This window comes from Shewanella sp. SG41-3 (genome assembly GCF_014164545.1).
GTDB lineage: Bacteria > Pseudomonadota > Gammaproteobacteria > Enterobacterales > Shewanellaceae > Shewanella > Shewanella vesiculosa.
In genome coordinates this window covers 1-230,686 of the sequence record NZ_JACJFJ010000002.1, presented here as the reverse complement: position 1 = coordinate 230,686, position 230,686 = coordinate 1, and the positions used below count along the sequence as shown (strand labels likewise).

Annotated in this window: 181 protein-coding genes, 8 tRNA genes and 1 other RNA gene (1 of these 190 cut by a window edge); 138 read left to right on the top strand and 52 right to left on the bottom strand. The window is 41.9% G+C overall.

Annotated features, from left to right (window positions below):
* Positions 1–1,205, bottom strand: partial view of an aminoacyl-histidine dipeptidase gene (locus tag H5164_RS04260; RefSeq protein WP_182697849.1) — the 5' portion only. 259 nt of this gene lie to the left of the window's left edge; the window shows 1,205 of its 1,464 coding nt (coding positions 1–1,205); the start codon lies at positions 1,203–1,205; its stop codon lies off the left edge, out of view.
* Positions 1,206–1,387: 182 nt separating this feature from the next.
* Here H5164_RS04260 and H5164_RS04255 point away from each other — a divergent pair, with 182 nt between their 5' ends.
* From H5164_RS04255 to H5164_RS04240, 4 genes are all read left to right on the top strand, one after another.
* On the top strand, positions 1,388–2,929 hold the full coding sequence (locus H5164_RS04255; protein WP_182754921.1) for a leucyl aminopeptidase family protein: 1,542 nt from the start codon (positions 1,388–1,390) through the stop codon (positions 2,927–2,929).
* Positions 2,930–3,774: 845 nt separating this feature from the next.
* Positions 3,775–5,064 (top strand): NCS2 family permease, encoded by a 1,290-nt coding sequence (locus H5164_RS04250; RefSeq protein WP_182754919.1) that lies wholly within the window; start codon positions 3,775–3,777, stop codon positions 5,062–5,064.
* 283 nt (positions 5,065–5,347) lie between these two features.
* Entirely contained in the window at positions 5,348–6,457 is a 1,110-nt protein-coding gene (gene proB, locus H5164_RS04245) for a glutamate 5-kinase (RefSeq protein ID WP_124017659.1), read from the top strand.
* Between the two features lie 10 nt (positions 6,458–6,467).
* Positions 6,468–7,742 carry a glutamate-5-semialdehyde dehydrogenase gene (locus tag H5164_RS04240; RefSeq protein ID WP_182754917.1) on the top strand — a complete coding sequence of 425 codons (1,275 nt, stop codon included), beginning with the start codon at positions 6,468–6,470 and terminating at the stop codon, positions 7,740–7,742.
* Between the two features lie 102 nt (positions 7,743–7,844).
* Here H5164_RS04240 and H5164_RS04235 read toward each other — a convergent pair whose 3' ends face one another.
* On the bottom strand, positions 7,845–8,180 hold the full coding sequence (locus tag H5164_RS04235; RefSeq protein WP_124017657.1) for a hypothetical protein: 336 nt from the start codon (positions 8,178–8,180) through the stop codon (positions 7,845–7,847).
* A gap of 700 nt (positions 8,181–8,880) precedes the next feature.
* Here H5164_RS04235 and dnaK point away from each other — a divergent pair.
* From dnaK to secF, 12 genes are all read left to right on the top strand, one after another.
* Entirely contained in the window at positions 8,881–10,797 is a 1,917-nt protein-coding gene (gene dnaK, locus H5164_RS04230; protein WP_124017656.1) for a molecular chaperone DnaK, read from the top strand.
* A 111-nt stretch (positions 10,798–10,908) separates the two neighbouring features.
* Entirely contained in the window at positions 10,909–12,036 is a 1,128-nt protein-coding gene (gene dnaJ, locus H5164_RS04225) for a molecular chaperone DnaJ (protein WP_124017655.1), read from the top strand.
* A 222-nt stretch (positions 12,037–12,258) separates the two neighbouring features.
* Positions 12,259–13,491 (top strand): DEAD/DEAH box helicase, encoded by a 1,233-nt coding sequence (locus tag H5164_RS04220; RefSeq protein WP_182754915.1) that lies wholly within the window; start codon positions 12,259–12,261, stop codon positions 13,489–13,491.
* 110 nt (positions 13,492–13,601) lie between these two features.
* A complete protein-coding gene (locus tag H5164_RS04215; protein WP_182754913.1) occupies positions 13,602–14,408 on the top strand; it encodes a M48 family metallopeptidase in 807 nt (268 codons plus the stop codon).
* Between the two features lie 79 nt (positions 14,409–14,487).
* A complete protein-coding gene (locus H5164_RS04210; RefSeq protein ID WP_124017652.1) occupies positions 14,488–15,105 on the top strand; it encodes an FKBP-type peptidyl-prolyl cis-trans isomerase in 618 nt (205 codons plus the stop codon).
* 83 nt (positions 15,106–15,188) lie between these two features.
* Positions 15,189–16,001, top strand: a complete 813-nt coding sequence (gene dapB, locus H5164_RS04205) for a 4-hydroxy-tetrahydrodipicolinate reductase (protein WP_124017651.1) — start codon at positions 15,189–15,191, stop codon at positions 15,999–16,001.
* A 175-nt stretch (positions 16,002–16,176) separates the two neighbouring features.
* A complete protein-coding gene (gene carA / locus H5164_RS04200; RefSeq protein ID WP_182755241.1) occupies positions 16,177–17,334 on the top strand; it encodes a glutamine-hydrolyzing carbamoyl-phosphate synthase small subunit in 1,158 nt (385 codons plus the stop codon).
* A gap of 23 nt (positions 17,335–17,357) precedes the next feature.
* Positions 17,358–20,579 (top strand): carbamoyl-phosphate synthase large subunit, encoded by a 3,222-nt coding sequence (gene carB, locus H5164_RS04195; protein WP_182754911.1) that lies wholly within the window; start codon positions 17,358–17,360, stop codon positions 20,577–20,579.
* A 230-nt stretch (positions 20,580–20,809) separates the two neighbouring features.
* On the top strand, positions 20,810–21,286 hold the full coding sequence (gene greA / locus H5164_RS04190; RefSeq protein ID WP_124017648.1) for a transcription elongation factor GreA: 477 nt from the start codon (positions 20,810–20,812) through the stop codon (positions 21,284–21,286).
* Positions 21,287–21,697: 411 nt separating this feature from the next.
* Positions 21,698–22,309, top strand: coding sequence for a hypothetical protein (locus tag H5164_RS04185; protein ID WP_182754909.1), 612 nt, complete (start codon positions 21,698–21,700; stop codon positions 22,307–22,309).
* 144 nt (positions 22,310–22,453) lie between these two features.
* On the top strand, positions 22,454–24,259 hold the full coding sequence (secD, locus tag H5164_RS04180; RefSeq protein ID WP_182754907.1) for a protein translocase subunit SecD: 1,806 nt from the start codon (positions 22,454–22,456) through the stop codon (positions 24,257–24,259).
* 4 nt (positions 24,260–24,263) lie between these two features.
* Positions 24,264–25,193 (top strand): protein translocase subunit SecF, encoded by a 930-nt coding sequence (secF, locus tag H5164_RS04175; RefSeq protein ID WP_182754905.1) that lies wholly within the window; start codon positions 24,264–24,266, stop codon positions 25,191–25,193.
* Between the two features lie 67 nt (positions 25,194–25,260).
* On the opposite strand, the gene yhbY is transcribed toward secF, so the two are convergent.
* On the bottom strand, positions 25,261–25,560 hold the full coding sequence (gene yhbY / locus H5164_RS04170; protein ID WP_182697858.1) for a ribosome assembly RNA-binding protein YhbY: 300 nt from the start codon (positions 25,558–25,560) through the stop codon (positions 25,261–25,263).
* 90 nt (positions 25,561–25,650) lie between these two features.
* On the opposite strand from yhbY, the gene rlmE reads away from it, so the two are divergent.
* The 14 genes from rlmE (at position 25,651) to rpsO (ending at position 38,802) form a co-directional block, all read left to right on the top strand.
* On the top strand, positions 25,651–26,280 hold the full coding sequence (rlmE, locus tag H5164_RS04165; RefSeq protein WP_124017643.1) for a 23S rRNA (uridine(2552)-2'-O)-methyltransferase RlmE: 630 nt from the start codon (positions 25,651–25,653) through the stop codon (positions 26,278–26,280).
* Between the two features lie 45 nt (positions 26,281–26,325).
* Complete coding sequence (gene ftsH / locus H5164_RS04160) at positions 26,326–28,299, top strand: ATP-dependent zinc metalloprotease FtsH (protein WP_124017642.1); 1,974 nt, start codon at positions 26,326–26,328, stop codon at positions 28,297–28,299.
* 123 nt (positions 28,300–28,422) lie between these two features.
* Positions 28,423–29,202 (top strand): dihydropteroate synthase, encoded by a 780-nt coding sequence (folP, locus tag H5164_RS04155; protein WP_220492658.1) that lies wholly within the window; start codon positions 28,423–28,425, stop codon positions 29,200–29,202.
* Positions 29,203–29,255: 53 nt separating this feature from the next.
* Positions 29,256–30,593: a phosphoglucosamine mutase gene (gene glmM, locus H5164_RS04150; RefSeq protein WP_182697862.1), complete on the top strand. Its 1,338-nt coding sequence runs from the start codon at positions 29,256–29,258 to the stop codon at positions 30,591–30,593.
* A 139-nt stretch (positions 30,594–30,732) separates the two neighbouring features.
* On the top strand, positions 30,733–31,515 hold the full coding sequence (gene tpiA, locus H5164_RS04145) for a triose-phosphate isomerase (protein ID WP_124017639.1): 783 nt from the start codon (positions 30,733–30,735) through the stop codon (positions 31,513–31,515).
* 4 nt (positions 31,516–31,519) lie between these two features.
* Positions 31,520–31,855, top strand: coding sequence for a preprotein translocase subunit SecG (gene secG / locus H5164_RS04140; RefSeq protein WP_124017638.1), 336 nt, complete (start codon positions 31,520–31,522; stop codon positions 31,853–31,855).
* A gap of 13 nt (positions 31,856–31,868) precedes the next feature.
* Positions 31,869–31,955 (top strand) — tRNA-Leu (locus H5164_RS04135).
* Between the two features lie 81 nt (positions 31,956–32,036).
* A tRNA-Met gene (locus H5164_RS04130) sits at positions 32,037–32,112 on the top strand.
* Positions 32,113–32,281: 169 nt separating this feature from the next.
* Positions 32,282–32,737, top strand: coding sequence for a ribosome maturation factor RimP (gene rimP / locus H5164_RS04125; RefSeq protein ID WP_124017637.1), 456 nt, complete (start codon positions 32,282–32,284; stop codon positions 32,735–32,737).
* Positions 32,738–32,768: 31 nt separating this feature from the next.
* Complete coding sequence (gene nusA, locus H5164_RS04120; protein ID WP_124017636.1) at positions 32,769–34,268, top strand: transcription termination factor NusA; 1,500 nt, start codon at positions 32,769–32,771, stop codon at positions 34,266–34,268.
* A 25-nt stretch (positions 34,269–34,293) separates the two neighbouring features.
* A complete protein-coding gene (gene infB, locus H5164_RS04115) occupies positions 34,294–36,939 on the top strand; it encodes a translation initiation factor IF-2 (RefSeq protein ID WP_124017635.1) in 2,646 nt (881 codons plus the stop codon).
* Positions 36,940–37,005: 66 nt separating this feature from the next.
* Positions 37,006–37,437 carry a 30S ribosome-binding factor RbfA gene (rbfA, locus tag H5164_RS04110; RefSeq protein ID WP_124017634.1) on the top strand — a complete coding sequence of 144 codons (432 nt, stop codon included), beginning with the start codon at positions 37,006–37,008 and terminating at the stop codon, positions 37,435–37,437.
* On the top strand, positions 37,437–38,390 hold the full coding sequence (gene truB, locus H5164_RS04105; RefSeq protein WP_182754903.1) for a tRNA pseudouridine(55) synthase TruB: 954 nt from the start codon (positions 37,437–37,439) through the stop codon (positions 38,388–38,390). The genes rbfA and truB overlap by 1 nt, the downstream gene beginning before the upstream one ends.
* A 142-nt stretch (positions 38,391–38,532) precedes the next feature.
* Positions 38,533–38,802: a 30S ribosomal protein S15 gene (gene rpsO, locus H5164_RS04100; protein ID WP_124017632.1), complete on the top strand. Its 270-nt coding sequence runs from the start codon at positions 38,533–38,535 to the stop codon at positions 38,800–38,802.
* 561 nt (positions 38,803–39,363) lie between these two features.
* Here rpsO and H5164_RS04095 read toward each other — a convergent pair.
* Positions 39,364–41,400, bottom strand: coding sequence for a bifunctional diguanylate cyclase/phosphodiesterase (locus H5164_RS04095; protein WP_124017631.1), 2,037 nt, complete (start codon positions 41,398–41,400; stop codon positions 39,364–39,366).
* Between the two features lie 397 nt (positions 41,401–41,797).
* Between H5164_RS04095 and pnp the strand changes: the two genes are divergently transcribed.
* The 10 genes from pnp (at position 41,798) to deoD (ending at position 54,941) form a co-directional block, all read left to right on the top strand.
* Positions 41,798–43,894 carry a polyribonucleotide nucleotidyltransferase gene (gene pnp, locus H5164_RS04090; protein WP_124017630.1) on the top strand — a complete coding sequence of 699 codons (2,097 nt, stop codon included), beginning with the start codon at positions 41,798–41,800 and terminating at the stop codon, positions 43,892–43,894.
* Positions 43,895–44,037: 143 nt separating this feature from the next.
* Positions 44,038–44,949 (top strand): lipoprotein NlpI, encoded by a 912-nt coding sequence (gene nlpI, locus H5164_RS04085; RefSeq protein ID WP_182754901.1) that lies wholly within the window; start codon positions 44,038–44,040, stop codon positions 44,947–44,949.
* 76 nt (positions 44,950–45,025) lie between these two features.
* Entirely contained in the window at positions 45,026–46,606 is a 1,581-nt protein-coding gene (gene prfC / locus H5164_RS04080; protein ID WP_182754899.1) for a peptide chain release factor 3, read from the top strand.
* A 288-nt stretch (positions 46,607–46,894) separates the two neighbouring features.
* The gene (locus H5164_RS04075) at positions 46,895–47,656 is read left to right on the top strand and encodes a TatD family hydrolase (RefSeq protein ID WP_182754897.1); all 762 of its coding nucleotides are present in this window, start codon (positions 46,895–46,897) and stop codon (positions 47,654–47,656) included.
* Positions 47,657–47,833: 177 nt separating this feature from the next.
* Entirely contained in the window at positions 47,834–49,096 is a 1,263-nt protein-coding gene (locus H5164_RS04070; protein ID WP_182697867.1) for a NupC/NupG family nucleoside CNT transporter, read from the top strand.
* 355 nt (positions 49,097–49,451) lie between these two features.
* Positions 49,452–50,291: an outer membrane protein OmpK gene (locus H5164_RS04065; protein ID WP_124017625.1), complete on the top strand. Its 840-nt coding sequence runs from the start codon at positions 49,452–49,454 to the stop codon at positions 50,289–50,291.
* 375 nt (positions 50,292–50,666) lie between these two features.
* Complete coding sequence (deoC, locus tag H5164_RS04060; protein ID WP_124017624.1) at positions 50,667–51,440, top strand: deoxyribose-phosphate aldolase; 774 nt, start codon at positions 50,667–50,669, stop codon at positions 51,438–51,440.
* A gap of 126 nt (positions 51,441–51,566) precedes the next feature.
* Positions 51,567–52,898, top strand: coding sequence for a thymidine phosphorylase (deoA, locus tag H5164_RS04055; protein WP_124017623.1), 1,332 nt, complete (start codon positions 51,567–51,569; stop codon positions 52,896–52,898).
* A gap of 11 nt (positions 52,899–52,909) precedes the next feature.
* The gene (locus H5164_RS04050) at positions 52,910–54,127 is read left to right on the top strand and encodes a phosphopentomutase (protein WP_182754895.1); all 1,218 of its coding nucleotides are present in this window, start codon (positions 52,910–52,912) and stop codon (positions 54,125–54,127) included.
* Positions 54,128–54,230: 103 nt separating this feature from the next.
* A complete protein-coding gene (deoD, locus tag H5164_RS04045) occupies positions 54,231–54,941 on the top strand; it encodes a purine-nucleoside phosphorylase (RefSeq protein WP_059746461.1) in 711 nt (236 codons plus the stop codon).
* A 66-nt stretch (positions 54,942–55,007) separates the two neighbouring features.
* On the opposite strand, the gene H5164_RS04040 is transcribed toward deoD, so the two are convergent.
* A complete protein-coding gene (locus H5164_RS04040) occupies positions 55,008–55,685 on the bottom strand; it encodes an AhpA/YtjB family protein (protein WP_124017621.1) in 678 nt (225 codons plus the stop codon).
* Between the two features lie 162 nt (positions 55,686–55,847).
* On the opposite strand from H5164_RS04040, the gene serB reads away from it, so the two are divergent.
* A complete protein-coding gene (gene serB, locus H5164_RS04035) occupies positions 55,848–56,834 on the top strand; it encodes a phosphoserine phosphatase SerB (RefSeq protein WP_182754893.1) in 987 nt (328 codons plus the stop codon).
* Positions 56,835–56,940: 106 nt separating this feature from the next.
* Positions 56,941–57,849: an alpha/beta hydrolase gene (locus H5164_RS04030; RefSeq protein WP_182697869.1), complete on the top strand. Its 909-nt coding sequence runs from the start codon at positions 56,941–56,943 to the stop codon at positions 57,847–57,849.
* 35 nt (positions 57,850–57,884) lie between these two features.
* Here H5164_RS04030 and H5164_RS04025 read toward each other — a convergent pair whose 3' ends face one another.
* Entirely contained in the window at positions 57,885–60,269 is a 2,385-nt protein-coding gene (locus H5164_RS04025) for a PilZ domain-containing protein (RefSeq protein WP_182754891.1), read from the bottom strand.
* 425 nt (positions 60,270–60,694) lie between these two features.
* Here H5164_RS04025 and radA point away from each other — a divergent pair, with 425 nt between their 5' ends.
* Positions 60,695–62,074 carry a DNA repair protein RadA gene (gene radA / locus H5164_RS04020; RefSeq protein WP_182697871.1) on the top strand — a complete coding sequence of 460 codons (1,380 nt, stop codon included), beginning with the start codon at positions 60,695–60,697 and terminating at the stop codon, positions 62,072–62,074.
* An 85-nt stretch (positions 62,075–62,159) separates the two neighbouring features.
* Here radA and H5164_RS04015 read toward each other — a convergent pair whose 3' ends face one another.
* The 4 genes from H5164_RS04015 to H5164_RS04000 form a co-directional block, all read right to left on the bottom strand.
* Complete coding sequence (locus H5164_RS04015) at positions 62,160–62,525, bottom strand: PilZ domain-containing protein (protein ID WP_124017616.1); 366 nt, start codon at positions 62,523–62,525, stop codon at positions 62,160–62,162.
* Positions 62,526–62,683: 158 nt separating this feature from the next.
* Positions 62,684–63,961, bottom strand: a complete 1,278-nt coding sequence (locus tag H5164_RS04010) for a YjiH family protein (RefSeq protein WP_259396747.1) — start codon at positions 63,959–63,961, stop codon at positions 62,684–62,686.
* A 436-nt stretch (positions 63,962–64,397) separates the two neighbouring features.
* Positions 64,398–65,345, bottom strand: coding sequence for a U32 family peptidase (locus tag H5164_RS04005; protein ID WP_182754887.1), 948 nt, complete (start codon positions 65,343–65,345; stop codon positions 64,398–64,400).
* A 9-nt stretch (positions 65,346–65,354) separates the two neighbouring features.
* Positions 65,355–66,356 carry a peptidase U32 family protein gene (locus H5164_RS04000; RefSeq protein ID WP_124017613.1) on the bottom strand — a complete coding sequence of 334 codons (1,002 nt, stop codon included), beginning with the start codon at positions 66,354–66,356 and terminating at the stop codon, positions 65,355–65,357.
* Positions 66,357–66,496: 140 nt separating this feature from the next.
* Here H5164_RS04000 and H5164_RS03995 point away from each other — a divergent pair, with 140 nt between their 5' ends.
* On the top strand, positions 66,497–67,006 hold the full coding sequence (locus H5164_RS03995) for an SCP2 domain-containing protein (RefSeq protein WP_182754885.1): 510 nt from the start codon (positions 66,497–66,499) through the stop codon (positions 67,004–67,006).
* A 467-nt stretch (positions 67,007–67,473) separates the two neighbouring features.
* Here H5164_RS03995 and H5164_RS03990 read toward each other — a convergent pair whose 3' ends face one another.
* Both H5164_RS03990 and H5164_RS03985 read right to left on the bottom strand, forming a co-directional pair.
* Entirely contained in the window at positions 67,474–68,922 is a 1,449-nt protein-coding gene (locus H5164_RS03990; RefSeq protein ID WP_182754883.1) for an ice-binding family protein, read from the bottom strand.
* A gap of 296 nt (positions 68,923–69,218) precedes the next feature.
* Positions 69,219–71,888 carry an Ig-like domain-containing protein gene (locus H5164_RS03985; protein ID WP_182754881.1) on the bottom strand — a complete coding sequence of 890 codons (2,670 nt, stop codon included), beginning with the start codon at positions 71,886–71,888 and terminating at the stop codon, positions 69,219–69,221.
* Positions 71,889–72,404: 516 nt separating this feature from the next.
* Between H5164_RS03985 and H5164_RS03980 the strand changes: the two genes are divergently transcribed.
* From H5164_RS03980 to H5164_RS03965, 4 genes are all read left to right on the top strand, one after another.
* A complete protein-coding gene (locus H5164_RS03980) occupies positions 72,405–75,002 on the top strand; it encodes a PAS domain S-box protein (protein WP_182754879.1) in 2,598 nt (865 codons plus the stop codon).
* Positions 75,002–76,558: a sigma-54 dependent transcriptional regulator gene (locus H5164_RS03975; RefSeq protein WP_182754877.1), complete on the top strand. Its 1,557-nt coding sequence runs from the start codon at positions 75,002–75,004 to the stop codon at positions 76,556–76,558. Before H5164_RS03980 ends, H5164_RS03975 begins: the two co-directional genes overlap by 1 nt.
* A 316-nt stretch (positions 76,559–76,874) precedes the next feature.
* The gene (locus H5164_RS03970) at positions 76,875–77,255 is read left to right on the top strand and encodes a PA2779 family protein (protein WP_124017611.1); all 381 of its coding nucleotides are present in this window, start codon (positions 76,875–76,877) and stop codon (positions 77,253–77,255) included.
* Positions 77,256–77,270: 15 nt separating this feature from the next.
* Complete coding sequence (locus H5164_RS03965; RefSeq protein ID WP_182754875.1) at positions 77,271–78,251, top strand: PA2778 family cysteine peptidase; 981 nt, start codon at positions 77,271–77,273, stop codon at positions 78,249–78,251.
* Positions 78,252–78,499: 248 nt separating this feature from the next.
* On the opposite strand, the gene H5164_RS03960 is transcribed toward H5164_RS03965, so the two are convergent.
* Positions 78,500–78,757: a YfhL family 4Fe-4S dicluster ferredoxin gene (locus tag H5164_RS03960; RefSeq protein ID WP_124017609.1), complete on the bottom strand. Its 258-nt coding sequence runs from the start codon at positions 78,755–78,757 to the stop codon at positions 78,500–78,502.
* 11 nt (positions 78,758–78,768) lie between these two features.
* Positions 78,769–80,133, bottom strand: a complete 1,365-nt coding sequence (gene yegQ, locus H5164_RS03955; protein ID WP_124017608.1) for a tRNA 5-hydroxyuridine modification protein YegQ — start codon at positions 80,131–80,133, stop codon at positions 78,769–78,771.
* Between the two features lie 250 nt (positions 80,134–80,383).
* Between yegQ and H5164_RS03950 the strand changes: the two genes are divergently transcribed.
* Both H5164_RS03950 and H5164_RS03945 read left to right on the top strand, forming a co-directional pair.
* A complete protein-coding gene (locus H5164_RS03950) occupies positions 80,384–81,226 on the top strand; it encodes an HDOD domain-containing protein (protein WP_182697881.1) in 843 nt (280 codons plus the stop codon).
* 121 nt (positions 81,227–81,347) lie between these two features.
* Positions 81,348–82,859, top strand: coding sequence for a bifunctional diguanylate cyclase/phosphodiesterase (locus tag H5164_RS03945; protein ID WP_182697882.1), 1,512 nt, complete (start codon positions 81,348–81,350; stop codon positions 82,857–82,859).
* Positions 82,860–82,883: 24 nt separating this feature from the next.
* Here the strand turns inward: H5164_RS03945 and H5164_RS03940 are convergent, their stop codons facing one another.
* The 7 genes from H5164_RS03940 to ettA all read right to left on the bottom strand — a co-directional run bounded on the left by H5164_RS03940 (position 82,884) and on the right by ettA (position 92,766).
* Positions 82,884–83,315 carry a thioesterase family protein gene (locus tag H5164_RS03940; protein WP_182754873.1) on the bottom strand — a complete coding sequence of 144 codons (432 nt, stop codon included), beginning with the start codon at positions 83,313–83,315 and terminating at the stop codon, positions 82,884–82,886.
* Positions 83,316–83,350: 35 nt separating this feature from the next.
* Complete coding sequence (locus H5164_RS03935) at positions 83,351–84,247, bottom strand: ABC transporter substrate-binding protein (protein WP_259396735.1); 897 nt, start codon at positions 84,245–84,247, stop codon at positions 83,351–83,353.
* Between the two features lie 325 nt (positions 84,248–84,572).
* Positions 84,573–85,046, bottom strand: coding sequence for an NYN domain-containing protein (locus tag H5164_RS03930; protein ID WP_124017604.1), 474 nt, complete (start codon positions 85,044–85,046; stop codon positions 84,573–84,575).
* 16 nt (positions 85,047–85,062) lie between these two features.
* Positions 85,063–88,167, bottom strand: a complete 3,105-nt coding sequence (locus H5164_RS03925; RefSeq protein ID WP_182754871.1) for a multidrug efflux RND transporter permease subunit — start codon at positions 88,165–88,167, stop codon at positions 85,063–85,065.
* Positions 88,167–89,252: an efflux RND transporter periplasmic adaptor subunit gene (locus tag H5164_RS03920; protein WP_404948305.1), complete on the bottom strand. Its 1,086-nt coding sequence runs from the start codon at positions 89,250–89,252 to the stop codon at positions 88,167–88,169. The genes H5164_RS03925 and H5164_RS03920 overlap by 1 nt, the downstream gene beginning before the upstream one ends.
* 280 nt (positions 89,253–89,532) lie before the next feature.
* Positions 89,533–90,768 carry a hypothetical protein gene (locus H5164_RS03915; protein ID WP_182754869.1) on the bottom strand — a complete coding sequence of 412 codons (1,236 nt, stop codon included), beginning with the start codon at positions 90,766–90,768 and terminating at the stop codon, positions 89,533–89,535.
* Positions 90,769–91,098: 330 nt separating this feature from the next.
* The gene (gene ettA / locus H5164_RS03910; protein ID WP_124017600.1) at positions 91,099–92,766 is read right to left on the bottom strand and encodes an energy-dependent translational throttle protein EttA; all 1,668 of its coding nucleotides are present in this window, start codon (positions 92,764–92,766) and stop codon (positions 91,099–91,101) included.
* A 261-nt stretch (positions 92,767–93,027) separates the two neighbouring features.
* Here ettA and glyA point away from each other — a divergent pair, with 261 nt between their 5' ends.
* From glyA to H5164_RS03865, 9 genes are all read left to right on the top strand, one after another.
* Positions 93,028–94,281, top strand: coding sequence for a serine hydroxymethyltransferase (gene glyA, locus H5164_RS03905; RefSeq protein WP_182697887.1), 1,254 nt, complete (start codon positions 93,028–93,030; stop codon positions 94,279–94,281).
* Between the two features lie 114 nt (positions 94,282–94,395).
* Positions 94,396–94,845, top strand: a complete 450-nt coding sequence (nrdR, locus tag H5164_RS03900) for a transcriptional regulator NrdR (protein ID WP_124017598.1) — start codon at positions 94,396–94,398, stop codon at positions 94,843–94,845.
* 56 nt (positions 94,846–94,901) lie between these two features.
* Positions 94,902–96,047 carry a bifunctional diaminohydroxyphosphoribosylaminopyrimidine deaminase/5-amino-6-(5-phosphoribosylamino)uracil reductase RibD gene (gene ribD, locus H5164_RS03895; protein ID WP_182754867.1) on the top strand — a complete coding sequence of 382 codons (1,146 nt, stop codon included), beginning with the start codon at positions 94,902–94,904 and terminating at the stop codon, positions 96,045–96,047.
* Positions 96,048–96,110: 63 nt separating this feature from the next.
* Positions 96,111–96,770: a riboflavin synthase gene (locus tag H5164_RS03890; RefSeq protein WP_124017596.1), complete on the top strand. Its 660-nt coding sequence runs from the start codon at positions 96,111–96,113 to the stop codon at positions 96,768–96,770.
* Between the two features lie 113 nt (positions 96,771–96,883).
* A complete protein-coding gene (gene ribBA, locus H5164_RS03885) occupies positions 96,884–97,987 on the top strand; it encodes a bifunctional 3,4-dihydroxy-2-butanone-4-phosphate synthase/GTP cyclohydrolase II (protein WP_124017595.1) in 1,104 nt (367 codons plus the stop codon).
* Positions 97,988–98,110: 123 nt separating this feature from the next.
* On the top strand, positions 98,111–98,587 hold the full coding sequence (gene ribE / locus H5164_RS03880; protein ID WP_011636512.1) for a 6,7-dimethyl-8-ribityllumazine synthase: 477 nt from the start codon (positions 98,111–98,113) through the stop codon (positions 98,585–98,587).
* A 13-nt stretch (positions 98,588–98,600) separates the two neighbouring features.
* Positions 98,601–99,005 carry a transcription antitermination factor NusB gene (gene nusB, locus H5164_RS03875; protein WP_101085664.1) on the top strand — a complete coding sequence of 135 codons (405 nt, stop codon included), beginning with the start codon at positions 98,601–98,603 and terminating at the stop codon, positions 99,003–99,005.
* Between the two features lie 87 nt (positions 99,006–99,092).
* On the top strand, positions 99,093–100,049 hold the full coding sequence (thiL, locus tag H5164_RS03870) for a thiamine-phosphate kinase (protein ID WP_165870152.1): 957 nt from the start codon (positions 99,093–99,095) through the stop codon (positions 100,047–100,049).
* Positions 100,050–100,059: 10 nt separating this feature from the next.
* Complete coding sequence (locus H5164_RS03865) at positions 100,060–100,551, top strand: phosphatidylglycerophosphatase A (RefSeq protein WP_182754865.1); 492 nt, start codon at positions 100,060–100,062, stop codon at positions 100,549–100,551.
* A gap of 281 nt (positions 100,552–100,832) precedes the next feature.
* Here the strand turns inward: H5164_RS03865 and H5164_RS03860 are convergent, their stop codons facing one another.
* From H5164_RS03860 to barA, 5 genes are all read right to left on the bottom strand, one after another.
* Positions 100,833–101,975 carry a hypothetical protein gene (locus H5164_RS03860; RefSeq protein ID WP_182754863.1) on the bottom strand — a complete coding sequence of 381 codons (1,143 nt, stop codon included), beginning with the start codon at positions 101,973–101,975 and terminating at the stop codon, positions 100,833–100,835.
* A 71-nt stretch (positions 101,976–102,046) separates the two neighbouring features.
* A complete protein-coding gene (recN, locus tag H5164_RS03855) occupies positions 102,047–103,705 on the bottom strand; it encodes a DNA repair protein RecN (protein WP_182697893.1) in 1,659 nt (552 codons plus the stop codon).
* A gap of 127 nt (positions 103,706–103,832) precedes the next feature.
* Positions 103,833–104,801 (bottom strand): AEC family transporter, encoded by a 969-nt coding sequence (locus H5164_RS03850; RefSeq protein WP_182697894.1) that lies wholly within the window; start codon positions 104,799–104,801, stop codon positions 103,833–103,835.
* 353 nt (positions 104,802–105,154) lie between these two features.
* Positions 105,155–105,751: a YjaG family protein gene (locus H5164_RS03845; protein WP_124017589.1), complete on the bottom strand. Its 597-nt coding sequence runs from the start codon at positions 105,749–105,751 to the stop codon at positions 105,155–105,157.
* Positions 105,741–108,599, bottom strand: coding sequence for a two-component sensor histidine kinase BarA (gene barA / locus H5164_RS03840; protein ID WP_182722030.1), 2,859 nt, complete (start codon positions 108,597–108,599; stop codon positions 105,741–105,743). The genes H5164_RS03845 and barA overlap by 11 nt, the downstream gene beginning before the upstream one ends.
* A gap of 102 nt (positions 108,600–108,701) precedes the next feature.
* Between barA and rlmD the strand changes: the two genes are divergently transcribed.
* From rlmD to rpoS, 13 genes are all read left to right on the top strand, one after another.
* Entirely contained in the window at positions 108,702–110,066 is a 1,365-nt protein-coding gene (rlmD, locus tag H5164_RS03835) for a 23S rRNA (uracil(1939)-C(5))-methyltransferase RlmD (RefSeq protein ID WP_182754861.1), read from the top strand.
* Positions 110,067–110,258: 192 nt separating this feature from the next.
* A complete protein-coding gene (gene relA / locus H5164_RS03830; RefSeq protein WP_182697896.1) occupies positions 110,259–112,466 on the top strand; it encodes a GTP diphosphokinase in 2,208 nt (735 codons plus the stop codon).
* 108 nt (positions 112,467–112,574) lie between these two features.
* On the top strand, positions 112,575–113,396 hold the full coding sequence (mazG, locus tag H5164_RS03825; protein WP_182697897.1) for a nucleoside triphosphate pyrophosphohydrolase: 822 nt from the start codon (positions 112,575–112,577) through the stop codon (positions 113,394–113,396).
* Positions 113,397–113,510: 114 nt separating this feature from the next.
* Positions 113,511–115,148, top strand: a complete 1,638-nt coding sequence (locus H5164_RS03820; RefSeq protein WP_182741475.1) for a CTP synthase — start codon at positions 113,511–113,513, stop codon at positions 115,146–115,148.
* Between the two features lie 274 nt (positions 115,149–115,422).
* A complete protein-coding gene (eno, locus tag H5164_RS03815) occupies positions 115,423–116,724 on the top strand; it encodes a phosphopyruvate hydratase (RefSeq protein WP_182754859.1) in 1,302 nt (433 codons plus the stop codon).
* A 100-nt stretch (positions 116,725–116,824) separates the two neighbouring features.
* Entirely contained in the window at positions 116,825–117,127 is a 303-nt protein-coding gene (gene ftsB, locus H5164_RS03810) for a cell division protein FtsB (protein ID WP_124017582.1), read from the top strand.
* Positions 117,128–117,189: 62 nt separating this feature from the next.
* The gene (ispD, locus tag H5164_RS03805; protein WP_182697899.1) at positions 117,190–117,888 is read left to right on the top strand and encodes a 2-C-methyl-D-erythritol 4-phosphate cytidylyltransferase; all 699 of its coding nucleotides are present in this window, start codon (positions 117,190–117,192) and stop codon (positions 117,886–117,888) included.
* 63 nt (positions 117,889–117,951) lie between these two features.
* A complete protein-coding gene (gene ispF, locus H5164_RS03800) occupies positions 117,952–118,431 on the top strand; it encodes a 2-C-methyl-D-erythritol 2,4-cyclodiphosphate synthase (protein ID WP_124017580.1) in 480 nt (159 codons plus the stop codon).
* A gap of 28 nt (positions 118,432–118,459) precedes the next feature.
* Entirely contained in the window at positions 118,460–119,533 is a 1,074-nt protein-coding gene (truD, locus tag H5164_RS03795) for a tRNA pseudouridine(13) synthase TruD (RefSeq protein ID WP_124017579.1), read from the top strand.
* A gap of 3 nt (positions 119,534–119,536) precedes the next feature.
* Positions 119,537–120,286, top strand: a complete 750-nt coding sequence (gene surE / locus H5164_RS03790) for a 5'/3'-nucleotidase SurE (RefSeq protein ID WP_182697901.1) — start codon at positions 119,537–119,539, stop codon at positions 120,284–120,286.
* The gene (locus H5164_RS03785) at positions 120,283–120,918 is read left to right on the top strand and encodes a protein-L-isoaspartate(D-aspartate) O-methyltransferase (RefSeq protein ID WP_124017670.1); all 636 of its coding nucleotides are present in this window, start codon (positions 120,283–120,285) and stop codon (positions 120,916–120,918) included. Before surE ends, H5164_RS03785 begins: the two co-directional genes overlap by 4 nt.
* 101 nt (positions 120,919–121,019) lie before the next feature.
* Positions 121,020–121,952 (top strand): peptidoglycan DD-metalloendopeptidase family protein, encoded by a 933-nt coding sequence (locus H5164_RS03780; RefSeq protein ID WP_404948415.1) that lies wholly within the window; start codon positions 121,020–121,022, stop codon positions 121,950–121,952.
* A 78-nt stretch (positions 121,953–122,030) separates the two neighbouring features.
* Positions 122,031–123,002, top strand: a complete 972-nt coding sequence (gene rpoS / locus H5164_RS03775; RefSeq protein ID WP_124017576.1) for an RNA polymerase sigma factor RpoS — start codon at positions 122,031–122,033, stop codon at positions 123,000–123,002.
* Between the two features lie 448 nt (positions 123,003–123,450).
* On the opposite strand, the gene mutS is transcribed toward rpoS, so the two are convergent.
* On the bottom strand, positions 123,451–126,033 hold the full coding sequence (gene mutS / locus H5164_RS03770) for a DNA mismatch repair protein MutS (protein WP_182754855.1): 2,583 nt from the start codon (positions 126,031–126,033) through the stop codon (positions 123,451–123,453).
* A 285-nt stretch (positions 126,034–126,318) separates the two neighbouring features.
* On the opposite strand from mutS, the gene recA reads away from it, so the two are divergent.
* The 12 genes from recA to H5164_RS03710 all read left to right on the top strand — a co-directional run bounded on the left by recA (position 126,319) and on the right by H5164_RS03710 (position 136,811).
* Positions 126,319–127,383, top strand: coding sequence for a recombinase RecA (gene recA / locus H5164_RS03765; RefSeq protein WP_182697904.1), 1,065 nt, complete (start codon positions 126,319–126,321; stop codon positions 127,381–127,383).
* A 783-nt stretch (positions 127,384–128,166) separates the two neighbouring features.
* On the top strand, positions 128,167–130,791 hold the full coding sequence (alaS, locus tag H5164_RS03760; RefSeq protein WP_182754852.1) for an alanine--tRNA ligase: 2,625 nt from the start codon (positions 128,167–128,169) through the stop codon (positions 130,789–130,791).
* 456 nt (positions 130,792–131,247) lie between these two features.
* Positions 131,248–131,445 carry a carbon storage regulator CsrA gene (gene csrA / locus H5164_RS03755; RefSeq protein WP_011636538.1) on the top strand — a complete coding sequence of 66 codons (198 nt, stop codon included), beginning with the start codon at positions 131,248–131,250 and terminating at the stop codon, positions 131,443–131,445.
* 938 nt (positions 131,446–132,383) lie between these two features.
* A tRNA-Ser gene (locus H5164_RS03750) sits at positions 132,384–132,475 on the top strand.
* Between the two features lie 22 nt (positions 132,476–132,497).
* A tRNA-Arg gene (locus tag H5164_RS03745) sits at positions 132,498–132,574 on the top strand.
* A 27-nt stretch (positions 132,575–132,601) separates the two neighbouring features.
* Positions 132,602–132,678: transfer RNA gene (locus H5164_RS03740), tRNA-Arg, on the top strand.
* A 27-nt stretch (positions 132,679–132,705) separates the two neighbouring features.
* A tRNA-Arg gene (locus H5164_RS03735) sits at positions 132,706–132,782 on the top strand.
* Between the two features lie 8 nt (positions 132,783–132,790).
* A tRNA-Ser gene (locus H5164_RS03730) sits at positions 132,791–132,882 on the top strand.
* Between the two features lie 71 nt (positions 132,883–132,953).
* Positions 132,954–133,030, top strand: a tRNA-Arg gene (locus H5164_RS03725).
* A 600-nt stretch (positions 133,031–133,630) separates the two neighbouring features.
* Positions 133,631–133,873 carry an OadG family transporter subunit gene (locus H5164_RS03720; RefSeq protein WP_182754850.1) on the top strand — a complete coding sequence of 81 codons (243 nt, stop codon included), beginning with the start codon at positions 133,631–133,633 and terminating at the stop codon, positions 133,871–133,873.
* 13 nt (positions 133,874–133,886) lie between these two features.
* A complete protein-coding gene (gene oadA, locus H5164_RS03715; RefSeq protein ID WP_182754848.1) occupies positions 133,887–135,671 on the top strand; it encodes a sodium-extruding oxaloacetate decarboxylase subunit alpha in 1,785 nt (594 codons plus the stop codon).
* A 9-nt stretch (positions 135,672–135,680) separates the two neighbouring features.
* Positions 135,681–136,811: a sodium ion-translocating decarboxylase subunit beta gene (locus H5164_RS03710; RefSeq protein WP_124017570.1), complete on the top strand. Its 1,131-nt coding sequence runs from the start codon at positions 135,681–135,683 to the stop codon at positions 136,809–136,811.
* Positions 136,812–137,099: 288 nt separating this feature from the next.
* Here the strand turns inward: H5164_RS03710 and H5164_RS03705 are convergent, their stop codons facing one another.
* Complete coding sequence (locus tag H5164_RS03705) at positions 137,100–138,347, bottom strand: dicarboxylate/amino acid:cation symporter (RefSeq protein WP_182697907.1); 1,248 nt, start codon at positions 138,345–138,347, stop codon at positions 137,100–137,102.
* Positions 138,348–138,913: 566 nt separating this feature from the next.
* Between H5164_RS03705 and H5164_RS03700 the strand changes: the two genes are divergently transcribed.
* The 6 genes from H5164_RS03700 (at position 138,914) to H5164_RS03675 (ending at position 146,673) form a co-directional block, all read left to right on the top strand.
* Positions 138,914–139,342 carry a YqaA family protein gene (locus H5164_RS03700; RefSeq protein WP_182697908.1) on the top strand — a complete coding sequence of 143 codons (429 nt, stop codon included), beginning with the start codon at positions 138,914–138,916 and terminating at the stop codon, positions 139,340–139,342.
* Between the two features lie 58 nt (positions 139,343–139,400).
* Positions 139,401–142,256, top strand: coding sequence for a pitrilysin family protein (locus H5164_RS03695; protein WP_182754846.1), 2,856 nt, complete (start codon positions 139,401–139,403; stop codon positions 142,254–142,256).
* A gap of 312 nt (positions 142,257–142,568) precedes the next feature.
* Entirely contained in the window at positions 142,569–144,212 is a 1,644-nt protein-coding gene (gene gshA, locus H5164_RS03690) for a glutamate--cysteine ligase (RefSeq protein ID WP_404716473.1), read from the top strand.
* 3 nt (positions 144,213–144,215) lie between these two features.
* Positions 144,216–144,650 carry a hypothetical protein gene (locus H5164_RS03685; RefSeq protein WP_182697911.1) on the top strand — a complete coding sequence of 145 codons (435 nt, stop codon included), beginning with the start codon at positions 144,216–144,218 and terminating at the stop codon, positions 144,648–144,650.
* Positions 144,651–144,724: 74 nt separating this feature from the next.
* Positions 144,725–145,342 (top strand): hypothetical protein, encoded by a 618-nt coding sequence (locus tag H5164_RS03680; RefSeq protein ID WP_124017565.1) that lies wholly within the window; start codon positions 144,725–144,727, stop codon positions 145,340–145,342.
* 152 nt (positions 145,343–145,494) lie between these two features.
* Positions 145,495–146,673, top strand: a complete 1,179-nt coding sequence (locus H5164_RS03675) for a methyl-accepting chemotaxis protein (protein ID WP_124017564.1) — start codon at positions 145,495–145,497, stop codon at positions 146,671–146,673.
* Between the two features lie 102 nt (positions 146,674–146,775).
* Here H5164_RS03675 and purK read toward each other — a convergent pair whose 3' ends face one another.
* Positions 146,776–147,861: a 5-(carboxyamino)imidazole ribonucleotide synthase gene (gene purK, locus H5164_RS03670; protein WP_182741756.1), complete on the bottom strand. Its 1,086-nt coding sequence runs from the start codon at positions 147,859–147,861 to the stop codon at positions 146,776–146,778.
* The gene (gene purE, locus H5164_RS03665) at positions 147,861–148,352 is read right to left on the bottom strand and encodes a 5-(carboxyamino)imidazole ribonucleotide mutase (RefSeq protein ID WP_182697914.1); all 492 of its coding nucleotides are present in this window, start codon (positions 148,350–148,352) and stop codon (positions 147,861–147,863) included. Before purE ends, purK begins: the two co-directional genes overlap by 1 nt.
* A gap of 484 nt (positions 148,353–148,836) precedes the next feature.
* On the opposite strand from purE, the gene H5164_RS03660 reads away from it, so the two are divergent.
* From H5164_RS03660 to H5164_RS03645, 4 genes are all read left to right on the top strand, one after another.
* A complete protein-coding gene (locus H5164_RS03660; RefSeq protein WP_220492656.1) occupies positions 148,837–150,618 on the top strand; it encodes a VWA domain-containing protein in 1,782 nt (593 codons plus the stop codon).
* A 90-nt stretch (positions 150,619–150,708) separates the two neighbouring features.
* Positions 150,709–151,257 carry a sigma-70 family RNA polymerase sigma factor gene (locus H5164_RS03655; RefSeq protein WP_124017668.1) on the top strand — a complete coding sequence of 183 codons (549 nt, stop codon included), beginning with the start codon at positions 150,709–150,711 and terminating at the stop codon, positions 151,255–151,257.
* A complete protein-coding gene (locus tag H5164_RS03650) occupies positions 151,254–152,036 on the top strand; it encodes a hypothetical protein (RefSeq protein ID WP_182754841.1) in 783 nt (260 codons plus the stop codon). The genes H5164_RS03655 and H5164_RS03650 overlap by 4 nt, the downstream gene beginning before the upstream one ends.
* 167 nt (positions 152,037–152,203) lie before the next feature.
* Positions 152,204–155,500, top strand: coding sequence for a S41 family peptidase (locus tag H5164_RS03645; protein WP_182754839.1), 3,297 nt, complete (start codon positions 152,204–152,206; stop codon positions 155,498–155,500).
* Positions 155,501–155,591: 91 nt separating this feature from the next.
* Here the strand turns inward: H5164_RS03645 and H5164_RS03640 are convergent, their stop codons facing one another.
* A complete protein-coding gene (locus tag H5164_RS03640) occupies positions 155,592–156,029 on the bottom strand; it encodes an OsmC family protein (RefSeq protein ID WP_124017558.1) in 438 nt (145 codons plus the stop codon).
* Positions 156,030–156,486: 457 nt separating this feature from the next.
* Here H5164_RS03640 and H5164_RS03635 point away from each other — a divergent pair, with 457 nt between their 5' ends.
* Positions 156,487–159,477 carry a TonB-dependent receptor gene (locus H5164_RS03635; protein ID WP_124017557.1) on the top strand — a complete coding sequence of 997 codons (2,991 nt, stop codon included), beginning with the start codon at positions 156,487–156,489 and terminating at the stop codon, positions 159,475–159,477.
* Positions 159,478–159,762: 285 nt separating this feature from the next.
* Positions 159,763–164,100, top strand: a complete 4,338-nt coding sequence (gene pulA / locus H5164_RS03630; RefSeq protein ID WP_182754837.1) for a pullulanase-type alpha-1,6-glucosidase — start codon at positions 159,763–159,765, stop codon at positions 164,098–164,100.
* Between the two features lie 68 nt (positions 164,101–164,168).
* Here pulA and H5164_RS03625 read toward each other — a convergent pair whose 3' ends face one another.
* A complete protein-coding gene (locus tag H5164_RS03625; RefSeq protein WP_182754835.1) occupies positions 164,169–164,819 on the bottom strand; it encodes a DsbA family oxidoreductase in 651 nt (216 codons plus the stop codon).
* A gap of 425 nt (positions 164,820–165,244) precedes the next feature.
* Between H5164_RS03625 and hpf the strand changes: the two genes are divergently transcribed.
* Positions 165,245–165,601: a ribosome hibernation-promoting factor, HPF/YfiA family gene (gene hpf / locus H5164_RS03620; protein ID WP_011636558.1), complete on the top strand. Its 357-nt coding sequence runs from the start codon at positions 165,245–165,247 to the stop codon at positions 165,599–165,601.
* 155 nt (positions 165,602–165,756) lie between these two features.
* Here hpf and H5164_RS03615 read toward each other — a convergent pair whose 3' ends face one another.
* Positions 165,757–166,479 carry a YebC/PmpR family DNA-binding transcriptional regulator gene (locus H5164_RS03615; protein WP_124017554.1) on the bottom strand — a complete coding sequence of 241 codons (723 nt, stop codon included), beginning with the start codon at positions 166,477–166,479 and terminating at the stop codon, positions 165,757–165,759.
* 401 nt (positions 166,480–166,880) lie between these two features.
* On the opposite strand from H5164_RS03615, the gene H5164_RS03610 reads away from it, so the two are divergent.
* A complete protein-coding gene (locus H5164_RS03610) occupies positions 166,881–167,126 on the top strand; it encodes a TIGR02922 family protein (RefSeq protein ID WP_182697920.1) in 246 nt (81 codons plus the stop codon).
* Between the two features lie 88 nt (positions 167,127–167,214).
* Here H5164_RS03610 and H5164_RS03605 read toward each other — a convergent pair whose 3' ends face one another.
* A complete protein-coding gene (locus H5164_RS03605; RefSeq protein WP_124017552.1) occupies positions 167,215–167,811 on the bottom strand; it encodes a TetR/AcrR family transcriptional regulator in 597 nt (198 codons plus the stop codon).
* A gap of 145 nt (positions 167,812–167,956) precedes the next feature.
* Here H5164_RS03605 and H5164_RS03600 point away from each other — a divergent pair, with 145 nt between their 5' ends.
* The 7 genes from H5164_RS03600 (at position 167,957) to H5164_RS03570 (ending at position 174,391) form a co-directional block, all read left to right on the top strand.
* Positions 167,957–169,000, top strand: coding sequence for an alkene reductase (locus H5164_RS03600; RefSeq protein WP_182754833.1), 1,044 nt, complete (start codon positions 167,957–167,959; stop codon positions 168,998–169,000).
* A gap of 247 nt (positions 169,001–169,247) precedes the next feature.
* Positions 169,248–170,570: a leucine-rich repeat-containing protein kinase family protein gene (locus H5164_RS03595; RefSeq protein WP_259396746.1), complete on the top strand. Its 1,323-nt coding sequence runs from the start codon at positions 169,248–169,250 to the stop codon at positions 170,568–170,570.
* 183 nt (positions 170,571–170,753) lie between these two features.
* Positions 170,754–170,945, top strand: coding sequence for a CopG family transcriptional regulator (locus H5164_RS03590; RefSeq protein WP_101085561.1), 192 nt, complete (start codon positions 170,754–170,756; stop codon positions 170,943–170,945).
* Positions 170,946–171,195: 250 nt separating this feature from the next.
* Positions 171,196–171,540, top strand: a complete 345-nt coding sequence (locus H5164_RS03585) for a zinc ribbon domain-containing protein YjdM (protein WP_011636566.1) — start codon at positions 171,196–171,198, stop codon at positions 171,538–171,540.
* Positions 171,541–172,099: 559 nt separating this feature from the next.
* Positions 172,100–172,354, top strand: coding sequence for a Mor transcription activator family protein (locus H5164_RS03580; protein ID WP_310736167.1), 255 nt, complete (start codon positions 172,100–172,102; stop codon positions 172,352–172,354).
* Positions 172,355–172,807: 453 nt separating this feature from the next.
* Complete coding sequence (locus H5164_RS03575; RefSeq protein WP_182754829.1) at positions 172,808–174,139, top strand: P-loop NTPase fold protein; 1,332 nt, start codon at positions 172,808–172,810, stop codon at positions 174,137–174,139.
* Positions 174,140–174,217: 78 nt separating this feature from the next.
* Positions 174,218–174,391, top strand: a complete 174-nt coding sequence (locus tag H5164_RS03570) for a glycosyl hydrolase 108 family protein (protein WP_182754827.1) — start codon at positions 174,218–174,220, stop codon at positions 174,389–174,391.
* Between the two features lie 347 nt (positions 174,392–174,738).
* On the opposite strand, the gene ssrA is transcribed toward H5164_RS03570, so the two are convergent.
* Positions 174,739–175,094: a transfer-messenger RNA gene (ssrA, locus tag H5164_RS03565) on the bottom strand.
* 145 nt (positions 175,095–175,239) lie between these two features.
* Positions 175,240–175,728, bottom strand: coding sequence for an SsrA-binding protein SmpB (smpB, locus tag H5164_RS03560; protein WP_182754824.1), 489 nt, complete (start codon positions 175,726–175,728; stop codon positions 175,240–175,242).
* Positions 175,729–175,977: 249 nt separating this feature from the next.
* On the opposite strand from smpB, the gene H5164_RS03555 reads away from it, so the two are divergent.
* Together H5164_RS03555 and H5164_RS03550 are read left to right on the top strand one after the other, a co-directional pair.
* Complete coding sequence (locus H5164_RS03555; RefSeq protein WP_182743166.1) at positions 175,978–176,415, top strand: SRPBCC family protein; 438 nt, start codon at positions 175,978–175,980, stop codon at positions 176,413–176,415.
* Positions 176,405–176,740 carry an RnfH family protein gene (locus H5164_RS03550; RefSeq protein WP_182697950.1) on the top strand — a complete coding sequence of 112 codons (336 nt, stop codon included), beginning with the start codon at positions 176,405–176,407 and terminating at the stop codon, positions 176,738–176,740. The genes H5164_RS03555 and H5164_RS03550 overlap by 11 nt, the downstream gene beginning before the upstream one ends.
* Positions 176,741–177,042: 302 nt before the next feature.
* Here the strand turns inward: H5164_RS03550 and H5164_RS03545 are convergent, their stop codons facing one another.
* Complete coding sequence (locus H5164_RS03545; RefSeq protein ID WP_124016833.1) at positions 177,043–177,546, bottom strand: outer membrane protein assembly factor BamE; 504 nt, start codon at positions 177,544–177,546, stop codon at positions 177,043–177,045.
* Between the two features lie 307 nt (positions 177,547–177,853).
* Here H5164_RS03545 and H5164_RS03540 point away from each other — a divergent pair, with 307 nt between their 5' ends.
* From H5164_RS03540 to H5164_RS03515, 6 genes are all read left to right on the top strand, one after another.
* Complete coding sequence (locus H5164_RS03540) at positions 177,854–178,690, top strand: SAM-dependent methyltransferase (RefSeq protein ID WP_182754822.1); 837 nt, start codon at positions 177,854–177,856, stop codon at positions 178,688–178,690.
* Positions 178,691–179,019: 329 nt separating this feature from the next.
* A complete protein-coding gene (locus H5164_RS03535) occupies positions 179,020–179,232 on the top strand; it encodes a hypothetical protein (RefSeq protein ID WP_124016835.1) in 213 nt (70 codons plus the stop codon).
* A gap of 6 nt (positions 179,233–179,238) precedes the next feature.
* Complete coding sequence (locus tag H5164_RS03530; protein WP_124016836.1) at positions 179,239–180,987, top strand: GGDEF domain-containing protein; 1,749 nt, start codon at positions 179,239–179,241, stop codon at positions 180,985–180,987.
* A gap of 1,688 nt (positions 180,988–182,675) precedes the next feature.
* Positions 182,676–184,328, top strand: coding sequence for a malate synthase A (gene aceB, locus H5164_RS03525; RefSeq protein ID WP_124016837.1), 1,653 nt, complete (start codon positions 182,676–182,678; stop codon positions 184,326–184,328).
* A 91-nt stretch (positions 184,329–184,419) separates the two neighbouring features.
* Positions 184,420–185,736 carry an isocitrate lyase gene (aceA, locus tag H5164_RS03520; RefSeq protein WP_182697954.1) on the top strand — a complete coding sequence of 439 codons (1,317 nt, stop codon included), beginning with the start codon at positions 184,420–184,422 and terminating at the stop codon, positions 185,734–185,736.
* 497 nt (positions 185,737–186,233) lie between these two features.
* Positions 186,234–187,688 carry an HDOD domain-containing protein gene (locus tag H5164_RS03515; protein ID WP_124017010.1) on the top strand — a complete coding sequence of 485 codons (1,455 nt, stop codon included), beginning with the start codon at positions 186,234–186,236 and terminating at the stop codon, positions 187,686–187,688.
* Between the two features lie 124 nt (positions 187,689–187,812).
* On the opposite strand, the gene H5164_RS03510 is transcribed toward H5164_RS03515, so the two are convergent.
* The 4 genes from H5164_RS03510 to H5164_RS03495 form a co-directional block, all read right to left on the bottom strand.
* Entirely contained in the window at positions 187,813–188,418 is a 606-nt protein-coding gene (locus H5164_RS03510) for a nuclear transport factor 2 family protein (RefSeq protein WP_124016839.1), read from the bottom strand.
* A gap of 45 nt (positions 188,419–188,463) precedes the next feature.
* Positions 188,464–189,288, bottom strand: a complete 825-nt coding sequence (locus H5164_RS03505; protein WP_182754820.1) for a M90 family metallopeptidase — start codon at positions 189,286–189,288, stop codon at positions 188,464–188,466.
* 343 nt (positions 189,289–189,631) lie between these two features.
* Entirely contained in the window at positions 189,632–190,045 is a 414-nt protein-coding gene (locus tag H5164_RS03500) for a CopG family transcriptional regulator (protein WP_124016841.1), read from the bottom strand.
* Entirely contained in the window at positions 190,005–190,751 is a 747-nt protein-coding gene (locus H5164_RS03495) for an AAA family ATPase (RefSeq protein ID WP_182697958.1), read from the bottom strand. The genes H5164_RS03500 and H5164_RS03495 overlap by 41 nt, the downstream gene beginning before the upstream one ends.
* A gap of 430 nt (positions 190,752–191,181) precedes the next feature.
* On the opposite strand from H5164_RS03495, the gene H5164_RS03490 reads away from it, so the two are divergent.
* Positions 191,182–191,394, top strand: coding sequence for a DUF3820 family protein (locus H5164_RS03490; protein WP_041413444.1), 213 nt, complete (start codon positions 191,182–191,184; stop codon positions 191,392–191,394).
* A 192-nt stretch (positions 191,395–191,586) separates the two neighbouring features.
* On the opposite strand, the gene H5164_RS03485 is transcribed toward H5164_RS03490, so the two are convergent.
* The 3 genes from H5164_RS03485 to H5164_RS03475 all read right to left on the bottom strand — a co-directional run bounded on the left by H5164_RS03485 (position 191,587) and on the right by H5164_RS03475 (position 194,600).
* Positions 191,587–192,084, bottom strand: coding sequence for a GNAT family N-acetyltransferase (locus H5164_RS03485; protein WP_124016843.1), 498 nt, complete (start codon positions 192,082–192,084; stop codon positions 191,587–191,589).
* Positions 192,085–192,141: 57 nt separating this feature from the next.
* Positions 192,142–192,444 carry an NrfJ gene (locus H5164_RS03480; protein WP_124016844.1) on the bottom strand — a complete coding sequence of 101 codons (303 nt, stop codon included), beginning with the start codon at positions 192,442–192,444 and terminating at the stop codon, positions 192,142–192,144.
* A gap of 419 nt (positions 192,445–192,863) precedes the next feature.
* The gene (locus H5164_RS03475) at positions 192,864–194,600 is read right to left on the bottom strand and encodes a bifunctional UDP-sugar hydrolase/5'-nucleotidase (protein WP_182754818.1); all 1,737 of its coding nucleotides are present in this window, start codon (positions 194,598–194,600) and stop codon (positions 192,864–192,866) included.
* A 177-nt stretch (positions 194,601–194,777) separates the two neighbouring features.
* Between H5164_RS03475 and H5164_RS03470 the strand changes: the two genes are divergently transcribed.
* The 9 genes from H5164_RS03470 to H5164_RS03430 all read left to right on the top strand — a co-directional run bounded on the left by H5164_RS03470 (position 194,778) and on the right by H5164_RS03430 (position 203,981).
* Positions 194,778–195,899 (top strand): bifunctional tRNA (adenosine(37)-C2)-methyltransferase TrmG/ribosomal RNA large subunit methyltransferase RlmN, encoded by a 1,122-nt coding sequence (locus H5164_RS03470; protein ID WP_124016846.1) that lies wholly within the window; start codon positions 194,778–194,780, stop codon positions 195,897–195,899.
* A 31-nt stretch (positions 195,900–195,930) separates the two neighbouring features.
* Positions 195,931–196,716: a type IV pilus biogenesis/stability protein PilW gene (pilW, locus tag H5164_RS03465; RefSeq protein WP_182697961.1), complete on the top strand. Its 786-nt coding sequence runs from the start codon at positions 195,931–195,933 to the stop codon at positions 196,714–196,716.
* The gene (locus H5164_RS03460) at positions 196,716–197,678 is read left to right on the top strand and encodes a RodZ domain-containing protein (protein WP_182722005.1); all 963 of its coding nucleotides are present in this window, start codon (positions 196,716–196,718) and stop codon (positions 197,676–197,678) included. The genes pilW and H5164_RS03460 overlap by 1 nt, the downstream gene beginning before the upstream one ends.
* A 31-nt stretch (positions 197,679–197,709) precedes the next feature.
* Positions 197,710–198,825: a flavodoxin-dependent (E)-4-hydroxy-3-methylbut-2-enyl-diphosphate synthase gene (gene ispG / locus H5164_RS03455; protein WP_124016849.1), complete on the top strand. Its 1,116-nt coding sequence runs from the start codon at positions 197,710–197,712 to the stop codon at positions 198,823–198,825.
* A 96-nt stretch (positions 198,826–198,921) separates the two neighbouring features.
* Entirely contained in the window at positions 198,922–200,196 is a 1,275-nt protein-coding gene (gene hisS, locus H5164_RS03450) for a histidine--tRNA ligase (protein WP_124016850.1), read from the top strand.
* 26 nt (positions 200,197–200,222) lie between these two features.
* Entirely contained in the window at positions 200,223–200,843 is a 621-nt protein-coding gene (locus H5164_RS03445; RefSeq protein ID WP_124016851.1) for a tetratricopeptide repeat protein, read from the top strand.
* Positions 200,844–200,855: 12 nt separating this feature from the next.
* Positions 200,856–202,091: an outer membrane protein assembly factor BamB gene (bamB, locus tag H5164_RS03440; RefSeq protein WP_124016852.1), complete on the top strand. Its 1,236-nt coding sequence runs from the start codon at positions 200,856–200,858 to the stop codon at positions 202,089–202,091.
* A gap of 103 nt (positions 202,092–202,194) precedes the next feature.
* Positions 202,195–203,661: a ribosome biogenesis GTPase Der gene (der, locus tag H5164_RS03435; protein WP_011636594.1), complete on the top strand. Its 1,467-nt coding sequence runs from the start codon at positions 202,195–202,197 to the stop codon at positions 203,659–203,661.
* Between the two features lie 110 nt (positions 203,662–203,771).
* Positions 203,772–203,981 (top strand): DUF3565 domain-containing protein, encoded by a 210-nt coding sequence (locus tag H5164_RS03430; protein WP_182754816.1) that lies wholly within the window; start codon positions 203,772–203,774, stop codon positions 203,979–203,981.
* Positions 203,982–203,997: 16 nt separating this feature from the next.
* Here the strand turns inward: H5164_RS03430 and H5164_RS03425 are convergent, their stop codons facing one another.
* Complete coding sequence (locus H5164_RS03425) at positions 203,998–204,399, bottom strand: hypothetical protein (protein WP_182754814.1); 402 nt, start codon at positions 204,397–204,399, stop codon at positions 203,998–204,000.
* A gap of 135 nt (positions 204,400–204,534) precedes the next feature.
* On the opposite strand from H5164_RS03425, the gene H5164_RS03420 reads away from it, so the two are divergent.
* The 7 genes from H5164_RS03420 (at position 204,535) to H5164_RS03390 (ending at position 210,373) form a co-directional block, all read left to right on the top strand.
* A complete protein-coding gene (locus H5164_RS03420; RefSeq protein WP_182697966.1) occupies positions 204,535–205,101 on the top strand; it encodes a cytochrome b/b6 domain-containing protein in 567 nt (188 codons plus the stop codon).
* 131 nt (positions 205,102–205,232) lie between these two features.
* On the top strand, positions 205,233–205,742 hold the full coding sequence (locus tag H5164_RS03415) for a TlpA disulfide reductase family protein (protein WP_220492655.1): 510 nt from the start codon (positions 205,233–205,235) through the stop codon (positions 205,740–205,742).
* 4 nt (positions 205,743–205,746) lie between these two features.
* The gene (locus H5164_RS03410) at positions 205,747–205,986 is read left to right on the top strand and encodes a DUF4266 domain-containing protein (RefSeq protein ID WP_124016856.1); all 240 of its coding nucleotides are present in this window, start codon (positions 205,747–205,749) and stop codon (positions 205,984–205,986) included.
* Complete coding sequence (locus tag H5164_RS03405) at positions 205,977–207,275, top strand: DUF3570 domain-containing protein (protein WP_182754812.1); 1,299 nt, start codon at positions 205,977–205,979, stop codon at positions 207,273–207,275. The genes H5164_RS03410 and H5164_RS03405 overlap by 10 nt, the downstream gene beginning before the upstream one ends.
* A 77-nt stretch (positions 207,276–207,352) precedes the next feature.
* Positions 207,353–208,231: an FAD:protein FMN transferase gene (locus H5164_RS03400; protein WP_182755237.1), complete on the top strand. Its 879-nt coding sequence runs from the start codon at positions 207,353–207,355 to the stop codon at positions 208,229–208,231.
* Between the two features lie 6 nt (positions 208,232–208,237).
* On the top strand, positions 208,238–208,897 hold the full coding sequence (locus tag H5164_RS03395) for a response regulator transcription factor (RefSeq protein ID WP_124016858.1): 660 nt from the start codon (positions 208,238–208,240) through the stop codon (positions 208,895–208,897).
* 78 nt (positions 208,898–208,975) lie between these two features.
* Positions 208,976–210,373, top strand: coding sequence for an ATP-binding protein (locus tag H5164_RS03390; protein ID WP_124016859.1), 1,398 nt, complete (start codon positions 208,976–208,978; stop codon positions 210,371–210,373).
* A 92-nt stretch (positions 210,374–210,465) separates the two neighbouring features.
* Here the strand turns inward: H5164_RS03390 and H5164_RS03385 are convergent, their stop codons facing one another.
* From H5164_RS03385 to H5164_RS03370, 4 genes are all read right to left on the bottom strand, one after another.
* A complete protein-coding gene (locus H5164_RS03385) occupies positions 210,466–211,965 on the bottom strand; it encodes a DUF3300 domain-containing protein (RefSeq protein WP_259396731.1) in 1,500 nt (499 codons plus the stop codon).
* Between the two features lie 142 nt (positions 211,966–212,107).
* Positions 212,108–213,436, bottom strand: coding sequence for an ATP-binding protein (locus H5164_RS03380; protein ID WP_182754810.1), 1,329 nt, complete (start codon positions 213,434–213,436; stop codon positions 212,108–212,110).
* Entirely contained in the window at positions 213,429–214,112 is a 684-nt protein-coding gene (locus H5164_RS03375) for a response regulator transcription factor (protein ID WP_182754808.1), read from the bottom strand. The genes H5164_RS03380 and H5164_RS03375 overlap by 8 nt, the downstream gene beginning before the upstream one ends.
* Positions 214,113–214,115: 3 nt before the next feature.
* Complete coding sequence (locus H5164_RS03370; protein ID WP_235781925.1) at positions 214,116–214,463, bottom strand: PepSY domain-containing protein; 348 nt, start codon at positions 214,461–214,463, stop codon at positions 214,116–214,118.
* A 293-nt stretch (positions 214,464–214,756) separates the two neighbouring features.
* Between H5164_RS03370 and H5164_RS03365 the strand changes: the two genes are divergently transcribed.
* Both H5164_RS03365 and H5164_RS03360 read left to right on the top strand, forming a co-directional pair.
* Positions 214,757–215,638 carry a choice-of-anchor H family protein gene (locus tag H5164_RS03365; RefSeq protein WP_259396729.1) on the top strand — a complete coding sequence of 294 codons (882 nt, stop codon included), beginning with the start codon at positions 214,757–214,759 and terminating at the stop codon, positions 215,636–215,638.
* 106 nt (positions 215,639–215,744) lie between these two features.
* On the top strand, positions 215,745–216,422 hold the full coding sequence (locus tag H5164_RS03360; RefSeq protein WP_182721998.1) for an OmpA family protein: 678 nt from the start codon (positions 215,745–215,747) through the stop codon (positions 216,420–216,422).
* A gap of 66 nt (positions 216,423–216,488) precedes the next feature.
* Here the strand turns inward: H5164_RS03360 and H5164_RS03355 are convergent, their stop codons facing one another.
* Both H5164_RS03355 and xseA read right to left on the bottom strand, forming a co-directional pair.
* On the bottom strand, positions 216,489–217,226 hold the full coding sequence (locus H5164_RS03355; protein WP_182754804.1) for a hypothetical protein: 738 nt from the start codon (positions 217,224–217,226) through the stop codon (positions 216,489–216,491).
* 42 nt (positions 217,227–217,268) lie between these two features.
* On the bottom strand, positions 217,269–218,609 hold the full coding sequence (gene xseA, locus H5164_RS03350; RefSeq protein WP_182697971.1) for an exodeoxyribonuclease VII large subunit: 1,341 nt from the start codon (positions 218,607–218,609) through the stop codon (positions 217,269–217,271).
* A 118-nt stretch (positions 218,610–218,727) separates the two neighbouring features.
* Between xseA and guaB the strand changes: the two genes are divergently transcribed.
* The 5 genes from guaB (at position 218,728) to tadA (ending at position 224,149) form a co-directional block, all read left to right on the top strand.
* Positions 218,728–220,200, top strand: a complete 1,473-nt coding sequence (guaB, locus tag H5164_RS03345) for an IMP dehydrogenase (protein ID WP_124016866.1) — start codon at positions 218,728–218,730, stop codon at positions 220,198–220,200.
* 103 nt (positions 220,201–220,303) lie between these two features.
* Positions 220,304–221,881: a glutamine-hydrolyzing GMP synthase gene (guaA, locus tag H5164_RS03340; protein ID WP_124016867.1), complete on the top strand. Its 1,578-nt coding sequence runs from the start codon at positions 220,304–220,306 to the stop codon at positions 221,879–221,881.
* A 634-nt stretch (positions 221,882–222,515) separates the two neighbouring features.
* Positions 222,516–223,055 (top strand): hypothetical protein, encoded by a 540-nt coding sequence (locus tag H5164_RS03335; RefSeq protein WP_182754802.1) that lies wholly within the window; start codon positions 222,516–222,518, stop codon positions 223,053–223,055.
* Positions 223,055–223,384, top strand: a complete 330-nt coding sequence (locus tag H5164_RS03330) for a hypothetical protein (protein WP_182754800.1) — start codon at positions 223,055–223,057, stop codon at positions 223,382–223,384. Before H5164_RS03335 ends, H5164_RS03330 begins: the two co-directional genes overlap by 1 nt.
* Before the next feature lie 213 nt (positions 223,385–223,597).
* Positions 223,598–224,149: a tRNA adenosine(34) deaminase TadA gene (gene tadA, locus H5164_RS03325; RefSeq protein ID WP_404948418.1), complete on the top strand. Its 552-nt coding sequence runs from the start codon at positions 223,598–223,600 to the stop codon at positions 224,147–224,149.
* Positions 224,150–224,454: 305 nt separating this feature from the next.
* Here tadA and mltF read toward each other — a convergent pair whose 3' ends face one another.
* Entirely contained in the window at positions 224,455–225,879 is a 1,425-nt protein-coding gene (mltF, locus tag H5164_RS03320) for a membrane-bound lytic murein transglycosylase MltF (RefSeq protein ID WP_124016870.1), read from the bottom strand.
* Between the two features lie 355 nt (positions 225,880–226,234).
* Here mltF and purL point away from each other — a divergent pair, with 355 nt between their 5' ends.
* Positions 226,235–230,116: a phosphoribosylformylglycinamidine synthase gene (gene purL, locus H5164_RS03315; RefSeq protein WP_182755231.1), complete on the top strand. Its 3,882-nt coding sequence runs from the start codon at positions 226,235–226,237 to the stop codon at positions 230,114–230,116.
* The last annotated feature ends 570 nt before the right edge of the window (positions 230,117–230,686 follow it).

Genomic DNA, 230,686 nt, shown 5'->3' with positions numbered 1-230,686 from the left:
TCTGGTTTCCACCCCGGGTAAGCACCGCTTAAATCAATGCTAGCACCCGATAGGTTTGATAGTGCGGTTAGCATACCGGTGACTTCTTCACGACCTGAATCAATTAATGAACGAATAAGGCATAATATTTCTACGCTTTCATCTTCAGTGCTGATCACGCCTATATTTAGTGATGTTTCAGTGACGCCTTCCACTTCATCACTCATGCGCATTACGCCGTTAGGGCAAGCATGTAATAAGTCGATTAAGGTATTTTGCGCTTCTTCGCCCATGACTTTGGTGGGTGCATCTATGGTGGCTAAGCTCAGTAGCATGCCTGGGTCTGCAACGGCTAATTCTTCACGTACTAGGGCTTGGAACGATTCAATGGCTTGCTTTAGTGCGTCAATATTTTCTGCTGGTAGCATAAATTGCACGTTAGCTTCACGCGGAATGGCATTACGCAGCGAGCCACCACTAAAGCTAACTAGCTCTAGGGCTAATTCGTCACTGTATTTAAACAAAAAGCGCGCTAATAACTTATTGGCATTACCACGTCCAAGGTGAATGTTAACCCCAGAGTGACCGCCTTTTAATCCTGACATGGTCAGTGAAAAGCTGGCGTTGCTTTGTTCTGGTGCTTGCCAGGACATTGGTACACTTATCTGTGCATCAACACCGCCGGCGCAACCCATGTAGATTTCACCTTCTTGCTCAGAGTCGGTGTTGATTAAGATTTCTGCATCAAGGTAACCGGCTTCTAAACCAAAAGCGCCCGTCATGCCAGCTTCTTCATCAATGGTGAGCAGCACTTCGAGTGGCCCGTGCTTAATATCTTTACTGCCTAAAACAGCCAGCGCCGAAGACATACCAATACCGTTATCAGAACCTAAGGTTGTTCCTCTAGCTTTAACCCAATCACCGTCTACATAAGCTTCAATCGGATCGGTTTCAAAGTTATGTACTTTGTCGGCATTTTTTTGCGGCACCATATCAATGTGCGCTTGTAACACCACTATTTTACAGTTTTCCATTCCTGCTGTGGCAGGCTTACGGATGATCAAGTTACCGACTTTGTCTTCAACAACCGCAAGGCCTTGAGCTTTTGCCCATTGCTGAATATGTTGTGATAACGCATGTTCATGCTTTGATGGATGTGGAATAGCGCAAATTTGTTCAAACCATTGCCATAGAGGCTGAGGATATAATTGAGTTAATGCAGTCACGAAACGCCCTCTAAGATGAAATCAAGTCGATATACGACACAGAATATAACTGCAATTATTTTAACATATTCTGCGCAGTTACTTGATATTGCGATACCGATTTGCCAAGGTTTAGTCCACAAATCTGTAAATAATTATGAACCCACTAATTTATCTGTATTCCTAAAGAGTAAGGATCTTGTATGACCCAAGTGAATAAAGCGGTTACCGCGTTCCAAGTGCCAATTATTGATGTCATAAGTGATGGGGCTATTTTTGAAGGCGAAGGTTGGGACGCTGTTGTCGTGATAGCGACGAGTTTAGCTGAGATTAAACAAGATGAAGTGAGTTTGCTTGCTGCACACGCTCGCCAAATTGATATGCGTGTCGGTAAAAGTGCCACGCTCCTTTTTGCACCGGGGTTGGCCGGTGGTCGATTGATCATCTCTCCAGTGGCTGATAGCGGCAATGAGTATAGCGATGTGAGGATTTTTGCCAAAGCTGCTCGAGAAGGGATTGCCATTGCTAAAGCCGCAGGTGCCACTAAACCTTTATTAGTTGTACCAAGTGTAACTGACAAGCGTTTTGCTAATGCTGAACAAGTTGCCGCACTAGCTTGTGGACAAGAGCTTTGGCAACCGTTAGAAGCACGAGAAGCAAAGTCTTTGCCACCGAGTTTAACCGCGATTGGATTATTGAATACCGCCACCCATAGTTTATTACTTAATGCGGCAGAGTCTGGACGAGTATTGGCGCGCGATCTTTGTGGTACAGAACCTGAGCGTATGTCGGCTATTGGGTTTGCACAATATTGTGTTGATGCTTTTGCTGATAGCGGTTTGGCTGTATCTGTGATTGATCAAGCCGAGCAGTTAAAAGCGCAATATCCATTATTAAGCGCTGTTGGCAGAAGCTCTTTTGATGTGGCTCGTCATCATCCACGAGTGGTAAAGCTTGAATATGTTGGTGACGGCACTATTACCAAAACCTTATTCTTTGCAGGTAAAGGCGTGGTTTACGACACTGGTGGCGCTGATATTAAAGTTGCCGGGTCAATGGCTGGCATGAGCCGTGATAAAGGTGGCGCAGCTGCGGTTGCCGGTTTAATGAAGGCGCTATCGATACTTAAACCTAAAGGGATCAAAGTGGTCGCCGAGCTTGGATTAGTGAGAAACAGTATTGGCAGTGATGCATTTGTTACCGATGAAATTATTGCCAGTCACGCAGGTGTGCGAGTCCGTATAGGTAATACCGATGCTGAAGGGCGTTTAGTGCTAGCCGATTTGTTATCCCATTTACGTTTACAGGCTCAAACTGCGGTGAATCCACAATTGTTTTCGGTGGCGACGTTAACCGGTCATGTTGTACGAGCCTACGGTGGTTACCCTGCATTAGTTGAAAATAGCGTGGCTAAAAAGCAAGGTGTTGCAGCAACATTAGCTGAAGTGGGGCAATTATGGGGGGAACCATTTGAGGTTTCACAATTACGTCCAGAAGACTTTGATAAAGTTGCCGATAAAAATGGCGCTGCAGATGTGATGTCATCGAATAATGCTCCGTCTTCAATTACGGCTCGTGGGCATCAATATCCTGCCGCTTTCTTGATAAAAGCTTCTGGATTAGCCGAAACACAACTGGCATTTACCCATATCGATATTGCAGGCAGTGCTGTTGAGGGCGATCCTCTCTACGGAAAGCCAACTGCAAGCCCTTTGGTTGCTTTATTACAGTTTTCTTTTTTGTAGGCGGCGCGTGATTAAGCTGTTGTAATTAATGGTATTATTTTGAAGATCACATGCCGATAACAATGAGTTAACATAGTTATAATCAGAAATTATTGTAATTAAATCACTTTTAATGAAGTTTTTGTGAATTAAAGCAAATAATACTTGTAATTAAATTACAGTTTTGTATAATTCATTTCGTCGGCAAGGAATATCATTGCCGGCTCTAGTTAATCCAGGATGGATATAGCCTCCAAGGATCTGAGTGACAAGTTGTCTCAATGGATTTGAGAAATGTACGTTCCAGGGAACCGAGCCAAGCTTTACTAGGTTTATGCAACTTAACTTTATTCAGGAGAAGACCATGTCTTATACAGGTAGCAGCAAATTTTATTGGCAAAACACTTGGTTTGCTGATGTGACAGTTTTACGTGGCGGTATATTCGCCATGAAACGTTAAGAATTGACCCTCTTTACGTCGTTTTAATATCCATCAACCTTTTGTTCGTCTCGTTTGACGGTTTAGACAAGGTGATAAACTAATAGTTTATTACCACATCACATTCAGTGGTGCTAGCTTTCCTTTCCCCATACGGAATGCTTGTAACATGTCTGCCTACTCTTTTGAGTAGGCTTTTTTTTACCTGAAATTTAGCCAATTGGTTAGTGCGTTATATAAAAAACTGAAATCTTTCAATAAAAAGGCAATTGATAGCTATCAAGGTCGTAAGTACTTATAATTTCCCGCTGATTCACACCTATCCTGCGTAAAGATGTCGGCTTAGCATGTAAGCATGCCTTATCCTCATCTGTAACGATTAAAACGATAAACTCAACGTTAACCTTTGCCCAAGGACCTTCGCTCCATGTTAGAAAAATTATTTAAACTTAAACAACACAACACGAGTCTTAAACAAGAAGCGATAGCCGGTCTTACTACTTTCTTAACCATGGCCTACATTATTTTCGTCAACCCTATGATGCTTGCTGATGCAGGAATGGATCATGGTGCGGTATTTGTTGCCACATGTTTAGCCGCTGCCATAGGGTGCTTAGTTATGGGCTTATTGGCTAATTACCCTATCGCATTAGCGCCTGGTATGGGGCTTAATGCTTTTTTCACTTACACTGTAGTTGGTGAAATGGGTTATAGCTGGGAAACGGCCCTTGGTGCGGTGTTCATGTCTGGGGTGTGCTTCTTAATTCTATCTCTAGTTAGGATTCGCGAGTGGATTGTTAACTGTATTCCTATGTCATTGCGATTTGGTATCGCGGCAGGTATTGGTTTATTTTTAGCATTAATTGGCTTAAAAAATGCCGGCATTGTTGTGGCAAGTCCTGCAACATTAGTGACTATGGGTGACATTACCTCATTTCCAGCCTTGATGGCGGCGTTAGGTTTCTTCTTAATTATTGCTATGGTGCATCGTGGCCTGAAAGCGGCAGTTATTTTTAGTATTCTGATCGTGACGGCTCTCGGCATGATTTTTGGTGACGTACAGTATCAAGGCTTAGTTGCTATGCCACCGTCTATTGCTCCGACATTCATGAAAATGGACTTGTCTAGTGTATTAGAAATTAGCATGTTATCTGTCGTCTTTGCTTTTTTGTTTGTTGATTTATTCGATACATCTGGCACCTTAGTTGCTGTTGCACAACGTGGTGGATTACTGGATGACAAAGGCCGCTTGCCGCGAGTTAAACGTGCATTAACAGCAGACAGTGTTGCCACCATTACCGGTGCTGCATTGGGTACATCAACGACGACTAGCTATATTGAAAGTATTGCAGGGGTAAGTGCTGGCGGCCGCACAGGTTTAACCGCTGTGGTGGTTGGATTGTTGTTTGTTGCGGCGTTATTTTTATCGCCGTTAGCTGCTATGGTGCCAGCTTATGCAACAACTGGTACCTTGTTTTACGTGGCTATTTTAATGATGTCGGGTCTGGTGAATGTTGATTGGGAAGATATAACGGAAGCCGCTCCAGTGGTGGTGACATGTTTATTAATGCCGTTAACTTTCTCTATTGCCAATGCTATTGGCCTTGGGTTTATTTCTTACGCTGCAATCAAATTGATGACAGGACGTTTTAAAGATTTAAATTCAGGTATTTTAGTTGTAGCAGCATTGTTTGTGGCGAAATTTATTTATAGTTAATCCTTTGCCCATCAATAGGGTAAATGGTTATAAATTGGCTAAGGCCAAAACAAAAAAGGGCTATTAGCCCTTTTTTTGTTTTTCTAATAAGGCGCCAATAGCCAAGCTATTTAAGCTTAATGAAACTGAGTTAGCAGGATTAGAGACTGTTTGATAACCATTTATTAACCTGAAAATAGTTAATCTCGATAAATATTCCACTATTAGCGGCTTTCACTATGAATTATCGAGTGAATTGGGTATAAAAATGAACTGAATATTTTTTGCAAGCTGAGTGAGATAAATGGGTTATCGCCGCGTAGTAGTTAAGTTAGGCACCAGCGTGCTGACATCTGGCAGTAAAAAGCTCGATAAAGCACATATGGTTGAATTGGCCAGGCAAATGGCCTCGCTTATGCGTTCAGGCGTTGAAGTTGTATTGTGTACATCGGGCGCAATAGCTGCTGGGCGAGAGCATTTACATTATCCGGTGTTGCCCGACACTATGGCGAATAAACAGTTACTTGCAGCTGTAGGTCAAAGTCAGTTAATTTTGGCGTGGTCACAATTGTTCAGTATTTACGGCTTACATGTTGGCCAGTTATTGTTAACTCGTGCTGATTTGCAAGATCGCGAACGTTATTTAAATGCCCGTGACACTTTAAATGCATTATTAGCTCATAATATTATCCCGATCATTAATGAAAATGATGCCGTTGCCACCAATGAAATTAAGGTGGGTGATAATGATAATTTGTCCGCCCGTGCAGCCTTACTTTGCGATGCTGATTTACTGATCTTACTGACTGACCAAAAAGGCTTATTTGATGCCGATCCGCGCACGCATCCAGAAGCACAGTTGATTAAACAAGTTGTTAATATCGACGACAGTTTGCGTTTGTTAGCTGGCGGTTCTGTGTCTGGACTTGGAACGGGTGGTATGGCAACCAAACTAGAAGCTGCCGATGTGGCTCGCCGTGCGGGGATTGAAGTGGTCATCGCTTCCGGTCATCATCCTGATGTTATCGCCAGAGTAGCGGCTAGAGAGTCTGTTGGAACTCATTTTAGTGCCATAGAAAATCCATTAGAAAGTCGCAAGCAATGGATCCTTGCCGGCCCAGCTTCGCAAGGTAAATTAGTCATTGATGCTGGAGCATCGGTTGCCGTCGTTGCTAACGGTCGTAGCTTATTGTCTAAAGGTATTATTGATGTAGAAGGTCATTTTGAGCGCGGTGCGACTTTACTGATCGTGAATCAAATCGGTAAGATTTTGGCTAAAGGCATTAGCCGTTATTGTGCCAATGATTTAATTAAAATTAGCGGTAAACACTCTGATGACATAGAAAGTTTACTCGGCTATAACTACGGTGATGCTGTTGTTCATCGCAATGATATGGTCGTACTCGATAATTAAGGATAAGCAGATGTCAGCCACAGAAACAGAATATTTAACCCTACTCGGCCAACGCGCTAAAGCTGCCAGTTTTATCTTAGCGAGTTTAACGGCAAAACAGAAAAACCTGTTGTTAGCAACTATTGCCGATCACTTAGCTCAGCGGAAAGATGATATTTTACAAGCCAATGCACAAGATATCATTGCTGCGAAGCAAAGTGGTTTAACCGAAGCCATGATCGATAGGTTGATGCTGGACGAAGGACGGCTTGGCGGGATTATCGCTGACATTGATAATGTCATCGCCCTAGCTGATCCTGTCGGTAAAGAAGCTGAAAGTCGAGTATTAGATAACGGCTTACGCTTAACTCGTCGCAGTGTCCCATTAGGGGTAGTGGGAGTGATTTATGAGGCTCGGCCAAATGTCACCGTTGATATTGCCGTGTTAGCGTTAAAGACTGGCAATGCTGTGATTTTGCGTGGCGGTAAAGAAACCCTAACTTCCAATAAAGTGCTAAGTGAAGTCATTCGAGATGCACTCGTGAGCCTAGATTTACCTAAAGATGCCGTGCAGCTTATTGATTCACCTGAGCGTAGTCTTGTTAGTGGTTTGCTCCGGCTCGACAAATATGTCGATATGATTATCCCCCGTGGTGGACAAAATCTGCAGCGGTTGTGTGCTGAACAATCGAGTATTCCAGTCATTCTTGGTGGGATTGGCATCTGTCATTTATTTGTTGATAAACAGGCCGATTTAGTCCGTGCAATAGATGTGATTGCTAACGCTAAAGTGCAACGCCCAACAGTGTGTAATGCCTTAGATACATTGCTAATACATCAACAGGTAGCCGCTGAATTTATTCCAAATATTGCCTCACATTTACATTCGCTTGGGGTACGTTTCCATGCTTGTGCCATTGCCTTACCTTATCTTGACGGTCTAGGTTTTGATGTTACTCCAGCGCATGATGAGTCGTTCTCAACCGAGTGGTTATCACTTACGTTAGGGATCAAAGTGGTCAATGATATTGACGAAGCAGTGGAGCATATTCGTCAATATTCGACAGGACATTCTGAGGCTATTTTAACGGATAACATTCACACAGCGAGCGACTTTATGAATCAAGTTGATTCCGCTGCAGTGTATGTGAATGCCAGTACTCGTTTTACAGACGGTTCACAGTTTGGTCTTGGCGCAGAAGTTGCCGTGAGTACCCAAAAATTGCATGCTCGTGGTCCCATGGCGTTAGATGCCTTGACGACGTATAAGTGGCTCGCCTGGGGCGATTATACTTGTAGACAATAACTGATTGGGTGATGGTATTCATGATAATAAGGGCGCTGTTAAGCGTCCTTATTATTGATATTTTGTGGATGTAGAGTCGGTTTTTGACAATCAAATAGCGCATTACATATTATAAATAAGATGGCTTGGCATTGCGGATTCATTCAAGCGTTCATAGGTGGTTAACAACCAAATCACAAAAAATGCTCCGGTCATTAATATGGCTACAATTCTAAATGCTTGAGCGTATTCCATTACATAGGTGAAATAGCGACGCTGTACCGCATTGGTCATAAACGTGGCTATCAGTGAAAACACGCTTAAATACATCGCTGGATATTGAGTGGAGCTCATGCCACAAAACTTTTCATAGATAAGGATTAATGCCACAACGATTAAAATAATAATGCGTATTTTACGTTCCGTGTTATCACTTAAATTCCATCTTGGCAGTCCCATTGCCTACTACCTCTTCAATTAATTGCATTTTGATTGTTTTCTAAGCATCCTTGATACTTTTATAACTTTAGTTGTGTTTTTATCAAATGAATAGCGTTATTTAATGCTTATCTATCGCTGTTTAATATCCTGACGATAAACTCTGCTGATAGGGTTAGCTAATATGGGGAGGATTAAAACATACCCGAGTGCCTATTCTCTCTGAGCTAGCTGATGTTAGCCATCGGTAAACTCGGCTGCAAAGGTCAGTCATCAGTGCCTAAGTAACGTTGGATTATTTGAGACTAATATTCGAGCAGTTCATGCTGTTATGAGACGTAAAAGGCTTAAGGGGTAATAGTAAAAGACATGGCAGAGCTTGCGCCTTGTTACAGCTAACCAAAATAAAATAAACAGGCGGTTTAGCCTCACGTTGCAGTGGTAAGCTCAACAATACAATTATTTGAGCTGTTGTTGTTAGTTGAAGAGAAAACCCCTTCGCTTCTTGATGCTGCGTCAATAATATCAGTAAAACATGATAAATTTTTAGCATTCCCCTTGTAATTCACTTTGCTGTCCCAATATAGGTATCAAGGCTGATATGAGTGGTTAATATGAATCTCAAGTTAAGCAATAAAATGCTTGAAATACTGGTTGTTCATCCCCATATCAACATCAAATAACATATTTGCGACGAATAACGTCAATTTCGGAGGACCCCATGGGCAAAATTATTGGTATCGATTTAGGCACAACAAACTCGTGTGTAGCAGTCCTTGATGGCGGCAAAGCACGCGTAATTGAAAACGCAGAGGGTGATCGCACAACCCCTTCAATCATCGCGTACACCGATGATGAAATTATTGTTGGCCAACCTGCTAAGCGTCAAGCTGTTACTAACCCTGCAAACACATTTTTTGCGATTAAGCGTTTAATCGGCCGTCGTTTTAAAGACGATGAAGTGCAACGTGATGTAAACATCATGCCATTCAAAATTATTGGCGCTGATAACGGTGATGCATGGGTTGAGTCTCGTGGTAATAAAATGGCACCACCACAAGTGTCGGCTGAAATCTTGAAAAAGATGAAAAAGACAGCTGAAGACTTTTTAGGTGAAGAAGTGACTGAAGCGGTTATTACTGTTCCTGCTTACTTTAACGATTCACAACGTCAAGCAACTAAAGATGCTGGCCGTATCGCAGGTCTTGATGTTAAGCGTATCATCAACGAACCAACGGCTGCTGCACTTGCCTATGGTATCGATAAGAAGCAAGGCGACAACGTCGTTGCCGTTTACGATTTAGGTGGTGGTACATTTGATATCTCTATCATCGAAATCGACAGTAATGATGGTGACCAAACATTTGAAGTGTTAGCAACTAATGGTGACACTCATTTAGGTGGTGAAGATTTCGATAACCGCTTAATCAACTATTTAGCTGACGAATTTAAGAAAGACCAAGGCTTAGATCTTCGTAGAGATCCTCTAGCGATGCAACGTTTGAAAGAAGCTGCTGAAAAAGCAAAAATCGAGCTTTCAAGCACTAACCATACTGAAGTTAACTTGCCTTACATCACTGCAGATGCATCAGGCCCTAAACATTTAGTGGTTAAAATTACTCGCTCTAAATTAGAGTCATTAGTTGAAGACTTAATTCAACGTACTTTAGAGCCGTTAAAAGTTGCCCTAGCTGACGCTGATTTAAAAGTATCAGACATCAATGAAGTGATTCTTGTTGGTGGTCAAACTCGTATGCCTAAAGTACAAGAAGCGGTAACTAACTTCTTCGGCAAAGAGCCACGTAAAGACGTCAACCCTGATGAAGCGGTTGCAGTTGGCGCGGCGATTCAAGCTGGCGTACTTTCAGGTGAAGTGAAAGACGTATTGCTACTTGACGTTACACCATTGTCTCTTGGTATTGAAACCATGGGCAGTGTGATGACTAAGCTTATCGATAAAAACACCACTATCCCGACTAAAGCTCAGCAAGTATTCTCAACCGCTGACGACAACCAAAGTGCCGTGACAATTCACGTACTTCAAGGTGAGCGTAAGCAAGCGAGTGCAAACAAGTCTTTAGGTCAATTTAACCTTGAAGGTATTGAGCCTGCACCACGTGGCCAGCCACAAGTTGAAGTGATGTTCGACATCGATGCTGATGGTATCTTACATGTGTCTGCAACAGACAAGAAAACAGGTAAGAAGCAAAACATTACCATTAAAGCCTCTTCTGGTTTGTCTGATGAAGAAGTAGAGCAAATGGTACGTGATGCCGAAGCTCATGCTGACGAAGATGCGAAATTTGAAGAGTTAGTTAAAGCGCGTAATCAAGCCGATGGTTTAGCTCATTCAACTAGAAAACAAGTTGAAGAAGCTGGTGATGCTTTAGCAAGCGATGAAAAAGAAAAGATTGAAGCGGCAATTGCAACTTTAGAAACGGCTATTAAAGGCAAAGACAAAGAAGCAATGGACACTGCAACTCAAGCTCTTATCGAAGCGTCTGCTAAGTTAATGGAAATTGCTCAAGCTAAAGCGCAAGGCGAAGCTGAAGGCCAAGCACAAGATGCTGGCCAATCTAAGCCTGCTGATGATGTTGTTGATGCTGAGTTCGAAGAAGTTAAAGACGACAAAAAGTAATTAACCATTTCAGTTAGTTACTTTAAAAGCGGGCGTTGAGGCTATCCTCACACGCCCGTTTGTATAAATTAAGTTTAACAACTTACTCACACCTTCGAGAAACAGAACACTATGTCAAAGCGTGATTATTACGAAGTTCTCGGTGTTGGACGTGACACCAGTGAACGCGAAATTAAAAAAGCGTACAAACGCTTAGCGATGAAATTTCACCCAGATCGTAATCCGGGTGATAAAGCCGCAGAAGCCAGCTTTAAAGAAATTAAAGAAGCGTACGAAATTTTAACCGACAGCGACAAGAAAGCTGCATATGATCAATTTGGTCATGCTGGCGTCGATCCTAATCGTGGTGGACACGGCGGTGGCCAAGGTGATTTTGGCGATATCTTTGGTGATGTTTTTGGTGATATTTTTGGTGGCGGTCGCCGCGGTGGTCAACGTCAGGCTGCACGTGGTAGTGACTTGCGCTACAACCTTGAATTATCTTTAGAAGAAGCCGTCCGTGGTTTAACCAAAGAATTACGCATTCCGACACTCGCTGCATGTGATTTGTGTGATGGTAGTGGCGCTAAAAAAGGCACCTCTGCAACCACATGTGGCACTTGTCATGGTCAAGGCCAAGTGCAAATGCGCCAAGGTTTCTTTGCTGTTCAGCAAGCGTGTCCTACTTGTCATGGTCGCGGTAAAATTATTAAAGATCCTTGTGGCAAATGTCATGGCGAAGGCCGAGTCGAGAAAAGCAAAACTCTGTCAGTTAAAATCCCAGCCGGTGTTGATACAGGCGATCGTATTCGTTTAACCGGTGAAGGTGAAGCGGGCGAGTTTGGTGCACCTCCTGGCGATTTATATGTGCAGGTTAGTGTGCGTGAACATGCCATCTTCACTCGTGATGCCAATAACTTATACTGTGAAGTGCCTATTTCATTTAGTAAAGCGGCATTAGGCGGCGAGATTGAAGTACCGACATTAGACGGTAAAGTTAGCCTTAAAATCCCAACAGAAACCCAAACTGGGCGTATGTTCCGCTTGCGTGGTAAAGGGGTTAAGTCGGTTCGTAGCCATGCTGTTGGTGACTTGTTGTGTAAAGTGGTGATGGAAACGCCGGTTAACTTGAATGACAAACAAAAAGAGTTATTGCGTGAGTTTGAAGCGACCTTAACTGGCGAGTCAAAAAAGCACAGTCCTAAAGCGGAAGGTTTTTTTGATGGCGTAAAAAAGTTTTTTCAAGACTTAAACAGTTAGTATCGTTCCATTAAACGTGACTATCATGAAAGGCTGTTTACTTTAGGTAAACAGCCTTTTTTATTGACTGGTATAATCAGGTACTAAAAGGTGACATGTCATAGCTCTGCAGATGACGTCAATGTCTGTCTAGTTCATGGCGAACACATTTTTAGCGATACAATTTCTTAGCAACTTATTTAGTAACTTATTTAGCTGTTTTTTTACCATTAGGCGTTATGTATGTCATTTTCTGTATTCCAGCTCAATCCAACATTATTAACCGCATTACCGCCAGCAGTGACTGAGCCTAGTCGCGTTCAGCAATTAGCGATCCCTGCAATATTGACTGGGCAAGATGTCTTGGCATTGGCGCAAACCGGTAGCGGTAAAACCTATGCTTATGGTTTACCACTTTTACAGCGCTTGAGTCTGTCTCCAGAGGTTGGTCTTTCTGCGGTGGTCATAGTGCCAACTCGAGAATTAGCTTCACAAGTGATGCAAGATTTAGCCCCGTTAGCGCAAGCATTAAATTTACGCGTTGATATGCTATGCGGCGGCCAAGCAATTGAATTGCAGGTAGAGCGATTGACACAACCTGCTAACCTTATTGTTGCGACCCCAGGGCGCTTATTAGCGTTAGCGCAGCAAGGTGTTATTCAGTTTGAACATCTGCAAAGCTTAGTACTTGATGAAGCAGATAGATTATTGGACATGGGTTTTATTGGCGACATTAATGCGCTAATCGCAATGATGCCAACTGGGCAGCGTTTATTGTTTTCGGCCACATTGCCTGAGCCATTAACCACATTAGCCGAGCAAGTTTTGACGACAGCACATGTGCGTATTCAGGCGCATGTGAGCAATAGTGCTGTGGCTGATATCGCTCAAACCTTATATCATGTAAATAAAGGCAGTAAAGCAAAAGCACTGATCCACTTAATTACTTTGCACCAATGGTCACAGGTGTTGGTATTTGTTAATGCTAAAGATGATGTCGATTCATTATGTAAAAAATTAGTCAAAGCGGGTATTAATGCCGCGGCACTTCATGGTGATAAAGAACAAGCTGTACGATGCCAAACTTTGGAGCAGTTTAAAAATCAACAGTTAACAGTACTAGTGGCTACCGATGTATTATCTCGTGGTATCCATATTGACGCTCTACCTGTGGTCATAAATGTTGATTTACCTAGCCAGGCCGCTGTATATGTACATCGTATAGGACGAACTGCTCGGGCAGGATTAAGTGGTGTTGCCTTGTCATTAGTGAGTCATGCTGAGTTATTAAGCTTGGATGCTATTAGGCTGTTAACAAGGCAAGCGTTACCGTTAACTGAACTCGCTGGTTTTGCCGTAACAGATAAGCCAACTAGCGAAGCCAGTAAGCGAGCGCCTCGCGATAAACAAGCTAATCGTCGTACAGCTAACAAACGCAGTATTAGTGATTTTACCAAACGCAAACCGACCCGTTAATGCGAGCTGATGTTTGATATTGTAAGTGATGTATTCGCGCTAAAGACTGGTATAAAATAAGCTAATGCTGGATTAGCTTTTTGATTCAATAATGTTTAAGGGATGACAACATGAAACCTTTCGCACTAACCCTATTTGTTGCTGCTTTATTAGTAGGCTGTGTCAATAGTCAATCGCCCACGGGGCGAGGGCAAACCTTATTGTTTTCTGATACACAGATGCAGCAAATGGGTGGTCAGTCGTTTGAGGCAATGAAACAAAGTGAAAAAATAAGTCAAAATAAAGCCCAAACTGACTATGTCAATTGTATTGCTAAGCGTATCACTGCAGTATTACCTGATCAGTCCCAACAATGGGACGTAGTGGTATTTGATTCAGACCAGGTTAATGCTTTTGCATTGCCGGGCGGTCATATTGGTGTCTATACCGGTTTATTGAAGGTTGCCGTTAATCAAGATCAACTTGCTACTGTGATGGGGCATGAAGTGGCACATGTGTTAGCGCAACATGGAAATGAGCAAGTATCTCGCGCCCAGCTTACTGGTTTGGGTATGCAAGCCGCCGATGCAGCGATAGGCGCATCTGGAATTGCTAATAAAGATCTGTACATGGCCGGACTTGGCTTAGGGGCAAAAGTCGGCATTATTTTACCCTTTGGCCGCAGTCAAGAGTCTGAAGCTGATATTGTAGGTTTAGAGCTAATGGCTAAAGCGGGATTTAATCCGGCGCAAAGCATTGCTTTGTGGCAAAATATGGCCAAGGCTGGAGGTGCACAAGGGCCTGAGCTGTTGTCGACTCATCCGTCACACAGTCATCGAATTGAAGACTTACAAGCGGCGCAAAATCAAGTGATGCCGCTTTATACACAGGCAAGAAAACAGTCTTTGACTGAGTGTAAAATTGCTCAAGTTAAATAGCGTTTTTTGCCAACATTGACGGAGTTTATTGTGATAAACTCTGGTGCGAATTTTTTATGTTTATTGAGAGAAAATTATTATGTCAGATTTGTTCAGCACTATGGAACAGCATGCTAGCTACGGTGTAGGTCGTCAAATGGGCGAGCAGCTAGCGGCAAACTCTTTTGAAGGTATTGATATCCCGGCTGTTCAAGCTGGTCTTGCTGATGCATTTGCCGGTAAAGAAAGCGCAGTATCAATGGAAGAGCTTCAAGTTGCATTTACTGAAATTAGTCGTCGTTTACAAGAAGCTCAAGAAGCTGCTGCTGAAGCCGCTGCTGCTGAAGGCGAAACATTCTTAGCTGAAAACGCTAAGCGTGACGGTATTACGATTACTGAGTCTGGTCTTCAATACGAAGTACTTGTTCAAGGTGACGGCGAAAAGCCTACCTATGATTCAACTGTACGTACTCACTACCATGGTACATTTATCAGTGGTGATGTTTTCGACAGCTCTGTTGCTCGTGGTCAGCCTGCTGAGTTCCCGGTATCAGGTGTGATAGCTGGTTGGACTGAGGCATTACAGCTAATGCCTGTTGGCACTAAGCTTAAATTATATGTCCCGCATCACTTGGCTTATGGTGAGCGTGGCGCGGGTGCTTCAATCCCGCCTTATTCAGCTTTGGTCTTCGAAGTTGAATTGTTAGAAATTATCTAGTTATTAAAAACGCCTAAGTTAACTTAGGCGTTTTTGTATATGCTGTTTTTAGGTTTATCTTTAGTTAACACTGGGAGAAATAAATGACTGCAAAAGTGAGAATTGCTGTAGTTGGTGCCAGTGGCCGTATGGGCCGTACACTGATTGAATCTGCTAGACAGCAACAAGTCATCGTACTTGGCGCAGCGATAGATCGTACAGGCTCTAGTTTAGTCGGTATTGATGCCGGTGTGCTTGCTGGTGTTGGTGCAATGGACGTTGTTATTACCGATTCACTAGATAACGTAGTGAACGATTTTGACGTTCTGATTGATTTTACCTCACCAGAGTCTTCAATCATTCATCTTGATTGGTGTGCTAAAAATCACAAAGCCATTGTCATCGGTACAACTGGGTTCAATCATGCTCAAAAAGAGCTCATTGGTGCCTATTCAGAACAAGTACCTGTGGTGTTAGCACCTAATATGTCTGTTGGTGTTAATGTGATGTGGAAGTTACTTGCACTTGCCACTGAAGTGATGGGTGATTATACCGATATCGAAATAATCGAAGCTCATCATCGTCATAAAAAAGATGCACCGTCAGGCACCGCGCTCAAAATGGGTGAGATTATTGCTCAAACATTAGGCCGTGATTTAGACCAATGTGCGGTATTTGGACGTGAAGGCATCACTGGTGAACGCGACCGTAATACCATAGGTTTTGCTACTGTTCGCGCTGGTGATATTGTTGGTGAACATACCGCTATGTTTGCTGACATAGGCGAGCGGTTAGAAATAACCCACAAAGCATCGAGCAGAATGACCTTTGCGAATGGGGCTATGAGAGCGGCTTTTTGGCTCTCAGATCAAAATGCTGGTCTATACGACATGCAGCAAGTACTAGGGTTGAATTAGCGACTAAAAACACCATTCGTTGGTGTTTTTTTTTGAAAACAATCCTGCAAAATATAGACGTAAAAACGAATTTCTTATACAATCGCTAGAATTTGCCAAAATTTCGTAATTTAACGGAAATTGGTATTTTTAGTGCAAAATAAAAAACACATAATTTAAGTGGCTTGGCTCTTTTCTGGAGGTCGCGTTGACACAGTCTGCCTTACTCGTACTCGAAGATGGAACCGTATTCTCTGGTACCGCAATTGGTGCTATCGGTATCTCTGTTGGTGAAGTGGTATTTAATACTTCAATGACAGGTTATCAAGAGATTCTTACGGATCCTTCATATTCACGCCAAATAGTAACATTAACCTATCCTCACATCGGTAACACAGGTACTAATGATGAAGACACTGAATCGGATTCGGTTCATGCATGTGGCTTAATCATTCGTGACTTACCGCTTATGGCGAGTAATTTTCGTAACCAACAATCATTAAGCGATTATTTAAAAGCAAATAATGTCGTTGGTATCGCTGATATTGATACTCGCAAACTAACTCGTATTTTGCGTGAAAAAGGCGCTCAAGCCGGTTGTATTATGGTCGGCAACCTAGATGAAGCGAAGGCACTTGCAGCTGCAAAAGCATTTCCAGGCCTAAAAGGTATGGATTTAGCTAAAGAAGTGACTACCGATAAAGCCTATACGTGGCGCAATGGTAGCTGGAAATTAGTCGGTGGTTTACCGTCTGAAACGCCAGAAGCTGAACTCAAATATAAAATTGTTGCCTACGATTACGGTGTAAAACGTAATATTTTACGTATGTTGGTTGACCGTGGTTGTGATGTCACTGTGGTACCTGCTCAAACTTCTGCTGCAGACGTACTTGCGATGAATCCTGATGGAGTATTTCTGTCAAATGGTCCTGGCGACCCTGAGCCATGTGATTACGCGATTACCGCCATCCAGCAAATTTTGAAAACAGAAATCCCTGTTTTTGGTATTTGTCTTGGCCATCAACTATTAGCATTAGCCTCAGGCGCAAAAACCTTAAAGATGAAATTTGGTCACCATGGTGCAAACCACCCAGTGAGCAATGTTGAAAAAGGCAACGTGATGATCACCAGTCAAAACCATGGTTTTGCTGCTGATGAAACCACGCTACCTGCTAATATCAAGGTGACGCATAAATCGTTATTTGATGGATCATTACAAGGTATTCATCTAACGGATAAACCCGCATTTAGCTTCCAGGGTCACCCTGAAGCGAGCCCTGGGCCAACCGATGCCGCGCCTCTGTTCGATCATTTCATCGAGCTTATAGAACAATACCGTCAGCACGCCAAGTAGTTATCTGGGAGAAGACAGAAGCAATGCCAAAACGTACAGATATAAAAAGTATTCTTATCCTAGGTGCCGGTCCAATTGTTATTGGTCAGGCGTGTGAGTTTGATTATTCAGGTGCGCAAGCTTGTAAAGCCCTTCGTGAAGAAGGCTATCGCGTTATTCTGGTCAACTCTAATCCAGCAACGATTATGACCGACCCAGAAATGGCCGATGCAACCTATGTCGAGCCAATTCATTGGGAAGTCGTACGCAACATTATTGCCAAAGAGCGTCCAGATGCCATTCTCCCGACTATGGGTGGACAAACCGCACTGAACTGCGCACTTCAGCTTGAAGCAAAAGGCGTACTAAAAGAGTTTAATGTTGAAATGATTGGTGCGACAGCAGATGCGATTGATAAAGCTGAAGACCGTAGTCGTTTCGACAAAGCGATGAAATCCATTGGTTTAGACTGCCCGCGTGCGGGTATTGCTCATAACATGGATGAAGCTTATGGCGTATTAGATATGGTGGGCTTCCCCTGTATTATTCGTCCGTCTTTCACCATGGGTGGCAGCGGCGGTGGTATTGCCTACAACAAAGAAGAGTTTGAAGAGATTTGTTCTCAAGGCTTAGATTTGTCGCCAACTAACGAATTATTGATCGATGAATCATTAATTGGTTGGAAAGAATATGAAATGGAAGTGGTTCGTGACCGCAACGATAACTGTATTATCGTCTGTACTATCGAAAACTTCGATGCGATGGGGGTTCACACCGGTGATTCAATCACTGTAGCTCCAGCACAAACGCTAACCGACAAAGAATATCAATTAATGCGTAACGCTTCGATAGCGGTACTGCGTGAAATTGGTGTTGAAACCGGTGGCTCAAACGTACAATTTGGTATTTGTCCTAATACTGGCCGCATGGTCATTATTGAGATGAATCCACGGGTATCTCGCTCATCAGCATTGGCCTCTAAAGCAACCGGTTTCCCGATTGCTAAAATCGCGGCTAAATTAGCTGTGGGTTACACTTTAGACGAGCTAAGCAACGACATTACTGGCGGTAAAACACCAGCATCGTTTGAACCTGCTATCGACTATGTTGTGACTAAAATACCGCGCTTTAACTTTGAAAAGTTTGCCGGTGCAAACGATCGTTTAACCACTCAAATGAAGTCTGTTGGTGAAGTCATGGCAATCGGCCGTACTTTCCAAGAGTCATTGCAAAAAGCGTTACGCGGACTTGAAGTGGGTCGTAACGGTTTTGATTCTGTGGTGGATTTACAATCACCAGAAGCCATGCAACGTATTCGTCATGAACTTAAAGAGCCGGGTTGTGACCGTATTTGGTACATAGCTGATGCATTTCGTGCCGGTTTAAGCCGTGACGAAATCTTCACGTTGACGAATGTCGACCATTGGTTCTTGGTTCAAATTGAAGATTTGATTACCCATGAAGCCAAAGTGGCTGAGCTTGGTATGTCAGGTTTAGAGCAAAACTATTTACGTCAATTAAAGCGTAAAGGGTTCTCTGATGCGCGTTTAGCTGCTGTGTTAGGTGTCAATGAAAACGAGATTCGTAAACTACGTTATCGACATGAAATTTACCCAGTTTATAAGCGAGTCGATACTTGTGCTGCTGAATTCTCAACTGATACAGCGTACATGTACTCAACGTACGAAGAAGAATGTGAAGCTAACCCATCGAACCGTGAAAAGATCATGATTCTGGGCGGTGGTCCAAACCGTATTGGTCAAGGTATTGAGTTTGATTACTGTTGTGTGCATGCTGCATTAGCCTTACGTGAAGACGGTTATGAAACCATCATGGTTAACTGTAACCCTGAAACCGTATCAACCGACTACGATACATCTGATCGCCTATACTTTGAACCTGTCACCTTGGAAGACGTGCTCGAAATCGTGCGTATCGAAAAGCCAAAAGGCGTTATTGTTCAATACGGTGGTCAAACTCCGCTTAAACTCGCGCGCGAGTTAGAAGCCGCAGGTGTGCCAATTATTGGTACTAGCCCTGATGCGATTGACCGTGCAGAAGACCGTGAACGTTTCCAACAAGCAATTCAACGTTTAAACATGAAGCAGCCAGAAAATGCCACTGTAACGACTGTTGAAAATGCGGTGATTGAAGCTGAAAAAATTGGTTATCCGTTAGTGGTGCGTCCATCTTATGTATTGGGCGGTCGTGCGATGGAAATCGTCTACGACAAGCAAGATTTACTGCGTTACTTCAATGAAGCCGTTAAAGTGTCTAATGCATCGCCTGTATTACTCGATCACTTCTTAGATGATGCGATTGAAGTCGATATTGATGCAGTATGTGACGGCGAAACCGTGGTTGTTGGCGCTATTATGGAGCATATTGAACAAGCAGGTGTTCACTCTGGTGACTCAGGTTGTTCATTACCGCCTTACACCTTAAGTGCTGATGTTCAGGCGAGAATGCGCGAGCAAGTGTCAAAACTGGCTTTTGAGTTAGGCGTAATCGGCTTAATGAACGTGCAATTTGCGGTAAAAGATAACGAAATCTACATGATTGAAGTTAACCCGCGCGCTGCTCGTACCGTGCCATTTGTATCTAAAGCAACAGGCGTTCCTTTAGCTAAAATTGCTGCACGTGTGATGGCTGGTCAAAGCTTAATTTCACAAAACTTTACTAAAGAAGTGATCCCACCTTATTTCTCGGTAAAAGAAGTTGTATTGCCGTTTAATAAATTCCCAGGCGTTGATCCACTCTTAGGCCCAGAAATGCGCTCAACGGGTGAAGTGATGGGCGTGGGTGATACATTTGCTGAAGCCTATGCTAAAGCACAGCTTGGTGCCACATCTGAAGTGCCTAAGTCGGGGCGTGCGTTACTCTCTGTTCGTAACAGTGATAAAAAACGTGTTGCTGACTTAGCCTCTAAGCTGATTGAGTTAGGCTATGAAATTGATGCCACTCACGGCACTGCGATTATTTTAGGTGAAGCAGGGATTAATCCTCGCTTAGTTAACAAAGTACATGAAGGTCGTCCACACATTCTTGATCGTATTAAAAATGGTGAATATACCTACATTGTTAACACTACTGAAGGTCGTCAAGCAATTGAAGATTCTCGCCAGATCCGTCGTGGAGCATTGCGCTACAAAGTGAATTACACGACGACATTAAATGCTGCCTTTGCGACCTGTTTGGCGCATTCAGCAGATGATCGTATCAAGGTGACATCTTTGCAAGAACTGCACAAACGCATAAAAAGTTAGTTTTTATTGCGAAGGAATGACTAAGGTCGCCTTTTGGCGACCTTTTTTATGACATTTTGATGATGGATGACTAGCAAGTCTGTAAAAGCTTAGGTAAGCTGTCAGACATCATCGAAAAGATGCATCCTAGATACGTACGCTAAGTCGATTGCGTACTTCCAACTGAATTTTTACTGTGTTGACTTTCGTCAGCACGGGATGCTTTTGTTTTTAAAGGAGACAAAGACATTATGAGTAAGGTCCCAATGACGGTAGTTGGCGCAGATCAATTACGTAAAGAAGTTGAATTTTTAAAGTTCGATCGCCGCCCAAAAATTACCGAAGCAATTGCTTCTGCTCGTGAATTAGGTGATTTAAAAGAAAATGCTGAATATCACGCTGCCCGTGAAGATCAGGGTATTTGTGAAGCGCGTATTCGTGACATTGAAGGTAAGTTGTCTAACGCTCAAATCATTGATGTTACCAAATTAGAAAATACTGGCCGAGTGATTTTTGGTACGACAGTGACTATTTTAAATATCGATACTGATGCTGAAGTGACTTATCGCATTGTTGGTGATGATGAAGCTGATATTAAGCAAAATTTAATTTCTGTTAATTCACCGATTGCACGTGGGTTAATTGGCAAAAGTGAAGGCGATGAAGTCTCGATTACCACTCCAGGTGGTTTGACTGACTATGAAGTCATTGCCGTTAAATATCTTTAAGTGTGGATTGTTATTGAGCATAACTAATATTTAACAGTATGTTTTATCTATTATATTAAAGCTGATGACCAAATATTAAGCATTAAATTTTTTGCACAACTTAATACCGACATTAATAACACATCACTTTAGCGAGCACTAAATAGCATCCTGTTTAGTGCTTTTTTATTGTCATGAAATACAGTACCTATGTGCTGATGACGATAAAACATGTAAAAAAATTCATTTGCACATTAAAGGTGCAATGGATATCATCCATTTAGTTTACAATGCTGTTACATTTTACCGTATGAAGTCTAATATACTTTGCAATATTACGTTTAAAATATAGGTTTAAAAATCATTTTGTGATGATGTAAAAATAGAATATGCAGATTGTGTATCTGAATTGCTTGATTAAATAAGGTCATTATGACGTTTCCGTGGGCTCGTATACTACTAATGCTGGTAATTGTGGGGTTGTGTTCAATCTTCCTCATCAATAGCCGTGTGTTGGTTTTAGCATCGTTGCCATTTACCACGACTACGGCACATTCTTGTTCTTATAATATCGACACACACTCAGATGATCGTATCTGTGATCAACCAATGAGTTCAGCTAACGTTGATATTATCCTGTCTTCAGTCAAAGGCATTGATCGCTCAATTGACCGTCATGATGCAAATAGTATTACCGCGTTAAATCACACCCTCATCGATGGTAATAGTTCACTGCTGGGCTATGTTGGTAATATCTCTTCAACCAACTCTATCTCTGCAGAATCTAATTCTAAAGACATTCATTATGTGCCCACTTATTCGTCGCGATATATCAGTATTGTTCAACACGAGTCTGATGAGTTAAAGCCCAATTATTTATTGGCTTACGAATTTATCTCTCCACCTGTTCCAAGTTTAACCATAGGGTATCAAATTAACTTTAGTCCGCAATTGGACTGGGTTTTATCCACAGCTTCAGCTCCTTCAAGACTTTCCGCCTGGAAAGAGTCTAATTTACTTTTCGTCCATTCCCATACCTGTTAGCCATATTCTGCCTTGATGATAAACGCCATTAGCTTTGCTAATGAGTTTTACTGTGGGTCGATGGGTTAGGTCAATTGCGCCTCATCACTCGCTATGCATTTTTATCGTGGCTTAAATAGCCTCGATCTAGTGAGATCAAGAGTTATGAAATCAAAAACGAAACAGCTAAATCATTATTCTCAATGGAAATACTGGTTATTAATTATCACATTAATCATCTTATTTATGAGCGCATTACCATCTTGGTATGGCGAAGATCCTGCTGTACAACTTGGTGTAAAACCAAGCCAATCTATAACAGCAGAACAAGTTGATTATGCGCTACACCAGGTAGGCATAAAGAGTAAACGTATTGAGCAACAACAAGATAGTTTACTGGTGGTGCTAGATAACCCTGATATGCAGGCCCAAGCTAAAAAGGCTTTAGCTGAGCAGTTTGAGCATCAAGCTCAAGTGACATTAGCCTTAGCGCCTGCTGCACCTCACTGGCTATTAAACCTAGGTGTTAAACCGATAAAGCTGGGTTTAGATTTACGCGGTGGAGTACAATTTTTATTGGATGTAGATCTCGATTTAGTGTTTCAAAACCAGGCGATTATGCTTGGTGATGCCGTGAAGCAATTTGCTGCTGATCAGCATATCAGTAACGTTAAGGTTCGTTCCGGTGATGGCGCTACATTGAGTATTGAGATTGCTGATGAACCGTCTCGAGCCCAGCTAAGACAATTTATTGCACAGCAGTATCCATTATGGCAAGTAAGTGGTCACCAACAAATACTCACTGTTAGTTTGTCTCAACATGAACAACTTAAATTGACCAATGTGACTGTGCAGCAAAACTTGCAAATTATGCGTAGCCGGATAGAGGAACTGGGGATAACCGAAGCGCTCGTTCAACGCCAAGGTGATCATCGTATCCGTATTGAGTTACCTGGAGTACAAGATCCTGCCACCGCTAAAAACGTTATTGGTGCAACAGCCAGTTTAGCATTTTATCCTGTACTGCCAACGGGTTCTGTAAACGCTGTGGTCATTAACGACCAACATGATAAACCCGTGTACGTATCGAGAAAGCCAGTACTGGGAGGCGATCATATTATTGATGCTCGAGCGACTACTGGTGATTTTGGCATGGCGAAAGTCAACATTAGTCTCGACGCTGCAGGCGGTAAGTTAATGTCTGATTTCTCGCGCGACAACATAGGTAAACCTATGGCGACCGCATACAGTGAATATAGCCGAGATGAAGCGGGTAAAGCTCGACAAACAACCCAAATCATTAGTGTTGCCACCATACAAAGTCAACTGGGTAATCGGTTTGAAATTACCGGTTCAGGCAGCCATCAAGAGGCACAGCAGCTTGCGTTATTGCTAAGAGCAGGCTCCATGACAGCACCGGTGACGATTGTAGAAGAACGCACAATAGGACCAAGCTTAGGTGCTGAAAACATTGTCAACGGATTTGCAGCGTTAGCATTAGGTATGTCAGTAACATTATTGTTTATGGCCTGTTGGTATCGCCGTTTAGGCTGGATTGCTAATGTGGCGTTAATTGCCAACATGACGATGTTATTTGGCTTACTAGCCCTTATTCCCGGGGCAGTATTAACCTTACCTGGTATTGCGGGGTTAGTGCTTACTGTTGGTATGGCGGTTGATACTAATGTGCTTATCTTTGAGCGAATAAAAGAAAAGCTAGCTGAAGGTCGCAGCTTTGCCAGTGCTATAGATGTGGGATTTGATAGTGCATTCTCAACCATATTTGATGCTAATTTTACCACTATGATCACCGCCGTTGTGCTGTTCTCTATTGGTAATGGCCCTATTCAAGGCTTTGCATTGACCTTAGGCTTAGGGCTATTAACCAGCATGTTTACCGGCATTTTTGCCTCGAGAGCATTAATCAATTTAGTTTATGGCCGCGACACTCGCCGCGCAATTAAGGTGTAATACTATGAACTCAACAAGTATAAATAACTCACTAGAAACAGGTAAACTAAAATACCTCACCAAATGGCGCTATATTTCAAGCATACTTTCTATTGTGTTGATGCTGGTCTCCCTAAGCGTAATTGGTGTAAAGGGGTTTAATTGGGGCTTAGATTTTACTGGCGGAGTGGTCACTGAAATTCAACTTGACCATCGTATTACGGCCAGTGAAATACAGCCACTAATGACCGCCGCCTACCAACAAGACGTGAGTGTTATTTCCGCCAGCGAACCGGGACGGTGGGTATTACGTTATGCCAACATACCCGACGAGCAGCTTCGTCCAGATCTCCGACAAGTCTTAGCGCCATTAAATACCGATATTACTGTGCTAAACAGCAGCATTGTTGGGCCTCAAGTAGGCCAAGAGTTAGTTGAGCAAGGCAGCATAGCTCTGCTAATCGCTATGCTATGTATTATGGGGTATTTAAGTTTTCGTTTTGAATGGCGCTTAGCTTCAGGTGCGTTATTGGCTTTAGTACATGATGTGGTGTTTGTGCTGGCTTTTTTTGCGTTAAGCCAAATGGAATTTAATTTAACTATCCTGGCAGCAATTTTAGCTATTCTGGGGTATTCACTCAATGACTCGATTATTATTGCTGATAGGATCCGCGAACAGTTAGTGGCTAAGTTACAATGGAAAACTTCGGATATTAATAATTTAGCGGTTAAAACAACTTTCTCTAGAACTATGATTACATCGGGGACCACCTTATTAACCGTGGTAGCATTGTGGATTATGGGAGGGGAGCCATTGGAAGGTTTTTCTATCGCGATGTTTATTGGTATTTTAACCGGCACTTGGTCTTCAATTTCAATTGGCGCAACTTTGCCTGAGTTTTTAGGCTTAAAGGCGCAGCATTATCAAGAGGTTCCATTACCTGATCACCCCTGATTAACGATAATTCATCTCCCATAAAAAAGCCGCTGAATTCAGCGGCTTTTAATAAAAGAATGTGAAACTATTTGGCTTTAGGCAAAGCAATCTTCATTTCGACCGAATGACGGAAAATGACTAAAACATGACCGATTAGTTGCACTTTCGCAGACTGGGTTTCACGTATAATGGCGTCAACGATGGCATTTTTGAGCTCTCTGTCAGCAGAGGCTACTTTTACTTTAATCAATTCATGATGTGTAAGAGCGCTATCAATTTCAGCCAGAACACCTTCAGTTAGGCCATTGCCACCAAGCAGCACCACTGGTTTTAGACTGTGAGCCAGACCTTTTAAATGCTGTTTTTGTTTGGTTGTTAAGTTCATTTGTGCCAACTTTTGCTGAGTTACTGTTGAAAAACGGGTATTCTACCCTTATATAGAGCTTATGTAACTCTGAATCGTTGCGGAATTTAAATGACAACAAAAAAACGTACGGCGAGTTCAACTCGCTGGATGCAAGAACACTTTGATGATCACTATGTGAAACTGGCCCAAAAACGTGGCTTACGTTCACGAGCAGCATTCAAGTTAGAGGAGATACAACAAAAAGATAACTTGATAAAACAAGGTATGACAGTTGTTGATTTAGGTGCAGCACCAGGTGGTTGGTCGCAAGTTGCGGTTAAACTCGTTGGTGACAGAGGTAAAGTCATTGCTTGTGATATTTTACCTATGGACCCAATTGTTGGTGTTGATTTCCTTCAAGGTGATTTTAGAGAAAACAAAGTACTCGAAGCATTGCTTGAGCGTGTAGGTCAAGATAAAGTGGATGTGGTACTATCAGATATGGCTCCGAACATGAGTGGTTCGGGTGCTGTTGATCAACCAAGAGCTATGTATTTAGTTGAATTAGCGCTAGATATGTGTCATCAAGTGTTGGCGCCTAATGGCTGTTTTGCTGTTAAAGTCTTTCAGGGGGAGGGTTTTGACGATTATATTAAAACGGTCAAGCAGGCATTCAAAGTAGTAAAAACCCGAAAACCAGACTCCTCTAGAGCGCGCTCTCGGGAAGTCTATCTAGTGGCGACTGGTTACAAGTTGTAGTAGTCTAACGTTAATAATCGCAGGACTGTTAAGAGGTCTAGTAATTTGAGTGACATGGCAAAAAATTTAATACTCTGGGTTGTCATCGCTGTTGTACTGATGTCAGTGTTTCAGGGTTATTCCCCCTCTTCTTCGAATTCGCAGAAGATGGATTATTCCGCCTTTTTGGACAATGTTCGAAATGGTCAAATTAACACGGTTGAAATAAAAAGCGACCAACGGACGATTGAAGGAACTAAACGTACCGGCGAGAAGTTCACCACAATCATGCCTATATATGACCAAGATTTAATTAATGATCTTGATCGTAAAGGCATCACCATGAAAGGCCAAGAAGCTGAAGAGTCAGGTTTCCTAACCCAAATCTTTATTTCATGGTTCCCAATGTTACTGCTAATTGGCGTATGGATATTTTTCATGCGACAAATGCAAGGCGGTGGCGGCAAGGGCGCAATGTCGTTTGGTAAAAGTAAAGCCAAACTGATGAGCGAAGACCAAATCAAAACCACTTTTGCTGACGTTGCAGGTTGTGATGAAGCAAAAGAAGAAGTCAAAGAACTTGTTGATTATTTACGAGACCCAACCAAGTTCCAAAAATTAGGCGGTCGTATTCCTACGGGCGTGCTGATGGTCGGACAACCTGGTACAGGTAAAACCTTATTAGCCAAGGCAATTGCCGGTGAATCTAAGGTGCCGTTCTTTACCATTTCGGGTTCTGACTTTGTGGAAATGTTTGTCGGTGTTGGTGCATCCCGTGTACGTGACATGTTCGAACAAGCTAAAAAATCTGCTCCTTGTATCATTTTCATTGATGAAATCGATGCCGTAGGCCGCCAACGTGGTGCCGGTGTAGGTGGTGGGCACGATGAGCGTGAGCAAACATTAAACCAGCTTTTGGTTGAAATGGACGGCTTTGAAGGTAATGAAGGCGTTATTGTTATTGCAGCAACTAACCGTCCAGACGTACTTGATTCAGCGTTATTGCGTCCAGGTCGATTTGACCGTCAAGTTGTCGTTGGCTTGCCTGATGTTCGTGGTCGTGAACAAATTCTTAAAGTACATATGCGTAAAGTACCTTTATCAGATGATGTTAAAGCCAGTGTCATTGCGCGTGGTACGCCAGGCTTCTCTGGTGCTGACTTAGCAAACCTTGTCAACGAAGCGGCGTTATTCGCTGCTCGCGGTAATCGTCGTGTTGTTGGTATGGAAGAGTTTGAGCGTGCTAAAGATAAAATCATGATGGGTGCAGAGCGCCGTTCTATGGTGATGTCTGAATCTGACAAAGAAATGACCGCTTATCATGAAGCTGGACATGCCATTATTGGTTGCTTGGTACCAGAACATGACCCAGTGCATAAAGTGACTATTATTCCGCGTGGCCGTGCATTAGGTGTGACCTTCTTTTTACCTGAAGCTGATGCCGTTAGCCAAAGCCGTCGTAAATTGGAATCACAAATTTCAGTTGCCTATGGTGGACGTTTAGCTGAAGAACTTATTTACGGAAGTGAAAAAGTGTCTACAGGGGCGTCGCAAGATATTAAGTACGCTACATCGATAGCTCGTAATATGGTTACGCAATGGGGGTTCTCTGACAAGCTAGGTCCGTTACTTTACGCAGAAGAAGAAAACGAAGTTTTCTTAGGTCGCAGTATGGGTAAAGCAAAGGCAATGTCAGGTGATACAGCAACATTGATTGACTCTGAAATTAAGATGTTTATCGATAAAAACTATCAACGTGCGCAAACGATGTTGACAGACAATATGGATATTTTACATGCGATGAAAGACGCATTGATGAAATATGAAACTATTGACTCGTTGCAAATCGATGATCTAATGAATCGCCGCGAAGTGCGCATGCCAGCTGAATGGCAAAAAGATGAATCATCAGACGATAAAGATAGTGGTAATAACACGCCTAAATCTGAAGTTGAAACGCCAGTGGATGAGGCTAAAACCGACGTTAAAGTCGATAATAAAGCCGATACCAATGACGCGGATGAATCACCCGCTAAATAAACAATTTAGCAAATAAAGAAAACCCCGAAAGGGGTTTTCTTGTTTTTAATCTTATCTAGGAAAATACCCGTGTTTCAATTAACTCATGCTAATAAAACTCTAGACTTATCAAGCCCTGTAGTGATGGGGATTGTGAATGTGACGCCAGATTCATTTTCCGATGGTGGTGAATATATTGGTTTTGAACAAGCCTGTCGTCATGTTGATAATATGGTAGAGCAAGGTGCATTAATTATTGATGTGGGTGGTGAGTCAACCCGACCTGGTGCTGCAGAAGTGACGATTGAGCAAGAACTTGCCCGAGTGATCCCTATCATCGAATACACAGCAAAAACACACAATGTATGGATTTCAATCGATACCAGCAAACCTGAAGTAATGGAACAAGCTGTCAATGCCGGAGCTAATTTAATCAACGATGTGCGCGCGTTACAAGTACCAGGTGCTTTAGCCATGGCAGCAACGTTAGATGTGCCAATTTGCTTAATGCACATGCAAGGCGATCCGCAAACTATGCAAGATCAACCTGAGTATGAGGATGTGATTGATGAAGTGGCGGCTTTTTTTGAATTACGTATCGCTTACTGTGAAGCGGCTGGAATTGAGCGGGAGCGTTTAATTCTCGATCCAGGTTTTGGTTTTGGCAAAACTTTAGCGCATAATTACCGTCTATTAGCGGCATTACCAAAGTTACATGAATTTCATTTGCCTTTATTGATAGGTCTGTCGCGAAAAAGCATGATCGGCGACCTGTTAGCGCGTGATATAGACCAACGCCTTGCCGGAAGCCTTGCTGGTGCATTAATTGCAGCTCAGCAAGGTGCACAAATTATTCGAGTTCATGATGTACCAGAAACAGTCGATGTGCTTAAAGTGATGTCAGAAACCATGGCTAATCTATAGTTGCATCACATAATAATGTTATCAGTAAAGTGAAAACACTTAAGTAGGGATCTGTGAAGCAAAGAAAATTTTTTGGAACCGATGGTATTCGCGGCAAAGTAGGGGCGGGTAAAATGACTCCTGAATTGGCATTGAAGCTCGGTTGGGCGGCTGGACGAGTATTGTCTCGAAATGGCACCCAAAAAGTGATTATTGGTAAGGATACTCGTATTTCAGGTTACCTGTTTGAATCAGCTTTAGAGGCAGGCTTATCAGCCGCGGGACTTAACGTTTTGCTGCTAGGCCCTATGCCAACTCCAGCAGTGGCTTATTTAACTCGTACCTTTCGCGCTGAGGCCGGTGTCGTGATTAGTGCATCACACAATCCTTATTATGATAACGGTATCAAGTTTTTCTCTACCGATGGCAGTAAACTGGATGATGCAATCGAGCTAGAGATAGAAGCAGAACTTGAAAAACCGTTAGTCTGTGTTGAGTCGCATCTACTGGGCAAGGCTCGGCGTATTGATGATGCAGCAGGGCGCTATATCGAGTACTGCAAAGGTAATTTTCCAGCTGATCAAACACTTAAAGGATTAAAAATAGTCGTCGATTGTGCTCATGGCGCCACTTACCATATTGCTCCTAACGTTTTTCGTGAATTAGGTGCCGATGTTATTGCTATTGGAGATAAACCTGACGGTCTCAATATCAATGATAAAGTCGGTGCAACAGCAATGGCAAAAATCTGTGAAACCGTTTTAGTTGAAAAAGCTGATTTAGGTATTGCATTAGATGGTGATGGCGATCGCATTATGATGGTTAATCGTCATGGCGCAGTGGTTGATGGTGATCAGATTTTATATATTTTAGCGGTAGATGCCCAAAAACGTGGTATTTTAAACGGCGGAGTTGTTGGCACCGTAATGTCTAATTTAGGTTTGGACTTAGCGCTGCAAGCACTTGATATTCCTTTTGTTCGTTCTAAGGTCGGTGACCGCTATGTCATGGAGATGCTGAAGAAGAATAAGTGGCGAATAGGCGGTGAAAACTCTGGCCATATTCTTAATCTTGATCATGGTACTACTGGTGATGGTATCATTGCAGGTATTTTAGTCCTCGCGGCAATGCGACGTCAAAATGCTTCACTTGAACAATTAACTGAATCGATGAAGATGTTACCGCAAGTGTTAGTTAATGTGCGTTTTGAAGGCAGCTCTAATCCACTCGATAGCGAGGCGGTTAAGTTAGCTAAAGCGGATGTTGAACAACAATTGGGTGCTCGTGGACGTGTATTATTACGTAAGTCGGGTACTGAACCGTTAATTAGAGTCATGGTCGAGGGAGATGATCATCCCCAAGTGCTTGCGCATGCAAATCGTATTGCTGACGCGGTAAAGGCAGCATGTTAATTATTTGAATATTAAGATAAGCCGTTGCTCGCTCAAAAAGTAGACGCTTCGACAGTTTATATGAAATATTCCCCTTTTAGCTCTTGTAACTTGATAAGTGGTTCGCTATTATTCACGCCGCTTTCAGAGGAGACAGTGAATGGCACTCAGACGTCCTATGGTCGCTGGTAACTGGAAAATGAATGGTAATTCGGCATTGGCCCAAGAGCTTTTCAAGAAGTTTGCTACCAAGCTCCAAAATGATTCCGCTGAAGTGGTTTTATGCCCGCCTTCAATTTATCTTGAAAGTGTTCGGCAGCTGCTTGAAGCCAATAAGCAAACCTTAGATGGTGCGCTTGTTAGAATGGGTGCACAAAATCTGAGTCAACATGATTTTGGTGCATACACAGGCGAAATATCCGGGCAGATGCTAAAAGATTCTGGATGTCGGTATGTGATTATCGGCCATTCCGAACGTCGCCGTATGTACGGAGAGACGAGTAATATTGTGGCAGAGAAGTTTGCTGCTGCTCAGAAACACGGTCTGACACCGATTTTGTGTGTAGGTGAATCAGGACCAGCTCGTGAAGCAAGACGTACCTTTGAGGTGATTGCTGAAGAGCTTGATATAGTAATTGAAAAAAACGGTACCATGGCTTTTGATAACGCAATTATCGCTTACGAACCTTTATGGGCAGTAGGGACAGGTAAAAGTGCTACACCAGAGCAGGCACAAGAAGTACATGCGTTTATTCGCAGTCGCCTCTCGGAAGTTTCTCCCTTTATTGGTGAGAATATCAGAATTCTTTACGGTGGTAGCGTCACCCCAAGCAATGCGGCAGATATATTTGCCCAGCCTGATGTTGATGGTGGTCTGATTGGCGGTGCAAGTTTGAACTCAAGTGAGTTTTTAAGTTTATGTACCATAGCAATGAGCGCGTAATTATATGTACGAAGTTCTTATAGTTGTATACTTGGTGGTAGCGTTAGGTCTTATCGGCTTAATATTAATCCAACAAGGAAAGGGTGCCGACATGGGCGCATCTTTCGGAGCCGGTGCTTCAGGCACATTATTTGGCTCAAGTGGTTCAGGTAATTTCCTGACTCGCAGTACTGCAGTATTAGCCATTGGCTTTTTTGCATTGAGTTTAGTGATTGGTAATTTAAGTGCTAATCACACAGAGCAAAATGATCAGTGGAAAGATTTAGGTCCAGCAGCAGAGCAAATCATTGATGAAGCTCCGGTGCAAACCGAAAAGTCAGAAACGAAAATTCCTGACTAGTAAACCAGGTAACGCCGAGGTGGTGGAATTGGTAGACGCGCAGCCTTGAGGTGGCTGTGTCTTAACGGACGTGCGGGTTCAAGTCCCGCTCTCGGCACCAAATTTAACTAACAAATGATAGATAGCGTTTGATTAGTTATTGCAAGATATAGTGTAAATCAATATACTTGCATACAGTTGACGCGGGGTGGAGCAGTTGGTAGCTCGTCGGGCTCATAACCCGAAGGTCGTCGGTTCAAGTCCGGCCCCCGCAACCAGCTCCTTGTAATTTAATTTCGTTAGAAAATAAATTACAATTTACAGGTTTTATAATAAAATAACCTCGTGATTACGGGGTTTTTTGTTATATGAACTTTTAAATATCCGTATTTTATGCGGGTTGCAATGGGGCTATTAGCCCTTTTTTTGTTTTTTTGGGGGTCATTTTTGGCAACAATAGAATCCAAGCTTGTTGAAATGTTAACAGTACCTGTTGAAGCATTAGGCTTTAAACTATGGGGCATTGAATATATTCAAGCTGGTCGTCATTCAATTTTACGTGTTTTTATTGATCACGAGAATGGCATCAATATTGAAGATTGTGCAGCAGCCAGTCGTCAAGTTAGCGCAGTTATGGATGTTGAAGACCCTATTTCTACAGAATACACATTAGAAGTATCTTCACCTGGCGTAGATAGACCGTTATTTACCGCCGAGCAATATGCTGCCTATAAAGGTGAGGATGCAAAAATACAACTGACTATGCCTGTTGCGGGTAGTCGTAATTTAAAAGGCGTCATCAATAGTGTTGATGGGCAAATGCTCACCATAACCGTTGATGGTAAAGACTTGATTGTTGCTTTGGATAATATCCGTAAAGGCAGCATTATCGCTAAGTTTTGATAGTTTCAGGTGAAGGACGAGGCAAGACCAAATGAATAAAGAGATCCTGCTAGTCGCAGAAGCGGTTTCCAATGAGAAAGGCCTTCCGCGCGAAAAGATTTTCGAAGCGCTAGAAATTGCACTGGCTACCGCAACAAAGAAAAAATACGAAGGCGATATTGAAGTTCGCGTTGCGATTGATCGTAAAACCGGTCATTACGATACTTTCCGTCGTTGGATGGTTGTTGACGATCATGGCGAGGCTTTGGAAAACCCATATAGCGAAATTACCTTCGAAGCCGCTCGTTATGAAGAGCCAGAGATTCAAGTTGGTGAGTATATCGAAGATCAAATCGACTCTGTCGCATTTGACCGTATTACTACACAAACTGCTAAACAAGTTATCGTGCAAAAAGTACGTGAAGCTGAACGTGCACAAATTGTTGAACAATTTATTGAACGTGAAGGTGAGATTGTTACTGGTGTTGTTAAGAAAAGCACCCGTGAAAGCGTGGTTGTTGATTTAGGTAATAATGCTGATGGCGTGTTATTTAAAGAAGATTTAATCAGCCGTGAATCTTTCCGTCCTGGTGACCGTGTGCGTGCATTATTGTACTCAGTTCGTCCAGAAGCTCGCGGTGCGCAGTTATTTTTAACTCGCAGCAAGCCAGAAATGCTGATTGAGCTATTTCGGGTTGAAGTGCCTGAAATTTACGACGAATTGATTGAAGTGATGGGTGCCGCTCGTGATCCAGGTGCTCGTGCTAAAATAGCCGTTAAATCAAATGACCGTCGTATCGATCCAATTGGTGCTTGTGTTGGTATGCGTGGTGCTCGAGTGCAAGCCGTATCAAACGAGCTAGGCGGCGAGCGTGTTGATATCGTGTTGTGGGATGATAATCCAGCGCAATATGTGATCAATGCCATGGCGCCAGCTGATGTTGCCTCTATCATTGTCGACGAAGATAATCATTCGATGGATATTGCTGTTGAAGCAGACAGTTTGGCACAAGCTATTGGTCGTAACGGCCAGAACGTTCGTTTAGCGACTCAACTGACTGGTTGGGAACTGAACGTAATGACAGTTGAAGACATGAACAAAAAACACCAAGCCGAAAGCGCTAAGGTGATTGACTTGTTTGTGGCTTATCTAGATGTAGATCAAGATTTTGCAGCCGTATTGGCTGATGAGGGATTCACTTCGTTAGAAGAGATCGCTTATGTTCCAGAATCTGAGCTATTAGCAATAGAAGGTTTCGACGAAGGAATCGTTGAAGCATTACGTGAACGTGCAAAGGCCGCTATCTCTACAAGAGCATTAGCGTCTGAAGAAGCGTTAGATGGTGCAGAGCCAAGTGATGATTTATTAGCATTGGAAGGATTAGAAAGACATTTAGCTTATGTTCTAGCGAGCAAAGGTGTAGTGACTTTAGAAGACTTGGCCGAGCAAGGTATTGACGATTTAATTGATATTGAAGAATTAACAGAAGAAAAAGCAGGTGAGCTCATCATGGCTGCCCGCAATATCTGTTGGTTTGGCGAAGAAGCATAAGTCGATCAACAGGGGGATTTAATTGATGGCAGATACAAGTGTAGAAAAATTAGCAGCGGAAGTGGGAAAATCAGTTGATCGATTAATCGAACAATTCTCAGATGCTGGTATAAGCAAAAAACAACTCGATACTGTTTCAGAAAAAGAGAAGCAACAGCTTCTTGATTTTCTAAAAAAACAGCATGGTGCAGATTCAGTACCGACTAAAATGACATTGCAACGTAAAACCGTGTCTACGTTAAGTGTTGCAAGCACTGGCGGTCAGTCGAAAGACGTTAAAGTAGAAGTACGTAAGAAACGTACTTTTGTTAAGCGTGATGATGCAGAATTAGCCAAACAAGCTGAATTAGAAGCTCAAGCAAAAGCCAAAGCAGATGCTGAAGCTCAAGTAAGAGTGGAAGCTGAAGCAAAAGCAGCGGCAGAAGCGAAAGCTAATGCTGAAGCAAAGAAAAAAGCGGAAGCAGAAGCCAAATTGAAATCAGAAAAAGTAAAGTCTGAACCTAAAGTAACTAAAGTTGCTGACCCAGAAACTGCAGCAGCAAAAGCTGAAGCCGAGCGTTTAAAAGCGACTCAAGAAGCTGTGTTAACTCAGAAGCAAAAAGATGAAGCCGCCAAAGCAGCTGAAACAGCACGTCTACTTGCTGAAGTAAACTCAAAGCGTTGGGCTGAAGAAGAGCGTCAACGTTTAGATGCAGAAAAGAACGGTGATCATCATATCACCACATCTAAAGTTGCTCGTGCAGCTGAAGACAGTTCTGATGCCGATGATGAAAAACGTGGTCGTCGTGCTCGCAACAAAAATGCCAACAAAAAACGTGGCGGAAAAGATGCGCGTGACGGTCGTGAAAAACACATGCGTAACCGCAGCACAGCACCAGAATCTATGGCGCACGGTTTTAATAAACCCGCTGCAGCAGTGAGTCGTGATGTACGCATCGGTGAAACCGTAACCGTATCTGAATTAGCGCATTTAATGGCAATCAAAGCCACTGTTATCATCAAGCAAATGATGAAAATGGGCTCTATGGTGACGATTAACCAAGTACTTGACCAAGAAACCGCTCAAATGGTTGCTGAAGAGTTAGGTCATAAGGTTGTGCTGATTCGTGAAAACGAGCTTGAGCATCAAGTACTAAAAGATCGCGATGACAACATCCAACTAGAGTCTCGTGCTCCTGTTGTGACTATCATGGGTCACGTTGACCATGGTAAGACGTCATTACTTGATTATATCCGTCGTGCGAAAGTTGCTGCTGGCGAAGCCGGTGGTATTACTCAGCATATTGGTGCATACCACGTTGAAACTGAAAACGGCATGATCACTTTCCTTGATACTCCTGGTCACGCGGCGTTTACGTCAATGCGTGCTCGTGGTGCTAAGGCGACTGATATTGTTATTTTGGTTGTTGCTGCCGATGATGGCGTAATGCCACAAACGATTGAAGCGATTCAACATGCTAAAGCGGGTAACGTACCGTTAATCGTAGCTGTTAACAAAATGGATAAGCCAGATGCTGATCCAGAGCGCGTTAAGAGTGAGCTGTCTCAACATGGCATCATGTCAGATGATTGGGGCGGAGATAACATGTTCGTTCACGTATCAGCCAAAACTGGTATGGGCGTTGACGAATTGTTAGAAGGTATCTTACTTCAATCTGAAGTATTAGAACTTAAAGCAGTACGTGATGGTATGGCTGCGGGTGTTGTTATTGAATCACAACTTGATAAAGGTCGTGGCCCTGTGGCAACTATCTTGGTTCAAGAAGGTACGTTACGCCAAGGTGATATCGTTTTATGTGGTTTAGAGTACGGTAAAATCCGTGCGATGAAAGACGAAAATGGTCATTCAATTACTGAAGCGGGTCCTTCTATTCCGGTTGAGATCTTAGGTCTTTCTGGTGTGCCTTCTGCGGGTGATGAAGCCACTGTTGTACGTGATGAACGTAAAGCTCGTGAAGTCGCTTTATATCGTCAAGGTAAATTCCGTGATGTTAAGTTAGCGCGTCAGCAGAAGTCTAAACTAGAAAACATGTTTGCCAACATGGAAGAAGGCGAAGTACAAGAGCTTAACATCGTACTTAAAGCTGATGTTCAAGGTTCTCTTGAAGCGATTTGCGAATCTTTAGCTAAACTGTCAACAGCTGAAGTTAAAGTGAACATTATTGCTCGCGGTGTTGGTGCATTAACCGAAACCGACGCAACATTAGCCGCTGCTTCAAATGCGATTCTTGTTGGTTTCAACGTCCGTGCTGATGCACAGGCTCGCAAAACCATAGATTCAGAAAGTGTCGATTTACGTTATTACAGCATCATCTACAACCTAATTGATGAAGTTCGTGCTGCAATGACAGGTATGTTAGCACCTGAGTTTAGACAAGAAATTATCGGCCTTGCAGAAGTTCGTGATGTATTTAAGTCTCCTAAAATCGGCGCTATTGCAGGTTGTATGGTTACCGAAGGTATCGTTAAACGTAGCGCACCAATTCGTGTATTACGTGACAACGTAGTTATCTTCGAAGGTGAACTTGAGTCTTTACGTCGCTTTAAAGATGATGCTCCTGAAGTGCGTAATGGCATGGAATGTGGTATCGGTGTTAAGAACTACAATGACGTCCGAGTGGGCGATCAAATTGAAGTGTTCGAAACAGTCGAAATTGCTCGCACCTTATAAGTACCAATGGAAGGGCGGCTTTAGCCGCCCTTTTTGATTGTAGACCTAACGATATGGCATATCATCATGGCAAAAGAATTTAGTCGTACACGTCGCATTGCGCAACAGCTCCAGCAAGAACTTGCTATGGTGCTGCAACGCGATATGAAAGATCCTCGCATTGGTTTCATTACCGTAAACGATGTCGACGTTTCACGTGATTTAAGTTATGCAAAAGTGTTTGTGACCTTCTTTGAAGAAGACACAGAACTTGTTCAACAAAAAATTGATGCACTCACTGTTGCTGCACCTTATGTTCGTACTTTGGTTGCTGGGCGTATGAAATTACGCGTCATGCCTGAATTACGCTTTATTTATGATAGCTCACTGGTAGAAGGCATGCGCATGTCTAACCTAGTAACCCAAGTCATTAATAAAGATAAAGCCAAGCAACAGCAATTTACTCCAGAAGTCTCTGATAACAGCGAGTCTGTTGACGGTGAAAAGGAGCAAGATTAATGGCTCGTCGCCCTAAAGGTCGCTTCATCGACGGAATAGTATTACTCGATAAAGATACTGGCATGAGCTCTAACTTTGCTCTGCAAAGAGTTAAGCGCTTTTTTAATGCCAATAAAGCGGGCCACACAGGTGCTTTGGATCCGCTAGCAACAGGAATGTTGCCTATTTGTCTTGGAGAAGCGACTAAGTTCTCTCAGCATTTATTAGACTCGGATAAACGTTATCTGGTGACGGCTAAATTGGGTGAGCGCACAGATACGAGTGATTCAGATGGCGAAGTCGTTCAGACGCGTCCTGTTAATTTTACTCAAGCACAACTCGATGAGAAACTGGCCTTTTTTCGTGGCACAACGCAACAAGTACCATCAATGTATTCGGCATTAAAATACCAAGGCCAGCCTTTGTATAAGTATGCTCGTGAAGGCATTGAAGTACCTCGTGAGTCTCGACCAATCACTGTTTTTGAGCTTAGTTTTATCAAGCTTGAAGGTGATGAGTTAACCCTAGATATTCATTGTTCTAAAGGGACTTACATACGGACCATTATTGATGATTTAGGTGAAATGTTGGGATGTGGTGCACATGTTATTATGCTGCGTCGTACTCAAGTTGCCGAATATCCGTATGAAAAAATGGTCACCTTAGCGCAATTAGAAGCGCTACTTGAGCAAGCTCATAGAGATGACGTTGCGCCTCAAACTCTGATGGACCCATTATTATTACCAATGGACACCGCGGTCGCTAATTTCCCTGAAATTAACTTGCCAGAGGCGATGCTATATTACGTCATGCAAGGCCAGGCTATTCAGGCTGCTGGACTTAAGCCTGATGAATTAGTGCGTATCACTATTGGTGATGAACGTCGGTTTGTTGGTATGGGCATCATGAATGATGATGGCTTATTAGCACCAAAGCGTTTGATTGTGATCCATGATAATGCTCCTGCAGAGTAATCAGTCGGAGTTGTTGTTTGCTTTTACTGATAAATAATCGAATTTATATTGCGGTTAACCATCAATCTGGTTAAAATGCTGCCCTCGCTCTGGCTGAGTTAGTGATCGGCTTGAGATACATTTACTTTTTTTGGAGATACACATGTCACTAAGTGCTGAAGCAAAAGCAAAAATTTTAGCTGATTTTGGTCGCGGCGAAAACGATACAGGTTCAACTGAAGTTCAAGTAGCTTTGTTAACTGCTCAAATTAACCACCTTCAAAGTCACTTTAAAGAGCACATCCATGATCACCACTCTCGTCGTGGTTTATTACGTATGGTTAGTGCACGCCGTAAGCTTTCTGCTTACTTAAAGCGTACTGACGTAGCACGTTACACTGCTATGATCCAGAAGTTAGGTTTACGTCGTTAATTCGACACTCGGCTTACTTTAGTAGGCTGATTAAACCATAAAAAAGGAGGCTAATAGCTTCCTTTTTTATTGCCTAAAAATGCTTGTTTTTAGCCCATCCTTTCACTGACCAGTTCCTATAATCATTTGTGGTTGTTTTTTTAGTCATACTTTGATTGATCACATCTGTATCGATATTGTCATATCTACCGAAATAGCCTTTAAGGCTTGGATAAATAATGGCCGTAGATCATGACTACATTCAACAAGAGTTAATGGGCACTTAACCGCACTTTGATCACTCCAGAGCAACTTCATCTATGTTTTGTCTTTAGGATATTTTACTCAGCTTTAAGTCTTGAAATTATTAAGAACTGAAAGAAAAAAGAATTGTGGGTTGTAATCACCCTAAACTAGGGTAACAAATACCTCGCAAGTAGCCCTTTGCCCTACTAACTTAGTTGATTTCACTTAATAAGGGAAAAGGGGGCCTTTAACAGGATTATTAGCCGCTAAATGATACTTTGCCGCTTATGGGTAAGCCGCTGACGAGATAGGTTTACTGTGGCTTATACAGAGTGTTTAAGCATGAATGACTTTAGCTGTATTACTGATAATATATTTCTCTTCAAACTCGGCTAACGGCAGTGGTTGGCTAAAGTAAAAGCCTTGACCAATCTCACATTGATTTTCTTTTAGCCATTCAAGTTGTTGAATATTTTCAATACCTTCAGCAACAATTGTCAAATCAAGTTGACGACCCAACATTAAAATAGTCGATGCGATTGCACTATCTTCAGGAAGATCACTTACAAAGGCACGATCAATCTTCATTGTTGTTATTGGCAAGTGACGTAGATAGGATAATGACGAGTATCCTGTGCCAAAGTCATCGACCGCAATGCCAAAACCGGCAGATTTAAGCTGTTCTAATTTAGTCACTGCTTGTTCAACATCATTCATCAGCGATGTTTCAGTAATTTCAATTTCCAGTAATTCAGGACGTATCTGGTATCGAATTGCCAGTTGCTTGATGTCGGGTACTAAACTGGCATCAGCGAATTGCTGCGATGCCACGTTCACCGCAATAGGGATCTCATAATTGTATTTACGTTGCCATTCTCGGATCACTTTGCAGCTTTGCTCGATAACCCAACGGCCAATTGGGATAATAATTCCGGTTTCTTCGGCCACAGGGATAAAAGACATCGGACTTATCAATTGACCGTCTTTTTGCCAACGAATAAGGGCTTCACATCCGACGACTTTGTTGGTTTTTAAATCAAATTTAGGCTGAAAATATAATAAGAATTCGTTGTTTTTCAATGCGTCGTGTAATGAGGCTTCTGTGCGAAGTCTTATTGCCGCACGTTCAGTCATTTGTTGCTTGAAAAATGACCACTGATTAGAGCCAGCCGCTTTAGCGCTGTACATGGCGATATCGGCATGACGAATTAGGTCTTCCGCAGTGATACCGTCTTCGGGATATATAGAAATGCCTATCGATGCCGCGGGATGAATTGCGTGCTCATTAAGCTGGATTGGAGTATTTAATTGAGCGAGTAATTTATCAACAAAGTCTGCCGCTTGTGAAGGTGTTTGGATCTCATCGGCTAAGATAACAAATTCATCACCGCCAAGACGAGCCACGCTGCCTCTGTCACCCACCACTCGTTCTAATATACGCGCAATACGCGCCAGAAACTGATCACCTATGGCATGGCCTAAGGAGTCATTAATATTTTTAAAGCGATCCAAGTCAATGAAGAGTAGAGCAAAATTTCGTTTGTGGACTCGAGATCGTTGAATGGTGACATTCAATGTCTCTAATAATAAGGTCCTGTTTGGTAAGCCCGTCAATGGATCTCGGGTTGCCATTTTGCGCAGCTTATTTTGAGTTTGACTGAACTGCAATAATATTTGATTAAACTTACTGGTCACCAGTCCTAACTCATCATCTTTATGAGCTTTTGACATAGGTAACAGGTTTTCGTCAGGATAATCAGGATCAATTTTGTCAATTGCTTCGCTAATCCGAGCTATCGGTTGAGTGAGAAAACGATGAAATACTACGGTTAATACTAATGTGAGTAATAATGCTCGAGCTAATGTTGCGATAAGTCCGAGTTGTAATTGATTAAACAGTTTCGTGGTCAGCTTTTGGGTATCGTAAAAAATCGTCAGGGTGCCAATAAGCTGTTGTTGTTTGTTTCCTTCAAAATAGAAAGGGCGATACAGTGGACGGGCGATTTCTTTTAGATCCCCAAACAGACGATTACTTAAGGAAACATAAGCTTTTGAGGACTCTCCGGTTTCATTTACCTCAGACACAAACAATGAACCATCATCGAGCTCGATGACTGCAGAGCCAACATTATCGACTTTTATAATGCCTTCTAGGGTTTGACTGGCAAGTTTATCATCTAACGACCATACCGCGTTGGTAGTGGTTTGTTCGACGGAATTGAGCAGCTCTTGTTGTGCCGCGGTAAGCTGTTGTTTAGCGGTAACAACAACCAATGCTATTTCGATGATAAAAATAGCAACAGCAAAAAACAAAGCAGTAAAAACTACTAAGTTAGTTTGTTTCCATGTGAGAGACTTAAAACGAGCCGTCATGTATTATTCCATGTCATCTAAGTGACTTTTCACGTTAAATTTGCAGTTTAACAGCCTAAAACTACAAGAATTTATACTCAATATAAATTAAATCGCCAATAGGGCGAATTAATTAGTTAACTTTCACAAAAAATAATAATACTTATTACTACGACTTTAGTTAAATTCATCTCTGTTGTCATTAATAATCAAGCCAAATAGTGAACCTCATGTCATTTAATCGGCATAAACTCGCTCATCACTGTCAAAATCGTTTGTTAATGCTGTGATCTCATCTAGGAAAATGATTATTTAAAACATTTTCACATTCTGTATCGCGCGTCTATTTAACTATTCGGTGTAATTGAAGTATACTTGTGCGCGTAATTAAAGGTCATTAAATTAAGGAATGGGTCACGTGAATCCAATTGTAAAGAGTTTTGAGTATGGTCAACATACAGTCACCTTAGAAACAGGTGTTATTGCACGTCAAGCAGATGCTGCAGTTTTAGCAAGCATGGGCGATACCACAGTATTAGTTACTGTAGTTGGTAAAAAAGTAGCGGATTTAAGCCGTGACTTCTTCCCGCTAACTGTTAACTATCAAGAAAAAACCTATGCTGCAGGTAAAATCCCTGGTGGTTTCTTCAAGCGTGAAGGTCGTCCTTCAGAAGATGAAACTCTGATTGCACGCCTTATTGACCGTCCTATTCGTCCTTTATTCCCTAACGGTTTTAAAAACGAAGTTCAAGTTATCATCACTGTGGTGTCTGTTGACCCACAAATTGAGCCAGACATTGTTTCAATGATCGGTACCTCTGCAGCATTAGCTATTTCTGGTATTCCTTTCAGCGGTCCACTAGGTGCGGCGCGTGTTGGTTATATCAACGATGAATATGTCCTTAACCCAACGGTTGATCAGCTTGCAACAAGCTCATTAAACTTAGTCGTTGCGGGTACTAAAGCTGCTGTACTGATGGTTGAATCTGAAGCGAAAGCGCTTGCAGAAGAAATTATGCTAGGTGCGGTGACTTATGGTCATGACCAACAACAAGTCGTTGTTGATGCTATTGCTGAGTTCAAAGCAGAAGCTGGCAAGCCAACATGGGATTGGACTGCACCAGTTCAAGATCAAGTGTTAGTTGCTAAAATCAAAGAGCTTGCAGAAGCTGGCATGACAGAAGCTTATCAAATTGAAGTTAAGCAAGATCGTTATGTACAAGTTGGCATCGTTAAAGCGGCTGCCAAAGCGGCATTAGTGGCTGAAAACCCAGATGTTGATACTCGCGAAGTAGACAATCTACTTGGCAGTCTAGAGAAAAATGTTGTTCGCGGACGTATTATCAGTGGCAAGCCACGTATCGATGGTCGTGAACCAGATATGATTCGCGCATTGAGTGTTTTAGCCGGTGTACTTCCACGTACTCACGGTAGTTCATTGTTTACTCGTGGTGAAACTCAAGCTTTAGTTACCTGTACTCTAGGTACTGAACGTGATGCACAAAAGATTGATAGCATCATGGGTGAGCGTACTAATCGCTTTATGCTTCATTATAACTTCCCTCCGTATTCTGTTGGTGAAACAGGTATGGTTGGCTCACCTAAGCGTCGCGAAATTGGCCATGGTAAGTTAGCATGGCGCGGTATGAATGCCGTTATGCCTTCTGCTGAAGAATTCCCATACAGCATTCGTGTTGTATCTGAAATTACTGAATCTAACGGTTCAAGCTCAATGGCTTCTGTATGTGGTACTTCATTAGCATTAATGGATGCCGGTGTACCGATTAAATCATCTGTTGCTGGTATTGCGATGGGTCTTGTTAAAGAAGGCGACGATTTTGTTGTACTTTCTGACATCTTAGGTGATGAAGATCACTTAGGTGATATGGACTTTAAAGTAGCCGGTACTCGTGATGGTATTACTGCATTGCAGATGGATATCAAAATCGAAGGTATCACTAAAGAGATCATGGATATTGCACTGCAACAAGCTTATGGCGCACGTGTTCATATTCTAAACGTAATGGATCAAGCTATTGGTTCACATCGTGACGATATTTCTGCTCACGCTCCACGTATTACCACAATCAAGATCAATCCAGAGAAGATCCGTGATGTGATTGGTAAAGGCGGCGCAGTAATTCGTGCTCTAACTGAAGAGACTGGCACAACTATTGAACTTGATGACAATGGTACTGTGAAAATTGCCTCTTCAAATGGCGAAGCTACCAAAGAAGCTATTCGTCGTATTGAAGAAATCACTGCCGAAGTTGAAGTGGGTCGTATCTATAACGGTAAAGTTATCCGTATCGTAGATTTCGGTGCATTTGTTAACATTCTACCTGGCAAAGATGGTTTAGTGCATATTTCACAAATCAGTGATGAGCGTGTTGCTAATGTATCTGATCACCTAGAGATGAACCAAGAAGTTGCTGTTAAGGTAATGGAAGTGGATCGTCAAGGTCGCGTAAGACTGTCAATTAAAGAAGCTCAAGCAAAAGAAACTGCTGAGTAATTTTTTAAAGTTTAACGACAAAAAAGGAGACCATTTGGTCTCCTTTTTTTATCTATCGAAAAATAATCGTTAATGCACATGGCTCTTAGATTGCCAGATTGCTATGATGTTGAATATTAATAGAACCTGATAAGGTAAAGCGGATGGAATGTAAGCTACGCACCACAATCGTTGCCGTTGTTGTTGGTGCAAGTATGATGTTGTCAGGTTGTGCTGCAACGTTAGGTTCAAATGATGATACTGCAGGGCAGATGATTGTTGCTCCTGTCATGCCAGACTATAAGTTAGAAGTGACGCTGGCAAAGCTAAATGAAATTTTGGCTACCATGGAATTAACTGACGAACAGCGTGCACGTTTTCATTATGATCGCGGCGTCATATATGACAGTGTAGGACTGCGTTTACTGGGTCGAATTGATTTCCATCAAGCATTAAAGTTGCAACCCGATTTAGCGGATGCATATAATTTCTTGGGTATTTATTATACTCAAGAAGGTGAGTTTGACAGTGCCTATGAAGCATTTGATGGGGTACTGGAACTGTCACCAAACTATGATTATGCCTTCTTAAATCGTGGCATCGCGTTATATTATGGCGAGCGTTACCAATTAGCTGTGAGTGACATGCAAGCGTTTTATGATCGAGACCCTAATGATGGTTATCGTGTACTTTGGCTCTATTTGATGGCTTCAGAGGTCGATAAAAGTAACGCGTTAATCGATTTAGCGACGCAACGAAAACAATTAAATAATCAACAATGGTCAAGTGTGTTGGTTGATTTTTACTTAGGTAAAATGAGTCAAGAGCAAGTATTTTCAGCGGCGAAAGTGGGCTTGTCTCAACCAAAAGAATATGCAGAGCGTTTATGTGAAGCATATTTTTACTTAGCTAAGCATGCCGCTGCAAATGGCCAATATCAGCAAGCTGCTAATTTTTATCGGTTAACCTTAGCGACCAACATTTATGATTTTGTTGAACATCGTTATGCCAGAATTGAATTAGCTAAAATGAAAAATATAATCCTACAGTCTTCCGAATTATCCTCGAAAAGCTAAAAAACACTTTGCCTAGCCAATTCTGCCGATAGGCGCTATAATTTGCGCCTTTTTTAGCGGCTAGTGCAAGGTTAACATGTCAGGCAATAAAGTTGAGGTCGACAAGCGTCGTACCTTCGCCATCATTTCGCACCCCGATGCGGGTAAAACCACCATCACCGAAAAAGTACTTTTATTCGGAAATGCCTTACAAAAGGCTGGCACGGTAAAAGGCAAAAAGTCTGGTCAACATGCTAAATCTGACTGGATGGAAATGGAAAAAGATCGTGGTATTTCTATTACCACCTCTGTTATGCAGTTTCCTTACGGTGGCGCACTAATCAATTTACTTGATACACCTGGTCACGAAGACTTTTCTGAAGATACTTATCGTACCCTGACTGCGGTCGACTCGTGTTTAATGGTGATTGACTCCGCTAAAGGTGTTGAAGAACGAACCATTAAATTAATGGAAGTGACCCGTTTACGCGATACGCCTATTGTGACGTTCATGAATAAATGTGACCGTGATATTCGCGATCCTATAGAGTTAATGGATGAAGTTGAAGCGATTTTAAAGATAGCTTGTGCCCCTATTACTTGGCCGATTGGCTCAGGTAAAGAGTTCAAAGGTGTATATCACATTTTACGTGATGAAGTTATTTTATACCAAAGTGGTATGGGTCATACCATTCAAGAAGAACGTATTATTAAAGGATTACACAATCCTGAGCTTGATAAAGTACTGGGCTCTTATGCGTCTGAAATTCGTGATGAAATGGAGCTGGTTGCTGGTGCTTCACATGAATTTGATCAACAAGCCTTTCTTAAAGGTGAGCTGACCCCTGTTTACTTCGGTACAGCCTTAGGTAACTTTGGTGTCGATCATATTCTAGACGGTATCGTCGAGTGGGCACCTAAGCCGTTACCGCGTGAAAGTGATGCACGCAACGTGACGCCTGATGAAGAAAAGTTCTCAGGATTTATCTTCAAAATTCAAGCCAACATGGACCCTAAACACCGTGACCGTGTTGCTTTTATGCGTGTTTGCTCGGGTCGGTATGAGCAAGGTATGAAAATGCACCATGTTCGCATTGGTAAAGATGTTAATGTCAGTGATGCATTAACCTTTATGGCAGGGGATCGTGCCCGTGCTGAAGCGGCATATCCTGGTGATATTATTGGATTACATAATCACGGCACCATGCGTATTGGTGATACCTTTACCCAAGGCGAAAAGTTTCGCTTTACGGGTGTACCTAACTTTGCTCCAGAAATGTTCCGCCGTATTCGTTTAAAAGATCCACTGAAACAAAAGCAGCTCCTCAAAGGACTAGTGCAATTATCTGAAGAAGGCGCTGTGCAGGTCTTTAGACCTCTAGACTCTAACGATTTAATTGTTGGAGCGGTTGGTGTGCTGCAGTTTGAAGTGGTTGTTGGACGCTTAAAAAGTGAATACAACGTCGAAGCCATTTACGAAGGTATCAGTGTGAGTACTGCTCGCTGGGTGTATTGCAACGATGAGCGTAAACTAGAAGAGTTTCGTCGTAAGTGTAGTCAGAATTTAGCCCTTGATGGTGGTGATAATCTTACCTATATTGCGCCTACTATGGTGAATTTAAACCTATCAATGGAACGTTATCCTGATATTGAGTTTGCCAAAACTCGAGAGCATTAATTGTTATAGTAAATGTTTCAGGTGTGTTAATAAAAGGTGGCTTTGCCGCCTTTTTTATTACTATTTTTAAGTAGATATTTGACTTAACAAAGCTGTTTTTAAGCTTTTATTGATAACATCTTGGCAAAATTGCATCTTATGGAACGCTGAGATGACGTTGACACAGAAAAATAAATTCAGTTGTGCACCAAGGATGAGCGATCATGGGCGTGGTATGTCAATATATGAGTCTATTGTCACTTAACATGATATCCGTAATTAATATCAGTAATAGCAGAGCGTGATCTTATGATTGATACCCATGCACATCTCGACATGGCAGAGTTTGATAATGATAGAACACAATTATTTGATGCTATGCATGAAAGTGGTATTACTTCGGTTATTTTACCGGGAGTCTCAGCAGAAAAGTGGCAGCAGCAAATTCATATTGCAGATAAATTTGATTGTTATTTTTCGCTTGGAATTCATCCTTGGTTTGTCCCAGACGACATTGATGCAGCGATATTGAAGCTTGATGCAATGTTACATCAATATAGCAATAATAAGCGTTTGGTGGCGATTGGAGAGTGTGGCCTAGATAAATTGCATCACTGGTCAGATAACCAATTGTTGTTACTTGAAAAACAATTATTACTGGCACAAAATTATCAATTGCCTGTCATTTTACATGCCGTGAAAGCGCATCAACAATTATTGACAATGTTAGCGCGTTTTAAATTGATAAAGGGTGGTGTGGTGCATGGTTTTTATGGCAACAGTGATATAGCCAAACGCTATGTTTCGCTCGGTTTTAAATTAGGTGTTGGTGCTTTAATACTCAATCCTAGTGCGAAAAAGCTCCGTGAAACAGTGGTTAATTTACCCCTAGAACACTTTTTATTAGAAACAGATTCACCTAGCATGCCTCCGTTTGATCAACCTAAATCACGAAATACTCCCCTTATATTGCCTCGAATTGTGTCCGAAATCGCATTTTTAAAGAAAAAAACCACTGTCTGTATATTAGAACAGTTGAATAAAAATGCTTTGCAACTGTTTGAGCTTTAATTGTTTTTTTATGAACACAACATTATTAATTGTTTTTAATGTCGTAAGGGTTTGAAATTAAAGTTTAAAAACTTGATCAAAACGACGCTTTTCGTTTCACGCTCAGTTATAATCGTCAGCGGAAATTAGGTGAGTTAACAACATTCAAAAAAACTGTTAACAAAAGGGTGATGATTAATGGATATAATAATGAGTTTAGTAGGGGTGGTCACCTTACTATTGATAGGTTTTGCACTATCAAATAATAGAAAAGCAATTAATGTTCGTACTGTTGGTGGTGCTTTAGCTATTCAAGCATTCTTCGCAGGTTTTGTTTTATATGTTCCAGTCGGTAAAGATATTCTGAAAGGTGTTTCAGATGCGGTATCAAGTGTGATTAGTTATGCACAAGCCGGTACTAGCTTCTTATTTGGTGATTTAGCTAACTTTAAAGTTGGTTTTATTTTTGCCATCAACGTATTACCTGTCATTATTTTCTTCTCTTCTCTAATTGCAGTGCTTTACTATTTAGGCATTATGCAGTGGGTTATCCGTATTATCGGTGGCGCTTTACAAAAAGCACTCGGTACTAGCCGCACTGAATCAATGTCAGCAACAGCGAACATTTTCGTTGGTCAAACTGAAGCACCATTAGTTGTGCGTCCGTTTATTGCGACAATGACACAATCTGAACTATTCGCCATCATGGTGGGCGGTCTAGCTTCTATTGCAGGTTCTGTATTAGCTGGTTACGCGCAAATGGGTGTTCCAATTGCATATTTAGTTGCTGCATCATTCATGGCTGCTCCTGGTGGTCTGTTAATGGCTAAATTGATGCACCCAGAAACAGAAGCTGCTATCAACGAAATGGACGATTTACCAGATGATCCTGATAAGCCAGCAAACGTGTTAGATGCTGCTGCTTCAGGTGCTGCATCAGGTATGCATTTAGCATTAAACGTTGGTGCTATGTTGATCGCATTCGTTGGTTTAATCGCCATGATCAACGGTATCATCGGTGGTGTAACGGGTTGGTTCGGTTTAGAGGGTATTACTCTTGAACTCATCCTTGGTTATATCTTTATGCCTTTAGCATTCTTAATCGGTGTACCTTGGAATGAAGCGCTTGTTGCTGGTTCTTTCATCGGTCAAAAGATTGTAGTTAACGAATTTGTTGCTTACTTAAATTTTGCTCCGTATCTACTTGATGCTTCAGCAGAAGGTTTCAAAGTTGTAGCAGAAACTGGTGTAATGATGTCTGACCGCACTAAAGCGATTATCTCTTTCGCCCTATGTGGTTTTGCTAACTTATCTTCAATTGCAATTTTACTTGGTGGTTTAGGTGCTATGGCTCCTTCACGTCGCCATGACCTTGCTAAATTAGGTATCCGTGCTGTTATCGCTGGTTCATTAGCTAACTTAATGAGCGCGACATTAGCCGGTTTATTCTTAGCTATCTAAGAGTAAGTCCAGGGGGAATACCCCAATAACTGGGTCTTTAGCTTAATCCATATTAGAGACCCAGTTTATAATAAAGTTGTTATTGATTTTGTGTTAATCCACCGTTTCCCAATACGAAGTTATGCCGTTTTATTGATTGCGAAAGAGGATGTATTAAATCCTCTAGTCAAAATTAAAATGTCAAATTGTGAATAGAGTGTAGACAAATAGTCGCGACATTGTTCACAAAAAAGAATTTTGTATTCGTTTTTTATCGATTAAATATTGAGATTAATATCAGTAACGGTAAAATGCGAATGATTAAAAAAGAAGTGCTATCCACGAAGATAGTTTAATAATATACATGGGGTTGATGATGAAAAATGTAAAAATGTTAGCTTTAGCCGGTGCAACAGTTGCTGCTATTTCTGGTAATGCTTTTGCTGCAGACCGCAGCGATCTTCACGGTACTGATTACAAGTGGATGCAGTTTAACGCTATGTACTCTATCGGTGAAAAGCCAGATAACCCAGCTTCAGGTGATCAACATAACTACCTAGAAATGGAGTTTGGTGGTCGTTCTGGTGTTGTAGATTTATACGGTTATGTTGATGTATTCAACTTAGCTAATGAAACGTCTGACAATGGTGACAAGAACCCAGGTTCTGGCACTAGCAAATTGTTTATGAAGTTTGCTCCACGTTTCTCTATCGATGCTATTACAGGTAAAGATTTATCTTTTGGCCCAATCCAAGAAGTATATTTCTCTACTTTGTTTAACTGGGATGGTCTTAACGGCGAAGGCGTTAACTCTACATTCTGGGGTGTTGGTGCTGACGTAAATGTACCTTGGTTAGGCAAAACTGGTATGAACCTTTACGGTTTCTACGACATGAATGCTAAAGAGTGGAACGGATATCAGTTCTCAGCTAACTGGTTCAAACCTTTCTACTTCTTTGATAACAAGAGCTTCTTGTCATTCCAAGGTTATGTTGATTATCAATTTGGTGCAGACGCAGTTGACGACATGTTCGTTCCTAAGACTTCAAGCGGTGGTAACATCTTCTTTGGTCTATACTGGCACTCAGATCGTTACGCTCTTGGTTATGGCTTAAAAGGCTTCAAAGACGTATACCTACTTGAAGATGAAGGCGGAATCGTTGGCCTAGAATCTACAGGTTGGTCACATTACCTAACAGCAACTTACAAGTTCTAAGATAGGTATAGTGCATGTTAGAGTCGCATTTGCGGCTCTAACTTTTCCACTATAAGACAGCCGCGAATTTTTATTTAAAACTATTAAGTTAACAATATTTTTATATAAAGGTTTGTACTCTACAAAGTTGTATCTTTACGCGCTAAAATGGATTTTTCGCGGAATTGTTGAAACAAATGTCTTTGTTTTTTCTTTTCCGGTCTTCAAGGATTCAAGTCGTGGTACTCGTTATCAGATTGAATACTTAGGTTAGTAAATATTATCTAGATTTACTGGCAACACTGAAGGCCCGGCCATAATAATAATCATATGCCCATTCTATAGTGTTGCCTGAAAAAAATTATCGACTTTGATTTTTCGTTTCGGAGAGCAATTATGACTGATTTAAAAAAAGCAGCGTTACGCGGTATTTCATTAATGGATTTAACCACATTAAATGACGATGATACCGATCAAAAAGTGATCGACTTATGCCATAAAGCGAAGTCTGCTGCTGGTAATACAGCTGCGATTTGTATTTATCCTCGCTTTATTCCTATTGCACGTAAAACCCTTAATGAGCTTGATTGTGAAGACATTAAGATTGCGACTGTGACTAACTTCCCACACGGTAATGATGATATCGCTATCGCTGTATTAGAAACTCGTGCTGCCGTTGCTTATGGTGCCGATGAGGTTGATGTTGTATTTCCATACCGTGCATTAATGGAAGGTAATGAGACTGTTGGCTTTGAACTGGTTAAAGCGTGTAAAGAAGAGTGTGGTGATGATGTATTGTTGAAAGTCATTATCGAATCTGGTGAGTTAAAAGATCCTGCTCTTATTCGTAAAGCTTCTGAATTATCAATTGATGCTGGCGCTAACTTTATTAAAACATCAACCGGTAAAGTGGCGGTTAATGCCACTCTTGAAGCGGCTGAAATTATGTTGACCGTGATCAGCGAAAAAGATCGTCAAGTTGGTTTTAAGCCTGCTGGCGGCGTGCGTGATGCGGCTCAAACAGCAGAGTTTTTAGATCTGGCTGAGCGTATTTTGGGTGCTGATTGGGTTAGTCCACAGACTTTCCGCTTTGGTGCTTCTAGCTTATTAAATAGCTTGCTGCATACATTAGAGCTAACTGAAGCACCGAAACCGACTTCAGGTTACTAATTGGCATAATGTATTAACAGCCACTTTGCATAACGAATCATCGTTATGCAAAGCGTCATCATTGAATGACATTCTTGATATTAATGGCGATCCTAAAGGTGTTGGATTGCCTCATGGGGACTCTATATGTTTCTTGCTCAAGAGATTATCCGTAAAAAACGTAACGGTGATGCATTAAGCACTGCCGAAATTCAATTTTTTGTAGATGGCATCACTCATAACACTGTTTCTGAAGGGCAAATTGCCGCATTTGGTATGGCTGTGTATTTCAAAGATATGAATATGGATGAGCGAATTGCCTTAACGATTGCAATGCGTGATTCCGGCACTGTATTAAATTGGGATTCACTCGGCCTTAATGGCCCTATTATTGATAAGCACAGCACTGGTGGTGTTGGTGATGTCATCAGCCTAATGCTTGGCCCTATGGCTGCGGCATGTGGTGGTTATGTACCAATGATTTCTGGCCGTGGCTTAGGCCATACTGGTGGAACGTTAGATAAATTTGATGCTATTCCTGGTTATCAAACTGAACCTTCAAGTGAATTATTCCGCAAAGTCGTTAAAGACGCTGGTGTGGCCATTATTGGACAAACTGGTGATCTAGTCCCTGCCGATAAACGTTTTTATTCAATTCGCGATAATACCGCAACGGTTGAGTCAATCTCACTTATTACCGCATCTATTTTGTCTAAAAAATTAGCCGCAGGACTAGACGCTCTCGCAATGGATGTCAAAGTGGGCAGCGGGGCATTTATGCCTACCTATGAAGCATCTGAAGAATTAGCCCGCAGCATTACTGCCGTTGCGAATGGCGCTGGTACCAAAACAACGGCATTGTTAACTGACATGAACCAAGTTTTGGCATCATGTGCTGGTAATGCTGTTGAGGTGCGTGAAGCGATAAACTTTTTAACGGGTCAATATCGTAATCCTCGTTTATATGCTGTCACCATGGGATTATGTGCCGAAATGCTCATTTTGGGTGGTATTGCACAGAATGAAGCGGAAGCGCGTAATAAGCTAAATGCTGTATTAGATAATGGTAAAGCAGCTGAGGCTTTTGCTAAAATGGTATCTGGTTTAGGTGGCCCAACCGATTTTGTTGAGGCATATGATAAGTATCTACCTCATGCGAAAATCATTCGCCCTGTGTATGCCAATACATCAGGTTTTGCATACCAAATGGATACCCGAGAACTTGGTTTAGCCGTCGTCACCTTAGGTGGTGGACGTCGCAAACCTGGTGATGCACTCGATTACAGTGTTGGATTAACCCAAGTATGTGCATTGGGCCAGGAAGTTAACAAAGATGTACCGTTAGCGATGATCCATGCTCAATCTGAAGATGCTTTCGCCGAAGCTGCCGCAGCTGTCCAACAAGCCATTATTATTGGCGACAGTGCGCCACAGAAGACGCCTGAAATATATCGTTATATTCGCGCTTCAGATTTATAAGGAAACACATAATGAAACGTACTTTTATTTTAATGCTCGACTCTTTTGGTGTCGGTGCCGCAACTGATGCCGATAAGTTCGGCGATCTTGGCTCTGATACCTTTGGTCACATCGCGCAAGCTTGTGCTGATGGGAAAGCGGATATCGGCCGTCAAGGTCCATTGAAGTTACCTAATCTTGCTCGCTTTGGCTTAGGCCATGCTGGTTTTGAAAGTACTGGTAAATTTGCTGCTGGATTTGCTGATAACGTCGAAATCATCGGTGCTTATGGCCATGCTGACGAATTAAGCTCGGGCAAAGACACGCCAAGCGGTCACTGGGAAATGGCAGGGGTTCCTGTTCTTTATGAGTGGGGTTATTTTAGTGATTTAACAAACTCATTTCCTAAAGAACTCACTGATAAAATTCTTCAACGCGCTGGTTTAGATGGGTTCTTAGGCAATTGCCACGCCTCGGGGACTCAAATTCTTGAAGAGTTAGGCCTAGAGCACATGAAAACAGGCAAGCCTATTTTCTATACCTCTGCAGACTCTGTATTCCAAATAGCGTGTCATGAAGAAAGTTTTGGCTTAGAAAATTTATACAACTTGTGCAAAATAGCCCGTGAAGAGTTAGAACCTTACAATATTGGCCGTGTGATCGCCCGTCCATTTATTGGTACTAGTGCTGCTGATTTTGCCCGTACCGGTAATCGTCATGATTATGCCGTATTACCTCCAGCACCGACCGTATTAGATAAGCTGAAAGATGCCGGTGGTGAAGTGGTTAGTATTGGTAAAATTTCTGATATCTATGCTCATAGTGGTATTACACAGCAATTTAAAGCGACCGGACTTGAAGAGTTATTCGATGAAACCTTAGCACAAATTAATCGTGCTGGTGATAACACTATAGTGTTTACTAACTTTGTTGATTTTGACTCTCATTATGGTCACCGTCGCGATACCGCTGGTTATGCTAAAGCTCTTGAATACTTTGATTCACGTTTACCTGAACTCTTGGCTATTCTACAACCTGAAGATTTAGTTGTGTTCACCGCTGATCATGGTTGTGATCCTACTTGGGTTGGCACTGAGCATACTCGTGAGCGTGTTCCTGTTCTTGCCTATGGCGCCGGTTTATCTGCCGGTTCACTAGGTCGTCGTCAATCTTTTGCCGATATCGGTCAATCTATTGCGAGTTATTTCAAGCTAGAACCGATGGATTATGGTAAATCTTTTATTAATTAGTCACATTTTCAAACGACGGTTCTATATAAAGGTTAATGGTTTTGCTAAACTACAAACAAGATTAAGCAACACAAAATAAAATAGAAACATAGGGGTTATAAACATGGCTACACCACATATTAATGCTGTAGAAGGTGCTTTTGCTGAAACGGTACTTTTTCCTGGCGATCCATTGCGTGCAAAATACATAGCTGAAACATTTTTAGAAAATGTTGAGCAAGTGACTGATGTGCGTAATATGCTCGGTTTTACCGGTACATATAAAGGTAAGCGTATTTCTGTTATGGGTTCAGGTATGGGTATCCCATCTTGTTCAATCTATGCGCACGAACTTATCAAAGACTACGGGGTTAAGAACTTAATCCGTGTAGGTACTTGTGGCGCAATCAGCACTGACGTAAAAGTACGCGATGTGATTATCGGTATGGGTGCATGTACTGATTCTAAAGTGAACCGTTTACGTTTCAAAGATAACGATTTTGCTGCCATTGCAGATTATAGCTTACTCAGTGCAGTTGTTGATTCAGCTAAAGCGCACGGCACTAAAATCCGTGTTGGTAACGTTTTCTCTGCCGACCTATTTTATACTCCAGATCCTCAAATGTTTGATGTTATGGAAAAAATGGGCATTCTAGGTGTCGAAATGGAAGCCGCTGGTTTATATGGTGTTGCTCATGAATTAGGTGCTAAAGCCTTGTGTGTTGTTACTGTATCTGACCACATCCGTACTGGTGAAAAAACCACATCTGATGAACGTCAAACTACATTCAGCGACATGATTATTATGACCTTAGATGCAGCATTAACGCTATAATCAAACGTTATAAATGAAAATGGGCACTCATTAGAGTGCCCATTTTTTATGTCTGTATTTTATTCTCTATGTTTTAGGTTCTTGTGGGCCACTTTTAGGCTCGTCAGCGTTTACCAAGGCGATCTTCTTAGGTTTTTTACGCAACTTAGCTTGGGTCTTACGTCGATCAAAATCGGCACGCTTAAATGATAATGCTCGCGATAATAGCAAACCAATAAAACCAGCAACAATCAACATCATCTGTTGTAATTGCATGTTTTGTTCATGCAATATTTTGATTTCGTCAAAAAAGATATCAAGGTTCAAACGTACTTCAACATAGCCTAAATTGTTTTCATCCTGGATGACATTTTCAATTAACGGAGGATATGGTTTTAATAAGCCTTTTAATATTTCTGAATCAGCTTCTAGTTTTTCATAAGAGACGCTCTGGGCGAAGGCCAATCTGACGCCTTGAGAATTATAGATATTGACCGACATAACTTTAGGGTCAGCAGCTAGCGCAGAGGCAAGCCATTGAAGCTGCTCATCATTTTGCAAATACATTGCAGGAGCTGCACCATTAGCAGCTTGTTGTGCTAATAGTCTTGCCATTACTTTTGTCTGCGAATTTAGTAATTTTTGACCATTACGTAAACTCGATTGCCACAAATAGATTAGGCCGAAGATCAGCACTATTGCCACGATAATTTGCACAATCCTGCTGATTTTTTGTCTTTTCTTAAGACCTTTAACAAAAATCACTTTAATCCTCAGGGTTTTTTCTATTTAATTGGGGGCTGTTTTGGATGCATTATTTGTCTAACAAGCACTCAGTACCAATCCAATTACAGAGAATTATCAAAAAGCTATACTAATCGAAAAATTTGTCAGTAGATAGTCGTAACATTCTAAGAGGCCGTATTGATGCTGGAAAAATGTGATAACGCTTTATTAAACTTTTTATTTTCAGATACTTGTGATACATACCAACATCTAGGCAGTGTGTTATATCGCTATCAAGAGTCAGAATATTTATTGAGCTTGCAAGCTCATTTACCTTACCGTTGCCGAGTTATTTTTAATGGCGAATGCTCAAGTGAGATTGAGTCATGGCTCTCTTCAATATCAACTGATGCTCATGTCGCTAAGCTTGTGAGACAGAATGATTTATTTGGCTTTGAACTAGCAACTCAGACCGTAGATGAGCAATGGATAGCATCATTTCCACATAACATTCCAGCTGAAATTGTGCTTATTCAACAACCGCTAGCACGTCTAAATCAACCTGGATTGCTCGTCATGGATATGGACTCCACAGCCATTGAAATTGAGTGTATTGACGAGCTGGCTGCCATGGCTGGTGTTGGCGACGAAGTGGCAAAAGTAACCGCAAGTGCAATGCGTGGAGAGTTAGATTTTGAGCAGTCTTTAAGGCTGCGAGTGAGCAAGCTTGCCGGGGCTGATGCGGCGATTATTCAGCAGTTATGTGATACCTTGCCTTTAATGCCCGGTCTTGAAACCATGCTAGCCGAGTTAAAAGCGCATCAATGGAAACTGGTGGTTGCTTCCGGTGGTTTTACACCTTTTGTTGGCCACTTAAAGCAGTTACTTAATCTTGATGCTGCCTTTGCCAATGAGCTGGTTATTGTTAATGGTAAGCTAACCGGTGAAGTCACTGGTGATGTTGTTGATGCGCAATATAAAGCTAATGTGGTGAGTCAATGTGCACAACAATGGGCTATCGCATCAGGCCAGCGAGTGGCTATTGGTGATGGTGCTAATGATATCCCAATGATTCAGGCCGCAGACTTGGGGATAGCATTTCATGCAAAGCCTAAGTTAATTGAAGCCGCAGATGCATCAATACAAAATATCGACTTACGAGCATTGGTTTTTTGTTTACAGCTTTAACGATTGGCGCTTACCGACTAAATATAGAATTATTACTCTATTCTAGTTGTGTTTCACTGCAGTAATGTTAGTTTTATAATCAATATTACTAACATAACTGCTTATTTTGACAATAGATATCCTCCAAGACTCATTATTCATTCCATATCGTGATGGCCAATTGCATTTGCGTCATATTCGCCCTCCGTCGCCGACGGCATTAGGTATCCCTATCTTGATGTTGCATGGGGCTATGTCTAACGGGAAAGTATTTTACAGTGAAAAAGGTCGTGGGTTAGGCTGTTTTTTGGCAGCTGCTGGCTTTGATGTTTATGTAATGGATACCGCGGGTCGAGGCTTGAGTGAGCCTAGAATTAATCGTGATTTCACCTTGGGCCAAGGTGAGGTTATCCGTGAGCAATTACCTTTAGTGCAACAATTTATTCTGCAACGTCATCCTTTAGTTAATAAAGTTCATTGGTGTGCTCATTCATGGGGGGGAGTATTAATGGCCAGCAGTTTGGCTCGGTATACTCATTTGCAATCAAGTGTAGCTTCGTTACTAACCTTTGGGTCTAAACGGACCATCAAGGTGAAATCACTTAAGAAATGGTTGATGGTCGATTTTTTTTGGAATCGCTTTGCGCCATTATGCATAGCTAAGCAGGGATATTTTAATGCCAGTCGACTCCGCGTTGGTATGGATAACGAGAGCAGTGCGTCCTTATTACAAACCATCGATTGGGTTAGGGGAGAGTGGATTGATCATGATGATAGTTTTCATTATGCTCAAGCTGCTGAAAAAGCCGTTTGGCCACCAGCGTGGTTTATTGCGGGGAAAAATGATCGTGTATTAGGCAATCCGTCAGATGTACGAGATATGATTGATGAATGTGGTTTTAGCCAGATAAAGTACACCTTGCTCGCCAAAGAAAAGGGTAATTTATTGGATTATGATCATGCAGGAATGTTGACGGATCGACATGCAGAGCAAGATCACTTTGTGCAAATTAAGCAGTGGTATTTGACACTGTAACGCTAGCGGTTATTTTATCCTTGCTTGAGTATTACCTAGGCTGCAGGCATTAAGCTAGGAAAACGGAGTTCAACTTCAGCAGTAATATCTAATAGTTCACCTGAACCAATCACTCTCCATAATTGCTCTTCTAGGTGCTTTGCTCTGTGGTTAGCATGAATGTGGATAAACTCTAGCTCGCGTCGAATATAGCTCATATCAGGCTTATCTGTTGCCCCTAAGTACACTCTTAATGCCACAAAGCGCCCAGCTTTTTTACTTTGGGTGATAAAATGAATTTGCTGCTCACGATCACCGATTTCAGATTTAAGTTTACATTGGATCTGTACTGTTCCTCTAGCGTGGCGAGTCAGTTGCATAAACACTTCAAAGAAAACCATATCCTGATTCGGTTTCATTAATTTGATAGGGTCAATAATCTTTTGTTTCAGTAGGTTATTTTCCAGCAGCGGCATTAAATTGTACTGCAGTACTTTGTCACTATCTTGGGCAAATAAGTGGCTAATTTCATCCGTCGTTGTACCAATACCTATGTAAGCCATTTGTGCTGATTTTACTGTTTTTTCGATAAAATATGGTACACCGGGTAACTGGCGCATGAACAGGTTTTTCATGCCATCAGCCAGCTCTTTTTGCTGACCTTCATGATCGGATAGTTGCTCAAACTTCTGTTTGTTGTGGGCAATTAATTTACTTAAAAACTCCACGCCATCATGGGGTGTATGGCCTATTAAAGCGCTTAAATGCAAAGTCTTTCCACCCATTCTGCTGCGGATTAACTGATAAGGTAAATGGGTTAAATTGGCTTTGCCTGCTGCCGCTTGTAGACGTGGAAACGATAATGTTACCGCACCAGGTTCATTAAAATCCGTCGAAGTTTCAAATGTGAGTTGTAAACCTCGACTCGAAATATCGTGAGTAATACCGGTGGCTTTTTTATCGCCTTGCTGAATTGTGATTGAGGTTTTAAAGGCGAACCGAGCTTCATGCCGTCGTTCACTAAATGGCATTGATACTTTTTTAATGCTGTGTTGTTTTGTTTTTGCTTGCGAAAATATCTTTAAACCATTTACATCGGATTTATCAAACCAACTTTGATAGTCTTCATTTGCTTCTTTATTTGTTAAGTCAATTAATTGTAACGTATGGCTAAATTGAGCTAATTGTTGTTCGGTAAGTTCGCCATATCGAGCATCATCACCCGGTAATGTAGAGTTTTTATAATTCTTACTATGATCGATAGGCTGCATGACAATTCTAAACACTCGCCAGCTCGCTTTGGTAGAGGCAAAACCTAAAAATAGATTAAGATTTTTAGTTGCTCTGAGCTCTGCTAATGTAGCAGAGTAAAAATGCACTTTCCCATGGGCGCTATGAGTAAAACTGAATAAGTAACAATGTTCATTATTGTCTGGATGTTTAATTAATTGGGTCAAGCGGCGAGTATTAATGAAACTCGGTAGCTGGCTAATTTGATTTTCATCTAGAAAATAATGTTGGATCGGTTGATTACCTCTGCCGAGCAATTCATATGCTATCAGTGGTTTTCCGTCAACAATGGAGATATATAATGGTAAATGGGTTAGTAATGGTAAGTAATGACGCTCATAACCTAAACCCGTAGCCGTAACAATGACATCGTTGACATCCACTTTATAGCGGAATTTATAGCTGCGGATCAGCTGTGATAGCAAGTTATCTAATGCTTCTCCACCACCAAGTCTTTTCAGTCTAAAAATCGCTGTATTGTCTTTATTTTGAACATCAACTATTTGATATTCAATGCCATGCTGTAGCTCTTCTACATAAAACTCATCACTGACTTCAAGCAGTTTAATTTTAACTGGTTTGTCTTGATCCAGTTGGTGTTTTAATGGCAACTTAATCCGCGCACCGCCCACAGATAAATCTAGTGTCATACCATTAACTTCGGGTATTCCTTGCTGAGAAACCAGAATTCGAATGCTATAATTCATTCGTTCTTCGCAGCGATTAAAGTAACTTCCGAGTACGACCCCAGGGATTAAAAATGGATTGTCTTCGCCAATAGCCTCAGCAGGAATATTTTCTCTTAATTTTATGCGTCGCAGCTTATGGGCTTTAATAACCTGTTCGTATACCCCTAGAGTATATTGATTGCGGTATAAAGGCAGTGCTTGCTCTAAAGCCTCCTTAGCGGGTTGGTCAAGGAAGTGCTTTTGATTAGCGATAACGACTTCTTTGCAAGGGAGTTCTGTTTTATCTCGTAAATCTATAATTCTGTTACACAATGATGAGATACGGTTGAGCTCCATTTTCAGAAGAAAACGGGTGGAATTTGATTCGTCAGCAGTTAACTGCTCAAAAACGTCCTGAAAATCAGGTTCCATGAACAGAGGTTTTAGTTGTTCGATTAATGCACTGTGGTTATCTAAACTCATTATTTTGTCGTTTTAATTGTTTATTGTGAGTCTGGCTAATAATTTTATCGGCAAGAAAGTGCTGATCTTTATAGTAATATAGATTTGAACCTTGTTCGAGAGTTATGCTGAAATGATTTTAGGGCTAATTATTTTACCGTTCAGATGAACATAGTGTCTTAACGGTATCGTGGTGTTGCTTGAAGCTTATTCATAATGGCTTAGCGTTTGTGTACATGGCGTGTGGGCAAGGTGTTAATCGTAAAGAACTCTGTAAAGCTGATTGTTATTATTGTCTTATGAGTGGTTTAAGCCGTTATAGTTGTATTGATGAGCAGCTGGTATGACTAATAGAGAATGATATGTTCACAGTGATTATCGATTGGTCCTCAGACCTAATAGTATCAATCTTATTGTATTAATTGATTTGCAACATGGGAATTAACATGGCAAAAGCTCCAAAAATGGCATTTGTTTGTGACGATTGCGGCCTAGATTATCCTCGTTGGCAGGGACAGTGTCGTTGTGGTGCGTGGAACTCTTTAGTGGAAATGAAATTATCTGCCACAAAAAGCACTACTTCTCGTACTTCGGTATTGGGATACGCCGGTGCTGCTGGTGGTGGTTCAAAAAAACTCAGTGAAGTTGAGTCACAGGATGCTGAAAAAAGACTTACTGAGATCGGTGAATTAGACCGAGTGCTTAGCGGTGGTTTGACCACGGGCTCGGTGAATATTATTTCCGGTGATCCTGGCGCAGGTAAAACGACCTTGTTATCTGATCTAGTGGCCCGAATGTCACAGTCGATGGCATCATTATACTGTACTGCAGAAGAGTCATTATCGCAGTTTAAAAACCGAGTTAATCGTTTAAAGCTTCATTACAACGAAGATAACTTGTTTTTGCTGTCTGAAACCAGTGTAGAAGCTATTATTGAGGAATTAGAAGCCAAGCAAATCAAGTTTGCGGTGATTGACTCTATTCAAGCGGTCGTCACTGATGCCGCCAATGGCAGCCCTGGATCGCCTTCACAAGTTAAAACGGCGGCGCAGGCATTTACGCAATATTGTAAAAAAAATAATGTCACCATGTTCATTATTGCTCATGTGAATAAAAATAACGAAATTGCTGGACCGCAAACCTTAGTGCATATCGTGGATTCACTGTTACATATCGACACTAATGATGGTCAAATTCGCACTTTGCGCGCCAATAAAAACCGTTTTGGTGATGTTGATACCGTGGGCATATTCCGCATGAGCGAACGCGGTATGGTGAGCGTAGATAATCCCAGTGAGATATTCTTATCGGGTTCTACTACAGAGTCACCTGGCTCGACTATTACCTGTATTCGTAAAGGTAACCGTAATTTACTATTAGAAATCCAATGCTTAACAACTGAAACTGAATCAGAATTTCCCCAGCGTGTATGTGTGGGGTTAAACATGAATCGGATTAAAATGTTAACCGGTATTTTGCGTAAACATACTAAAACCAAAATATTCCACGACACATTTTTTAATATCGTTGGTGGGTTAAAAATTGATGAGTCAGAAACCTGTATCGATTTAGCGCTAGTGACAGCATTATTGAGCAGTTTAAATGACTTTGTGGTGCCAAGAACCACTTGTATTATGGGTGAGTTGAGCTTGAATGGTGATGTGCGCCCAATTGATAGCGGAGTGCCCAGAGTGAGAGAAGCAGCGCAGCATGGTTTTACGGAGATTTTTATTCCATTTCGTAATTATCATAAAACCATGGAAGGGCTCGGCGCAAAAATCATCCCAGTTAAAACTATCCACGAGTTACTTGAGCTGATTAATTAATTTTCGAGTGATACAGCGGGCTATTGGTATAAAAAAGGTAAGTCATTGGCTTACCTTTTTTACATCTCATGGTTTATCTGCAAGCTTAAGGAACTGGTGTGATTAACGAGGTAAGCTCACGATCTAATAATTCTGCATCGCCCATATTGAGTTCGATAATACGGCGCAGATGAGTAATGCTGTCAACATCAATATGAGTGCATTTTAAGCCAAGATGTTCTGGGGTCTTATGAACAATTTCCGCCTCCATGTGCAGTTCAATATCAGAATCGGCTAACACAAACGCTAAGGTTAAAATGGTATGTAGCTGACCAGTATAACCTGCTGGCAGTTCTACTAGAGCGCCATTGAGACTTAAATCTAAAATTTTAGTGCGCCAAGTTTGTTCTGTTTGCGCAAGATGCGCACTGGCTGCAAATAAAATACGAGAAAATTTACGTCTGTTGTCCATGGTTCACCCTTAGTCATCAATATGGCTATGGTACATAGCCAATGCTTATTTGTTAAGCATACTCGATTTATCTCGGTTACGCAGAGAATATTTTGTATAAAAAAGGAGCGCAATGCGCTCCTGAGTTGATATTAAGATGTTATGTTTAGTTGCGCCTACTAAATCAGTAAATGGCCCATTAATGCAATAATAGGAAGCGTTACTAATGTCCGTAGGATAAAGATAACGAACAACTCAAAAAAGTTCACCGGAATTTTACTACCAATCAAAAGAGCACCCACTTCACTCATATAAATAAGCTGAGTGACAGATAATGCCGCAATGACAAAACGGGTTAAGTCAGACTCAATAGAGCTGGCCAATATAGATGGAATAAACATATCGGCAAATCCCACCACAATTGTTTTTGAGGCTTCAGTGGCTTCAGGAATATGCAGTAGCTCTAACAGTGGAATAAATGGCATACCTAAGTAGTTAAAAATTGGTGTATGTTCAGCGAGCACTAACGCTACGGTACCAATAGCCATAACGACTGGAATTACTCCAAAAATCATATCAACAACGTTTTTCATCCCTTCTGTTAGGACATGTTTAATGCCACCAGCAGAGGATGCTCGTTGCATTGCTTGTTCAAATCCCCACGAAAAGACACCGTGACTAGCAGGAATTGTTTCATCATCTTCATGGCGTGGGGTGTCGTCGATATACAGATCTTTTTTCCATGATAACGGCGGTAATTTCGGCACTATGATAGCGGCGACAAATCCTGCCAAACACACAGTGAGATAGAATGGTACAAACAAGTGCTCAAGTTTTACTTGCGATATAACCACTAGACTGAAAGTTATCGATACAGCTGAAAAAGTGGTACCAATAACGGCTGCTTCTCGTGCCGTGTAGAAACGGGTTTCGTATTGTTTGGTGGTCATTAAAATGCCCACACTGCCGTCACCTAACCAAGATGCCATACAGTCAATCGCACTGCGTCCGGGTAAATTGAATATTGGACGCATCACTTTGGTTAATAATGTGCCAAAAAACTCCAATAAACCAAAATTGAGCAATAGCGGCAATAACATGCCTGCAAAAATAAACACTGAAAATAGTACTGGCACTAAATCATTTAAGACTAAACCACCCGTTGCCGATGAAGTAATCGCATCAGGTCCCATCTGCAAATAAACCATGACAATAAAGACCGCACCTAATATCCGCACGGCTAACCAAAATAAATTTACTTTTAATAAGGTGCGTAAAAAAATATTTTTACGCACAAATTTAGGATTCATAAGCTGGGTGAGCAATGAGGCTATTGCCATAAATACAACGATACAGGTCACAATAAGCTGAATCGAACTGCCCATTTGGTTTTGCAATGCTTTTGAAATGATTGCAATTGGGATAGTAATCGAACCATTGACAGTGATAGGCGTCATAAACAGTAACAAACCAATCAGTGACGGAATGATAAAGGTAAGAATTGTTTTAATGTTATGTTTTTTGTGTGTCACGTTAAATACACCTTACGTATTTGCTGTAAGTTGGCCAGCTTGGCTATCCAACTGTTTCTTATGGACAGAGATTGAATGTCCATTCAGTTGTGTTTTTTGGGTAGGCAAGGTTACCCCCTTCTTTGCTGTATGTAAAATGATAACTTAATCGAATAGATATTAGTTAAATATGAGTAGATATTTACTTTACGGGAATGATGTTGTACATGATAAATAACTAATATAATCATTTGGTTAATGATTTGTTTCTGGAGTGTTTCAGCTTTGAGTGTGTGAGTTTTTAAGTCGCTTGTATGCCATTAATGAACATGAATATTATCATTGTTATGAGTGGTTGCATCAATGGCAATCGGCTGAGTTTTTATGACGGAAACACAGTTTCTTGGTTCTCTTGGCGATAGTCCATGCCCGGCAATCCGAACCAGTAACCATTGCAATGATGATGAATGATTGCAGTATGCTGCTTGTGATTAAATTGTTGATTGAATAGTTCTTCAGTATTAAATGGGTCGTTTGTTACCTGTTGTAGTGCGCTGGCAAGCTCAGAACCCAAGTCAATATCGGTTAATTTGTTGGGTGAAATCCGCCAATAGTCCACTCCCATGGTGATCATCTGGGGAATTTGGTTAATCAGATTTATTTGCGCCGCTGATTGAGTTTGAATGCCATTTAAGCGTAATAAGGGCTGCGACTCTTGAGTTTGAGCCAATAAACCTTTGCTGTGGCGTTGGCAAATCGTTTGGCATTTATCTTTCGGTAATTGGTAATGCTTAGCGGTAAAGCAGCGCGCTGAAAGAGCTAGCGGCATATAGCCGTGGCCGAGCACTTCAATTTCAAACTTGGGTTTATCACCTTGATTGATGATACGACTTAACCACTGTTGAGATAACTCACATGGCATAACAAAGCGGAACATGCCTTTTTTATGCAGTAAATCCAGACTGGCCCGATTGTAATTATTAATCATTGGTCCGCACACAAAAGGAACTTTGGCTTGCTGTGCATAATGTACTGCCGCCATATCATTAGCTTCAATACTAAAGTCACCATTCTCAATCGCTTTTTTTAATTCATTGAGCTCTGATTGTGCTTCTATTAGTGCCATGGTCGATAACACCACATGTTTACCATGAGACTTAAGCATATTCGCCAGATCAAGATAGTCGTTAAACTTGAGTTCGCGGCGACGACTGCACACGGTTTCACCTAAGTAAACAGTATCAATATGACTTAATGCCACTTGTTGATAGAAAAGCTCAACGTCAGGTTTTGACCAGCAGTAGCTAATTGGAGCAAGAGATATTTTCATTCTGTAACCTTATTGCCATTGACGCTGATAAGCGCCCAATGTGGTGATTTGTCCTTCGGATACTTTAGCCAATGCTTGCGTCCATTGTGGTTGTTCGCAAAAAGAATCGGGATTGGCCAAATAAGTGTCGATAGCACTGCGCCAAACGTGGGTCACTTGACTTACATAAGCAGGGCTGCGCTGACGTCCTTCAATTTTGAGTGATTTGATGCCCGCTTTAGCGAGTTCAGGTAATAAGCTTAAGGTGCTTAAGCTGGTGGGTGATTCGAGTAAATATTTTGCATCTTGATCGTATTCAGCAACATATCGACCCTTACAGACCACGGGATAGCCCAGTTGTTGACTCGCATCGGCTTTATCGATTAACACATTATTCAGTCTGGTTAATTTATCACTGCCACTGTCTTGCCAGCGAACATGATTCGCGGGAGAGCATGAGCCACCGGTATTCGGGGATTGACCTGTAACATATGATGATAAATGACAACGTCCTTCCGCCATGATGCACAAACTACCAAACGCAAAGACTTCCAGATCAACAGAGCTGACTTTCGCTAAATCCCGAACCTGCTTTATTGACAGCACTCGTGGTAATACAGCCCGTTCAATATTAAAAGCTTGTTGGTAAAATGACAGCGCTCCGAGGTTGGTCGCACTCGCTTGCACCGATAAATGCAACGGAAGGTGTGGATAATGCTGGTGGGCATAATCGAGTAATGATAAATCGGCAACGATAAGCGCATCCATTTCTAATTGTGCTGCTAAATCAACTGCTTGATACCAGCGATGTTCCTCACCGGGTTTAGGGAAGGTGTTTAGGGTTAAAAACACCTTTCGGCCTTGGTTATGGGCTAAGTGAGTCGCTTGAGCTAGCTGTGGGGCAGAAAAGTTTAATCCTGCAAACGAACGCGCATTGGTGTCATCTTTTAGTCCAAGGTAAACCGCATCAGCACCGGCATTGAGCGCGGCTTTGAGTGACGCTAAATTACCGGCGGGGCATAAGAGTTCCATATTGGTGTTCTCATTTTTTTCAAAGAACAGGAGTGTAAATGTGATTGAGTTAACATGATTTGATTTAAAACAGGTTTCGTTAGATAAATTACCAGTAAACTCACTTGATTATTGGCTCTATTTTCAAGTAGGTACTCTCGATGGCTCAAGCATTATCACAACAATTATCGCAACATTTAGCGCAAAAGGTATTACATTTTGCACCTCAGATTAGTCGCCGCTCGCTCAGTGTCATGCCAGAAACATTAAAAATAGCCGCGATCAATACACTGCTTAATCGAGTGTTAGCTGAACAATTGCAGTCAGATGAACTCGATTTTCTCAAACACAAGTGGGTGGGGATTTGTGTTGATGATATTGGTTTACGTTTTGAGGTGGGGATTGCTCAACAATTACAAGTACGATCGTTTACTCAGCCTGATGTGACTTTAAGTGCCAATGTGCCGGAATTGATATTAGTGGCCGCGGGGATAGAAGATCCTGATACCTTATTTTTTCAACGTAAATTACGTATAGAAGGGGATACTGAGTTAGGGTTACAAGTTAAAAATCTATTGTTATCTATTGAATTAGATAACTTACCCAAACCCGCTCAGATCGGCATCGAGCAACTGGCAAAAATGCTCCACATGTTAAGACCCAGTGAATAGTTTTGCTTGTTTGACCATGAAAAACGGCGTATTTTGCGCCGTTTTGCCGATGCTAGGAACATAAGATTAGATGCTCAATATTAGCGAATCAAGATGAGATACAAGCGCAAATCCTGACGTTATCATTTAACCGTGAGTAGAGTAGAGTACAGTAGATTCAATCAGTGATCGATCTTATCGCGCTATAGGCGTTAGTTTAAAGTAATGCGCTTAATGGCGCGAATTAACCTACAAGCTGGCGTGGATAAGTGCAGCATGCGTATAGTTCTCTATCGTGGTAGTCAGTGCTATAAACCGTTCCCGCTAGCTTGTATCCTATTAGTCTTGCGCACATCACCTATATGCTTTTTAGCTCTTTATGACATAAAAAATCCGCTAAACCAGGTTTAGCGGATTTTAATGTTATGACGCATGACGTCATGGATTGCGAGCGCTAGGCTATTGCTAGTGTTCGACTATTACGACAGTTATTCAGTAGGTTGAGTCACGATATTGTGGTCTAAAGTGACCGCTGTTTGTGACATTAATCTGCCGTTAATCGTTGCATCTGTGTTTATGCTGATGCCTTTTTCAGCTAAAATAACTCCTTCAAAATGCGCTGTGGTGTCAAGTGAGACTCCCGCACTTCCGCCAACCTGCCAGAAGATATTTTTTGCCTGAGCGCCACCTTGTAAATTAATACGACTGGCTGCTGCTTGAGTAAGGTCACCTGCTATTTGGAAAATCCACACGTCGTTGGCACTGCCAGAAACAGCAATGTCAGTCGAAATCAACACACCTGAACTCCACTTATATAAACCTGGCTCTAGTGTCATGCCACTGATATCACCAGCGCCTAGTTCGGTATAGTCAGGTAAGGTTCTGCCAGCTGCATCGTTATAGGCTGTGCCCATATCAAGTACTGCGTTGGCCACTAGGGTGTTATCTTCTGCTGCGCCAGCAAAACAAGTAATTGCACCGCTGCCCGTATAAGCAGCATCAGCACCATAAATAGTCCCGCTGATTTCATCACAAAACACGTTATCCATCGCTGCAGCTGTTATTGGGCTTGAACCTATATTGCCTGTAATAGCAGACGCTGGAATATTGGTGATTCCAGTCTTAGTCAGAATAGCAAAATCACCCGAAGTGTTTAACTTCACTGGTTCAGGCCCCATAGCGGCAACATCACTGGTGGTAAAGCTCCAGCTGAAATTAGCTGCCAATAAATTTGCCGGCATCGCTAAATCGCTAATAGCCGTGGTCAGAGTTGCGGTATAAAGTGTATTGGCCGCTAAATTATCGTCTGGATTAAACGTTGCGCTTGTGCCTTGAACGCTAATCACACCAGCGACAAGATTTGTCCCGTCACTTAGGGTAAAGCTAGTACCGTTTAGCGTATTAGGAGCAAGTGCTTCACTAAACTCAGCTGTCACATTTCTATTTAAGGCAAAGCTCTGTGCGAGATCGGCTGGGGAGTTTGATACAACCTGTGGGGCAATAACATCGGGTAATGCAGAGGTCGTAAATGACCAACTAAAACCACTGGCAAGCGCTATGCCTGCCGTATTTGTGACTTCAGTGGTGATAGATGCTTGATACAGAGTGTTATGGGTAAAATCACTGTTTGGAGCAAATACGGCAGTATGACTTGTTTCATCATAAGAAACTGTGCCTAACACGGCGGCTTGATTCGGAGCCATTAAGGTAAAGCTGACATCGTTAATCGTCTGCTCGTTCATCGCTTCGCCGAAGGTTGCGGTGATTTGTTGATTGATCGCCACATCGATAGCAAGATCACTTGGGTTACTGGCATTAATAGTCGGCACAATGGCCGAGTCAGTATTATTGTCACTATTACAACCAGCGATTAAGGTAAGCAACAATATGCTGCCAGCCCATATTGGCGGGGTAAAATTATTTTTTCGTATATGCATTGTTATATCCTTGAAAAACTTAAGATCACATTACAAAGAATGTTGCGTCATATTGTCGGTTATTAAACCGATAAATGGATTTGTCTTTGCTGCTTGGAGGGGCTATGTTTGGCCCACACATTGGTGGGCATTGTTAGCAAACATGTGAACGGTAAAATGGCTTATAAGCGAAAACCTTTCACTAATAAGTACCTAAAAACACAATAGTGAGGTGTTTTTTAGGTCATTGGGAAACAAGCTGTCTGTCTCCCTCTTTTGGTCCTAAGTGTTAATGTGAATGTCAGTAGAGAGTGGCACTATGGTGCTTTGCTTATGGCATTTGCGTCTAGCGTTACCTGATCAGTGACCGCAAACAATCGACCTGTAACGCTTGCTCCAGTCAATACATTCACTTCTGACCAAGCGAAAACATTGCCAGAGAATTTGGTATTAGTGCCGATAACTGTCTTTCCAGCGGTTCTCCAATAGACGTTCTTTGCTTGTGCGCCATTAATAAGCACAATATCGCCACCTGGAGCACCAGAAGTTAGGTTTCCGCCTATGGTGAAGATGAACACAGAGTCAGGGTCTCCTTCGCCATCAAGAGTGAGAGTACCTGTTTGCAGGGTCACATCGGCTGCGGTTTTATACACACCACGAGTCAGAGTCAGATTGCCCAATTCAATAGGGCAAATCTGGGTTGCCGCATTTGGGTTTGGATCTGCCGCGAGGAAGTTGAAGGCAATACCAAGATCCGTTCTGGACTGGTTAATAAATGCAACCATAGAGGCATAAGGCACCGGTACAACATAAGGTGGTGTGCTATCGTCGCCAGCATAAGACAAGCCATTGGTTAATTCGTCAAATTCGCCAGCATTAACGCCTGCGGTAAATCCTGCGTAATAAGAACGTGCCTGGTCAAGAATACCTAAATCACCATCGACAATGGCAGAACCACTTGTCGTCGTAATAGCTTGTGAGGCAAGCATGACAAAACGTGCCACTTCACCCAATTCAGGTGCTAATGGGTTATTGGGCAGAGCTGCAGTAACATTAAGTGTTGTATCCGCAAATACGCCAATTAGTGTTGCTTGAATCACTGATGAGCCTACTTCAATAGCTGTCGCACGCCCACTATTTAGCTGTTCATTGGGATTTAATGTAGCAACCTGTGTATCTGCTGAAGACCACATTACCGTCGATGTGATATCTGTTGTACTACCGTCTGAATAATGACCAATAGCAACAAAGTTTTGGCTTGAGTTCTTAACAATACTTGGATTAACAGGTGTTATATCAATTGAATTCAAGGTGGCATCGGTAACGGTTAAATTAGTACTGTCTGATTGTGCTCCTGAAGTTGCGGTAATAAGTGATGAGCCAGCCACCTTGCCATTGGCAAGACCATTGACATCAATTGTAGCAACCAAGGTATCTGTAGATGACCAAGTAACCGAGGTAGAAATATCTGCTACAGATCCATCAGAATAAGTTCCAGTTGCCGCAAACTGCTTGTTCATACCTTTAACAAGGCTTGGATTGGTCGGCGATACCACAATTGAACTTAATACGGCGCTAGTAATGGTCATGTTTGTACTACCGGAGACCCCTCCTGCGCTTGCGGTGATAAGTGATGAGCCAGTGTTAATTCCATTTGCAAGACCAGTATTATTTACTGTAGCCACTAAGGTATCTGCTGATGTCCAAGTTACAGCGTTCGTAATATTTGCTAGCGACCCATCTGAATAGGTGCCGGTAGCGGTGAGCTGTTTATTCGAATCTTTAGCTATAGTGGGATTACCTGGTGTTACTGCAATTGACGTCAAACTTGTATCTGTGATTGTTACGTTAGTGGTGGCTGACAGCGCAGCCGATGTCGCGGTAATAATTGTAGAACCCGAAGCAATACCACTGACAATACCATCGGCATTCACAGTGGCAATTAGGGTGTCTGAAGATGACCAAATAGCTGAGCTGGTCATATCAACCGAGATACCATCTGAGTAAATACCAGTAGCAGTCAACTGCAGTGTATTACCTTTAGGTATATGTGGGTTGGCTGGTGTTAACATGATTGACGTTAAAGTGGCGTCGGTAACTGTCAGCAATGAGGTTGCTGATTGAGCTTGAAAATCTGCCGTAATAACAGATGAACCTATACTCACTCCTTTAGCAGCCCCACCGGTATTCATTGTGGCAACCAGTGTGTCCGCAGATGACCAGCTTGCTGAAGCACTTATATCCACTGATGTACCATCAGAATAAGTACCGATAGCAGTAAACTGTTGGGTCATGCCTTTGGCAATACTTGGTTCAACGGGCGTTAACGCTATTGAGCTCAAAATAGCATCTGTGATGTTGAGCTCAGTCGTTATTTCATCAGATCCTAAAGATGCGCTAATAACTGCAGAACCAATAGCAACGCCACTAGCAAGGCCACTAGCATTTATGGTAGCAACTAGCGTATTCGTCGAGGACCACGTTACTGAAGTGGTCACATCTGGCGAAGTACCATCCGAATAAGTACCCGTAACAGCAAATTGTTTGCTCAACCCCTTAGCTACGCTGGGGTTAGTTGGTGTGATAGCCAAAGCCGTTAAGGTCGCATCCGTGATGGTTAGCGTGGCCGTTGCGGATTGCTCGTTTGATAATGAGTCGATAATGGATGCTGTGATAGTAGAGGAACCAGGGATAACTCCCATGGCTATACCACTGGTATTAATAGTGGCAACTGCTGAGTCATCAGATGACCAAGTTACCGAGTTGGTGATATCAGACGACGTGCCATCTGAATAGGTGCCTATGGCTGTAAACTGTTGCTTCAAGCCCAATGGCATGCTTGAGTCTGCAGGGGTAACAGCAATGGCTGTAAGTAACACCCCATTATTGTTGTTATCGTTGCTGCTATCGCCATTACACCCAGCTAAAAGGATAAGTCCTAATAGCATAGTGAATACGAGATAAGTCTTTTTTAGGGAACTATTCATTCTCTTCTTCCTAATGATTTTATTAAATTGCGTTAATTTACCTTTTCTACATCAGCAAAAAACGGCTGCGATTCTTGTTAGCCATGAGTGCTGATAACTCAGTGAGATTTTCTTGTTATGCGATATCCACGAATTGAAAAATCTGAGTACTGGTCCGAGTAAGATTTCGAGAACACTAATAACCTAAATTGCAAATATCGTACCGAAAGTGTTTTTTGTTAAAAAATTAATTTAGTATATTATTAACAATGAGTTAATTTTATTTTTTTTAATTATCAATATTGCTACGGCCTCAATATATGAAAGAAATGTAATATGTTGAGGGTATTTCTGTTATAGGCGGTATTATGGTGCGGTATATGTGGCGGTTGTAAGACAAGCGCTACCGATACTCAAGTAGGGCGGCAGCGATATTCCCGTCTTAAATACCAGATAACGATACCTACGCGGCAGATTTTGTCTCTGGGCCAACATGTCGACCCCGTCAAAACCATTGGATGGTTATAGAGGTTAGTAATGAAAGGTGATGATACAAAACGTGCCCAGGCTGACGAGATTACAAGCTTATCAAGCTTTATTAAAGGGGAGGGTATCAATCTGTTCGAAGCCGTGATTGAAGAGAGCAGCGAACGCAGACATGCTGAAGAGGCATTGCTAAATGCGGGTGCCTTGCAGCGAGCTATTTTTAATAGCGCTAACTTCTCTTGTATTGCTACTGATGCTAAAGGGGTTATCCAAATTTTTAATGTTGGCGCCGAGCGGATGCTAGGTTATTCAGCCATCGAAGTAGTGGACAACATTACCCCTGCCGAGATATCCGATCCCCAGGAAATCATCGCCCGCGCCAAGGCGCTTTCTATAGAACTCTGCACGCCAATAGAACCTGGTTTCGACGCGCTGGTGTTTAAGGCGTCACGCGGTATTGAAGACATTTACCAATTAACTTATATCCGTAAGGATGGTAGTCGCTTTCCAGCTGTTGTATCGGTTACAGCACTTCGCGACGACCAAGGTATCATCATAGGTTATCTTTTGATTGGCACAGATAACAGTGTTGGCAAGCAGGCAGAAGAAGCTTTGCTCAAAGCTGGTGCACTGCAGAAAGCCATTTTTAACAGTGCTAATTTTTCCAGTATTGCTACCGATGCTCATGGTGTTATTCAGATATTTAATGTGGGTGCCGAGCGAATGCTGGGTTATACCGCTGACGAGGTGATGAACAAGATCACCCCAGCAGATATTTCCGACCCCAAAGAAGTCATCGAGCGCGCTAAAGAGCTCAGTATTGAACTGGACACAGCAATTACACCTGGTTTCGATGCGCTAGTATTTAAGGCTCGGCGCGGTATTGAGGATATCTACGAGCTGACTTACATACGTAAAGATGGCAGCCGCTTCCCAGCAGTAGTGTCCGTCACGGCATTGCGTGATGAGCGCCAGGCTATCATAGGCTATTTGTTAATAGGAACCGATAATACCGCGCGTAAGCGTATCGAAGAAGAACAGAAAGAACTTAGTCGGCGCCTGCAAGATCAACATTTCTATACTCGTAACCTGATTGAATCCAACATTGATGCGCTGACGACCACTGATCCGTCCGGCATCATTACCGATGTCAATAAACAAATGGAAGAGCTTACAGGTAACCAGCGTGATTCCCTTATCGGCACCCCATTCAAAGATTACTTCACCGATCCTGAGTTTGCCGCGGCTGGTATAAAAAGGGTGTTGAGTGAAAAGATAATCTCAGATTATGAATTGACCGCCCGCACTAAAAACGGCAAAGAAACCGTAGTGTCCATTAATGCGGCCACCTTTTATCACCGAGACAATAAATTACAGGGGATTTTTTATGGCGCCCGCGATGTCACTGAGCGTAATCGCCTAAATCAAAAACTGCTGGAAAAGAACATCGAACTGGAAAATGCTAAAGCTGTGGCTGAGAAAGCCAATCTTGCCAAATCGGATTTTCTTTCCAGTATGAGCCATGAACTTCGTACCCCACTGGGGGCTATTCTAGGTTTTGCACAGCTTATGGAATCAAGTACTCCCGCGCCACTGCCCGCTCAGAAACGCAGCATTACTCAGATCCTCAAAGCCGGATGGTATTTGTTGGAGCTTATCAATGAAATTCTGGATCTAGCGCTAATCGAATCAGGCAAGCTGCCTATGTCAGTGGAAGTGGTTTCGCTGTCCGAAGTCATGCAAGAGTGTGTGTTGATGAGTGAGCCACAAGCTAAAATTCATGACATCAACGTCATCTTTAACCGATCTACGACCAAAGATTTTCTTCACGTCGATAGGACCCGGCTAAAGCAGGTGATTATTAATCTGCTTTCCAATGCAATTAAATACAACCGAAAGGGTGGAAGCGTGATATTGGAGCACAGTCAAAGCAGCGATGATATGGTGCGGTTCAGTGTTCGAGATACAGGTGAAGGATTATCAGCTGAGCAACTCGGGCAACTTTTTCAACCTTTTAACCGCCTCGGTCAAGAAGCCAATAATCAACAAGGTACAGGAATAGGCCTGGTGGTGAGTAAGCGTCTGGTTGAATCGATGGGGGGGAGCATTGGCGTGCAAAGTACCGTTGGCGTTGGGAGTGTCTTCTGGTTTGAACTACAGCGAACCGACGAACCGGTATCTAAGCTTGCTAGCACCGCAGTAATGGTCACCAAAGCGCTACAATATAAAGACCCTGAGCATTTGCAAACCTTACTGTATGTTGAAGATAATCCGGCTAATTTGATGCTTGTTGAGAACATTATTTCTCGTCGACCTAATCTGCGTTTTCTCAGTGCTGCCGATGCGATTCAAGGTATTGAAATGGCACATACCCATCAGCCGGATATTATTTTGATGGACATTAATCTACCGGGAATTAGCGGCTTAGTTGCATTGAAAATTCTCAGGGAAAGTCCGATAACAGCGTCTATACCCGTGGTCGCTCTCAGTGCAAATGCCATTCCCCGAGACATTAAGAAAGGTCTGGATGCCGGCTTCTTTCATTATCTAACTAAACCATTGCGGATCAATGAATTTCTGAAGACTGTCGACATAGCGCTTGAGCATGCCAATAAGTCTGCTGTAATCGCTGATGATGAGGCAAAATAATGAAAATTACTGCAAGCGATATACTCAACGCTAAGATTTTGATTGTCGATGATCAAGAGCCTAATGTGCTTCTGTTGGAGCAATTATTACTTGATAGCGGTTATACCCAGGTAACGACAAGCATGGATCCTTTAGTTGTTTGCGACCTCAACCGGATTAATCGCTATGATGTGATTTTGCTTGATTTACAGATGCCAAAAATGGATGGATTCGAGGTTATGGCTGCGCTTAAGGCAGACCATAGCATGGATTATTTACCAGTGCTGGTGCTCACTGCCCAACCCAATCATAAACTGCAGGCATTACAAGCGGGGGCCAAGGATTTTATTAGCAAGCCCTTTGACTTGGTCGAGGTGAAAACCCGTATTCATAATATGTTGGAAGTGAGTTTACTGTATAAAAAATTGGCAAAAAATAACCTCTCTTTGGAAGACACTGTACAAAAGCGTACGCTAGAGTTGACCAAGACTAACCTGCTACTCGGGCAGGAAATTGATGAACGTAAAAAGGCTGAAGCGTCACTGAGAGAGACTTATACACAAATAAAGCAATTAAAGGACAAGCTTCAGGCCGAAAATATTTATCTTCAAAAGGAAGTTGCGCGGCAGTTTAATTTTGACGAAATAATCGGTAATAGCAAACTGCTGTCGCAGGTCTTTCAGAACGTTGAGCAAGTTGCTCCAATGGATGCCACAGTATTGCTGCTCGGTGAGACTGGCACTGGCAAAGGGGTTGTTGCCCGTGCTATCCATAGCCGCAGTTCGCGAAAAACGCGTCCGTTGATCACAGTAGACTGCACCACTTTACCTGCGAGTCTGATAGAGAGCGAATTGTTTGGCCGTGAGCGGGGAGCTTTCACCGGTTCAGACAGCAAACAGATAGGCCGTTTTGAGTTGGCTGATGGTGGGACCTTGTTCTTAGATGAAATTGGTGAAATGCCGTTAGAGATGCAAGCTAAACTACTGAGAATTATTCAAGATGGAGAATTTGAACGGCTAGGCAGTCCGCGTACCATAAAGGTGGATGTGAGAATTATTGCCGCGACTAATCGCAACCTGATTGAGGAAGTGCGTAATGGCAAATTTCGTGAAGATCTCTATTACCGCTTGAACGTATTCCCAATCACTTTGCCGCCTTTAAGACAACGTAAAGAAGATATCCCGCTGTTGGTTAATCATTTTGTGATTAAATTTAACAAGAAAATAGGTAAGTTGATTGACACTATCAGCCAAGAAGCTCATCAAGCCTTACTGCAGCATCAATGGCCTGGCAATGTGCGAGAGTTGGAGAGTGCTATTGAACGAGCCGTTATCCTTAGCGAAGGAAATACACTGCAGATCTTAGATCGCTTTGATAGTTTTGAAAAACGAGTGCCCAGAGATGATGCTTCGATAAAGGGCTTGGTTGAGCTGGAATGTGAACATATCGCTAAAGTATTGCAGCAGACAGGTTGGCGAATTGAAGGCCATAAAGGCGCAGCACTACTTCTTGGACTTAACCCTAGCACCTTGCGCGCCAGAATGCGCAAATATGGCATCATACGCCAGTCAAATTAGCTGACTGATAACATTAAGTGAGTCATAAGCTGAACTATGACGATGCCATCAATGAGCAAATAGGAAACCATGTTGGGGTTTGTTAACCCGTCAGTATGACTTAATTAATCAGTAGCCGTGATAAAAAGCTGAGGATTACACCCCCCTCTCAATCGATAAAGAGTTGCGGCAGTTAGTGACAATTTTGCTAAAGCGGGTGCAGTGTGATTATTTAAGTGTCACCAAAGTAGGTATAATCTCGATATACCTTGTTATTACACAGCATTAACTCTACTGTTAATAAGATATTTACATTCGCTCAATCAAAGGAAATCCAATGAAAAAAGTTCTTGCAGTCGCCACAGTAATGTTAGCTTATTTGACTTGTATTTCGACCACCTACGCTGGGGTTATTTCCTCAGAGCAGGTTATCGTTCAGCAGAAAAATATTTATAATAAACAACAAGTCATTGCAATGCTCAGTAACGTTGACGTTCAAAATAAACTGGTAGCACTTGGCGTTAGTATGGAGGATGCAGAAATGCGGATCGCCAGCATGACGGATCAGGAATTAAACCAATTAAACACCCAAATGAATGATATGCCTGCGGCTGCTGGTGGCGTAGTCGGAGTTGTAGTCACTGTATTAGTGGTGTTAGTGGTACTCGATTTGGTGGGCGTTACCGATGTGTTTTCCTTTATTAGGCCCATTAACTAGATCGTATTTTCAAGTATGAGTCATATAAGCAAGTTTACAAAAGCCGTTGGTATTACTGGCTTTTGTTTATTTCTCAGTGGCTGTCTATCGGTTCCGCCCCAGACTGCCATGCTATTAGCTAATCCGCCCGATATTTCCCTTAAACATCAAATTACTGGGGTTCCTTTTTATCCTCAAGAGGATTACTTCTGTGGTCCTACAACACTCTCAGAAGTGTTCAATTTTTATGGGTTAACCAAAACACCTCAGCAAATAGCACCAGCACTGTTTATTCCTGATTTACAAGGCAGCTTGCAAATTGAAATGGTGGCCGCAGCCCGTCAACAGGGGCTGCTTGCTTATGCTGAATCAGGCAACTTGACCCAACTACTGTCTTTGGTCAGTGAAAACATTCCGGTCATAGTGCTACAAAATTTATCAACCTCATGGTATCCCATGTGGCATTACGCAGTGGTAACAGGCTATGACCTTGATAATCAGCAGATCGTGCTCCATTCTGGCAGCCATAAAAACCGTATCGCGGAACTTAAAGTATTTGAACGCACCTGGTTGCGAGGCCAATATTGGTTATTGGCTGTTGTGCCGCCGGATATCAAGAGTTCACATTTCGACCGGTTTATTTACGCCAGCGCCGCCCAAGATTTGCTCAGTGTTGGCGAAAGTACTGCCGGCATAAATGCGCTTGAAAATGCCACCAGACAATGGCCTGACTATTGGCTAAGCTATTTTTTGCTTGGAAATTATTATTTAGCAATAGATAACGCCAAGGCTACTTTTTGGTATCAACAGGGATTAAATTATAGCGCGCAACAGCCTGAGCAACAGGGCGCTTATTTAAATAATTACGCTTACAGTTTGTCTGTGTCTGGTTGTAAACAGAGGGCAATGGAGATGATCAAAAAAGCACTTCAATTACAACCCGAAGATAGCAACATACTCAACACACAAAATGACATAGAAAAAATGTCCGATAATGCAAGTTGTACCACAGATTAAGCTCGCTCAATTAGTCTGATACTATTTTAATGTAATGATTTTAGAACAGAGCAAATAAACACATAAATAAAGATAACAAAATGAAATTTATCATCTTTTTCAATTTACTCAGAAGCTGAGTAAGTCTTTATGATTGCAATGATTTTTGAGCATGACTTATGTCGCTAAATGACTCAAAGTGAATGAGCGCCAATCGGCGCTCATTCACTTTATGCTGACTACTGTATGATTAACATGCGTTGTCAGTGTTAATTGGGTGACTTACCCGTGAGCCTAGCATATTTGATTAGCAGCTCGTCTTGCGACTCTTTATGTTCTGGATCGGGATCGATGCAATCAATCGGGCAAACTGACACACAGGTCGGTTTGTCGTAATGGCCCACACATTCAGTACACAATCCGGGATCAATTTCATATACCTCTTCACCCATAGTGATGGCCTCATTAGGGCATTCAGGTTCACACATATCACAATTGATACAGCTATCGTCAATGATTAATGCCATAAAACCTCAGGTTAAACAGATTGATGAGGGTTTCGAGTATCCATCCCCTCAGGTAAATTACGCATTAGCATGGCTTTGTCGATGTTAATATCTGCTGGCAGCGCGAGAAACACAAAATGTCCTGAGCCTAAAGCGGAATCGATAGATTCACCTTTGCGATTCAGTAATGCTTCAATAGTGATAACAAAATTACCTTCAGTTGTCATTATTTCAACGCTGTCGCCGACAGAGAATTTATTTTTGACGTCTATTTCAGCTAACCCTTGTGGATTTCGTTTGCCAGTAAATTCACCAGCAAATTGCTGACTATCACTTACAGAATGACCATATTGGTAATTTTGATATTCATCATGAACGTGACGACGTAAAAAACCTTCGGTATAGCCGCGATGCGCTAAGCCTTCAAGGTTGTTCATTAAAGTGCGATCAAAGTCTTTACCCGCAGCAGCATCTTCAATGGCCTGACGATAAAGTTGGGCAGTGCGCGCAACATAATAAAAAGATTTGGTACGACCTTCAATTTTTAATGAATCAATGCCCATTCTGGTTAAACGATCCACATGTTGAATAGCGCGTAAATCTTTTGAGTTCATAATGTAAGTGCCATGTTCATCTTCAAACGCTGGCATATATTCGCCAGGGCGACCGGCTTCTTGTAATAAAACAATCTCATTACTGGGTTGACCCGAACCTAAGGTTGGGGTTTCAAACTGAACTGTGGGGGCCACAGGGATGATATCTCCGCTCTCAGTTTGTTGTGCTTGGTGTACATCATATTTCCAGCGACATGCATTAGTGCAGGTTCCCTGATTAGGATCGCGTTTATTCATATAACCAGACAATAAACAACGGCCTGAATATGCCATACACAATGCGCCATGAACAAACACTTCTAATTCTATATCTGGACACCGCTGACGAATTTCTTCAATTTCATCAAGTGACAATTCACGCGATAATATGACTCGCTTAATCCCTTGCTGTTGCCAGAATTTGACCGACGCCCAGTTAATGGCGTTTGCTTGAACTGATAAGTGAACTACTTGTTCAGGGAACGCTTCGCGTACCATCATAATAAGCCCCGGATCTGACATGATCACCGCATCGGGTTTCATTGCAATCACAGGTTCCATGTCTTTAATATAGGTTTTGAGTTTGGCATTGTGCGGCGCAATATTACTCACCACATACAATTTTTTCCCTAGGGCATGAGCTTCTTCAATACCTGAAGCAAGGTTCTCCATTTTGAAATCATTATTTCTGACTCGTAAACTGTAACGAGGTTGGCCTGCATAAACAGCATCGGCACCATAAGCAAAGGCGTAACGCATATTTTTAAGCGTACCAGCGGGAGATAATAATTCAGGTTTAAACATGGTTTTACTCGACCTAGTTAAATAGTGTATGACTCAAGGGCCGAAGCTTACTTAAGGATATTAGCGGGGACAAATATAGCCTTAGAATTTGTGAGGTCGGTTGTATTTTACAACTACTAATCTGGTTACCGAGCGACAAAGCTGAACGGAACGATATAATTAATTGGCTTCTCGATAGTTGAGTAATCGCAAATGTTATCGCTTTGGGTATATAATCCAACATCAGTGGCTATTTATTTATGGAGACCTCATGTCTACGGAACATCAACTCTTGGTTGGACTATTAAAAAAGCTTAAAGATGATGCTTTAGTTTTACCAACACTGCCCGAAGTGGCCATGCGTGTTCAAGAAGTCGTGTCTCGTCAAGATTCAAGCCTCAAGCAAGTTGCTGACATTATTGGTCAAGATGCCGCTATTTCAGCGCGCATTATCAAAGTTGCCAACAGTGCTTTATATTCTCGTGGTAACAAAGCTGAAAATATTAATGCCGCTGTGAGTCGTATTGGTTTAGTACAAATTAAATCTATTACCACATCTGTTGCCATGGAGCAGTTATTTATCTCCACTAACGAAATGGTGTGGGAGGTGATGGATGAAGTATGGAAAACCTCTATTGAAGTGACAGCTTCCTCCGGTGCCATGTTAGAGATGTACAATAAACGTCACCCGAGTAAAAAATTAGACCGTGATACGCTTACTCTAGCTGGTTTAGTGCATAATATTGGTGCATTACCAGTATTAACCGAAGCGGAAGTTCACCCTGAGTTATTTAGCCGAATTGATGATTTACGCAGTTTAGTGCGTAAAATGCAGGGCCCTATTGGTCGCGCCGTATTAAAAACATGGGATTTTGCCCCTGAGGTAATGGAAGTGGTCGAACGATGGGCTGATCTTCATTACATGCCTGAAAAAGTATCTTATCTCGACTTTATCCGTTCGGCTGCATTTTACACGGGTGAACTGCGTGCCGGTGAAGAATTAGCTGAAAGATTGGGCGTCTTTGCACAAAGAGGCTTGCCTGTTACTGCAGAAGATCTTGCCAGTGATGAGTTCATTGATATGTATCATTCAATTAAGCAAAGTTACGAATAGTCGTATGTTGTGCTTATTTCACTGATATTATCAAATGAGTCAAACACAGATGATTAATATTAGTGATGTATTTTTGCGTTGAATACTGTGATGATTAAAATTGCAACATGATGAAGACTTAATGAATTACTTTTTGATAACGATGTTATGTATTATGGCGATCTTGCTGTGTAGCGTTGCACTTCTCTATTGGCGTCAGCATCGTTTTATTCAACAATTGACTCATTCGTTGCAATTACAATTACTTAATCAAGATTCATTCAACGTAGACTCAGCTTCAACTTCAACCTCATTAAAACCGCTCATTAACGTTCTTCACGACTTACATCAATCAAGCATCTTTAGTACCGAACGAGATAAGTTAACTGGCTTAGCTAACCGTGTCGGTTTTAAACGTAAAATGTTGTCTAAAATGCCCATGTCAGACGGCATGTTAGTGCTGATAGATATTCGACAATTTCGGTTTGTGAACGATTTGTTTGGTTTTTTATTTGGCGACAAATTTCTTAAAGCGTTTGCGAAGCGGATCGATAACCTTAATTGCAAAGCACAGTTTATCGCTCGAATGAACGGAAATGAGTTTCTATTGTTTTTTCACCAAAAATTGACAGTTGAGCAACTGCTTGAAATCAAGAGTGAATTACAAAAACCGTTTGAAATTGAACAGCAACCCATCAGTATCAAAATACAATTGGGTGTATTGTCATTAAGTGAACATCATGCCGAGGTCAGTTTGATGCTGCGCCGCTTAGATTTGGCATTAAAAAAAGCCAAAACATTAAAGCAAGCCATGGCATTTTATGATCAAGATGATGATAAAGCCCAATACAGAGAATTATTAATTATCAATGGCTTGCCTAAAGGGTTAAAGCAAAATCAGCTGTTTATGGTATTCCAACCCAAGTTAGATTTAAAAAGTGGTCACTGTAAGCAGGTTGAAGCGTTAATTCGTTGGCAGCATGACAGTTTGGGATTAATTTCGCCTAATGAGTTTATTCCATTAGCAGAACAAACTGGAATGATTAATATTTTGAGTACTTGGGTGTTAGATAACGTGCTAGCTCAACAAGTTAAATGGCGCAACACAGGGGTTTACGTTAATGTCGCCATTAATTTATCTTCTACTGATTTAGATAATCCCAATCTTGCCGCTGATGTTGCAAGCAAATTAGCTCAATATCTGGTGCCAGCCGAATCGATTACGATTGAAATCACTGAAAGTGTTTTAATGAAATCACTGGCACAAACCATTGTGACCTTAAATCAATTACGCGATATTGGGGTTAAACTTGCGATTGATGACTTTGGTACTGGCCACTCTTCTTTGGCTTATTTGCGTCATTTACCCGTTGATGAAGTGAAAATAGATAAAGCCTTTTTAGATGAGTTTGAAACTTCACCAGCGGCAAAGCAAATTGTTAAGACGAGTATCGATCTCGCTAAAAATCTGGGTTTTGAAGTGACGGTTGAAGGGGTTGAATCTAAGACAGTATTGGAAGCATTACATCATTTTGGGGTGGATACCATTCAAGGTGATTATTTTGCTAAACCTTTTACTGCCAGTGAGTTTGAGCACATATATCCGCAACTTAATTACCCACTCATCAGCTCTGCTCAAATTAACCAGCCATAAATTGTTATCCATAGCGCTAACGTCCTAAATCCCCTTGGATAGATGGGTTATTAATTCTGTCGGCATGGGCGCAAGTTGACGTTTCTGGTTCATACAGACCATTTCTATCGTTGCCGTTACTGCTGGTTTTTTCGCATTAGGTCGCCATATTTCCTGTTTCCACACTGTACGGTACTTACTTTCAAAATAAAATTGAGTACGTACATCAATAATATCAGCAAATTCAACGCCATCGTGACATAACATATCACTGCGATAAACAGCAAAACCCAATTGTTGTTGTTGCCAAAGTTGGCTGAGGATCTTTGCACCAATAACATGTTCACGAGCACGTTCGAAATATTTCAAAAAATTTGGATGATACACCACTCCTGAAAAGTCAGTATCTTCATAATAAATTTGTACTGAAAAAGAGTGCACTGGGCTGTATTGTTGTTGCGCAGGGACACGACTCATTACACTATGACCTTATGTTATTTACTGTGTTGCTATTAATCATTTAGGGGCAGAAGTAATTGCTGGTATTTACCCTGTTTTTTTAGTGCTATTAGTCCTTTGTCGAGTAACTCACTAAGGTGTTTTGATTGCGGATTAAGTTTAGAAAAAGCGACAAATATTTTACTGGTATGATTGTTAAATTTAGCTTGTATATCATTGTTAACTCCCATCCGCTTGATGTAAACGTCAGCAACAAGATCATACATGATAGCAGAGTCAATTCTGCCCACTAGTAACAAATTAGTTAATTGGCGTTGGCTATCTACAGTGATAACTTGGAGCTTTCGTTTTTCTACCAGTGTTGTGAATTCATCTCCATACTCATAGCCATTGATAATACCTATGGTGCTTTGGGTTGGCAGTTGCCATTTATTTTTTGCAACCGTAGGATAATCTTTGGCAAAGAAAAAAGAAGCCGTTATGGTAAAAAGAGGTTCATTACCGAAAACAAATCGGTCAATTGTACTTTGCTCTCTGGTAACATTAAATACGCCATCAACCGAGCCTCGTTCAGTCATAATTAATCCGCGAGCATAAGGGACTACAATAGTTGAGATGTTAACATCAACTTGCTCAAAAGCATGACGGATAATGTTGTGGGAAATACCTCGACCAAATTCATCAGCAAAGGGTGGCCAGCTATCTTCAGCGGCTAGCGTAATTGATAATGGTTGTGCCACGGTATTGTGTATAGAAAGGAAACTGACAATAGTCATTAATATTAAAAATAAGTAATGTATTGATAAGCCAGAATATTTTGGCAGTAAAATGCAATCAAAAAGTACATTTTTTTGATATGTTGACGACATATAATCCTTTATCGAACAGTCCTGTAATGACAAGGCAATAATAGCACTTCTAGTAATAAAGTGATATTTCATGTTTTTCATCATAAGTCCATTCTGTGAACTTTTAGTGATTAAGCGTTTGTTATATAAGTTTTTTCGATTACCGATAAGCGTAATCGGCACCCGTTACTGTATTCTTATATTCGATAAATTAGCCTGGCTTAAATCCATTTGATACTGACCAATATCATTGAAGTTAAACTGCATCGGTTTGTTAATTTATGCGGCTATTCTATTGTGTTAGAACTTATGCAGTGTTGCTGTAATGGACTACAGTAATGTGGCGCTAAGTAGTGGCTAATGAGGTTTTTAGCCCGCAAAAGTCACTTGGTATCGCTCATTGGCACAAGCTTACGTGTTACATTATCTAGATCAATAATGGTGCTTCGATAGCGGTAAATTGTTGGCATTGATCGGTTAAAGATTTTGCTGTGAGGCGCTCAACACTTAATACGTGGGTATAGCATGTGGTTGTTTGATTTATCTTTTTGAGTAATAAATCAAAATCACCATCACCAGAGAGTAAAATAACTTCATCTACCGTGGGCGCTATCTCGAGCATATCGATGGTGATCCCCACGTCCCAATCTCCTTTAGCCGAACCATCACTACGCTGAATATAGGGCTTAGTTTTTACGTTAAAGCCAATGTGTTTTAGCGCGTCTTGAAACTTTACCTGTCCATCATCAGCTGGCGCAATAGCATAAGCGATAGCATGAGAAATGTTCCCTCGTGCCGATAACTGCTTATACAAGGCTCGGTAATTAAACGAACGACCAAAACCTTGCTTACAGGTGTAATAAATATTTTGCACATCTACAAATACGGCAAGCGTTGTCATTATTACACCTGAAAAATTAAGGCTTTTGCGCTTGTTGAGCGGCAATAGCATTATTAAGTTGTTCTTCTACAAACCCAGGAGAGTGGGTTGACGAAGAAATAAGTCGGTACATTGCGGGGATCACTAATAAAGTTACCATGGTCGCAAATGCCATACCAAAGAATATCACAGTTCCAACAGCAATACGGCTTTCACTCCCTGCGCCGGTAGAGACGATCAACGGTATTGCACCAATTAATGTGGTGAATGCCGTCATTAATATCGGCCGTAAACGACGTGCTGATGCATCAATAATGGCATTGTCCAGCGATAAGCCTCGATCGCGTAATTGATTGGCAAACTCGACAATTAAAATCCCGTTTTTAGTGACCATACCAATTAACATTATCATGCCTATTTGGCTGTAAATATTCATCCCTTGATGGGTAAGCACTAAACCTATAAAACCACCAAAAATGCCCATAGGAACGGTAAACATTACCACCGCTGGGTTGATGAAACTTTCAAATTGAGCTGCCAATACTAGATAAGCAATCAGCAATGCTAAACCAAACACTATCATTACCCCGGATTGGTTTTCTTTAAAATCTTTTGACTCACCTGTGTAAGCAATCGAGATATCGCTGGGTAACAATGTTATTGCGCGTTGTTCTAAAAAGTCTAGCGCTTCCCCAAGGGTATAACCTTCACCTAAATTGGCTTTGATGGTGATCGATTTTTGTTTATTGGTATGACTCAATCTTTGTGGCGAGGCGACTTCTTCAACATGAGTAACAGTATCAAGGGTAATGAGTTGGCCTCTGCTTGAGCGGAAGTAAATCTTGCTAAGATCAGTGATACTATTAAAGCTGTTTTCATCACCACGAAGATAGACATCATACTCTTCACCGCGTTCGACAAACGTTGTCTCTTTGCGTCCACCTAACATAATTTCTAATGTGGTGGAGATTTCTTCCACACTGATACCGAGTTCAGCAGCTCGCTGTTTATCAACAGTAACAACCAGTTCTGGGGTTGTTTCCGCATAATCTAAATCAGCCCCTGAAAGCATCGGACTTGCCTCAGCCTCTTGTTGCAGCACTTGAGCCCATTTGAACAACTCCGAATAGTCAGAGCCTCCGAGCACAAACTGCACCGGTTCACTGGATTGACCTCTAAATCCTGGCAGCATAGGGCGTACCATCACATCGGGAATATCTTTTAAGGTTTGAGCGATTAATGCCAGTGCTTGTTTAATATTAGTGTCACGATCTTGCCAATCTTCCAGCTGGATGATGGCAAATCCTGTTTGGTCTCCGGCTCGACCACCAAATGCCGGCGCTTCAACACTGAATGATTTCACTACACCTTGACCTAACAGTGGCATCAATCTACTTTCAACAATATCCATGTTGGCGATCATACGATTATAACTGGTGCCTTCGGCGCCTTTAATAAACGCAAATAACACGCCGCGATCTTCTTGTGGTGACAGTTGTGAAGGGACTTGTTGCATCAGCATGTAGCTACCACCAATGCAGGCGATGATGATCAGCGGTGCTGCTATACGCCAGCGTAATGCCCATTTAACCAGTCGACGATAACCTCGCTCCATACGAGCAAACCCATTATCGATAGCAATATTAAAACGATTTTTCTTCACATTGGCTTTTAAGAGTTTACTGCTCATTACTGGCGTTAACGTTAGGGCGATAAGTGATGAAAACAGCACCGACATCGCCAGCATCACCGAAAACTCGGTAAACAGTAATCCAACCATGCCATCCATAAATGAAATAGGTAAAAACACCATTACCAAAACTAGTGTGGTGGAAATAACCGCAAAACCAACCTCGCGCGTTCCCTTATAAGCAGCGAGGATCGGTTCTTCACCTTGCTCAATATGGTGGAAGATATTCTCAACAACTACGATAGCGTCATCAACCACCAGTCCAATAGCTAAAATCAGTGCCATTAGGGTTAATAAGTTAATTGAATAACCTAAGCTGTATGCCGCTATAAATGCAGCAATTAATGATACCGGAACCGTCACCGCAGGAATAAGCGTTGCGCGCACTTGTCCGATAAAAATGTACAACACCAGGATAACCAGTACACCAGTAATAAACAGGGTGTTGTATACCTCATTAATTGAGCGTGCAATAAACACGTTAGCATCATAATCAACAATCAGCTTTGTGCCTTCGGGCAGGAAACTCTGCACTTTATCGACTTCTTGTTGTACTCGCGTCGAGATGTCTAATGGATTGGCATCTGATTGCGGCACTATGCCGAGACTTAAGTTAACAATGCCGTTACTTTTAAAGGTCGAGTTTTCATTCTCTGCACCGACAAACACGCTCGCGACATCTTTAAGGTAAATCGGTGTGCCATCATCTGCGGTGTGAACCACTAGATAATTAAAGTCTTCTGGGCTGTAATAGAGTCGTTTCGTTCTGACTGACATGACGGTCGTGTCATTGCGAACTTCACCACCGGGTGTTTCAAGGTTTTCAGTATTCAATGCACTGATAATGTCGTTGGTGGTAACATTTCTACCGGCCATTAATTGCGGTTTTAGCTGCACATACATGACTTTGTATAAGCCACCAGAAATATTAACCGAGCTCACACCAGTAATTAAGCTAAATCGGTCTTCTAATACTCGCTGGGCGTAATCGGTCAGCTGAGTACGGTCCATATTTTCAGAGCTTAAGTTGACGTAAATTGATGGCTCACCCGTGCCATTATCTTTCGATACAATAGGATCGTTTGCTTCATCAGGTAAGCGACGTTGTGCTTTTGCTACGGCGTCACGGACGTCACTTACGCCTTCAGTTAAGTCCCAACCCAGCTCAAACTTGATTGAAATACGTGACATGCCATTTCGAGTCGTTGAGGTGATTTCATCAATACCACTAATACCTGTTAATTCATCTTCGAGATTTTTAGTGATTTTACTTTCCATTATCGTCGCCGATGCACCGCTATAAGTGGTCATCACTGTTACGACAGGATTTTGCACGTCGGGCATTTCTCTCACTGACAGTTTGGAGAAAGATACTAAACCAAATACGCACAGCAACAGACTTAATACAATCGCAACAACAGGGCGCTTAACCGCCGTATCACTTAGCCACATTATTTATGCTCCTGTTGCACAGGAGACGTTTCCGATTGAGTCGCTAACTCTTTCACTTTGACACCATCACGCATGTTGACCAAGCCTTGAACTACGATGTGATCACCAATGTTGATACCAGATTCCAGTAAGACTTGGTCTTTAATTCTTGCTCCTAACATCACTTGGGTACGAGTGGCGATATTATGCTTATCGATCACGTAGACATACCGTTTAGTACCTGAATATTCAAGAGCTTGTACTGGCACTATTGGTGATGACACACTTGGAAATACTAGCGTAGCTGACATCATCATACCGGGCTTTAATTGACCCTTTTGGTTATCAAACTGACTGCGAATGTTGAGGTTGAGTGTGGCTGAATTGACGCGAGGGTCAATGGCGATAATTTTGCCTGTGAACGTGGTTTTATTCCAAGCTCTACTGGTCGCCTTGACTGACATTCCCGTGCTGAGTTGTGATAAATAATGCTCTGGCACTTGTAAGTCCAACTGAAGCACAGACAAGTCATCAAGTGATAATAGAGACTCATTAATGGTAACCATTTTTCCGCGACTGAAATTGACTAGGCCGGTATTACCCGAAAAGGGCGCGGTTAATGTATGGTAGTCAAGGTCAGTTTTGGCTGATTCTAGTCGGGCAAAAGCGATATCAACAGTCGATTTTTGCGCTTCTATTTCAGTTTGGGTAATGGCGTTAACATGGATTAACTTGTTAAATTCGTTAAGCTTGCGAACTTCATCTTGATAATAAGCTTGGGCTTCGGTCACGCTGGCTTTAGCTTTACGGTTATCAAGCGTCAGTAATGCTTGCCCTTGCTTGACGTATTGATTGGATGTGACTTCTATATTATCTATTTTGCCTGCAACTTGCGGGGCTATCATTACTGAGTGAGTCGCGACAAGTTTTCCTATTAAGGTAATTGATTGTGAAAGCTCATGTTGTTCAACGATGGCTGTGATAACAGGCACAACTTTTTCTGCGTGCATAGCCTTGGGCGCGGCGTTAACTGTGTGAACAAATCCAACATATCCCATAATCAATATGGTAGTTGAAAAAAGATATTGGCTAAGTTTTTTGATCATCTGAGTACACATCTCTATAAACAATAATGGAAGGTGTCGTTGCGCGACGACATTGGCTAATGGCTAGCCGGTGATTGATGTTTGGGTATTGTAATTATTTTTGCTTAATTGAGCGTAAAGTAATGTAAATCTTTCGATTTTCTTTGTAACAAGGCGCATATGAAGCAAGGGGGGGCAACAATTAATCGTCACAAAAAAGCCATATCAGTTGATATGGCTTTTATTTAAGTGTTGGTTTCATCGCTAGAGCAAGATCTTCATTATGCCTGCAATATAACCATTACTTATTAACGGGTTCATTTGTAAACTCTATGTTTTGTTTTTTATTTGCTGGGGCAACACCCATAAAATATTCGTAGCTGTTATCTGATGAGTTCTTTTTGGCATCATCGTCACTTAGCTTAATACTGGTTTGGTCAGAGAATAGAGTGTACTTAGCTTTGGTTTGTTGTACTGAAGGCTGGACTTGTTTAGGCGCCTGCTTAAGGATAACGTTTTTCACCTCAGCCGTGTCCATTTTAGGTTTGTTACTGACTTTTTGAGTAGAAGCAACCTCATTGAATTTGTAGTTAAATACTCCATTACCTTCAATGTTTTCGACACTTGATTTATCTTGATTTTGGTATGAAGCTAAAATGCCATGTTTACCTAAAGGGATCTCGTGAAACAGTTTTTTACCTGTACCCACCTTGGTGCCATTTACATACCAATCAGCTGGAACATTACTGATTAACGTCACCATCGCCGATACTAAACCTAGTTTTTCATTCAGTATAGTGTCGATTTTGTTGTTATATGAAGGTTTAAATTTCATCGCGACTTTATAGTGAAGATCGCCTTTCATATTCATGTTGGCATCAAGAACTTCATATGACAATAAAACACTTTTATCGTTTAAAAATGGTGATTCATTGCGAGTATTAGATAAAATGCTGCTTTTAGACTCTTTCAAACAATCTGCGATAGTTTGGTATTTTGAACATTCAGTAGAGCCATTGATATTGACTGGCAAAGTACTCGTTGATTTTGACAAGTCTGCGATTAAACGATTCGTGATATCGGTTTTAAGTTTAAATAATTGCTGACTTTTAGTTGTGCGTTTATTATTTATTACTTCATATTCAGACAGAATTTCGACTTTTTCAGTTTCCAGAAGTTTACTGTCTTGCTCTGCTTTAAGGGTCAGTTCATCGACTAGATTGACAGAGTCTTCAATTTTTTTATAGGTATCTGCAAGCGCTGTTTTGGCTCGAATGACCTTAGGTAATTCTGTAATCAACTCGTTGTATCGATTTTGTTCTGCAACAATCGTCTTCTTTATATTTTCTATGTCGTAGGCTTTTTTATTAAGCTGTGAGAACTTGTCGTTAACTGTGATCAGCAGAGTATCAATATCATATTGATCTTCAATCTTATTGAGGGTCTGCTTTTCTGACGAGGTAATGACTTCGAGTGCCGCAAATGAGTTGCTAGCGTATAAGCACAATAAAGCAAGGCTGATTGAACCGTATCTCACTGATATCTCCATTAAATTTCTCTTCAAGCTAGAACCATCGACACTCTGTAATGCGCTGAGTGTAATCAGCAAAGAGTAAAATAATCCATTAATATTTTATGATACTGAAGTTATTTTGGCTTTACAAACAGATTTAGTGCATTACTTACAATAAATTGACAGTTTTTTGACACATGTTGATATTTCTACAGAGCATTCTCAATAATAACCTTCCACATACGAGCTAATATAATAAAGCAGAGCTTAGGGCTCTGCTTTATTTGATATTTCTTTTTCAACACTATCACTCAAGTTTAACAATTGTTAACCATTTGTGTGCAAGTGTTTAGGTTACTTGTTTAAGCGCTTGTATTTTAATCGATGAGGTTCAACGACATCAGTTCCTAAGGTATTCTTTAACCAAGTTGAATACTCAGTATAATTGCCTTCATAGAAGTTCACTTTGCCTTCGTCTCGATAATCCAAAATATGAGTTGCAATGCGGTCGAGGAACCAACGGTCATGAGAAATAACCATTGCACACCCAGGAAACTCTAATAAGGCTTCTTCGAGAGCTCGCAATGTTTCGATGTCTAAATCGTTGGTGGGTTCATCGAGTAGCAATACGTTGCCACCAGCTTGCAATAATTTGGCTAAATGTACTCGGTTGCGCTCACCACCCGATAAGGTGCCGATGATTTTTTGCTGGTCGCCACCACGGAAGTTAAAGCGGCCAACATAAGCACGGCTCGATATCTCGGTGTTGTTGATACGCATAATATCGTGACCGCCAGATATCTCTTGCCAGACAGTATTTTTATCATTCATTGAATCGCGGAACTGATCTACTGAGGCGATTTGAACCGACTCACCGACAGAAATATCGCCACTGTCCGGTTGTTCATCACCTGAGATCATTTTGAACAAGGTTGATTTACCGGCACCGTTAGCACCAATAATACCGACAATTGCCCCTTTGGGGACTGTGAAGGTTAGGTCGTCAATTAGTACGCGGTCACCATATGACTTGGTTAAATTAGTCACTTCGATCACTTTATCACCAAGGCGTGGCCCTGGCGGAATGAACAACTCATTAGTTTCGTTACGTTTTTGATAATCGTTAGTGTTGAGTTCTTCAAAACGAGCCATACGGGCTTTGCCCTTAGACTGACGACCTTTGGCACCTTGTCTTACCCATTCTAGTTCTTTAGCAATGGTTTTTTGACGAGCGCTTTCGGTAGAAGACTCTTGCTGTAAACGGGCGTCTTTTTGCTCAAGCCAAGATGAGTAGTTGCCTTGCCATGGAATACCTTCACCGCGATCGAGCTCTAAAATCCAGCCTGCAGCATTATCTAAGAAATAGCGGTCATGGGTAATCGCCACGACTGTACCAGTATATTCTTGTAAAAAATGCTCTAGCCAAGCCACTGACTCAGCATCTAAGTGGTTGGTCGGTTCGTCAAGTAATAGCATTTCAGGCTTTTCAAGTAACAAGCGACAAATTGCGACACGTCGGCGTTCACCACCAGAAAGTACAGCTATTTTTTCATCCCAATCGGGGAGGCGCAACGCATTTGCTGCACGTTCCAGAATATGATCAATATTGTGGGCATCTTGAGATTGGATAATAGCTTCTAGTTGACCTTGCTCTTTAGCTAGGGCATCAAAATCAGCATCGGGCTCAGCATAAGCCGCATAAACCTCATCTAAACGGGTTAGGGCATTTTTAGCTTCACTTAAGGCTTCTTCAACGGCTTCGCGAACCGTTTGTTGCTCATTTAAGCGAGGTTCCTGGGGTAAATAACCAATTTTCAATCCAGGCATTGGGCGTGCTTCACCTTCGATTTCAGTGTCGATGCCGGCCATAATACGCAGTAATGTCGATTTACCTGAACCGTTTAAGCCAAGCACACCAATTTTGGCGCCAGGAAAGAAACTTAATGAAATATCTTTTAAAATCTGCTTTTTAGGCGGGACAATTTTACCCACACGAAGCATGCTGTATACAAACTGAGCCATAATAATACTGTCTAATTGTCAATAAAGATGATGATAATTCTACTGTATTATAGGCTGAACTCAACAGGCAATTGTATGATTTACTCCTGAGTGTTTTTTCGGCCACATAAGATCTAAAATTTGCCGGTCTATTGGCATAAACATGAATCGTTTTGTATTCAGAACACAGTGAATTTCATGTTGTTTATACTGTAAATCATTATCGTTGCAGAGTAGAATACGCCGCAACCCTACTATATAGATAATGATGTTGGAGCTACCATGTTGAAGAAAGCGATGAATATTGCGGATTATGATCCAGAATTATTTAAAGCCATTGAAGATGAAACTTGTCGTCAAGAAGAACACATTGAATTGATTGCATCTGAAAACTATACCAGTCCACGTGTGATGGAAGCGCAAGGTTCTCAGTTAACTAACAAGTATGCTGAAGGTTATCCAGGTAAGCGTTACTATGGTGGGTGCGAATACGTTGATGTGGTTGAAACATTAGCGATTGAACGCGCAAAAGAATTATTTGGTGCCACATATGCCAACGTGCAGCCTCATTCTGGTTCACAAGCTAACAGTGCGGTATTTATGGCGCTATTAAAGCCAGGTGACACTGTATTAGGTATGAACTTAGCCCACGGCGGTCACTTAACTCACGGTTCACCAGTTAACTTTTCCGGCAAGCTTTACAACATCATTCCTTACGGCATCGACGAGTCAGGTAAAATTGACTATGACGAAATGGAACGCTTAGCTATTGAGCACAAGCCTAAGATGATGATCGGCGGTTTTTCGGCATTTTCAGGCATAGTCGATTGGGCTAAAATGCGTGAAATTGCTGATAAAGTTGGTGCTTATTTGCTTGTTGATATGGCTCACGTTGCTGGCTTAGTGGCTGCAGATGTTTATCCAACGCCTGTGCCTCATGCACACGTTGTGACCTCAACAACCCATAAAACATTGGCTGGTCCACGTGGCGGTATTATTATTTCTGCAGCTAATGATGAAGACTTATATAAAAAGTTGAACTCAGCGGTATTCCCTGGTGGCCAAGGTGGCCCTTTAATGCATGTTATCGCCGGTAAAGCGGTTGCCTTTAAAGAAGCATTAGAGCCAGAATTTAAAGTATATCAACAGCAAGTTGTTAAAAATGCTAAAGCTATGGTAAGTGTGTTTTTAGATCGTGGTTACAAAATTGTTTCTGGCGGTACAGAAAACCATTTAATGTTGGTTGATTTAATTGGCCGTGATTTAACGGGTAAAGAAGCAGATGCTGCATTGGGCAATGCCAACATTACCGTGAACAAAAACTCAGTACCTGATGATCCACGTTCACCGTTCGTCACCTCTGGTGTTCGTATTGGAACACCAGCAATTACTCGTCGTGGCTTTAAAGAAGCAGAAGCGAAAGAGTTAACCGGCTGGATTTGTGACATTCTTGATGATGCATCTAACGCCGAAGTGGCTGAACGAGTGAAAGGTCAAGTGTTGGCATTATGTGCTCGATTCCCTGTATACGGTTAATCGTCTCTTGATGTCTGTTGAAAAGGTTTAGGTTAACCTTGTTCAACAAATAGGATAAACTTTAATGGCCGCTAATTGTTAGCGGCCATTTTGTTTTTTTCTGCAGGAGGCTCAATGCATTGCCCTTTTTGTAGCGCGACCGATACCAAAGTTATAGATTCTCGATTAGTGGCTGATGGTCACCAAGTTCGTCGCCGCCGGGAATGTACCGAATGCCATGAGCGTTTCACTACCTTTGAGGGTGCAGAATTAGTGATGCCCAGAGTGATTAAACGTGACGGTACTCGGCAACCCTTTGATGAAGAAAAGCTGCGTGGCGGCATGCTGCGTGCCGTTGAAAAACGTCCTGTTTCAATCGATGAAATTGAACAAGCATTGACTAAAATCAAATCAACGCTGCGCGCAACGGGCGAACGCGAAGTTAATTCTGAAATGATTGGTAATCTTATGATGGAACAGTTGATGAACCTTGATAAAGTGGCTTATATCCGCTTTGCATCAGTTTATCGAGCATTTGAAGATGTATCACAATTTGGTGAGGCCATTGCCAAATTACAAAAGTAATGGCGACAAATATCATCCTTTTATGACGGCATCTGAGCAATAAGAGACTACCTAATATGGCTAACTTTTCTACCTTCGACACTCAAATGATGAGCCGTGCGATAGCACTCGCCGAGAAAGGTCGTTATACCACTCGGCCAAATCCTTGTGTCGGTTGCGTCATTGTCGCCAATGGTCAGATTATCGGTGAAGGTTATCACCAGCGTGCAGGCCAGGGCCACGCCGAAGTCAATGCGCTTAAAATGGTTCGCGATAATGGCTTTTCGGCACAAGATGCTACCGCGTATGTCACTCTTGAGCCGTGTAGCCATTACGGCCGTACACCACCTTGTGCTTTAGGCTTAATTAATGCCAAGGTCGCTCGAGTTGTTATTGCTGTTACCGATGCCAATCCACAGGTTGCTGGCCGCGGTATCAGCATGTTACGTGATGCAGGTATTCAAGTTGATATCGGATTACTGACAGAGCAAGCTTATGCGCTAAATTTGGGTTTCATGAAGCGGATGAAAACTGGCTTGCCTTGGGTGACAGTGAAAATAGCCGCCAGTTTAGACGGTAAAACAGCCCTGTCGAATGGAGTGTCAAAGTGGATTACCGGTGACGCTGCCAGGGCAGATGTGCAAAAGTATCGAGCCAGGCATTGCGCATTAATCACTGGGGTTGAAACTATTCTTGTTGATGACCCTAGCTTAAATGTCCGTTATGAAGCGCTCGGTGAATTAACCACTTGTCATACGCAAGAAGACATATTCCAACCTTTAAGGGTGGTGCTTGATAGCCAAGCTAGATTAACGTCAGCCCAGCAGTTATTTTCGATTCAAAGTCCTATTTTACTGGTTTCAGGCTGTGCATATTCTGACAAGGTCAAAATTGACTTTCCACAGCACGTTGATTTTCTGCAATTAGAGTGTGACTCGTCAGGTAGAATCCCTTTGTTAGCTTTGCTAACGTATTTAGGTCAGCATAGCAATAGCGTGTTAGTTGAAGCCGGGGCAACGTTAGCCGGCGCATTTGTTGCTCAAGGTCTCGCTGATGAAGTAGTGCTTTATCAGGCTGCTAAACTTTTAGGCAGCCATGGACGTAATATGTTGCAGCTACCCGATTACAGTGCGATGGATCAAACACCGTCGTTGCAATTAATTGATGAGCGTAGCATTGGACAAGATAAGCGATATATCCTTAGATATAATCAATCGTATTAATGTGCGAGTGCTTAGGCGAAAACCCGAGCAAGAGCAAAGTTTATAAGCAAAAAGTGAGTCATTATGTTTACTGGGATAATCGAAGCCCTTGGCACATTACGTAAAATTGATCGAAAAGGTGACGATATTCGCTTAACGGTTGCTAGCGGTAAGCTAGATTTAACCGATGTAAAGCTAGGTGACAGCATTGCGACTAATGGTGTGTGTTTAACGGTTGTTGAACGTTTAGGTGATGGTTATATTGCTGATATATCAGCTGAAACTGTCGCGTTAACCGGTTTTAGTCATTATCAAGTCGGCCAAAAGGTTAATCTTGAAAAAGCGGTTACGCCAACCACAAGGTTGGGTGGGCACATGGTCAGCGGCCACGTGGATGGCATCGCAAAAGTAGAGCAATGTGCTTATCGAGGTAAAGCGCTTGAGTTTTGGCTATCAACACCAGCGCAATTAAGTCGTTACATCGCTCACAAAGGTTCGATTACCATTGACGGTGTTAGTTTAACCGTCAATGAAGTTGATGGTCATCGCTTCAGATTAACCATAGTGCCTCATACTGCGGGCGAAACTACGCTGGTGCATTTGAAAGTCGGTGATAGCGTTAACATTGAAGTGGATTTAATTGCCCGTTATTTAGAACGATTAATGCAACCAGAAGCTCACCATGCACAGCCTTCATCGGGCGTGACCATGGAATTACTCGCTAAATCAGGTTTTTTGCGTTAGTTGTTACCGTAAAATATCATTCGTACCCAGTACCCGAAGTGTAAAAACACACGGTATAAACAGATTTAATGCCTAAGGTTTAAATCGAATACTTAATCAATAAAGGTCTGACAATGGCGCTACATAGCATAGAAGAAATCATTGAAGATATTCGTCAAGGCAAGATGGTTATCTTGATGGATGATGAAGACAGAGAGAATGAAGGTGATTTGATTATGGCCGCTGATAAAGTGACGCCAGCTGCAATCAACTTCATGGCCACTTATGGCCGCGGATTAATTTGCCAAACCATGACCAAAGAGCGTTGTCAGCAGCTTAACTTACCTTTAATGGTGACCAACAATAACGCCCAGTTTTCAACTAATTTTACGGTTTCAATTGAAGCAGCAACTGGGGTGACCACAGGTATTTCAGCCCATGATCGTGCTGTAACAGTTCAAGCTGCCGTTGCTAAAGATGCTAAAGCCTCTGATTTAGTTCAGCCTGGACATATTTTTCCATTGATGGCGCAAGAAGGCGGGGTATTAACTCGTGCTGGCCATACCGAAGCGGGTTGCGATTTAGCGCGCTTAGCAGGATGTGAACCGTCAGGCGTGATAGTTGAAATATTAAACGAAGATGGCACTATGGCTCGCTGTCCGGATTTAGAAATATTCAGTGAAAAACATGGCATTAAAATAGGCACTATTGCCGACTTGATTGAGTACCGTAATACCAACGAAACCACAGTTGTCCGCGAAGCTCAGTGTAAATTACCTACTCGTTTTGGTGAGTTTACTATGGTGACCTTTAGAGACACTATCGATAATCAATTACATTACGCCTTGATTAAAGATGAAGTAAAATCAAATTGTTTGGTGCGTGTTCATTTACAAAACACCTTCAATGATTTACTGCATTCTGAACGTGATCAAAAGCGCAGTTGGCCATTAGAAAAAGCTATGGAAAGGATTGCTTTAGAAGGTGGTGTTTTAGTGTTGCTGGGTAATGATGAACATACAAGTAACTTATTGGCCAAAGTCAAAGCGTTCGAAGCTGAAGACAATGGTCAATCTCCAGCGCCGGCAATGTGGCAAGGAACATCTCGTCGTGTTGGTGTAGGCTCGCAAATTCTGTCGAGTTTAGGTGTTACGACTATGCGCTTATTAAGCTCACCAAAACGTTACCATTCACTGTCGGGTTTCGGTTTAGAAGTGACTGATTATATAGCTGAATAATTTTAGCTCGTGGTAAATTTAACAATTTCATTAATTGCATAGCGCTCAGGGCTTTTGGCTGTGATATTATAACGCCTCTTTTTGCCCCGAGCCGGGTGCTTTAGCTAATTTAGGTAAGATAGAATGAACGTAGTTCAAGGTAATATCGAAGCGAAAAATGCCAAAGTGGCGATCGTGATCTCGCGATTCAATAGCTTTTTAGTTGAAAGTCTGCTTGATGGTGCAATAGACACATTAAAGCGTTTTGGCCAGGTTAGTGACGACAACATTACTGTTGTTCGCGTCCCTGGTGCAGTTGAATTACCCCTTGCCGCAAAGCGTGTTGCTGCAAGTGGCAAGTTTGACGGTATCATTGCATTAGGTGCTGTCATTCGTGGCGGAACACCTCATTTTGAATTTGTTGCTGGTGAATGTAATAAAGGTCTTGCACAAGTTGCATTAGAGTATGATCTTCCTGTTTCATTTGGTGTATTAACCACAGATACCATTGAGCAAGCTATTGAGCGCTCAGGTACTAAAGCAGGCAATAAAGGTGGCGAAGCAGCCCTTAGTTTGCTTGAAATGGTTAATGTACTGCAACAACTAGAACAACAGCTGTAATAGTAGGAAAAGTATGAAACCTTCAGAGCGCCGTAAGGCCCGCCGTTTAGCCGTTCAAGCCATTTATTCATGGCAGTTAAGTAAAAACAAAGTTGCTGACGTAGAACATGAGTTTTTAACTGAACAGAACACTGACGGTGTTGATGTCGCTTATTTTCGTGAGTTGTTAACTGGTGTAGCATCAAAAACATCGCAAATTGATGAGCTATTAAAGCCGCATCTTGATCGTAATTTTGAAGAAGTGTCACCAGTAGAAAAAGCCATTGTGCGTCTGGCAACTTACGAGTTGACCTTCCGTAAAGATGTGCCGTTTAAAGTGGCGATTAACGAAGGTATCGAGTTAGCGAAAGCGTTTGGTGCTGAAGATAGTCACAAATTTGTTAACGGCTTGCTTGATAAGTTAGTGAAGCATAAGTAACACCAGAACGGTATCTTCGGATACCGTTTTCATTTGTTGTTAATGGTTTCAAAATTAAGGTGGACGGTTTACCGTACCAGACTGAATGTGAAAGAATTCCAACTCATTGAACATTACTTCCGCAATAAAGGCCAAAAAAGGCGCGATGTTGAATTAAGCATCGGCGATGACTGTGCGTTAGTGAATCCTGCAGACAATAAATCCATTGCGATTTCTTGTGATACTCTCGTTGAGGGGGTTCATTTTTTAGCCGACATCCCCGCTCATGCTTTAGGGTACAAATCGTTAGCGGTTAATCTTTCTGATCTTGCTGCTATGGGGGCGGAACCTGCTTGGTTTACCTTAGCTCTCACACTACCTAGCGTTGATCAACCCTGGTTAGCCAGCTTTAGTGAAGGCTTATTTGAGATTGCCGAATACTACGGTATAGCCTTAATCGGCGGCGATACGACTCGGGGACCGCGCAGCATCAGTATCACCATTAATGGCCAAGTGATAAAAGGCACTGCCTTGACTCGTGCTGGTGCCAAAAATGGCGATTGGATATACGTCACTGGTACTTTAGGTGACTCAGCCTTGGGTCTTGATATTCTCAGAGGTGCCCAAAGCGTCAATACTGAAGATAAAGAATACCTGATTAATCGACATTATTACCCCACACCTCGAGTCTTGGCTGGTCAAGCACTGCGAACGCTTGCAACAAGTGCAATTGATTTATCTGATGGCTTAATATCCGATATTGGTCATGTGTTAACGGCATCGAAAGTGGGAGCGACAATCGATGTAAATAAAATTCCGTTATCAAAATCAATCAAAGCCAACCTCAGCCGTGAAGATGCTTTAAGTTATGCATTAACTGGCGGGGAAGATTATGAGCTGTTATTTACTGTACCTGAGTCACAGCGCGGTGCAATCAATACAGCTTTGATCCATGCTGGGGTGAAATTCGTTAAAATTGGTCAAATCTGCGCCGGTGATAAATTAAAATTAGTCGATGATGGCCAGGAATTTAACCTCATTTCACGTGGCTTTGTACATTTCTAATGTGAATATTATGAGACTATTAACCCAAGATAAATTTGTTAAAAAGCTGTCATTAGTCCATCCAATACACTTTTTGGCACTAGGCTTTGGCAGTGGTAAAGCAGCAAAAGCGCCGGGTACCTTTGGTACTTTAGCTGCGATACCTTTAGTGCTTTTGATGCAACAATTAAGCTTAACCCATTACCTGATCATTACCTGTATTAGCATGCTTGCTGGATTCTATATTTGTGGAAAAGCTGCTAAGGACATGGGGGTGCACGATCATGGTGCTATTGTATGGGATGAAGTTGTTGGATTGATGATCACCATGATTGCAGCCCCTTTAGATTTTATGTGGTTAGCACTTGGTTTTGTATTATTTCGCTTTTTCGACATAGTTAAACCATGGCCTATCCGATGGCTCGATGCCAAAGTGCATGGTGGTTTTGGGATAATGATTGATGACGTATTAGCGGGTGTATTTTCGTTAATCGGGGTGCAACTTGCGGTTTATTATTTATAAGTAACCTGAATTTTGGATAACAACCGACTATCAAAAAGTCCTTTGTTTTCCTCACTGAGTTGATAGGTTTGTTATCGATGCATTCAGTAGCAAGATGCTGAATCATGTTAAAATAATAAGTTTAGCGCGCGAGATGGCAAAATAAGTTCATTTTTATTACCTCCTCATCTTTATCTCGATTTCAGGTTAAGCACTTTATATAAAGATTTATAAAACAAAAAAGAGCCATTTGTGCTCTTTTTTGCTAACGGCATTTAATAAAATCAGTCGAAGTGAATTTATTAAGATGATGTTCCGGTAAGTAGATTAGTGCGCAATTGCTCTAACTCAGTATTGATATTAGTCAAACGTTGCTTATAATCTGTTTCATAAACTGTGCAGTTAAATAATTTACCAATCGGGTTGTAGCGTGACATCCATAATTGCTTTATATAATTGTCAAGAGAGCAGTAATCAGGCTTTATGACCGTGTGAGCAGAGCTCGTTGAAACCGGTTCCTTTACTAAGCTTACAATATACTCAGCCATAAGGTTGTCACTGTCTGTGGGCTTGTACAAAGCATCTGCTAGCCATTTTTCATAAAAGGCGACTTCATCAGACTGCACTTCAATTAGCATTTGTTCTCTGACATTATGAGCAAACTGCCATTCACCAGAAAATACTCTCTCAAAATCGTTGTTAGTTAATTCGAATGGCGTTTGCCAAGTGGTGACTTTATTTACAAACGCGCTATCGAGTGTCTTAGCTACAGTGCTGGCAAAGTTAAGTTGAGATTTGATGACGCTAACGGCAATCATATGGTTGACTATAGAGCGAGATGAGTGATAAACCATATTCCAGAATTGAGCATCTGTAGTTAAAAATGTTAACAAGGCCTCATTAGCATTAAGTTTAGTGGCCCCGTCAAAGTTGATTAAAACGCTAAGTTCACTGATTGCTCGTAAGTTAAGTAGTGGTAACCATTTAAATAGACTCTCAGGTGTTAAATACTGAATATCTTCTTGCCAATAAGGCATTTCAATCAGCTTGTTATAATGGGTGATATTGGCTTTATGTGCCTTAATTGTTTGTAAAATACTATCGTTATTTTTTTCAATAAATTCATTACAGCTTGCTACATCTGTTTGATAACACGATTTTTTGTAATCGCTTAATAGTTGATTTTCTTCATCATTGAAACTTAATGTAGTGGCCATTTCTTTAGCCGTTACATCCTCAATAGTGCCGCTAAAAGCTTGCAAATATACAAAACCATTTTGGGCAGGGTCAATCGATTGTTGTTTTAACCAAGTTTCAACTAAAAGCGTGTTAGGTGACTTTGTTCTGTCTGTGGCGTTAATGGCCACTAAACAGACAACAATAAATACTAGTAAGCTGCACATTAGTCCGACAACAACACCCAAGCCCTTTATTACTTTGATCATTATGATTTATCCGTAAATCCATATTAACTTTACGTTAACATATTGATTTGCTTTTTATAAGTGCGTAACGATTATTGCAATAGTTCACGGGCGTTAGCTAAGGTGTTTTCGGTTATGACATCGCCACCCAATAAGCGTGCAAGTTCATTCACCCGTTGCTCTTTATCCAAGGCCTGCATGGTCGTTTCTGTGTTGCCACCTTTATTAAATTTATTCACAAACATGTGCTGATGACCATTACCCGCAACTTGCGGCAAATGGGTGACGCATAACACTTGGGTCGACTCGCCAAGACTGCGTAACATGCGTCCGACGACAGAGGCTGTTGGACCTGAAATACCCACATCAACTTCATCAAATATTAATGTTGGAGTGGCAACTTTTTTCGCCGTGATCACTTGAATCCCCAATCCAATGCGCGATAGCTCACCGCCGGAGGCGACTTTTGAGATCGGTTGTAATGGTTGTCCTGGGTTAGTGGTCACCATAAACTCAATGTTATCGCAGCCATTAACTGAAATGTTGTGCGGATTATGATTAATCTGAATGGTAAACTTACCCTTAGGCATGTTGAGTTCATGAATAGATTGAGTCACTAACTTATCTAATTCCTTGGCATAACGGCTGCGGCTTTGGCTGAGTTTTTGTGCATTGGTTAGATAAGCATTTCTGGTGTCTGCAAGTTGTTGTCTTATTTCATCTAATTTAGTTTCATCGTCAGCAAGTTCGGCTAATTCACTCATAAGGGCTTGATGATGTAGCGCTAGCTTGTCAGCACTCACATGATGCTTGCGCGCCAATTGCATTGCCATTGATAGGCGTTTTTCTAAATAGACGAAATGTTCAGGATCAAGCTCTAAACTACTTAAATAACTCTCAATTTCGCTAGCGCTTTCTTGTACTTGGATTAATGCATCATTGATCATAGTGCTAATCGGGCTAAGTGATTCATCGTAGCCTTGAAGCGTATCAGCAATAGTGGCTACTTTATTGAGTAGTGATTCGATATTAGCATCATCATTTTCGGTCAATAAATGCAAGCCCGCTTGGCAACGTTCAATTAGATCTGTGCCATTGGCTAAGCGTTTATGTTCCTGTTCTATTTCATCAAACTCATCTAAGCCTAAGTTGAATTCATTAAGCTCTTCAACTTGATATTGGAGTAACTGTTGACGAGAAATACGCTCATGCTGAGCTTGCTCAAGATCCTTCAGCTCGTTTTCAACTTGCTTGCAGCGTTGGTAGCTGGCACTGACACTATCGAGTAGTAGTCTGTGATTTGCATAGTTGTCGAGTAGGTTTAATTGATGTTCGCTTTTGAGCATAGCGTGATGAGCATGTTGGCCGTGAATACCAATCAATAACTGGCCGATGGCTTTTAATTGTGTCACAGGAACTGGATTACCATTAATGTAGGCTCTTGAGCGGCCATCACTGCTAATGGTTCGACGCAATATGCATTCATCTTCAGCATCGAGATCGCTATCTTCAAGCCAACGTTTAGCTAAAGGCACATCGACAAGGGTAAACCTTGCACTCACTTCGGTTTTGCTGGCGCCAGGTCTGACAGTATTGGCATCACTACGATTACCAAGACATAACCCAAGTGCATCGATTGCAATCGATTTACCTGCACCAGTTTCGCCGGTGATGCTTGTCATACCGGCTTTAAAATCGAGTTCTAAAAAACGCACGATAGCAAAATTATTGATGCTGAGTTGGCAAAGCATAATGAATTCCTGTCAATAAACGACCAAACCACTGTATTGATAAACAGTATATACTGATTTTATATACAGTAAAGTGGTTGAGGTAAAATTATTATTGACTATTTTATCGTCGAGAGTCGGTTGAACATTAAGCAATGGATTTTAAAAGTGTTTCTATTATAGGCAAACTGATAAAGGTGATTAATGTGCCATATAAAATCCCTTGAGCACTTCCATTGGCATTAATTTGGTATCGTTCAGCCAATAGATATACGCTTGCTGCCGTTGGTAAGGCTGCTAAAAGTACTCCCATAATCAGTAGTTGATGCTCTACGCCAAAGAATTTGAGTAATCCAAAGGCAATCAAGGGCTGAACAAATAACTTGAGTAAGTTAATGAAACTGAGTTCTATTATAAGTCCGAGACTGAACATTTTTGCGAACGATTGATGTCGTAACGCTTTAGCAAGTACCATTCCGATGGCAAATAGTGCACAAGGGCTTGAGGTATTGCCTATTTGATGCAGTACTAATGCCAGACTCTCTGGTAAGGTAATATGCAATGCCGATAGGCTGATACCAATGACGCTGCCCAGTACAATCGGATTTTTGCATAGTGCATTCGCCATGATGACGATGGCATGATCAGTTGATTTTTTGTCACGGCTGGCCAGTTCAATAGAGACCAAGGCAAAGGCAAACATAAACACCGACAGTAAGCTGGCAATGGCAGCGGCAACTAAGGCGATTTTGTTACCTGGGAATAATAAGCTCAGTAATGGAATACCAATAAATGCAGTATTGCCAAAGGTGGCATTTAAGGCGCGCATTGCCGCAACGGCTTGCTGCTTAGGTTTGCGCCACAATGACACAGCAATCACCAATGCATAGGTAATGACCATCGCCAAACTAAAGCCACCAATAAAGCCCCATTGAATAATGTCTTCAATGCGTGTTTCAGCTAATACAATCAGTAAAATTGCCGGAAAGGCAATGTAGTAGACAAATTGATTGAGGATCAGATCGGTGTCGGCTGGCAAAAATCTCAATTTTTGTACAATACTGCCAAGCAGCATAATGATAAATACAGCGATTAGCGGGGTAAGAATACTGGACATCCCACGCAATTCCTTAACAAAATGACAATATGGTCACTTTACTGCGTTTTGCTAGGAGGATGCAATTAGGCTAAAGTTAAACGAGTGTTTATTTTTTACTTTTTGGCTCAAACTGACCTGTAATACTTTTGCTGATGGCAATATTTCAAGTTCAGTAAAAGTGCACTTACCGCCTTCAAACCAAAGAAAGAGCCTATTTGCACCAGATAACTAACGATTAAGGTCCAATTATCGATTTTTTATCAGACTGGATAAAAATGAAACTGTGATAAAAAATTTCATGGCGTGACACTCAATAAAAAGCCTGAATAACATCAGGCTTGGTTGTTTATTGGCAGTATCGGAGTCAGCCCTTATAGGCTAATGCCAATATTAGACACACCGGCTTCGATAATCTCTTTACGTAAACCTTTAACCAGTTCGCTGGTGATTTCTGGGTTAGCTTCGATAATGTCGAGTAACATGCCTTGTAGTTCTTTTTCTTCTTCCATTACTGGGTGCGAAAATACAAATTCATCAAGTTCTTCATCCATTAATGATTCATCACTAATTGCTTCAATGTAATTTGCTACAGTGCTTGATGATAACTTACTGATATTAGTGATATCTTCTTCAATTTTCCCGTCTATTGCACCCATTAGCGTTGCAATGGCTACTGCTGCATCCATGGCAGGGTAAGCTCCATAGGCTTCAAATTCACTAGGATCTGGAGTATTTTCATCAAGGCGTTGTAAATGCACGTCAATATTGAACTTAAGTTTTTTGTCATACTGGCTTTGCCACAGTAACTCTAAGGCTGTACTGAGCACCTGCGGTTGGCCAAATTCACACACTTCAGAAAATAATTGGTAGTTAGGCAACATTCGTTGGCACAATGCTAAAGCAAAAAGCTGCTTCTGAGGTAACGATAACGCTTTTAGGCGTTTGAAAAAACCGGATTTACTGGTCATGGGGTATATCCACTGATAGCTGGTTTATGACTTGATTTGCTGCTGATTCTACCTTAGTTAACTCATCAAGTAACTCTAGTATTTCAGGTTCTAAGTCATCAATGGCAATTTTATGCTTTAATGCTGACTCAATATCCCGGCACAGTTTTTGTGTCGTAGGTACACCGCAATAACATGTTGCGCCATGCAGTTTATGCACCGCTTGCACAAGTACCTCGGCATTTTTTGCAATTAATGCCTCATTAATCGTTGCGGTGGTTTCAGGTAATGAGTTAACTAGCATCTTTAACATGTCTAATGCTAAATCTGTTTTTTGATTGGCCTGGGTTAAACATAAATCCCAATTGAGCACATGAGTATCAAAATGGGTGAATTTCGGTTTAATTATCCATCGACTGATAACGCTTTTTAGTGACAGTTCATCAATAGGTTTGGGAAGGAAACCATCCATACCACTGGCTAATATGTTCTCACGTTCTTCTGCAATAGCATGTGCAGTAACGGCAATAATCGGCGTATTTCGATTGAGAGATCCTGAACGAATTTGTTTGGTTGCGGTAATGCCATCTGTGCCTGGCATTTGAATATCCATAAAGATTAAGTCAAACACTTGTGTGTTTGCTTGTTTTATCGCATCCGCGCCGTTATTGACTGTGACCACATTATCGACCAACTCTTTGAGTAAGGTATCAATTAGCTTTAGGTTAGCCATATTGTCGTCAACGGCTAATACGGATGCATTTTGGCGTTTGCTAATCTCATGGTTTATTTGTTCAGGTAAAGCCACTAAGGTTGACGGCATTGGAGGATAGATTAAATGATGTGCTAGGGTAAAATCGCTAACCGGAGTGTTGAGCAATACATCTGCATTGACTTTTAGTACATTGATTATCATGTCTTGGTCTAGACAGTCATGCAATAAAATAAGGCAATCAGTATGCTGTCTGGCTTGTTGTAACAAATGAATAAAGGCTGCGTTGTCTGCAAACCCATGACAGCTAATGATGATGTAATCAAACTTGCTGTTTTTACTTTGTAAAACCGATGTCAGGTTTTCGGGATTGGCAACACTAGTGATAATTAATTGCCATGACACTAAGCGACGGTTAAGAGTGTCGCGAGTTAATTCTCGTGGTTCATACAATAATACTGATTTATGTTGCAATACATCCACTGGCAGCACTTCACCAATTTCAAATTGACTGATCCCCAGTGGTAAAATAAACCAAAAGTTTGAGCCTTTATCGGGCGCAGAGGTAAAGCCTATTTGGCCGCCCATTTGGTTAATTAAGCGTTTGGTAATGACTAAACCTAATCCAGTGCCACCAAAGCGGCGAGAAATCGATGAGTCTGCCTGGCCAAATGCCTGAAATAGATACTCTTGCTGACTTTCATCAATGCCAATACCGGTATCAATAACTTCGCAGCGTAAGGTAATATTATCGTCGTCCTGACCCACTAAGTGGATTTTGAGTATCACACTGCCTTTGTCGGTAAATTTGATGGCGTTACCGACTAAGTTGGTAATAATTTGACTCACTCTCATGGCATCACCACTGACGCTTTCAGGAACATTGGCATCGATATCAATGACTAATTCTAGGCCTTTTTCTTGAGCACTTCCGGCAATAATGGTCAAGGTTTCGGTAAGGGTTTCACGCAATGCAAATGGCATTTTCTCTAATACCATTTTGCCGGCTTCTAGTTTTGAGAAGTCGAGAATGTCATTGATAATCCCTAATAAATTACTGGCACTGCGTTCAATAGTTTTAATGTAGTCGAGCTGGCTGGTATGCAGTGGCGTTTTTAACAGCTGTCTTGCAAAACCTATGACACCATTAAGTGGGGTACGAAGCTCATGCGACATGTTAGCTAAAAATTCTGATTTTATCCGGCTTGCTTCAAGCGCTCGTTTCTTAGCTATATCGAGTTCTACGTTCTGAATTTCAATTTGTTCAAGGGTTTCGCGTAAATCTGAGGTTGCTTGATCAATGTTTTGCTGCATTTCATCGTGGTATTCAGACAATGATCCTGCCATTGCATTGATACCCCGTTTAAGCAGATCGAGCTCGCCAATCAGATTTCCTTCAAGGCGAGTATCGAGTTTACCTTCACGAATTTTGGCAACAACTCGCACCATTTCGGTAATGGGGTAGTTAACGTATTTGACTAAACGGAAAGTGAAAAATAAGTTAAACTGTACGCCAATCAACACGATAATAAATGCGGCTATTGCTGCTCTATGTTGTTCAAGCAGAGCGTTTTCTTTGTTTAATAATACCGAAATATAGCCGAGTATTTTTTCTTGTTGGTTGTTGTAAATCGGCGCAATCATGCCATTGTTTGCCGAGGCATTATCGGTATTAGTGTCATTCTGGCGATTGATGTTGGCAACAGGTTTTAGTTCTAAGCCTGTATGAGATATTATTGGCACTCGAATGACTAAGGTATCGCCAATGGTTTCATGCTCTGTTCCAACCAAGTTAGCCAAAGGTTGTTTATAACGCATGGTTTCAAAATCTTTGTGATAGTGCGAAGTCACAAAGAGTTGGTTTTTGGCATCAAAAACAGCGATGGAGAGGATCAGGGATGCATTGTTTATCTGTGAGGCGGCGAGTAAAAGTTTAGTTGATTCACGGTCTTGATTAATAATGCCAAATTCACTGGCAATCGCTAACGGTTCGACAATGTTACTGCCTTTTTCAATTAAGGTTTGTTCCAATTCATAAAAGCGGTTTATCGTGAAATAACTTCCAAGTAGAATACCCACGACAATAGTGGGTGCTAACGCAAGTACCAGAACCCAAGAGCGTAGGCTGTATTTGGTCATATTGTTGGCACTTTTCATGTTTGTTAGGTATGTCCCTGTTACTTAATCGCGATTATTGCGTCTAGATTGCCAGAGATGGCGCACTCTTGACTAGTTTTTTATTCAATACCTGAGGCCGAAATGGCACAATTTTTCCAAGCTAAACCGAACAAATCTAAGCAATTATCAACAAAACTAAGCCTCAGTGTGACTCAACTTGACCATTTAGGTGCAGGTATAGCGCAGCATCAAGGCAAAGTGGTGTTTATTCCTGGTGTGTTGCCTGACGAAACGGCAATAGTGCAATTTGTGGAACAAAAGAAAAGCTACTCTAAAGCTAAGTTAATTGCGATTGAGCTTGCATCTGCTCATCGAGTCAAACCTCATTGTCCGCATTATTATGAATGTGGCGGCTGTGATTTACAGCACATGGACACACAAGCTCAGCGCGAACATAAACAAACGACCTTAGTCGACCTTATGAGTAAATCATCGACTGCTTCAGCGGTTGAGACCGATGTTGTCGCAGCTCCTATCGTGGGTGACAGTTGGCATTACCGTCGACGCGCCAGACTGGCAACATTATTTGATAAAAACACTCGCCGGCTGCAGCTGGGGTTTCGCGCAGCCAATAGCAATAAAATTGTTTCTATTCAGCAGTGTCCTGTATTAGCAGAGTCTTTATCGGCACTAATTACGCCATTTGCGGTTAATTTAAATCAACTCAAAGCGCGGTCAAGTTTGGGGCACGTTGAACTCACTCAAGCGGATAACGGTAATTTTGCAGTATTAAGAGTGACGAAAGTGTTACCCGCGTCAGATATTCGTTGGTTAACGGGTTTTGCTGAGAAACATCAAGTTAACTTATTATTGCAAGATGATGCCGGTCAATTGACCCAATTATATCCCTTGTTACAAACTGATGATGCGGTGACGTTACCTTATTACCACCTTGCGCAGGAGTCGGTGCGTTGTTCGTTTACCCCGGGTAATTTTGTGCAAGTTAACGGCGCGATTAATCAGAGCATGGTAGATCAAGCTATTGCGTGGTTAGACCCTCAGCCAGGCGAGCGCATTTTAGATTTGTTTTGTGGTGTGGGGAATTTCAGCTTACCTTTGGCATTGAAGGCTGCTGAGGTTGTCGCTGTTGAAGGTGTGCCTGAAATGGTACAACAAGCTAAACAAAATGCTATCGACAATAAACTGGATAACGTCACTTTTTATCATGCAGACTTAAGTGCTGATTTATCGACGCAACCTTGGCTGGGGAAAATTGATAAACTGTTACTTGATCCTGCCAGAGCCGGTGCCTTCGAAAGTTTACAATGGTTACAGAAAATGCAACCTAAGAAAGTGGTCTATGTTTCATGCAATCCGGCAAGTTTAGCTCGCGACAGTAGTGTATTATTAGCTAATGGTTATCGTATTGCTAAAGTCGGATTAGTGGATATGTTTCCACAAACACATCATATTGAAGCCATGGTGTTATTTGAATTAGATAAATAAACAGGCCGTTTTAGCGATATCGGAACCTAGGTATGCTAAAAATTTGTTCAACTAAACGCGATTAAATTGACAAACGTATGTAGAGCTTCAAGATAGGTCGTTTAGTTATTGTTAGCGCCATACAAACACAGTTTTATATGTGGCAATATGGTTGAATGTCTGTCAGTCGGTCATGCGGCTAAGGAAGGGTTCATGGTATCTGTTCGCGAAGCACATTTTAACACGCAAGCATTCCAATTAGATGAGTGGGTCGCTCGATATCTCGACGACAAAGATGATGCTCAGAAATTATTATTATTGATCCAGCAAGTTGAGGCCTTACCGGTTAAAAACAAGCTGGCTCATACAGAGTTGCTTGCGCGCGCTCGCGAAATGATTGAGATTTTAGCGCCGTTGAATATGGACATCGAAACCCTCCAAGCTGCGGTGTTATTTCTGCTACTCGATGCAGGTGTGCTCAATGAAGAGCAAATTGTAGAGCAATACGGTGAAAATCTTGCAAAACTTGTTGCCAGTGTTGTCACCATGAATGCTATCGGCGCGTTAAAAGTCAGTCAAAACTCCCGTGATGCAGAACCGCAAATCGATAACATCCGCAAAATGCTATTGGCTATGGTTGAAGACGTGCGCGCTGTGGTCATCAAATTGGCTGAGCGTGTATGTCTGCTTCGTGCGGTTAAAAACGCCGATGAAGAAACTCGAGTATTGTTAGCCCGCGAAATTGCCGATATTTATGCACCATTAGCTAATCGTTTAGGTATTGGTCAGCTCAAGTGGGAGCTGGAAGATATATCTTTTCGCTATTTGCATCCAACGGTTTACAAAGACATTGCCAAACAATTAGATGGTAAACGCCTTGATCGTGAAGTGTTTATCGACAAATTTGTGACTCAACTACAACAACGCTTAGACAGTGATGATATTCGCGCCAAAGTGTACGGTCGTCCTAAGCATATCTACAGTATTTGGCGCAAAATGAAGGGCAAAGATCTCAAGTTTGATGAGCTTTTTGACGTTCGTGCCGTACGTATCGTCACTGAAAGATTACAAGATTGCTATGGCGCATTAGGGGTTGTGCATGATCTTTGGCACCATATTCCTCGTGAGTTTGATGATTATGTCGCCAATCCAAAACCGAATGGATATCAATCGATTCATACTGTAGTTGTAGGCCCAGAAGGCAAAACAGTAGAAATTCAAATTCGTACCGAAGCAATGCATCAAGATTCCGAGCTTGGGGTCGCTGCGCATTGGAAATACAAAGAAGGTGCCAGTAACAGTAAGCAAACGGGTTACGAAGAAAAAATTAACTGGTTGCGTAAAATTCTGCAGTGGCAAGAAGATGTCGCCGAAAGCGGTAATTTAGTTGATGAAGTCCGCAGCCAAGTATTTGAAGATCGAGTTTATGTATTTACCCCAAGTGGTGAAGTAGTTGACTTACCTTTAGGTTCAACCGTGCTCGATTTTGCTTACTATATTCACTCGCAGGTGGGGCATAAATGTATCGGCGCTAAGGTCGATGGCCGCATAGTTCCCTTCACTTACCAAGTGGAAACGGGCGAGCGGATTGAGATTATCACTTCAAAAACGCCTAACCCCAAACGTGATTGGCTGAATCTTAATTTAGGCTATATCAAGTCGTCACGTTCACGCTCAAAAATTCAACACTGGTTTAAGCAACAAGATCGCGACAAAAATATTGCTGCGGGTAAGGAGATGCTTGAATCTGAATTGGCCCGCGTTGGCTTAAAAATCAAAGATGCCGCGGTGGCGGTAGAACGTTTTAATTTAAATTCAATGGATGACATGTTGGCAGCCATCGGTGGCGGCGATTTGCGCTTAAACCAAGTGGTTAATTTCACTGACACCAAAATTCGTAAGGTCGCTGACACAGACGAAAATTTACTTGAAGACATCATCAAGAAAGCGTCACATAAACCTAAAAAATCGAGCAAAGGCCAAGTTGAAGTTAATGGTGTGGGTAATTTAATGAGTCATATCGCTCGTTGTTGTCAACCGGTACCTGGTGATGAAATTTTTGGATACATCACTATGGGGCGGGGAATTTCAGTGCACCGCAGCGATTGCGAGCAAGTCAAAGAGTTAATGCGTGCTCATCCTGAACGTAGCGTCGATGTGATTTGGGGCGAGAACTACTCTGGTGGTTATCGAATTCGCGTTAGGGTGCTATCACATGACCGTAGTGGTTTGTTACGTGACTTAACCACAGTGCTGGCAGCTGAAAAGTCTAACGTGATGGCCATGAGTTCATCATCAGACGTGAAAACTCAAACCGCAACGGTAGAAGTTGAACTTGAGTTGTACAACTTAGACGGTTTATCACGGATCCTCGCCAAGTTATCCCAAGTTGATGGCGTGATTGAGTCGCGTAGACTTTAGTTAACAGACGGTAATTCGCAGATAATCAAGACACAGATAATCACATTATCGCGATCAAGGCACCTCTAACGAAGGTGCCTTTTTACTTATTTCAAAGAGGACACTATCGTGGCAGATATTCAATCGTTATTGACCATTATGCAGCAATTGCGCGACCCTAAATCAGGATGTCCGTGGGATCTTGCCCAAGACTTTACAACTATAGTGCCTTTTACCTTAGAAGAAGCTTATGAAGTAGTGGATACTATTGAGCGCAAAGCATGGCAGGAATTACCTGATGAACTGGGTGATTTATTATTTCAGGTGGTGTTTTATTGCCAATTAGGCCAAGAGCAAGGCATGTTTAACTTTGCCACAGTGATTGAGCGTATTAGTGATAAGTTGGTTCGTCGTCATCCCCATGTGTTTGGCCAACCAGAAACCCAAGCACCTGCGGCAATCACCAATACCGATGATTTAAGCCAAGCCTGGGATAGATTAAAAGCCTCAGAACGTCAGCAAAAGCAACTGCATTCCGCTTTAGATGATATTCCTCACGCATTACCGGCACTCAGTCGAGCACGAAAAATACAACATCGAGTGGCAAAAGTGGGGTTCGATTGGGCCGAGCTTGATCCTGTGGTGGCTAAAATACATGAAGAAATCGATGAAGTACTGGTAGAAGTTAATCAACGACATCAAGATCCTGATTTTTACCAACCGAGAATTGTCGATGAAATGGGCGATTTATTGTTTGCAGTGGTCAATCTTGCGCGCCACTTAAAGGTTGATCCCGAGCAAGCATTGCGTCAAGCCAATCATAAATTTGAACGGCGATTCAGAGGGGTTGAACAATGTGTTGCCCTAAGTGGAAAACCAATAGAGCAACACAGCTTAGAGCAATTAGACCACTACTGGAATCGTGTAAAACAACACGAAAACATAAATTAAGCTAAAATTAGCGCGTTTAAGTTTGTCGAAACGAGGTGGCTTTGCTATAATATCGCCCCGTCCTAGTGCTTTCTTACAAGCACGTTTATTCCAACACAATTTCTCAGGTTCAGCATGACTACAAGGTATATCTTCGTTACTGGTGGCGTTGTTTCATCACTAGGTAAAGGCATTGCAGCGGCTTCGCTCGCAGCAATTTTAGAGGCGCGTGGCCTCAATGTAACCATTATGAAACTTGACCCCTATATTAACGTCGATCCGGGTACCATGAGCCCGACTCAGCACGGTGAAGTATTCGTGACTGAAGATGGCGCTGAAACCGATCTTGACTTAGGTCATTACGAGCGTTTTATTCGCACTAAAATGAATCGTCGTAATAACTTTACCACTGGGCGTATTTACGAAGAAGTGATTAGTAAAGAACGCCGTGGTGATTATTTAGGCGCAACCATTCAGGTTATTCCTCACATTACTAACGCGATTAAAGAAAAAGTGTTAGCCGGTGGAGAAGGCCATGATGTGGCGATTGTGGAAATCGGTGGCACGGTAGGTGATATCGAATCATTACCTTTCCTTGAGTCTATTCGTCAATTAGGTGCAGAGCTAGGACGTGAACGCACTCTATTTATGCATTTAACCTTAGTGCCATTCTTAGGCGCAGCGGGTGAAATTAAAACTAAGCCTACGCAACACTCTGTTAAAGAGTTACGTTCTATTGGTATTGCTCCAGATGTGTTGGTTTGCCGTGGCGACCGTGCTATTCCTGCGAATGAAAAAGCCAAAATTTCGTTATTCTGTAACGTTGAAGAACGTGCAGTTATTTCGTTAAAAGACGTTGATAGCATCTATAAAATCCCAGCGCTATTGCGTTCACAAGGATTAGATGACTTGGTCATCAAACGTTTTAATTTAGAATGTAACGAAGCTGATTTGTCTGAGTGGGAAAATGTTATTTATCAAGAAGCCAATCCAAATGGTGAAGTGACTATTGGTATGGTTGGTAAATATATTGAATTACCTGACGCTTACAAGTCGGTTAACGAAGCCTTGAAACATGCGGGCTTGAAAAAACGCGTAACAGTGAACATTAAGTACATTGATTCACAAACTGTTGAAGCTAAAGGCGAAGAAGTATTACAAGGTCTGGACGGTATTTTAGTCCCAGGCGGCTTCGGTGAACGTGGTGTTGAAGGTAAGATTTTTGCTGCCAAATTTGCCCGTGAAAACAACCTACCTTATTTTGGTATTTGTTTAGGTATGCAAGTGGCATTAATTGAATTTGCTCGTCATGTGGCAGGTTTAGAAGGTGCACATTCAACTGAATTTAACTCGCAAACACCTCATCCAGTAGTGGGATTAATTACCGAGTGGATTAACGAAGAAGGTGATGTTGAAACGCGCCATGAGTCTTCTGATTTAGGTGGCACTATGCGTTTAGGCGCTCAGCTATGTCATTTGAAACAAGGAACTAAAGCCGCTGAATCCTACAAGGCTACAACTTGCGTTGAGCGTCATCGTCACCGTTACGAAGTCAACAACAACTATATTGAGCGTCTTGAAAAGGCCGGTTTAGTGTTTAGTGGTTTATCATCTGATCGTAAATTGATTGAGATGATCGAGCTACCAAATCATCCATGGTTTGTGGCAAGTCAATTCCATCCGGAATTCACTTCAACCCCACGCGACGGTCATGCATTATTTGAAGGGTTTATTGCCGCTTCTTATGCGTATCAAAAACGCGATATCGCTTAATGAACTAGCCGCTAATGCATGCATTAGCGGCTTTTTTATGCAGGATACTTGCGTTAGATCAAATAATAGCCTCAATCTTGTATCACAGTAGTCAAAACTAAGTTGATGCAAAGTCTAATTCGATTTATCCTAAGTGATATTCGAATTTAAATTACAAAACTGAAAGTTATATACCAATAAGTCTGCTGTTTTTAGTGTTGTATGTATTTTTATTGGTATTAACTTTTTATTTCTTTTAATTTTTTAATTTACTTACACAAAGTACGAGGGAATTATGGCTAACATTATTAAAGTGATTGGTCGCGAGATTATGGATTCTCGTGGTAACCCAACGGTTGAAGCAGAAGTGCATTTAGAAGGCGGTTTTATCGGTATGGCTGCAGCGCCATCTGGCGCATCGACCGGTAGTCGCGAAGCTTTAGAACTTCGTGACGGCGACAAAGCGCGTTACCTAGGTAAAGGTGTTCTTAAGGCTGTTACCGCTGTTAATGGCCCAATCGCAGAAGCGTTAAAAGGCAAAGATGCATTGGCTCAAGCTGAACTTGACCAAATCATGATTGACTTGGATGGAACAGAGAACAAAGCAAAATTTGGCGCGAACGCGATTTTAGCAGTGTCTCTTGCTGTTGCTAAAGCGGCTGCTGCGGCTAAACACGTACCTTTATATGCTCACATTGCTGACTTAAACGGTACTCCAGGTGTTTACTCTATGCCTCTTCCAATGATGAACATCATCAATGGTGGCGAGCATGCTGATAACAGCGTTGATATCCAAGAGTTTATGATCCAGCCTGTTGGCGCTAAGACGTTCCGTGAAGGCTTACGTATGGGCGCTGAAGTATTCCACAGCCTAGCTAAAGTATTAAAAGCTGACGGTCACTCAACTGCTGTTGGTGATGAAGGTGGGTTTGCGCCTAACCTAGCCTCTAACGAAGCGGCTCTAGCGGCAATCAAAGTTGCTGTTGCCAACGCCGGATATGAGTTAGGTAAAGACATCACCTTAGCGATGGATTGTGCTGCATCTGAGTTTTATGACAAAGAAGCAAACATCTACGATCTTAAAGGTGAAGGTAAGAAATTTACTTCTGAAGAATTTAACTTCTTCTTACAAGGTTTGACGCAACGTTACCCAATCGTTTCTATCGAAGACGGTCTTGATGAGTCTGACTGGGATGGTTTTGCTCACCAAACTAAACTAATGGGCGATAAAATCCAATTAGTAGGTGATGATCTATTCGTAACCAATACCAAAATTCTTAAGCGTGGTATCGATAATGGTATTGCTAACTCTATCCTGATTAAATTCAACCAAATCGGTACATTAACTGAAACTTTGGCTGCAATTAAAATGGCTAAAGATGCAGGCTTTACGGTTGTTATCTCTCACCGTAGCGGTGAGACAGAAGATTCAACGATTGCTGATTTAGCTGTTGGTACCGCGGCAGGTCAAATCAAAACCGGTTCGCTAAGCCGTAGTGACCGTGTTGCTAAATACAACCAATTGCTGCGTATTGAAGAAGCTTTAGGTTCAAAAGCACCGTATAACGGTCTTAAAGAAGTCAAAGGCCAAGCATAATATTTTTGCTTTAGCTTAAAAAGGCCACCACTTGGTGGCCTTTTTTGTTGTACTATAACAGTCATATTTTCTAGGGGTTACTTCGACATAACTTAATATTATGAAACAACTAATATTTTTATTGATTTGTTTATTATCACTTTTACAGTACCGGCTTTGGCAGGGCGATAACAACTTTTCAGAATATGTCGTCTTGCAAACGCAAATCGCGGCGCAAGAACAAAGTAATGACAAGCTTGTTGCTCGAAATCAAATCCTTAAAGAAGAAATTATTGATTTAAAAAGTGGCACAGAAGCCATTGAAGAACGTGCCCGTAACGAGTTAGGTATGGTTAAAGAAGGCGAGACGTTTTATCGAGTTGTAGGCAGTGAGCTGCGTGAACGCAACCAATTTAATCGTTAACCTTATGTGGTACTGCAGGTATAACCCTCAATCATATTACTTTCAATCTTGGTACTGCTAATATGCGCAACAATCCTCGTTCTATTATCGCTATTGTACCTGCTGCAGGTATTGGTAGCCGCATGGGTGCTGACAAACCTAAGCAATATTTAATGCTTGGTCAACAAAGTATTCTCGCTCATACATTAGATACATTATTCGCTCACCCTGAAATAGAACAAGTCATTGTTGCATTGCATCCACAAGATCATTATTTCAGCCAATTACCGCAATCTCAGCATCCTAAGTTAATCCAAGTTGTGGGTGGTGGAGAGCGTGCCGACTCAGTTTTAGCCGCATTAGACTATGTTTATAGTCATCATCCAGACGCGTGGGCGCTAGTCCATGATGCCGCCAGGCCTTGTGTTACCCTAACCGATATCAGTCGATTAATTGAGTCTGTAGACATTTATCCTCAAGGCGCTATTTTGGCGGCACCGGTTCGTGACACCATGAAGCGCAGTGATGCCAGTGGTCATATTGTTAATACTGTCGATCGCACCTTGTTATGGCATGCGCTCACCCCACAATTTTTCCCAGCATCAATTTTACGCCGCCATTTATCAGCAGCATTAGCGGCGCAGGCCCCTATTACAGATGAAGCCAGTGCTATGGAATGGGCTGGTGTTATGCCGGGGTTGGTCAGTGGTCGGGTGGATAATATTAAAGTGACTCATCCAGATGATTTACAATTGGCAGTTTTGTTTATGTCACAACAATAAATTTAACAGATTTAGCTCGAGTCGTTAATATCACCTGATAGTCAGCTAACGTAAGGTTTTGAAATGAATATTCGTATCGGTCATGGTTTTGATGTACACAAATTTGGCGGTGACAGCCCGCTTATTTTAGGCGGGGTGACGGTGCCTTATGAAAGTGGGCTGATAGCTCATTCTGATGGTGATGTCGTTCTGCATGCTATTAGCGATGCCATATTAGGTGCGATGGCATTAGGCGACATAGGTAAACATTTTCCTGATACCGATGCTAATTTTGCTGGTGCAGATAGCCGAGAGTTATTGAAACATTGCTATCAACTTGCACTGCAAAAGCAGTTTGTTTTAGGTAACCTCGATGTGACTATTATTGCGCAAGCACCTAAAATGGCGCCTCATATTGAAGCGATACGTCAGTGTTTAAGTGTCGATTTACAAACCGATATCGATAATATTAATGTAAAAGCGACGACCACCGAAAAACTTGGTTTTACTGGGCGTAAAGAAGGCATTGCCGTTGAAGCTGTTGTGTTGATGAAGAGCCAATAACCTAAAAATATATAGAGAGTTCTGTCACATGAAAGAATTACATTACCTATTTGGTAAACCAATAAGCCAAGCTGATTTACGTACCCATAACAGTGATTTTATTGTCCAAGAAATTTTGCCTTTTACGCCAACTGGCGAAGGTGAACATCATATGCTCCACGTGCGCAAAAATGGCATGAATACGGTTTATGTTGCTGAGATATTAGCTAAATTTGCTAAGGTTCATCCAAAAGAAGTGACTTATGCTGGCCAAAAAGACAAAAATGCCATTACTGAACAATGGTTCGGGATCCGCATTCCTGGTAAAGAAACACCAGAGTGGGCTCAGCTAAATGATGAAAAGCTAACGATTTTATCGAGTAGCCGTCATAGCAAAAAACTGCGTATAGGCGCATTACTTGGCAACCGGTTTGTGCTGACATTACGAAATATTACTGATGCTACCGATGTTGACATGCGTTTACAGCAGATTGCTAAACTGGGTGTGCCTAATTATTTTGGTGAACAACGTTTTGGCCATGATGGTAAAAACCTTATCTTAGGCCGACAAATGCTCAGTGGTGGTCGAAATATAAAAGATCGTCACAAACGCAGCATGTATTTATCGGCTGTGCGTTCCAATATATTTAACCAAGTGGTGTCATTTCGCCTCGCCAATCATCATATCGAGACATTAACAGGCGATTGTGTGATGTTAGCCGGCAGTAAAAGCTATTTTACTGTGGAAGCTTGGGATGACGTTCTGACAACTCGTTTAGCAGAAAAAGATATTCAACTTGCAGCACCATTGTGGGGCAGGGGAACACCATTAGCACAAGGTGATGCATTAGCAGTAGAAATGATGCCGTTAGCCGAATTTTCAGCTGATCTTCAGGGCCTCGAAGAAGCGGGTTTGTCACAAGAAAGACGGCCTTTATTGCTTGAACCTCAAGGAATGAAATGGCAATTTGACGCCGATACGCTAACACTTGAATTTATATTACCAGCAGGGAGTTATGCTACATCAGTGCTTCGTGAACTGGTTGATTATCAAGATGTCCAAGAGTCACAGCGAAAAGTGATGGTTGCAGATCAACAAGCTAAAACAAATGAAGAGTGTTAATGAATGATTAATATTTTAGTCAGTAATGATGATGGTGTTAATGCACCCGGTATTATTGCGTTAAGCCAGGCACTGAGTGAGTTTGCGCAAGTATTAACGGTTGCACCTGATCGTAATTGCTCGGGAGCAAGTAACTCATTAACCTTGACTAATCCATTAAGAATTAATAACTTAGATAACGGCAGTATTTCTGTTAATGGCACACCCACAGACTGTGTCCATCTTGCGATTAGACAGCTTTGTGATGTCGAGCCCGATATTGTGGTTTCAGGTATTAATGCCGGAGCGAATATGGGCGATGATACCTTATATTCTGGTACTGTTGCAGCAGCCATGGAAGGGCGTTTTTTAGGTTTACCCGCTATTGCTATATCACTGGCGGGTAAATCACTCGTTCACTATGATACCGCTGCAATTTATGCCGTGAAAATCGTAAAAGGTTTACTGTCTCACCCAATTAGCCGCGATCAAATTTTAAATGTTAATGTTCCTGATTTGCCTTTAACACAAATTAAAGGGATTAAAGTCACCCGTTTGGGGGCCAGGCATAAAGCTGAAGGTATGATAAAAACCCAAGATCCAGCGGGTAAAGATATATACTGGCTCGGGCCAGTTGGCAGTGAACAAGATGCGGGTGATGGAACTGATTTTGGTGCAGTCGCAGCAGGTTATGTTTCGATAACTCCGCTAACCGTTGACTTAACAGCATACAATCAACTTGATGGATTAGCCGATTGGATAATAAAAATATGACCCGGGTAGCGTCAACATCAGCACTTAATTTGGCCAAAAAGTTGGCGGAGGCAGGGATTAAAGATCCTGCAGTATTGCATGCTGTCGCGACTACACCACGAGAGATGTTTCTTGATGGTGCGCTAGCTCATAAAGCCTATGAAAATACCGCGTTACCTATAGGGCAGGGACAAACTATTTCACAGCCTTATATCGTTGCTCGAATGACAGAGCTGTTAATGCAGCACCAACCTCAAAAAGTGCTCGAAGTTGGTACAGGATCAGGATATCAAGCCGCCGTTTTAGCGTCATTAATTCCTGAGCTCTGTACTATTGAGCGAATAAAGGCATTGCAAATACAAGCTCGGCAACGTTTAAAGCGTCTCGATTTACATAATGTGTCATTTAAATACGGTGACGGTTGGCAAGGTTGGCCAAATCGCGGTCCATTTGATGGCATTATGGTGACTGCTGCTGCGGCAACAGTGCCTCAAGCCTTGCTTGAACAATTAGCTGAACATGGAGTTTTAATTATTCCTGTTGGAGAAGACATCCAACAATTACTCAAAATTACCCGTATTGGACAGTCATTCCAATCTGAGATTATCGAGGCGGTTAAATTTGTGCCGCTTATTAACGGAGATTTGGCGTAGTCAATTCGACACAGTTGAGTTTTGGTTAGTGAACAAATGTTCGTTTGGAATAAGCTTGTTTTAGCTTAACAATCATGTATTTTTCTCTGTAAGGATTTTGTTTGATGAATACCGGTTGGCCAAACTTTATGGTCTTAGCAATTATGCTCACAGGATGCAGCTTTCAAGCAGATCGTCCTGCGCCGGTTGACAGTTTATCATCAAAAAATCATGGACCTCGTTACCATAAAGGGTCATTAAAAACCGATAAATATAAAGTAAAGCAAGGCGACACCCTTTATTCAATCGCTTGGGGAGCTGGACGCCATTTTGCCGAAGTTGCTCGCTTGAACCATTTATCGGCTCCTTATACTATATATCCTGGCCAAATACTTCATTTAGCGGCCAAAAGTAATCGTCCAACGCCAACTGTTCGTACCCCTCAAACTCAGGTTGCTTCTGTTCAAACTCAAGCCATTAATAAGCCATATATTGCCAGTTCAATTGGTTCAAAATCAGAAACAATAAAGTCAGTAGTCACTTCAAAGCCAGGCACAGCAGCTGTTTCAAGCAGAACGAAAAAAGAGCTTGATCACAAAGTCAAGCCTGCGTATTCTGTAACAACTACCCAACAAACAATTAACCAAAATACAAGTGGTTCTGTCGCAAATTTACCACAACAAGTTCAATTATGGCATTGGCCAGTTAGAGGTCGGATAATCGGGTATTTTTCGGCTTCAGAACAAGGCAATCAAGGTATTAAGATTGCAGGTAATCGCGGTGATATTATTAAAGCCGCTGCAGATGGGAAAGTCGTGTATGCAGGTAATGCACTGCGCGGATATGGCAATTTAGTGATTATCAAACACAATGATGATTTTTTAAGTGCTTATGCGCATGCTGACACGATAGTGGTTAAGGAAAGGCAATATGTGACGGCAGGTCAAACAGTTGCAAAAATGGGCAGTACTGGGACTAATCAAGTTATGCTTCACTTTGAAGTGCGCTTTCATGGTAAGTCTGTCAACCCATTACGATATCTACCTAAACAGTAATTGTTTAGCAACATAAATAACGGAGGATAAGCGAGTGCAGTAGATTAAATAACATAAATTAGGTTTGGGAGAGCAATTATGAGCCGCAAAAATAATACTGCTTCAGCAGAATGTCTTGTCGATCTAGCTAAACAACCACCAGAAGTTGCAACCGATGATGCTAATTTGGTGCAACAACTCGATATTGAAGAAAAAGTCCAAGATGACTTACAGAAAAATTTAGACGCCACTCAATTATATTTAGGTGAAATAGGTTTTTCCCCGCTACTAACAGCAGAGGAAGAAGTATTTTTTTCACGTAAAGCCCTCAAAGGCTGCGAAAAATCTCGCAACCGCATGATAGAAAGTAATCTCCGTCTTGTCGTTAAAATTTCCAGAAGATATAACAACCGCGGATTAGCGTTGCTCGATCTTATTGAAGAAGGCAATTTAGGTTTAATTAGAGCGGTGGAAAAGTTCGACCCAGAGCGTGGTTTCCGTTTTTCTACTTACGCGACCTGGTGGATCAGACAAACTATTGAACGGGCAATTATGAATCAAACCCGCACCATTCGCCTGCCTATCCATATAGTTAAAGAATTAAATGTTTACTTACGCACCGCAAGACAGCTGGCGCAAAAACTTGATCACGAACCGACTGCTGAAGAAATTGCAGAAAAGTTAGATGTGTCGACGGGTGATGTCAGTCGCATGTTGAAACTAAATGAACGAATTACTTCTGTCGACACACCACTGAGCGGCGATAATGAGAAGGCTTTATTAGATGTTATTGCTGATGACGATTCAGTAGGCCCGGATTATCGGGTGCAAAATGAAGACTTATCGAATTCGATAGTTGGATGGTTAAATGAGCTTAATACTAAACAACGTGAAGTACTGGCGAGACGCTTTGGCTTACTCGGATATGAACCTTCAACGTTAGAGAATGTTGGTGCTGAAATTGGTTTAACACGTGAACGTGTGCGTCAAATTCAAGTGGAAGCGCTTAAACGTTTAAAAGATTTATTGGGCGCTCAAGGGCTTTCTGTTGAAGCATTATTCAGAGACTAATGGACAGTGAACGTTTACTGTCATAACTCAGTTACTGGTGATTAATTAATTTAACTTGAATCATTTGTGATAGCTAAATTTTGGATAACGTTAGCTTAAGCTATTGTTGGGATGCGGGTAAAGCCTATATGAGAGATTACTTTTTGCTCATGTGTTTAGGTTTATCCCGACAACCAAGACCCACATCATTGATGTGATTGTGATCGATTGATCACTATTCGATATGACAATTTAAGCTCAGTTCAGCAACTTGTTAGAAAGACAATCCTATTGTCTATAGCCTATTTTATGCCTGTCTCACTCCCTCGGTACGTTTATCCTTTTGATGCAGTATATTGCTAAGAGCTAATTAATAGTGGGTTTGCGTCAGTTAATCGTAAATATCAAATGGAAGTCTTTGCAGACTTCCACCGTTGTTATCGTCGCGAATAATCACTAGCACTATTTGTTAGCTCACGTTGTTTAAGCGCTTCAATTCATATAAATAATCTAATGCCTGTTTAGGGGTCAAATCATCAGGGTTAATTAGTGCTAACTTTTCCAATACTGCTGATGGCTCTGGCATTGGTGGTAATAAATTCATACTCACTTGAGCCTGATTATGTTGTGGGGAACTCATATCCCTATTTTCAAGTTGATGTAGCTTTTGTTTTGCCGCCTTAATGACCGCTGCGGGAACCCCGGCTAGCGCCGCGACTTGTAAGCCATAACTTTTACTTGCCGCACCTTCTTGCACTGAATGCATAAAGGCAATGGTGTCGTCGTGTTCTATTGCATCTAGGTGCACATTCATTACTGATGGTAACAGCTCTGGCAGTTGGGTGAGTTCAAAATAATGAGTGGCAAATAATGTCAGTGCACTAACATTTTTCGCGAGATATTCTGCAGCAGACCATGCCAGCGATAAACCATCATAGGTTGAAGTACCGCGGCCTATCTCATCCATTAACACTAAACTGTTTGCGGTCGCATTATGCAAAATATTAGCCGTTTCGGTCATTTCAACCATAAAGGTGGAGCGACCAGATGCTAAATCGTCAGATGCGCCAATACGGGTGAATATCCGATCGATTTCACCAATTTGAGCTGAGTCAGCAGGAACAAAACAGCCTATGTGTGCCATTAATGTAATCAGTGCCGCTTGACGCATATAGGTTGATTTACCGCCCATATTAGGACCAGTTACAATAAGCATTTGCCGTTTAGGTGTTAATACCACAGGGTTAGCAATAAATGCTGCTTGACTGACGCGCTCTACCACAGGATGGCGTCCAGCATTGATATGAATACCAATATCCTGCGTCATTTGTGGACATTGATAATTAAGGGTTTCTGCACGCTCGGCAAAATTACTTAATATATCTAATTCGGCCGCTGCACTGGCAAACTGTTGCAACTCTTGTAATTTAGGTAGCAATAAGTCAAAAAGTTGTTCCCACAGTTGTTTTTCAAGTGCGAGCGCTTTGCCCTGGCTTGAGAGCACCTTTTCTTCGTATTCTTTTAATTCTGGAGTGATATAACGTTCGGTGCCTTTAAGGGTTTGGCGACGTTGATAACTCAGTGGCACTCTATCAGCTTGTAAACGGCTGACTTCAATGTAGTAACCATGGACGCGGTTATAACCTACTTTTAAAGTGTTAATTCCAGTTTGCTGTTTCTCGCGAGCTTCAAGTTCGACTAAATAATCACTTGCGCCTTCACTTAACTTACGCCATTCGTCTAATTCATTGTTGTAGCCCGTTCGGATTACGCCACCGTCACGAATTAATACTGGCGGATTATCAACAATTGCGCGTGCTAATAAATCGTGTTGTTCTGGAAACTCACCCAATAATTGAATTAAAGCTGTCAATCTTGGTTGTTGGCAAACGGCTAATGTTTGTTGAATTTCAGGTAGCAGTGCTAGCGCTTGCTTTAAACGTGAAAAATCACGAGGTCTGGCGCTACGCAGTGCCAAACGAGCCATAATACGTTCAATATCGCCTAAAACCTTCAGCTGCTCATGCAGGGGGTGATATATATCTTGCTCAATCAACTCGCTTACGGCGTTATGGCGATATTGAATCGTTTGTCTATTTCGAAGTGGCTCATGGATCCAGCGTTGTAACATGCGACTGCCCATAGGCGTGGCAGTATTATCGAGTACCCACGACAGGGTATTTTCACGCCCACCAGATAAGTTTTGCGTTAACTCTAAGTTACGTCGCGTCGCGGCATCTAAAATAATGGATTCAGATTGGTTAAAACGCACAATCGAATTAATATGTGGCAGTGCCATCTTTTGCGTATCTTTGACATACTGCATTAAACAACCAGCAGCTTGTAATGCTAAGCGTGCATCACTAATACCAAAGCCATGTAAATCTTTGGTACCAAATTGACCAAGCAGTAAATTTACGCAAGTATCATAATCAAATTCCCACTCTGGACGGCGACGAATACCTTTCATATTATTGATTAATAACATGTCAGTAAAATCTTCACTGTAGAGCAACTCGGCAGGATTAGTACGTTGTAATTCAGCTTCTAGGGCTTCACGAGTAGGTAATTCAGCAACCACAAAACGACCTGATGAAATATCTAAGGTAGCGTATCCAAAACCGTTTTTACCTTGATAAAGCGCCGCCAGTAAATTGTCGTGTTTTTCTTGAAGTAAAGCCTCATCCGTTAAGGTACCAGGAGTCACAATGCGTACGACTTGACGCTCAACTGGGCCTTTTGATGTCGCAGGATCACCAATTTGCTCACAAATAGCTACAGACTGGCCGATATTGACTAGTTTAGCTAAATAGCCTTCTACAGCATGATAGGGGATTCCAGCCATTGGGATAGGATCGCCGCCGCTTTTTCCGCGAGCAGTAAGTGAAATCCCCAGCATTTCAGAAGCGCGCTTAGCATCATCGTAAAACAACTCATAAAAATCACCCATTCGGTAAAACAATAACATATCAGGATGGGCCGCTTTTAAGCCTAAATACTGACGCATCATCGGGGTGTGTTTTTCTAAATCGCTGGTATCAATCACTGTCATTATGAACACTTCACTATTAATCAATCTTAGGACGTAAATCTTATGAGGCTAATCTTAACAATATTTGCCCCTAGGGTATAAATAGATTCAAACAAAAAAGTATATGGAGATAAAATATTGATGTAAAAAGGCAATTCGCTAAGGTTTAAAAAAAATTGCCCTCAGCACTTGATACTGTATGACTATACAGTATACTGATGAACATAATGAAATGGTTTACATCATTTCACCTAAGTCAAAATAGCATTTTACTAAACGTATTGAATGCCTTAAGAGGGTTTTATAATGAAGGTTGATCCAAACAAAGAGAAAGCGCTAGCCGCCGTATTAAGCCAAATTGAAAAGCAGTTTGGTAAAGGCTCAATTATGAAGTTGGGCGAAGATCGCACAATGGATGTTGAAACTATCTCTACCGGTTCGCTTTCATTGGACATCGCACTTGGTGCGGGTGGTTTACCAATGGGACGTATCGTTGAGATTTACGGCCCAGAGTCATCAGGTAAAACCACATTAACTCTTGAAGTGATTGCCGCAGCGCAACGCGAAGGTAAAACCTGTGCGTTTATTGATGCTGAACATGCTCTTGACCCAATTTATGCCAAAAAGCTAGGCGTAGATATTGATAATTTACTTTGTTCACAGCCAGATACAGGCGAACAAGCACTAGAAATTTGTGATGCGTTAACGCGTTCAGGTGCGGTAGACGTAATCGTTGTCGATTCTGTTGCAGCATTAACACCAAAAGCAGAAATTGAAGGTGAAATTGGTGACTCGCATATGGGCCTTGCTGCGCGTATGATGAGCCAAGCGATGCGCAAACTTGCTGGTAACCTTAAGCAATCAAACACACTGCTTATTTTTATTAACCAAATTCGTATGAAAATTGGTGTAATGTTTGGTAGCCCAGAAACGACCACAGGTGGTAATGCACTTAAATTCTACGCATCTGTTCGTTTAGATATTCGTCGTACCGGTGCGATTAAAGATGGCGATGAAGTCATCGGTAATGAAACTCGCGTTAAAGTGGTTAAAAATAAGATTGCAGCTCCATTTAAGCAAGCTGAATTCCAGATCCTTTATGGACAAGGTATTAACCGTACCGGCGAACTAGTTGACTTAGGTGTTGCACACAAGCTGGTTGATAAAGCCGGTGCTTGGTACAGCTACAAAGGCGAAAAAATTGGTCAAGGCCGTGCCAATGCTGGTAAATTTTTGACTGAAAATCCAGCTATTGCCGATGAAATTAATACCACTCTTCGTGGCATGTTATTGAATGGTGGGGCTAACTCATCAGACTCAACCACTGAAAGTGATGAGAATATTGACCTTGAAACAGGTGAAGTATTCTAAATTAGCCAGTCATATTTATCGCGGTAGCGCTTCTGCGCGCCGCGAAAATTGCCGCCATAGAGTCGCCTCGTTACACGCACTCACCATCTTTTACACTCACCATATTTTAAAAGCCATCCAGTCTAAATGTTGCAGATAATGGCAAACTCAGCGCCTTTTAAGTGACACTTGTTATGCGCAATGGCTAATCATGCCAGCTATAGTCAACACCGCTTTAAGCAAACAAAATATCTAAAGCCTTTAAAGCCCTTGGTAAGCATTTATTTGTGTTTGCTAATGTTAAGGTGATTGAATCATTTTTAAGTAAAGTTGGGTACATTGAGAAATGTACGGCGACAAGTTGCTCTATCAAATGTCGGTTAGGCTAAATAACATCCTTTTTAATAGCATCCTTTTTAATAACATCCTTTTTAATCACATTATTTCTTATCACATCACGATTGTGCTGATTACCAGACTCGCCAAAATGTTAACTATCTTGGTTTCTTATGCGTTTGATTTGGTTGCTTATCAGATTGATTAATAAAATTATGTCCTAGTCATGATCAACGAGCTTATTTATCGACAAGATAGAAATGCATATTCCGTTTAAATAATCAGTGGATTGAGTTCGCTATCTCCGTCGTTATCGGGCCGGTAGATCGTTATTCTATCGATTTTGTCGAGATTATAATCAACTGACTCAACTCGCTTCTTTCGGCAAATTCAGTATATAATGCCTACATTTACTAGCTTGCATATCAAGCTCGTTACTTTTGTATTTTCTCTATTCAGGGCCATTTCATGTTTCAGACTACAGCAGAGTTAAGAAGTGCATTTTTAAAGTACTTTGAAGATAACGGACATCAGGTTGTTGATAGCAGCTCGCTCGTTCCCACTAACGACCCAACACTGTTATTTACCAATGCGGGTATGAATCAGTTTAAAGATGTGTTCCTCGGTATGGATAAGCGCAACTATAGCCGAGCAACAACATCACAACGTTGCGTTCGTGCTGGTGGTAAACATAACGATTTAGACAATGTGGGTTATACCGCTCGTCACCACACTTTTTTTGAAATGTTGGGTAATTTCAGTTTTGGCGATTATTTTAAAGAAGATGCGATTCGTTTTGCGTGGACCTTTTTAACTGAAACCCTCAAGCTGCCAAAAGATCGCTTATGTGTCACCATTTATGAAACAGATGACGAAGCCTATGAGCTTTGGACGCAAAAAATTGGTGTTGCACCTGAAAATATGATCCGTATTGGTGATAATAAAGGTGGCGCGTTTGCGTCTGATAACTTCTGGCAGATGGGTGATACCGGACCTTGTGGCCCATGTAGCGAAATTTTCTATGATCATGGCGATCATATCTGGGGTGGTCGTCCTGGTACGCCTGAAGAAGACGGCGATCGCTTTATTGAAATCTGGAATATTGTATTTATGCAATATAACCGTCAAGCCGACGGTGAAATGTTGCCATTGCCTAAACCTTCGGTTGATACAGGTATGGGCATTGAGCGTATTGCAGCAATTATGCAAGGTGTGCATTCAAACTACGAAATCGATATCTTTAAACAACTCATCGCAAAAACGGCTGAAATTATTGGTGTATCTGATTTAGAAAATAAATCATTACGGGTTATTGCTGATCATATACGTTCTTGTGCATTTTTAATTGCCGATGGTGTTATGCCATCAAACGAAGGCCGTGGTTATGTATTGCGTCGTATTATTCGTCGCGCAGTTCGTCACGGTAATAAGCTTGGTGCTACCGATGCATTTTTCTATAAGTTAGTCCCAACACTCATTAGCGTTATGGGTGATGCAGCTAATGGTTTAAAACAAACACAAGCCATTGTTGAAAAAGCCTTAAAAGCAGAAGAAGAGCAGTTTGCTCGTACACTTGAGCGTGGCTTAGTGATTTTGGATGGTGCGCTAAATACGCTACAAGGTAATACTTTAGATGGTGAAACGGTATTTAAACTGTATGACACTTATGGTTTTCCAGTTGATTTAACCGCTGATGTTTGTCGTGAACGTGATATTAATGTTGATGAAGCAGGCTTTGAAGTCGCAATGGCGGAGCAAAGAAGTCGCGCACAAGCCGCAGGTAACTTTGGCGCAGATTATAATAGCCAATTAATTATTGATGCAGAAACCGCATTCAGTGGTTATACCGAGTTAACTGGTCAGCCTAATGTGATTGGTTTATATGTTGACGGTAAAGCGGTTGATACTGTGGTTGCCGGTCAAGATGCCGTGGTTGTGCTAGATAATACGCCATTCTATGCAGAGTCAGGTGGACAGGTGGGCGATAAAGGTCAACTGACAGCTGAAGGTTTACTGTTTATTGTTAACGACACGCAAAAGTTTGGCCCTGCTATTGGTCATGAAGGTCAATTAAGCCAAGGCAAATTAGTTATTGGTAAGCAGTTAATTGCGCAAGTGGATAAAAATTTACGTCATCGTACTCAGTTAAATCATTCCGTCACTCACTTACTGCATGCTGCATTACGTCAAGTGTTAGGCTCGCATGTGTCTCAGAAGGGCTCATTAGTTAACCCTGAGCGCTTACGTTTTGACTTTGCTCATTTTGAAGCGGTTACAGCTTCAGAGTTAAAAGCGGTTGAAGATCTAGTCAATACTCAAATTCGCCGTAACCATGAACTTTGCACCACTGAAATGGCCATTGACGAAGCCAAAGAAAAAGGCGCCATGGCATTATTTGGTGAGAAATACGATGACCAAGTCCGCGTGGTGACTATGGGGGATTTCTCTATCGAGCTATGTGGTGGTACTCATGTTGGCCGTACTGGTGATATTGGGTTATTTAAAATCACTTCTGAGGGCGGTATTGCTGCCGGTGTGCGTCGTATTGAGGCTGTCACAGGTATCGCAGCAATGGCTTATATTGCCGATCAACAAGCAGTATTAGATGAAGCCGCGCAATTACTTAAATCAGACAGTGCTTCAGTTGTGGCTAAGTTAAAAGCCCAGTTAGATAAAGTGAAGCAATTAGAAAAAGATTTGTCGCAGTTAAAAGATAAGTTAGCTGCAGCAGCCAGTGCCGATATGGCGGGTGATGCAGTCGACATCAATGGGGTTAAGTTGTTAGTTAAGCAGCTTGATGGCATTGATCCTGGTTCACTTCGTGGTTTACAAGATGAGCTGAAACAAAAGCTTAAATCTGCGATTATTGTCTTAGGTACGTCTAAAGACGGTAAAGTTAACTTAATTGCTGGTGTCAGCAATGATTTAACTAAAAAAGTTAAAGCGGGTGAGTTAGTGGCAATGGTCGCACAGCAGGTTGGCGGTAAGGGCGGCGGACGCCCAGATATGGCTCAAGCGGGTGGTACTCAGCCTGAGAATTTAGCCGCTGCATTAGCCTTGGTTGCACCTTGGGTAAACGAACGTTTAAGCTAATTAAATCTGTAAATTAACGATTTATCGGCAATTGAGTCATAAAGTCTACTATATGCAGCTTTATGACTTGAGTGCTATCAGTAGATTTGGCATAGTGAACTAACTTGCTAACAGTAAAAGCGTTTAAAAGGATTACCAGTATCAGACAATGCTTTTTTTTGTGCTCAAGTGTAGTACTCTGATTTGGTATTTGTTTTCCATTGCTAGCGTTTTTGTTATTGGTTTGCCGTATTGGATTGTTTAACCAGCGAGTCGTATCGTGAATGTGATTAATTGACGGTTAACCTCGTTTCAAAAGATGAAAATCATCAAGTTTTATGATTTCTTAAGAGAATATGCTTTATAAACCGACGTATTCAGAAATTGATACTATGATTTTATGTAAAGCAGACCTTATAATGAGCGCATATTACGGATAAAGCGTGTTATGCAGATTGAACTTAAAGGAGCAGTCGAATGCTAATTTTGACTCGTCGTGTAGGCGAAACATTAATGATCGGTGACGAAGTCACAGTTACTGTGTTAGGTGTTAAAGGTAACCAGGTACGTATCGGTGTCAATGCACCTAAAGAAGTCTCTGTTCATCGTGAAGAGATCTATCAACGTATTCAGTCTGAGAAGTCAGGTACCCCTTCTGAAGGTGGTAATTACTAAGTTCGAGCATATTTGATCGATATCAAAAAAGTCAGCATTTGCTGACTTTTTTGTTTTCTGCATGTGAGATATTTCTGGCGGTTAAACAGGGCGGTTAAACAGGGCGGTTAAGTTTATATCCAGTATGGTTAGTCAAAGCGCTGCATATTATTTAAGTTAAGGCTTACTCGCATCTGTGTACCACAGCAGAGTGATTATATTGATAATAGATAGCACATTCATCGATACACGGGCGAAGACTAAATACAGGAGCGCTCTGGCGTGTTAGTTGCCCTTTCTTCAACGACGAGCCCAATCCGTTATCGTAGTGATCCAATAGCAGGATGCCTATTCTATGTTGCAAAGCAAAATGCTTTGTCTCTTGGCTTACCCTCCAGACGAGGTTGAAGTATTAGCTCTACGCGAGTGATATTAAAAACAGCCTCCATGGCTTTGATTAAGATCTTGTTGAAGTATCTTACTGACACTCTAATATGAGCATTAGAAATCGCTTGGTTTTATTGTGTTGAGTCAGCATTAATCTATCTCAAACGATTTGCCCTAGTTGAGCTGGCATTAAGTGGTCAATTATCGTTCAGATTATCAACTACATAAAAAATACTTAAACCGTTCATGTTAATCATTATGGTCACATTAATTATGACAAATGGCCTGGCGAAATTTTAATCTTCAAAACCTCGTCTAAGTTAGTTAATTGATATGCTGATAATGTCGTTTGTAAAAAAAGTTTTTTATCGCTAAATTTCTAACAGACTTAACAGCGAGATAATGAGATGAAGGAAGATTATTTAAATCAATTTTCACTGAAAAGAACACTGTTTTTGTGACTATTTGAGTCTATTATCCCCAATGTGCTTAAAAACACTCCAAATGAAGTTAGGTTTCCTAAAAAGGGTTTGACTTATTTTCATCAAACAGTAATATGTGCGCCAAGAAACGGAGAGGTGGCCGAGTGGCCGAAGGCGCTCCCCTGCTAAGGGAGTATGGGCTTTAAATCCCATCGAGGGTTCGAATCCCTCCTTCTCCGCCATTTCTTACAATAGATATACGATGCGGATGTAGCTCAGCTGGATAGAGTACCTGGCTACGAACCAGGCGGTCGGAGGTTCGACTCCTCCCATCCGCACCATTATCTATTATAGTGTTAAACATGAATGCGCGTGTAGCTCAGCTGGATAGAGTACCTGGCTACGAACCAGGCGGTCGGAGGTTCGACTCCTCCCACGCGCACCATTCATGTTTCACTAAAACCCAATTTATGCGCGTGTAGCTCAGCTGGATAGAGTACCTGGCTACGAACCAGGCGGTCGGAGGTTCGACTCCTCCCACGCGCACCATATATTGCGGAGAGGTGGCCGAGTGGCCGAAGGCGCTCCCCTGCTAAGGGAGTATGGGCTTTAAATCCCATCGAGGGTTCGAATCCCTCCTTCTCCGCCATTCATTAAGTATAGTTAGCAGTTTAATGCTAGCTACAGCGATACTGATGAATGGCATGTTGTAAAGATTTTGCGCGTGTAGCTCAGCTGGATAGAGTACCTGGCTACGAACCAGGCGGTCGGAGGTTCGACTCCTCCCACGCGCACCATAATAAAAAAGCCCTGCATTATTGCAGGGCTTTTTTTATGGTTCATTTTTAGACTATTTTCTTATCCACGCCTAAGCCCTTTATCAACAAAAGCTGATATTTACATCTTTATTCACTTATCTCCCAAGTCGTGATTTGTTATTCATTTATCAAGCTGTTAAATCAATAAAATATGACTCATATCGTTGTTCTTATCATGGTTTTACTAATTTAAAGCTTATTAAGCGAAATTTATTGATGATTTAATAAATTATGCCTGTATTTATTGAGATTTATTGATCCAACCTCATCTAATATCACTAATTTGGTAAGACCAATTTACAAAAAGATAGCATTGTGGCGCTAATTTGTTTATATTTTGTGACGGTTTTTTGGGTTTTAATCTCAGTTTGCTGTTTTACCATGAAAATACAACTTCATTGAATACGCGTTCAATATGAATATTTATGCTTTATTGAATAGTTGATGCGCTTTATGTAATCGTTAACGGTGTTCCTGTCTTGGTGCAGGTTTGTGATATTGCACCGCGATCGCACATTAGCGCACGATACATAATAGCCAGCGCGATAGTTTGATGTTTAATAGAAAAAGTGAGGACACATGACATCGATATCAGAGCAGTTATCTGATGCACTTGGCATTATGGTAATGGGCATGGGCTTAGTATTTATTTTTTTGAGTATTTTAATCATTGGTATTGGCATTGTTGCCAAGCTTTTTCCTGCACCTATCGATGAGCCTGTCACTGGGCCAGCAACGACAGGTTGTGCAAAAACCGTTGGGATAGATCCTCAGTTGGTTGCCGCTATCACTTCTGCGATACATCAATACCGCGCAAAATAATTTTGGAGTCATTATGATCAAGCCGTTAGCATTAACCGATGTTGTCCTGCGTGACGCACACCAATCAATACTCGCAACACGTTTACGTATTGACGATATGTTACCTATTGCACCACTGTTAGACAAAATAGGCTTTTGGTCTCTTGAGTCATGGGGAGGGGCCACATTTGACTCTTGTATTCGCTATTTAGGTGAAGACCCTTGGGATCGCATTCGTGAACTCAAAAAAGCCATGCCTAATACCCCGCAGCAAATGTTGCTTCGAGGCCAAAATTTATTAGGTTATCGTCATTATGCCGATGATGTTGTTACGCGTTTTGTCGAACGAGCGCATGCCAATGGTGTCGATGTATTTCGTATTTTTGATGCGATGAACGACGTGCGTAATCTTGAAACCGCGGTTAAAGCGGTTAAAAATGTTGGCGGTCATGCTCAAGGAACAATTTCTTTCACTACTAGCCCAGTTCATTCTGTTGATACTTGGGTCGATATGGCAAAGCGTTTAGAAGATATGGGCGCTGATTCATTATGCATTAAAGACATGGCTGGTTTACTTAAACCGATGCAAGCTTACGATCTGATCAGCCGTTTAAAATCGCAAACCGACCTAATGGTGTCGATGCATTGTCATGCAACAACGGGCCTGAGCACGGCTACATATCAAAAAGCCATTGAAGCGGGTGTTGATGTGCTCGATACCGCTATCTCTTCAATGAGCCAGACTTACGGCCACAGCGCCACAGAAACCTTAGTGGCTATGGTTGAAGATACTGACAGAGCAACCGGTTACGATATGGTATTGCTAGAAGAGATTGCCGCTTACTTTCGTGAGGTGCGTAAAAAGTATGTGCGTTTCGAAGGTGCATTAAAAGGTATCGACTCACGTATTTTACGCGCTCAAGTGCCTGGTGGCATGTTAACCAACATGGAAAATCAATTAAAAGAGCAGGGCGCTGCTGATAAAATGGATGCCGTGCTTGAGGAGATCCCGCGGGTGCGTGAAGACTTAGGATTTCTTCCATTAGTCACCCCAACATCACAAATTGTTGGTTCGCAATCGGTGATTAACGTATTAATGGGCGAGCGTTATAAGTCCATGACCAAAGAAACCGAAGGCGTGCTAAAAGGCGAATACGGTGCGACGCCAGCGCCGGTTAATGCTGAGCTTCAGGCTAGAGTGTTAAAAGGCGAGCAGCCTATTACTTGTCGGCCGGCAGATTTGATTGCACCCGAACTCGACAAACTACGTACTGAGTTAGCTGAAATATCTGCAGATCAAGGTATCTCGTTAGCTGCAGACGTTGACGATGATGTAATGACTTACGCCTTGTTTAATCAAATTGGTCTGCAATTTCTTAAAAATCGCGGTAATCCGGATGCATTTGAACCTATACCAAGCGCCGACGATCTTAACGTTAAAGTCGATAACGGCCCTGCAACGTATCGCGTCAATGTAGAAGGTCAGCATTTTGTCGTCGAAGTCAGCGAAGGAGGGGAAATAAGTCACATTGCGCCAGCTTCAGCTTCAGCCGTGCCAGCAGTTGCAACGCCAACTCAAATTGCCTCACCCCCTGCAGGCGAAGTTAAGTGCACTATGGCTGCGCCATTATCAGGTAATATTTTTAAAGTGCTAGTGAGCAATGGTCAGGCGGTAACAAGCGGTGAAGTGATCATCATCCTTGAAGCTATGAAAATGGAAACTGAGATTCGCGCTCAACAAGATGGTGTTGTCACTCAGTTAGTAGTTAAACAAGGTGACAGCGTAACCGTAGGTTCAGCATTGTTATCATTAGCATAAGAGGTCGAGATGGAAGGATTATTGGCCTTTTGGGCAGAAACGGGTATCGCTAACTTTACTGGTGGCCAACTGCTAATGATGGCTGTTGGTTGTTTGTTATTATTTTTAGCAATAATGAAAGGTTTTGAACCGTTATTATTATTACCCATTGGATTTGGGGCAATATTAGCCAACATTCCTAATGCCGGCTTTACTGATGAAGGTGGTTTATTATTTTACGCTTATCATGTTGGGATCGAGACTGGGGTGTTCCCGTTACTCATCTTCATGGGTGTCGGTGCATTAACTGATTTCGGCGCACTAATTGCTAACCCTAAAACGCTACTACTGGGTGCGGCTGCACAATTTGGTATTTTTGCCACCTTGCTCGGTGCTATTGCCTTAAATTGGGTGCCTGGGTTTGAGTTTAGTATGCAAGATGCTGCAGCTATTGCGATTATTGGTGGTGCAGACGGTCCAACGGCGATTTTCTTAGCCTCTAAACTCGCGCCAGAATTGTTAGGGGCAATTGCTGTTGCTGCATATTCATATATGGCACTCGTGCCGCTTATTCAGCCGCCAATTATGAAACTGCTCACGACCAAAGCCGAGCGTGAAATCAAAATGGAGCAATTGCGTGAGGTCAGTAAGAAAGAGAAAATTATTTTCCCACTGATGGTGCTTGGTTTAACCATTTTGTTCTTACCCGCGGCAACGCCCTTAATCGGCATGTTCTGTTTGGGTAATTTAATGCGCGAATCTGGCGTGGTTGATCGTTTATCAAAGACAGCTCAGAACGAGTTAATCAATATAGTGACGATCTTTTTAGGTCTAGCCGTTGGGTCTAAGTTATCTGCGGATCAATTTCTTCGTATCGAAACGTTAGGTATTTTAATCCTGGGGGCGGTTGCATTCAGCATTGGTACCGCTTCTGGTGTATTGATGGCTAAATTAATGAGTAAGCTTTCTGGTGGAAAAATTAATCCACTTATTGGTGCCGCTGGGGTTTCTGCCGTGCCAATGGCTGCCCGTGTGGTTAATAAAGTTGGTTTAGAGGCTAACAACCAAAACTTCTTGCTGATGCACGCGATGGGACCTAACGTTGCCGGTGTTTTGGGCAGTGCTGTCGCTGCTGGTGTGTTATTGGCTGTTTTGGGCTAAAGCGTCTATTTTCTGCTTAAGCAGACTCATCGATATGCAGCCTAAATCTTAATGGCTTTAGGCTGTCTAGTGAGTCCACTCAGTTGATTTGATTCGTCTGTTTACTGTTGATTATTATGGGGATGGTGGGATTAAAATGGTCTAATATTGCTTAGCTGTTTTAGTCTTTAAAGCGGTTACTGTGGTATTTAGTCGTACGAAGAGAGATTTGTCTTTGCAATTAATAGCAATAAGCCAGCACAATAAAGTGCTGGCTTATTCATTTATACAATATTGTTTTCGGTGTTATTAAGCTGTTTGTTCAATTGGCTTGTCATCCGAGTAAAACTGTTCAACATCAAGCTGACCTTCGCTCTTACCAATAACAACCGCGGTCATCATGTCGCCAGTGACATTCGTTGCCGTGCGGATCATGTCAATAATACGGTCAATAGCCGCAATAAAGGCGATACCTTCAAGTGGTAAGCCTATTACGCCTAATGTCACAGTTAACATCACCATCGCGCTACCTGGCACACCTGCGGTACCGACAGAAGCAACCGTTGCCGTGACTGCAATTAACATATAGTCGGTCATGTCGAGCGGGATACCGTAAATTTGTGCAATAAAAATGGCGGCAATCGCAGGGTAAATACCACCACAACCGTCCATGTTCATTGTTGCGCCCAAGGGTAATACAAACGCACTGTATCGTTTTGATACGCCCATCGCCTCTGAACAACGGGTACTGGCAGGTAAGGTTCCGAAACTTGATGCAGTACTGAAGGCTACGATTTGCGCTGGCATGGCTTTACGGAAAAATTGTACAGGACTTAACCCTGCAGCAAACTTTACTAACCCGCCGTAAACAAAAATGATATGGATGAGTGCGGCAATATAAATCGCCATAATAAACTTACCTAATGGTAATAATGTGCTCAAACCATACTCACCTACAACCCACGCCATTAGGCCAAATACGCCAATTGGTGTCAGTTTTAGCACCATACGGGTTAATTGAAACATCACTTCAGCACCAGCTTCAATAACGTTCTTTAACGGTGCGGCTTTTTCGCCGACTGCATTAATGGCAATACCAACTAGCGCGGCAAATACGATGATTTGCAACACATTGCCATCAGCTAATGATGCAAACGGATTGACTGGGATCATGTTGAGCAACACTTGGGCGAAGCCTGGAATATCACGCTCGCGCACCTCTGTTGTGGCTAAAGCAAGATTGCCGCCCATATCGATCAGACTGCCGACCGTTAAGCCAATAAATGAAGCAATTGTGCCGGTAAACATAAACATGGCTAACGTTTTAAAGCTTAAACGCTTTAAATTACCCTGCGAGCCTAGAGAGGTAATGCTGACCACAATGGCACAAAATACTAAAGGCGCGACCAGCATTTTAATGGCACTAATAAACAAATCACCCAGCGGTTTTAACATTATCGCCGATTCGCCTAATCCGACACCTGTGAGTGTGCCTAAAACAAAGCCAGCAATGACTTTCTGCCAAAAAGGGATGCGTTTGAGGGTTTGCAATATCATGAAAGTTCCAAATTATGTCATTATGGCGCTACTCAATTTGAGTAGACAAGGTCGTTGTGCGAGACTCATTATGTTTATTAATGAGTTATGAATTACTAAAAAGTTAACCCCTCTATTGGCGACATCGTGCGATATTACTGGCTAGTCTTTAAAAAAATAGCCGGTGTTAACGCTTAATAACGATCAATTAAATTCGTTAAGGTTAATAAATATTAATCGTATTGTATGAAGTGATCCAATGACAAACAACGTTATTTTATTATAACTTATAAGAATAAATAAATTTGTTATTATAACTTTAAGTATTTCACTCCCTATTAACGTATTTGCATGATAACGACTTTAATTTTGTCAGTTTAGTCAGAAAAGCTTGCGTTTTTTGCGTAATTCATCGTTTTACCACTAGGGTGTTTAGGTCAATATCTTGGCCTGAGATATATCATTTTAAGATTGATGCACCGGATCTTGAGCGAGATATGTTGGGCTTACATTCATATTAAAGGCTCAATAAAAATAAATTGAATAGTGAACATAATGAAACTATTAATGCGTATTAAGGTCTATTGATGACAAATTTATGGTTAATGTTCAGCGGTGCGTTTTTAGCCGCCACCTTACTGCCTGGTGGCTCTGAAGTCTTACTGGTAGCTTTACTTAATCAAACCCCCTCTTCATGGCTTGAATTATTGATACTGGCTAGTATCGGAAATACACTCGGGGCGATAACCAGTTATGGTCTTGGTCGAGCAGGGCGATTAGCCAAAAATCCTCAAGATATTCAAAGCCGACAATATCGTTATGCGCTTGCGTGGATAGAAAAATATGGTACGTGGGCGTTACTGTTATCTTGGTTACCAATAATTGGTGATTTATTATGTTTACTGGCTGGATGGCTTAAAATTCCTATTGTGCCGGCATCATTTTTTATGTTTGTCGGTAAGCTTATCCGTTATAGCCTCATAGTGTTACTGGTGATGTATTCGGTCGATTTTTGATAGCCATTATCTGTGTAACCGTCATGGTTATATTTGTTATAAAAGGAAGGAATCAGTTTTGAAACTAAATGTAAATAAATGGATACTGGCTGCTGCCATCAGCGCAGCGTTGAGTGGTTGTGCATACAACGCTCAGCAAGCATCGAGTTTACCCCAAGGTGTCACCTTAATCGAAATCGCGACCCCGCAAGAAAACCAAGTGAGTATTCCCTATAAAAAATATCAGTTAGCCAATGGTTTAACGGTTATTTTACATCAAGATAAGTCAGATCCTTTGGCTCATGTCGATGTGACTTATCATGTGGGATCGGCGCGAGAACTAGCAGGGCGCAGTGGTTTTGCCCATTTATTTGAGCACATGATGTTTCAAGGTTCACAGCACGTTGAGGATGAACAACATTTTAAAGTGGTGACCGAAGCGGGCGGAACATTAAACGGCAGTACTAATACTGATAGAACCAATTACTTTGAAACGGTTCCGAGTAACCAGTTAGAAAAAATGCTGTGGTTAGAGTCGGATCGTATGGGATTTTTACTGCCAGCGCTCACCAGCGAAAAATTTGAGGTGCAACGTGAAACCGTTAAAAATGAGCGCGCACAGCGCATCGATAACCGCCCTTATGGTCGTTTGAATGAACGTTTTAACCAAGCATTCTATCCCGCTAGCCATCCTTATTCATGGCCTGTTATTGGTTGGCCAGACGACTTAGATCGCGCCACAGTCGATGATGTTAAACATTTTTTCCAACGTTGGTATGGACCTAACAATGCCACCTTAACCATTGGTGGTGACATTGATGAAATGCAAACATTGGCGTGGGTGAATAAATATTTTGGGGAAATTCCAGCGGGACCAGTCGTCAAGCCTGAAGCGAAAACCATGGTCACATTGGATAAAACTCGCTATATCTCGATGGAAGATAAAGTACACCTACCGCTTATTTACGTCGGGTTTCCAACCGTTTATGCGCAGCACAAAGACGAGGCAGCCCTCGATTTACTGGCTAATATTCTTGGCGGCGGTAAAACATCACTGATTTATAAGAATTTAGTTAAAGATGGCTATGCAGTGCAAGCTGCGGTCAGTCATCCATGCCAAGAGCTGGCTTGTCAGTTATCACTTTATGCAGTGGCCAATCCCGCTAAAGGTGGCAGTCTTGCCGATCTTGAAACTCGAATTAATCAGACTATCAATGAGTTTGAACAACGTGGCGTAACCGACGATGACTTACAAAAAGTGAAAGTGCAGTTCGAAGCCAATACTATTTTTGGTATGCAGAGTGTGGCCGGTAAAGTGTCCACCCTTGCTGCGAACCAAACCTTCTTTGGTCAGCCTGACATGGTGGCATCTGATTTAGCTCGTTATGCTAACGTCACCAAAGCCGATGTGATGCGCGTTTTCAATACTTACATTAAAAACAAACCCATGGTGGTGATGAGTATTGTCCCTGAAGGGCAAACGCAATTGATTGCTCACGCAGACAATTTTATACCAACCACTATGCCTATTGCACAAGAAGCGGTCACAGGATTAACCGACATCACTTTTGCAAAGTCTTCATTTAATCGCAATAAAATGCCTTCATCTGCTGCAGCACCTTTGTTAACCGTTCCGCAATTGTGGGACAGCAAGCTTGCCAATGGCATCGAAGTGATGGGCACTGAAAGTGATGAAACTCCAACCGTTGAACTGCTTATTTATCTTGATGGTGGTCATCGATTAGACCCAGCTAACAAAGCCGGTTTAGCAGAATTAACTGCATCTATGCTTAATGAGTCAAGCGAGCTGCGAAGCAGTGAAGATTTAGCAGGCGCGCTTGATATGCTTGGGTCATCCATTAGCTTTGGTTCCAGTGATTCACAAAGTTATATCAAGGTATCGAGTTTGACCGAAAATCTTGATGCTACGCTGGCACTGGTTAAAGAGCGTTTGTTTAGTCCTGGTTTTGTTGCCGCTGATTTTGAACGGGTTAAGCAACAACAATTGCAAGGCTTACAACATCAGCTGTCCGATGCTAACTATCTCGCTAGCACAGGTTTTTCTGCTTTGCTGTATGGTGAAAATAGTCCGTTGGGCATAAGCAGTGATGGTACGATTAACACCATATCAGCATTAACTCTTGATGATGTGAAGCAGTTTTATCATCAGCAGTACCGTGCCGGTAATGCTCAGATAGTGGTGGTATCAGACTTAAGCCAGCAGCAGATCATGCCGAAGTTGTCGATGTTTGCTCAGTGGCAAGGTGAGGCAACGCACTTTGCTGCATTACCTGCATTGCCAACCCACCCTAAAAATATTATTTATTTGATTGATAAACCGGGTGCGGCTCAATCGGTTATTAATATTGGTCAGGTGTCGTTACCCTATGATGCTACCGGTGATTTCTTTAAAGCCTATTTGATGAACTATCCATTAGGTGATGCGTTTAATAGTCGAGTTAATCTAAATTTACGTGAAGATAAAGGTTACACCTATGGTGCTCGCACTCAATTTAGTGGTGGTGAAGATACCGGTAAATTTATGGCTTATGCCAGTGTGAGAAGTGATGTCACAGGCTTATCTTTGGCTGAGTTTGTCAAAGAAATTAACGCTTACCAAGCTTCAGGTATGACAGACGAAGAAAGTGCCTTTATGCGCAGTTCAATTGCCCAAAGCCAAGCATTAGAATACGAAACACCGTATCAAAAAGCGGGCTTTTTAAGAATGATCCAACGCTATCAGTTAGCTCAAGATTTTACGGCTGAGCAAGACCAAATCGTCAACAGTATTTCGACGGATGAACTAAATAAATTGGCCAGTAAGTTACTTAATATCAACGATATGGTTATGTTGGTGGTGGGAGATAAAACCACAGTTGAACCGCAACTAAAAGCGCTAGGATATCAGGTTGAAATGGTCACGCTTGCTGACTAGTTGAACACTTGTTCCTAATAGGGTTAACAGTCGCCTTGAAATAAGTTAATGTTAACCCTATATAGATATAGCCCAAGCTATTTTAAAATAGGTTGGGCTATATCGTATGCTTTAATCGTAATATCATTCTGTGTCGGTTAATGAGTGAATAGCAGAGAATGTTTAAGGATCCATTAACGGTGACATAGAGTGTTGCCGTTTTTAATTTCACCCTCATAAACACGCTAATTATACTGAGTTACACTTTTTTCGCGTTTTCAGTAATAATCTCGTTTATTATCAGGTCCAGCTGTTTACTCGCAATGCGAATCCATAAAAGAGAGTAGTAAATTGAAGTCTTTCAATGAAAAAGTCGAACACTTAAGCGACACTCAAGGCCGTGAGGCTTTATTGGGCATGTCACGTGGTATTGAACGTGAAGCATTGCGTATTGATGAAAATGGCCATCTAGCACAAGACGAACACCCAAAAGCGCTTGGTTCTGCTCTTACTCATTCGCGTATCACTACCGATTATAGTGAAGCTTTATTAGAATTTATTACGCCGGTAAGCCACAGTGTTGATGAGTTATTAGATGGGTTAACCCAAACCCATGCATATAGTGTGCGCAATTTAAACGGTCAAAAATTGTGGCCTGTCAGCATGCCATGTTACGTCGGTGACGTCAGTGATATTCCGGTTGCACGTTATGGTAGTTCCAATAACGGTAAAATGAAAACGCTATACCGCAAAGGATTAACCCATCGCTATGGTGCGTTAATGCAAATTATTTCCGGGGTGCATTTTAATTTTTCTGTGTCGCAAGAGTTATGGCAACGCCTGTATGACGACAAAATTGCTAATGGCAATGGCAGCGCTTGTTGCAGTAAAAATATTAGCCTTGAAGATTTTATCTCAGAATCCTACTTCGGCCTTATTCGAAATTATCGTCGTTTAGTGTGGGTATTACCGTATTTGTTTGGCTCGACGCCGGCATTATGCAGTTCGTTTATTAAAGATCAAGATGTCGATTTTGAGTTTCAAAAAACCGGTAAAGGCACCTTGTATCTGCCTTATGCAACGTCACTGCGCATGAGTGATTTAGGTTATACCAATAAAGAACAAGACACGCTGAATATTAGTTACAACTCATTGCCTGAATACCTTGAGGGTGTGGGCGCTGCGATTAAGATGCCCTCGAAAAGTTTTGCTAAAATCGGCATTAATGTCGATGGAGAGTATCGCCAACTCAACAGCAATATATTACAAATTGAAAATGAGTTTTACGCCCCCATACGCGCTAAGCGTGTGACCAAAAAAGGTGAAAAACCTTCACAAGCTTTATCGCGTGCAGGGGTTGAGTATATTGAAGTGCGCGCTTTGGATGTGAATCCATTTAGCCCTGTTGGTATTGACGCCACTCAAGTGCGTTTTCTTGATCTGTTCCTGTTGTATTGCCTATTATCTCCTTCTGAAAATACTGATGAGGTCGGTGAGGCTGAAATTGCCGCTAACTTAAAAGCCGTCGTATTAGAAGGCCGTAAGCCAGGACTTGAACTACAGCGTAATGGCAAAAATATTGGATTAACGCAATGGATGCATGAACTCTTTGCACAATTAGACACTATCGCTAAGCTGCTCGACGGCGATGATAGCTATGCCTACAAAACTGCATTGAATACTTGGTCAGAAGCCATTGATAACCCAAACAAAACGTTATCAGGTCGAGTGATGAATGAGGTCGTCCTTAAAGGTACCGATCACGGCGTGTGGGTTAAACAATTGGCGAATGATTACCACGAGTTTTTAAGCCATTATCCATTAAGTGATGAGATAACAAAATCTTATGAGGATGAGGCGAAAAAATCTTTACTTGAATTACAAAGTTTAGAGGCTCAACCACAAGATACTTTTGCGGTTTTCTTACAAAATTATTTTAATGATGTTGTTCCTGCTGGCACTTTCGAGGCGAAATAAGCGATGCAATTTTATTCATCTTGGCGAGCACTGCTGGTTGCGGGCGCGGCATTGGCTATTCAGGGCTGTGCCTCATCGCCAGATGATATGGTTGAATGTGGTACTGTGTCGAGCTATGTAGAGCCCGACAACAGTGCTAATTTATATCGTGTCGTGGTCACTCATTTAGACGGCGTGCCAGTTATTTCAAGACCGAATTATCTATTATCGCCAGGCGAACATACATTTACTGTGGCAGAACTGATTAACTCACCAGATTTGAAAGTGTCATTATCGGCTCGTAAGGTAAAAATGCTTTCGGTTAATGTCGTTGCCGAGCAGCAATACCATATAGCGGCTAAATTCAATACCGATAAAATCTATATTGGTCAAAACCAAGGCTATTGGCAGCCAATAGTTTGGCAAACCGAATTCCATCAATGTGAAATGAAACGCTAAGCATAATTGCATTGATTTTTAATTGATGTAAAACTAAATCCAGAATCAATATCTTAGGTGCTGGTAGAGGTGTTATGAAGTGTTTTTTAGGTATCGTTAGCGTTGTTTTATCTCTGTCATTAGCGGGCTGTGCCACTTCGCCTCCAAAAGAGCCTGATAATTTATGTTCTATTTTTAAAGAACATCGTTCGTGGTATGACGCAGCGGTCAATACTCGTGAAAAATGGGGCGTGCCTGTACATGTTCCTTTAGCGATGATGTATCAAGAAAGTTCTTTCAAGCATAATGCTGCACCACCAATGGAATACTTTTTAGGTTTTATCCCCACAGGACGTGCCAGTGACGCTTATGGATATGCGCAAGCCAAAACCATGACTTGGAACGATTATGTTCGTGAAACAGGTAACAGTTGGTCTAGCCGCAGCGACTTTGACGATGCGATGGATTTTATGGGTTGGTTTATCTACAAAACAAATAAAATTAATGGTGTATCCAAGTGGGATGCTAAAAACCAATACTTAAATTACCATGAAGGCTGGGGCGGTTATAAACGTGGCAGCTATAAAGCCAAAAAATGGTTAGTCCCGGTAGCGAATAAAGTCGATCAACGTTCAAAACGTTATGCTGCGCAATATCATCAATGCAAAGAGAATTTAGATTCGTCATGGTTGTGGCGATTATTTTTTGATTAACCATATAGCCTCCTTGTGAGGCTATTTATTGTGCGTAAAACATCCACTTACTCCTTAAATACACTCGATTGTAATAGTTGTGTTTACATTTTGTTAAATCGTCAATATCCTGCATTGTGTAAAATGTTGTCAACGATATTGCGGATCCCAATATGCAAACCCAAAATAATAATAAATTGCAGTTAAAAGTGGTGCTACTTCCGGCGTTATGCCTGATGCTAGCAATGTTGGCGATTTTTTTTATGTCAGCGCCAGTTGATCAATCTACGGTGTTAATCTTGCTAGGGTGCACTTTAGCGATCCAGTCAGGGCTTGGCTGGTTGTTATTTAATCAAGCGATTAACCAGCGTTTAGCGGCACTTCAAGATTATTTAGCCTTGGTCGTGAGTACTGAAACCGCACCACAGAAGCGCCTAGTCGATCCGATTGATGATCAACTCGGTCACATTACTAACCAGTTCAGTGCCTTTATTGAAGGCTTAAAAGTCGTTTTAGCTGAGATTAGACAAGATGTACAAACTTTTCACCATGGCTCACAGGTACTCACTGAGCGAATGAGTTTAGCCGAGCAGTCGATTAGCAATAGTCATGGTGAGAACGAACATATCACCTTATCTTTAAACGCCATTACTCAAACCGCAGATGACTTATCCTTAAGTGCTGATGAACTTAAATCGACCTCAGTTAACCTGACCCAGTTATTACAGTCTGGTAATCAAGACGCCATCGCCAATCACCAAAGTATGACTGATTTCACCAATGGCATTGACGTTATGGTGAACGACTTAGATCTACTCAATAAAGACAGTCAGAAAATTGGTAGCGTACTTGAGGTGATTAAAAGTATTGCAGAGCAAACTAACTTATTGGCACTTAATGCCGCTATCGAAGCCGCTCGTGCGGGTGAGCAAGGCCGAGGTTTTGCTGTGGTTGCCGACGAAGTGCGTGCATTAGCCTCGCGCACCCAAGAGTCCACCGTCGAGATACAAACCATAGTGGAAGCACTGCAAATTAAAGCTAATAATGCGGTTAATGGCATCAGTAAAAGCCAGCAGATAAGTCAAGTCGGCCTGCAACAATGCCAGCGAGTCACTCAAGCATTTGATAATATTGAAGTGGTATTTACCCAGCTTGATAGTGTCGCTAGCAACATTGCTGATAGTATTTTGGGCCAGCAAGCATCGACTAATTCAATTAATCAACGCGCGGCAAAAATGTCGAGTTTAAGCCAAGATGTTCATGACCATTTAACTGTGATTGCCGAGCGGGCACAACAGCAAAAAGTCACCGCTAACAAGCTTGATCAAGAGTTAACCCGAGTGTGCGTGTAGTTGTGTTTGCCGCTAAAAAAACCTGACACAAAAAAGGAGCCTAGGCTCCTTTTTGATTAACGTGTTTATTGCCAAGCGCTTGGCAAATTGACCGGGCAAAGTTTACTTGGCAAACTCAGCTAAAATCCAATCTAATGGTGCTTGATACTGTTGTGGCATCCACGTTTTAAGCTGATTGATACTGTCAGTCAGCATAGGGTTATTATGCACAGACAGATTCAAATGACCCACTTTGCGCCCCACGCGAACTTCTTTGTTATACCAAAACAGCTCCGCATTAGGCAGGCTTAACCAGCGATCGTCTTTATCAACGCCGATAAGGTTTACCATCACGCATTGAAAATTCACTTGTGGCTGATGCAAAGGTAAGTTACATAAAGCCCGTAAATGCAATTCAAACTGATTGATATGACAACCCGCTTGGGTCCAATGGCCAGAATTATGCACCCGCGGTGCTAACTCATTCACCATTAAGTGTTCACCAACACGGAAACATTCCATTGCCATTACACCGACGTATTCAAGACCATGCATGACCTTGCTTAGCATGTCTTCCGCTTCAGCTTGCAAAGGTGCTAAGCGGCTTAATGGCGCGATAGAGGCCATTAAAATACCGTCTTGGTGCAAGTTAAGTGTTAGTGGGTAGAACAAACAGCGGCCATCTTGAGTGCGAACACCAACTATCGACACTTCTTCATCGAAGTTAATCGCTTGTTCGGCAATTGCTTCGTTGCGCCAATCGGCAGGGATGGTTGTCGATTCTGCCTGTTTTAACCAATGTTGGCCTTTACCGTCATAACCGCCGGTGCGACGTTTTAATAATACCCGCTCACCATAAGCCTTATGCAGGGCTTCGGTGCTGGTATTGTCATCGACTAATTGCCAAGGTGATGTGGCGACAGCTAATTCATCGAGCAGACTTTTTTGAGTAAAGCGATCCGCTAAACGACCAAATACTGGACCATTAATAAAATGTGGGTGTTGGCTGAGTTGTAAACTGAGCTGTGACTCTGGCCATTGCTCGCGTTCAGCGGTAATGATGTCATCAGCTTCTAGCGGTAATTGCGCATCTGATGGCGTCATAATGTCAACTGGACGCACATTAATGCCTAACGGCTGGCCAGCATGACTGAGCATGGCGCCTAATTGACCGTCACCCAATACCCAAAGATTTTTTGGCAAAGTCATTAGTCTTCTCTCGGATCGGGATTATCAAGGACCGAGCGGGTTTGCTCATCACGAAATGCTTCTAAACGTTCAGCTAAAGCGGCATCGCTAATCGCCAAAATTTGACTGGCTAATAAACCGGCGTTAAATGCACCAGCAGTACCGATAGCCAAGGTGCCAACGGCAATCCCTTTAGGCATCTGTACAATAGACAATAGACTGTCCATGCCAGATAGTGCTTTGCTTTGTACTGGGACACCCAGCACAGGTAAACGAGTTTTAGAGGCGATCATGCCAGGTAAATGGGCTGCGCCACCTGCGCCACCAATAATGACTTTATAGCCTTTATCGGCAGCGGAACTTGCAAATTCCATTAGCTTGTCAGGTGTTCTGTGAGCTGAAACGACTTCAACATGGTAAGGCACTTGTAACTTATCCATAATTTCAGCGGCGGCTTCCATCGTAGGCCAATCACTTTTCGAACCCATTACAACAGCAACTAGGGCTTGCATGTTAACTCCTTAACGTACTTATTCTATTAGTATATTTAGTTAATTCGCTCATCAGGATACCGCGGCGATTAACGTCAATATTAAGGCGATAAAAAAGGTGCTAGATAATAGCATAAGCCGTGCTCTGTTGGCTGCAATTCAGTGTTTTATGAGGCTAACACTCAGTTTCTAAATACGAAAACTAAGCTGGAACATCCAAGTTATCACTCGCTCAGATTTTTATTGGTGCTGGTTTCAATCGCGACGAAATGATCATTTAAATAACCCTTTTTACTTATCTCGTCGTTATTAGTCGCAAACGCCATCTTGTTTGATTATCGCCAATCGGCTTATAGCCAATCGAGTGATCACAAATGAGTTGATGAAAAGCGCTTGATAAAAGCAAAATGATGAGGGAAACAGCATGAACACTAAAATAAGTCATAACCTAAGTTATCACTGCAAGCGGTTACAGCACAGTGTGTTAACCATAACGATAAGTGCCATGATTGTTAGTGGCTGCGCACCAGAACCCAAAGAAGGCTCTCAATCTAAGGCGCAAGATGCGACGATTGAAGTTGAATCATCACTTCAGCAAGCGTCAAGCAAACAGGGGCAGATACAGGCTTTGAATGATGCATCACCAGTTTCATACCAACAAGCAGCCAGTATTGTCACTGAAGAACGGCAATTGACACGCACAAAATCCATTGATCATCCAGCTGGTTATCGCAATGTTACTTCCTTGGAGGCCAAGAGTCGTAGCATGACATTGCTGCCAAGCAATAATGATAAGTTTGCATCGGTAGTGCAAAACGGCAATATGGTTGCGGGTGAAACACCTGTATCAACCTTTTCAATTGATGTTGATACAGGCAGTTACAGCACCACGAGAAAATTGATTAATCAAGGTCAGTTGCCGCTTAAAAATAGCGTCAGAGTAGAAGAGCTGGTTAATTATTTTAGTTATGATTATCCCGCACCAACAAGAGAGAATACGCCATTTAGTGTGACAACAGAGCTTGCTCCTTCACCTTATAATCAAGATACTCAGTTACTGCGGATTGGTATTAAAGGTTATGACATTGCGCCCGACAAGCTCGGAGCCAGCAATTTAGTGTTACTTCTGGACGTGTCTGGTTCAATGTCATCTAACGATAAATTGCCCTTATTGAAACAAGCACTGCTGATGCTCAGTCAGCAGTTATCGGCGCAAGATAAAGTGTCGATTGTGGTGTATGCGGGCTCCAGTGGTGTGGTGTTAGACGGTGTCGCTGGTAATGACTTTAGCGCGATTAACATCGCACTCAATCAGTTAAGTGCGCAAGGCGGCACTAACGGTAGCCAAGGGATTCAGCTGGCGTATCAAATAGCACAAAAGCACTTTATCGAAAACGGCAGTAACCGCGTTATTTTGGCCACAGATGGTGACTTCAACCTTGGTATGACAGATCATCAACAATTAGTTGATTACGTTGCCAGTCAAAGTAAAAAGGGGATTGGCTTATCAACCCTAGGTTTTGGTCTAGGCTCCGGCACTGCCAGTTATAACGACCATTTATTAGAGCAATTATCAAATAAAGCCAATGGTCAGTATGCCTATATTGACACCCTCAATGAGGCCAGAAAAGTCCTTGTTGACCAACTTCATGCCACCCTGCTAACCATTGCTCATGATGTCAAAATACAAATCGAGTTTAATCCTGCTGTCGTGTCAGAATATCGCTTAATTGGTTATGAGAATCGTATGTTAAATCGCAGCGACTTTAACAATGATGCCGTCGATGCTGGCGAAATTGGCGCGGGGCATACTGTGACTGCTTTATATGAACTACGTTATAACGACAGCCATCAGCGCTTAGTTGATCCACTGCGTTATGCTCAGAGTCAGTCTGAGTCGGTTAGTGGGGCTAAAGACACTAATGAAAGTCAAAGCGGGCAGTTAAGTACTGTGAATGAAGTGGCATTTTTAAAGTTGCGCTATAAAGCTATTGGCGAACAAGCTAGCCAATTAATAACTTATTCGATCAGCCGTGATCAGCAGTTAACACATTTACACCAAGCCAGTGATGATTTCCGCTTTGCTGCCGCCGTCGCCGGATTTGGCCAATTACTTAATCATAATGATTATGTCCACGATACTGATTATACTAAGTTAATTACGCTTGCAGAGTCAGCTATGGGCCAAGACCATTTTGGTTATCGCCATGAATTTGTGCAAATGCTTAAAACCGCGAGTGTACTTTCCCAAGCGTTAGCGCCGGGTGTCAATCGGCTTAATCAATAAGTGCATAATTAAAAGGATTAAATAGTGTCAACATTGAAACAGCCTACGCAACAGACTTTTGCCATACAAGCCGGCAGTGACGAGCAGCTGATGTTAGATTATCAGGCCGGCGATATGAATGCCTTTGAAACCTTGTACCGTAAGCATAAAGGACCTTTGTATCGTTATTTTGTCCGCCAATTACATCAGCAGCAGTTAGCAGAAGATTTATATCAAGATACTTGGGGTAAAGTGATTACTGCTGCAGCGCAATATCAGGTAACGGCTAAATTCACCACATGGTTATATAAAATTGCCCACAACTTATTGATAGATCATGTGCGTGCGGTTAAGCCATTGGACAAGTTGGCTCCACTTGGTGAAGACGAAACTATGGATAGCCTAGAAGCTGATAGCCAAGCCTCACCAGAGTCGCAATTACAGCAACAGCAACAAGTCGATATGATGAAGCAATGTATTGCAAAACTGCCGCCTGTACAAAAAGAGGCTTTTTTACTCAATATCGAAATGGGGATGACCGCTGCCGCGATAAGCGATATTGCTAATGTGACTTTAGAAGCCACAAAAAGTCGTATTCGATATGCTTATCAAAGTATTAAGCAATGTATCGCTAACCAATGGCAGGAGACATCATTATGAGTCAGCAACAAGATCATGATGCAGAGTTCACTGCATTACAAACAGAAATCAAAGATGCTTACCATCAGCAACCTTTAGAGCAGCCATCGGCTGAACTGGATGAGGCTATTTTAGCCAAGGCGCGAGCGGGAGCTCATGTATCTGCTCAAGGCAAAAAGTCGACAAAGTCACTGTGGCAACGTAATGCCTGGGCATTTTCAAGTGCTGCATCAGTGTTGCTGGTGGCTGGATTGTTTATGTTAAATCCAAGCGTACAACAGCAAGTGGGTATCGACCTTGAGCCGAGTTCATCGGTGCAGCCTGCTTTATTACAACAGACTAAGAGGCTTTCAGCTGATGCTGCAACCGAAAAGTCGATAGTGGTAGAAGGTTTATCGAGCAGTGCCGAGCGTGGTGAAAATCAACCTCTCAGTCGTGGCGCCGCCAATATCGAGTCCGCCAGTGCTGCGCCAGCACAATCGGATACAAAACAAGCTGTTGTCCCCAAAGGCAATGAAGCCCAATCGCCAAAAAATGCGCATGGATTACAATCGCTTGCTAATAACAACGAGGTGCAATTAATGAAGCAGCAAGATGAAAGTTCACTAAAAGGTGATATTCATTTAGATACGCCTGATGTCGCATTGGCCCGATTAAGCGTATTAATGGCAGACAATAAGCTGATTCAGGCGGAACGTTATATGCTCACTATCGATCAACGCTTCCCTGAGCTATCAGATCCGTCGCATCCACTTTATGAGCAATACCATAAAATTAAACTGCAGCTAACCTCTCGATAATTCACGCATAACACTCGTGAAAATACTCTCAATAACCCAACGGCTAAGCAAATACTGCTTAGCCGTTTTTGGTTACATTTTTGTGCTGCAAAAACAGCCATAACTCTGCTAACGTGAAGCGATAAATAAAAACAGTCTATTAGACTTAATAAAGGAAGCTCCTCACCATGAAACTTCGCCGCTCTGTTGCGCATTGTATGCTGGCTTTAGGTACTTTAGCGTGTTCATCAATGATATTCGCCAATGCCTCTAATCAAGGTTATTACCGCGCTCCTGCATTACACGATCAAACCTTAGTGTTTACTGCCGAAGGCGATCTTTGGACTACTGAACTCAGTCAAAACCAGAACCAAACTAAAGCCAGTCGCTTAACCAGTTTGGCGGCAGAAGAGTTGGACGCAACAATTTCTAAAGATGGTAAATGGGTGGCGTATACGGCCAATTATGAAGGCGCAACCGAAGTGTATGTGATGCCTGTTGAAGGCGGCGTAGCTAAACGCGTCAGCTTTGAAAACAGCCGAGTGCGATTACAAGGCTGGACCGCATCTGGCGAAGTATTGTATTCCACCGATAACGCCTTTGGCCCAGCTAACTTTTGGGTGCTTAAAACCGTTGACCCACAAACCTTAACCATCACTGATTTACCGTTAGCTGACGCCGTTGAAGGCACCATAGATGATAAAGGCGAGTATGTGTACTTTACCCAATTTGGTCTGCAAGTCAGTGGCGATAATGTCAAAGTATATCGCGGTGGCGCTAAAGGTGAGATTTGGCGTTATAAGCTAGGCAGTAAACAAGAAGCCCAGCGGTTAACTGCAACCCATGACGGCTCAGTTAAACAGCCGATGTTATCTAATGGTCGAGTTTATTTTGTTAGTGATCAGTCCGGTAATGACAATATTTGGTCAATGACAGTCGATGGCAAAGACTTTATACAGCACACCAAATATACCGACTGGCAAGTGCGTGATGCCCAACTTAATAATGGCCGTATTGTATTTCAGCAGGGCGCCGACATTAAGTTACTCAACTTAGCGAATTTTACTGAGTCAACATTAGACATCGAGCTTACTAGCGACTTTACTCATCGCCGCGAGCAGTGGGTTAACGACCCAATGGATTATGCCACCTCGACAGTGTTTTCGCATCAAGGCGATAACGTGGTCATTACCGCCCGCAGCCATGTGGCAATTGCCAGTAACGATGGTCGCCGTTTAGTGCAAATAGACTCTCCTGCCGATAGCCGAGTACGCGATGCACTATTAAGCGATGATGGCAAATGGGTTTATGCCATTAGCGATGCATCTGGTGAGCAAGAAATTTGGCAATATCCAGCCGACGGTTCAGCTGGCGCGAAACAGCTCACCAAAGATGGCAGCACCTTACGCACCAGCTTGTCGTTATCGCCAAATGGCCGTTATTTAGTGCATGATGATTACATGGGTAATGTGTGGTTATACGATTTAAGCCGCAACAATAACCAAAAAATTATTCAAAACGGCGAGGGGTTAGGCCCTTATCAAGACATTACCTGGTCTGGCGACAGTCAGTTTATTGCCCTAACCAAGGCAGAAATTGGCAAACAGCGTCCGCAAATTGTGTTGTATTCCATTAACGAATCAAAAGCACAAACCTTGACCTCAGACAAATACGAGTCGTTTTCACCCAGTTTTAGTCACGACGGTAAATGGTTGTATTTCTTGTCTAATCGCGAATTTAAAGCCACCCCAGACTCGCCTTGGGGTGACCGTAACATGGGGCCGATATTTGACAAACGCACGCAAGTGTTTGCCTTAGCATTAGATGCTAAAGCGTCGTTTCCGTTTGCCAAACCAACCGAGCTTACTGTTATCAAAGACGCTAAAAAAGCCGACAGTAAAGACCAGGATACCCCAGCAAAAGTCAAAGTAGAGTGGGACGGATTAAACCAACGCTTATGGCAAGTGCCAGTAGATGCTGGTAACTACAATAGTTTAATCGCAACTAAAGATAAGCTGTATTTATTGGATGGCAGCCAAGATAAAAGCGAGTTAAAACTGATTAAGTTTGATCCGCTCAATATTAAGGTTGATACCTTTAGCGAAGATGTTGGCCAATATTCGTTATCAAAAGATGGCAGTAAAATTATGCTGCGCAAACAGTCTGACCCTAAAAACCTTTTGATTGTTGATGCCGGAGACAAACTGCCCAGCGATGTATCACGCGCCAAAGTCAGTACTGACCAATGGCAGTTAAGCATTTCGCCACCACAAGAATGGCAGCAAATTTTCGAAGACGCATGGTTAATGCATCGTGATTCGTTTTTTGACCCGAAAATGCGTGGTGTAGATTGGCAAGCAGCCAAAGCCAAGTATCAGCCTTTGGTTGATAGGCTGACCGATCGTAATGAGCTGAATGACATTTTCATGCAAATGATGGGTGAACTTAACTCATTACATTCACAGGTGCGCGGTGGTGATATTGCTCAAGAGGCCGATGCCGCCAAAGCTGCTGCATTAGGGGCTAGGCTGACACAAACCGACAAAGGTGTCGTGATAAGCCATATTTATCAAACCGACCCTGAATTGCCATTGTCGGCATCACCTCTGGCACGAATTGAAGTGGACGCTCAAGAAGGTGATGTGATTGCCAGCCTCAATGGCAAGAAAGTCACTAATATTGCTGATGTAACGCAATTACTGCGTAATCAAGGTAATAAGCAAGTGTTACTGGGTTTAGTTCGTGGGAAAACAGCTATCAATACCATAGTAACGCCCCATGATATTGGTACCGATGCCAAGCTACGTTACCTTGATTGGGTTGAGCATAACGGTGACAAAGTAGCCAAAGCCTCTGAAGGTAACATTGGTTATTTGCACTTGTATGCCATGGGCAGCGGTGATGTTGAAAGCTTTGCTCGCGAGTTTTATACCAACTACGACAAAGAGGGGTTAATCATTGATGTTCGCCGCAATCGTGGTGGTAATATCGACAGCTGGATTATCGAAAAACTGTTACGTCGTGCGTGGGCATTTTGGCAGCCAACCCATGGCAGCACGAATGCAAACATGCAGCAAACTTTCAGAGGCCACTTAGTCGTATTAGCCGATCAAATGACCTATTCAGATGGTGAGACTTTTTCTGCGGGAATTAGAGCGCTAAACATTGCGCCTATTATTGGTAAACAAACTGCAGGCGCTGGAGTGTGGTTATCGGGTCGAAATTCGGTGACCGACAAAGGCATGGCGCGGGTAGCAGAATACCCACAATATGCCATCGATGGTCGTTGGATTGTTGAAGGTCATGGGGTTGAACCCGACATTGAAGTGGATAATTTACCTTATGCCACTTTTAGCGGTAAAGATGCACAACTTGAAGCAGCGATCAGTTATTTAAAAGATGAACTAGTACAGCAACCTATAAAGCCATTGAGCGGATTACCTATACCTAAAACAGGTTCTGCGGCAGACATTAAAGCCAAGTAACCTCACATTGGTTTAAGTAAAACAGTAAAAAATAACCCTCTCAAGCATAATGTTGAGAGGGTTATTATTATTGATTTATCACAACAAATACTTAGTGTTTTATTTCAACTTCGCATGCTAATGAGTTAGCAATAAAGCAATTTGCATGGGCTTTTTCATGTATTTTAGCTAACGTTTCTTCGTCAACGTCAACCCCTTGTGCAAATGTCACTTTTGGCGCTAATGTCATTTTAACCACGGCCACTTTGCCCGCTTCATTTTTACCTAAATCAGCAGTGGCATTATCAACATAACTGGCCACAGGCAGCCGCTTTAAATGGGCAATCGCTAAAAAGGTCAACATATGGCATGAAGACAAAGCCGCGAGCAAACTTTCTTCTGGATTCACTTTATCCGCATTGCCTTTGTATTCTGGCGCTGATGACGCTTGAATGCTTTGCCCTGTGCCAAACTTAACCTCATGATCGCGATTAAATTCACCTTCTTCACTAGGTGAAGACTGCCAATTTACCGTTAATTTAAAGCCCATTTTGTACTCCCCAAACCCCATTAAAGTGGTATTTATAACAACTTAATATAGCGTGTATTACCGCTGAACAGCGGGTACTTACCAAACGGTAACACATCTGTATTGATTCAACACCAAGCGTACCCCAATGTCCATTAATTTGATCTGAATAGTCAAATTGAAACACCCACCTAATGTGACTAAATCGTGGTAATCAATGTTGCGAAACCGCTATGCATCAAAGTGAATCAGATAACTTTAAAATCAGTTGCTTACATGGTTAACATGACTATTTTGTTATGTGTTTTAAAACAAGGTTATGTTATCAATTTGTAATGAATACGTATGCATTGTGTTGTGTGTTATTCAAGCTAATGCCTAGTATATCGGAATAATAAATGTCCAATATTTAGATTTGTCTGCGCGAGATAACTGAGTATTGGGTCACTAATAAGTCGATATGGTGAGGGAAAAACCAATGCTCAAAAGCAAACCCAGTTTATTGTCATTAGCCTTAGTGGCAGCAGGTGTGAGCGTGATGTTCATGCCTCATATTGCAATGGCTAATGATGATGTTAATCCGCTTGAACAGCCAAGTGCCGCAAAACAAAGTATTGAAGTCAATAAGCCTGCGACGACGGCCGATGACGCTAATGCAAGTGAGCTTGTCGCCACCAGTGCTGTAGTCAGTCTTGCAGCAAGTGACGAGCCGATTGAACGTATTGCGGTCAAAGGTTACAGCCGCAGTCTCATTGATTCACTTAACTCAAAACGGTTTAGTGACACAGTGTCAGAGCAGTTGTCGGCAGATGATTTGGGGGCATTGCCTGATGTATCAATGGCAGATGCATTAACACGTTTACCGGGGATTTCTGCAGTACGTACTGGTGGGCAGGCGGCAGAAATTAACATTCGCGGCATGTCTGGTGGGTTTGTATTTTCGACCTTAAATGGCCGCGAGCAGGTATCAACCAGCGGTTCGCGCAGTATTGAGTTTGACCAATATCCCTCTGAGTTGATTAGCTCAGCAGCGGTTTATAAATCGCCTAAAGCATCGCTTATAGAAGGCGGCGTTGCAGGTACGGTTGAGTTACAAACCGTCAGCCCACTGAGTATCGATAAAGATTATAGCTTTGTTATTAATGCCCGGGGTATGCATAACGATCGTGCCAGTGAAGTGTTTGGCGCAGAAGAATATGGCAGCCGTTTAAGCTTTTCTTACCAAGGTAAGTTTTTAGAAGATACCTTAGGTATTGCAGTCGGTTATGCCCGCTTAGAACAGCCCAGTGTTGCCACCCAATTTATTGGCCTAGCGTACAACGACTCAAAAGAGCTAGATGGTCTGGCAAACGACACTAACGGCCCGGTTGATAACCCAGACTTTGAATACATCAGCGAAGGGTTTGAAATGCAGCATTTAGGCGGCGTTGAAACTCGCAATGGTTACATGGGCGCAATTGAGTGGGCACCCGTTGATAACTTTGTGGTCAAAGCCGATGCATTTATGTCTCGTTTTGACAGCGAATCATTTGCACGAGGATTTCGAGCAAAATTGGGTGGTCGTAATGCCAGTGTCGCCAACCCTGTATATGATGGCAACAGCGTGATTGGTGGTACGTTTAATCGCACCTCCAAAAGCTACACTCGAGTTGAAATTGTTAACGATGACAACCAAGATTTTGATGAAGTAAACAGTTTTGGTGTCAATGCGGATTGGCAAGTCACCGATAAGCTCAATGTCAATCTTGATGTGTCGTTGTCGTCAGCCAAAAGTGATTTCCGTAATGGTTTATTGTGGTCAAATGTGGCCGTCGATGCCAATGCCGACACACCGATATTCGATGAAAATGTGTCAATTAGTTACTTGCTCAATGGTCTAGATTTACCCGATATTGGTTTTAATCAAGCTGAGGCTTTTTCTGATGTAGACCGAGTGATGGTCAGCAAATACGGTATTTATCCTTTTGTGAATGAGGATGAAATGAAAGCCTACCGAGTCGATTTTAAATACGATTTAGAAACCGACATTATATCCAGTGTAGAATTTGGTGCCCGTTATTCAGATCGTACTTACTCTAATAATCGTTCGGTATTTGAATACGGTAACGACGGTGCTTTTTCAAAGTCTGAGCCACCGCTTAAACTGACCGAAGACATGACCACAGTTGTCGATTGGCAAGGTGATTTTAGCTACTTTCCTTCTTACTTAGCGATTGATTTGGACGCAGCATTAAATGCTTGGTTCCCTGATGGTATTCCACAACCGGTACAAACTTGGGGTAATGCTGACGGGGTTGTTGATCCTCAAGGCTATACCACTAACTACTCTTGGACTGTTTTACAAAGTGGTGAAGTGTATGAAAAAGTGATATCTGCCTATGTGATGGCCAATATCAATACTGAAATTGGCGGCATGCCAGTGACCGGTAATATTGGTGTGCGCATGGTTGATACCGATCAATCTGCCACTATGCTACAAAACGTTGATGGCGATATTAACCTCGGTGCGCAAAATATTACTGACAGTATTGGCATTATCAACCAAAACTATGTGTCGACGGTTCAAGGTATCAGCTACACCGATTACCTACCATCGATTAACTTAAATTTTAAAATCACCGATGACTCTCAAATCCGCGTCGCGGCTGCCAAAGTCATGTCACGCCCGCCAATTAACCGCTTAGCGGGCGATATCAGTGCGTCGGTATCAGACGATGGCAAGATTAATGGTTCGAGCACTAATAACCCATTTTTAATGCCATTTTATGCCGATCAATATGACCTGTCTTACGAGTACTATTTTGATGAAGGCGCCTTTGTTGCGGCGGTATTCTACAAAAATATAGACTCATTTATCGACACGATTGCCATTGAAAACTTCGATTTTCAAGCGAATGGTTTTAACGTGCCAGATTACATTGTCGATGAGATCAGTGGTGAACAAATTGCCACCACTAACGGTACCTATACCACCGCCGTTAATAATGCCAAAGGCGGTTATATTCGCGGCTTAGAACTGGCTTACACCCAAGTGTTTGCCTCACTTCCTGATGCATGGTCCGGCTTAGGCTTTAATGCCAGCTATTCGTATACCGAATCAGAAGTGCAGTCTATTACTAGTCTTGGTGGCGACACCACAACTCAAGACCTACCGGGCTTGTCTAACAACGTGGTCAGTGCAACCTTGTTTTATTCCTATGAAGGGTTCGAAACTCGTGTCAGTGCGCGTTTTCGCGACGAATTTGTGTCTGAGCAAGTGGCCATTAATGAGCAAGTGGTGAACTTTGACGCAGAAACCGTCATCGACTATCAAGCATCATACCAAGTGAATGACGGCTTAGGCCTGCTGTTTCAAGTCAATAACCTCACCGATGAACCGACTAAAAGTTATTTCGGTAACCAAAATAAAACCGGCACTTTACAGTACTTTGGCCGCGAATTTTATTTGGGGTTCACTTATGCCATGTAACCAACAAGCGGGTTTATTGCTTAATCTGAACTCGGGATGAAGTGTGTATTTATAACGATAATAATCAAAACCTTAACTAGATTTCACTGTCAAACTTGTCATTTGTTTTACTCACAAGGCGAATTAACGCGTCAATAGCGAGCCTATGGCAAATTAATTCAACGCAGTTAGCAAGACAAAGGGCTGTTTGAAAGGCGTTTATTATCTCGAGTTCAGGTTACTTATAAAAACAAATAAAAATTATCCGATTGCCAATGGGCAACATGCGATAGGGAGAAGTCAGTCATGATGACTAAATCAATAATGTCGACGATCAGTGTATTTGCGCTAAGTATGGCCACACTGATGGGGTGTGGTGGTGATTCGTCAGCACCAGGGGAAGTATTATTAACTTGTAATGTACCCAATGTGCCTAATGCCGCGGGGACTGAATGTGTGGCGCCGCCGCCACTAAGCTGCCCAGCACCTAAATTTCCAGATGCTAAAAATGAGAGTTGTATCGTTGGCTACAATTCTGAACTACCTATGCCTGTTGTGTTGGCAGGGCCAAATCAGGCTGTGTTGTATTACAACCGTATCAAAGACAAAGATAACAGCAGCAGTAATCCAAATTATCCCGGTTATAAACTCCACACTTGGAACAACGACACCTGCGATGCCTATGCGCCTCCATATGACTCAAGCGACTGGGCCAATGGTCACTCTTTCGATGGTATCGATCCCAACTATGGTGCTTATTGGCTAATTAACCTAAAAGACGGCTACAGTGACTGCGGTAACTTTATTATCCATGTTGGGACCGAAGGTTCGGGTAAAGCGCTGGGTGACACTGACTTAACCATGAACCTTAAAGCCTATGAAGATGATAGTGCGCCAGAAGCACAGTTTAATCGGGCTAACTTCACTATTCATGGTGAAGGAGATGTGTATGATTATCCTATTTTAGACGTTGGGTTTTCTATTGACGGTGCCAGTGCGCATTGGTTAGATCAAAACACTTTTGTATGGAATGAGCCTGCCGACGGCGTGGCGAAGTTTGTCTTACATCACTCAGCCACTGCGGGTATTGAGGTCGATAACGACGGTAATATCAATGGGGCGCAGCTAGAGTTAATCGAAACTGAACTCAGTGATGCACAAAAAGTATTAGTGCCACATTTAGCAAGTTGGCCAGCCTACCAAGCTAGCTTTACTGCCGATGAAGCGAAAGCCATGGCCAAAGAGCAGCTGGTGCTGGTGGCTTACGATAGTGATAACAAACCCATAGCAGCAACAAATGTGCAGGTCGCTAAAGTGCTCGATGACTTGTATACCAAAGGTGATAATGACGCCGACGAGGCTACTTTAGGTGTGATTTATGACGGCAGCAACATTAGCGCCAACGTATGGGCACCAACGGCAATATCCGTTAATGTAAAGATTTTTGACAGCGCTAAAAAACTCACTAAAACCCACGCAATGACCTTAAATGCAGCAAGCGGTATTTGGTCCTTTAGCGGTGACATGAGCTTAGACCGCCAATACTATCGCTATGAGCTGAAGGTATATCACCCCATTTCGAAGAAAATAGAAACCCTAGAAAGCACCGATCCTTACTCATTAAATGTGTCTACTAATGGCCGTTATAGTCAGTTTATTCATTTAAGCGATGCTGATCTCAAGCCCGCTGGGTGGGACGGTCATACGGTAATGACTGTTGAAAATCCTGAAGATATCGTGATATACGAAGGTCATGTGCGTGACTTCAGTGCTCGGGATGAAAGCACTTCTGCAGCTAACCGTGGTAAGTACCTAGCATTTACCGAGACGGGGAGTGCGCCAGTTGAGCATTTACGTAAATTGGCTGAAACAGGGGTAACACATTTTCATGTGCTACCAACAACGGATATTGCCACTATCGATGAAGATGTCACAAAACGCATTGAAATCACCGATACACTCGGCAAATTGTGCTCCCAAATTAGCGATACAGCTAACGCCTGTAAAACTCAAGATAAAGCCGCGACAATCGCATCTATTTTAGCTGACTTCTTACCTGGTTCTGCAGACGCACAAGATTTAGTCGGCGCGCTACGCAGTTATGACGGTTTTAACTGGGGTTACGATCCGCATCACTTTATTGCACCAGAAGGCAGTTATGCCTCAAGCCCAGAGGGTATTGCACGTGTTAAAGAACTGCGCGCCATGAACCAAGCGCTGCATGAACTTGGCTTACGTGTGGTACTCGATGTGGTCTATAACCATACTAGTGCATCGGGCCTATGGGATAACTCAGTATTTGATAAGCTTGTACCGGGTTACTACCACAGATATAACGAAATCAGCGGTAAAATAGAAACCTCGACCTGTTGCGATAATACTGCTACCGAGCACCGTATGATGGATAAGTTTGTCACCGACTCTCTGGTGATTTTAGCTAAAGAGTACGGTTACGACGGCTTCCGTTTTGATGTGATGGGGCACATGCCTAAAAGCAGTATTTTAGCCGCGCGTGATGCTGTGCAAGCGGTTGATCCCGATAACTATTTCTATGGCGAAGGTTGGAACTTTGGTGAGGTTGCCGACAATCGCTTATTTGAGCAAGCTGTACAAGCGAATATGGCGGGTTCTGAAGTAGGAACGTTTAACGATCGTATCCGTGAAGCTGTGCGCGGTGGGGCATTATTTGCTACAGACAAAAAAGATGATTACTTACGTGATCAAGACACCTTACGTTTATCCATGGCAGGTAACTTACAAAACTACGTGTTAAAAGACTTTAACGGTAACTCAGCTAAAGGCAGTAGCTTTAGCTGGAACAGCCAGCCAACAGCTTACGCGTTAGACCCTGCCGACAGCATTAACTATGTGTCCAAGCACGACAACGAAACATTATGGGATATTTTACAATACAAACATGATGTTGGTTTATCACTTGAACACCGCGTTCGGGTACAAAACATTGCCGCAACCATTCCATTAATGAGCCAAGGTATCCCCTTTTTACAAATGGGTGGCGACTTGTTGCGCTCTAAATCCATGGACCGTAACACCTATGATGCCGGCGATTGGTTTAACTGGGTCGACTTTACCAAAAACAGCAATAATTGGAATGTTGGTTTACCGTTAGCACAAGATAACGAGACGAAATGGAGTGTGATTAGTGGGATTTCGGCTAACCCCAATGCTGCTGCATCTATGTCTGAAATCGATTTTGCATCATCGGTATTCAATGAGTTCTTGGCCATCCGTCACCAAAGTAAATTGTTCCGTTTAACCACAGCGCAAGACATTATCGACCGAGTGGGCTTTCATAATATCGGTAAAAACCAAAAGCAGGGCGTGATTGTGATGAGCATTGACGACGGCGCAGGCTTAACCGATATCGATCCAAGCGTTGATGCCATTGTGGTGATGGTCAATGGTAGTGCCCAAGAGCAAACTCAGACCATTGCCACCGCTAGCGGTTTTAGCTTGCATGCAAAGCAGCAAGTGTCGATAGACAACGAGGTGCAAAACGCTAGCTTTACTCAAGGAGATGGTGAAGGCACATTTACCGTACCCGCTTACACCACTGCTGTGTTTGTTAAAGTACAAGGCGAAATGCAAGGCGAGGGTTTAACTGCAAATGCTACAGCAGGCGCACCAGATGTCGTTCCTTTTGGCAGTACAGATGTATTTGTGCGTGGCGATATGAATGGCTGGGGTGAGGTTGATAAGCTCACTTATGTCGGTAATGGCGAATACCGTATTGCGATTACCTTAACTGCAAATAGTTATAATTTTAAACTGGCATCAGCAGATTGGAACACAGTTGATTTTGGTGCAATTTCTAGTGATGTGGCCGTTGTTGATGAAAACGTGGCTGAATTGCTTGCTGCCAAAGGAGCTAACATGGCCTTTACAGCATCACGTGACGCAACCTACGTGTTCTCATTAAATGCGGCAGACAAGCAGAACCCTGTGTTATCGGTATATAACCAAGAGCCTTTTGCTGACACTCCAGTATATTTACGTGGTGACATGAATGGCTGGTCTACCGATAATGAAATGGTCTATTTAGGTGGCAGTATATATCGTGCTGAAGTTATGGTTACCGCTGGAATCAAAGGCTTTAAAATGGCCTCTAGCGACTGGGATAGCGTCGATTATGGTAGCTTAGATGCAGATGGCACAGTGCAGCTGAGTATTGGCAAAGCACTGGCTGTAAAAGGTGGCAATTTAAGCATCAATATTGAAACAGATGCGATGTACAGTTTTACCTTTGATATGAGTAATCGTAATGCCCCTATTTTGACCATCGACAAAACAGACATGTTTGTCGGTAATACCGTTTACATTCGTGGTGGCATGAATGGTTGGGGCGAAGTAGATGCATTGGCCTATCAGGGATCATCTATTTACCAAGTCGATATTGTGTTAGCCGCCGGTGATAATGAATTTAAAATCGCGACAGCAGATTGGTCGACAATTGATTTTGGTGCAATAGCAGGCGATGACGCTGTGAGTGAAGGTTTGTTGAAAACCTTAGCGAAAAAAGGCGCAAACATGCATTTTAATGCTACAAGCGCCGGTACCTATCGCTTTACGACAACAGGTCCAAGCTCTGAGTCACCCACTTTATTAGTGACAAAGTTGAACTAGGTTTAGTGATTATCCAGTAAACACAAAACCCAGCGCAAGCTGGGTTTTATTTGTTTAATTAAAACGGTTTAAGCGTCTTCTGTCGTCAGTTTACTAATTAATTCAGCAATAGTGTCGGGATCTTGTGCGCCAGAGACTAAATATTGTTGATTAAACACAATGGCGGGGACAGCTTGGATCCCGCGGCTGATCCACAGTTGCTCTTCCTCTTTTACCGCAGTTTCAAAGCGTTTGTCTGTGAGCACTGCTCGTGCCTCATCAGCATCTAAGCCTACCTTTGTGGCTGCTTCAATGAGAACTTCAATGTCATCTGGGTTTTTCTGATCAGTAAAGTAGCTGCTGAACAACGCCAGTTTCAATTCAGTTTGCTTGCCAGACTCCGCCGCCCAATAAAGTAGCTGGTGGGCCTGTAGCGTGTTGTAAATTCGCGATGCGTCAGAAAAGTTAAACTCAAAGCCTAAATCGGCACCCATTTGGGTTAATCGTTGACGATTTTGTGTACTTTGTTCCGGTGTTGAGCCGTATTTCTCGGCAATATGTTCACCTAAGTGTTGCCCTTCAGGCCACATTGCGGGGTTTAGCTCAAACGGATGCCACTGCAATTTAACCTCTAAATCGTCAAATTGACTCAATGCTTGTTCAAGTCGGCGATAACCAACAATGCACCACGGGCACATTACGTCAGAAATAATATCGATTTGCAGTTGATTCGTTGCCATAGGGATCCTTTATAAAAAATTAATTCGACTTCATTTACTAAAGTCTAAACAGATAAAAAATGTATAGTTGCTTACAAAGTAACTGCTTTTAGTGGTTATTTGTTTGGTTTGTAATCACTTGTGAGAACAAGCCAAAAGTTGCAACCTTTGTGACATTATTGTGTCTATACTTAATCAGTAATCTGATGTTTAATCAATGTAGGGGTTAGGTCAATTTGATATACCCCATGCACGTTTATTAATGGCACAGTGATAAAGTACGCAAGGAGATATAAAACACATTATAGACTTGAGTACTTGTGACGCAAAGCACATGCCCTATGTCTAAATATGTCAGTCTGCATTTGTGCAACACCATAATTTATGTCAGCATGCAGTTGTGACACGCGATAAATTTGGCAAGTAAATTCTTTTAAGGACAATCTATGAAAATAAATCTTTCTGGTCACCATGTTGATGTTACAGACACTGTCAAACAACACGTAGATGAAAAATTCGCTAAAATAGCTAGCCATTTCCCCACGCTTATCTCGCTAGATATCATCATTGCTAAAGAGCATGGTGAATATGATGTTGAAATTAGAACTAACTATGAAGGAACTCGCATTGCTGCTAAAGGTACTGATTTAGTCATGTATCCCGCTATAACAAGCGCTGCTAAAAAACTCGATGCGGCACTAAAGCATCGTAAAGGTCAATTGAAAGCAGATTTACATGAAAAACCAGATGTAACTGCACCAGAAATTGCTTACGAAAAAGTTCAAGAAATGGACTTACGTTAAGTACATTCGTTGATTAAACGACATTAAAAAACGCAGCCTAAGCTGCGTTTTTTAGTTTGGTCTGCTCAAAACACTAATGCTAGGGAAGATGACGTTTGGCTCGCGGCTAAGTCATCTAGTTCCTAGACTTGTAGCGTTTCTCGTTTTAGCGAGTTTTATTCTTCGTTAATCTCAGCGTTGTGATAAACGTTTTGTACGTCGTCACAATCATCAAGAGCAGCTAAGAATTTTTCAAAACTTTCAATGTCTTCGCCAGTAAGTTCTGTCATTGTTTGTGGCACAAATGCTAAATTTTCTACCTTAAAATCAATCTCTGGAAAGGCTTCAGTTAACACTGTGCGGGCATTGTTAAACTCTGACACTGGCGCAAATACGCTGATGATGCCATCTTCAAGCTCTACATCGGCAACGTCGACGTCAGCCATCATAAGCAGTTCTAAAATAGCTTCATCGTCATCACCATCAAATACAAATACTGCTTGATGTTCGAACATATGGCCAACAGTACCAGGGCTACCTAACTTGGCATCATTTTTAACAAATGCTTGGCGAACCTGAGTAAAAGTACGGTTACCGTTGTCTGTTAAGCAATCAACAATCACCATACAACCGCCAGGTCCAAAACCTTCATAGCGGGCGGTATCATAATCTTCACCACCACCGCCACGAGCTTTTTCAATGGCACGTTCAATAACGTGTGCCGGAACTTGATCTTTCTTTGCGCGGGCAATCAAGCTACGAAGAGCTAGGTTACCATCTGGGTCAACGCCACCTTTAGCGCAAATGTAAATCTCTTTACCATAGCGTGAGTAAATTCGTGTCTTTTGGCCGGCGGTTTTCGCCATGGACTCTTTTTTATTTTGATATGCTCTGCCCATCTTAATCTCGTTTTTTAAATGTTTAAGGCTAAAAATTGTCATCGATTCTAACAGGAATTAGTTGTGCTGTTTAGGTGCAGGATCTAAATTTCACGTAAATAGGCTTGATAATACGATAAATATTATTAAATTCAGTATTCGCACCTCGTCTCATTAGTGAATAATTTTTATACTAACATCTCAAGCCTGTTAATTTTATGTATCAATTACTTTGAATCAATAATACAATTTAAACATAATTATCATTTAATGATAAAATACAATAATAAGTTAAAAGGTGTTTTTGTTGGCTAAAATCAATAGATTAAGTGTTTGCCTTTTGATAAATAGATGAGTTGATGAGCTAGGTTATCAATATCATTTCTACCCTGAACCAGTATGCTGTAAATGAGAATGCGAATATGAAATCTGAATCTGCTGAAGGTCAAACGTCAACTGCCACTGTGACTATTTTGTATTATGAAGCGCCTGTTGGTTTAGAAATGCATAATGCTGTCATGACCGATTTACATGTCAGCAACACAGGACGCGTAATGATCCCAGAATCATTTCGTCGAGGTAAGTCAATTATTGCGGTGTTAGAGGGTGAGTGCAAAATACTTAACTCGTTAGGTGAGCGTGTTTATTCACAGCGTGTATTGAGCTAAGCACTTATTGATTCTAAACCTAAAAAAGACACCATAATGTGTCTTTTTAGATTATTGCTATGAGGTTTGCTATTTAGCAATATGGTGATTAATCATTTGATTCACAGCGTAATAAATCATTTAATAGCTTATCTGCCAAAGGCTGTAATACTTGCATATTAGGTTCGGTATGAGCCACCGTTCTTAAACCGTATATTCCCATCACCAAATATTGCGCTAAAAATTGGCTGTCACTGTCTTGTGCGATTAACTTCTGTTTTTTTGCTGTATCAAATACTTGCGCTAACGACTGCTGCCACAGCTGCAAAAATTCACAGGCCATAAGTCTAATTTGCTCATCTTGCTCGCCCATTTCACTGAGTGACTTGGTCAGTAAGCATGACTGGGTCGCATCGCAGCTTAAACATTCTTGTACGATTAGGGCTAAATATGCACCTAAGTTGTCTACCGCTGAATCATCATTGGCAAATAGCTGCTCAAATTGCTTACTGCGATCTTGTTGATATTGCTCAATTGCAGCAATAAATAAGCCTTTTTTATTATCAAAGGCACAGTAAATTGACCCCGGATGTAGTCCCGTTGCTTTGGTGAGATCTTGCATGCTGGTTTTAGCGAATCCATTCACTAAAAAGGTGCTCATAGCAGCACGTAAAACAGTTTCTCTATTAAATTCAGCGTGTCTCATATCTGGTCACTTCTGGTCAACAACAAAGCGTGATAACTCATCACACTTGAGTCTAACTAAATTTTACCGACTATTCAAAAAATACTTGAATGTCTATTCAAATACGATTAATCTTGAACGCATATTCAAGAATGGAGTTAACCACATGACGGCCAGTTTATTTACCCCTTACAAACTCAATGACACCTTAACATTATCAAACAAGATCTTAATGGCACCATTAACGCGTTGTATGGCGGATGATGACCTTGTGCCAACACTTAAGATGGTTGATTACTATGCTCGCCGAGCTGAAGCTGGTTTAATTATCAGTGAAGCGACAATTATCCGCCCAGATGCCCAAGGCTACCCAAACACCCCAGGCTTATTTACTCCAGCTCAAATTGACGGTTGGCGTAAAGTGACCGATGCTGTGCATAAAAGTGGCGGTAAAATCTTTGCTCAACTTTGGCACACTGGCCGTGTAGCACACCCACATTTTTTCGATGGTGGTGATGTACTTTCTTCTTCTGCACAAGCGGTTGAAGGCACAGTGCCTAGAATGCGCGAACTCGTTTATCAAACACCAAAAGCGGCCACCTTAGATGATATTAAGCAGTTAGTGGTTGATTATGCTCAAGCCGCGGCAAATGCGATTGATGCAGGCTTTGACGGCGTTGAAATTCATGCAGCGAATGGTTATTTAATTGACCAGTTTTTGCATCATGACAACAATCGCCGTGAAGACGAATACGGCCAAACTCCGGCAAACATGTCACGCTTTGCTTTAGAAGTTGTTGATGCAGTGGTTGCCACAATTGGCGCAGATCGCACAGCTATTCGAGTTTCTCCTGGTGCCTATTTTAATATGGCCGCCGATCCACGCGACCGTGATGTGTTTGACTATTTATTACCTGAGTTGGCTAAACGCAATTTAGCGTTTTTACATGGTGGTATTTTTGACGACTCAATGCAGTTTGATTACTTAGGCGGCAATATATCGACCTATTTGCGCAGTGTTTATACTGGCACCTTAGTGGGTGTCGGTAGTTATACCGCCGAAACGGGCAGTGCAGCCATAGCCGACAACAAATTTGATTTGTTGGCAATTGGCCGTCCATTTATTGCCAATCCAGATTACGTGGCAAAAGTGCGTGATGGCGGCGAATTAGTGACATACGCCGACAGCATGTTAGCGGAACTGATTTAACGTTATTTGTTGTTTTAGGTTACTAACGTCAATGGAGGTTAGTAACCTAGTGTGTAGGAATCCATTTCTAAGCCGTACTTGATGTACTAGAAATGGCGCTAAAATTATCAACCCCAATTTGTGTTTTTTAGCCTCCGTTTTGACCACAGCTATTGCTGTGGTTTTTTTTGGTAAAAATTTAGCAGAAATTTGTCTCCGTGGGTGCAGTCTATTACTATGGCGACAATTTTCGGCAAAGAGAAACATGATGCAGACACTGCAACAATTAAATGATGGTTTGTTACTGGGTTATCAACGGGTCAGTATCGCTGAACAGCTTACGCAATTTCCTACAAGACTGTTTGAATTAGCCGATACCCTAGAAGTACTCGATCTTAGCAATAACCAGTTGTCGTCGTTGCCGGATAATCTTGCCGATTTACATCAACTTAAAATCTTGTTTGTGTCGAATAACCTATTTGAACATCTTCCAGATGTATTAGGTCAGTGTCCAAAGCTCGAAATGATAGGTTTTAAAGCCAATCAAATTCGCACCGTACCCGAAGCATCCATTCCGAAACAAACCCGTTGGTTAATTTTAACCGATAACCAAATTGAGCAATTGCCAGACAGTTTAGGTCAATGTCATCGGCTCGAAAAGCTTGCGCTTGCGGGTAACCGATTAACAGCATTACCTAATAGCATGGCAAACTGCCATCAATTAGCCCTGATCCGATTATCGGCTAACCAGCTTACTGCTTTACCACATTGGTTATTTGAGTTACCTAACTTAGCTTGGTTAGCCTTTGCAGGTAACGCGTTCAGTCATGTTGAACATTGCGATAATACTCGCGTACCTGTAGTGCCATTAAGCCAGTTTACTTTAGGTCAGTTACTCGGGCAGGGCGCATCTGGACTGATTTACCAAGCCACTCACCATGCTGAACACTCAGATGAGGCAAGCTTTAGCTGCCAGACTGATGTTGCGATTAAGTTGTTTAAGGGCATGGTGACCAGCGATGGTTACCCAGCAGATGAGCTTGATTGCTGCTTAACCGCCGGCGAACACCCAAATTTAATCAATGTAGTGGCACAAATTAATCAACCAGAGCAACTGGGTTTAGTGATGCAACTTATCCCGCCAAGCTATGGCAATTTAGGTTTGCCGCCGTCGTTGCAAACCTGTAGCCGCGACACCTTTGAAGCGCAAACCGTATTTACTTGGGCTCGCATAACTTATATTGCCAGCCAAATGGCTGATATTTTGGCTCATTTACATCAAAATGGGATTAGCCATGGCGATATTTATGCCCACAACATCATGATAAATACTCAAGATAACGTATTGTTTGGTGACTTTGGCGCCGCCTCAAATTTAAAGCAGTTCACCCCACAGCATTTGCAATTAATGCAAGCGATTGAGGTTAGGGCGTTTGGTTATTTGGTCGATGACATGCTAAACCTCATCGATAACCCAAACACACCACAAGCGATAATGTTGCGCCAGTTAGTACAAGATTGCTTGCAGCATAGTGCATCAACTAGACCGAGTTTTAAGGCGTTGTTACCCCGTTTAGCGAGCATTGTGTAACAGATAAACACACTCGGGCTAAGGCATCATTAGGTTTAACCTAGTTGTTTCTTAACTCGGGTGAATGCCCCAAGTTAATGGCTCTAGCTAATCGTACGGCGAATAAACAATCCAGAATATGGTCTTTAGCCACACACTGGATTATAATCAGATTATCATGTCGTAATGAAAGGCTAGCCCACTGTGGAAAATAAAACTGCACGTTTTACTGTATTAATGGACCCGCTAAAAAAGCAGGCATTTGAACAACTGTGTGCTGCGCAAGATCTCACCCCATCACAAGTCACCCGTCAGCTTATTCGCGAATACCTCGAAAAGCATGATGTGAGTTTTGCTGACAATCAAAGTCGTCCCAATCCACAGGTAAAAAGCTAAGCTTTAATTCACCTATCGTTAGGCTATTCGTGACGTTAGTGGTATTCCCAATCGTTTCGTTAGCAGGTGAGTGGATCAGCTGGTTTATTATCCTAGGGTAGTCAATTTGTGATAATAGCATTATAATGTCATTACAATATTCGGCAGGGTAGATACTTTTCTATCTCACGCCAATCGATAAAGCCTGTCGAACTGCGTATTAGCGCTGTTAACGTGTTCGACAACTGCCAAGAACACAGAGAGTAAAGATATGAGTGATGTAATCCCGCCATGCCCAAAATGTGAGTCTCCGTACGCTTATTCAGACGGCACATTATTAATTTGCCCAGAATGCGCCAATGAGTGGAACCCAAATGAAGAAGTGGTTGATCCAGACGCTATCATTTTAAAAGATGCCAACGGCAACTTATTAGCAGAAGGCGACAAAGTCACCTTAATCAAAGACCTTAAAGTAAAAGGTTCATCACTCGTGCTTAAAGTTGGCACTAAAGCAGTGATCAACCATTTTGTCGACGGCGACCACGACATCGATTGTAAAGTGGATGGCAATGGCCAAATGATGCTGAAATCGAAGTTTGTTAAAAAACAAAGCTAATAACGATTGAACTAGTCGTTATATGTGACCATTAATCAGCTTGAGGCTGATTAACAAAAAATCCCTGCAGGCAGTAATGCCAGCAGGGATTTTTTTATGGACGCAGGTTCAAGTCCCGCCGCCACATCTGAACGGGTTATTGTTCCAAAAAGTATATTGTTAAGTAATATTCAGGTTCATTGTTTTCTTGTGGCGAGTCCCGAATGCAATCACTTCCGTGACACGCTGTAAACCCATCCATGTGCGCTCTATGAAAAAATCCATGTTTTCGATGATCACGGCCGCGATTACACCTGTGTCTCTACTATCTTCGATTGAGCCGCTTTTGTAGTTTCATATAAGTAAAAATTAAAAACAGTTTATTCATTGGCTCACATAATTGAATTCCAGTAGTTTTTGACAGTTTGATAGAAAATAAATTTGTTAAACACCGAAGAGGCAAAGCCAGAGCAAGTGCTAGAAACTTTGCAAACTCTAAAACTAGACGAACGTGAAGACTTCATTAAGCGCAGTCCATTACTCTTCAAAGCTTATGTGCATAACTCTAGATAGCAATAATGTGCCCAACTCAGTAGCAGTTAGCGAGGCGTTAGCCACAACACTAAGCACTTACTTAGGTGGTCGTGACATGTATATTCCCAATGGCGAACGCCTTAAAGACGCCCTGCGAGATATCCGCATTTGGCGTCAGTTTAAGGGTAATAACCTAGAGCAACTGGCAAGAGAATATGGTCTCACTGAGCGTCGAGTCGGTCAGATCATTGCCGAGCAGAGGGCGGCATTTGTGGCGAGGAAGCAGAGAAGGTTGTTTTGATAGTCGATTGTGTATCAGGGCTACCCAAGGCGGCTCTTTTTATTCTTCGATTTTGATTATAAACTCTTAGTATCAAAAAATGGATCGAGAGAGAAGGAATTTGAAATGAAGAGCAAAGAATATCAAAACGGATTTAATTCCGGCTCATATAAAGATAATCCTCATCATATGGGAACTAGTGAAAAAAATGATTTTGAGCGAGGGGTACACAAAAGCAGAAACAGGCGTCTAGCTCTGTCAGTGCTACCAGTAAATTTAATGCATCGTTTCTTTTATATAACAGTTCAACTCCACCTGAGAAAAACACTCCTAAGTCCGAAGTTCCAGTGAAGCTAAGCTACACATACGATAAAAACAAATGACTATAAACATGTTATCCGTGCCTAATGTGTAATTTTTTCGACGGTTTTTTATAGATAGGCTCTTTGAACAATAAAATCAGGTGGATCTAAAGTGAAAATAGTATTACCAGAAATACAAATAAATGATGATACAGGATTTGATCTTGCGATTGATATTTTTAGACGTAAAGATTTTGGTGAGAGATTAGCCAATTTAATCGAAAATGCAGAGGGTAATTTAGTTATTGCCTTAGATGCTGGTTGGGGGCAGGGTAAAAGTACCTTTATAAAAATGTGGCGAGGTCACTTATCGCACCACCGAGATTCAAAAATTCAGTCAGTATATTTTGATGCCTTTGAAAATGACTATCAAAAAGACCCATTTTTAGCATTAGCATCCGAAATGTACCAGTTGATACCTGATGCGGATGCAAGCAATAAGACTAAATTTAAGGATAAAGCGATAAAAGCTGGTAAATCCCTTGCCAGAGGAACTTTAAAATTAACAGTAAAGACTGTGACTGCAGGTATAGTCGATGGTAGCACTTTTGATGCAGCAGAGAGCGGCATATCTTCTTTAATAGCAGACCAAGTCGATGATCTTGTTAAAGAAAAGTTTGAGCATGCACAAAAGGATAAGCTGGCACTAAAAGAATTTAAGAAACACCTGTCTGAATTTTCCAAAAATGTGGGTAATGATAAACCCATTGTCTTTATTATCGATGAGTTAGATAGATGTCGCCCTGATTTTGCGCTTGAATTACTTGAACAAGTTAAGCATCTGTTTTCTGTTGAAGGAATTACTTTTCTACTGGTTACCAATAGAGTGCAATTAGAGCAGTCAATTATAGCTAAATACGGTGGAATCGATCCTGTTAACTACCTGCACAAATTTATTAACGTGTGGTTAACTATGCCAAGATCAGCAGAAGAACATAATGATAATGGCTATCAATATTTACGTCATTTAATGCATTCAATGCTAGTGGAGAGCGATCAAAGGACAAACCTTAAAGATTGCGAGAATGTGTTATATGAAATTGTTCAGTACTACCAGCCATCCTTTAGAGAAATAGACAGGATACTTTCTTACTTTGCCATATTAAGCAATATGGCAGGTCAGCAAGGCTATGAAAGTAACTTTGAATTTATAATGGCTATAGTTTGTTACCTTAAAGCTTGCAAACCTTCAGCCCTCAACCCCGTAAATGGTACATTAAGTTATAATCTGATTGCCAGCGCAGCCAATTTTGCTGATATTGAAAAAACAGAGCGATTTTCTCAATTAGAATATATAACACGGCTTGTAAAATTTGACTTTGGTGATCAGGAATTAAAGGACAAAATGATAGAGGAAAAGCAAATCAATCAACCTAATTTATTAAGGCAAACTTCAAATCGCCTGATACTCATAAATAAGTGGCTAACAGAAATAACAAATTAATATATCCCGAAACCTTTCTAACCCGCTAGAACACTCTAAACCGAGACAATGAACCTATGTTCCTTGTCTCGGTTTTTTATGGGTCTTTTTCAGCCAAACAGTCCTTACAGTCCAGCCTTTATTGCCGCTGTTAACTTTGTGTTCAGCAAAGAGGGCGGCTATCACTGCAACCCTAATGACTTAGGCGGTGAAACCCATTTTGGCATTAGCGCCAGGGCGTACCCTATTGAGGACATTGCCAATCCAAACTGAGCGCTAGCGCAGTTTTTATACCATAGCGATTATTGGCGCGCCGCATATTATTTTTTTCTGCAGCACTAAATAAAGTCTAATCGGAGAGAGTTAAATTATAGGTGCAATCGCGGCTGTGACCTTCGAAAACATGGATGTTTTCGCAGAGCGCCCATGGATGGGTTTACAGCGTGTCACAGAAGTGATTGCACTTAGCCTGCGGCAGGCAATAAGTATCAATGACGTGTTGGTATCGAATTAACTAATTAGATAATAAAACTCATCCAACCACAAAATTAAAGCGGATTAAACTGAGCTAGCAGACAAAGAAAAAGGGCTTAGCATTGCTGCTAAGCCCTTCTATAAATTGGTGGAGGCGGCGGGACTTGAACCCGCGTCCAGAAAGCCTACATCCTCGGCACTACATGTTTAGTCTCTCTTTTATTTAACCAAGCAGTCTCCGAAAGACAGGATGCTACTTGGTGAGTCCGGTACTGTTTCGCGGTTCACCCCCGGACGGAGTTCCCTCGCTAGCACACTGTAATATGACCATCAGAATCCACTGTCCACGTGCGAAACGTGTGGTTGATGGCTAGCTAGCCTAAGCTGCTAGAGAGTAGTTAGAGTCGTTTGCAACTATAACGGTGCGGCTTTTTACGAGGCCAACCGCCCCTCGACATGCTCCTTGGGTTTCGTGAATCCTGTCGAATCCAGAATCGCCCCCAATTGAGTTAACTATAACGCTTTGTGAGATGAATACCTAGTATCCATTAACAAAATATAATCGTTTGTTCACTATCTGTTCGTTATAGGCCTATGTTCAATAACAACTTATCAGTTTTCATCGTTTCAGTGGCCTATTAACAATATTAAGTGTTTTCTTTGTCTTTTTTCATTACGCGGGCTTTTTCGATTTTCCACTCGCGTTCTTTGGTGTCTTCACGTTTATCGTGATCTTTCTTACCTTTACCTAAGCCTATTTCGACTTTTACCCAGGCACCTTTGCGCCAGTACATTGATAAAGGAATTAACGTATAGCCTTGACGTTCGATTAAGCCGGCAAGCTTGTCAATTTCACTGCGCTTCAATAGCAGTTTTTTGGTTCTGATTGGATCGCATATTACATGAGTTGAAGCAGTATTCAGTGGTTGAATAGTACAACCATGCATAAAAGCTTCACCCTCTTTAATATAGACATAACAATCCGATAAATTGACTTTACCCATGCGAATGGACTTAACTTCCCAGCCCATAAGTTGTAATCCCGCTTCGATTTTGTCTTCAATGCGGTATTCAAACGTCGCGCGTTTATTGCGTGCGATGCTCGCTGAGGCGTTTGCTGATTTCTTTTTTACCATTATTATTACCGTTCTGATTGCCGTTATTGACCTGAAGGATGGTGCTGGACAACCCGCAGTGAGCCCATTTGATAAACTCTATTATGTTTACTAACTATAATAGATATGGGGGAGATTTATGATATTACAACGATTATACCGAGTTTCTTGATGATTGTGTTATTTCCAACGCGATTTAACACTCTCAGAGATGCCTTTTTTGTTTAACGTGATAAAATCCCGCTATTGTATTAAGGATTGTGATGTCAGATGCCTAAGATTTCCAAAAGTATGCTGGTTAGATTTAGTGCCTTAGAAATGTATGATTTAGTCAATGATGTTGAATCGTATCATGCTTTCCTACCTGGATGTGTTGGGGGTAAGGTACTGGAATTTGATGGCAAAACCATGGTGGCATCAGTTGATGTCAGTAAAGCCGGGATCAGTAAAACATTTACTACTCGTAATCAAGTGGTGCAAGCTAAATCTATTTCACTTGAACTGGAAAATGGTCCCTTTAAGTACATGCATGGTCTATGGAAGTTTACTGAACTAACCGACGATGCCTGTAAAGTTGAGTTTGATTTAGATTTTGAATTTTCAAACATGCTGGTTGATATGGCGTTTGGTAAAGTGTTTAAAGATTTAATGTCGTCTATGGTAATGGCGTTTACCGATAGGGCAAAGGTGATTTATCGTGATGAATGAAACAGAAAAGTTTTCGGTAGATGTTATTTATGCATTACCAAAACAGCAGAAAATTATTTCGGTGATGGTGTCTCCAGGTACCACATTTATTGAAGCCGTTAAGCAAAGTGATATGGTTAAATTTTTTCCTGATATTAACCTTGAAGACGTTAAGCTTGGGGTGTTTAGCCGCCAGGCCAAACATGATGAGGTGCTTGTTCCTGGGCAGCGTGTTGAAATATATCGCCCACTAATTGCCGATCCTAAAGATGTTCGCCGTAAGCGTGCCGAAAAAGCTAAAGATGAAGGTCGTATTAATAAAATAACCGGTGCTAAAGTTAACTAAACATAGAATAATATCCGTTTATCAAAATGTGCCTTAGGCCTTTGAGTATTATCCTTTGGGTCAATGACGAGTTTATCGCAAGTCAATGGATGTAATAAGCAGGGCAAAGTTTGCAAAATAAATCGTCTATGTTAATTTTTAAATAGGTTAAGCACAGTTATTTTGGTTAATTTATCCATGTGTTAACGCTAGTTTAAGGTTAACTCGATTGATGTGTGGCAATGAAAAAACGCCAAAAAAAAGCAGGACTCTCATGAGAGGTCCTGCTTTTTTTTGGCATAAATCACATGTTATTGTGTGGCTTATGTTGGTGTATTATCATTTTCTGCCTGGTTCTTTAATGCCGGACGTTGTTCTTCAACTAACGGTTTTGCATCTGGGCGAATTTCAGGTAGTAAAGGCTTCATATCTGGGTCGTTAACGGACGGCAATGAGCTTTGTTCCAGCGGAGTATTAAATTCTTTACTGAGATCGTAATCGCCGCTAACACTGGAAATTGTGTCGCCATTAAAGTGAATGATCAATTCTTTATGAGTAATGCTAGCATCTCGACCACTTTTGAAATGATAGACATAGTACCAAGTGTCATCAGAGAAGCTGTCGCGTAATACTGGGCGACCTAAAATATATTCTGCTTGTGCTTTAGTCATGTCGACACGAAGTTTTTCGACTTGTTGTGTTTCCATGTAGTTGCCTTGTGGCACATCTGGTTTATATATTAACCAGTCAAATACACTGCATCCGCTAAGAGATAATGAAAGCGCTACTGCGCTTACAAGGGTAAGACTTTGTTTTTTGTTTATCATTGTCTGCGCTACTTCCTAAATTCTGTCGGTCATCATACCCAAGCTGTCCCTATGCTGACAAGGGTCTATTAAAAGATGTTGTGGCTTTGAGTCAATTTAGCGCCCTAAGTTCCATTTTTTCAGTAAATAAATCTAAGGTAAATTTTCATATTTATTTAACGCATTACAGCAAATGTTGGTAGGATGTTGTTAAATCGTTCAATTTAAACGATCGAACTAAATTATGTCACTATTAAGTGCTATATCTAACTAAGCATTTATTATTAATAACTTTATCCAAGTTGCAGCGCTCAAAAAAGAAACAACAATGACTATTCAACAATCGCAAAATGCAACATTATCCAATGTAAAAAAAGGCCGTCTGATTTGTGTTGGAACAGGATTGCAGTTAGCAGGGCAAATAGGCGCGTTGAGTTTGAGTTATATTGAGCATGCTGATGTGGTGTTTTCGTTAGTGCCCGATGGTTTTTCTGAACGATGGCTAATGTCGCTTAATTCTGACGTGCGTTCGCTGCAGCCTTATTACGCACAATGCGGCGAGATAAAAAACCGCCGTGCCACTTATGCTGAAATGGTTAATGCTGTTTTGTGTGAAGTACGCCTAGGTAAGTTAGTCGTATGCGCCTTATATGGTCATCCTGGGGTATTTGCTTGTGTTGGGCATTTATCCATAAAACAAGCTCGTTTGGAGGGGTATGATGCGAGTATGTTACCGGGTATTTCTGCGGAAGCTTGTTTGTGGGCTGACTTAGGTATCGATCCTGGTAATAGTGGCCATCAAAGTTTTGAAGCGACTCAGTTCATGATTTATCATCATGTGCCCGATCCTACTACGCATCTTTTACTGTGGCAGATAGCCCTAGCGGGTGAACATACTTTGACTCAATTTAGTACGACTAAAGCAAGGTTACAGATTTTGGTTGAGCACTTAACGCAATGGTATCCTCTTGATCATCAAGTGGTGATATATGAAGCCGCAAATTTGCCGTTTCAATCACCAGTAATCGAGCGCATGGCTTTGTCGTCTTTACCTGAGGCTAGCTTGACCCCAATTAGCACACTATTGATCCCTCCAGCTAAACAGATCACATTAAACCATGAGATGTTGGCTAAGTTAGGTATCACCGAATCAGATATAGGTTAAGTATCTGTTAACATTAAAAGATATTATGGCATAATCGTGCTCTACGCTGAATGTTTTGGCTTATATCTTGACCTGATATAGACAGCAGATTAATTGAAGATGAAGTTGCAATTGTTAATTTTTTTATAGTCAGTTTTTTGTTAAAATTGTTAGCCGATACAAGTTAACAACTATCAACGTTTGTTGTTAAACTGACTTGAGTGTAAAGTACGCACAAGTTTAAAAAGCTAGTTAAATCAGTTGAATGTACTTTATGTGTTGAATTGTCTGATGTTATGTCATTATGCCCATAAATTAACAATAAAATTATTAAAACAGAGAGTGACAATATGTCAAACATGAGTGCCTTTTTTACTGAGCTTGCGACTAATGCCCTGTTATTAGAAGCATATAAGCTTGATCCTCGTGCTGTCATGAAATCAAATGGATTAACACAAGAAGAGATTGACGCTGTAATGTCGGGAGATAAAGCACGTGTGAGCCAGTTAGTTGGTGATAAAGACATGGCTATGTACATGATTATAACTAACCCTACAGAGTAATTATTCTTGCATCATACATCGAGGTATTTTTTTATTATCATCGTGTTGCTTTTTAGCCGCGCGGCGATAGCTGACAATATCGATTATGATAAAGAACTCGATACTATTGAACAATATTTGGCGACAGATACTGGTTATGCAATTAAAAAGATTGAAACCGTATTAGCCTCTGAATCGTCACTTACCTCATCACAACACAGCCGCCTACATAGGTTGGTCGGTTCCAAAGAACTTTATTTAGGTCATTTTGTCGCAGCAGATAAAGCTTTCGATGAAGCACTGATAGACGGTCCAACTGGTGAAGAACTCACCAATATTTATCTATTGAAAATCACTGCAAATATTGGGCTTAGCAACTACCAAAAAGCCTTTTCTCTTCTGGAAGAAAATCTTTCTCGTATTGATAACTATCAAAACCAAAGTATCAAAATAAAGTCTTATAACCGTCTGATGAATGTGTATTTACAGCTGGGCGCTTATGATGAAATGTTACGTATAGCAAAATTGTCGCTGAATTTAAATCAAGGTAAAGACCCAAAAGATCAATGTTATTCAATGTTATACCTGTCAGTGGCCCATTCAAAGTTAGCTCATTTTGACCAAGCGGATACATTATTTAAAGACACTCAAGCTTATTGTAAAGATCATGGTCTGCCATTAATTGAAATCATGTCTATTAGAGGCTTGGCTACAGTGTTGTTTGATAAAGGACAATATGAGGCTGCAGAAAGTTTGTATCTTGTTGCTTTAGAGCGTTACCAAAAGTTTAAATTTGAAGTTGAGATTAATGAGATAAGGTCTTATTTAAGTGTTATTTATTTTCATTTAGGCGATTACCAACAAGCTGAAATGTATGCGCAAATGGTTAATGCGTTACCTAATAAACCCAGTAACATGATAGTGAAAAAACGAGTTAACGAAACTCTTTCTTTAATTGCAGGTAAACGCGGGCAATTTGATAAAGCATACCAGTTTCAAGTTGTCGCTTCTGCACTTGGCCAGCAGCTGCTTGATGAGCAGAAAGTCAAAGAAAATGCTTATCAAATGGCTCGCTTTGATAGTGTTGAAAAAAGCCGTGAAAATAGCAGTTTGATCCAAGATCACGAGTTACTGATGAAACAAAAAGATTTGTTTATGAAGGAAAAAAGTTCATCTATCATGTTCTCTACTTTACTTGTAGGTCTTTCTGTCGGTTTATTATTGTTATTGATCTCGGCTTGGCTGCAACGTAATCAATTTATGAAACAAGCGCAGCGAGATGGATTAACCGGTATTTTTAATCGCCGTACTGGACAAGAAATGGCGGAAAATGAATTTATTCAAGCTCAAACAATAGGTGAAAGATTCTCTGTTGTGTTAATGGATCTTGATCTATTTAAAAATATTAATGACCAATATGGCCACGGTACAGGTGACTGGGTATTAAAAAAAGTGACTAATGTCATCGAGGGCATGTTGAAACCGACAGATATTTTTACCCGAATGGGCGGCGAAGAGTTTGCTGTCTTTATGCCAAAGCAAGCCGAAGATATGGCTGTTGATTTTGCCGAACGTATTCGTAATGAGGTAGCCAATATTAACACTCGTTTCTCTGGACACGATTTTACGGTCACAGTCAGTTGTGGTGTCAGCACTGTTACTAAAGATGACTTAAGCCTTGATCCTTTAATTCATCGTGCTGATTTAGCCCTTTATCGAGCCAAACATAATGGTCGAAACTGCGTAATATCTTATGACGACACCATGAAGCCTTAATCATCAGCTAAGCTGGGTTCATCATCAAAAGTCATCACACAAGCCCTTCGATAGCGACCATGCGTTCTACAACCTCATCACATTATCAGCAATGCAGTCTATGACTAAATGCACACAGCAACAGTAAATGGCATAGTTGTTAATAGGCTACTTTGAAGTGTATAAGCTCAATTTCTGTATAATTGAAAAGCACTTTTTAGTGTTTGGTTAGCAGCATCTCCAGGTCATCTTACTCTTTGTACATTTTATTGTTAAAAACGATGGTAATTGTATCGCTATTACGCCATGTAGCGACTTCATTTTTACATAGAAATGTTATGTAAATCATATAGATAGTGCCTAAAGCGAGAGTAATGACTTACAACAAACACCTTCTATTTAAATAGCAAATACCATTTAGCGGATCTCTTCTGGTGGTGTTTATGGCTTATTTTTAGAGCGTCATCGCTTACGAATAAACCATAATTTGGTCTCACAAACTGCGGCAGATATAAATTGCCTTATATTGCGGCAAATATTGCGGCAAAATTTATCTTGAAGGAGCGACTGTTCTGAATAATATGAGGCGAGTGATATATTCTGCTGCTCGTTAACGGGTAAGATCTTACCAGACAGATAATCTCTATTAAGTAGAGTAGGGGCTAAGAATGAACACCCTATGCACCAAATTGCTTCAAAACAACTCTACCAAGTTATTACGACTACGACGAACAAGCACACTCCCTCTTTGATTCATTTCTGTGTCTCGTTATTGTTAATCGGTAAATTATCGACTATTTAAGTCACTTTCTGCCCGACCTCAAGCTGAATTTTGGCTGTTTTTCCTATCATCATGAGTTGCAATGCCATTTTCATTGTTTGGCTATTACTGCAATAAATCTCTGCTATTGCACCATTTTGGTTCTCTATTGCCCCATTTGTGATTGTTTTTAATTTTTTTCAAAAAAAATTCACCTTTATTTAAAACAAACCAATATAGCTGAACTTGTTGATCGGGTGACGTAACTCACATTTTTAATGACATTACCGCTGTATTTTTTAACGTTGACGTAAACGTAAATTTAAAACAGTTGTTTAAATTTGGGTTGTAAATGGATTTGTTTAAGCTTATGTTTTAAAACAATTAAAAGTGATTACGTACGGGTAAGCTAAAAACGTTATCAAATTGTTTCATTCACGAATATAGACTAAAGTTATGTAAAACAATATTTACAGTTAGTTTTTTTATTACAACCATTTTTACCAAAGTAATTTATTGGTCAATTGGTAAGATGAATTTCCAATGATTGATTTAAAGTATAAGCTCTAAAAGTTAAATCTTTTTATAAACAAGTATTTATGTGTGATTTTGTTGTTTGGTATTACCAATTTTCTGTGCTGATGACAGTCGTTTTTAACACGTTTTGGTAAACTGATAACTGTTGCAATTACAAACGTTTTTGGTTAGTTTTTAGTACGAAACAGACATTTGAAAGTTTTTGATTCAACGTCAGCTTCTTCAACGTCAGCTTCAACTTAATCTTATGAGTAAGCGGTTACTGGGCTCGATAAAAAGCATTCAATCGTTAAGTACAACAGTGATTCAGTTGATACAAGAATGTGGCATAAATGAGTTAGCAGTAGATAGCGTTATACAGTGAAGCATGACCACCAATATCAAAACAGACAGCATTTAGGGAGCCATTATTATGACGGCAGAACAACTAGTAGCCCAGTACAGTAAGTCCACAGCAAATGCTGATGATTCGGTTAAAACCGATCTCACTTTTATTGGCCCCACTGTTAATGGCCAAGAAGAGGTTTTTAATTCTGGTGCCGTGGCTTTCCTTGATTCGTTATGTGCCAAGTTTGTTGATGAAGTGCCAGAACTACTAAAACTGCGTAAGCAAAAGCAAGCACGTATTGATAATGGCGAACTACCAGACTTTTTACCTGAAACCCGTGCAATACGAGATGGCAATTGGACTATCCGTGGTATGCCTAATGATTTGACCGACAGACGAGTTGAAATTACCGGCCCGGTTGACCGTAAGATGATCATTAATGCCTTAAACGCCAATGTAAAAGTGTTTATGGCTGATTTTGAAGATTCATTAGCACCGAGCTGGCAAAAGATTGTTGAAGGTCAGATTAACCTTCGCGATGCCGTTCGTGGTGATATTGATTTTACCGCTCCAGAAACCGGTAAGCATTACTCGTTAAATCCAGATCCAGCAGTGTTAATTGCTCGAGTACGTGGTTTACACCTTATTGAAAAACACATTGAGTACAAAGGCACACCTATACCTGGTGGTTTAGTTGATTTTGCGATGTATTTTTATCACAACTACCGCCAACTTTTAGCCAAAAAATCAGGGCCTTATTTTTATATTCCTAAGCTAGAAAGTCATGTGGAAGCGCGTTGGTGGGCTAAAGTGTTTGCGTTTGTTGAAGAGCGTTTCTGCTTAGAACCTGGCACGATTAAATGTACCTGTTTAATTGAGACCTTGCCTGCAGTGTTTGAAATGGAAGAGATTCTTTATGAGCTTCGTTCAAACATAGTCGCACTAAACTGCGGTCGCTGGGACTATATCTTTAGTTACATAAAAACCTTAAAAAATTATCCAGATCGTGTTTTACCAGACCGTCAAGCAGTCACCATGGACACCAAGTTTTTAAGTGCCTATTCACGCTTATTGATTAAAACCTGCCATAAGCGTGGTGCATTAGCGATGGGCGGAATGGCGGCATTTATTCCAGCAAAAGATGAAGCGACTAACGAGCTGGTACTGCAAAAAGTACGTGGTGATAAAGAATTAGAAGCTCGCAATGGCCACGATGGCACTTGGGTGGCTCATCCTGGTTTAGCTGATACCGCAATGAAAATTTTCAATGATTACATTGGTGGTGATAGAACCAATCAATTGCACATTACTCGTGATGTTGATGCGCCGATTTTAGCCAGTGAGTTACTTGAACCTTGCGATGGTGAAAAAACCGAAGCGGGCATGCGTTTGAATATTCGCATTGCATTGCAGTACATCGAAGCATGGATCCAGGGCAATGGTTGCGTACCCATTTACGGTTTGATGGAAGATGCTGCTACGGCAGAAATATCACGCACCTCTATTTGGCAATGGATTCAACATGGCAAAAGTCTATCAAATGGCAAGCTTGTCACTAAAGCATTATTTAAAGATATGTTGAAAGAAGAAATGGCCAACGTTAAGAAGGAACTCGGCGCAGAACGCTTTAATGCAGGCCAGTTCGCTAAAGCATCAACGTTATTTGAACAAATTACTACCTCAGATGAGTTAGTTGATTTCTTAACATTACCCGGATACGAACTGTTAACGGCTTAATGCCAGTAACAGAATATTAATTACAACACGACTGAATTAAGCAAAGTTGAACGATTCACTTTGCTACCCTCACACAGAAAGGAGCGACACTATGACTACACAACTAACTCGTCAGCAACAGGTTGATGCAATTAAGAAAGATTGGGCTGAAAATCCACGTTGGAAATCTGTTAAGCGTCCTTTTACTGCTGAAGAAGTTGTCGCATTACGTGGATCTGTTGTACCAGAAAACACGATTGCTAAAATGGGTGCTGCAAAATTGTGGGAACTGGTTAACGGCGGCGCTAAAAAAGGCTACGTAAACTCGCTGGGTGCACTTACTGGTGGTCAAGCAGTACAACAAGCAAAAGCAGGTATCGAAGCAATATACCTATCAGGCTGGCAGGTTGCTGCGGACGCTAACTTAGCGGGCACCATGTATCCTGATCAATCACTTTACCCAGCAAACTCAGTTCCAGCGGTTGTGAGCCGTATTAATAACTCATTCCGCCGAGCTGACCAAATTCAATGGGGCAAAGAAGTTAATCCTGGTGATGACAATTATACTGATTATTTTTTACCAATCGTTGCAGATGCTGAAGCCGGTTTTGGTGGCGTACTGAATGCTTTCGAACTAATGAAGTCGATGATTGATGCTGGTGCTGCTGGGGTTCACTTTGAAGACCAACTCGCGTCGGTTAAAAAGTGTGGTCACATGGGCGGTAAAGTTCTTGTTCCAACCCAAGAAGCAGTACAAAAGCTTGTTGCTGCGCGTTTAGCTGCAGATGTGAGCGGTGTTGATACGTTAGTTATTGCACGTACTGATGCCAATGCTGCAGATTTAATGACTTCAGATTGTGATGAATATGACCGTGACTTTGTAACTGGCGAACGCACTAGCGAAGGTTTCTACCGTGTCAAAGCGGGTTTAGACCAAGCCATTTCTCGTGGTCTTGCGTATGCTCCGTATGCTGATTTAATTTGGTGTGAAACGGCTAAACCTTGTCTTGAAGAAGCGAAGAAGTTTGCTGATGCTATTCATGCTAAGTACCCAGATCAACTATTAGCTTATAACTGTTCTCCATCATTTAACTGGAAGAAGAACCTAGATGACGTCACGATTGCTAAATTCCAGCAAGAGCTGTCTAACATGGGTTACAAGTATCAGTTCATCACGTTAGCGGGCATTCATAACATGTGGTACAACATGTTCGATTTAGCCTATGACTATGCTCGCGGTGAAGGCATGAAGCATTATGTTGAAAAAGTTCAAGAACTTGAATTTGCTGCGGCTAAGAAAGGTTATACCTTCGTATCGCATCAGCAAGAAGTGGGTACTGGTTACTTTGACCAAGTCACAACCTGTATTCAAGGTGGTAAATCATCAGTAACAGCGCTAACAGGTTCTACTGAAGAAGAACAGTTTTAACCTATAGTCCCAACCGTTTTACAAGTTTAGTCACTTTGTGGCTGTTGTAACCCCGTGCAGCTCACCTACAGGCAGCACGGGATTTTTATCCAAGGATGTTGGATTATAAGTTTTACTTAGTTGTTAATCCTGATTGTTTGGCTACTTCCTACCCGTAAGCTTTTTAACCACATTATTTGTGATTGCGGCTCTTGTGAGCCGTTTTTTTTTGCTTAATTTTTATCTCATGCTTGTTACTCTGCACATCAAACAGATTCAACTCAAATTACGTTCACTAAAATATAAATAAAGTGACGCAGTTAGCACATCATTTACTAACCATGAGAGTGATTGCGACTTATTCATTGGTTTATTGCCACGTCATTTGAAAGCAAATATCGTTGTTTTACTTTGATACGTGAGCTAGCTTGCTCTAATGACAATCTCTACAAGACACTGTGTTGAAATTGAGTATACTAAATCAATATTTGTTACATTTAGGTTAAATTTTGAAGGCGATGACTCAGCAAAAAGGGGCTGATTATTGGACCAAGCGTATCAGTGATCAAGAAATGCCTGCATTATGTTCCACAGTGCGTGATTTAGAAAAGCTGGCTAAAGACGATGTATCTTCATTATCTTTACTCGGTCGAAGTGTCATGCACGACAACGCACTTACCTCGCGAATTTTGCGAGTAGCAAACAGTGCTACCTACAATAAAGGTATTAATCCGGTGTCGACTGTCAGCCGCGCAGCCGTAGTACTCGGATTTGATACTATTCGTAATATTTGCATTACCGCAAAACTACTGACCAGTTTACTCGAAAACAAACATCTGAGTGCCAGTGTTTATCAACGCTTGTTAAAGCTGATGGCGCAATCTTTTCAGGCGGCCATGCTCGCCAGAATGATGATGAGCGATCGAGGAGAATCGTTACGTGAAGAAGTTTTTATCGCTTCTTTGTTGTATCGCATCGGTGAAAGTGCTTTTTGGAGCATGGGCGGTGAGCTAACCGAACAGCTAGATAAAAAACTGTTATCAACCGATGATAAAATAGAGCAAAACTCATTGATACGAGCTGAACTTGGTACGTCATTTATTCAGCTTACCCAGAGTATTGCCAGAAGCTGGGGGTTAGGTGACGTGTTAATTAAATCGTTAACGCAGCCAGATGAACGTATGCCCGAAATCCGTTGTATTTTTTTAGCCGATAAGTTATCGGAGATAGTATCGCAACCTAACGTTAATGCTGAAGAGTTGCATAAGCGCTTATCCCAAGCCGCCGATATGTTAGACATCAGTGTGGCTAAATTTACTGAAAAGTTTATTGATTGCAGTGAAACAACCCATAAGCTAGCTATCGAATACGGTGCTAAAGCGATTGTGTCTTATTTACCTCATACCGCTAATGTATTAGACAATATTGATGCTCCAGTTGTGCCTTCTGAGGTACGTGAAACCAATCACGCTTATCAATTAAGTAAACTGAGGCAATTAACCCATTACGCTGCGGTAAAAACTGATTTTAATCAAATCATGCACACGACATTAGAGGGCATGTTAACCGGTGTTGGTTTAGACCGATGCGGTGTATTGTTATTATCACCGAGTCGTAAACTATTACAGCCAAGAGTGATGATGGGCGATGGCGCTGAATTATTAAAGCAAGCATTTGTGATTGAACTTGATGATCCTCAATCGGTTTTTACTCAGTGCATTGGGCAAAAAAAGAGCTTTTGGGTTAATGCACCAACCAGCAATGAATGCAAAGTACAAGTAGATGATGTGCTTGTGGAACGATTTTCCCAAAATGGATTTCTATTAGCACCATTATCTGTTGGAAATAAAGTATTAGGCTTGTTTTATGCCGATAGGTTGGGCTCTGGGCGTCATTTTGAACAAGATGATTTTGACAGTTTTACTCACTTTAGTGAGTTGGCAAATGTGTGTTTTGCGGTGTCGATGGCATAACAAGGCTATTTAGTTATTGACTATTATTGGGTGGGTTAAAGATTTATCACTGGATATTAAGCATCTGCTCTTAAACAAAAGGGTGACCGTGATAATAAACATGGTCCCCCTGATGAACTGATGATTATTGCATAATTAAGCTAGTAATACGTTTAGCTTTGTCGTTTGGTATCGGAAAGCTCAAATGATATTGTGCTATTTTCCAACCATCAACCGTTTGAACTAATGCACCTGTTCCTCGGCTAATGCCATATTCTGGGCTATAAAGCTGTTCGTCAAATACAATGGTATCGTCAATTTGCAGTAAGTGGCGAGACTTTACATCGTAACGCCAACCTTGAGTGGGTTTGGCATAGCGTTCAAACTCAAGCATATCCCATCGTTCTGACTTATCAGTACCAATAAACACTGCTTGTGGGTGATAAAGACTAAAATAAGTCGTCCAGTCAGCTGCTGCTGCGCTTTCATGTAACTGGTTTAATAAAGCGCTGACGGCTTGGCTGTCTTTTGCAGATAAACCTTGGCTGTCAATTAATTCATTTGCCTGGCTAATATTCTTAATCACGGCTTCGCTTTCGGAGCTTACTTGTTGGCTCACTTGCTTGTTTTTTGGTTCGGTTTGGCTTTGACCAAGTGAGGTGTCATCGGCTTCTGTTGCATGCAAGTCGAAGGCTGCTACTGTGGTCATTAACACCGCAATAAATCCAAGTCTGTTAATGATTGATTGCATAGTATTCCTTTTACGTTATGAATTATTATTATGTTGATGACTTGTCTAATGCCAATTTATTGGATCTAGCTGATAAAATTGGCTCAATTCTTTATATAATTGATTATGTTGTTGGTAAAACTCAATAGGTCGTTCAAAAAATGTTTCACTTATTACAGCAAAAAACTCTGCGGGATTAGTTGCGCCGTAATAATTGAATAATGACGGGATATGCTGTTGAGCGCAATGCTGAAGTTGTTTAAATTCCTGCCCCAGAGTAGCAGACCAAGAACGATATGAGGTGATATCTCGTAAAGGAGGCGCACCATTGGCGCTGCCATCTTCTTGGTCAAGTTGGTGAGCAAATTCATGAATAACCACATTGCTGCCATCAAACGGATCTGCAGCGCCTTCTACAGTGCTGTTCCATGACAACACTACCTTGCCATATTCCCAAGATTCACCCAGCAACACATTACGCTGAGTAGAATACACGCCTGCTATATCAGTGCGGTTTTGATGAACAATAAATGCACTTGGGTAGACCAAAATTTGTTTCAGTTTAGGATAGTAATCAGTTTTTCGATTGAGCAATAATAAACAGGCCTGGGCTGCTATGGTGACTTTTACTTCGTCATTTATGTCGAATCCGTCACAACCGACGAATTGTTTCTCATTAATAAACACTTGGATATGCTTTTTAAGCTGTAGCTGCAAGTCTGTTGGCATGGCTTTAAAGTAAGGAAAGCGCTTTTTTAATATATTACGCCATAGTGTTGGAAATGGTTTGCTAGCCACTATGCTACGTTGACGATTGAGGCGCCATTGACTACTGGTAATCCATCCAATAGCGGTCATTGATATAATGAGCAATGTTACAATCGCGATCATAGAAGGATCCTAATAGTCAAAAAGGTTTTTTGGTTTTTATTTCAAGCTTATACCTGTGCTGACAAGTTTTCGCACTACTCCGTGATGTTATTCGATAGCTTTAGCTGTGTTTGTTATAAAATTTTGCCCTGTGTGAGATTAATGGGGCTGTTTGTAAACAAATTCAAGCTTTAGCAAAAATTAACTCTAGGTGCTGGGCAAATATTAACTTGTGCAGCGGTATGAGAGGTTGAGTTTTTAGAAAAAAGCACTGGCTAATAAATATGACCGTCATATTTATTAGCCAGTGAAAGGGTGGGGGAGAAAGGGGAACATCCTGACCAATCACAAAGTAAATTAACGATTAATCTTTAAAATTAGCTTCTAAGCTTTTTTGTTGTAGTGGCGATAAGCTGAAATATTGTGAAATCAATTGTCTAATCAGTTTTGACTTTGCTATGCCGCCTTGCTGGCTAAGCAAGGCTAACTGAGTGATAGCTGTCTCGCTTAAAGTATAAGTGCAGCGCTTATAAGGTTGTTTTTTGTTGTTGCTATTTGATTTTATTGCTCCCAATTTCTGCGGGTATTTACGCTGTAGAAAATCGATTATATTCGTTTGACTCTCGGTGCCAACAACCTCAGAGGTTACCGCATGTCGAGCCCCACCTTTACCTGCGGCATAGAGATCTGCAGCCGCAATAAAGTCATCAATTGATACTGCTATGTTATTGGTTTGCTTACATGACGAAGCGTTTTTCTTGAGATCGGCTAGTCCCATAATTTCCTCCCAATGTGGTCACATTCGATGCTGTATTGCGCTGTTTAAGGAGTTGCTTTGCATCGGTAATCTCAAGTAATTCGCAAGCAATACTGCGCATCTCTTCTGCTGCTTTACCTTTGGGTTCTAATTCAAATACTGATAAGCCCGATTCCTCACTGTCGTCATAAATGTTACGACTGTAGTTAACTGCATCTAATACGTTAATATCGTAAGTACGACAAACATCTTTTGCTTCGCTGATTCTACTTGCTTGGTTAGGTAAGCTTGGGCATTGTGTGATTACAAATGATGCTTTCATTTTGGGATTTATCATCAAACAAGTGGACACAATATCGTCCATGTGGCTGACCGTTTTCAAGTCGCGACGTTTTGGTCTTAACGGCATTAATACATGTGATGCAACTGACATAGATGCTCGTAAGGCAAGGTTATCTTGACCACCACAATCGACAATTACATAGTCATAATGTTGCTCTAAGCTGAGGAGGTCATTACGGATTTTGCCATAAAGCTGTACGCAGTTTATCGCCGATAATTTGGGGTTGTTGTTACGAGCCTGGATCCAGTCTGATGTTGTTCTTTGTGGATCGCAGTCGACCATAATCACGCAGGCATCTGCCTCTTGGGTCAGGAACACCGCAATATTTTGCGCTAAACAGCTTTTACCGCTGCCGCCTTTCTCACCACCTACTAATATGATCATTTATACAGCCCTCCCAACCAAGTTTGTTACTTACCTAAAAATAATTCTAAACTCACTTTAAATACTGAATTAAGTTTGGTCAATTAGCTGATTTTTGACAGTTTTTTATAAATGTCGCCTAGATGTTTAATTGACTAAATTAGCTTGTACGGCAAAAAATTGACAACATGGTGTCGCACGCAGGAATGTTATTTAAAAGTTAAACTTTATAATCACTTAAAGCACTTTACTGAGGAACATGTACCCTATTACTGGCCAGCTAATTTGGCATATTATGCTTTCATATCTTGTTGATACACTTTTTACATCTTATTTTTACTTTTGTTATTCGAAATTGATATAAGTAATAGTTGGCGCTATAAGGGACTTTTTTACGGTTTGCAGCGTGTTACACTTGGGTTTTAGCCATCAAAGCTGTGGGACCGAAGTCATGAATGAACAACAATTATTAGAAGCGATTAATCAAACCATGCCATTTGGTAAATATGCTGGCCGTAAGTTACTGCAGTTGCCTGAACCTTATTTAGTGTGGTTTCATTCAAAAGGCTTTCCAGAAGGTAAGCTTGGTGAGCAGCTTGCATTAATGTATGAAGTGAAGCTCAATGGACTAGAAGAAATGCTGCAACCGCTTTTAAAGCGGTGAAGTTGGTAATAAGCGATGGCAAGCGATAACGAACGTAACAGCCCAGAGGCTAGGGCGAACTGCGTCCTGCTAGATCGCTACGCTGCTAAATAAAGCGGCCAAAGCGTTCGCTCGTTATCATCCTAGCATCTTGGCTTTTAACACTTATACCGTTACCGCTAGTTACCGCCCTTTTGAGGCCTCTCGTGGCGTTCAGAGCGCTTTTTTCATATAGAAACCGGTGAAAGTTTGGCCACGTTTTTGTTGGTAGCTGACTTGTTGTAAGGCAAAACCCATGGCCTCAAACAAAGCTCTAGATAAATATGACGCATCGACACTGACAAATGGATATTGTTGCTGCTGTGCCCAATGTTCAAGGTGTTGGTATAGCGAGCTTGCTATACCTTGATTTTGGAAGTTGGGGTGCACGTATAAACAGTCAATATAACCTTGGTGGTTAAAATGAGTTTCTAGGCTAATAAAACCGATGACCTGTTGCTTGTTTAATGCAATCCAAGCTTTATTTCGCTTGTATTGTAATTGCCAGAACTTAGCTGAACGGGGGGCTAATGACCATGCATCAAGTTTTAGTTTCGGGTATCTCGGATGTTCAATACCTTGCACAGCAGTATGGTATAACTGGCTTACTTGAGTAGCGTATGACGCTGAAAAATCAACGATTTGACTTGGTTGATTTATTGAGTTTTTCATAAAAAAGACCAATCGGTAAGATTGGTCAATTATGTAAGATTTTTGCGATAAAACGTACTATTTTTTATTAATGTTGCCAACAAACATGATTTTATCAAATGTTCTGTTTAGGCTTGAACTTTTAAAATCGGTCATCCACATTTGCTCAGACACTTCAACTTTATCGCCTTTATTCACTTCAGTTTGTGGGCCTGCTGCCCAGTATGTTTTGTCGGCTTCTTTTAGCTGAACATAGGTGTAACCGCCACCATTCATAGTGTCGATGACTTCTGCTTGATGCAAAGCACCTTGTGCCCACACAGAGGAAACACCTAAAGCCAAAGTGGCTGCGGCAGCAAATGCGATTAATTTAGCTTTCATGTATGTATTCCTATTTTATCTACAGATGACACTGGATAACGAGATTGGCTCAATTTTATGCTATTTAACCATCTCAGCTGATTATGGTCTGTGATCTAGCACGAATAATTGTTATCTGCCAGTGGCTAGGTATTATCACTAGATGGTTTAATCGTGATGGCTAATGTAGTGAACATTAGCAAATAGTTGCCCACTCTTAAGTTGTCGATACCGGCTGACAAAGTCGTAAAAGCCGCTGGCAGCGTTTGAGTGTGCCAGTGGCTAGGTATTATCACTAGTTGATTTAATCGTGATGGCTAATGAAGTGAACATTAGCAAATAGTTGCACAGTAATAAGCTGTCCATGCTGGCTTGTAAAGTCGTAAAAGCCGCTGGCAGCGTTTGAGTGTGCCAGCGGTTAGGTATTACCACTAGATGGTTTAATCGTGATGGCTAATGTAGTGAACATTAGCAAATAGTTGCCCAGTAATAAGGTGTCCATGCTGGCTTACAAAATCGATAAAAGCTTCAGGCAGTGTTTGATTACTAATGGGTTGCTGCCAATGAGCATGTAATAATGCCTCGTATCCTTCTTTACCTGCAGCAGTATAAGAACTTGATACTCCCAAATACAGCTTATTAGGTTCTAGTGTTTGCCATTGATCGTCTTTGTAGATATCAATCTGAGTTATCCTTAAGCCTTTAGCTTGCTTACCGTCATAAAAGTAGCGCAGGCCATAAGGGTAGGGGAAACTGCCTGCGCCTGTACCCATTATGCCGTTATTGGTCGCGGAGTTTATCGCGGACTCTAATGCTTCGATAACGTATTTACCTTGAATTTTATATAAGGTAAGAGGGAGTTCAAAAGGCAAAATTCGTCCCACAACATCAGCTAAAGATAATTGGCCTTTGTTCAGTGACTGTCTTACCCCACCAGCATTGTGCAAGGCAAAATCTATTGTTGGTTCAATATTTTTAGCCGCTTTATACATGCTTCGACTGACCCACGGGGCGATTTCACTGCCATGAGGTAAGTGTTTACTTGGTAAGCGAGTATGGACAAAGTCCCGAGGAATATGGCCAAGGATTTGATTTTCTATCGCATCTAATGATGGTCTGTATTGAGTATGGATTACTGAGTGAATATGTTCATCATGTTGTGCGTCTTTAATGCTCGGATGAGCAAAAAGTTGTTTGACTAAGGTTGCGGCAGTATTACTGTCTGTGGCATCACCGTCTTTGGTGGTTACTGTGATGTTTTCATCGACCATAAAATAGTTATTGCCCTGTAATTCAACTATTTTGCCATGTTGATCAAAACATATTTCAGCCAAGCCAATTGTTTCTGCATATTTACCTGCATGTAAAATAGGCGTTGAATTAATCGTTTCTGCATAAGGAATATTACTCCAACCAATATCACTCAGTTGGCCTTGCAGTGTATGAGAATGACCGCCAACAATTAAGCTGATCCCATCAACTTTTGCAGCAAGTTCTCGATCTTGATCTAAGCCTAAATGGCTCAATACTATAATGTGATAGATACCCTGCTGGTGTAAGCGTTGTATTGTCCGCAAAGTCGTGTCGATGGCGTTGGCAAAGTGGGTGTCAGGATCGGGCCGTGCAATTAAGCGCATTTGATCTAATGTAATACCAATAATGGCTAACTTAGTGTCATGAAATGGCTTAATTAATACTTTGGCTGTTTCAGTTGAGTCATCAAAATCGTACAGCATTGGATGGCCATAAAGTCGGCCCGATTTATGTCGGTCTTCTTGGCTGAGGTCCATATTGCCAGCTAGTACCGGAAAATCGATACGGTTTAGAAAAGCTTGAACTGGGCTATTGCCTGCATCGACTTCGTGATTACCTATTACCATAGCATCAGGTTTGAGTAAGTTTAGTAAATGCGCGTTGGCTGCACCTTTAAACTCTCTAAAATATAATGTCCCTTGAAAACTATCACCACCATGCAAAAAAATAAAAGGCGACTGTTTGATTGCTGCTTGTTGCCTGGCGTGTTCAATTTGATAACCTAAACGTGCATATCCGCCAGAATGTGCTTCGAGGGTATATGATTTTTGTTGATTCTCGAGGCTAAACTGAACGGGGCTGGGCTCAAAGTTAGAGTGGGTATCATTAATGTGGGCTAAAGTTAATGTGTAGCGTTGCTTCATAATTTCCCTCTTTAATTGGAAATCGATTCTAACATTATTTTACTCATGTTGGGCGCCAAACCAGGTGAATGTTTGATTTTTGATGCGATAACAAGGCTATTTGATTACTAGCTAATCTTGGCCAGCATCTGTATAATTTGCCGCCCTGTTAAAGGTTTGGTGTTTGAGGTTAGGCAGATGAGTGAAAAGAAAATCAATTTATTAGATCTTGATCGTAAAGGACTGCGAGCATTGTTCAGCGAGATGGGTGAAAAACCGTTTCGTGCCGATCAGTTAATGAAGTGGATTTATCACTTTGGCGTTACTGACTTCGAAGAAATGAACAATATAAATAAAGTATTGCGTGGTAAATTAGCGGCGCGATGCGAAATTGTCGCACCTGAGATTTCTAATTTCCAAAAGTCTGCTGATGGGACCATTAAATTTGCTATTAATGTTGGTCAGGGCCAAGAAGTCGAAACCGTCTATATTCCAGAAGAAGACCGAGCGACCTTGTGTGTGTCGTCACAAGTTGGTTGCGCTTTAGAATGTACTTTTTGCTCTACTGGTCAGCAAGGTTTTAACCGTAATTTAACCGTCGCTGAAATCATCGGTCAAGTTTGGCGAGTGTCGCAATTTTTAGGTTTCCATAAAGACACTGGCGATCGACCAATTTCAAACGTAGTGATGATGGGGATGGGCGAGCCTTTGCTTAACCTTGCTAACGTTATCCCTGCTATGGACATTATGTTAGATGATTTTGGCTTTAGTTTATCTAAGCGTCGAGTGACATTATCAACCTCGGGTGTGGTACCTGCACTTGATAAATTAGGTGATGTCATCGATGTGGCATTAGCCGTCAGTATCCATGCGCCTAACGATAAGTTACGTGACGTGCTCGTTCCGGTGAATAAAAAATACCCATTGCAAGAGTTTTTAGCGGGTATTCGTCGCTATTTAGAAAAGTCTAATGCAAACCGTGGCCGTGTCACGGTTGAGTATGTGATGCTTGATCATATAAATGACAGCACAGATCAAGCACATGAACTCGCTATCTTAATGAAAGATACGCCATGTAAGATTAACTTAATTCCGTTTAACCCGTATCCTGGTTCTCCGTATGGCCGTTCATCGAACTCACGCATTGACCGTTTTTCTAAAGTGTTAATGGAACATGGTCTAACCGTGATTGTGCGTAAAACGCGTGGTGACGATATTGATGCTGCTTGTGGTCAATTAGCCGGTGATATTCGTGATAGAACAAAGCGTTTAGCAAAAAAACAAATGCAACAGAGTCAGATTTCAGTCACAATGGAATAACTCGTTGTTTGCATAGATAATAGGCTTATAAATGAAGCATGGAATGCAAAAGGTTTGTTTAATGACTTTAGTGGCTTTGTCTGCCACTGCTTGTGTTACTGAGCGTACTTACAGTGGTACTGATACCCCTGTAGCTGAACGTCAGTTTGATAAGCAGGGAGCTGCTAGAGAACGTATGCAACTAGGACTGACTTATCTACAGCGTGGTAATAGCGAGCAAGCAAAGTATAATTTAAATAAAGCTGTTGAATATGCGCCGAACATCAGTGAAGTTCATATGGCAATGGCTTATTATTATCAAACCGTTGGCGATATTGAGCGAACGGAAGAGTCATACAAAAAAGCGATTAGTTTGAGTGATGTGACGGGTGATGCGCGTAACAATTTTGGGGTGTTTTTGTGCCAACAAAATAAGTTTGCCGAGTCTGAGAAAATGTTTCTTGCAGCCATAGAGACACCTCAATATACCCGTACCGCATCAAGTTATGAAAACTTAGGTGTATGCAGTCGCAAAGCCGGTAATAAAGAAAAAGCGCGACAGTATTTTAATATGGCGTTAAAGTATGATCCAAGACGTAAAGTCACATTATTAGAATTAACCGAGTTAGCCATGGAAGATGCTGACTACGGCGATGCGCGCGAACAACTCGCAAGATACCATCGAGTTGCTAGTGAATCAGCAGAAAGTTTAGCCTTAGGGATCAAGATTGAGCGGGCGGCGAACGATGTAGAGGCCGTAAAACGATTTGGCATTTTATTAATTGCGAAGTTTCCTGCATCTCCACAAGCCAAAAATTATAGAGCTAACTTGAATTAATGACTAAAGAATTCGAACAAGTAGAACAAGACGAAGAGAACGCGTCATTGTTAACAAATGTTGTTACTGCTGGGGCCATTTTAAAAGCGGCCCGCGAAGCAAAAGGGATCTCAATTGAGACCGTCGCAACTCAACTGCATTTACGCCCCAAGATCATTAATGATCTTGAAAATGACATCTTTGATAATATTGCCTCTACCACTTATGTGCGCGGCTATATTAAAAATTATGCTCGTGCAGTAAGTGCTGATATGAACAAAATTCAGCTATGTTTAAGCCAGCAATTACCTGAAATTGTTGCCCCTGAAATGCAAAGTTTTTCACGTAAGACGACGCATCAAGCTCGTAATAGCCGTCTAAATTTTGTGACTTACCTTATCATTGCCGTATTGATCGCCATGTTAGTATTGTGGTGGGTTCAAAAGTCATCGTTAATAACCAGTGTTGATTTATCTCAACCAACCGTTGAAGAAATTGCTGCTGGAAGTAACATGGCCCAACCGCAACAATTCATTAGAAGCGAAACTGAACAGTCTAGTGGTAATGAGCCAAGTAACGAAGCCAGTGCGAGTGCGGCAGAGGCTCCTAGCCAAGCTGCAATAGATGCTGAAGATAAGCTTATTCAAACGGCGCAAGATGCAGCCAGTACTTCACCTAGCAGTGTCGAAAGTGATAATGCACAAGCAGCATCAACAAGCTCAAGTTTAGTGAGTGGTGCAAGTGTATTAACCATTGAACTTTCAGGTGATTGTTGGGTTAATGTGACTGATGCCACAGGTAAAGTCATGGTTGATGGCGTGAAAAATTCAGCTCAGCGAATTGAAGTTCAAGGTACAAAACCGTTTAAAGTGATCCTAGGTGCACCTCAAGTCGCCAGTATCAGCCTCGATGGCAATAAAATCAGTCTAGCTGAATTTGCCAATGGTCGAGTAGCAAGATTAACCCTGCCTAAAGCGTCATAATGCTTTAGCAACTGCAGTAGAGTACATTTACATGTATAACGAATCCCCAATTATTCGCAGACCATCGACACGTATATATGTGGGCAATGTGCCTATTGGCGATGGTGCACCGATTGCTGTCCAGTCGATGACCAATACCAATACTAATGATGTTGAGGCCACAGTTGCACAAATTCGTGCGTTGGAAAAAGTGGGCGCTGATTTAGTGCGTGTTTCTGTGCCAACGATGGATGCAGCTGAAGCGTTTAAAATCATTAAACAGTCAGTGAATGTGCCTTTAATTGCCGATATTCATTTTGATTATCGTATTGCACTTAAAGTGGCTGAATACGGTGCAGATTGCCTGCGTATAAATCCTGGTAATATTGGTAATGAAGAGCGTATTCGCAGCGTTGTTGAATGTGCACGCGATAAAAATATTCCAATCCGTATCGGAGTCAATGGTGGTTCGCTTGAAAAAGACTTAATGGATAAGTATCGCGAGCCAACTCCGGAGGCATTGTTTGAGTCGGCAATGCGTCATGTGGATATTTTGGACCGTTTGAACTTTGATCAATTTAAAGTCAGTGTAAAAGCCTCTGATGTATTTCTTGCTGTCGCATCTTATCGTTTACTCGCTAAACAAATACGTCAACCTCTGCATTTGGGGATTACTGAAGCAGGCGGTATGCGTGCCGGTTCAGTTAAATCAGCTGTGGGTTTAGGCATGTTATTAGCTGAGGGTATTGGTGATACTTTACGTATTTCCTTAGCAGCCGATCCCGTTGAAGAAATCAAAGTGGGCTTTGATATTTTAAAGTCTTTGCGCATTCGTAGCCGTGGAATTAATTTTATTGCTTGTCCTTCTTGTTCGCGCCAAGAATTTGATGTGATTAGCACAGTCAATGAACTTGAACGTCGTCTTGAAGACATTACCACCGCAATGGATGTGTCCATTATAGGTTGTGTGGTTAATGGTCCAGGCGAGGCATTAGTGTCTGATATTGGTTTAACGGGTGGCCATGCTAAAAGCGGTTATTATGATGGCGGAGTGCGTCAAAAAGAACGCTTTGATAATAACAATATCGTCGATGGTTTAGAAGCTAAGATCCGTGCAAAAGCAAGCATGATGGCCAACCGTATCGCGATAACCGATAAAACCGAATAATCTTAATCCTGTGCATGACAACCTAAAGTTGCCGATGCAGAGGGTGTATTTACATTTTATTAGCGCAAGCTAATTCAATAAGTGGACAAGTTAACAGTGGCAAAGCAAATCCAAGCTATTCGCGGAATGAATGATATTCTGCCTACCCAAAGTCCTATATGGCAAAAACTCGAAGCAGTATTGCGTTCATCTGTTAGTGCATTCGGTTATAGCGAAATTCGCACTCCTATCGTAGAAAGTACCGACCTTTTCAAGCGCTCTATTGGTGAAGTGACCGATATTGTTGAAAAAGAAATGTATACCTTTGAAGATCGTAATAGTGACAGCTTAACCTTACGTCCTGAAGGTACCGCTTCAACTGTTCGTGCGGGTAACGAACATGGTCTGCTTTACAACCAAGAACAACGTTTATGGTATATGGGACCTATGTTCCGTCATGAGCGTCCGCAAAAAGGTCGTTATCGTCAGTTCCACCAGTTCGGTGTTGAAGTGTATGGCATTGGTAGCGCCGATATTGATGCTGAAGTATTGATGTTATCAGCCCGTTTATGGGACTTGCTAGGGATTAAAGAGCACGTTGCACTTGAGCTAAATACCTTAGGCGATCCCGCTGAACGTGCGGCCTATCGCGATGCGTTGATTGCTTTTTTAGAGCAGCATAAAGACATTCTCGATGAAGATAGTAAACGTCGGATGTATTCAAATCCATTGCGTGTACTGGACACTAAAGATCAGCAAGTGCAGGCTATTTTAGCTGACGCACCAGCATTAATGGATTACTTGGGTGAAGAAACTAAGACACATTTTTCAACTTTATGTGAACTCTTAGACGCTGTTGGCATCCAATACACCATCAATCCACGTTTAGTACGTGGTTTAGATTATTATAACCGCACCGTATTCGAATGGGTTACCACCAGTTTGGGCTCTCAAGGTACAGTGTTGGCGGGTGGTCGCTATGATGGTTTAGTCGGTCAACTGGGGGGGAAAGATACTCCAGCCGTTGGTTTTGCAATGGGCCTTGAGCGCATTGTACTATTACTTGAAACGCTTGAGTTAACCAGTGATATTGCCCCTGAAGTAGACATCTATGTTACTGCTATGGGTGATAATTGTGTGGTTGAAGCCATTAAAGTGGCTCAAGAGTTGCGTCAACAGTTACCAACGCTTAAAGTCATGAGTCATTGCGGTGGTGGTAACTTTAAAAAGCAAATGAAGCGTGCCGATAAAAGCGGTGCTCAATTTGCGTTGATCATTGGCGAAAATGAAGTAGCGAATAATCAAGTGGCTATCAAGCCGTTAAGAACAAAAGACGAACAACAATTGGTTACGCGTAGTGAACTCGTAACTAAAATTGCAGAACTGATTTAAGAATTGATTTCAAAGGGGAAGTGCAAGTGGAAATTTATAGCACAGAAGAACAACAAGTAGATGCTATCAAGCAGTTCTGGAAAGATTATGGTACCTCGATTGTCGTGGGTGCCGTGGTAGGCCTTGGTGGTCTATATGGTTGGAATACTTATTCTGATATGAAAGTGACGGCAGCCGAAAAAGCTTCCGAATCGTTTCAGTCTATCGTGACACAGTCAGCTAACCCTGCAGCGTTATTGGTTCAGGCAGAAAGCTTTACATCAGAACATGATCAGCAAGGTTATCAGGCATTACTCGAGTTGATGGTCGCTAAATCAGCGGTTGAAGCGGGTGATTTAGCAAAAGCTGAAGCCTCATTTACCAAAGTAATTGCCGCAGAGCCAGGTTCAGGTTTAGGCATGGTGGCCATGATACGTCTAGCGCGTATTCAAGCTGAGCAAAATAATCTTGGTATGGCATTAGCCACACTAGAACAAGTGACTGATAAAGCATTTGCTTCGCAACGTGAAGAATTAAAAGGTGACTTTTTAGTGCGTCAAGGTGATTTGGATAAAGCCAAATTAGCTTATCAAGCAGCCGTGGATAATGGTGGTGCGATAGCCAGTCCTGCGCTAACCATGAAGTTAGACAATCTAAATAAGGCATAAGGAATTTAGCCAATGAAGTCTTGGTGTAAAAATCTACTTGCCGTCGGGTTAAGTGTTGCTCTTATGTCTGCTTGTTCTTCAAGTGATGTTGAAGAAGAGCCTGTGAGTGAATTAGTTGATATACAAGCAACTGTATTTCCTGAAGTGACTTGGGATACCAGTGTTGGCGATGGTGTAGGTGATTATTACTCGCAACTTCGTCCAGCGGTTCGTTATGGCAAATTATTTGTCGCCGATCGCAGCGGTGTTGTGGTTGCGTTTGATGAAACCAGCGGCAAGGAGCTATGGAAACAAGACTTTAATGATGTCTTTGAAGATAAGCTTGAAATTAAAACCAAAGGAATTCGTTTAGCTGCCGGCGTTACTGCGGCACGTAACAAAGTCTTTGTTGGTGGTGAAACTGGCTTATTAGTTGCGCTAGATGAGGCTACGGGTGACGTAGTGTGGTCTGCTCAAGCTAATGGTGAGTTATTATCGGCACCGACAGTGGCAGAAGATGTTGTTGCAGTAAATACCAGTAAAGGTGCATTTGAAGCATTTAATATCGATAACGGTGAAAAGTTATGGACCTATGAAATGCAGCTGCCAAACCTTACCTTACGAGGTACAGGTTCAGCCGCTTATGAAGCGGGCGGTTTCTTTTTAGGCACAGCAGATGGCAAAGTCGCTGTTGTGGTCAAAAGTAATGGCCAACAAGCATGGGAACAAGCGGTATTTACCCCAACGGGTTCCAATGAGTTTACCCGGATGGCCGATATTGATATGACGCCATTAATTTTGGGCGAAAATATTTATGTTGCGAGTTACAACGGCAATCTCGTGTCTATGGAGCTTCGCAGCGGACGGATTGTTTGGTCACGTAAATATTCAAGCTTTAATGATTTAGCTGCTGCAGGTATTGGCCTGTACTTAGTTGATGATCATAGCCGTATTTATTCGGTTGATCGTCGCAATGGTCTTGAATTATGGAGTAATTCGGTTCTTAAAAACCGTGAATTAACCGCTCCAGCCGTGATAGACAATTACATTGTTGTCGGTGACTTTGAAGGTTACTTGCACTTTATTGACCGTAATAGCGGTGACATTGTTGGCCGCATTGAAGTTGATAGTGATGGATTATATGCCCAACCTTTAGTGGTGGGTGACAACATTTATGTTCAAGGCCGAAGTGGTAAAGTTGCTATTGTTTCCTTGAACAAGCAAGAGCAAATGAATGCTGAGGAAGATACCAAAACTGATGCGGAATAAGTCGTAGCATTATTTTTGCGTTAATTAAGGTATAATATCCTTACTAGAGCCCCTGGAAGCGTTCCGGGGGCTTTTTATTGAAAAGTTTTTTAGAGGCAAAATCATGATCCCTGTAGTGGCCCTTGTAGGGCGACCGAATGTCGGCAAATCGACATTATTTAACCGTCTTACTCGTACTCGTGATGCGTTAGTCGCTGATTTCCCAGGTTTAACACGTGACCGTAAATACGGCCGCGCATTTTTAGCTGGCTACGAGTTTATCGTTGTTGATACTGGCGGTATTGATGGCAGCGAAGAAGGGATCGAAACTAAAATGGCTGAACAGTCATTGGCCGCGATTGAAGAAGCGGATGTCGTATTATTTATGACTGACGCTCGTGCGGGTATGACAGCTGCTGATTTAGCGATTGCTCAGCATTTACGTAGCCGTGATAAAGTCACTTTTGTGGTTGCTAACAAAGTCGACGGTATTGATGCCGATTCAGCTTGTGGTGAGTTTTGGTCTTTAGGTCTAGGTGAAGTATACCAAATGGCTGCCGCGCAAGGCCGTGGTGTGACCAACATGATTGATTACGCCCTAACGCCTTATGCTGAAGCTATGGGTATCGTTCGCGAACTCGACGAAGAAGGCGAGCAAGTTGAACGTGAATATACTGAAGAAGAAGCTGAAGCAGAACAAGAACGCCTGCAAAACTTACCGATTAAGCTCGCCATTATTGGTAAGCCTAACGTGGGTAAATCAACACTGATTAACCGTATCCTCGGCGAAGAACGTGTGGTGGTTTATGACGAACCTGGTACTACTCGTGACAGTATTTATATTCCAATGTCACGTGAAGGTAGAGAGTACGTATTAATTGATACTGCTGGCGTTCGTCGTCGCAGTAAAGTGAATGAAGTTATCGAGAAATTCTCGGTGATTAAAACCTTAAAAGCAGTTGAAGATGCTAACGTAGTATTATTGGTTATCGATGCGCGCGAAGGTATTGCAGAGCAAGATCTTGGTTTATTAGGTTTTACCTTAAACGCTGGTCGTGCATTGGTTATTGCGATAAACAAGTGGGACGGTATTGATCAAAAAGTCAAAGACCGTGTTAAAAGCGAACTTGATCGCCGTTTAGGCTTTATCGATTTCGCCCGTATTCACTTTATTTCAGCATTACATGGTACTGGCGTTGGCCATTTATATGAGTCAATTGAAGAAGCCTACGACAGTGCTACACGTCGTGTGAGTACTTCAATGCTGACTCGCGTTATGCAGATGTCGCAAGATGATCACCAACCACCATTGGTTAATGGTCGTCGTGTGAAACTGAAATATGCTCACGCTGGCGGTTATAACCCACCAATCGTGGTTATTCATGGTAACCAAGTTAAGAAGTTACCTGATTCGTATAAGCGCTATATGATGAACTACTTCCGTCGTTCATTGAAAGTAGTTGGTACGCCAATTCAGTTACGTTTCCACGAAGGTGCTAACCCGTTTGAAGGTAGAACTGAAAAGTTAACCGTGGGTCAAGAGCGTCGTCGTAAGCGTGCAATGAGCCATATTCGCGATCGTACTAAGTAACCTCGTATTGACTTAAGTTATTTATCGCTCAAAAAGCCTGACTTGTTCAGGCTTTTTTGTCGGTGTTAACCGTGCTATTGGCATTGCTATTAAAGATTGGGTGAACGAGGATGCAGCAAAAAATTATCGGTTATCACCTGGATGAAGAGCAGCATTGGGTGGCAGAATTAGGCTGTGGCCATTTTCAACATGTACGCCATAATCCACCTTGGACTGTTCGCCCCTGGGTGACGACGGTAGAAGGTCGACAACAACAATTAGGCATGATCCTTATTTGTAAAAAATGCGATGTCGCGGCAGCGGCAGATAAGCTCGATTAAATTGAGTTTGCCTATCTTAAGACGTTAACTCACTGGCGGTTCGACACCACCATAAGTAAGCGGCGATGTAAGTACATATAATAGTGTCCATTACCATTGATGACCAAAATCCATCGACAAAAGGTTGATTGGCATTGCTCAATACTAAGCTAATAAAAAACAGCTTTTCAATTAGCGCAATGCAAAATACTGGTTTGACCCAATCTGAGCGAAACATTGCAATAAAAAAACTGCATCCCACCATTAATACCATAAAGCCCCAATGCTGAATGAAAATTGTATCACTGGCAAAGAAGGGCAGTTGGTTTAGGTTTTCCAGCGCCCATTGGGGAAACAAAGTATACAGTCCACCTAATGAAGTCCCTAGACCGGCTAGAAATAACACTATTTGGCGATATTTAATCAAAATAGTTGTCACGTGTGACCTCTTTCAATGTTTTATGCTGTCATAATGTCATGTTTTAGAATATTTTTCGATTATTGTTATTCATAAGTAATTGTTAAGATTTCGGCGTAATAATAGCCGCATTATCGCAATCCTATCGAGGTTTATATGCAAACACAGACTAATTTCCCACTGCTTCATCGTCTCATTCACTGGGGGCTCGCGTTGACTATGATGGTCATGCTATTAACAGTTTTATTGCGACTTGGCTGGATGGAGAAAAACCATATGGCCGCGATTATTCATCAAGGTTTAGCCAAAATTGATGTCATCATTACTGATAAGCAAGCGGTGAGCATTGCAAGAAGTATTCGTGGTGTTATGTTTCAGTGGCATATTTATTTCGGCTATGCGGTCAGTGTATTTGTGTTGGCGCGTTTTATCTATATGGCTAAATTTGGTCTGCATTACACATCACCTTTTTCGCGCCAAGCAACCACTAAACAAAAGTTTCAAGCGTGGGTCTATTGGCTATTTTATGCGGGTGTCGCCTTGTCAGTTATAACCGGTTTGTTGCTTAAATTTGGCCCAGAATCAATAGAAGGACAGGCTGAAACAATACATGTACTGGCACTTTGGTATTTCATTCCTTTTATCAGTTTACATTTAGCGGGTATTTTAGTGGCTGAATCGGGTCATGAGAAAGGTTTAGTGTCGAAGATGATTGGTGGTTAACCTTAACAATTGTGTGGTCGAGGCAGCATTTGCCTTGGCCAGCTTTTTAAATTGTTCGATCTGTTTACTTAAGTAAACCTTAAGCTTGGTAACTTACTTTGTCCTATATTCAGTCAGTAGGCAAAAATATGATGTCAAAAAAGTTATTTTCACGCTTAAGTAAATTTAACATTGCCGCGTTAAGTTTGGCGTTAAGCCTTGGAGTCAGTGTTACTGCTTATGCTGCTCCGTCATTAGATAATAAAGTGATGGATCTGCAAGGGCAGTCTGTCAGTTTGCAACAATTTGCCGGTAAGGTCGTTTATGTCGACTTTTGGGCTTCATGGTGTGGCCCATGTCGCAAATCATTCCCTTGGATGAATGCCATGCAAGCTAAATATCAACAGCAAGGTCTCGAGGTTGTAGCGATTAACCTTGATGTTGACACAGCATTAGCGCATGAGTTTCTGAGTAAGCTACCGGGAAAATTTAATCTTCGCTTTGACCCTGAGGGCGATATAGCTCGAGCCTTTGAGTTACAAGGAATGCCAAGTAGTTTTATGTTTAACCGTAAAGGTCAACTGGTACAAACTCACATGGGATTTTTTACCGAAAATACCCCCGCCTACGAGCAAGAAATCCAAATGTTGTTACAGGAGTAAACTCATGACGAAAGCGTTTTATCAACCCTTAGCCAAGGCGGCAGTGGCGTTAGCCATTGTCAGTAGTTTGGCTGGATGTTCAAGCCTAGGTGTACAACCTTGGGAAAAAGATCAATTAGCCAGAGCTGACATGGCCTTAAACAGCGAAAAACTCGATCTTGCCTTAGATGACCATATTTATTTCAGTAAAGAAGGCACCAGCGGTGGGCGTTCATTAGCGGGTGGAGGTTGTGGATGCAACTAACATCTAAGCAAAATATTGCCAGTGCATTGGCGTTAGCAAGCTGCAGTCTACTGAATCAACAGGTGAGTGCTGCTGAAGCTACTCCTGCAAATGATGATTGGAAAGTCGATGCTGCCATTATGTATTATGGTGAGCAAGACCGTGTGCAAGCTGCAGAAGCCATTGGTAATGTGCAAAAAGCCTTTGGCGAAACTTCACTCCTAGACATGAAAATTGTAGTCGACAGCTTAACAGGCGCATCGGCTTCTGGTGCGGTTGCCCAAGATGAAAGCCAAACCTTTACCCGTCCTTCAGGCGACGGCCAATATACAGTTAGCTCAGGTGAGACGCCGCTTGACGATACCTTTCACGATACCCGGGTACAGCTAAGCGCTAATTGGCAAGAAGTGCTTAACCAAGATTGGACTGGTAATGTCGGTGTGTACGGCTCTAAAGAGTTCGATTACCTCTCTATGGGGATTAATGCGGGCCTTGAGCGCAGCTTCAATAAAAACAACACGACGGTGTCGTTGTCTGGGGCGTTCAGTAATGATGTGGTTGACCCTGTTGGCGGTCGCCCAGTAGCCATGTCACAAATGGTGTTTCGGGGTAATTATGCCAGTGATGCCGATTATCAAGCCGCATTTGATCAAACTCGTTTAGCGGGTGATGATACTAAGCAAACGAGCGATATTATGTTCGGTGTCACTCAGATTATTAATCGTAATTGGTTAATGCAGGCTAACTATGGTTTATCCAGTGTGTCTGGTTACATGACTGACCCGTATAAAATTCTTAGTGAAGTTGATGCTAATGGTCAAACACAAGCTTACCGTTATGAAAATCGTCCTGACTCACGCTTGAAACACAGTGTATTTTTACTTACCAAAGGTGCTTTAGATTCTGGTGTAGTCGATTTTTCATATCGTTACAGCACTGACGATTGGGATATTCAATCACATACGTTAGAAACCCATTATCGCTATTACTTTAGCCCAAGCATCTACGGACAATTACATTTACGTTATTACCAACAGCAGGCTGCTGAGTTTTATCGACCATTCTTAATGAGTGGCGATGCCATACCTGAGTATTCCAGCGCAGATTATCGTATTGGTGATATGACGGCATATACCATTGGGCTTAAATTTGGTCAGCGTTTATCCGGTGGACATGAGTTAAGTTATCGTATTGAGTATTATCAGCAAAATCCTGAAAATAATGGTACGCAATTACCGGGGCAGTTACAGAACTATGATTTATTCCCAGCAGTGAAGGCAATTGTAGCTCAAGTGAGTTATTCGTTTTAAGATGGATGTTATATCCATAAAACGAGTCACTTTACGTGCATAAACGGCTAACTACAGTGTTAAAAGCCCCAGAGGCGATGAGCTTACAGACTCGTCCTTGGGGCTTTTTAGGTTCATTTAACGCTATGGCAAGCCCATGCGAATTGTTAATGGCGGTGAATGACGAACATGTAGCTCGGCAAATGCTCAATATTGCTTATGATGAAGCTAAGCGTATAGAACATAAGTTTAGTCGTTTTATTGAAGGTAATGTGGTGTGGCAGTTAAATCATGCTCAAGGTGACACAACAGTTATTGATGCCGAAACCCTTCATTTATTTACCTTTGCTAAACAATGTTTTCAATTAAGCGAGGCAGCATTTGATATCAGCGCTTGCCCATTAATGGCCCTATGGCGTTTTGATGGCAGCCATTGTGTACCGCTACAAACTGAGATTGATAAAGCCTTAGATCAAGTTGGTTTTGAACGTATTACATTGACTAACACTAGTGTTCATATGCCGGCTGGCATGAGTGTCGATTTTGGCGGTATCGGTAAAGAATATGCCGTTGATCGCACCGCAAATATATTGGCTCAACGTTGGCCTGATACCTCGGTATTAGTTAATTTTGGTGGTGATATTGCTTGTCCTGTCTCCAAAGCGGATGGCTGGCAGGTGGGGATTGAAAACCCGCAGAAGCTTGATAACGCTGCAGCACTATTAACTATCCGTCAGGGTGCTCTCGCGACCAGCGGCAATACTCGACGTTATATAGAAGTGAACGGGAAGCGTTATGGGCATATTATTAATCCTCAAAATGGTTATCCGATAGAACAGGCGCCATTATCGGTTACTGTACTCGCGCCAAATTGTGTTATGGCGGGAATGTTAGCCACGATGTCGATGTTAAAAGGGCCAGATGCTGAAGCGTTTTTACAGCAGCAAGGTGTCGATTTTAAGGTATTTAGGGGATAAGTCATCATGCGCGTGTTACTGGTTGAAGACAATAAACTACTCGCCCAAGGCGTGATGCTGAGTTTGGCCAAAGAAGGTATCCAGGTTGATCATCTGCCGTCCTATAAGCAGGCGGAGGTAGCTCTGAATAATGAAGATTTTAGCGCGATTATTCTCGATTTGGGGTTGCCTGATGGCAATGGCGCTGACTTACTAAAACTGTGGCGTCGTAACGGTATCTCGTTACCGATTATAGTACTCACTGCAAATACTGATTTTGATACACGTTTGATGTGTTTAGATATTGGCGCAGACGATTATTTAAGTAAACCTTTTGATGTCAGAGAGCTTATTGCAAGATTACGCGCTATTATTCGACGCCAGCATGGTCTAGACAATAATCAATTTAGTTATGGCGCGCTTAATATTGATTTTGCCCGCTGTGAAGTACATTTTCGCGGCGTGTTAGTGTCACTCTCTCGGCGCGAGTATCAATTATTGCTCGAGTTTGCTCAATCTGCTGGACGGGTATTAACCCGTAATCAACTTGAACAATTAACTTATGGTTGGGATGAAGTCGGCAGTAATTCGATCGAGGTGCATATTCATCACCTACGCAAAAAAACTGCCACCGAATTAATCAAAACTGTACGTGGTATAGGCTACATTTTAACGGAAACGGTATAATCTTTTTCGTGACAAGTCATCAGTAAACAGCATAACACCTAAATCGCGCTATGATGCTATTCAATACCATAGGACATTATGTTTTCATTACGATTATTATTAAGTTTGCTCATGCTGGTGGGGATTGTCCTCACCGTGACGTTTTCGAGCATCTTGAGCACCCGTGATGCGACGCATGAAGTTGAAGAGTTATTTGATGCACAGATGATCCAAACTTCGAAAATGCTAGAAAAGTTTTATGTTGATCATCTAACGCAAGCGCAATTAGCTCAGCTTGTTCTCAAGCCTATCCTGTTCCATGTTGATGATTCGAAAGTCGACACATTTGCCGAACAAGCTAACCCTATTACCTTATCTTATGAGCATAAGTTGTCATTTCAATTACTGTCTAGCACCGGGCAGTTACTGGCTTACTCTGACAGTTCTGGCGATCAACTATTAACTAATTTTACTCAAGGTTATGATACTCGTCGTATCGGTAATGATTTATGGCACGTATACAGTTTTTTTTCATTGCCGCAGCAGGTATGGATTGTTACCGCACAGCGTGATGATGTCAGACAAGAGTTAGTATCATTAATCATCAGCAATACTTGGCGCTCGCCATTGATCATTACGCCGATCATGATGTTTTTTATGTTAGCGTTAACTTACTACCTATTTAAACCGGTAAAATTATTAGAACGTCATTTAGACAATCGTCCTGCCCAAGACCTAACCCCAATCAATTTCACGTTACCAACAGAGTTAGCGTCGACACAAAAAGCACTTAACAGTTATTTGCAGCGTATTAGCGAGACGATGATCCGTGAGCGTCGTTTTAGCGCAGACGCTGCACACGAGCTGAAAACACCGTTAGCGATTATTAAGTTACATAGCGACGGCTTAAGTGATGTATTGTCCAGCCAAGCCCCTGATGTTCAACTTGCGACCTTGGCCTATATAGAAGCCATAGGTGAGGGCGTAAACCGTATTAATCATATGGTAGAGCAGTTGTTACTGTTGTCGCGGGTTGATGCGATTGAAGCGTTAAATCAAACAGATTGTAAGCTACAAGACATCATTGATAACGTGATAAATCAGTTATTACACGTGATTGCTGATTATGAATGGCATATTGATATTCCTGCGGACATGACCATTAACGCCGATGCGTTTTACCTTGAGTTAGTCCTGAAAAATATTATTGAAAATGCCTGCAAATACAGTCCTGCGGAATCATTAATTACCATTAAGGCTTCTCAGGATGATGAGTACACAATGATTTGTGTGCTTGATCAAGGTCGTGGGATGTCTGCTAAGGAGATAGCCTTAGCCAAAAATCGATTTTATCGTGTTGATGAAAATGCTTCTCAAGGAGCGGGTCTAGGTTTGTCTATTTGCCAGCACATTATTAGCTTACATCATGGGGAGTTGATCTTTAATCAAGTCGATCCTCATGGGCTTGATGTGTGTATCGTATTGCCGCGAGTTTAGTTCAATATCGTTAATTTTGATGACGTTAGTAAAAAAACAACATGGCAAACACACTTTGCTCATGTTGTTTTTTTTCGCAATCGATTAAGTGCTTACTCTCTTTCTCTTGATGGCTTTATATCCCTTGATTGGCTTGTGCGATGTGATGAATTATCACGTTGCTGATTAACCGATCGTGAAACTTGCTGAGATGTGGAGCGGGATGTATCGCGCACTTGCTGTCTCTTTGGTTCATTTGTGCGTATTTGTTTCACTTGCTGTTGTTGATTGCGCATAGTGTTAACCTGCGGTTCACGTACTTTTTCAACTCGAGTATTACGCTGAGCTTGTTGTAATTCTTGAGTGCGCGGTTTGCTTGTCATATTTGCGACCGGTTTTGCCTCATATTTAGGCCCAGTTTGGGCCACATCGCGCTGACGACTGTAGCTTGACTTCATTGGTTCGCCTTTACGATCAAATGATTTTACCTGTGCAACTGGTTGACGCTGCTGACTTAATTCGCGCTTTAGTTGGGTACTTCTGTGTTCAACAGCATCATTGCGATTGAGACTTTTAAGCGCTGATTTGTCACTATGCTTGTCCTGCTTAGCGTAATTGACTTGATTATGTTGATCGTTCACCTTGGTTGAGTAATGGCGTGGCTCATTGGCTAGCTGGCGCTTAGGTTCGCGTGAATAACTTACTTGCTGGTTACGTTTTTCATAATGGCCATTATAACGTTTGCTGATCACTTGGCTGTGGTACGCCACACCTTTGCGATGTTTAGGCTTATGTTGCCAATGTTGTGCACCATGGCTGTAACTTATTTTCCGTGGTGTGTAGTAACGGTAGTTTTGATGTACAGGTACGGCGATTACGCGGCGGTCATGCCAATGAAAACCACTAAAAAAGAAGTTAAAACTGATGTGTACGCCGGTGTCCCAGTAAATAGCGCTGTGGTTAGGGCGGTAGTGCACATAAGCTGGTGCACTCCAGTAAACGGGCGGGTAACGGTTCCAGCGCCAATCACCATAAACAATGCGACTGTCGTAATAAGGTACATAGACAATTTCAGGGCGAACCGACTCAATAATGATCCGACGCTCAACCCGCGACACTTTGACTTGCTCAAGGTCGGCTAAGTTATTGGCCTTATCGGCTTGTTGTCTCAGCGACTGAATGGTATCTAGCATGCGGCCTTCGTCTTGTAAAAAGGCATCTCCTACGCTTTGTGTCCAGGCTAAGTCATCATTTAAGCGTTGCAGTACATTGGGAAATGCCACTAGGGCTTTGACGCTTGGATCCCAGTCTTGTGACTCGACCTCTATCATGATTTGCTTAGTATCACGATCGCCTTGGTTTGATAACCAACGCTTAGCTTGAACAATTTCTAATGGATATGTTGACGCAATGAGGATGTGAGTTAATAAGCTGTCTGGATATAGCGCAATAGGCGCAAGCATTTGTGCCAACTCAGCATCACTGACCGCATCATCTGCAGCTGTGTAAGTGAGGTTATTAGTTGGCTGCGCCGCTTGCACACTTGTTAATGGCATACAAACCAGAGCTAAGGCAAGTAGCGCCTTAGCGGGTGCGTGAATGGCTTTTTTCATGTTATCTCCAGTGTCATTTATGACTGTTAATCCAATCATAACGAGTCGAAGATGAACATAAGCTGAAGGCTAATCGAGAGAGTTAAACTATATAGTCAGGTTTAGCTTGAAATGAGTTATCTATTCATCAGATTATTAGACACTAATGCGTAAATTCAAATTCAAATTTGGCGCCGCCCAATGAGGTCGATTGACTTACGGTAAGCTTACCGTGATAACTATCGACCAGGTCGCGCACAATCGCTAAGCCAATACCATGACCTTGATCGTATGTATCAGCGCGTATGCCTCGTTCGAAAATTTGCTGCTGCTTGTCTTCAGGTACTCCTGCACCGTCGTCTTCCACACTAATCAGAAGGCTATTAGGCCCTTGCTTAACCGTTAGTTTTACTTGGGCATTTGCGGCTTTACAGGCATTGTCTAACACATTGCCGAGCATTTCTGTTAAATCGGCTTCATCACCTTTGAAACGTGCATTGTGATCGCCTTGGTAATCAATGCTGAGTTGTTGCTGTTGGTATATCTTAGTTAAGGTTCTAACTAATCTCACGCTTATACTGTCAACACTGATCCCCAAATGCCACGCGCTACCCGCAGCACTTTGTGCGCGCCTAAGCTGATAGGCAATAATTTGATTTATGCGGTTAATTTGCTCGAGCGAGGCCTCGCTTAAGTTAGCTTGGGTTTGCATTACCGCCAAAGGGGTTTTTAAACTGTGGGCTAAATCGGCCAGGGCATTACGATAGCGTTTACGCTGATTTTGTTCGGTTTGTAATAAGGTGTTTAATTGCTTAGCGACTTTTTGCAGCTCAACAGGGTAGTGGGTGCTTAGCTGCATCGATGTCCCTTGCTCTACTGCACTCAGTTCTTGGCTAAATTTACCCAAGGGTTTTAGAGTCCATAATAACCAGCTCAATTGCACTATCAACAATAGGGCCGTTAAGATCAGTAACCAAGTCCATAAGGTATTAGAGAATTTTTGGATTTGTTGAAGGTATTCCTGTTTATTTTTTATAATGTGTAGCGTCATGGTAAAAGGCTGTTCGCTGGTGGCAAAACTCACGCTAAAGCTATATATCAACTGAGGTTTATCATTAATCATGATCGAGTCGAAGGTGCTTCTGCCCGTTGCTGGTTTAGGCAGATTAATGGGCGTGTTTAGGCCCAAAAATGAATTTGAGGTCCACAATAGCTGATTGTCTTTGGTGGTGATTAACGCATAAAGACCTGATCCAATCACATTAAATTGGTTTTCGAGTAAATGTGACGGCATTTGTAATTGGTTATTTTCCACTTCGGCCATGGCCAAGACCGAGTAAATATAAGCTTTTAATTGATTTTTGGCGGCGACATTCACTTGGGTCTCAAAGGCATTGTTTACTGTCATGCCAATAATCGGCAGCAACACCAATATTAACAATAAGGCGCTGACAACAATGCGAACTTTAAGCGAGTTGAGTAGATTATGCATTTGGGTCTAATTGGCGCAGACGATATCCCTGACCGCGGAGCGTTTCAATTAATTGGTACTGATTGTCAGGGTCGAGTTTTTTACGTAAACGGCGAATGAAAACCTCAATCACATTCGAGTCTAAATCAAAGTCTTGATCATAAATATGTTCAATTAAACGGCTTTTTGAATGCACTGAACCTGGATGCAACATTAGGTATTCAAACAGTTTGTATTCAGAACCACTGAGGTTAATGATTTGCTCGCCCTGTTTAATTTCTAAACTGCGAGTATTGATACTAAAGGGACCATTTTGGATAATAGGGCTTGCTTTACCTGCCGAACGGCGAATTAACGCATTAATGCGGGCAACCAGTTCTTCGAGCTGAAATGGCTTACTTAAATAATCATCGGCACCGGCATCTAATCCAACTACTTTATCTTGCCAACTGTCTCGAGCGGTTAAAATGATTATCGGGTAGCTAATGTCTTGCTGGCGTAATTGGCTGATTAATGACAAGCCATCGAGTTTTGGTAAACCGACGTCGATAATGGCGACATCGTATTGATATTCTTGAGCTTGAAATAAGCCTTCTTCGCCATCATTGGCGACATCAACAGTATATTGCGCTTCGATAAGGTGTTGTTTGATGTTCTGTTGCAAGGCTAAATCGTCTTCGACTAATAATAATCTCATGGGTTAGTTCCTTGTCACTGCGCCATTGGTGGCATCGACTAATACATAGAAAATAACCCCATCATTGGTGAGTAGTTTAATCCGATACCCAGTATGTCCATTAACGTTAGCCGATTGTACTTTTAACACTTTGCCAGAATAACGACTTTGCGCTATTTGTACCGCATGTTGAGCACTTGCCACGACGAGGTTACTGTTCTGATTATTGTTTTGGCGATTATTATTAGGGCCGGGAGAGTGGCTAGCATGGGGCGATGAATACCATGCCGCATATGACGGTACCGACGTGAGTGACAGTATCGTTAATATTAGGCCTAACATGATGGCATTTATGTTGAGCATACGCTGCATATTGTGATCCCTAATAACCTCAGTATTGCCAGTGTAAAAGATCCCTTTCTATATAGAAACATCTACTTAACCTAATCGATAAAATAGCCATAGGCACAAATAGCTGATTTGTCATCGCAGTATACGTTCTGACAGATGAACATTAGCTGAATCATTTACAGACACCTTGAAGTTTCTTGCTAGTCACGCATAAATAGATGATTGTTTTGGTTGTTATAATTAGCCTATGTTCAGCTTATGTTCATTTCCATTAGGTTTTAATGGCCTCAATATCAAGACAGCGAGGAATGAACATGAAGCATAATAAAACTAACATAGCCCAGATATCGGTAATGAATACCCAAATGAAATGGGGTTTAGGCTTATGTGTTGCCAGTGGGCTTTGGTTGAGCTCGCCTGTAGCACAAGGCGCCGAGCGTATAGCTGAACAAGGCCTAGGGACATACAGCCAAGCAAGGAGCATTAACCTTAAAACCCCAGAGTCTGATGCCGATAAGCAAGCTAGGGTGATGGTGTTACATGAACAAGCTAAGTTGCAAAACCTTGATGGCAATATCAAGGTGAAAATGACTCGCGAACAGGTGCTGGCTAAAAATAAAAAATCTGCTGCCTCAGCTGAAAACCAGCAAAAACGAGTATTAGCGCAGCAGAATCAGGTGGTTTACTACGATTTCTCCTTCTACGGTGCCAATTCATATTTACTGGAAGATTACGATTACGACGGTTTTTATCAAACCTTTAGCGTGACTTTTGATGCAGATATAAATAGCAGTGCGGGCGATATTCAGGCCGATGTGTTTGCAGAACTCTATTTGAGTCAAGATGGTGGCCCCTGGATTCATTACTACTCAACCGATGTATTCACCTTACATGCAGACTCTAGCCATGATGACTATGAAGTGCTGACGACATTGGCTAATGGCTATCAAACCGATCATTATGATGTGTTGATCGATTTATATGAGTTGGGGTATGCCGATCCTGTCGCAACGATTAGTAGCGATCAATCTAATGCACTGTATGCTCTGCCGCTTGAAAGTAGTGATCGAGATGCGGGTTATGTTGATGAGGTCTATATCGAAACGGAACATTCTGGCGGGACCTTATCTTGGTTAAGCATTGCGTTGCTTGCCGGAGTGATAGGCTTGCGTAGACGTTTCATTAAAAAAATATAACGAAAGCCTTAAGCTTTTCTGAGTTATAATAAATCTTTTTGATTTTAATTAGTTTTTATTGTGTCAGCTTTACTTATCCATGATGGATAAGTCGTTAGGAGTGAGTATGTTAGTAAAGTTAAATACATCATTGTTATGCAGTACATTAATTGGTTCGGCGCTCTTGTTGTCAGGTTGTCAATTACCTAATCCTTATACTGGCGAATCAGAAAACACTAAAGCGACTAATGGCGCTATGATTGGCGCTCTGTCTGGTGCTGCTATTGGTGTACTTTCATCAAGCAAAAGTGATCGCGGTAAAGGTGCTTTAATTGGTGCTGCATCTGGCGCTGCTGTTGGTGGTGGTATTGGTTATTACATGGATGTGCAAGAAGCTGAATTACGTAAACAGCTAAAATCAACTGGTGTGAGTGTAACTCGCAACGGTGATAACATTGTACTAAACATGCCTAATGAAGTGACCTTTGCGGTTGATCAAACTGTATTAAGTGCACGCGCTAAATCAGTATTAAACAGCGTTGTATTAGTGGCCAAAGAATATGATGACACTCGCTTGAATGTAATTGGTTATACCGACAGTTCAGGTTCAGATTCTTATAACTTACGTTTGTCACAAGTACGAGCGAGTGAAGTTGCACAATATATCACTAGCCAAAAAGTCAGTGGTTCACGTGTATCTTCTACAGGTATGGGTGAGTCAAGCCCAATTGCGAGCAACTCTACCGAGCAAGGTCGTTCGCAAAATCGTCGTGTAGAAATTGTATTAACGCCAATCGGTAAGTAAACCCGTTAGTAAGCGTTAACAAATGCCATCGTAAGATGGCATTTTTATATGTGATGCGCTACGGGTTCAGTCAACATATCCGCGGTATTGTTGCTTGAATGTACCTGGAATAAAAGCGTTATAAAGTGATTTGAATGACAATATTCCTAGACCAAATAGGATGAAAAAATATACCAATTGGCCTCTTGTGCGGAAATTTCTCACCTTTGGTGCCATATAATCATACGACAACAACATTTGTTGATTCATTTGCAGTTGATAAATCAATTCATCTTGTTGCCAAATCGATACCCGCATCCCCGATGTTAATGTCGCGGCAATTTGTTTGCATTTTGAACGGTGCAAATTTGGTGCAACAAAAGTATTGGGATAAGCCGAAATGACAATGTCATAGAAATCATTGATTTCACCGGTTTGTTGATTTTCAACAGCGTCCCTACGACATTCAATTTGATCAACTGTGATGTTATATCGATGTAGATTATCTAATGAACTCACCCAATAGTGAGGCATTACCCATGCTAATAGCGCCACATTCACCAACAAGTAAGCTCCGACAAAAGTCATACGCCAAACTATTGGTATCGTGGAAAATTCAAAAATAATTTCGCTTCTTCGCCAATAATCTCGGTCGAACTCATTTTCTTTTAATTGAGGCTTAAGATTAAAACAGCCAAGTTTTTTACGTCGAGATATTTCGTTGCATAATTGCTTATATCGTTCAGGAAAAGCTTGTTTATTAATGTTGCGCTCAACATCGAGTAACTCATCATCCTTGTATTGCCGATAATCTATCCGTTTCACGCTATGTCCTTGCGCACTATTTTTTCATCGAGATCATGTTGTTTATTTGGTAGAGATATCTGTCACGGTTGAGGTGACACTTCCTTGCTTTAGCCGAGTATGAATCACATCACCATTGCTTAACTGATTGGCATTTTCAACGACATGATCATTGGTACTTGTGATTGAATAACCCCGACTCAGTGTTGCCAGTGGGCTGACGGTATCAAGTTTATGTGCTGCTTGTGTAAGCCGTAATTCAGCTTGTTTAAAGCAGTCTTTGCTGGCGTCATTAAAACGTTCAATTAAATATCCAAGCCGCTGTTTTTCTAAGGTTAGGGTATTAATGGGTGAACGTTGTTGTAAGCGATTATGCAATTGCTGATGGCGCAATGTTAAGCGACTGAATTTATGCTGTAAGGCATTTTCTAGGCGCATTTGCATTTCATCAAAACGCTGCTCAAATTGTTGCAGTTTCCGTTGTGGCTCATGACGTTGTAGTTGATGAGATAACTGAGTTAATCGACCATACTGCTGTAATTGATAATGTTTCATACCCTGTTGCAAGCGTGATAACAGCAGGGCTAATTTTTCAGTTTTATTACCTTTGTCTTTTGATAATAACTCGGCACCAGCTGACGGGGTTGGTGCACGCACATCGGCAACATAATCACTAATAGTGGTATCAATCTCGTGGCCGACGGCACTAATAATGGGTAAGGCACTGTTATAAATAGCATGGGCTAAATGTTCGCTGTTAAAACACCATAAATCTTCCAATGATCCGCCACCACGGGTAAGCAACAGCACATCAACTTCCATGCGTTGATTGGCAGTGACAATTGCTTGGCAGATTAAGTGGCTGGCCGTTGCACCTTGAACTTGAGTTGGGTATATAACCACTTCAATAGAGGGATCTCGACGTGCTAACACATGCAAGATATCTCGCAGTGCCGCGCCTGTTGCCGAGGTGATAACCCCAATACGTTGAATGTTATTTGGAATAGGGCGTTTGGTTTCTAGTGCAAACAAACCTTCAGCAGCCAGTTTAAGCTTTAACGCTTCAAATTCTTGCGCCAGTAATCCATCACCCGCCGGGAGCATAGACTCCAGCAGTAATTGATAGTCACCACGAGGCTCATAGACACTAATGGCACCTTTAACTAAGACTTGTTGGCCATTGACGGGTTTAAAGCGCACCGATTGATTACGGCCCTTAAACATCGCGCAACGAACTTGTGAATGAGCGTCTTTTAAAGTCAGATACCAATGCCCTGAACTTGGCGATGAAAAGTTTGAAATTTCGCCATTTAGCCAAATTTTACCTATTTGACCTTCAAGAATATGCCGCACTTCGCTATTTAATTGCGAAACACTATAAACATTGTTTTTTGTGGCACTCATGAATATTCTCATTCTAACGTTAATAAAAATCTATTTTCCATTTACCAACTGCAATATGCAAGGTATAATCTCGCCGCAATATTTCACCCAAATCCTACTCAACTAGGGAGATGTTGCCATGCTACGTTTACTGAAAGATGCACTAACTTTTGACGATGTATTGTTAGTTCCTGCCCACTCGACTGTACTCCCTAATACCGCGGTTCTTAAAACTCGTTTAACCAATAAAATCGAATTAAATATTCCACTTGTGTCTGCTGCTATGGACACTGTGACTGAATCTCGCCTTGCTATCGCGATGGCGCAAGAAGGTGGTTTAGGTTTTATTCATAAAAATATGAGTATTGAGCAGCAAGCCGAAGAAGTCCGAAGAGTTAAAAGTTATGAAGCCGGTATTGTTCAAGATCCCGTCACTGTAACGCCAGCAACCACCTTAACCGATTTACGCTTATTAACAGAACGCAATGGTTTTGCCGGTTATCCCGTCGTTAATGATGCGCACGAGCTGGTGGGTATTATTACTGGCCGTGATGTACGTTTCGTGACCGACTGGAGCAAAACCGTTGCTGACATGATGACCCCAAAAGATCGTTTGGTCACAGTGGCTGAAGGCACCAAGCTCGATGAAGTGCAAAAATTAATGCATTCTCATCGTATTGAAAAAGTCTTAGTGGTTGACGGTAACTTCAAACTTAAAGGCTTAATCACTGTTAAAGATTTTGAAAAAGCTGAGCGCAAGCCAAATGCATGTAAAGACGAATTAGGTCGTTTACGTGTTGGCGCTGCGGTTGGTGCAGGTCCTGGTAACGAAGAGCGTGTTGATGCCCTTGTTAAAGCGGGTGTAGACGTATTATTGATTGATTCATCTCATGGTCATTCAGAAGGCGTATTACAGCGTATTCGTGATACTCGAGCTAAATACCCAGATTTACAAATTGTTGGCGGTAACGTCGCAACCGCTTCAGGCGCACTTGCGTTAGTAGAAGCTGGTGTTAACGCCGTTAAAGTTGGTATTGGCCCTGGTTCAATTTGTACGACTCGTATTGTGACGGGTGTTGGCGTTCCACAGATTACTGCAGTTTCTGATGCAGCTGAAGCTGTGCTTGCGTTAGGCATTCCTGTGATTGCTGATGGCGGTATCCGTTTCTCTGGTGATTTAGCTAAAGCACTTGCTGCAGGTGCATCATGCATTATGGCCGGTTCTATGTTCGCTGGTACTGATGAGGCTCCAGGTGAAACCGAACTTTATCAAGGTCGTGCATATAAATCATACCGTGGCATGGGCTCACTTGGCGCAATGGGCCAAACTCAAGGTTCATCTGATCGTTATTTCCAAAGCGACAATGCTGCCGATAAGTTAGTCCCTGAAGGTATTGAAGGTCGTGTGCCTTACAAAGGTAAGTTGAAAGAAATTATTCATCAACACATGGGCGGCCTACGTTCATGCATGGGCTTAACCGGTTGTGCCACCATTAAAGATTTAAATGAAAAAGCACAGTTTGTAAAAGTGACTTCAGCAGGTATGGGTGAGTCTCATGTTCATGACGTGACCATTACCAAAGAAGCACCAAACTACCGTTCTGGTTCATAATTACTGTGAGGACGACATTTGTCGTCCTTCTGTTATTAGCGTTAATTTGCCCGTATCGATGTGATACGGGGTATTACACTTAATCAATATGTAAAGGTTACCCATGAGTAATATTCACGATCATAAGATTCTAATCCTCGATTTTGGTTCTCAGTACACTCAGCTTATTGCGCGTCGTATCCGTGAAATTGGTGTGTATTGTGAGTTATGGGCCTGGGATGTGAGCGAAGCGCAAATTCGTGAGTTTGCCCCAAATGGTATTATTTTAGCCGGCGGCCCAGAAAGTGTTACAGAAGACAATTCTCCTCGAGCTCCAGAATATGTTTTTACTGCTGGAGTACCTGTATTAGGTATTTGTTATGGCATGCAAACCATGTCTGAACAACTTGGTGGTAAAGTCATTAAAGGCGTGGGTGAAGGCGAATTTGGCTATGCTCAAATTGAATTGCAAACCACGTCAGCCTTATTCAAAAGTATTGAAGATGCTGTCAGTGCTGAAGGCAAACCACTGCTTGATGTGTGGATGAGCCATGGTGATAAAGTCTCCGCTATTCCTGAAGGTTTTGTGACCGTTGCTAAAACAGCTACGTGTCCGTTTGCCGCGATGGCAAATGAAGAGAAAGGTTTTTACGGTGTTCAGTTCCACCCTGAAGTGACTCATACTCGTCAAGGTCAGCGCATGCTAGAGCATTTCGCGTTGGAAATTTGTGCCTGTAAAGCCAATTGGAAACCATCATCAATTATTGAAGATGCGATTGAGCGCCTTAAAAAGCAAATCGGTGACGATGAAGTTATTCTTGGTTTATCAGGTGGTGTTGACTCATCAGTGGTGGCGATGCTGCTTCACCGCGCGATTGGTGACAAGCTAACGTGTGTGTTTGTTGATAACGGCTTATTGCGTTTAAACGAAGCGGACCAAGTGTTAGAAATGTTTGGCGATCATTTCGGACTCAATATTATTCACGTTGATGCTGAAAACCGTTTCTTAGATGCCATGGCTGGCGAAGCAGAACCTGAAGCTAAGCGTAAAATTATTGGTCGGGTGTTTGTTGAGATTTTTGATGAAGAATCAAAGAAATGCGCGAATGCTAAATGGCTAGCTCAAGGCACTATTTATCCTGATGTGATTGAATCAGCGGGCAGTGCAACCGGTAAAGCTCATGTGATTAAGTCGCACCACAATGTTGGCGGGCTACCTGCCGATATGAAGATGGGTTTAGTTGAGCCACTGCGTGAGTTATTTAAAGATGAAGTGCGTAAGATTGGTTTGGAATTAGGCCTACCTTACAACATGCTTTATCGTCATCCGTTCCCTGGACCAGGTTTAGGTGTTCGTGTACTTGGCGAAGTGAAAAAAGAATATTGTGATTTATTGCGCAGTGCAGACGCTATCTTTATTGAAGAGCTACACAAAGCTGATTTGTATAATAAAGTGAGCCAAGCCTTTACCGTATTCTTGCCAGTTCGCTCGGTAGGCGTAATGGGTGATGGCCGTAAATATGATTGGGTTGTATCGCTACGAGCGGTAGAAACTATCGACTTTATGACCGCGCATTGGGCACATCTACCATATGATTTCTTAGGTCGCGTTTCAAACCGCATCATCAATGAAGTCGATGGTATTTCACGAGTGGTGTACGATATATCAGGTAAGCCGCCAGCAACGATTGAGTGGGAATAATGTCATCTCACACAATAGCGAGTGCTAACTTGCAATAAGTGATATTTAAGCCCATATTTTTATGGGCTTTTTTATTTTTATTTTCTGAACATTTTTATTCGCACCAAGCCGCTTTAATAGAATATGACTCTGGGAATGATTTTTCGTTACCTTGGTATCTTCAATGTCTTACTGCTCATGTGGTATATCCAACATCTTGCTAATCATCCATCAGTGACTTCCAGCCAAACATAATGGTTTTTCGGTTAGCTTTTCGCACATAATTAAGTTTTATTACGATAGGCTTAATTAATGGTATCTACATGAACTATATATAATTTAATCTATGTATAGAATGCTGTCTCATGAACTCAGCCCGTGTTACATTGCCAAGGATTTGCAGCGCTTTGGGACGTGTCATGCTTTGAAACATAGGTTTGCTCAGGTCCGCGCTGACCCCCCCTATACAAAGGGTGTTATTTTGAATATTGACACTGGAGTAGAGCTATTTTTAGCCTCAAACTGAAGCGGTAATCAATGAATACGGCTTTGATTTATCATGTCAGTGCGAACGGAGTCTAGGTGATGGGTTATCTCACCCCGCTTAGCTAAATTAACGTCACTATCAATGGCCTGAATTGGAAAATTAAGACTTATGCAACCAATGATAAAACAAAAATTAATAGCGACTTTGGTGTCTTTAACCATACTGATCCCGGCAATGGCATCAGCACAAGAGATCCCAAAGCGGTTTCAACCTACTCTAGATGCCTTTCTTGAGGCTGCCAAATCGGAATGTGCAGCATTAGACAACGGCATATTCGAGGTTGTGGATGGCGGCATTCAATTTTACGCAGATTTCAATCAAGACGGTATCAGTGATCCTATCATCGACACCCGCGCGTTCAGTTGCTCAAGTTCTGCCACGCTGTTCGACGGTGGAACAGGCGGACATTATATTAATGCATTTGTTTCGGATGATGACAAGAGCTATAAACAATTCCAGTTTCTTGCCCAAGACAGTGCGGTTGTTGCACTCGGCGCTACGGCAGTATTAGTGCTCAAGCACCATGGCACAAGTTGCAACCTTCAAGGACTCAGCCCCTGTTTTGCAGCTTATAGCTGGGCAGAAGGCAAGTTTAATACTGCTAATGCAATCATTCACCCACAACAGCAAACAGGAATCGATAAATAATGCCCTCTGATATAGCAAGCGACCCTAATGTATGGACAACAGGGGAGTTAATTAACATAGCACTGTTCGCAATACTGTATTTGAGTTGTTTAACATTCGCTATCCGCAAGACTTTACAAAAAGATCATGGCCGTTTTTACTTTATGGCTTGCGCTGTATTGGTGGTGGTTGGCACGCTCGCTATGGTATTAGAGCCATTTAATTCAACGATGAGTGGTGAGATGCCACCACAAGCTGGTCTCGGAGCTTGGGTCATGTTTCTCGGTTTGTTTGGCACCATTGCCGCTATTGTCTGGGGAGTTACTCGTCGAGTCTTTAGTCAACGCTAAGCCGTGTTTTATACTCAAGATTGCGGGGGGGTGAGTTATAGCAGCACCTGCGCTATCAAAACGACTGCCTAATCCTAGTTTAGTGATAGCTCTTTATGGCAGTAGATACCTTCTAGCGGGGTAAAAAAAGGGGTGTTTGATACCATTTGCTATGCAAAATTCAGGTTATAATAAGCCTGTATGACAATGACCTAGGGCAGTAGAGTGACAAATATTTTAAAGGCAGACCTTGCTGCCAACTCCATCACTGATATTGAGCATGACACTCAGCAAGCCATTGATGAAAAGTGGATTCGGTTAGCCATGCAACTAGCTGAACAAGCAGAATTAAAAGGTGAGGTGCCTGTCGGTGCCGTATTGGTAAAAGATGATGTGTTAATTGCCAGTGGCTGTAATTTAAGTATTTTAAATCATGATCCCACAGCTCATGCTGAAATGGAGTGTATTCGCCAAGCGGGTAAGGTATTAGAAAATTATCGTATGCTCGACACTACTTTGTATGTCACTTTAGAGCCTTGCACTATGTGTGCAGGTGCCATGATCCACAGTCGTATTGCTAGAGTGGTGTACGGTGCCGATGATTTAAAAACCGGCGCGGCGGGTAGTGTGATCAATTTGCTGCAACACCCTGTTTTTAATCACCAGCTTGACGTGACATCAGGTGTGTTAGCAGAAGAGTGCGCTTCACAATTAAGCGCTTTTTTTAAGCGGCGTAGGGCAGAAAAAAAAGCACTCAAAAAGTTAGAGAGAAACTCAACTAATTGAGTGGCATATTTTTCTGTGGTTAACGTGAGATTATGATTCGGTTTGTACCAACAAAAAATGTGCACGTTGACGATTTTGAATACGGGTTTTGTGTACTTTAAGCATGACACGACGTCGTGACATGGTATTGCTTATCGCTCTTCTTCTCATATCGTGATCCTTTCATATTGGGTAACCTCATTGAGGTTACTGATAAACAGCATACTTTACAGTAGGCTTTCTAACGACAGATTCGGTTCCATACTACCTTATATTGATGACGATTGTCGGTCAGCTTGATGACGATAACCGCATCGATAGCACAATTATTGTGCTGATACCTTGGTTTTATCTGCAGCCTCTTCTGCAATCACTTCAACTTGATCTTGGATAACATCAATTTTCTTGGTTTGATTATCAATCCAAACTAAGGTGTCGTAGTAACGGCGAATACTGTCGACATAATGCACCGCTTCACTTCCGCGAGCGTAGCCATAGCGAGTTTGCTTGTAATATTTAGCTTGCTGCAGCAAAGGTAATACTTTTTTGACATCACGCCATGCACTGGGATCCATTCCCATCGACTCTGTTAACCGTCGCGCATCTTCAACATGACCTAAACCGATATTATAAGATGCCAGAGCGAACCAAATCCGTTGAGCTTCAGGAATTCTGTCTGGCAATCTGTCCATCATATCTTTTAAATAAAATGCACCACCACGAATACTCTGCTCTGCATCTAAGCGATCATCTACACCAACATAAGCCGCGGTCGGTTGGGTCAGCATCATCATACCTCTGACACCAGTTGGTGAGCGTGCGCTTGGGTTCCAATGTGACTCTTGATAACTGGCAGCGGCTAATTTACGCCAGTCTAACTCACCTGAATACTGCTCAAAAAAACTACGGTATTCAGGGAGGATATTGTCAATGGCACGAATAAAGGCTCGTGTGTCGACATAGTCAAAACGTTTCACATGACCAAAATATTTTTCGTTTAAATGTTCAAGGGTGCCGGCACGTCTTTCTTGATGCCAAAAGGCCAGGAGTTGGCTCATTAAGCGGTCACTATTTCTCGGCGGTAACAGCCACACAACTTCAACTTTTTCTTCTAAAATCATTCCTGCGCGTAACTCAGGTAAAAAACGCTGGTTGATCAATAAACTATTTGAATCTGAAATGGTGTAGTTCAATTCTCCGTTGGCGATTAATGCAAACAGTTCTTCATTGTCTTTGTCATTAACTTGGTTCCACATCAATTCAGGATAGTCTTTTTGCAGCTTAGTTAAGGTATTGACCGAAGAGGAGTTCGCCATCACGGTAATTTCACCCGACAGAGTGCCAATATCTTTGGGTTCTGGAGTACCTTCTCGATACACCAATACTTGATTAACTTTATATAAGGTCGGTCCAAGTTTAAATTGTTGACTGCGGTTGGGGGTTTTTGCGATGCCAGCAGCAATAATATCAATCTTGTTTTCTTTTAATGCAGCAAATAATTGTTTGCGATTGGTGTATGGGATCATCTCTAGCGGCACGGCTAAATAATCGGCAAAGCGCTGGGCCATTTCAAAGTCGAATCCGCTTTCACCCTGATCTGAATTTAAATAAATCTGTGGACCATATAATGTCCCAACCTTGAGTACGGTCCGTTTTGGGGCAGGCGCAGCAATGTCAACCTCATGAATATCAACAGGTTGACAGGCGGATAGCATCCCGCAAAGTAAGATGATGAATAAGGTTTTGATCATATTTATTAATTGGTTATCTTAAGTTGTTTCGTTAATGTCACCAGAGTAATGCATGAGAAACGAATATAATTCCGGTTGAATAGCCTTTAAATATGTAGGGGAGTTTAGGTGTTTTTGGTTACTTTATCAGGAGTTTTCCTAAACGCCTATAGTTGGACAAATAACCCGCTTTTAACGTCGGTTTATTGAACGACAGTAAAGTCGCTGTGTCATAAATATGCATAAGCACAATTGTGGATATTTTCCCTATCAGGAAACACTGTTTTCACGGGTGCTTAAAGGTGATTTGTACTGTGCAATTCCTTATAATAGCGCCAATTCTGACCCAATATAATTTATAAGGTGAATAGACGTGATTGAGATCATTCGCGGAGCCCCAGCACTATCTGCATTTAGAGTTCAAAAACTCATGGAGGCTTGCGAAAATGCAGCACTTCCAGTATCTCAAATTTATGCTGAATATGTTCATTTAGCTAATTTGAGTGAGCCACTAGATGATAATGAGCGTCTACAGTTAGAAACTATTCTTACCTATGGACCCGCTATTGAGTCGCATGCTCCACAAGGTACTCTATTATTTGTTACTCCACGTCCTGGCACCATTTCTCCTTGGTCTTCTAAAGCAACCGACATCGCACACAACTGTGGTTTGGGCAAAGTAAAACGCCTTGAGCGTGGTATGGCTTATTATGTTGAAGCTTCAGAATTAACCGCAGAACAACAAAAACAACTGCAAGGTTTATTACATGACCGTATGGTCGAAATCATATTGCCTGAGTTTGAAGCGGCTGAGGTATTATTTGCCCGCACAGAACCGGCAAAATTTAGCAGTGTTAATATTCTTGCTGAAGGCCGTCGTGCCTTAGAAGTCGCTAACGTTAAGTTAGGTTTGGCTCTTGCTGATGATGAAATTGACTATTTAATTGAAAACTTTGTTCGTTTAAAGCGTAATCCTAACGACATCGAATTAATGATGTTTGCTCAAGCAAACTCAGAGCATTGTCGTCACAAAATTTTTAATGCAGATTGGACAATCGATGGCGAAGTGCAGCCAAAATCGTTGTTTAAAATGATTAAGAATACTTTTGAAGTCACTCCTGATTACGTGTTGTCAGCTTATAAAGATAATGCCGCTGTGATGACAGGTTCGGTTGCGGGACGTTTTTTCCCAGACCCTGATGGTATTTATAATTATCACACAGAACCAATGCACATCTTAATGAAAGTCGAAACTCATAATCATCCTACTGCAATTAGTCCTTATCCTGGTGCTGCTACTGGTTCTGGTGGTGAAATTCGTGATGAAGGCGCTACTGGTCGAGGTTCTAAGCCTAAAGCGGGTTTATCTGGTTTTACGGTTTCTAACTTAAAAATTCCTGGATTTGTGCAACCATGGGAAGGGAATTACGGTAAACCCGATCGTATTGTGACTCCACTTGAGATCATGCTTGAAGGCCCACTTGGTGGCGCTGCATTTAATAATGAATTTGGTCGTCCTGCGATTACGGGATATTTCCGCACTTATGAACAATTAGTGTCTAGTCATAACGGTGTTGAAGTCCGTGGTTACCATAAGCCGATTATGATTGCCGGTGGTTTAGGCAATATTCGCGAAGAACATGTGCAAAAAGGTGAAATCACGGTTGGCGCTAAACTCATTGTGCTTGGTGGGCCTGCAATGAACATAGGTTTGGGCGGCGGTGCTGCATCTTCTATGGCATCAGGTCAGTCTAGCGAAGATTTAGATTTTGCTTCTGTACAACGTGAAAATCCAGAAATGGAACGTCGCTGTCAGGAAGTGATTGACCGTTGCTGGCAGCTAGGTGACACCAACCCTATTCAATTTATTCACGATGTGGGTGCCGGCGGATTATCGAACGCATTCCCTGAGTTAGTGAATGACGCTGATCGCGGTGGTGTGTTCAATTTACGCAACGTTCCCTCTGACGAGCCAGGCATGAGCCCGCTCGAAATTTGGTGTAATGAATCTCAAGAACGTTATGTGCTATCGGTTGCGCCAGAGAATTTACAGCAGTTTGCTGATATTTGTGCCCGTGAACGCGCTCCATTTGCAGTGGTTGGTGAAGCGACTGCAGAGATGCATTTAACGCTTGCCGACAGTCACTTTAATAACAAACCGATTGATTTACCGCTCGAAGTTTTATTAGGTAAAGCGCCTAAAATGAGTCGTGATGTGGTGTCGGTAAAAGCGGTATCACCGGCATTAGATCAATCTAAGATTGAATTAAAAGATGCGGTTAAGCGTGTTTTAACTTTGCCAACCGTAGCCGATAAAACTTTCCTAATCACCATCGGTGACCGTTCAGTGACGGGATTAGTTAACCGCGACCAAATGGTCGGTCCATGGCAGGTTCCGGTTGCTGATTGTGCGGTAACCGCATCAAGTTATGATAGCTACAGCGGTGAAGCGATGTCGATGGGTGAACGAACGCCATTGGCTTTACTCGACTTTGATGCTTCTGCGCGTATGGCGGTTGCTGAATCGATCATGAACATTGCTGGTACTGATATTGGCTCGTTTAAGCGCATTAAGCTTTCGGCTAACTGGATGTCACCGGCGGGTCACCCTGGTGAAGATGCCGGTTTATATCAAGCTGTTAAAGCCATTGGCGAAGACCTTTGTCCAGAACTTGGTATCACTATCCCTGTCGGTAAAGACTCTATGTCGATGAAAACCGCATGGGAAGATAGTGGTATACAGAAAACGGTAACATCGCCTATGTCATTAGTTATCACCGCTTTTGGCGTGGTACAAGACATACGTAAAACCGTGACGCCACAACTTCGCAGTGATAAAGGTGACACTACATTATTAATGCTGGACTTAAGCAATGGCCAAAATCGTTTAGGGGGTTCTTGTTTAGCGCAGGTTTACAGTGAGCTAGGTGATATTGCACCGACATTAGATGTTACCGCTAACTTAGCGGGCTTCTTTGAAGTCATGCAGCAATTAGTGGCTGAGCAAGCGGTTATGGCATATCACGACCGCAGCGACGGTGGTTTATTTACCACTTTAGTGGAAATGGCCTTTGCCGGTAATACTGGGTTAACTATTGATTTAGCCAGCTTGAATGGTACTGATTTAGAACGTTTATTTAACGAAGAACTGGGTGCTGTCATTCAAGTTGGTGTTGCTGATGCTAAAGCCATTGCCGCGCAATTTGCGGCTAAAGGCGTAGCTTGTCATCACATCGGTGGTTTACAAGCCGATGACAAGATTAGCATTAACGATGGCCAGCGAGTGATATTTACTGATAGCCGTACTGCACTGCGCACTATGTGGTCAGAAACCACCTATCGCATGCAAGCACTTCGTGATAATCCAGAATGTGCACGTGAAGAGTATGAGCTTAAACAACAAGCTGATGCACCTGGTTTAACGGTAAAATTAGGCTTTAATCCAAGTGAAGATGTAGCCGCACCTTATATTCTTAAAGGTGTCGCACCTAAAATGGCTATTTTACGTGAGCAGGGCGTTAACTCTCATGTCGAGATGGCAGCCGCTTTTGACCGTGCCGGTTTTGAAAGCCGCGACGTGCACATGTCGGACATTTTATCTGGGCGTATTAGCCTTGAAGAGTTCCAAGGCCTAGTGGCTTGTGGCGGATTCTCTTATGGTGACGTATTAGGTGCTGGTGAAGGTTGGGCTAAGTCGATTCTGTTTAATGATCGTGCTCGCGATGAGTTTAGTCGTTTCTTCGAACGTGATTCAAGCATCGCCCTTGGTGTGTGTAATGGTTGTCAGATGTTATCTAATCTGAAAGAAATTATCCCAGGAAGTGAGCATTGGCCGCGCTTTGTGCGTAACCGCTCTGAGCGTTTTGAAGCTCGATTCAGTTTGGTTGAAGTGCAACAAAACCCATCGGTATTTTTTGACGGCATGGTCGGTTCTCGTATGCCTATCGCAGTATCACATGGTGAAGGCTTAGTTGAGTTTGCTAATGCTCAAGCGTTAGCTAATGCCGAAGCATCGGGCACTATTGCACTGCGTTATGTTGATGGCCATGGTCAAATTGCGACTCAGTACCCTGAGAACCCTAATGGTTCAGCGAATGGTCTAACCGGTATTTGTACCACGGATGGCCGAGTGACAATTATGATGCCGCATCCTGAGCGTGTATTCAGAACCGTTGCCAATTCATGGCATCCAGATAACTGGGGTGAAGATAGCCCTTGGATGCGCATGTTCCGTAATGCTCGAGTCAAGATCGGTTAATTTCAAATTAACTATCTAGTTTAGATAAAGTAAAAAGGCGACTCATTTGAGTCGCCTTTTTTATTGGTTAATTCGTTTTATCAACTAATGGCTTTGATGTCGTTGAATAAATAAAACCCCCATAGAGTAGCTCTATGGGGGTTTAGTTTCGCTATAGATAGATAATAACGATTGTCGCTTAATATGATTTCTGCGCTAACAAAAACATCTACTAAACAGGGTATAGATAAAAAAGTGAGCGATCTTATTTCACTTCTTTAGCAGTAAACATTTCAGTAAAAACGCGTTTGTACAAGTTGGCAATATTTTCGAATAATTGAGTCATAGCACTTCTCTTTAGGTTAGGTCACTGGAATTAAGACGACGACTCATCGTGCAACCACTGTTCGTTTTCTTAACTGTGTGGAAATTATACAGTTACCTTATTGCTGGCTCAAACGAGAAAAAATGATTCTTGTCATTAGTTAATCTAATGGTTTATTGGCGTGGTTTTTTTATATTTATTATATTTAAATTGTAAATTATTGATTATGAGCATTTAATTTAATTAATTTAAAATTAACATTATTT

What these genes read in the sequence shown, in the direction of transcription:
- yegQ (WP_124017608.1), bottom strand. Translation starts at nt 80,133, where the DNA reads ATGTTTAAACCTGAATTATTATCTCCCGCTGGTACGCTTAAAAATATG.
- H5164_RS03360 (WP_182721998.1), top strand. Translation starts at nt 215,745, where the DNA reads ATGTTAGTAAAGTTAAATACATCATTGTTATGCAGTACATTAATTGGT.
- purK (WP_182741756.1), bottom strand. Translation starts at nt 147,861, where the DNA reads ATGACTTTGCCAAAAAATCTTTGGGTATTGGGTGACGGTCAATTAGGC.
- H5164_RS04255 (WP_182754921.1), top strand. Translation starts at nt 1,388, where the DNA reads ATGACCCAAGTGAATAAAGCGGTTACCGCGTTCCAAGTGCCAATTATT.
- aceA (WP_182697954.1), top strand. Translation starts at nt 184,420, where the DNA reads ATGACTACACAACTAACTCGTCAGCAACAGGTTGATGCAATTAAGAAA.
- ettA (WP_124017600.1), bottom strand. Translation starts at nt 92,766, where the DNA reads ATGGCTCAGTTTGTATACAGCATGCTTCGTGTGGGTAAAATTGTCCCG.
- H5164_RS03415 (WP_220492655.1), top strand. Translation starts at nt 205,233, where the DNA reads ATGTCAAAAAAGTTATTTTCACGCTTAAGTAAATTTAACATTGCCGCG.
- H5164_RS03945 (WP_182697882.1), top strand. Translation starts at nt 81,348, where the DNA reads ATGAATTACTTTTTGATAACGATGTTATGTATTATGGCGATCTTGCTG.
- H5164_RS03555 (WP_182743166.1), top strand. Translation starts at nt 175,978, where the DNA reads ATGCCTAAGATTTCCAAAAGTATGCTGGTTAGATTTAGTGCCTTAGAA.
- H5164_RS03785 (WP_124017670.1), top strand. Translation starts at nt 120,283, where the DNA reads ATGACCCGGGTAGCGTCAACATCAGCACTTAATTTGGCCAAAAAGTTG.
- H5164_RS03395 (WP_124016858.1), top strand. Translation starts at nt 208,238, where the DNA reads ATGCGCGTGTTACTGGTTGAAGACAATAAACTACTCGCCCAAGGCGTG.
- H5164_RS03700 (WP_182697908.1), top strand. Translation starts at nt 138,914, where the DNA reads ATGACAAATTTATGGTTAATGTTCAGCGGTGCGTTTTTAGCCGCCACC.
- nusB (WP_101085664.1), top strand. Translation starts at nt 98,601, where the DNA reads ATGAAACCTTCAGAGCGCCGTAAGGCCCGCCGTTTAGCCGTTCAAGCC.
- truD (WP_124017579.1), top strand. Translation starts at nt 118,460, where the DNA reads ATGAAAGAATTACATTACCTATTTGGTAAACCAATAAGCCAAGCTGAT.
- secG (WP_124017638.1), top strand. Translation starts at nt 31,520, where the DNA reads ATGTACGAAGTTCTTATAGTTGTATACTTGGTGGTAGCGTTAGGTCTT.
- relA (WP_182697896.1), top strand. Translation starts at nt 110,259, where the DNA reads ATGGTATCTGTTCGCGAAGCACATTTTAACACGCAAGCATTCCAATTA.
- H5164_RS04250 (WP_182754919.1), top strand. Translation starts at nt 3,775, where the DNA reads ATGTTAGAAAAATTATTTAAACTTAAACAACACAACACGAGTCTTAAA.
- H5164_RS03655 (WP_124017668.1), top strand. Translation starts at nt 150,709, where the DNA reads ATGTTAGATTATCAGGCCGGCGATATGAATGCCTTTGAAACCTTGTAC.
- H5164_RS04025 (WP_182754891.1), bottom strand. Translation starts at nt 60,269, where the DNA reads ATGAGTTTAGATAACCACAGTGCATTAATCGAACAACTAAAACCTCTG.
- H5164_RS03850 (WP_182697894.1), bottom strand. Translation starts at nt 104,801, where the DNA reads ATGTCCAGTATTCTTACCCCGCTAATCGCTGTATTTATCATTATGCTG.
- nrdR (WP_124017598.1), top strand. Translation starts at nt 94,396, where the DNA reads ATGCATTGCCCTTTTTGTAGCGCGACCGATACCAAAGTTATAGATTCT.
- H5164_RS03600 (WP_182754833.1), top strand. Translation starts at nt 167,957, where the DNA reads ATGACGGCCAGTTTATTTACCCCTTACAAACTCAATGACACCTTAACA.
- H5164_RS03585 (WP_011636566.1), top strand. Translation starts at nt 171,196, where the DNA reads ATGAGTGATGTAATCCCGCCATGCCCAAAATGTGAGTCTCCGTACGCT.
- H5164_RS03475 (WP_182754818.1), bottom strand. Translation starts at nt 194,600, where the DNA reads ATGAAGCAACGCTACACATTAACTTTAGCCCACATTAATGATACCCAC.
- prfC (WP_182754899.1), top strand. Translation starts at nt 45,026, where the DNA reads ATGTCAGGCAATAAAGTTGAGGTCGACAAGCGTCGTACCTTCGCCATC.
- H5164_RS03480 (WP_124016844.1), bottom strand. Translation starts at nt 192,444, where the DNA reads ATGAAAGCTAAATTAATCGCATTTGCTGCCGCAGCCACTTTGGCTTTA.
- H5164_RS03865 (WP_182754865.1), top strand. Translation starts at nt 100,060, where the DNA reads ATGAGACTATTAACCCAAGATAAATTTGTTAAAAAGCTGTCATTAGTC.
- H5164_RS04075 (WP_182754897.1), top strand. Translation starts at nt 46,895, where the DNA reads ATGATTGATACCCATGCACATCTCGACATGGCAGAGTTTGATAATGAT.
- H5164_RS03685 (WP_182697911.1), top strand. Translation starts at nt 144,216, where the DNA reads ATGCAATTTTATTCATCTTGGCGAGCACTGCTGGTTGCGGGCGCGGCA.
- H5164_RS03940 (WP_182754873.1), bottom strand. Translation starts at nt 83,315, where the DNA reads ATGAGTCGTGTCCCTGCGCAACAACAATACAGCCCAGTGCACTCTTTT.
- hpf (WP_011636558.1), top strand. Translation starts at nt 165,245, where the DNA reads ATGAAAATAAATCTTTCTGGTCACCATGTTGATGTTACAGACACTGTC.
- recA (WP_182697904.1), top strand. Translation starts at nt 126,319, where the DNA reads ATGAAGGTTGATCCAAACAAAGAGAAAGCGCTAGCCGCCGTATTAAGC.
- tpiA (WP_124017639.1), top strand. Translation starts at nt 30,733, where the DNA reads ATGGCACTCAGACGTCCTATGGTCGCTGGTAACTGGAAAATGAATGGT.
- dnaK (WP_124017656.1), top strand. Translation starts at nt 8,881, where the DNA reads ATGGGCAAAATTATTGGTATCGATTTAGGCACAACAAACTCGTGTGTA.
- rpsO (WP_124017632.1), top strand. Translation starts at nt 38,533, where the DNA reads ATGTCACTAAGTGCTGAAGCAAAAGCAAAAATTTTAGCTGATTTTGGT.
- H5164_RS04065 (WP_124017625.1), top strand. Translation starts at nt 49,452, where the DNA reads ATGAAAAATGTAAAAATGTTAGCTTTAGCCGGTGCAACAGTTGCTGCT.
- nusA (WP_124017636.1), top strand. Translation starts at nt 32,769, where the DNA reads ATGAATAAAGAGATCCTGCTAGTCGCAGAAGCGGTTTCCAATGAGAAA.
- H5164_RS03505 (WP_182754820.1), bottom strand. Translation starts at nt 189,288, where the DNA reads ATGATCGCGATTGTAACATTGCTCATTATATCAATGACCGCTATTGGA.
- dnaJ (WP_124017655.1), top strand. Translation starts at nt 10,909, where the DNA reads ATGTCAAAGCGTGATTATTACGAAGTTCTCGGTGTTGGACGTGACACC.
- H5164_RS03935 (WP_259396735.1), bottom strand. Translation starts at nt 84,247, where the DNA reads ATGAAAAACATGAAATATCACTTTATTACTAGAAGTGCTATTATTGCC.
- guaB (WP_124016866.1), top strand. Translation starts at nt 218,728, where the DNA reads ATGCTACGTTTACTGAAAGATGCACTAACTTTTGACGATGTATTGTTA.
- infB (WP_124017635.1), top strand. Translation starts at nt 34,294, where the DNA reads ATGGCAGATACAAGTGTAGAAAAATTAGCAGCGGAAGTGGGAAAATCA.
- H5164_RS03380 (WP_182754810.1), bottom strand. Translation starts at nt 213,436, where the DNA reads ATGCATAATCTACTCAACTCGCTTAAAGTTCGCATTGTTGTCAGCGCC.
- H5164_RS03635 (WP_124017557.1), top strand. Translation starts at nt 156,487, where the DNA reads ATGCTCAAAAGCAAACCCAGTTTATTGTCATTAGCCTTAGTGGCAGCA.
- H5164_RS03500 (WP_124016841.1), bottom strand. Translation starts at nt 190,045, where the DNA reads ATGGGACTAGCCGATCTCAAGAAAAACGCTTCGTCATGTAAGCAAACC.
- dapB (WP_124017651.1), top strand. Translation starts at nt 15,189, where the DNA reads ATGACTGCAAAAGTGAGAATTGCTGTAGTTGGTGCCAGTGGCCGTATG.
- ispF (WP_124017580.1), top strand. Translation starts at nt 117,952, where the DNA reads ATGAATATTCGTATCGGTCATGGTTTTGATGTACACAAATTTGGCGGT.
- eno (WP_182754859.1), top strand. Translation starts at nt 115,423, where the DNA reads ATGGCTAACATTATTAAAGTGATTGGTCGCGAGATTATGGATTCTCGT.
- H5164_RS03570 (WP_182754827.1), top strand. Translation starts at nt 174,218, where the DNA reads ATGGGTCTTTTTCAGCCAAACAGTCCTTACAGTCCAGCCTTTATTGCC.
- rbfA (WP_124017634.1), top strand. Translation starts at nt 37,006, where the DNA reads ATGGCAAAAGAATTTAGTCGTACACGTCGCATTGCGCAACAGCTCCAG.
- H5164_RS03995 (WP_182754885.1), top strand. Translation starts at nt 66,497, where the DNA reads ATGGCTCAAGCATTATCACAACAATTATCGCAACATTTAGCGCAAAAG.
- H5164_RS03990 (WP_182754883.1), bottom strand. Translation starts at nt 68,922, where the DNA reads ATGCATATACGAAAAAATAATTTTACCCCGCCAATATGGGCTGGCAGC.
- H5164_RS03470 (WP_124016846.1), top strand. Translation starts at nt 194,778, where the DNA reads ATGAGTGAAAAGAAAATCAATTTATTAGATCTTGATCGTAAAGGACTG.
- der (WP_011636594.1), top strand. Translation starts at nt 202,195, where the DNA reads ATGATCCCTGTAGTGGCCCTTGTAGGGCGACCGAATGTCGGCAAATCG.
- H5164_RS04015 (WP_124017616.1), bottom strand. Translation starts at nt 62,525, where the DNA reads ATGGACAACAGACGTAAATTTTCTCGTATTTTATTTGCAGCCAGTGCG.
- secD (WP_182754907.1), top strand. Translation starts at nt 22,454, where the DNA reads ATGAAATCAAAAACGAAACAGCTAAATCATTATTCTCAATGGAAATAC.
- ribE (WP_011636512.1), top strand. Translation starts at nt 98,111, where the DNA reads ATGAACGTAGTTCAAGGTAATATCGAAGCGAAAAATGCCAAAGTGGCG.
- deoA (WP_124017623.1), top strand. Translation starts at nt 51,567, where the DNA reads ATGTTTCTTGCTCAAGAGATTATCCGTAAAAAACGTAACGGTGATGCA.
- alaS (WP_182754852.1), top strand. Translation starts at nt 128,167, where the DNA reads ATGTTTCAGACTACAGCAGAGTTAAGAAGTGCATTTTTAAAGTACTTT.
- H5164_RS03720 (WP_182754850.1), top strand. Translation starts at nt 133,631, where the DNA reads ATGACATCGATATCAGAGCAGTTATCTGATGCACTTGGCATTATGGTA.
- ispD (WP_182697899.1), top strand. Translation starts at nt 117,190, where the DNA reads ATGCGCAACAATCCTCGTTCTATTATCGCTATTGTACCTGCTGCAGGT.
- recN (WP_182697893.1), bottom strand. Translation starts at nt 103,705, where the DNA reads ATGCTTTGCCAACTCAGCATCAATAATTTTGCTATCGTGCGTTTTTTA.
- rlmD (WP_182754861.1), top strand. Translation starts at nt 108,702, where the DNA reads ATGGCACAATTTTTCCAAGCTAAACCGAACAAATCTAAGCAATTATCA.
- H5164_RS03970 (WP_124017611.1), top strand. Translation starts at nt 76,875, where the DNA reads ATGAAAAAAGTTCTTGCAGTCGCCACAGTAATGTTAGCTTATTTGACT.
- bamB (WP_124016852.1), top strand. Translation starts at nt 200,856, where the DNA reads ATGAAGTCTTGGTGTAAAAATCTACTTGCCGTCGGGTTAAGTGTTGCT.
- H5164_RS03650 (WP_182754841.1), top strand. Translation starts at nt 151,254, where the DNA reads ATGAGTCAGCAACAAGATCATGATGCAGAGTTCACTGCATTACAAACA.
- H5164_RS03405 (WP_182754812.1), top strand. Translation starts at nt 205,977, where the DNA reads ATGCAACTAACATCTAAGCAAAATATTGCCAGTGCATTGGCGTTAGCA.
- yhbY (WP_182697858.1), bottom strand. Translation starts at nt 25,560, where the DNA reads ATGAACTTAACAACCAAACAAAAACAGCATTTAAAAGGTCTGGCTCAC.
- H5164_RS03430 (WP_182754816.1), top strand. Translation starts at nt 203,772, where the DNA reads ATGCAGCAAAAAATTATCGGTTATCACCTGGATGAAGAGCAGCATTGG.
- pilW (WP_182697961.1), top strand. Translation starts at nt 195,931, where the DNA reads ATGAAGCATGGAATGCAAAAGGTTTGTTTAATGACTTTAGTGGCTTTG.
- H5164_RS03965 (WP_182754875.1), top strand. Translation starts at nt 77,271, where the DNA reads ATGAGTCATATAAGCAAGTTTACAAAAGCCGTTGGTATTACTGGCTTT.
- H5164_RS03335 (WP_182754802.1), top strand. Translation starts at nt 222,516, where the DNA reads ATGCAACCAATGATAAAACAAAAATTAATAGCGACTTTGGTGTCTTTA.
- ribD (WP_182754867.1), top strand. Translation starts at nt 94,902, where the DNA reads ATGGCTAACTTTTCTACCTTCGACACTCAAATGATGAGCCGTGCGATA.
- H5164_RS03385 (WP_259396731.1), bottom strand. Translation starts at nt 211,965, where the DNA reads ATGAAAAAAGCCATTCACGCACCCGCTAAGGCGCTACTTGCCTTAGCT.
- H5164_RS03930 (WP_124017604.1), bottom strand. Translation starts at nt 85,046, where the DNA reads ATGACAACGCTTGCCGTATTTGTAGATGTGCAAAATATTTATTACACC.
- ftsB (WP_124017582.1), top strand. Translation starts at nt 116,825, where the DNA reads ATGAAACAACTAATATTTTTATTGATTTGTTTATTATCACTTTTACAG.
- nlpI (WP_182754901.1), top strand. Translation starts at nt 44,038, where the DNA reads ATGGAATGTAAGCTACGCACCACAATCGTTGCCGTTGTTGTTGGTGCA.
- deoC (WP_124017624.1), top strand. Translation starts at nt 50,667, where the DNA reads ATGACTGATTTAAAAAAAGCAGCGTTACGCGGTATTTCATTAATGGAT.
- truB (WP_182754903.1), top strand. Translation starts at nt 37,437, where the DNA reads ATGGCTCGTCGCCCTAAAGGTCGCTTCATCGACGGAATAGTATTACTC.
- proB (WP_124017659.1), top strand. Translation starts at nt 5,348, where the DNA reads ATGGGTTATCGCCGCGTAGTAGTTAAGTTAGGCACCAGCGTGCTGACA.
- H5164_RS03625 (WP_182754835.1), bottom strand. Translation starts at nt 164,819, where the DNA reads ATGGCAACGAATCAACTGCAAATCGATATTATTTCTGACGTAATGTGC.
- H5164_RS03820 (WP_182741475.1), top strand. Translation starts at nt 113,511, where the DNA reads ATGACTACAAGGTATATCTTCGTTACTGGTGGCGTTGTTTCATCACTA.
- H5164_RS03410 (WP_124016856.1), top strand. Translation starts at nt 205,747, where the DNA reads ATGACGAAAGCGTTTTATCAACCCTTAGCCAAGGCGGCAGTGGCGTTA.
- secF (WP_182754905.1), top strand. Translation starts at nt 24,264, where the DNA reads ATGAACTCAACAAGTATAAATAACTCACTAGAAACAGGTAAACTAAAA.
- H5164_RS03925 (WP_182754871.1), bottom strand. Translation starts at nt 88,167, where the DNA reads ATGTGGCTAAGTGATACGGCGGTTAAGCGCCCTGTTGTTGCGATTGTA.
- H5164_RS03390 (WP_124016859.1), top strand. Translation starts at nt 208,976, where the DNA reads ATGTTTTCATTACGATTATTATTAAGTTTGCTCATGCTGGTGGGGATT.
- H5164_RS03710 (WP_124017570.1), top strand. Translation starts at nt 135,681, where the DNA reads ATGGAAGGATTATTGGCCTTTTGGGCAGAAACGGGTATCGCTAACTTT.
- mutS (WP_182754855.1), bottom strand. Translation starts at nt 126,033, where the DNA reads ATGACAGTGATTGATACCAGCGATTTAGAAAAACACACCCCGATGATG.
- mltF (WP_124016870.1), bottom strand. Translation starts at nt 225,879, where the DNA reads ATGATCAAAACCTTATTCATCATCTTACTTTGCGGGATGCTATCCGCC.
- glyA (WP_182697887.1), top strand. Translation starts at nt 93,028, where the DNA reads ATGTTGAAGAAAGCGATGAATATTGCGGATTATGATCCAGAATTATTT.
- H5164_RS03595 (WP_259396746.1), top strand. Translation starts at nt 169,248, where the DNA reads ATGCAGACACTGCAACAATTAAATGATGGTTTGTTACTGGGTTATCAA.
- H5164_RS03515 (WP_124017010.1), top strand. Translation starts at nt 186,234, where the DNA reads ATGACTCAGCAAAAAGGGGCTGATTATTGGACCAAGCGTATCAGTGAT.
- barA (WP_182722030.1), bottom strand. Translation starts at nt 108,599, where the DNA reads ATGAAAAGTGCCAACAATATGACCAAATACAGCCTACGCTCTTGGGTT.
- H5164_RS03950 (WP_182697881.1), top strand. Translation starts at nt 80,384, where the DNA reads ATGTCTACGGAACATCAACTCTTGGTTGGACTATTAAAAAAGCTTAAA.
- H5164_RS04000 (WP_124017613.1), bottom strand. Translation starts at nt 66,356, where the DNA reads ATGGAACTCTTATGCCCCGCCGGTAATTTAGCGTCACTCAAAGCCGCG.
- H5164_RS04220 (WP_182754915.1), top strand. Translation starts at nt 12,259, where the DNA reads ATGTCATTTTCTGTATTCCAGCTCAATCCAACATTATTAACCGCATTA.
- H5164_RS03605 (WP_124017552.1), bottom strand. Translation starts at nt 167,811, where the DNA reads ATGAGACACGCTGAATTTAATAGAGAAACTGTTTTACGTGCTGCTATG.
- deoD (WP_059746461.1), top strand. Translation starts at nt 54,231, where the DNA reads ATGGCTACACCACATATTAATGCTGTAGAAGGTGCTTTTGCTGAAACG.
- rpoS (WP_124017576.1), top strand. Translation starts at nt 122,031, where the DNA reads ATGAGCCGCAAAAATAATACTGCTTCAGCAGAATGTCTTGTCGATCTA.
- smpB (WP_182754824.1), bottom strand. Translation starts at nt 175,728, where the DNA reads ATGGTAAAAAAGAAATCAGCAAACGCCTCAGCGAGCATCGCACGCAAT.
- H5164_RS04235 (WP_124017657.1), bottom strand. Translation starts at nt 8,180, where the DNA reads ATGGGACTGCCAAGATGGAATTTAAGTGATAACACGGAACGTAAAATA.
- H5164_RS04070 (WP_182697867.1), top strand. Translation starts at nt 47,834, where the DNA reads ATGGATATAATAATGAGTTTAGTAGGGGTGGTCACCTTACTATTGATA.
- radA (WP_182697871.1), top strand. Translation starts at nt 60,695, where the DNA reads ATGGCAAAAGCTCCAAAAATGGCATTTGTTTGTGACGATTGCGGCCTA.
- H5164_RS03980 (WP_182754879.1), top strand. Translation starts at nt 72,405, where the DNA reads ATGAAAGGTGATGATACAAAACGTGCCCAGGCTGACGAGATTACAAGC.
- csrA (WP_011636538.1), top strand. Translation starts at nt 131,248, where the DNA reads ATGCTAATTTTGACTCGTCGTGTAGGCGAAACATTAATGATCGGTGAC.
- H5164_RS03860 (WP_182754863.1), bottom strand. Translation starts at nt 101,975, where the DNA reads ATGATCAAAGTAATAAAGGGCTTGGGTGTTGTTGTCGGACTAATGTGC.
- H5164_RS03645 (WP_182754839.1), top strand. Translation starts at nt 152,204, where the DNA reads ATGAAACTTCGCCGCTCTGTTGCGCATTGTATGCTGGCTTTAGGTACT.
- H5164_RS03370 (WP_235781925.1), bottom strand. Translation starts at nt 214,463, where the DNA reads ATGCAGCGTATGCTCAACATAAATGCCATCATGTTAGGCCTAATATTA.
- oadA (WP_182754848.1), top strand. Translation starts at nt 133,887, where the DNA reads ATGATCAAGCCGTTAGCATTAACCGATGTTGTCCTGCGTGACGCACAC.
- H5164_RS04050 (WP_182754895.1), top strand. Translation starts at nt 52,910, where the DNA reads ATGAAACGTACTTTTATTTTAATGCTCGACTCTTTTGGTGTCGGTGCC.
- H5164_RS03845 (WP_124017589.1), bottom strand. Translation starts at nt 105,751, where the DNA reads ATGACCAGTAAATCCGGTTTTTTCAAACGCCTAAAAGCGTTATCGTTA.
- H5164_RS03490 (WP_041413444.1), top strand. Translation starts at nt 191,182, where the DNA reads ATGAATGAACAACAATTATTAGAAGCGATTAATCAAACCATGCCATTT.
- aceB (WP_124016837.1), top strand. Translation starts at nt 182,676, where the DNA reads ATGACGGCAGAACAACTAGTAGCCCAGTACAGTAAGTCCACAGCAAAT.
- H5164_RS03640 (WP_124017558.1), bottom strand. Translation starts at nt 156,029, where the DNA reads ATGGGCTTTAAATTAACGGTAAATTGGCAGTCTTCACCTAGTGAAGAA.
- xseA (WP_182697971.1), bottom strand. Translation starts at nt 218,609, where the DNA reads ATGAGTGCCACAAAAAACAATGTTTATAGTGTTTCGCAATTAAATAGC.
- guaA (WP_124016867.1), top strand. Translation starts at nt 220,304, where the DNA reads ATGAGTAATATTCACGATCATAAGATTCTAATCCTCGATTTTGGTTCT.
- H5164_RS03680 (WP_124017565.1), top strand. Translation starts at nt 144,725, where the DNA reads ATGAAGTGTTTTTTAGGTATCGTTAGCGTTGTTTTATCTCTGTCATTA.
- serB (WP_182754893.1), top strand. Translation starts at nt 55,848, where the DNA reads ATGCTGGAAAAATGTGATAACGCTTTATTAAACTTTTTATTTTCAGAT.
- H5164_RS03460 (WP_182722005.1), top strand. Translation starts at nt 196,716, where the DNA reads ATGACTAAAGAATTCGAACAAGTAGAACAAGACGAAGAGAACGCGTCA.
- H5164_RS03615 (WP_124017554.1), bottom strand. Translation starts at nt 166,479, where the DNA reads ATGGGCAGAGCATATCAAAATAAAAAAGAGTCCATGGCGAAAACCGCC.
- H5164_RS03400 (WP_182755237.1), top strand. Translation starts at nt 207,353, where the DNA reads ATGAGCTTACAGACTCGTCCTTGGGGCTTTTTAGGTTCATTTAACGCT.
- H5164_RS03535 (WP_124016835.1), top strand. Translation starts at nt 179,020, where the DNA reads ATGTCAAACATGAGTGCCTTTTTTACTGAGCTTGCGACTAATGCCCTG.
- H5164_RS03510 (WP_124016839.1), bottom strand. Translation starts at nt 188,418, where the DNA reads ATGCAATCAATCATTAACAGACTTGGATTTATTGCGGTGTTAATGACC.
- pulA (WP_182754837.1), top strand. Translation starts at nt 159,763, where the DNA reads ATGATGACTAAATCAATAATGTCGACGATCAGTGTATTTGCGCTAAGT.
- H5164_RS03705 (WP_182697907.1), bottom strand. Translation starts at nt 138,347, where the DNA reads ATGATATTGCAAACCCTCAAACGCATCCCTTTTTGGCAGAAAGTCATT.
- ispG (WP_124016849.1), top strand. Translation starts at nt 197,710, where the DNA reads ATGTATAACGAATCCCCAATTATTCGCAGACCATCGACACGTATATAT.
- purE (WP_182697914.1), bottom strand. Translation starts at nt 148,352, where the DNA reads ATGCAAGCCCTAGTTGCTGTTGTAATGGGTTCGAAAAGTGATTGGCCT.
- surE (WP_182697901.1), top strand. Translation starts at nt 119,537, where the DNA reads ATGATTAATATTTTAGTCAGTAATGATGATGGTGTTAATGCACCCGGT.
- H5164_RS04010 (WP_259396747.1), bottom strand. Translation starts at nt 63,961, where the DNA reads ATGACGCCTATCACTGTCAATGGTTCGATTACTATCCCAATTGCAATC.
- H5164_RS03545 (WP_124016833.1), bottom strand. Translation starts at nt 177,546, where the DNA reads ATGATAAACAAAAAACAAAGTCTTACCCTTGTAAGCGCAGTAGCGCTT.
- H5164_RS03420 (WP_182697966.1), top strand. Translation starts at nt 204,535, where the DNA reads ATGCAAACACAGACTAATTTCCCACTGCTTCATCGTCTCATTCACTGG.
- rlmE (WP_124017643.1), top strand. Translation starts at nt 25,651, where the DNA reads ATGACAACAAAAAAACGTACGGCGAGTTCAACTCGCTGGATGCAAGAA.
- H5164_RS04240 (WP_182754917.1), top strand. Translation starts at nt 6,468, where the DNA reads ATGTCAGCCACAGAAACAGAATATTTAACCCTACTCGGCCAACGCGCT.
- H5164_RS04185 (WP_182754909.1), top strand. Translation starts at nt 21,698, where the DNA reads ATGACGTTTCCGTGGGCTCGTATACTACTAATGCTGGTAATTGTGGGG.
- ribBA (WP_124017595.1), top strand. Translation starts at nt 96,884, where the DNA reads ATGGCGCTACATAGCATAGAAGAAATCATTGAAGATATTCGTCAAGGC.
- H5164_RS03920 (WP_404948305.1), bottom strand. Translation starts at nt 89,252, where the DNA reads ATGATCAAAAAACTTAGCCAATATCTTTTTTCAACTACCATATTGATT.
- carB (WP_182754911.1), top strand. Translation starts at nt 17,358, where the DNA reads ATGCCAAAACGTACAGATATAAAAAGTATTCTTATCCTAGGTGCCGGT.
- H5164_RS03975 (WP_182754877.1), top strand. Translation starts at nt 75,002, where the DNA reads ATGAAAATTACTGCAAGCGATATACTCAACGCTAAGATTTTGATTGTC.
- H5164_RS03660 (WP_220492656.1), top strand. Translation starts at nt 148,837, where the DNA reads ATGATTGTTAGTGGCTGCGCACCAGAACCCAAAGAAGGCTCTCAATCT.
- H5164_RS03485 (WP_124016843.1), bottom strand. Translation starts at nt 192,084, where the DNA reads ATGAAAAACTCAATAAATCAACCAAGTCAAATCGTTGATTTTTCAGCG.
- H5164_RS03330 (WP_182754800.1), top strand. Translation starts at nt 223,055, where the DNA reads ATGCCCTCTGATATAGCAAGCGACCCTAATGTATGGACAACAGGGGAG.
- greA (WP_124017648.1), top strand. Translation starts at nt 20,810, where the DNA reads ATGAGTAAGGTCCCAATGACGGTAGTTGGCGCAGATCAATTACGTAAA.
- H5164_RS03960 (WP_124017609.1), bottom strand. Translation starts at nt 78,757, where the DNA reads ATGGCATTAATCATTGACGATAGCTGTATCAATTGTGATATGTGTGAA.
- H5164_RS03540 (WP_182754822.1), top strand. Translation starts at nt 177,854, where the DNA reads ATGACTATTCAACAATCGCAAAATGCAACATTATCCAATGTAAAAAAA.
- H5164_RS03365 (WP_259396729.1), top strand. Translation starts at nt 214,757, where the DNA reads ATGAAGCATAATAAAACTAACATAGCCCAGATATCGGTAATGAATACC.
- H5164_RS03675 (WP_124017564.1), top strand. Translation starts at nt 145,495, where the DNA reads ATGCAAACCCAAAATAATAATAAATTGCAGTTAAAAGTGGTGCTACTT.
- folP (WP_220492658.1), top strand. Translation starts at nt 28,423, where the DNA reads ATGGGGATTGTGAATGTGACGCCAGATTCATTTTCCGATGGTGGTGAA.
- H5164_RS04095 (WP_124017631.1), bottom strand. Translation starts at nt 41,400, where the DNA reads ATGACGGCTCGTTTTAAGTCTCTCACATGGAAACAAACTAACTTAGTA.
- H5164_RS04215 (WP_182754913.1), top strand. Translation starts at nt 13,602, where the DNA reads ATGAAACCTTTCGCACTAACCCTATTTGTTGCTGCTTTATTAGTAGGC.
- H5164_RS04005 (WP_182754887.1), bottom strand. Translation starts at nt 65,345, where the DNA reads ATGAAAATATCTCTTGCTCCAATTAGCTACTGCTGGTCAAAACCTGAC.
- H5164_RS03890 (WP_124017596.1), top strand. Translation starts at nt 96,111, where the DNA reads ATGTTTACTGGGATAATCGAAGCCCTTGGCACATTACGTAAAATTGAT.
- H5164_RS04210 (WP_124017652.1), top strand. Translation starts at nt 14,488, where the DNA reads ATGTCAGATTTGTTCAGCACTATGGAACAGCATGCTAGCTACGGTGTA.
- H5164_RS03375 (WP_182754808.1), bottom strand. Translation starts at nt 214,112, where the DNA reads ATGAGATTATTATTAGTCGAAGACGATTTAGCCTTGCAACAGAACATC.
- H5164_RS03985 (WP_182754881.1), bottom strand. Translation starts at nt 71,888, where the DNA reads ATGAATAGTTCCCTAAAAAAGACTTATCTCGTATTCACTATGCTATTA.
- H5164_RS03495 (WP_182697958.1), bottom strand. Translation starts at nt 190,751, where the DNA reads ATGATCATATTAGTAGGTGGTGAGAAAGGCGGCAGCGGTAAAAGCTGT.
- H5164_RS03610 (WP_182697920.1), top strand. Translation starts at nt 166,881, where the DNA reads ATGAAATCTGAATCTGCTGAAGGTCAAACGTCAACTGCCACTGTGACT.